This is a genomic window from Alkalicoccus urumqiensis (genome assembly GCF_002993335.1).
Lineage (GTDB): Bacteria > Bacillota > Bacilli > Bacillales > Salisediminibacteriaceae > Alkalicoccus > Alkalicoccus urumqiensis.
On sequence record NZ_PVNS01000003.1, the window covers coordinates 113,964 to 298,566 of the forward strand.

At 54.7% G+C, this 184,603-nt stretch carries 168 protein-coding genes, 1 tRNA gene and 1 pseudogene (1 of these 170 running past the window's edge); 106 read left to right on the forward strand and 64 right to left on the reverse strand.

Translation table 11 applies throughout. The features are described from left to right. The 4 genes in view from uxaC to C6I21_RS03910 are tightly spaced (at most 14 nt apart) and all read left to right on the forward strand, a layout consistent with a single transcriptional unit that may run on beyond the window. A protein-coding gene (gene uxaC, locus C6I21_RS03895; RefSeq protein ID WP_105958133.1) for a glucuronate isomerase crosses the window boundary here: on the forward strand, positions 1-205 show its 3' end. The gene continues 1,196 nt to the left of window position 1, outside the view; 205 of the gene's 1,401 nt are visible here — the last part of the coding sequence; its start codon lies beyond the left edge, outside the window; the stop codon is at positions 203-205. Positions 206-219: 14 nt separating this feature from the next. Continuing rightward, positions 220-1,269: a mannonate dehydratase gene (gene uxuA, locus C6I21_RS03900; protein ID WP_105958134.1), complete on the forward strand. Its 1,050-nt coding sequence runs from the start codon at positions 220-222 to the stop codon at positions 1,267-1,269. Beyond that, a complete protein-coding gene (locus C6I21_RS03905) occupies positions 1,266-2,117 on the forward strand; it encodes an SDR family oxidoreductase (RefSeq protein ID WP_105958135.1) in 852 nt (283 codons plus the stop codon). The genes uxuA and C6I21_RS03905 overlap by 4 nt, the downstream gene beginning before the upstream one ends. A gap of 11 nt (positions 2,118-2,128) precedes the next feature. Next, positions 2,129-2,755 (forward strand): bifunctional 2-keto-4-hydroxyglutarate aldolase/2-keto-3-deoxy-6-phosphogluconate aldolase, encoded by a 627-nt coding sequence (locus C6I21_RS03910; protein ID WP_105958136.1) that lies wholly within the window; start codon positions 2,129-2,131, stop codon positions 2,753-2,755. A gap of 302 nt (positions 2,756-3,057) precedes the next feature. On the opposite strand, the gene C6I21_RS03915 is transcribed toward C6I21_RS03910, so the two are convergent. Together C6I21_RS03915 and C6I21_RS03920 are read right to left on the reverse strand one after the other, a co-directional pair. After that, positions 3,058-3,573, reverse strand: a complete 516-nt coding sequence (locus tag C6I21_RS03915; RefSeq protein ID WP_105958137.1) for a GNAT family N-acetyltransferase — start codon at positions 3,571-3,573, stop codon at positions 3,058-3,060. A gap of 14 nt (positions 3,574-3,587) precedes the next feature. After that, complete coding sequence (locus C6I21_RS03920; RefSeq protein ID WP_105958138.1) at positions 3,588-4,040, reverse strand: MarR family winged helix-turn-helix transcriptional regulator; 453 nt, start codon at positions 4,038-4,040, stop codon at positions 3,588-3,590. A gap of 94 nt (positions 4,041-4,134) precedes the next feature. Here C6I21_RS03920 and C6I21_RS03925 point away from each other — a divergent pair, with 94 nt between their 5' ends. Then, positions 4,135-4,737, forward strand: a complete 603-nt coding sequence (locus C6I21_RS03925; protein WP_105958139.1) for a YczE/YyaS/YitT family protein — start codon at positions 4,135-4,137, stop codon at positions 4,735-4,737. A gap of 38 nt (positions 4,738-4,775) precedes the next feature. On the opposite strand, the gene C6I21_RS03930 is transcribed toward C6I21_RS03925, so the two are convergent. Both C6I21_RS03930 and C6I21_RS03940 read right to left on the reverse strand, forming a co-directional pair. Continuing rightward, positions 4,776-5,018 carry an SHOCT domain-containing protein gene (locus C6I21_RS03930; protein ID WP_245411532.1) on the reverse strand — a complete coding sequence of 81 codons (243 nt, stop codon included), beginning with the start codon at positions 5,016-5,018 and terminating at the stop codon, positions 4,776-4,778. 707 nt (positions 5,019-5,725) lie between these two features. Then, positions 5,726-6,148, reverse strand: a complete 423-nt coding sequence (locus C6I21_RS03940) for a pyridoxamine 5'-phosphate oxidase family protein (RefSeq protein ID WP_105958141.1) — start codon at positions 6,146-6,148, stop codon at positions 5,726-5,728. Between the two features lie 134 nt (positions 6,149-6,282). Here C6I21_RS03940 and C6I21_RS03945 point away from each other — a divergent pair, with 134 nt between their 5' ends. The 4 genes from C6I21_RS03945 to C6I21_RS03960 are packed head-to-tail and all read left to right on the forward strand — an operon-like array spanning position 6,283 to position 14,287. Beyond that, the gene (locus C6I21_RS03945) at positions 6,283-7,785 is read left to right on the forward strand and encodes a TIGR02677 family protein (RefSeq protein ID WP_105958142.1); all 1,503 of its coding nucleotides are present in this window, start codon (positions 6,283-6,285) and stop codon (positions 7,783-7,785) included. Further along, positions 7,778-8,917, forward strand: coding sequence for a TIGR02678 family protein (locus C6I21_RS03950; RefSeq protein WP_105958143.1), 1,140 nt, complete (start codon positions 7,778-7,780; stop codon positions 8,915-8,917). Before C6I21_RS03945 ends, C6I21_RS03950 begins: the two co-directional genes overlap by 8 nt. Then, positions 8,914-13,023: a TIGR02680 family protein gene (locus C6I21_RS03955; RefSeq protein WP_105958144.1), complete on the forward strand. Its 4,110-nt coding sequence runs from the start codon at positions 8,914-8,916 to the stop codon at positions 13,021-13,023. The genes C6I21_RS03950 and C6I21_RS03955 overlap by 4 nt, the downstream gene beginning before the upstream one ends. Next, a complete protein-coding gene (locus C6I21_RS03960) occupies positions 13,001-14,287 on the forward strand; it encodes a TIGR02679 family protein (RefSeq protein ID WP_105958145.1) in 1,287 nt (428 codons plus the stop codon). The genes C6I21_RS03955 and C6I21_RS03960 overlap by 23 nt, the downstream gene beginning before the upstream one ends. A gap of 222 nt (positions 14,288-14,509) precedes the next feature. On the opposite strand, the gene C6I21_RS16150 is transcribed toward C6I21_RS03960, so the two are convergent. Beyond that, positions 14,510-14,734, reverse strand: a complete 225-nt coding sequence (locus C6I21_RS16150; RefSeq protein ID WP_142393208.1) for a hypothetical protein — start codon at positions 14,732-14,734, stop codon at positions 14,510-14,512. Positions 14,735-14,804: 70 nt separating this feature from the next. Between C6I21_RS16150 and C6I21_RS03965 the strand changes: the two genes are divergently transcribed. Continuing rightward, on the forward strand, positions 14,805-16,322 hold the full coding sequence (locus tag C6I21_RS03965) for a histidine kinase N-terminal 7TM domain-containing diguanylate cyclase (protein ID WP_105958146.1): 1,518 nt from the start codon (positions 14,805-14,807) through the stop codon (positions 16,320-16,322). A 669-nt stretch (positions 16,323-16,991) separates the two neighbouring features. Beyond that, positions 16,992-17,669: a TVP38/TMEM64 family protein gene (locus C6I21_RS03975; RefSeq protein WP_105958148.1), complete on the forward strand. Its 678-nt coding sequence runs from the start codon at positions 16,992-16,994 to the stop codon at positions 17,667-17,669. A 2-nt stretch (positions 17,670-17,671) separates the two neighbouring features. Here the strand turns inward: C6I21_RS03975 and C6I21_RS16340 are convergent, their stop codons facing one another. The 7 genes from C6I21_RS16340 to C6I21_RS04005 form a co-directional block, all read right to left on the reverse strand. After that, positions 17,672-17,812 (reverse strand): hypothetical protein, encoded by a 141-nt coding sequence (locus C6I21_RS16340; RefSeq protein ID WP_181186077.1) that lies wholly within the window; start codon positions 17,810-17,812, stop codon positions 17,672-17,674. 14 nt (positions 17,813-17,826) lie between these two features. After that, positions 17,827-18,690, reverse strand: coding sequence for a permease (locus C6I21_RS03980; protein ID WP_105958149.1), 864 nt, complete (start codon positions 18,688-18,690; stop codon positions 17,827-17,829). An 84-nt stretch (positions 18,691-18,774) separates the two neighbouring features. Further along, positions 18,775-19,137, reverse strand: coding sequence for an ArsR/SmtB family transcription factor (locus C6I21_RS03985; protein ID WP_425352471.1), 363 nt, complete (start codon positions 19,135-19,137; stop codon positions 18,775-18,777). A gap of 81 nt (positions 19,138-19,218) precedes the next feature. Beyond that, positions 19,219-20,289 (reverse strand): quinone oxidoreductase family protein, encoded by a 1,071-nt coding sequence (locus C6I21_RS03990; RefSeq protein ID WP_105958151.1) that lies wholly within the window; start codon positions 20,287-20,289, stop codon positions 19,219-19,221. An 18-nt stretch (positions 20,290-20,307) separates the two neighbouring features. After that, positions 20,308-20,991 carry a potassium channel family protein gene (locus C6I21_RS03995; protein ID WP_105958152.1) on the reverse strand — a complete coding sequence of 228 codons (684 nt, stop codon included), beginning with the start codon at positions 20,989-20,991 and terminating at the stop codon, positions 20,308-20,310. A 354-nt stretch (positions 20,992-21,345) separates the two neighbouring features. Continuing rightward, entirely contained in the window at positions 21,346-22,236 is an 891-nt protein-coding gene (locus C6I21_RS04000) for a fructose bisphosphate aldolase (RefSeq protein ID WP_105958153.1), read from the reverse strand. 76 nt (positions 22,237-22,312) lie between these two features. Beyond that, a complete protein-coding gene (locus tag C6I21_RS04005) occupies positions 22,313-23,398 on the reverse strand; it encodes a hypothetical protein (protein ID WP_105958154.1) in 1,086 nt (361 codons plus the stop codon). Between the two features lie 101 nt (positions 23,399-23,499). Here C6I21_RS04005 and C6I21_RS04010 point away from each other — a divergent pair, with 101 nt between their 5' ends. The 5 genes from C6I21_RS04010 (at position 23,500) to C6I21_RS04030 (ending at position 28,824) form a co-directional block, all read left to right on the forward strand. Further along, complete coding sequence (locus C6I21_RS04010) at positions 23,500-24,015, forward strand: cysteine hydrolase family protein (RefSeq protein WP_181186078.1); 516 nt, start codon at positions 23,500-23,502, stop codon at positions 24,013-24,015. Positions 24,016-24,122: 107 nt separating this feature from the next. Continuing rightward, entirely contained in the window at positions 24,123-24,827 is a 705-nt protein-coding gene (locus C6I21_RS04015; RefSeq protein ID WP_105958156.1) for a GntR family transcriptional regulator, read from the forward strand. Next, positions 24,814-25,572: a glucose 1-dehydrogenase gene (locus C6I21_RS04020; protein WP_105958157.1), complete on the forward strand. Its 759-nt coding sequence runs from the start codon at positions 24,814-24,816 to the stop codon at positions 25,570-25,572. Before C6I21_RS04015 ends, C6I21_RS04020 begins: the two co-directional genes overlap by 14 nt. Positions 25,573-25,753: 181 nt before the next feature. Beyond that, entirely contained in the window at positions 25,754-27,271 is a 1,518-nt protein-coding gene (gene mqo, locus C6I21_RS04025; protein ID WP_105958158.1) for a malate dehydrogenase (quinone), read from the forward strand. 536 nt (positions 27,272-27,807) lie between these two features. Further along, positions 27,808-28,824 (forward strand): alpha/beta hydrolase, encoded by a 1,017-nt coding sequence (locus C6I21_RS04030; RefSeq protein WP_181186079.1) that lies wholly within the window; start codon positions 27,808-27,810, stop codon positions 28,822-28,824. Here the strand turns inward: C6I21_RS04030 and C6I21_RS04035 are convergent. After that, positions 28,791-29,513: a gamma-glutamyl-gamma-aminobutyrate hydrolase family protein gene (locus C6I21_RS04035; RefSeq protein ID WP_105958160.1), complete on the reverse strand. Its 723-nt coding sequence runs from the start codon at positions 29,511-29,513 to the stop codon at positions 28,791-28,793. The two genes, C6I21_RS04030 and C6I21_RS04035, sit on opposite strands and share 34 nt — an antisense overlap. After that, positions 29,510-30,112 carry a TetR/AcrR family transcriptional regulator gene (locus C6I21_RS04040; protein ID WP_105958161.1) on the reverse strand — a complete coding sequence of 201 codons (603 nt, stop codon included), beginning with the start codon at positions 30,110-30,112 and terminating at the stop codon, positions 29,510-29,512. Before C6I21_RS04040 ends, C6I21_RS04035 begins: the two co-directional genes overlap by 4 nt. A gap of 188 nt (positions 30,113-30,300) precedes the next feature. Between C6I21_RS04040 and C6I21_RS04045 the strand changes: the two genes are divergently transcribed. The 8 genes from C6I21_RS04045 (at position 30,301) to C6I21_RS16755 (ending at position 44,042) form a co-directional block, all read left to right on the forward strand. Continuing rightward, positions 30,301-33,720: an efflux RND transporter permease subunit gene (locus C6I21_RS04045; protein ID WP_105958162.1), complete on the forward strand. Its 3,420-nt coding sequence runs from the start codon at positions 30,301-30,303 to the stop codon at positions 33,718-33,720. An 870-nt stretch (positions 33,721-34,590) separates the two neighbouring features. Then, complete coding sequence (locus tag C6I21_RS04060) at positions 34,591-35,331, forward strand: (Fe-S)-binding protein (protein ID WP_105958165.1); 741 nt, start codon at positions 34,591-34,593, stop codon at positions 35,329-35,331. Next, positions 35,321-36,751: a LutB/LldF family L-lactate oxidation iron-sulfur protein gene (locus C6I21_RS04065; protein ID WP_105958166.1), complete on the forward strand. Its 1,431-nt coding sequence runs from the start codon at positions 35,321-35,323 to the stop codon at positions 36,749-36,751. The genes C6I21_RS04060 and C6I21_RS04065 overlap by 11 nt, the downstream gene beginning before the upstream one ends. Continuing rightward, a complete protein-coding gene (locus tag C6I21_RS04070) occupies positions 36,748-37,461 on the forward strand; it encodes a LutC/YkgG family protein (RefSeq protein ID WP_105958167.1) in 714 nt (237 codons plus the stop codon). Before C6I21_RS04065 ends, C6I21_RS04070 begins: the two co-directional genes overlap by 4 nt. An 816-nt stretch (positions 37,462-38,277) precedes the next feature. Next, entirely contained in the window at positions 38,278-40,071 is a 1,794-nt protein-coding gene (locus C6I21_RS04075; protein ID WP_105958168.1) for a glycoside hydrolase family 2 protein, read from the forward strand. Positions 40,072-40,089: 18 nt separating this feature from the next. Beyond that, complete coding sequence (locus C6I21_RS04080; protein ID WP_105958169.1) at positions 40,090-41,478, forward strand: MFS transporter; 1,389 nt, start codon at positions 40,090-40,092, stop codon at positions 41,476-41,478. A 74-nt stretch (positions 41,479-41,552) separates the two neighbouring features. Further along, a complete protein-coding gene (locus tag C6I21_RS04085) occupies positions 41,553-42,467 on the forward strand; it encodes an ArsR/SmtB family transcription factor (RefSeq protein WP_105958170.1) in 915 nt (304 codons plus the stop codon). A gap of 165 nt (positions 42,468-42,632) precedes the next feature. Continuing rightward, on the forward strand, positions 42,633-44,042 hold the full coding sequence (locus C6I21_RS16755) for a polysaccharide deacetylase family protein (RefSeq protein WP_181186080.1): 1,410 nt from the start codon (positions 42,633-42,635) through the stop codon (positions 44,040-44,042). A 58-nt stretch (positions 44,043-44,100) separates the two neighbouring features. Here C6I21_RS16755 and C6I21_RS04095 read toward each other — a convergent pair whose 3' ends face one another. Together C6I21_RS04095 and C6I21_RS16345 are read right to left on the reverse strand one after the other, a co-directional pair. Next, positions 44,101-44,580, reverse strand: a complete 480-nt coding sequence (locus C6I21_RS04095) for a hypothetical protein (RefSeq protein ID WP_105958172.1) — start codon at positions 44,578-44,580, stop codon at positions 44,101-44,103. Between the two features lie 132 nt (positions 44,581-44,712). After that, positions 44,713-44,868: a hypothetical protein gene (locus C6I21_RS16345; RefSeq protein WP_181186081.1), complete on the reverse strand. Its 156-nt coding sequence runs from the start codon at positions 44,866-44,868 to the stop codon at positions 44,713-44,715. Positions 44,869-45,199: 331 nt separating this feature from the next. On the opposite strand from C6I21_RS16345, the gene C6I21_RS04100 reads away from it, so the two are divergent. Then, positions 45,200-46,546 carry a hypothetical protein gene (locus tag C6I21_RS04100; RefSeq protein ID WP_105958173.1) on the forward strand — a complete coding sequence of 449 codons (1,347 nt, stop codon included), beginning with the start codon at positions 45,200-45,202 and terminating at the stop codon, positions 46,544-46,546. A 164-nt stretch (positions 46,547-46,710) separates the two neighbouring features. Here C6I21_RS04100 and C6I21_RS04105 read toward each other — a convergent pair whose 3' ends face one another. Then, positions 46,711-47,646, reverse strand: coding sequence for a GGDEF domain-containing protein (locus C6I21_RS04105; RefSeq protein WP_105958174.1), 936 nt, complete (start codon positions 47,644-47,646; stop codon positions 46,711-46,713). Positions 47,647-47,746: 100 nt separating this feature from the next. Between C6I21_RS04105 and C6I21_RS04110 the strand changes: the two genes are divergently transcribed. The 5 genes from C6I21_RS04110 to C6I21_RS04130 all read left to right on the forward strand — a co-directional run bounded on the left by C6I21_RS04110 (position 47,747) and on the right by C6I21_RS04130 (position 52,345). After that, positions 47,747-48,394: a DedA family protein gene (locus C6I21_RS04110; RefSeq protein ID WP_105958175.1), complete on the forward strand. Its 648-nt coding sequence runs from the start codon at positions 47,747-47,749 to the stop codon at positions 48,392-48,394. A 2-nt stretch (positions 48,395-48,396) separates the two neighbouring features. Beyond that, positions 48,397-48,891 (forward strand): DUF3221 domain-containing protein, encoded by a 495-nt coding sequence (locus tag C6I21_RS04115; RefSeq protein WP_181186083.1) that lies wholly within the window; start codon positions 48,397-48,399, stop codon positions 48,889-48,891. A gap of 393 nt (positions 48,892-49,284) precedes the next feature. Beyond that, the gene (locus C6I21_RS04120; RefSeq protein ID WP_105958177.1) at positions 49,285-50,247 is read left to right on the forward strand and encodes a Gfo/Idh/MocA family protein; all 963 of its coding nucleotides are present in this window, start codon (positions 49,285-49,287) and stop codon (positions 50,245-50,247) included. 16 nt (positions 50,248-50,263) lie between these two features. Then, positions 50,264-51,829, forward strand: coding sequence for an acyl-CoA dehydrogenase family protein (locus tag C6I21_RS04125; RefSeq protein ID WP_105958178.1), 1,566 nt, complete (start codon positions 50,264-50,266; stop codon positions 51,827-51,829). 27 nt (positions 51,830-51,856) lie between these two features. Next, complete coding sequence (locus C6I21_RS04130) at positions 51,857-52,345, forward strand: DUF4188 domain-containing protein (RefSeq protein ID WP_105958179.1); 489 nt, start codon at positions 51,857-51,859, stop codon at positions 52,343-52,345. Positions 52,346-52,384: 39 nt separating this feature from the next. On the opposite strand, the gene C6I21_RS04135 is transcribed toward C6I21_RS04130, so the two are convergent. Beyond that, positions 52,385-52,891: a hypothetical protein gene (locus C6I21_RS04135; RefSeq protein WP_105958180.1), complete on the reverse strand. Its 507-nt coding sequence runs from the start codon at positions 52,889-52,891 to the stop codon at positions 52,385-52,387. 179 nt (positions 52,892-53,070) lie between these two features. Here C6I21_RS04135 and C6I21_RS04140 point away from each other — a divergent pair, with 179 nt between their 5' ends. From C6I21_RS04140 to C6I21_RS04150, 3 genes are read left to right on the forward strand one after another with little or no spacing between them, the layout of a single operon-like run. Beyond that, positions 53,071-54,267 carry an iron-containing alcohol dehydrogenase gene (locus C6I21_RS04140; RefSeq protein WP_105958181.1) on the forward strand — a complete coding sequence of 399 codons (1,197 nt, stop codon included), beginning with the start codon at positions 53,071-53,073 and terminating at the stop codon, positions 54,265-54,267. After that, positions 54,264-54,944: a ribose-5-phosphate isomerase RpiA gene (rpiA, locus tag C6I21_RS04145; protein WP_105958182.1), complete on the forward strand. Its 681-nt coding sequence runs from the start codon at positions 54,264-54,266 to the stop codon at positions 54,942-54,944. The genes C6I21_RS04140 and rpiA overlap by 4 nt, the downstream gene beginning before the upstream one ends. Positions 54,945-54,949: 5 nt before the next feature. Further along, on the forward strand, positions 54,950-55,939 hold the full coding sequence (locus C6I21_RS04150) for a C-terminal binding protein (protein ID WP_105958301.1): 990 nt from the start codon (positions 54,950-54,952) through the stop codon (positions 55,937-55,939). Between the two features lie 71 nt (positions 55,940-56,010). Here C6I21_RS04150 and C6I21_RS04155 read toward each other — a convergent pair whose 3' ends face one another. Then, entirely contained in the window at positions 56,011-56,976 is a 966-nt protein-coding gene (locus tag C6I21_RS04155; protein WP_105958183.1) for a sensor domain-containing diguanylate cyclase, read from the reverse strand. Positions 56,977-57,402: 426 nt separating this feature from the next. Between C6I21_RS04155 and C6I21_RS04160 the strand changes: the two genes are divergently transcribed. After that, positions 57,403-58,932 carry a PQQ-dependent sugar dehydrogenase gene (locus C6I21_RS04160; protein WP_105958184.1) on the forward strand — a complete coding sequence of 510 codons (1,530 nt, stop codon included), beginning with the start codon at positions 57,403-57,405 and terminating at the stop codon, positions 58,930-58,932. A gap of 573 nt (positions 58,933-59,505) precedes the next feature. On the opposite strand, the gene C6I21_RS04165 is transcribed toward C6I21_RS04160, so the two are convergent. The 4 genes and pseudogenes from C6I21_RS04165 to C6I21_RS04175 all read right to left on the reverse strand — a co-directional run bounded on the left by C6I21_RS04165 (position 59,506) and on the right by C6I21_RS04175 (position 61,876). Next, positions 59,506-60,186, reverse strand: a complete 681-nt coding sequence (locus C6I21_RS04165) for a C40 family peptidase (protein ID WP_425352472.1) — start codon at positions 60,184-60,186, stop codon at positions 59,506-59,508. Beyond that, positions 60,164-60,223, reverse strand: a pseudogene (locus C6I21_RS16865) (hypothetical protein); the annotation flags it as partial. The pseudogene C6I21_RS16865 and the gene C6I21_RS04165, both read right to left, overlap by 23 nt. Positions 60,224-60,305: 82 nt before the next feature. After that, complete coding sequence (locus C6I21_RS04170; protein WP_181186084.1) at positions 60,306-60,587, reverse strand: DUF3006 domain-containing protein; 282 nt, start codon at positions 60,585-60,587, stop codon at positions 60,306-60,308. Continuing rightward, positions 60,584-61,876 carry an MBL fold metallo-hydrolase gene (locus C6I21_RS04175; protein ID WP_245411534.1) on the reverse strand — a complete coding sequence of 431 codons (1,293 nt, stop codon included), beginning with the start codon at positions 61,874-61,876 and terminating at the stop codon, positions 60,584-60,586. The genes C6I21_RS04170 and C6I21_RS04175 overlap by 4 nt, the downstream gene beginning before the upstream one ends. 87 nt (positions 61,877-61,963) lie before the next feature. Between C6I21_RS04175 and C6I21_RS04180 the strand changes: the two genes are divergently transcribed. Further along, on the forward strand, positions 61,964-62,728 hold the full coding sequence (locus tag C6I21_RS04180) for a hypothetical protein (protein WP_105958187.1): 765 nt from the start codon (positions 61,964-61,966) through the stop codon (positions 62,726-62,728). Further along, the gene (locus tag C6I21_RS16350) at positions 62,725-62,967 is read left to right on the forward strand and encodes a hypothetical protein (RefSeq protein WP_105958188.1); all 243 of its coding nucleotides are present in this window, start codon (positions 62,725-62,727) and stop codon (positions 62,965-62,967) included. Before C6I21_RS04180 ends, C6I21_RS16350 begins: the two co-directional genes overlap by 4 nt. Here C6I21_RS16350 and C6I21_RS04190 read toward each other — a convergent pair. After that, the gene (locus tag C6I21_RS04190) at positions 62,964-64,772 is read right to left on the reverse strand and encodes a methyl-accepting chemotaxis protein (RefSeq protein WP_105958189.1); all 1,809 of its coding nucleotides are present in this window, start codon (positions 64,770-64,772) and stop codon (positions 62,964-62,966) included. The genes C6I21_RS16350 and C6I21_RS04190 overlap by 4 nt on opposite strands. A 453-nt stretch (positions 64,773-65,225) precedes the next feature. Here C6I21_RS04190 and C6I21_RS04195 point away from each other — a divergent pair, with 453 nt between their 5' ends. From C6I21_RS04195 to C6I21_RS04215, 5 genes are all read left to right on the forward strand, one after another. After that, entirely contained in the window at positions 65,226-66,371 is a 1,146-nt protein-coding gene (locus C6I21_RS04195) for a sensor histidine kinase (RefSeq protein WP_105958190.1), read from the forward strand. Then, the gene (locus C6I21_RS04200) at positions 66,349-66,993 is read left to right on the forward strand and encodes a response regulator transcription factor (RefSeq protein WP_105958191.1); all 645 of its coding nucleotides are present in this window, start codon (positions 66,349-66,351) and stop codon (positions 66,991-66,993) included. Before C6I21_RS04195 ends, C6I21_RS04200 begins: the two co-directional genes overlap by 23 nt. Before the next feature lie 207 nt (positions 66,994-67,200). Then, entirely contained in the window at positions 67,201-68,133 is a 933-nt protein-coding gene (locus C6I21_RS04205) for an ABC transporter ATP-binding protein (RefSeq protein WP_105958192.1), read from the forward strand. A 12-nt stretch (positions 68,134-68,145) separates the two neighbouring features. Continuing rightward, positions 68,146-69,384: an ABC transporter permease gene (locus C6I21_RS04210; protein WP_105958193.1), complete on the forward strand. Its 1,239-nt coding sequence runs from the start codon at positions 68,146-68,148 to the stop codon at positions 69,382-69,384. Further along, positions 69,381-70,472, forward strand: a complete 1,092-nt coding sequence (locus tag C6I21_RS04215) for an ABC transporter permease (protein WP_105958194.1) — start codon at positions 69,381-69,383, stop codon at positions 70,470-70,472. The genes C6I21_RS04210 and C6I21_RS04215 overlap by 4 nt, the downstream gene beginning before the upstream one ends. Positions 70,473-71,021: 549 nt before the next feature. On the opposite strand, the gene C6I21_RS04225 is transcribed toward C6I21_RS04215, so the two are convergent. The 8 genes from C6I21_RS04225 to mgtE form a co-directional block, all read right to left on the reverse strand. After that, positions 71,022-71,456, reverse strand: a complete 435-nt coding sequence (locus C6I21_RS04225; RefSeq protein WP_105958196.1) for a GtrA family protein — start codon at positions 71,454-71,456, stop codon at positions 71,022-71,024. Then, entirely contained in the window at positions 71,453-72,565 is a 1,113-nt protein-coding gene (locus tag C6I21_RS04230; RefSeq protein ID WP_105958197.1) for a glycosyltransferase family 4 protein, read from the reverse strand. Before C6I21_RS04230 ends, C6I21_RS04225 begins: the two co-directional genes overlap by 4 nt. A 13-nt stretch (positions 72,566-72,578) precedes the next feature. Continuing rightward, positions 72,579-73,805 (reverse strand): NAD-dependent epimerase/dehydratase family protein, encoded by a 1,227-nt coding sequence (locus C6I21_RS04235; protein WP_245411535.1) that lies wholly within the window; start codon positions 73,803-73,805, stop codon positions 72,579-72,581. A gap of 181 nt (positions 73,806-73,986) precedes the next feature. Continuing rightward, complete coding sequence (locus tag C6I21_RS16870; RefSeq protein ID WP_425352473.1) at positions 73,987-74,712, reverse strand: glycine/sarcosine/betaine reductase selenoprotein B family protein; 726 nt, start codon at positions 74,710-74,712, stop codon at positions 73,987-73,989. Between the two features lie 25 nt (positions 74,713-74,737). Next, a complete protein-coding gene (locus C6I21_RS04250; RefSeq protein WP_105958201.1) occupies positions 74,738-75,355 on the reverse strand; it encodes a flavodoxin family protein in 618 nt (205 codons plus the stop codon). Then, a complete protein-coding gene (locus C6I21_RS04255) occupies positions 75,352-75,633 on the reverse strand; it encodes an OsmC family protein (protein ID WP_105958202.1) in 282 nt (93 codons plus the stop codon). The genes C6I21_RS04250 and C6I21_RS04255 overlap by 4 nt, the downstream gene beginning before the upstream one ends. Then, positions 75,634-75,828 (reverse strand): hypothetical protein, encoded by a 195-nt coding sequence (locus tag C6I21_RS04260; protein WP_105958203.1) that lies wholly within the window; start codon positions 75,826-75,828, stop codon positions 75,634-75,636. It lies immediately after the preceding gene. Between the two features lie 136 nt (positions 75,829-75,964). Further along, positions 75,965-77,317, reverse strand: a complete 1,353-nt coding sequence (gene mgtE, locus C6I21_RS04265) for a magnesium transporter (RefSeq protein WP_280953439.1) — start codon at positions 77,315-77,317, stop codon at positions 75,965-75,967. Positions 77,318-77,511: 194 nt separating this feature from the next. On the opposite strand from mgtE, the gene C6I21_RS04270 reads away from it, so the two are divergent. Then, on the forward strand, positions 77,512-78,198 hold the full coding sequence (locus C6I21_RS04270) for a Na-translocating system protein MpsC family protein (protein WP_105958204.1): 687 nt from the start codon (positions 77,512-77,514) through the stop codon (positions 78,196-78,198). A 131-nt stretch (positions 78,199-78,329) separates the two neighbouring features. Here C6I21_RS04270 and C6I21_RS04275 read toward each other — a convergent pair whose 3' ends face one another. Both C6I21_RS04275 and C6I21_RS04280 read right to left on the reverse strand, forming a co-directional pair. Beyond that, positions 78,330-78,527: a hypothetical protein gene (locus C6I21_RS04275; protein ID WP_105958205.1), complete on the reverse strand. Its 198-nt coding sequence runs from the start codon at positions 78,525-78,527 to the stop codon at positions 78,330-78,332. A gap of 250 nt (positions 78,528-78,777) precedes the next feature. Continuing rightward, positions 78,778-79,518, reverse strand: coding sequence for a GTP pyrophosphokinase (locus C6I21_RS04280; RefSeq protein WP_105958206.1), 741 nt, complete (start codon positions 79,516-79,518; stop codon positions 78,778-78,780). 168 nt (positions 79,519-79,686) lie between these two features. Between C6I21_RS04280 and C6I21_RS04285 the strand changes: the two genes are divergently transcribed. The 7 genes from C6I21_RS04285 to C6I21_RS04315 all read left to right on the forward strand — a co-directional run bounded on the left by C6I21_RS04285 (position 79,687) and on the right by C6I21_RS04315 (position 87,430). Continuing rightward, positions 79,687-80,679 (forward strand): LacI family DNA-binding transcriptional regulator, encoded by a 993-nt coding sequence (locus C6I21_RS04285; protein WP_105958207.1) that lies wholly within the window; start codon positions 79,687-79,689, stop codon positions 80,677-80,679. A 123-nt stretch (positions 80,680-80,802) separates the two neighbouring features. Further along, on the forward strand, positions 80,803-82,119 hold the full coding sequence (locus C6I21_RS04290) for an ABC transporter substrate-binding protein (RefSeq protein WP_105958208.1): 1,317 nt from the start codon (positions 80,803-80,805) through the stop codon (positions 82,117-82,119). 72 nt (positions 82,120-82,191) lie between these two features. Next, entirely contained in the window at positions 82,192-83,052 is an 861-nt protein-coding gene (locus C6I21_RS04295) for a carbohydrate ABC transporter permease (protein ID WP_105958209.1), read from the forward strand. Then, the gene (locus C6I21_RS04300) at positions 83,052-83,873 is read left to right on the forward strand and encodes a carbohydrate ABC transporter permease (protein WP_105958210.1); all 822 of its coding nucleotides are present in this window, start codon (positions 83,052-83,054) and stop codon (positions 83,871-83,873) included. Before C6I21_RS04295 ends, C6I21_RS04300 begins: the two co-directional genes overlap by 1 nt. Further along, positions 83,873-84,523 (forward strand): DUF624 domain-containing protein, encoded by a 651-nt coding sequence (locus C6I21_RS04305; RefSeq protein WP_105958211.1) that lies wholly within the window; start codon positions 83,873-83,875, stop codon positions 84,521-84,523. The genes C6I21_RS04300 and C6I21_RS04305 overlap by 1 nt, the downstream gene beginning before the upstream one ends. Beyond that, positions 84,520-86,199, forward strand: a complete 1,680-nt coding sequence (locus C6I21_RS04310; RefSeq protein WP_105958212.1) for a glycoside hydrolase family 13 protein — start codon at positions 84,520-84,522, stop codon at positions 86,197-86,199. Before C6I21_RS04305 ends, C6I21_RS04310 begins: the two co-directional genes overlap by 4 nt. A 304-nt stretch (positions 86,200-86,503) precedes the next feature. Continuing rightward, positions 86,504-87,430: a phosphotransferase gene (locus tag C6I21_RS04315; protein WP_105958213.1), complete on the forward strand. Its 927-nt coding sequence runs from the start codon at positions 86,504-86,506 to the stop codon at positions 87,428-87,430. Between the two features lie 38 nt (positions 87,431-87,468). Here C6I21_RS04315 and C6I21_RS04320 read toward each other — a convergent pair whose 3' ends face one another. Further along, positions 87,469-88,905 (reverse strand): phospholipase D family protein, encoded by a 1,437-nt coding sequence (locus C6I21_RS04320; protein WP_181186085.1) that lies wholly within the window; start codon positions 88,903-88,905, stop codon positions 87,469-87,471. Positions 88,906-89,434: 529 nt separating this feature from the next. Here C6I21_RS04320 and ectA point away from each other — a divergent pair. The 3 genes from ectA to C6I21_RS04335 all read left to right on the forward strand — a co-directional run bounded on the left by ectA (position 89,435) and on the right by C6I21_RS04335 (position 91,757). Beyond that, positions 89,435-89,953 carry a diaminobutyrate acetyltransferase gene (gene ectA / locus C6I21_RS04325; protein WP_105958215.1) on the forward strand — a complete coding sequence of 173 codons (519 nt, stop codon included), beginning with the start codon at positions 89,435-89,437 and terminating at the stop codon, positions 89,951-89,953. A 61-nt stretch (positions 89,954-90,014) separates the two neighbouring features. Beyond that, on the forward strand, positions 90,015-91,310 hold the full coding sequence (gene ectB / locus C6I21_RS04330; protein ID WP_105958216.1) for a diaminobutyrate--2-oxoglutarate transaminase: 1,296 nt from the start codon (positions 90,015-90,017) through the stop codon (positions 91,308-91,310). A 48-nt stretch (positions 91,311-91,358) separates the two neighbouring features. Further along, positions 91,359-91,757, forward strand: coding sequence for an ectoine synthase (locus tag C6I21_RS04335; RefSeq protein WP_105958217.1), 399 nt, complete (start codon positions 91,359-91,361; stop codon positions 91,755-91,757). A gap of 737 nt (positions 91,758-92,494) precedes the next feature. On the opposite strand, the gene C6I21_RS04350 is transcribed toward C6I21_RS04335, so the two are convergent. Further along, positions 92,495-93,265 (reverse strand): potassium channel family protein, encoded by a 771-nt coding sequence (locus C6I21_RS04350; protein ID WP_245411536.1) that lies wholly within the window; start codon positions 93,263-93,265, stop codon positions 92,495-92,497. 108 nt (positions 93,266-93,373) lie between these two features. Then, positions 93,374-93,613, reverse strand: a complete 240-nt coding sequence (locus C6I21_RS04355) for a hypothetical protein (protein ID WP_105958220.1) — start codon at positions 93,611-93,613, stop codon at positions 93,374-93,376. A gap of 131 nt (positions 93,614-93,744) precedes the next feature. On the opposite strand from C6I21_RS04355, the gene C6I21_RS04360 reads away from it, so the two are divergent. From C6I21_RS04360 to C6I21_RS04370, 3 genes are all read left to right on the forward strand, one after another. Beyond that, positions 93,745-95,355, forward strand: coding sequence for a M20/M25/M40 family metallo-hydrolase (locus C6I21_RS04360; protein ID WP_105958221.1), 1,611 nt, complete (start codon positions 93,745-93,747; stop codon positions 95,353-95,355). Positions 95,356-95,591: 236 nt separating this feature from the next. Next, positions 95,592-97,100 (forward strand): alpha-amylase, encoded by a 1,509-nt coding sequence (locus C6I21_RS04365; RefSeq protein WP_105958222.1) that lies wholly within the window; start codon positions 95,592-95,594, stop codon positions 97,098-97,100. A gap of 326 nt (positions 97,101-97,426) precedes the next feature. Beyond that, a complete protein-coding gene (locus C6I21_RS04370) occupies positions 97,427-97,882 on the forward strand; it encodes a hypothetical protein (RefSeq protein WP_105958223.1) in 456 nt (151 codons plus the stop codon). A gap of 257 nt (positions 97,883-98,139) precedes the next feature. On the opposite strand, the gene C6I21_RS04375 is transcribed toward C6I21_RS04370, so the two are convergent. After that, complete coding sequence (locus C6I21_RS04375) at positions 98,140-98,886, reverse strand: stalk domain-containing protein (RefSeq protein ID WP_105958224.1); 747 nt, start codon at positions 98,884-98,886, stop codon at positions 98,140-98,142. A gap of 539 nt (positions 98,887-99,425) precedes the next feature. Between C6I21_RS04375 and C6I21_RS16355 the strand changes: the two genes are divergently transcribed. Next, positions 99,426-99,578: a hypothetical protein gene (locus tag C6I21_RS16355; protein WP_181186086.1), complete on the forward strand. Its 153-nt coding sequence runs from the start codon at positions 99,426-99,428 to the stop codon at positions 99,576-99,578. Positions 99,579-99,883: 305 nt separating this feature from the next. On the opposite strand, the gene C6I21_RS04380 is transcribed toward C6I21_RS16355, so the two are convergent. Together C6I21_RS04380 and C6I21_RS04385 are read right to left on the reverse strand one after the other, a co-directional pair. Further along, positions 99,884-100,810 carry an ROK family protein gene (locus C6I21_RS04380; RefSeq protein WP_105958225.1) on the reverse strand — a complete coding sequence of 309 codons (927 nt, stop codon included), beginning with the start codon at positions 100,808-100,810 and terminating at the stop codon, positions 99,884-99,886. Next, positions 100,807-102,267 carry a glycoside hydrolase family 1 protein gene (locus C6I21_RS04385; RefSeq protein WP_105958226.1) on the reverse strand — a complete coding sequence of 487 codons (1,461 nt, stop codon included), beginning with the start codon at positions 102,265-102,267 and terminating at the stop codon, positions 100,807-100,809. Before C6I21_RS04385 ends, C6I21_RS04380 begins: the two co-directional genes overlap by 4 nt. A gap of 237 nt (positions 102,268-102,504) precedes the next feature. On the opposite strand from C6I21_RS04385, the gene C6I21_RS04390 reads away from it, so the two are divergent. The 5 genes from C6I21_RS04390 to C6I21_RS04410 all read left to right on the forward strand — a co-directional run bounded on the left by C6I21_RS04390 (position 102,505) and on the right by C6I21_RS04410 (position 107,588). Further along, on the forward strand, positions 102,505-103,533 hold the full coding sequence (locus C6I21_RS04390; protein ID WP_105958227.1) for a LacI family DNA-binding transcriptional regulator: 1,029 nt from the start codon (positions 102,505-102,507) through the stop codon (positions 103,531-103,533). Next, positions 103,530-104,144, forward strand: a complete 615-nt coding sequence (locus C6I21_RS04395; RefSeq protein ID WP_105958228.1) for a DUF624 domain-containing protein — start codon at positions 103,530-103,532, stop codon at positions 104,142-104,144. Before C6I21_RS04390 ends, C6I21_RS04395 begins: the two co-directional genes overlap by 4 nt. A 201-nt stretch (positions 104,145-104,345) precedes the next feature. Then, complete coding sequence (locus tag C6I21_RS04400) at positions 104,346-105,698, forward strand: ABC transporter substrate-binding protein (protein WP_105958229.1); 1,353 nt, start codon at positions 104,346-104,348, stop codon at positions 105,696-105,698. A gap of 82 nt (positions 105,699-105,780) precedes the next feature. Then, positions 105,781-106,755 (forward strand): carbohydrate ABC transporter permease, encoded by a 975-nt coding sequence (locus C6I21_RS04405; RefSeq protein ID WP_105958230.1) that lies wholly within the window; start codon positions 105,781-105,783, stop codon positions 106,753-106,755. Beyond that, the gene (locus C6I21_RS04410; RefSeq protein ID WP_105958231.1) at positions 106,752-107,588 is read left to right on the forward strand and encodes a carbohydrate ABC transporter permease; all 837 of its coding nucleotides are present in this window, start codon (positions 106,752-106,754) and stop codon (positions 107,586-107,588) included. Before C6I21_RS04405 ends, C6I21_RS04410 begins: the two co-directional genes overlap by 4 nt. A 177-nt stretch (positions 107,589-107,765) precedes the next feature. On the opposite strand, the gene C6I21_RS04415 is transcribed toward C6I21_RS04410, so the two are convergent. Together C6I21_RS04415 and adh are read right to left on the reverse strand one after the other, a co-directional pair. Continuing rightward, complete coding sequence (locus tag C6I21_RS04415; protein WP_105958232.1) at positions 107,766-108,122, reverse strand: DUF779 domain-containing protein; 357 nt, start codon at positions 108,120-108,122, stop codon at positions 107,766-107,768. Between the two features lie 41 nt (positions 108,123-108,163). Next, complete coding sequence (gene adh, locus C6I21_RS04420) at positions 108,164-109,684, reverse strand: aldehyde dehydrogenase (RefSeq protein WP_105958233.1); 1,521 nt, start codon at positions 109,682-109,684, stop codon at positions 108,164-108,166. A gap of 160 nt (positions 109,685-109,844) precedes the next feature. On the opposite strand from adh, the gene C6I21_RS04425 reads away from it, so the two are divergent. The 6 genes from C6I21_RS04425 to C6I21_RS04450 all read left to right on the forward strand — a co-directional run bounded on the left by C6I21_RS04425 (position 109,845) and on the right by C6I21_RS04450 (position 115,972). After that, positions 109,845-111,329, forward strand: coding sequence for an FAD-dependent oxidoreductase (locus C6I21_RS04425; RefSeq protein WP_181186087.1), 1,485 nt, complete (start codon positions 109,845-109,847; stop codon positions 111,327-111,329). 32 nt (positions 111,330-111,361) lie between these two features. Then, on the forward strand, positions 111,362-111,649 hold the full coding sequence (locus C6I21_RS04430; RefSeq protein WP_105958235.1) for an MTH1187 family thiamine-binding protein: 288 nt from the start codon (positions 111,362-111,364) through the stop codon (positions 111,647-111,649). Between the two features lie 630 nt (positions 111,650-112,279). Beyond that, positions 112,280-113,233 carry an ABC transporter permease gene (locus tag C6I21_RS04435; protein WP_105958236.1) on the forward strand — a complete coding sequence of 318 codons (954 nt, stop codon included), beginning with the start codon at positions 112,280-112,282 and terminating at the stop codon, positions 113,231-113,233. Beyond that, the gene (locus tag C6I21_RS04440; RefSeq protein WP_105958237.1) at positions 113,223-114,176 is read left to right on the forward strand and encodes an iron chelate uptake ABC transporter family permease subunit; all 954 of its coding nucleotides are present in this window, start codon (positions 113,223-113,225) and stop codon (positions 114,174-114,176) included. Before C6I21_RS04435 ends, C6I21_RS04440 begins: the two co-directional genes overlap by 11 nt. Beyond that, positions 114,173-114,931 carry an iron ABC transporter ATP-binding protein gene (locus tag C6I21_RS04445; RefSeq protein ID WP_105958238.1) on the forward strand — a complete coding sequence of 253 codons (759 nt, stop codon included), beginning with the start codon at positions 114,173-114,175 and terminating at the stop codon, positions 114,929-114,931. The genes C6I21_RS04440 and C6I21_RS04445 overlap by 4 nt, the downstream gene beginning before the upstream one ends. Before the next feature lie 42 nt (positions 114,932-114,973). Then, positions 114,974-115,972 (forward strand): siderophore ABC transporter substrate-binding protein, encoded by a 999-nt coding sequence (locus C6I21_RS04450; protein ID WP_105958239.1) that lies wholly within the window; start codon positions 114,974-114,976, stop codon positions 115,970-115,972. Between the two features lie 104 nt (positions 115,973-116,076). Here the strand turns inward: C6I21_RS04450 and C6I21_RS04455 are convergent, their stop codons facing one another. The 3 genes from C6I21_RS04455 to C6I21_RS04465 form a co-directional block, all read right to left on the reverse strand. Beyond that, on the reverse strand, positions 116,077-116,541 hold the full coding sequence (locus C6I21_RS04455) for a DinB family protein (RefSeq protein WP_105958240.1): 465 nt from the start codon (positions 116,539-116,541) through the stop codon (positions 116,077-116,079). A 179-nt stretch (positions 116,542-116,720) separates the two neighbouring features. Then, entirely contained in the window at positions 116,721-118,157 is a 1,437-nt protein-coding gene (locus C6I21_RS04460; RefSeq protein WP_245411537.1) for an alanine/glycine:cation symporter family protein, read from the reverse strand. 101 nt (positions 118,158-118,258) lie between these two features. After that, the gene (locus C6I21_RS04465) at positions 118,259-119,155 is read right to left on the reverse strand and encodes an AEC family transporter (protein ID WP_105958241.1); all 897 of its coding nucleotides are present in this window, start codon (positions 119,153-119,155) and stop codon (positions 118,259-118,261) included. 269 nt (positions 119,156-119,424) lie between these two features. Here C6I21_RS04465 and C6I21_RS04470 point away from each other — a divergent pair, with 269 nt between their 5' ends. Both C6I21_RS04470 and C6I21_RS04475 read left to right on the forward strand, forming a co-directional pair. Continuing rightward, positions 119,425-120,357 (forward strand): EamA family transporter, encoded by a 933-nt coding sequence (locus C6I21_RS04470; protein ID WP_425352474.1) that lies wholly within the window; start codon positions 119,425-119,427, stop codon positions 120,355-120,357. After that, positions 120,354-121,172: an ABC transporter ATP-binding protein gene (locus C6I21_RS04475; protein WP_105958243.1), complete on the forward strand. Its 819-nt coding sequence runs from the start codon at positions 120,354-120,356 to the stop codon at positions 121,170-121,172. Before C6I21_RS04470 ends, C6I21_RS04475 begins: the two co-directional genes overlap by 4 nt. Before the next feature lie 86 nt (positions 121,173-121,258). On the opposite strand, the gene C6I21_RS04480 is transcribed toward C6I21_RS04475, so the two are convergent. Then, the gene (locus C6I21_RS04480; RefSeq protein WP_105958244.1) at positions 121,259-122,686 is read right to left on the reverse strand and encodes an NAD-dependent succinate-semialdehyde dehydrogenase; all 1,428 of its coding nucleotides are present in this window, start codon (positions 122,684-122,686) and stop codon (positions 121,259-121,261) included. 197 nt (positions 122,687-122,883) lie between these two features. Between C6I21_RS04480 and C6I21_RS04485 the strand changes: the two genes are divergently transcribed. From C6I21_RS04485 to C6I21_RS04505, 4 genes are all read left to right on the forward strand, one after another. Beyond that, positions 122,884-123,648 carry a CHRD domain-containing protein gene (locus C6I21_RS04485; protein ID WP_105958245.1) on the forward strand — a complete coding sequence of 255 codons (765 nt, stop codon included), beginning with the start codon at positions 122,884-122,886 and terminating at the stop codon, positions 123,646-123,648. Between the two features lie 1,027 nt (positions 123,649-124,675). Then, a complete protein-coding gene (gene gltB / locus C6I21_RS04495; RefSeq protein ID WP_105958247.1) occupies positions 124,676-129,262 on the forward strand; it encodes a glutamate synthase large subunit in 4,587 nt (1,528 codons plus the stop codon). A 356-nt stretch (positions 129,263-129,618) separates the two neighbouring features. Then, a complete protein-coding gene (locus C6I21_RS04500; protein WP_105958248.1) occupies positions 129,619-131,106 on the forward strand; it encodes a glutamate synthase subunit beta in 1,488 nt (495 codons plus the stop codon). A 190-nt stretch (positions 131,107-131,296) separates the two neighbouring features. After that, positions 131,297-131,479 carry a hypothetical protein gene (locus C6I21_RS04505; protein WP_105958249.1) on the forward strand — a complete coding sequence of 61 codons (183 nt, stop codon included), beginning with the start codon at positions 131,297-131,299 and terminating at the stop codon, positions 131,477-131,479. A gap of 450 nt (positions 131,480-131,929) precedes the next feature. Here the strand turns inward: C6I21_RS04505 and C6I21_RS04510 are convergent, their stop codons facing one another. Continuing rightward, on the reverse strand, positions 131,930-132,631 hold the full coding sequence (locus tag C6I21_RS04510; protein ID WP_105958250.1) for a Crp/Fnr family transcriptional regulator: 702 nt from the start codon (positions 132,629-132,631) through the stop codon (positions 131,930-131,932). Positions 132,632-132,715: 84 nt separating this feature from the next. After that, positions 132,716-133,237, reverse strand: coding sequence for an acyl-CoA thioesterase (locus C6I21_RS04515; RefSeq protein ID WP_105958251.1), 522 nt, complete (start codon positions 133,235-133,237; stop codon positions 132,716-132,718). Positions 133,238-133,355: 118 nt separating this feature from the next. On the opposite strand from C6I21_RS04515, the gene C6I21_RS04520 reads away from it, so the two are divergent. Genes C6I21_RS04520 through C6I21_RS04550 form a run of 7 tightly spaced genes read left to right on the forward strand, consistent with a single transcriptional unit; the run spans position 133,356 to position 138,595 of the window. Further along, a complete protein-coding gene (locus C6I21_RS04520; RefSeq protein ID WP_210200631.1) occupies positions 133,356-133,667 on the forward strand; it encodes a CHY zinc finger protein in 312 nt (103 codons plus the stop codon). Continuing rightward, positions 133,664-134,860: an ABC transporter substrate-binding protein gene (locus C6I21_RS04525; RefSeq protein WP_105958253.1), complete on the forward strand. Its 1,197-nt coding sequence runs from the start codon at positions 133,664-133,666 to the stop codon at positions 134,858-134,860. Before C6I21_RS04520 ends, C6I21_RS04525 begins: the two co-directional genes overlap by 4 nt. Then, the gene (locus C6I21_RS04530) at positions 134,847-135,671 is read left to right on the forward strand and encodes an ABC transporter permease (RefSeq protein ID WP_245411538.1); all 825 of its coding nucleotides are present in this window, start codon (positions 134,847-134,849) and stop codon (positions 135,669-135,671) included. Before C6I21_RS04525 ends, C6I21_RS04530 begins: the two co-directional genes overlap by 14 nt. Next, positions 135,664-136,440, forward strand: coding sequence for an ABC transporter permease (locus tag C6I21_RS04535; protein WP_105958254.1), 777 nt, complete (start codon positions 135,664-135,666; stop codon positions 136,438-136,440). The genes C6I21_RS04530 and C6I21_RS04535 overlap by 8 nt, the downstream gene beginning before the upstream one ends. Before the next feature lie 20 nt (positions 136,441-136,460). After that, positions 136,461-137,390 (forward strand): ABC transporter ATP-binding protein, encoded by a 930-nt coding sequence (locus tag C6I21_RS04540; RefSeq protein WP_181186088.1) that lies wholly within the window; start codon positions 136,461-136,463, stop codon positions 137,388-137,390. Further along, positions 137,383-137,964, forward strand: coding sequence for a CDP-alcohol phosphatidyltransferase family protein (locus tag C6I21_RS04545; RefSeq protein WP_105958256.1), 582 nt, complete (start codon positions 137,383-137,385; stop codon positions 137,962-137,964). Before C6I21_RS04540 ends, C6I21_RS04545 begins: the two co-directional genes overlap by 8 nt. Before the next feature lie 16 nt (positions 137,965-137,980). Continuing rightward, positions 137,981-138,595: an FMN-dependent NADH-azoreductase gene (locus C6I21_RS04550; RefSeq protein ID WP_105958257.1), complete on the forward strand. Its 615-nt coding sequence runs from the start codon at positions 137,981-137,983 to the stop codon at positions 138,593-138,595. A 627-nt stretch (positions 138,596-139,222) separates the two neighbouring features. On the opposite strand, the gene C6I21_RS04565 is transcribed toward C6I21_RS04550, so the two are convergent. From C6I21_RS04565 to C6I21_RS04580, 4 genes are all read right to left on the reverse strand, one after another. Then, on the reverse strand, positions 139,223-140,236 hold the full coding sequence (locus C6I21_RS04565) for an ABC transporter ATP-binding protein (protein WP_105958260.1): 1,014 nt from the start codon (positions 140,234-140,236) through the stop codon (positions 139,223-139,225). Then, on the reverse strand, positions 140,208-141,239 hold the full coding sequence (locus tag C6I21_RS04570) for an ABC transporter ATP-binding protein (protein ID WP_105958261.1): 1,032 nt from the start codon (positions 141,237-141,239) through the stop codon (positions 140,208-140,210). Before C6I21_RS04570 ends, C6I21_RS04565 begins: the two co-directional genes overlap by 29 nt. A gap of 80 nt (positions 141,240-141,319) precedes the next feature. Further along, entirely contained in the window at positions 141,320-142,237 is a 918-nt protein-coding gene (locus C6I21_RS04575; RefSeq protein ID WP_105958262.1) for an ABC transporter permease, read from the reverse strand. A gap of 20 nt (positions 142,238-142,257) precedes the next feature. After that, positions 142,258-143,154 carry an ABC transporter permease gene (locus C6I21_RS04580; protein WP_105958263.1) on the reverse strand — a complete coding sequence of 299 codons (897 nt, stop codon included), beginning with the start codon at positions 143,152-143,154 and terminating at the stop codon, positions 142,258-142,260. A gap of 422 nt (positions 143,155-143,576) precedes the next feature. Between C6I21_RS04580 and C6I21_RS04585 the strand changes: the two genes are divergently transcribed. Beyond that, positions 143,577-145,268, forward strand: a complete 1,692-nt coding sequence (locus tag C6I21_RS04585; protein WP_105958264.1) for a glutathione ABC transporter substrate-binding protein — start codon at positions 143,577-143,579, stop codon at positions 145,266-145,268. A 798-nt stretch (positions 145,269-146,066) separates the two neighbouring features. Continuing rightward, a complete protein-coding gene (locus C6I21_RS04590) occupies positions 146,067-147,437 on the forward strand; it encodes an aspartate kinase (RefSeq protein WP_105958265.1) in 1,371 nt (456 codons plus the stop codon). Positions 147,438-147,512: 75 nt separating this feature from the next. Here C6I21_RS04590 and C6I21_RS04595 read toward each other — a convergent pair whose 3' ends face one another. Both C6I21_RS04595 and metA read right to left on the reverse strand, forming a co-directional pair. Continuing rightward, positions 147,513-148,982, reverse strand: a complete 1,470-nt coding sequence (locus tag C6I21_RS04595; RefSeq protein WP_245411539.1) for an alpha-amylase — start codon at positions 148,980-148,982, stop codon at positions 147,513-147,515. 78 nt (positions 148,983-149,060) lie between these two features. Next, the gene (gene metA / locus C6I21_RS04600) at positions 149,061-149,975 is read right to left on the reverse strand and encodes a homoserine O-acetyltransferase MetA (RefSeq protein WP_105958266.1); all 915 of its coding nucleotides are present in this window, start codon (positions 149,973-149,975) and stop codon (positions 149,061-149,063) included. Between the two features lie 174 nt (positions 149,976-150,149). Between metA and C6I21_RS04605 the strand changes: the two genes are divergently transcribed. Next, the gene (locus C6I21_RS04605; protein WP_105958267.1) at positions 150,150-150,926 is read left to right on the forward strand and encodes a Cof-type HAD-IIB family hydrolase; all 777 of its coding nucleotides are present in this window, start codon (positions 150,150-150,152) and stop codon (positions 150,924-150,926) included. Positions 150,927-150,989: 63 nt separating this feature from the next. Then, a tRNA-Arg gene (locus tag C6I21_RS04610) sits at positions 150,990-151,066 on the forward strand. A 148-nt stretch (positions 151,067-151,214) separates the two neighbouring features. Here C6I21_RS04610 and C6I21_RS16155 read toward each other — a convergent pair. Next, on the reverse strand, positions 151,215-151,457 hold the full coding sequence (locus tag C6I21_RS16155; protein WP_142393209.1) for a hypothetical protein: 243 nt from the start codon (positions 151,455-151,457) through the stop codon (positions 151,215-151,217). A gap of 777 nt (positions 151,458-152,234) precedes the next feature. Between C6I21_RS16155 and C6I21_RS16360 the strand changes: the two genes are divergently transcribed. Beyond that, positions 152,235-152,393 carry a hypothetical protein gene (locus tag C6I21_RS16360; RefSeq protein WP_181186089.1) on the forward strand — a complete coding sequence of 53 codons (159 nt, stop codon included), beginning with the start codon at positions 152,235-152,237 and terminating at the stop codon, positions 152,391-152,393. Between the two features lie 321 nt (positions 152,394-152,714). Beyond that, on the forward strand, positions 152,715-153,233 hold the full coding sequence (locus C6I21_RS04615; protein WP_105958268.1) for a DoxX family protein: 519 nt from the start codon (positions 152,715-152,717) through the stop codon (positions 153,231-153,233). A gap of 57 nt (positions 153,234-153,290) precedes the next feature. On the opposite strand, the gene thrB is transcribed toward C6I21_RS04615, so the two are convergent. Genes thrB through C6I21_RS04630 form a run of 3 tightly spaced genes read right to left on the reverse strand, consistent with a single transcriptional unit; the run spans position 153,291 to position 156,587 of the window. Next, positions 153,291-154,223, reverse strand: coding sequence for a homoserine kinase (gene thrB, locus C6I21_RS04620; RefSeq protein ID WP_105958269.1), 933 nt, complete (start codon positions 154,221-154,223; stop codon positions 153,291-153,293). Next, a complete protein-coding gene (gene thrC / locus C6I21_RS04625) occupies positions 154,220-155,284 on the reverse strand; it encodes a threonine synthase (protein WP_105958270.1) in 1,065 nt (354 codons plus the stop codon). Before thrC ends, thrB begins: the two co-directional genes overlap by 4 nt. Before the next feature lies 1 nt (position 155,285). Next, positions 155,286-156,587 carry a homoserine dehydrogenase gene (locus C6I21_RS04630; RefSeq protein ID WP_105958271.1) on the reverse strand — a complete coding sequence of 434 codons (1,302 nt, stop codon included), beginning with the start codon at positions 156,585-156,587 and terminating at the stop codon, positions 155,286-155,288. A 199-nt stretch (positions 156,588-156,786) separates the two neighbouring features. Here C6I21_RS04630 and C6I21_RS04635 point away from each other — a divergent pair, with 199 nt between their 5' ends. The 11 genes from C6I21_RS04635 (at position 156,787) to C6I21_RS16370 (ending at position 168,692) form a co-directional block, all read left to right on the forward strand. After that, a complete protein-coding gene (locus C6I21_RS04635) occupies positions 156,787-157,710 on the forward strand; it encodes an acetamidase/formamidase family protein (protein WP_105958272.1) in 924 nt (307 codons plus the stop codon). A 206-nt stretch (positions 157,711-157,916) separates the two neighbouring features. Then, a complete protein-coding gene (locus tag C6I21_RS04640; protein ID WP_105958273.1) occupies positions 157,917-158,261 on the forward strand; it encodes a hypothetical protein in 345 nt (114 codons plus the stop codon). Between the two features lie 23 nt (positions 158,262-158,284). Continuing rightward, positions 158,285-158,434: a hypothetical protein gene (locus tag C6I21_RS16365; RefSeq protein WP_181186090.1), complete on the forward strand. Its 150-nt coding sequence runs from the start codon at positions 158,285-158,287 to the stop codon at positions 158,432-158,434. Between the two features lie 188 nt (positions 158,435-158,622). Beyond that, entirely contained in the window at positions 158,623-160,236 is a 1,614-nt protein-coding gene (locus C6I21_RS04645) for a GGDEF domain-containing response regulator (RefSeq protein WP_181186091.1), read from the forward strand. A 24-nt stretch (positions 160,237-160,260) separates the two neighbouring features. Beyond that, a complete protein-coding gene (locus tag C6I21_RS04650) occupies positions 160,261-161,271 on the forward strand; it encodes a HEAT repeat domain-containing protein (protein WP_181186092.1) in 1,011 nt (336 codons plus the stop codon). Positions 161,272-161,274: 3 nt separating this feature from the next. After that, positions 161,275-162,699 (forward strand): glycosyltransferase family 2 protein, encoded by a 1,425-nt coding sequence (locus C6I21_RS04655; RefSeq protein WP_181186093.1) that lies wholly within the window; start codon positions 161,275-161,277, stop codon positions 162,697-162,699. Between the two features lie 2 nt (positions 162,700-162,701). Next, entirely contained in the window at positions 162,702-163,061 is a 360-nt protein-coding gene (locus C6I21_RS04660) for a response regulator transcription factor (RefSeq protein WP_105958276.1), read from the forward strand. Further along, complete coding sequence (locus tag C6I21_RS04665; RefSeq protein ID WP_105958277.1) at positions 163,058-165,901, forward strand: ATP-binding protein; 2,844 nt, start codon at positions 163,058-163,060, stop codon at positions 165,899-165,901. Before C6I21_RS04660 ends, C6I21_RS04665 begins: the two co-directional genes overlap by 4 nt. 364 nt (positions 165,902-166,265) lie before the next feature. After that, positions 166,266-167,783, forward strand: a complete 1,518-nt coding sequence (locus tag C6I21_RS04670) for a cryptochrome/photolyase family protein (RefSeq protein WP_105958278.1) — start codon at positions 166,266-166,268, stop codon at positions 167,781-167,783. Beyond that, entirely contained in the window at positions 167,783-168,460 is a 678-nt protein-coding gene (locus C6I21_RS04675) for a DUF429 domain-containing protein (RefSeq protein ID WP_105958279.1), read from the forward strand. Before C6I21_RS04670 ends, C6I21_RS04675 begins: the two co-directional genes overlap by 1 nt. 43 nt (positions 168,461-168,503) lie before the next feature. Beyond that, positions 168,504-168,692 (forward strand): hypothetical protein, encoded by a 189-nt coding sequence (locus C6I21_RS16370; RefSeq protein ID WP_105958280.1) that lies wholly within the window; start codon positions 168,504-168,506, stop codon positions 168,690-168,692. Between the two features lie 286 nt (positions 168,693-168,978). Here C6I21_RS16370 and C6I21_RS04685 read toward each other — a convergent pair whose 3' ends face one another. Together C6I21_RS04685 and queF are read right to left on the reverse strand one after the other, a co-directional pair. Next, a complete protein-coding gene (locus C6I21_RS04685) occupies positions 168,979-169,731 on the reverse strand; it encodes an SDR family NAD(P)-dependent oxidoreductase (RefSeq protein ID WP_105958281.1) in 753 nt (250 codons plus the stop codon). Between the two features lie 291 nt (positions 169,732-170,022). Further along, positions 170,023-170,511, reverse strand: coding sequence for a preQ(1) synthase (queF, locus tag C6I21_RS04690; protein ID WP_105958282.1), 489 nt, complete (start codon positions 170,509-170,511; stop codon positions 170,023-170,025). Positions 170,512-170,805: 294 nt separating this feature from the next. On the opposite strand from queF, the gene C6I21_RS04695 reads away from it, so the two are divergent. The 4 genes from C6I21_RS04695 (at position 170,806) to C6I21_RS04705 (ending at position 175,705) form a co-directional block, all read left to right on the forward strand. Beyond that, positions 170,806-172,014: a class I SAM-dependent rRNA methyltransferase gene (locus tag C6I21_RS04695; RefSeq protein ID WP_105958283.1), complete on the forward strand. Its 1,209-nt coding sequence runs from the start codon at positions 170,806-170,808 to the stop codon at positions 172,012-172,014. Beyond that, the gene (locus C6I21_RS04700; protein ID WP_105958284.1) at positions 172,011-173,660 is read left to right on the forward strand and encodes a glutamine--tRNA ligase/YqeY domain fusion protein; all 1,650 of its coding nucleotides are present in this window, start codon (positions 172,011-172,013) and stop codon (positions 173,658-173,660) included. Before C6I21_RS04695 ends, C6I21_RS04700 begins: the two co-directional genes overlap by 4 nt. 295 nt (positions 173,661-173,955) lie before the next feature. Further along, positions 173,956-174,405, forward strand: a complete 450-nt coding sequence (locus C6I21_RS16375) for a hypothetical protein (protein WP_181186094.1) — start codon at positions 173,956-173,958, stop codon at positions 174,403-174,405. A gap of 109 nt (positions 174,406-174,514) precedes the next feature. Then, positions 174,515-175,705: an ISL3 family transposase gene (locus C6I21_RS04705; RefSeq protein ID WP_181186095.1), complete on the forward strand. Its 1,191-nt coding sequence runs from the start codon at positions 174,515-174,517 to the stop codon at positions 175,703-175,705. Positions 175,706-175,934: 229 nt separating this feature from the next. Here the strand turns inward: C6I21_RS04705 and C6I21_RS04710 are convergent, their stop codons facing one another. From C6I21_RS04710 to C6I21_RS04725, 4 genes are all read right to left on the reverse strand, one after another. Beyond that, positions 175,935-176,600, reverse strand: a complete 666-nt coding sequence (locus C6I21_RS04710; protein WP_105958286.1) for a type 1 glutamine amidotransferase domain-containing protein — start codon at positions 176,598-176,600, stop codon at positions 175,935-175,937. A gap of 75 nt (positions 176,601-176,675) precedes the next feature. After that, complete coding sequence (locus C6I21_RS04715; RefSeq protein ID WP_105958287.1) at positions 176,676-177,338, reverse strand: aspartate/glutamate racemase family protein; 663 nt, start codon at positions 177,336-177,338, stop codon at positions 176,676-176,678. Continuing rightward, complete coding sequence (locus C6I21_RS04720; RefSeq protein ID WP_105958288.1) at positions 177,338-177,697, reverse strand: PilZ domain-containing protein; 360 nt, start codon at positions 177,695-177,697, stop codon at positions 177,338-177,340. The genes C6I21_RS04715 and C6I21_RS04720 overlap by 1 nt, the downstream gene beginning before the upstream one ends. A 35-nt stretch (positions 177,698-177,732) precedes the next feature. Next, on the reverse strand, positions 177,733-178,899 hold the full coding sequence (locus C6I21_RS04725) for a M20 family metallopeptidase (protein ID WP_105958289.1): 1,167 nt from the start codon (positions 178,897-178,899) through the stop codon (positions 177,733-177,735). A 159-nt stretch (positions 178,900-179,058) separates the two neighbouring features. Between C6I21_RS04725 and C6I21_RS04730 the strand changes: the two genes are divergently transcribed. The 5 genes from C6I21_RS04730 (at position 179,059) to C6I21_RS04750 (ending at position 183,847) form a co-directional block, all read left to right on the forward strand. Then, positions 179,059-180,519 carry a circularly permuted type 2 ATP-grasp protein gene (locus C6I21_RS04730; protein ID WP_105958290.1) on the forward strand — a complete coding sequence of 487 codons (1,461 nt, stop codon included), beginning with the start codon at positions 179,059-179,061 and terminating at the stop codon, positions 180,517-180,519. Further along, positions 180,512-181,462: an alpha-E domain-containing protein gene (locus C6I21_RS04735; protein ID WP_105958291.1), complete on the forward strand. Its 951-nt coding sequence runs from the start codon at positions 180,512-180,514 to the stop codon at positions 181,460-181,462. Before C6I21_RS04730 ends, C6I21_RS04735 begins: the two co-directional genes overlap by 8 nt. Before the next feature lie 23 nt (positions 181,463-181,485). Further along, a complete protein-coding gene (locus tag C6I21_RS04740) occupies positions 181,486-182,340 on the forward strand; it encodes a transglutaminase family protein (protein ID WP_105958292.1) in 855 nt (284 codons plus the stop codon). Between the two features lie 156 nt (positions 182,341-182,496). Continuing rightward, positions 182,497-183,453, forward strand: coding sequence for a type I pantothenate kinase (coaA, locus tag C6I21_RS04745; protein WP_105958293.1), 957 nt, complete (start codon positions 182,497-182,499; stop codon positions 183,451-183,453). Positions 183,454-183,463: 10 nt separating this feature from the next. After that, entirely contained in the window at positions 183,464-183,847 is a 384-nt protein-coding gene (locus tag C6I21_RS04750) for a RidA family protein (protein WP_105958294.1), read from the forward strand. The last annotated feature ends 756 nt before the right edge of the window (positions 183,848-184,603 follow it).

Here is a 184,603-nt window from a genome sequence, read left to right on the forward strand (position 1 = left end):
GGTTATCCGCCACTTTATCGGGATGCTGACGGATTCGCGGAGTGTGCTGTCGATGTCGAGGCATGAATATTTCCGCCGGCTGCTGTCGAGTCTGATCGGCGGCTGGGTGGACGATGGCAAGGCGCCGAATGATGAAGCGCTGTTGAAGGAGTATATCGAAGGTATCTGCTACAAGAATGCGAAAGCGTATTTCAATTTAACGTAAAGGAGCGGGTTAATATGGAAATGAGTTTCCGCTGGTATGGCGACGATGATCCGGTGACGCTGGAGAATATCCGGCAGATTCCGGATATGAAGGGGATTGTGTCCGCGATTTACGACATTCCGGCCGGCGGGGTGTGGCCGTATGACCGGATTATGCAGCTGAAGGAAAAGGTGGAGCAGCACGGGATGCGTCTCAACGTGATTGAGAGTGTGCCGGTGCATGAAGACATTAAGATGGGGAAACCGGCGCGGGAGACATGGATCGAGAATTACAAACAGACGATCCGGAACTTGTCGAAAGCCGGTATTAAAACGATCTGCTACAACTTTATGCCGGTGTTTGACTGGACCCGTTCGGAAATGGCCGCGGCGCTTCCGGATGGATCGAACTCGCTGAAATACGACGAGGATACGCTGAAGGATATCGATCCGTTAAGCGGGCAGCTGACGCTTCCGGGGTGGGATCTTTCCTACCAGACCGATGAACTGCAGGCGATTATGGACGGGTACAAAGAAATTGACGAGGATCAGCTGATGGACAACCTGGTGTACTTTCTCGAGCGCATCATTCCCGTGGCGGAAGAGGAGGACGTGCTCATGGCGATCCACCCGGACGATCCGCCGTGGCGCATCTTTGATCTGCCGCGCGTCATCAACGGCAATACGCGGATCAAGGAAATGCTCACCCGCGTGGACAGCCCGAGTAACGGAATCACGTTCTGTACCGGTTCGTACGGCGCCGATCCGGAAAACGACCTTCTGGAAATTATCGAAACGGCAGAAGGACGGATTCACTTTGTCCACGCCCGGAACGTGAAGCGGATGAAAAGCGGCTATTCGTTTCAGGAAACGGCACACTCGATTCATGCCGGCTCCATTGATATGGTCGCCGTTTTGGAGAAGCTTCATGAAGTCGGGTTTGACGGACCGATCCGTCCGGACCACGGCCGCATGATCTGGGGAGAGACGGGGCGGCCGGGCTATGGATTATACGACCGCGCGCTCGGTGCCACGTATTTGAACGGAATCATCCACACTCTACAAAAAAAGGAGAATGCCCAATGACATTACCTCTGCAGGTAGATCTGACCGGACGTGTTGTGGCGATTACAGGCGGGAGCGGCGTGCTCGGCTCGGTGATGAGTGAAGCGCTCGCGGAAGCCGGCGCCAAAATTGCCGTGCTTGCCATCGATCAGGAGGCGAACGACCGCGTCGTCCGTGCCATCGAGGAAAAGGGCGGCACGGCGAAAGGATATATTGCCGATGTGCTGAGTAAAGAGGGGCTGGAAGAGACACGCGCAGCTATTCATCAGGATCTTGGACCGGTGGACATTTTAATTAACGGCGCCGGCGGCAACAGTCCGAAAGCGACGACGACAAACGAGCAGCTTTCGCTCGAAGATATGAAGGACAGCGAGCAGCGGACATTTTTTGACCTGGATTCAGGAGCCGTGGAAAAGCTGTTTCAGCTGAACTTTATCGGTACGCTGCTGCCGACGCAGGTGTTCGCCCAGGATATGGTCGGCAAGGATCACGCGGCGATCATCAACATTTCGTCGATGAACGCGTACCGCCCGCTGACGAAGATCCCGGCCTACAGCGGGGCGAAAGCGGCCATCAGCAACTTCACGCAGTGGCTTTCGACGTACTTCGCCGAAGTCGGCATCCGCGTCAATGCGATCGCACCGGGCTTTTTCCTGACGGCGCAGAACCGTGAGCTGCTGCTGGATGAAAACGGCGATTACACCGAGCGGGCGCAGAAGATTATCGAGCATACGCCGCAGCACCGGTTCGGCGAGCCGGACGAGCTTCTCGGCACGCTGCTCTGGCTGCTGGAGCCGAAAGCGTCCGGCTTCGTCAACGGCATCGTCGTACCGATCGACGGCGGCTTCTCCGCCTACTCGGGCGTCTAGGAGCGGACCGGATGTTTTCCCACCGGATTTATACAGACATGCTCCGCGGAAAACTCGCCGTCGTCATCCGCGGAGCGGATAAAGAAGAAGCGGTACGTACCGCGGAAGCCTGCTATGCTGGCGGGATCCGTCTTCTGGAGATGGCGTTTACGAACCCGGATGCCCCGGACATCATCCGGGAGGTGAAACGCCGTTTTCCGAAGGCGGTCGTCGGTGCAGGGACGGTCCTCGACAGTGAAACAGCGGCGCAGGCAGTGGCTGCGGGGGCCCAGTTTATCGTCAGCCCGTCGTTTCAGGAAGCATCGGCCCGGTTCTGCCACCGGTACGACATACCGTACCTGCCGGGGTGCATGACGATTCAGGAAATGGTGACGGCAATGGAGCACGGGGTGAAGGTCGTCAAGCTGTTCCCCGGCAGTGCCTTTACGCCGGATTTCATCAAAAACGTGAAGCAGCCGCTTCCGCAGGTGTCGATCATGCCAACCGGCGGCATTACGCTGGAAAACGTAAACGACTGGTTCGCCGCAGGAGCGGTGCTGGCCGGTGTCGGCGGGGACATCACGCGCGGAGCGGGGGACGGCGATTTCGCCGCCGTACGCACGAAGGCAGAAGCGTTTGTGAAACAGGTACACGGATAAGTTGGAACAGCCCGCGGCGGGAGTGCGCACCGCGGGCTGTTTTTTTGTTGGTGGAGGGGGCGGCAGCGTCGGTTTACGGCGGTTTCGTTGCGGTCTTCGCCGGTCGTATGGCGGTGTCGGCGCTGATCGTAGCGATCTTGAAGGCCGGCGTGGCGATCTCGGGCGCAGGTGTGGCGGTCTGAGCTGCTGTCGTGGCGGTCCTGCTTCCTGCTGTGGCGATCTTACCGGCATCTGCTGAATGACCGGCCGCCGGGGAACCCGCGGCGGCCCATCTGCCTTCAAGCGGTTATACGGATTTTCTCTTACAGATCCACCGCATACAAATAATCGGTCTGCTCATCTGTGCCGAGGAAAAAGGAATGGCTGCCGGTTTTTACGAAGCCGCGGCGTTCGTAAAAGGCGATGGCGTGCTCGTTCTTTTCCCAGACACCGAGCCAGATGCGCTTCATGCCGGCATCACGTGCTTTCTGGAAGGCTTCATCGAGAAGGAGCCGTCCGAACCCGCGTCCCTGAAAGGCCTGGAGCACGTAGATCCGCTCCACTTCAAGTGCGTCGGCTCCCATCGGCTCCGACTGCGCCCCGCCGGTATTCAGCTTCAGGTATCCTGCCGGCGCGCTGTTTTCATACAGGAGATAAAAGGACGTGCCGTCTGTTTCCAGCTCGCGCCGCAGCTGTTCTGTGGAAAACGCACGGCGCAGGTAGGCGTCGAGGTCTTCGGGGGTATTCTGCTCCTGAAACGTTTCCTGAAAGGTTTTTTGGCTGATGGCTGCGAGTGTCTCTATGTCCTGTTTGCTGCACGGCTTTAACTCTACTGTCATCCTCGATTCCTCCTCTAATATGGACGTTTCTGTCCTTTTTTCACGAGCTCCCAGTCCGATGCGATGTTATCGCGTACGCGCTCAAGGTACGCCGACAGCTGCCGGATCTCTTCTTCCGTAAAGCCTTCCAGCGCGGTTTCATTGGAATACGTGTTCTCGCGGATAATGAACGGATAGACTTCCTTTCCGCGCGCTGTTGGAAACAGGCGGCGGATTTTTCTGTTTGTTTCATCGGGCTTTTTTTCAATGAATCCGTTTTTCTCCAGGCTGGCCACGGCACGGGCTGCTGTCGTCCGGTCGACTTTAATCATTTCTGCGAGTTTTTCCTGGATGATGCCCGGGTTTTCGCAGATGCGGACGAGATACAAATACTGGCCTTTGGTCAGCGCCACTTCTTTAAACTCGACGTTGCTGATGGAATCGAGCGCCCTCGCGATGACGCCGATGTCGCGTAAAATATCCTTCATGCTCTCCTCCTCTGAAAATGTTGCATATGCAACAAAAATAAGCTACACTCAGTGTACGATAATTTTATTGCATATGCAACAAAAAGGAGGAGCTATGATTTATGTATATTACGCCGCCGGTCTGCTTCTTTCCGCTGCAGGAGCGTCCCTGACAGTGCGGGCCGATCTCGGAGCGTCCCCGTTCGTTGCCATGCTCGTCGGCTTGTCCGAAACGATCGGACTCACGCCGGGCAGCTGGGAAGTGGTCATCGCCATCCTGTTAATTACGATAAATGCGCTGCTCAGCCGAAGCCGCCCTGAAGCAGCCGGCATCATCACTGCGCTGCTAATGGGCATCGGCCTCGACAGCGGATTGTACGTGCTGCAGCAGTTTCCCGAGCCTGCCGGAATGATGCAGCAGACTACTGCATTCGCCGCCGGTCTGCTGCTGCTTGCCTGCGGCACCGCTGTCTACCTGACGACGCGCGTCGCTCCCGTGCCGGACGACCGCTTCATTCTTCTCATCCAGCAGCGCGCAGACACGACTGTTTTCCGCTCCCGCACCGCCGTCTACATCGGCTTTCTCGTTCTCGCCCTTCTCCTCGGCGGACCGATCGGTGCCGGCACGCTCGTCACCGTCGCCTTCAGCGGCATGCTCGTCCACCACTTCATGCCTCTGGCCGCCAGGGCCCCGGCGATACAAAAAAGCCTCCCTTAAACGAGAAGAGGCGGCAGAAATGTCTGCCGCCCTTGATCTCATGACTTGTTTTTCAGCTTCGCTCTCATCCGCTCATATTCCTCTTCCGAAAGCTCTCCGCGCGCGTACCGTTTTTCTAAAATCTGCTCCGCGGACTCTTCGTTCCGCCCGGCAGAAGAAGACGATCCTTTTGCAGCAATCGACCAGATCAGATACACAATCAGCGCGGTGAAAAGCAGGAAAAAGAAAAATCCAAATCCCATAAACCCGCCGAACCAGTTTCCCATGGATCCATCCATCATACGAACCCCTCCTCCTCTGCTTCTGTCTTCATTCTCGCAGACAGATATGAAGATTCTGTGTAGAGACGTCGTTTTTACGTTGTTAACAGACATTCTCTATGGTCCAGAAGAAATAAAAGAGATACGATGCTTCCAATGATGGAATTTCTCCGCTGCCCGACAGAAGCCTGCGTGGGCTTGTCTTAAAGCCGGGAGGACTACCGCTTCACACTATACACATTCTATTCTCTCTTTTTTTTGGGAGTTTTCGTAGATGACGGTGCCGGAAAGCGGCAGTTTGATGTCATTCGAAAAACACCGGACCAGAAACAGCCGCCCGCGGACCAGCATGGCTCGTTTTCGGAACACGCCGGCCCTGTATCGGACCAAAAACAGGTTCAACCGGACCAGGCGCTTCGTAACGGACCAACTTCCGTCGAAATCGGACCAGGTTCTGCACCAAACCGGACCAACTTTCCAGGCCATCGGACCACCGGCCGCCGAAACTTCCGGCGCCCCCTCTGCTCCAAGCCGTCTCCTGCTCTCGCCCAGCAGTTCTTATGCCCTCTGGATCGTTTACGGCTGCAGGTGCAGGAAGGAAACGGGAACCTGTTCAACAAACCTCTCTTTTCCTTTAAGATCAGGTGGTTTCTGCATGGTTTATGTCAGCAGCAAAAAGCTTCCGGAAGTCCCATGAGGACCGCCGGAAGCTTTTTCTACCTATACTCTTACAGATCCAGGCTCTTCGGTGCTTCGCCTTTTTTGTTCATGAGGCGGATCGAATCCGGCTTGATTTCGAGGAAAATGAGCTCGGGATCCTCTTTGCCGCCGAACCAGTTGTTCATGTCATCAAACCAGAGATCCTCGACGAGGTTTTTGTCGTCGCGGATGGACGCTGTGCCGGCTACTTCGACGAACTCGTCGCCGATGCCGTCACCCTGGTAGCCGAGCAGAATGTGGACGTTGTTGTTCTTGTCGATTTCCTCGGCTTTGTGCGTTTCGCGGCTCGTCGGCGTGTACAGCGTTAAATCCTTATTGAGAAACGTCATGTAGCGGGTATGCGGCTTGTCGTTTTCCACGGTCGCAAGCGTGCCGATCGCATGCTGCTCCATAATCGATTCAATTCGTTCGCGCAGTTGTTTCTGGTCCATGTGTATCGTCTCCTTTTATACGCAGTAGTCGTTCTACACACCCAATTTCCTGTTTTGGGCAGAAGTTAAACAACGTACTGCATAGACCTTGATGACCTCCTTCGTTATACTAAAACGAGAAGGAGGCGGAACCGATGCTCAGCCCGATGAAAAAGCTCACCGAAGCAAGCTACTTAACCGCAGAAAATGCGTCCGGATACCGTGCGGTCCTGCGCTATTTCTACATCCAGCATGAACGGATGCGCGACTACCTCGCCCCGGAGGAAGTCCTCGCCCACCTGCAGTCGCTGCCGGCCTATGCCGAAACCGACGAAAACACCCTGCTCCAGCAGCTCGCCCAGCTCGTCAAATGGGGCAACCTCCATGCGCGGCAGGACATGACAAACGCCCGCACGATCGAAGAGTACAAAAAGAAACGGTTCCGCTACCAGGCCACCCCCTACACGATCGAAATCGAACGCATGACCATCCAGCTTGAAACGATGAACCAGGAACAATTCGGTGGTTCCCTCGAAAAATCCCAGTTCGACCGGCTGCTCGACAACCTCGGCCGCCTCAACCAGGAAATCACCGGCGGGCTCCCCTCCGGCACCGAGGCTTCCATGCGGCTGTGGGAAGACATTCTTCAGTCCTTTCAGACGATCCGCACAAGCACCGCAGACTACGTCGCCTACATACACAGCGAACAAACCGACCAGCGCATGCAGAGCGACGCCTTTCTCGTCTACAAAAACCAGTTCACCACCTACCTGCGCGACTTCATTATCTCGCTGCAGCGCACCTCCCTCCAGATCATCGACCAGCTGGAACAGATCCGTCCGGAAAAAATGACGCTCTTTATCGAGACGCTCATCGAACACCGGAGAGGCGTGCCGAGGCTGGAGGACGTTTCCGCTTCGGATATCGACAGCTGGGAAACCGAATTCCGCAGCCTCTGGCAGGCGGTGCTGGACTGGTTTATCGGCTCCGACGGCCGCCAGAGCGAGCTGGAGATGCTGCAGATTCAGACGAACGAAATGATCCGCCGCATCACGCGCTACGTGCAGCGGCTGAGTGAACGGCGCCACGAGCACCAGAGCCGCCGGCAGGAGTACCTTCACCTGAGCCGGATGTTTGCAGAAACCGGCACGATCGAAGAGGCGCACCGTCTCGCCGGCATGGTATTCGGTCCGGAGAGCGTGCGTCACCTCCGCATGAGCGGGGATACGACCGACCTGCTTCATCAGGACGTGTGGGATCAGCCGCCGGAAGTCATTCCTATAAAACCGCGTGTCCGCCAGTACCGGGAAAAGACGAAAGCCGGAGCTCTGCAGTCCAATGAAGCGAAAAAAGAGGCTTATTTACAGGAAGTCCGGCGGGAGCAGGAACAGGAGCGCCGGCTCATCGATACGTATTTTTCCGACGGGCCGCTCACGCTGTCCACAGTAGAGCGCGTGCAGCCGGAAGTCCGCAAAATGCTTCTCGCCTGGATCGGCCGCGCCGCCGCGCATCCGGAACGGACAGTGAAAACGGATTACGGCTTTTCCGTGCACGTGGCCATTCACCGCGGCACCCGCATTACGCTCCCGGCAGAGGATGGCGTCATGACGATGCCGGACGTGACGTTTACGATTAAAGGAGAGAACCCTTATGTTTGATGAGAAAGCGGTCGACGCTCTGGATATTCTGCTGCATCAGTTCTGGGTGCTTCGAAGCCGCGAACCGAAGGCGTACCAGCTCATCCGGGAAAGAGAAAAAGTGCTGCGCCGCTATATCGAGGATAAATTCGGTCTGCACCTGCTCGTCCACCCCCACGTTATTAAGCTGGAAAAAATCCCGGTGGAACCGAAAGCCTGGATGGGACTTGCGGGCTTTCAGGAAAAGCGGGACTACGTGCTGTTCTGTTCGGCGATGGCGTTTCTGGAAGAGAAGGCGGTGGAGGAGCAGTTTCTTCTGTCCGAGCTGACAGAAGAGATCCGGCAGATGGAAGAAGACGTGGACTGGACGGTGTATACCCACCGCAAATCGCTTATCCGCGCGTTGAAAGCGCTGACAGATCTGGAGCTTATCCGGCTCGTCGACGGCCATCTGCAGCCGTTTGATATGGATCAGGAGCAGGAAGTGCTCTATGAAACGACGGTGTACGGCAGCTATTTTCTGCGTGCGTTTCCGGCCCCGCTGTCGTCGTTTTCCGGCGTGGATGCGGTTCAGCAGGCAGAGCAGGATATGCAGCGCGACCACGAGCGCCGGCGCCGCGTCTACCGGAAGCTGTTTTTCACCCCGGCCGTGCAGCGTGAAGGGGCGGATGATGCTGATTTTCTGTATATCCGCACGCACCGGAGCTGGCTGATGGAGGATATTGAATCGCACTCCCCGTTCCGGCTCCGGGTGTTTAAAAATACGGCGCTGCTGACGGTGGACCATCCGAAGCCGTCCCAGACCGTATTTCCGGATACAAAGGCCGTCTCGGACGTGCTGCTGCAGCTGGCTTCGGTACTGCACGAGGAGCGCGGGACACTGGAGGTATTCGAGACCGGCGAAGTGCTTCTGACACACGGAGAGTTTGAGGCGCTGCTTGAGAAAACACGGCGCCGCTTTGGGAGCGGCTGGGCGAAGTACCTGCGGGAAAGTTCAGTGCAGGCGGTGAAAAAGGAATGCCTGGAAGCGATGAAAGCGTGGGAGATGGCCGTGGAATCGCACGATCAGGCAATGATCTACGTACAGCCGGCTGCCGGTATTCTTGCCGGCACGTATCCGGACGATTATGAAGACGGGGAGGCAGACTCATGAGCGGAGAACAATGGCAGATGAACCGGGCCGGCCTGGTGAATTTCTGGTACTACGACAAAGAAGTATTTTCTTTTGAAGACGGCAAACTGCTGCTCCGCGGAGCGAACGGATCGGGTAAATCGGTGACGATGCAGAGCATTCTGCCGGTACTTCTCGACGGCCGGAAATCACCGGACCGGCTTGATCCGTTCGGATCCCGGGCGAGGCGGATGGAGGATTACCTTCTCGGCGAAAAAGAAGTGTCCGGCCACGAAGAGCGGACAGGGTACCTGTTCCTCGAGTACATAAAGCCGGAAAGCGGCCAGTACATAACGACCGGCATCGGTATGCAGGCGCGCCGCGGAAAGCCGATGAAATCGTGGTACTTTCTGATTACCGACAACCGCCGGGCGGAAGTCGACTTTCCGCTTACACTGACCCATACCGGGGAAGAAATTCCGCTGTCAGAAAAAGAGCTGGAAAACCGGATTGCCTCCGGCGGGCACGTCGTAAAGACGCAGAAAGAATACATGGAGCTCGTGAACCGTTATGTATTTGGCTTTCACTCCATGGAGGCGTACGAAGATTTAATTAAGCTGCTCATTCAGCTGCGCAGCCCGAAGCTTTCGAAGGATTTTAAGCCGACAGTTATTTATGAAATTCTTGAGTCGGCGCTTCCGCCGCTTAAGGATGACGAGATCCGCTACCTGTCCGATACGATCGAGCAGATGGATCAGACGCAGCAGCAGATCGAACAGCTCCGTCAGGAAAAAGAATCGGCCGGCCGGGTCGTTTCCGCCTACGACCGCTATAACCGCTACGTCGCCGCAGAGCGGGCGGCGAAGTGGAAGCAGGCGTCGGCAAAGCGCACCGGTGCCGAAGACGAGAAAGACCGGCTCACCGCCCTCGAGGAGGAGCTAGCTGCACGTGCGGAAGAACTCGAGAAGGAAGAAACGATGCAGCGTGCCGTGGTGGATCGGCTGGAAACGGAGCAGGAGCAGCTGCAGCACCATGAAGTGTGGGCGCTGGAAAAACGCCTTGGCGAAATACAGACAGAAACGGCACGCTACGAGAAAGAAGCAGTGCGGCTGGAGGAAAAACGCGACGGAAAGCAGCGCGAGTACGGCGTGAAAAAGGCCGGCCTCGATGACGTCAACCAGGAGCAGCGGCAGGAGAAACAGCGCCGGGCTGATCTGTATCTGGATATGGAAGGGGCGGCGGAAGCAGCGTCGTTTTCCTCCCACACGGCGCACAGAGAGGACCTGGAGCGCCTCGGGGAGAAGGATCACAGCTTTGATGTGTGGAATAAGGCGGTGCGCGGCCACCGGGAGCATCTGCGGGAGGCGCTCGCCCTGCTGGAGGAGAAGGAGCGTCAGGAGGTCCGGTTCCGGGAGCTGGAGCGGATGTCGTCGGAGCAGAAGCAGGCGCTTGATTATACGGTGCAGGAATACCGCCGTGCGGGCCGGTGGTACAGCGAGGAGCTGCAGAAGCTGGAGGATGCTGTATTTCAGTGGATTGCGGAGCGGCCGGAGCTTGAGGTGACGCAGGAGGAGAGACGGAGTGTGTCGCGGCTGCTTCAGGGACTGGAAGACGAGACGGACTACAGTGGTGTGACGGATCTTTTGTTTGAGCGCATCGACCGGTTCCGGGATCGTGTGCAGGAGGCGCGGGCCGGGGTGCTGGAAGCGGTCCGGCAGAAGCAGGAGGAAAAGCGGCAGGCCGAAGCGACTTATGAGGACACGGCTTCGAGGAAGATGATCGAGCCCGAACGTGCGGAGGGAACGGTCCAGCACCGGGAAACGCTCGCGCGGCAGGGCACGGGAGCGGTGCCGTTTTATGAAGCGGTGGAGTTTAAAGAGGAAGTGCCGGAAGCGGAGCGTGCACAGCTTGAAGCGGCGCTCGCGGAGGCGGGCATTCTCGACAGTCTGCTGACAGCGGAGCGGGTGACACCGGTGGAGGACGCCGTTTTCGTTCCGGATGCCCGCATGCTCGTCCCGACGCTTGCCGACTATTTGAAGGCGGATGTTGAAGCCGGATCGCCGGTACCGGCCGCTGTGGCAGCGGAAGTGCTTCAGTCGATTCCGCTGGATGTCAGTGAGGCGGGAATAGCAGTCGGAATGGACGGGACGTATCAGCTCGGGCCGGTTCAGGGACATGCGCCGAAGCAGGAACAGGCACGCTACATCGGCCGGACCTCGCGGAAGCGGCACCGGGAAGAGCAGCTCCGGCTGCTGGAAGAGGAGATCGGACGTCTGAAACAGGAGGAGGAAGCGCTCCTGGAAAAAAGGGCGGAAAAAGATGCGGAGCTGGAGCGGATCCGGCACTGGAAAAGCGTGTTTCCGAAAAATATGATCGTTGAAGATATTTCCCGGGAAATGGAGCAGCTGAAACAAAAGCAGTCGCTGCAGGCGGAGCAGCTGGAGCAGACAGATGCCGTGTGGAAGCAGGTTCAGGTGGAGCTCGGCCGGCTGCAGCAGAAGCTGTATACGTATTCCCACCTGTTCTCCTTCGATCTCACAGCCGAAGCGGTCCGGGAGGCGGCGGAGGAGATGGAGGCGTATCAGGAAATGCTGCAGGAGCTGCAGAACGTTTCCGTCCGCCTCGGTGCTCTCCAGAGCAGGGAACGTGACCTGCAGGAAACGCTTCGTGATATTGAAGAAGAGCTCGACTACCTGCAGGGGGAAAAACATGCTGCAGAAAGCCAGGCGGAACGGAGCCGGCATCAGGCTTCGGCGCTGGAGGAGCAGCTGAAGCTCGAAGGGGCTGATGCGCTCCGGGAGAAGATTCAGCTCGTCCGCAGCCGGCTTCATGAGGCGAAAGAAGAGCTGGAAACAGTGATCCGGAGCCGTCCGGAAGTGCGCGGAGATCTGAAGCGTACGAAGGAGCAGCTGGATGGCGCCGGAGAAAAGCATAGGTTCTGGACAGCGATGGAAAAAGCGTGGGAGGAATCCGTGAAGCAGGAAGTCCGCCGCGGCTTTATTGCTCCGGAAAACGATTCGGCCGAAAGCGTACTTCAGGAGACGGAATCAGCGCTTTCTTCCTTTGAAAAACCGAAGCTGCTGGAGCAGCTGACAAAAGCCGTTCTGGAAGAGCAGGGCGTTTTGTCGGAATACCGGATGGCGCACCGCACCGAGGAAGCAGTGCTTCCGGAAGCGCTCACGGATGTTCCCGAAGCGTACGAAGCGTACGTCGTCGAATTTCAGCAGGCGAAAGACCGGCGCATCGTGCAGCTGTACGATCAGGGAAGCCCGGTCACTCCGTACTATGTGGCGGAGAAAGCGGCTTCGCGGTATGAAGAGCAGAAGCGGTACCTCGATGAGCAGGACCGTGCGCTGTATGAAGACATTATCATGAACCATATCGGCACGATTCTGCGGAGCCGCATCCGCCGGGCATCGCGCTGGGTCAAAGCGATGGATGCGATCATGTCCGAGCGGGATAACTCATCGGGACTGCTTTTTTCCGTCGCCTGGAAACCGCAGCGCGCCGAGTCGGAGGCGGAGATGGATACGAAGGATCTGGTGGCGCTTCTGCAGCGGGACAGCAAGTACCTGCGCGAGGAGGATTTAGACCGGATCACGCAGCACTTTCAATCCCGCATAGCCGGGGCGAAGGAGATGCTGCAGCTGAAGCAGGAGGGAACGACACTGCTTCAGGTGTTAAAGGAGGTTCTCGATTACCGGAAGTGGTTTGCGTTTGAGCTGTCGTTTAAGCGGGAGAACGAAGGGGTGAAACGGGAGCTGACTGACAATGCCTTCTTCCGATTTTCCGGCGGGGAGAAAGCGATGGCAATGTACATTCCGCTGTTTACCGCCGCCTACTCCCGCTACCAGGAGGCAGCTGCCCAGGCGCCGTACATCATTTCGCTCGACGAGGCATTTGCCGGCGTTGATGACATGAATATCCGCGATATGTTTGAAGTCGTCGAGCAGCTCGGCTTCGACTATATCATGAATTCACAGGCGCTCTGGGGCGACTATGACACCGTCTCCTCGCTCGCCGTCGCAGAGCTGCTGCGGCCGAAAAATGCTGACTTCGTCACCGTCATGCGCTACACGTGGGACGGGGCACGGAGAAAGCTGTTAACGCCGGGAGGGATGGAGAATGGACCGGATACGACTGCTTAACGATGATCCTGCGCTGCAGGCGTTGTTTGCACGTCTGCGCCGGAAATACGAATCGCTCGGCCGTGTCGGCGGGACGGTCGACCTGCGCAGCCTCCGCCCCGAGGAGCGGACGGCTGCGGCGTCGCTTCTCGGTCTGTCGGAGGAGGAGCTGACCCGCAGGCGCCTTTCACTGGAAACCGTCGAACGGCAGCTGCAGTCGACGGTGTTTGAAGGGTTTTCCCTGCCCGAACTGCTGGAGGCCTACTACGGTGAAGCGGTTCTTTCAACTAAAGAGAAAGCGGCACAGGAAGCAGAAGCGGAGACGGCTTTGTTTGCTTCTCTTCGTCATCGTCACGAGGGGATTTCCTGGTATCTCGACTGGATACAGGATCATGCAAAGGATGCCCGCTGGGTCCGTACACTGGCGCTTTCGGAAAAGGACGTTTTCGCAGGGTGGGTAGAGAAGCTGGAGGCGGCGTATGGGTATCTGAAGCAGCCGCATGACTGGATCCGGCTGCCGCTGTTTGCGGAGAAGGTGACGGGAAATCCGCATGCGTTTGACCGGGGGGTAGTCGGAGGCCGGCTGCTCGTTCATCTGCTGGCGGTGCATCGTCTGCTGGAGAAGGAGGAGGCGTTTCCGCGGTCGGGTGAGGCGGAAACGGCGCTTTTGGCGGAGTGGAAGGTGCTGCGGGATGATTTGTGGAGTTTTGTGACGGTGCAGAATGTCGTGGGGTGGAAGGATGGAATGAAGCATCCTGTGTGGCAGGCGGCGGTGGAATCGGGGACGGTTCTGAATGTGCCGCTCCGGGAGGTGGTTATGCTGACGGAAGCGGCGCCTGCCCGCGGAAACATCGTGTGGATCGTGGAAAATGCGGCGGTTGCGTCGACGTTGATGGATGCGGTGCCGGAAGCGCCGGTTCTCTGCACGCACGGTCAGCTTCGTACGTCCGGATGGGTGCTTCTGGAGCTGCTCGCTGCTTCCGGGTCCGTGCTCTATTATTCGGGGGATCTGGATCCGGAAGGGCTGCAGATTGCGGAGAAGATTGCTTCCCGTTTCCCGGAGAACACGGTGCTGTGGCGTATGGGCGCAGACGTGTACAGACGCTTCGTGTCGACGGAAGAACTTCCGGCCGGGCGGCTCGCGGGACTCGATTCGCTGGCGCATCCGCTTCTTTTGGAGACGGCTGCGGCGATGAAAGAGCAGAAGCATGTGGCGTACCAGGAGGCGTGGGCGGACCGGCTGGAAGCGGATATGAAAGAAGCCGGCGGGAGGAACCACGTATGACTGCGGGCTGGAAACCGCCCGCCCTCTGCCGGGACAGCGTTCTGTTGGAAGCAGATGGGCCGCTGCGGGTTCCGGCGGCCGGTGATCCGGTGGGCTGAGAAGTTGGTCCGGTTTGGTGCGGGATATGTTCCGATTTCAGCTGGAGCTGGTCCGGTAGAACGCGCTTGGTCCGGTGAAAGCTATTTTTGTTCCGATACGCGGCCGCCGTCGTCCGCGGAGGGCTCATTCTGGTGCGGCAGCGCCCGATGCTGGTCCGCTTTTTTCCAAATAACCTGCATCCACGGAAGACCATATCTGCCCGTGCCAACCGGCAGCGGGATTTCTCCTGATTTCAAGCATGAATCTTGTTTGAAAACGGTATTTTGACCAATCTATCCCGAATAAATGAGCTGGAACATAGTCCGAAACTCCTGATTGGTAAAAAATATGATGAATTACATAGTTCATTGTGCGGTATATCCTCCTCTTTATGGTAAGATAAATCAGACAAAAGGTGAAACAGGGGGGTCTCAGCGGAATGAACTGGCTCGATCCATATACGTTTTTGTTGGCGCTGCTTGGTTTTTTATCGATTCTCGTTGCCGTTTTACTGTTCCGCCCTCCGTGGAAGCTGGCGCGTTTACTGCTGGCAGCGGCGGCCGTTCTTTCCGGTGTGTTTGTCCTTCTTACTGTACTGGAGCTCTATGCGCACAATCCGCGGGATATGCTCTGGCTCCGAAACTTTCAGCAGATTTCGCTGATGTTCGCGCCGGTCTTTTTGTTCGGCTACGCTCTGGAGCTGTACGAAGAGTCTTCTGGGCGGACCGTCCGCTGGATGACGATCGCAGCACTTCCCACGTTTGCGGATGTTATTCTTATTTTTACGGATGGTTACCACGGCTGGATGCGGGAAAGCGTAACGGTGGAGCTTGTCGCCGGCTATACGGAGATCTCGACGAGTTCGACTCTCCTCAATTCGCTTCTCGGCACGTATTCCTACGTGCTGCTTCTCGTCGCAGTCATTCTGCTTTTGCGGAGCAGCTGGGACGTGCCTGAGCGCTTCCGGATAACGTACCGGCTGTCGGCGCTCATCATTGCGACACCGATGCTCATTATAGTCACCGTACCGCTTCTCGGCTGGGAGATCCCCGGGCTGTTTGCGCTTGCCAACGCAGCGACGGGCTTGATCCTGATCGCCCTCTACCGGAGGCTCGATTTCAACACGGTGTGGCCGGTGCCGCGCCAGGTGATTCTGGAAAACTTGTCTGAAGGGATCATGCTGATTAACGAGCAGGGGGATTTCGTGGAAGTAAATGAGTCCGGGAGGCGCATTCTCGCGCTCGGTGCATCCGGAGACCGGGAGCCGGAAACGGAGAGCATCCACCACCTGTTTCAGCATCAGCCGGAGCTCCTGCAGGCGCTGACGTCCGGCCGGAGTGAAGCGATCACCTGTCAGCACCACGGCTGGGTGTTCGAGGTGCAGGTGACGGTGCTCGACCGGCGCTCGCAGTACCTGCGGCTTCTCGTCTGGAACAACGTGACGGAGAAGTGGGCCTACGAGCAGCAGCTGGAGGAGATGGCGCGGACCGATCCGTTAACCAAGCTGTTAAACCGCGGCGCGTTTCTCGAGTTTTACGAAAAAGAACGCGAAGACTGGGACGGGACGTTTCTGCTCCTCGACATCGATCATTTTAAAAAGCTGAACGATACGTACGGCCACGTGAGCGGAGATTATGCGTTAAAAGCCGTTGCTTCCCTGCTGAAAGAACACTTCGGCGCGGACCGCGAAAAAGTCGTCCGTCTCGGCGGCGAAGAGTTCGGTATTCTGCTTCCGGCACCGCCGAAAGAGGCAGCGATGCGCGCGGAGGCGTTTCAGAAGGCCCTTTCCTCCATGGAAATCAGCAGCGTGCCGCAGCAGATCACCGTAAGCATCGGCCTCTCCCGCGTGGCACCGGGCTCCCGCTTTGAAGCGGTGTACCAGCAGGCCGACGAGGCGATGTACGAAGCGAAACAGGCCGGCAGAAACGCCCTCCACTGGGCGCCTGCCGCCACGTAAGAAAACGCTCCGGAGAAATTATGCCGGAGCGTTTTTGTACTAGGGTAAGAATGTATAAAATTCAAAGCCTCTTTCAAGTAGTTATGCCAAGGGCTGCAGCATTTCAGTGTTCTGTTCCATGTACCGTTTGTTTCTGTTGATAGAGCTTCTCCGCTTTTCGGCAGAAGCTTGCCGTGGGCTTGTCTTCAGCTATTTCTCATGGCCTGCGCCCTGAGAAAGGATCTTCAGACTGCGCTTGATCCCACCGGCGTCTCTGCCGAACGCTCCGAAGCGTATTAGAATTAGGATGAAGAACAGATGACCCGTAGCAGGATCGATGTCTATAAGGCAATACCGTTTCTTTTTTGCCTGCCGAAACCGGAGGCCGTCGACTCCGGGAGGATCCGAACGAGGCGAAAATCCATTCCTTCTGACGGAAGGAAGAAGGAATTAGTTGAGCCCGTTCCCTCCGGAACGCGTACGGCTGCAGGTGCAGGCAGAAAGCGGGAACCTATTAAACAAACCTCTCTTTTCTTTTAAGGCCAGGCGGTTTCTGCCTGGTTTATTTCAAGGTTATACCAGGGAATAACACGAAGGGCACACGGATGCCGGAGGCTCCGAAAAAACAGCCAGAAGTAAGCGGCGAACAATTACCGATGATTTTCACTGAGGAAAGAAGGACGTCTTGTTATGCCGAAAAAATACCGTTATTTTCTTGTTATCACCATAGCAGCAGGCCTTCTGATGCTCCTCCCATCCGTACGCAGCTTCACAACCGAAGCGGTCCGGGAGCTTTCCAGCGGCGACACCGAAGCCATCAGCAGCTATCTGCGCTCCTTCGGCTGGTGGACGCCCGTCGTCTCGACGATTCTTATGACGATCGCCGTCCTCATCGCACCGATCCCAACTTTTCTCGTCACCTTTGCGAACGGCATGATCTACGGACTCTGGTGGGGCGGCCTCCTGTCGTGGGCCAGCGCCCTGATCGGCGCCGTGCTCTGTTACTACCTGGCACAGCTTCTCGGCCGGCCCGTCATTGAGAAAATCGTCCCCGCCGCAGCACTCGACTGGATGGATACCTTCGTCAAACGCCACGGCATCTACGCCGTCATGCTGAGCCGCGTCGTCCCGATTACCTCCTACGGCATCGCAAGCTACGCCGCCGGATTCACCGCCATCCGGATCACTCCCTACCTCATAGGCACCGCCATCGGCCAGACGCCCGGCACCTTCATGTACGCCTACTTCGGCGCCTACGCCAACGACTCCCTCCAGGTCATCTTCTGGATCATCGCCGCCATCATCGGCTTCAGCGCCCTCGCCGCACTCGTACGGCGCATCATCCACTCCAAAGAAAACGACGTCTGACATCAGCGGGACGGCGGCTCGTCGTCCGCCGTTTCTCCATCCGGCTTTCCGCGTCTCTCATCCATTTCCACCTCCTGTTTCTCCCGTATCTCCACCTGGCAGCAGTTTTTTTTTCCGGCTTCCGCCCGAATACATTGGACCACATGAAAAACACCTCCTAAAAAAGATAAAACAAAAACCCGGAGACGGTCGACATTGTCAGAACGGACAGTACAAAGACAGCGATCATTTCCGATTTAAAAATCGTTTTCATCAGCACGAGTTCCGGAAGACTGGCCCCGGCGGAGCTGATCAGCATCGCCATTACCGGTCCTGCTGCCATGCCGCCGGCAATAAACATCTGTGAAATGGGAATCATGCTGGATACGCGGATGTAAAGCGGCAGGCCGATCACCGCAGCGGCAGGAATGAGCCACCAGGCGTCGCCGCCGAGGTGTGTGCTGATAAACGAGGCGGGGACCAGACCGTGGATGACGGCACCGACAGCGGCACCGAGCGTCAGGTACGGAAAGACGGTTTTCATCAATACCCACGTCTCCTCCCACGCCCGACGCCAGGAGAACGTCTTTTTCTCCGAGTGGTATCCACTCATGACAACCTGCTTCACGGTCCGCTCCATGCCGAGTGCTTCCAGAAGTAAACCCATGCCGAGCGAAAACGCAGCGGTGATAATCATATAAAGGACGGCCGTTTCCCAGCCGAGAAAGACAGCCATGACGGAAAAAATCGTCGGATCGAGAAGCGGCGAAGCGAACAAAAAGACCATCACCACACCGAAACGGATGTTTTTCTGCAGCAGCTGTACGACGAGCGGAATCGTCGAGCACGAGCAGAACGGGGTAATAAAGGCGAGAAACAAAGCAAGCAGCCCGCCGGCGAAAGCGGGAGCCCGCCGCAGCCGGCGCTCCAGGGCCTCGTACGGTATAAACACCTGCAGCAGGTGAAGCAGAAACGAAAACGCAAAAAACAGCACGGTCAGCTGCAGCATCAGCATGAAAAAAGTATGAATCGCTGCTGTCATGGAACATCCTCCTTTATTAAATCAAATAAATTTGATGTATGGATGAAAAAAAGAGCTGCTGCCTGGATCAGGCCCGGGCAGCGGCTATCCTTTTTCCCGGAAGAGGCAGCACAGTTCGTCGGAAAGAAGGTGGTTCATCGCTTCATTCCGGATCCGGTAGTAGTTCCACGTGCCGCGCTGTTCGCGGTCCAGCAGTCCGGCGTCATATAAAATTTTTAAATGGTACGACAGCTTGGACTGCGGCAGGTGAATGTATTCGGCGATATCACAGACGCACATCGGTCCGTCGTTACAGAGAAGGTGGAGCAGGTGAAGGCGCTTCTGATCGGCGAGGGCTTTGAATTTCTTCTCGTATGTTTCAAGGTCGGGCAGAGAAGTGGTATCTTTCCCGGGCAGGCTCATCTGTATTCCTCCAGTCGTTGGATCAACTTTTTTTGATGTTATCATCACTATACGACATCCGAAATGAATGCGCAATAGTTTATATCAAAAAAAGTTGATTTATTACCTGCGCTGCCGGAGCAGCGTTTACGCATCCGGGCTGTTGGCGCGGTCTGTCACCGAGGGCGGTCCGGAAACAGGGGGAACGGCGGTGCCGGCAAGATCCTGAATCTCCAGTATAACGGCCCCTTGATGAGCGGTCGATTCCACGTACGTATGAGCGTCGGCTGCTCCGTCGAGCGGAAAGACCCGGTCGATCCGGGGGGCGATCGTCCCGGCTTCGGCCATCGAGGCAATTTTTTCCAGGGATCCTGCGGATTCGGAAGCGAGCCGTGTCAGAAGGCGCGGGCGGCGCCGCAGCGTTTTCAGGCTCTCGATCACCTGTCTGCCGGTAAAGCTCACTTTCATCATCCGGCCATTGGACGTGAGAAGCGGCTTGGCCATAAAGAAGGGGAGAACGTTCGGAATATCGACGATCAAGTCGTAGCCGGCGCCCCATTCGCCGGAAACATGCACGTCACTGTCGTAGGCGTCCGCCGCACCGAGCGAGCGGACAAAAGCCGTTCCTTCATGTCGTGCCACACCGGAAACCTCCGCGCCGAATTCTTCCCCGGCAAGCTGGACCATCGCCGAGCCGATACTGCCCGATGCGCCGATAATGAGCACCGATTCGCCGCGGCGGAGCTTCGCTTTTTTCAGCAGGCTGTACGCCATCAGAAAGCCGTACGGAAGCGAAGCGGCTTCTGCAAACGACAGACGCTGCGGCTTTTTGGCGAGAACGCCGGTTTCTTTCAGGCAGATGAACTCCGCATAACCCCCGAACTGCTGGCCGGTATAGCCGAACACTTCATCTCCGGGGGAAAAGCGGGTGACATTGCTGCCGGTGGAATGGACAATGCCGGAAAACGTGCTTCCGAGAATCGACACCTTCGGCTTCCTCCAGCCCATCATCAATTTCGCCGGGAGAAGAAGCGGCAGCGGCATCGTAAACGTCGCCGGCGTCACTTTATGAAAGCGGCGGGCGTAGACATCGCCGAATGTGACGGACGACGCGGCGTTCTGGATGAGAACGTCGTCCGGACCGGGGGATGGGGTTTCTCTTTCTGACAGGTGCAGGACGTCGGGGCTGCCGAATGCGTTCATTTCCACTGCTTTCATCGGATCTCCTCCTCTTCGTTAAAGCACCTTCTCTTCAAACCGCTCCAGGTCATTGTTATGGCCGATGACAAGAAGAATATTGCCTTCGCGGATCGGCTCATCCGGACCGGGGGAGACGTTCATATGCTGTCCGTCCTTGATGGCGATGAGCGTAATGCCGTAATCTGCGCGGAGATGGAGCGTGTTCAGCGTTTCCCCGTCCACGGCGCTCGTTGCCCGGAGCTCGATCATGCTGTAGTCATCCGATAGGTCGATGAAATCAATGACCTTGTCGGAGACGATATTGTGGGCGATCCGCTTTCCCATATCAAATTCGGGGTGGACGACGACGTCGGCACCGATTTTGTCGAGTACTTTCTGGTGGTAATGGTTCTGCGCTTTGGCCCAGACGTGCGGCACCCCTTCATCCTTTAAGACGAGCGTCGTTAAAATACTCGCCTGGATGTTGTCGCCGATCGCGACGACGACGTGCTCGAAGTTGCGGATGCCGATACTGTGGAGTGAGCGCTCGTCTGTACTGTCCGCCTGCATCGCGTGGGTGGAGAAGGGGCGGTACTCTTCCACTTTTTCCCGATTCATATCGATCGCCATGACCTCGTGCCCCATCGAGTGAAGCTCCCGGCACACACTGCCGCCGAATCTGCCGAGTCCGATGACTGCAAACTGCCGTTTCTGTTTTTGTTTCCGGTGCCGTTTTGCCATGATTCGATTCCTGCCTTTCGTTACCGACTGCCGTTGGATTGATTTGAATGTACTCCTGTTCAGGAAGGATGTCAAACGGACTGGGGGAAAGAACCGCTGGCCTGGATCACCATACAGCCGATCGGAAAACGTTCACTTCCGGAGGGGGAATGTATCATAACCCGCCGCCATACGTTCGTAAAACCGGATGCTGCGTCCGCAGCGGGGGCGCCGGCGTCCACTTTTTCAAAAATGTATCGCTCGCCCCCTCCAAACGTCCGCTTCTTAGAAAAAAGGTTCACGTCTTTCCAAAAACGTCCACTACTTCAAAAAAACCGCTGGAAGCAGGGCGGGCTTCCAGCGGCAGAAACGGAGTTATTTCTTGTTGACGGAGGCGTCGTAGATAGAATCGACGGCTTCCTGGAGCGTTTTGTCGAACGCTTCGTCGGACTGATCGGCGCTGACGTCGGTGACGAGCGCACGGGAGAAGCTTGCGATCAGGCCGTGGTTTTCCTTCAGCTTCTCGTTGGCATCATCGCGGGAGTAGCCGCCGGAGAGGGCAACGACACGCACGACGCGCGGATGGTCGACGAGCGGCTTGTACGTATCCGCCTTCGTCGGAATCGTAAGCTTGAGCATCACGTTCTGATCGTCCCGGAGTCCGTCGAGGTGCTTGTGGATTTCGCCGAGAAGCATCGCTTCCGATTTTTCCTTGTCGGAGCTGTTAATGTCGACTTCCGGCTCGATGATCGGTACAAGACCGGCATCCATCACTTTTTCCGCTACCTCAAACTGCTGCTTGACGACATCCTGAACGCCTTTTTCGTTCGGCTCGTGGATAACAGAGCGCTCTTTCGTTCCGAAAATGTTCCGCTCGTTGGCACGGCGGAGCGTGTCGTCGAGATCGTGGATCGGCTTCATCAGCTGGACGCCGTTTTCCTTGTCGGCGAGGCCTTTGTCGATTTTAAGGAAAGGGACGATGCCTTTCTCTGCGAGGTAATCCGCCGTATACTGACCTTTAATTTCTCTGTCCATCGTCTGCTCAAACAGGATGGCGCCGAGAATTTTGTCGGAGTTGAATGCAGGAGACGTAATGATGCGCGTCCGCATGTCATGGACCAGCTTGAACATTTCGTCTTCGCCTGAATAGGAATCCTCCGGAACGCCGTATGCGGCAAGAGCCTTCGGCGTGCTTCCGCCGGACTGGTCCAGCGCTGCGATAAATCCGTTTCCGTTTTTCATCTTGTCAAAATGCTGTTGGTTCATGTTCTCCACTCCTTTAAATGTAATGGTCACGCTAATTCCTATCCTAACATGGAACGAGGGACTCCGCACGTCCCGTTTAGATAGGAAGTGCCTGATCGATGGAAGCTGCAATCTGCCGGATGTGCTGCGGCAGTACCTGCTGAAGATGGTGGATCGTATGCTCATTTAACTCCTTGAAACGGGCGGTCTGCAGAAAGTGATTCGTCCGCTTCCATCCGGGTGGAAGATCCAGTTCCTGCTGCACATGGCTGCGGACCGCTTCATAGGCGGCCTGCTCCTCATCGCGGAGGCGCTTTTTGGACCGGTAGGGGTGCGGCGCCGTTTTCACGACGAGGCTGCACCGGCGTCCGTCCCAGATGAAGTAGATGCGCACGGAAAAGCCGTTGACCCGGCTGATCCATGAGGGCCGCTTCCATTCGAGGTGCCAGTCGGCATGTCCTGCGCCCTGCCGGCGGTGCGTTTTCATGGTGAGGCTCGCGATCGGCTCAGGAAACAATGCTTCGGTGAGCCTTGTGAAGAAAAGCTCCGGGGGAAAGGCTTTTCCCTCTTCCAGTACGTCCGGCAGGGTGTCTTCAGGGTGCGGTGTCCATGTTTCGGCGGCATCAGCCGGATGGAGATACCGTCTTTGAAACATTCCCCGCCAGTCGGAGAGAATAACGTCTTTTTCAACGGACTTTTCGTGCTTCTGGAAAAACGAATCGAGGGCATGTCGCCCGATGAAAACGACGCCGCGTAAAGCGTAGTTCTCTTCGTCGGATTTCGTGGTGAATCCGGTTTTTAAAAGTACAGGGATGACGTGGTCGAACCGGCGCTTTCCTTCCAGGCGGCGGGCGTAGTATTCCGGCTGGTGTGGCCGGCTTTCCCCGCTTTCCGTTTTATCTTCGAGAATGACGGCGGTTTTTCTGCCGGTGTCCGGGCACGTGCACGTCAGAAGAATATCGATTTGCAGCACCTGGCGCTCGACGGTAACGAAGGAGGCGGCAAGGTTTGGGAGTGTCGTGCGGTACAGTACTTCTGCCCGCTCATGAATATATGTGAGTATTTCCCGGGAAATATCCGCCGCCGGGCCGGGAGTGTCTTTCTCCAGATGGGCGAACAGCCAGCAGAAAAACGCGTCCTGCGACAGTTCGCTGCCGGCGTAATCAAATAAATTCGGTCTCATGCCGCTGCCTCCTTTTCTTTTAGTAGTATAGCAGAGGTCGTTTTACGTGAAACAGGAATCGGGAGGGAAAAGCAAGAAAGTAGAGGGAGGAGGGGATGGAAATGAACAGTGCGCTTATCGTGATCGATGTACAGGAAGGCCTTGTACAGGCAGGGCCCTATGAAAAAGACCGCGTTCTGCAGACCGTAAGCGGGCTGATCGAGCAGGCACGTCAGCAGCAGGTGCCGATTGTATTCGTCCGGCATGCCGATGAGCCGGGAGGCCTGCTCGAGCCGGAGAGCGCTGCCTGGGAATTTTACCGTAGCATATCGCCGGAAGAAGCGGATACGGTCATTGAGAAAACGCATAACAGTGCATTTTACCAGACGAATCTGCAGGAAGAACTCGAACGGCTCGGCGCGACGAGGGTGGTGCTCTGCGGGCTTCAGACCGAATACTGCGTCGATGCGACGTGTAAAAGCGCATTTGAGCGCGGATTTGACGTCGTCGTTGTGCAGGACGGTCACAGTACGCTCGGCGAAGGCCCGGTTTCTGCAGAGAAACTGAAGGAGCTGTATGGAGAAACGATCTGGCCGGGGCGCTTTGCAGAAGTGGTGAAGACCCTGGAGCGGTTTTAGGAGGTTCAGATTGTCTTTTTAATAAATGGCTTTCATTTTCCCTGCTGTCTGTGTAGAATGAAACTACCATACGTTGTATACAACGTATACATAAAGGAGGTGCACGAATGGAATTTCCGGTTACGCGCGTCGCTCCCGGCTCAAAAGGAGAGCAGGCAGCTGCGCAGCTTCGTTACGAGATTATCGCCGGTATCCGCGGACCCGGGGAGGTGCTGTCGGAAAACAGCATTGCCTCGGCCTGCGGCGTCAGCCGTTCGCCGGCGCGGGAGGCGCTCCGCATTTTAAAAGCGGAAGGGCTTGTCTCCCTCGAGCGCCTCGGCGCCGTCGTCAGCGGCATGACGGAAACGGACGTGGAGGAATTAAATGACATCCGCCTGCTTGCCGAGCGGTTTGCGGTGGAGCGGTGCGCGGAAAAAGGCGATCCGTCGCTTCTGGCGTCGCTTTCCTACCATATTGAACAGATGCGGCTCGCGTTGAACCGTCTGGACGGAGTGGCTTTTGCCTTTGAAGATATGGCGTTTCACGAAGCCATCATTCATGCAAGCGGCCACCACCGGCTGCGGACGGTGTGGGAGGGCATGCGCCGGCTTATTCTCACAGCGATGATCATTGCGACGGTACGTCGTTTTGAGGAGGAAAGCGGCTTTGAGGCTTACTTGATGCAGACGCACGTGGATATTTACGAGGCGCTCCGCCGGCAGGATGCAGAAGCGGTATCGGACTGCCTTCAGGATCATTTCGCCGATACGCGGCGCGCCGTGGAAAAGAGCGTATCAACGACAACAAAACCAGGAGGAGATGCAGATGACTAATTTTTCCCTTTCTCAGAAAACGGCCGTAGTTACAGGAGCCGCGCGGGGGATCGGTAAAGCAGCAGCCGAAGGACTTGCCGAAGCAGGAGCGGACGTCGTACTCGTGCAGCGTTCCGGCGCGGAGGAGACGAAAAAAGCGGTCGAATCGTTCGGACGGACGTGCCACGTCATTCAGTGCGACCTGCAGGACAGCGACGCGGTTAAAGCGGTCATTCCGGAAGTGGTCGACCGGTTTGGAACGATCGATATTCTCGTCAACAATGCCGGCATTCAAAAGCGGCATCCCGCCGTCGATTTCCCGGAGGAGGACTGGGAGCTCGTCATGAACATTCAGCTGAAAGCGGTGTGGCTGTTAAGTCAGGCGGCCGGCCGCGTCATGACAGAACAGGGAAGCGGCAGCATCATCAGCATCGCCTCGCTTCAGTCGTTTCAGGGCGGACTGTTTATTCCGGCGTATGCTTCGGCGAAAGGAGCTGTCGCCCAGCTGACGAAGGCGCTTGCCAACGAATGGGCGTCCAAAGGAGTCAACGTGAACGCCGTTGCCCCGGGATATGTGGCCACGGATATGAACGAAGCGCTCATCGAGGATCCGGTGAGAAGCCGCCAGATCATGGAGCGGATCCCGGCCGGGCGCTGGGGACAGCCGGAAGATTTCAAAGGGCCGGTCGTTTTCCTCGCATCGGAAGCAGCGGATTTCATCCACGGGCACGTGCTGACAGTCGACGGCGGCTGGATGGGGCGCTGAGTTTTCCGGCACCGACGTAGGACGTCTGATTGCGTTTTCATGCCCCGGGCACTATAATATATAGTGCAGGATTTATGTTGTTCGATAGTGAACAATGATATAATCATGAAAACGACAAATAGATCCGGAGGCGGTGCAGGGGGTATCGTTTCCGTGAGTTTAGGGGTGTAATCGAGGGATCATGAGTAGAAACCAACCGACAACAGACGTGATTTTAATTGGTGCCGGAATCATGAGTGCCACACTCGGAACGCTGATGAAGCAGCTGGAACCGGAGTGGAATATCAAAGTGTTTGAAAAGCTCTCCCAACCCGGAGAAGAAAGCTCGAACGAATGGAACAATGCCGGAACCGGCCACGCCGCCCTCTGTGAATTGAACTATACGACAGAGAATGAAGACGGTTCCATCGATATCAGCAAAGCCGTGAAGGTGAACGAGCAGTTCCGCGTATCGACGCAGTTCTGGTCGTACCTCGTCAACCAGCGTCTGCTGCAGGAGCCGGAGCGTTTCGTGCGTCCGCTGCCGCATATCAGCCTGGTGCACGGGGCGAAAAACGTGACTTTCTTGAAAAACCGTTTTGAGAAAATGATTGAAAACCCGCTGTTTGACGGCATGGAATACTCCGAAGAAACGGATACGCTGAAGCAGTGGATGCCGCTCGTCATGGAAAAGCGGGAACCCCGCGAGCCGATCGCTGCAACGAAGATTGATACGGGAACCGACGTCAATTTCGGCGCACTGACCCGTGATTTGTTTACGCATCTGGAAGAAGAGAAGGTGGACGTCCAGTACAACCGGAGCGTGGAAGACGTCGTCCGGACCGAAGACGGCTTCTGGGAGCTGAAGGTGAAAAACGAAGCGGATCAGACGATCGAGTACCATACGGCCCCGTTCGTCTTTATCGGCGGAGGCGGAGGCAGCCTCCACCTGCTGCAGAAATCGGGTATTCCGGAAGGACGTCAGAAAGGCGGATTTCCAGTGAGCGGGCTTTTCCTTTCCTGCAAAAACACGGAGATCATCGAACAGCATCACGCCAAAGTGTACGGGAAAGCGAAGGAAGGCGCGCCGCCGATGTCGGTGCCGCACCTTGATACGCGCTATATCGGCGGAGAGAAAACGCTTCTGTTCGGTCCGTACGCCGGTTTCTCGCCGAAGTTTTTAAAGACCGGTTCGATGCTGGATCTGTTCCAGTCGATCAAGCCGGATAACCTGTTTACGATGGTTGCTTCCGGGGCGAAGAACATGCCGCTGACGAAGTACTTGATTCAGCAGGTGCTGCAGTCGAAGGAGAAGCGCATGGACGAGCTCCGGGAATTTATTCCGGATGCTAAGGCGGAGGACTGGGAAATGGTCACTGCCGGCCAGCGCGTGCAGGTAATCAAGGATACGGAAGAAGGCGGCAAAGGTACGCTTCAGTTCGGTACGGAAGTCGTGACGTCGGAGGACGGATCGATCGCCGCCCTTCTCGGAGCATCCCCGGGGGCATCGACGGCCGTGCAGGTCATGCTCGACGTGCTCGAGCGCTGCTACCCGGATCATATCGGGAAGTGGGAGCCGAAAATCCGGGATATGGTGCCGTCCTACGGCAAAAAGCTGATGGACCATCCGGAGCTGCTCCGCCGGCTGGAAGCGGAAAACGCCGAAACGCTCGGCCTGACCGCAAGTGAGAATGCAAAAGCAGAAAACCCGAGTGTTTAAATGGATAACGGAGGCTGGAACCAATCCGGCCTTCAATGTAACGGCTGCGGCGGTTCCTTCACAGGAGCGTCCGCAGCCGTTTTTTGTCTAGTTGTGATGTTGGCTGCGCCTGGAGCCGTGCGCCTTCTGAAGAAAAGTCGGGCTGCTATAGCTTGTCTTTCCTTCAGCCGTCTGCCGCGGCATGGAGAAGCTGGACTTTTTCAGTGTGCTGCGGGAATAGACCGCTGAGTTGTGAGACTGGCAGGGGCAGTTGTCGGAATAGCAGCGTCCGTTGTGAGACAAACCGGCTCAGAAGTTGGACTCCGCCGGAAAGACAAGCCCAAGCCCCAAATAACCGCTGCGGCCGAACCCGCCGCAGCCCTCCGCTCACAAAACGGCGAACGGCTCGAAAGCAGAGGGCCGCCGGAACGCGGACGGCCGCAGATGCAGGCGGTATCGCCCTTAACCGTTTTTTCACAAAAATAGACGGTACATTTTCGTCGAATGAGGGAATGTAACAGGAAGGTATAATGAATGCAGAAAGGGTGTTGAAGCAGATGAGCTGGATAAAACGAGGAGCCGCAGCGGCTGCGGCCGTCTGGGGCGTGTACCGCTTCCGTCATACACGTATCGGCACCAGGCTGTTCCGGCCCGACAGCCGGAGGAGGAAACGGATGCAGGAGGTGCCGCGCACCGGCGCGGAAAACTGGGATATCGGAACCGGGGTAGCAGGCTACGTCTGGCGCGCGGAAAAGCCGCGGGCGGCGCTGCTTCTGACACACGGCTGGGGCGATTACGCCGAACGGTATGTTTATCAGAACAACCGGCTGATCCCAAAGCTCGTGGAGCGGGGCATCAGCGTGTACGCCTTTGATTTATGGGGATGCGGCCGCTCTCCCGGGGCGGGCGGTGCCGTCAGTGTCCGGGATTCGGTGAAGGACCACCTCGCCGCACGGACGAAGCTGGAAACAGAAGGCCTGCCGCTCTTTTTCTACGGACATTCACTCGGCGGCCTCATTACCGCTGCGAGCCTGCTCCGGCGTCCATCCCGTGCGGCCGGCGCTATACTTGCCTCTCCGGCACTTCTTTACCGTGTCGGTTGGAAAAAGCGGCTCGCCGCGCGGGTGCTCGGCTGGCTGATTCCGACGTTTTATCTGCCGCAGAATCAGACTCCGGAGGATGTAAGCCGCTCGCTTACAGCGGTGCCGGAAGAGCGGCGGAAGCTGGAAGCCGATCCGCTGCTTCATGACCGGGGTCTTTCCTGGGTGACGGCTTCGGACGGAGCGAACGTCACGCATGAGAGCTGGAAAAAATACGAGCAGATTCAGACACCGATGCTCCTTCTGCACGGCACCGCCGACAGCGCGACGACGCCTTCCGGCAGTAGGAAGCTGTTGGAGCAGCTCGGCACGAGTGATAAAACGATCCATCTCGTCAGCGGCGGGCGTCACAGCCTGCTCGATGACAAAGACCGGGAAAATACGACCGAACGTATGCTGGAGTGGCTCGAGACGCGGATTCCGGCAGCGGAAAAAGCGTGCTACAGCGCGGAGGCAGCCGGACACGATGCCTGAACGAAAGCGTGAAACAGCTTCCGGCTGTGTTCATCCGACTGCCAGCTGAACTCGGGGTGCCACTGGACGGCAAGGCAGAACGTATACGCCGGATGCCAGGAGGCTTCAATCAGTCCATCCGGCGAAACCGCCGCAGTTTCAAGCGGTGCGGCCGGGAGCTTCACCGCCTGATGGTGGTAGCTGTTCACCCGGATCCGTCCGGTACCGAGCACCGCGGAAAGCGGCGATCCTTCGTTAATATCGACGGTGTGCACAGGCACATCATACGGCGGCTTCTGTTTGTGCACCACGTCAGAGAAACGCTGCGACGGCAGATCCTGATAGAGCGTGCCGCCGAAGTAGACGTGAAAAAACTGCAGACCGCGGCAGATACCAAACGCCGGTTTGTTCCAATCAAGCACATGGCGGAGAAGGGCTGCTTCCATTGTGTCGCGCTCCGGGCATGGGGTGCCGGCTTCGGGGTGCGGCTCTTCGCCGTACGTATCCGGGCCGAGATCGTGGCCGCCGGTGAAAAGAAAGCCGTCGAAGCGGGCGGCGAGGTCTTTGAGGGTTTCCGGATCGTTTGTGAGCGGGAGCATGACAGGAATACCGCCGGCCTGTTCGATGCCTTTCATGTAGCCGGGGAGCATCCAGTAGCTGTCTTTGTGTTCGTCGTAGAGCGGCACGATGCCGATGTATGGTTTCGTCATGAGAGGTCATCCTTTCTCTCCAGCAGTTCATAGGCGGTTGTCAGTGACCCCTGGTGAATCATATTGTAAATCAGTTTGTGAAGCTCTTCGATCGGGAGGTCCTTGCCGCGCTGGAACCAGAGAGTGAGGGCGCCGAGGCGCGAGGAGATTTCCGACTCGATTAAGTATTCGAACTGCAGCTGTGTTTTTGGATCGGCGTCCCGGAGTTCGGGGGTCGCCTGGATGAGGTAGCTGCGGACCTGTTTTTTCATGCGGGCGCCGAATGTCGGGTCGCCGTTTGGTCCGAGAAGCACCTGTAACTTTTCGCCGTGCGTTTCGTAGAACTGCATAAACTCCTGCATGCTCGTCTGGAAGTCCTGCTCGATGCGGTGGTCCTCCAGCAGACGCTCGACTTCCTCTTCGCCCGGCAGGATGGAATCTTCAATCGTGCGGAGAGCGTCGTAGACGTCGGTAAAGTACACATAAAACGTCCCGCGGTTAAAGCCGGCCGTGTCCGTCACTTCACGGACGGTGATTTTCTCAATCGGTTTGTCGCAGTATAGTTTCCAGAATGCATCGAGAAGCGTCTGCTTTGTTTCTTCGGGTACGGACCGCTGCATGGAAAACGACCTCCTTTACAGGTAGAGCTTTCTATTTGTGAACAAAAACGAACACATATCGTGAGCGGGCTTCTGCCCGACAACGGACGAAGGGTTGTTGGTTGAACGGGTCAACTAGTTTGTGATACCTTTTTTATTGTACAACACGTTGTTGGGTAATGAGAAGATCGAAGGAGCGGATGATAAAAATGAAATTATGGAAGTTTTCGATACGGCGTCCCAAATTTACCATTGTGATTATGACGCTTTTACTGCTGCTCGGCTCGGTGTCGCTGACACGCCTGCCGGTCCAGCTGCTTCCGGATATTGAAGCGCCTGCAGCGGCAGTCGTTACGAGCTATCCGGGGGCCGGACCGAGTGAGGTGCTCTCAGATGTGACCGAACCGCTGGAAAATGATTTATCGGACATATCCGGATTAAGTCAGCTGACCTCCCAGACGGAGGAAGGCTCGTCCATCATTATTATGGAATTCGGGTACTCCACGTCCATAGACGATGTGGAAAATGATATCATATCCACGATTAACCAGACCGAACTGCCGGATGAGGCCGGCCAGCCGGCGTTTCTGCAGTTCGATCCATCGATGTTCCCGAGCATGCAGCTCGCGGTCGCGTCATCCGACGAGGAAGTAACGGCGTTCCAGGACGATGTTGCTGACCTGCAGCAGGAGCTTTCCCGCGTACCGGGTGTTGCTTCCGTGGACGAATCGGGGCGGATCGATGAAGTATACGACGTCGTTTTAGACACCGATGTACTTCAGAATAACAATCTCACACAGGAGGATATCGTCAACGTCATTCAAGGAAGCCAGATGTCGCTTCCGGGAGGAACGATCGTTAACGAGGACGAAGGGGAGACGATTACGACACGTCTTCTGAGTGAAATCTCATCCCTTGAGGAGCTGGAGGATCTCGTCGTCACGGAAGATCCCGAAACCGGGGAGACGCTGACGATCAGCGATGCCGGCGAGGTGGCGCAGACGACGGAGGATCAGGACGTCATCACCCGCCTGAACCAGGACAACTCCATTCAGCTCGATGTGATGTTTGAGTCGGAAGCAGATACGTCGGAAACCGCATCGCTTCTGCGCGATGAGATTGATGACCAGCTGGAGGAGGATGACTTCTCCGACTTAAACGCCGCCGTATTATACGACGAAGGCGAATTCATCGATGAGGCAATCAGCAGCGTCATGCTGTCCCTGATCGGCGGGGGAATTCTCGCGATGGTGCTTCTGTTTGCGTTTCTGCGCAACCTGAAAACACCGCTCATTATCGGGATTGCGATCCCGTTTTCCGTCATCGCGACATTCGCGCTGTTCTTCTTTACCGATATTACGCTCAACATTATGACGATCGGGGGACTCGCCCTCGGAATCGGGATGCTCGTCGACAACTCCATTGTCGTCATCGAGAACATCTACCGTCATCTGTCGATGGGCAAAACGCCGCGTGAAGCGGCGGCGGACGGCACCGGGGAAGTCGCCGGCGCCATCACCGCTTCAACATTGACCACCGCATCGGTCTTTCTGCCGATCGTGTTTGTCACCGGGTTTGTCGGCGACTTGTTCGCACCGCTTGCCATTACGGTATCGTTCAGTTTATTTGCTTCACTGTTCGTAGCGGTGACGGTCGTACCGATGATCGCCAGCCGGATTCTCCGTACGCCGGAGTCGAATCTGGAAGCGGCCCGGAAAGAAAAGTGGTACATGAAGCGGCTTGCCGGGGCAACGAAATGGACGCTCCGCTACCGTCTCGTAGTCATTCTGATTACGCTCATCACGCTCGGCGTCGGCGCAGCCGGACTCGCTGTTACCGGTGTGAACCTTCTGCCGGACTCGGATGAAGGGACGTTCCTTGTGGAAATTGAGCATGAGGAAGGAACGCTTCTCACCCGCACAGAAGAAACCGTTGCGGCTGTGGAAGACGAGATCGACGGCTACGATGAAGTGGAATCGTATTTAAGTACGATCGGCTCCAGCTCCGCCCAGGGCGGGGTAACGTCCAGTACCAATACAGCGGAAGTCATCGTGACGATGGTGGATGCCGCCGACCGGGACGTAACGTCGTTTAATTTCATTGAAGAAATTGAAAGTGATATAGAATCGGTCGACGAGGAAGCGGAAATTACCGTGCAGGCATTTGCCCAGGCCGGTTTCGGCGGGGACCCGAATACGTTCTCGTTCTCGCTCCAGGATGAAGACAATGACCGACTGGAAGAAGCGGTGGCCGATGTTGTGACGGAGCTTGAAGATGTCGATGATTTCCGCAATGTGGAAACGACGCTTGATGCGACGTCGCCGGAGCTGCAGCTTACGGTGGACCGTGAAGCGGCGAGGGAGCAGGGTCTGGCTCCTGCACAGATCGGGGCATCGGTACTGGATGCAACGAACGGTGTCACCGCCGGAACGCTTGAGCTTGAAGGGGAGGATGCGCTGCCGGTGAACGTGCGCTACCCGGACGATGTGCTCTCCAGCCAGCAGGCGTTCCAGAACATTCTCATCCCGGATCAGCAGGGCGGCTTTGTGGAGCTGTCTGAAGTGACCGAGGCGGAGGAAGGAAGCGCGCCTCCGACGATTAACCGGGCCGATCAGGAGCCGACGGTGGACGTCGATGTCCGCTACGCGGCGGATCTGACGCTGCAGGAAGCAGGCGTCATGGTGCAGGATGCGGTGGATGATGCCGGACTGAGCTCGAACACCGAGTATATTGTCGGCGGAGACCAGGAGCTTCTTGATGACGTGCTTGGGGAAATTGCCCTTGCCTTCGTGCTCGGACTGACGTTCATCTACCTCGTTATGGTAGCCCAGTTTGAATCGTTCAAATATCCGTTTATCGTGATGTTTACGGTGCCGCTGTTCATCATCGGTGTCATGCTGTCGCTGACAGTGACGCAGAACCCATTGAGTGTCATGGTGTTTATCGGCATCATCGTGCTCGCCGGCATCGTCGTGAACAACGCGATCGTGCTGGTCGACTATATCAACCAGCTGAAAGAGCGCGGCTATACGACACCGGAAGCGATAGAAACCGGCGTTCAGGACCGTGTCCGTCCGATTCTGATAACCGCGCTGACAACGATCCTCGGGGTCGTGCCGCTCGCGGCAGGATTCGGGGAAGGAACGGAACTGATCCAGCCGATGGGTATCGTCATCATCGGCGGTCTCATCAGCAGTACGTTCCTGACGCTCTTTGTCATTCCGGTCGTATACAGCTTCTTTGATAAAACGACGCGGAACATGAACAAAAAGTATATGACACCGGATGGCCGGTTCATCTACCAGCGCGACATTATCGCGCAGCAGTCTTCCTATGAAGGCGGCGAATCCAGTGCTGCTTCCTACGACACCCGCTCGGAGCAGCGCGGAACCGAAGAGTACTACACGCCGCTTCTGCCGGAAGAGAAAGCGGACGTGCCGGAGGAAAAACGCCGTCCGGATCAGGAACTGCCGCGTCCGGAAGCCGATCCGCGCGTAAACGCAGACGATAACGTGCCGGCAAACCGGAGCGGAGAAGAAGACATCGTCGACGAAATGGAGCAGCTGCTCCAGCGCATGAAAGAAAAGCGCCGTCAAAACGACGACACCAATAACGACCGAAACGAATAAGAAAGAATAACGGTGAACCGCCTCCAGCAATGGAGGCGGTTCGTTTTTTTGTGTGGAGGGATGGATCTCTGCATAGCGGGGACATGGAGACGATCAACCCTCGATGATACCGGCCGCCAAAATTCCGCGGCGGCCCCTCTGCTCCGGGCAGCTGGCGGGCGGGGATTGGCCCGCGGTTGATGGAAGCGGGTGTGAATCGGGGGAGACGACAGCAGGCAGTACTTTTGTGGCGATGTTCGAAGCATGTGTGGCGATCTTACAGGTGATCGTTGCGATGTTCCGTATCGGCATGGCGGTCTTCGGCTGCCATGGCGGTCTTCCCCGCTCCCGTTGCGATCTTAAACGCCGGTGTGGCGATCTCCCCCAACCCCAACGAGTACCGGCCGCCAAAACCCGCGGCGGCCCCTCTGCTCCGGGCAGCTGGCGGGCGGGATTGGCCCGCGGTTTATGGAAGCGGGTGTGAAAGCGGGGAAGACAACAGCGTCCGGCACTTTTGTGGCGGTGTTCGAGGCATGTGTGGCGATCTTACAGGTGATCGTTGCGATGTTCCGTATCGGCATGGCGGTCTTCGGCTGCTGCGTGGCGATCCGCACGTCGTGTGGCGGTCTGCGCAGCTGCCATGGCGGTCTTCCCCGCTCCCGTTGCGATCTCAAACGCCGGTATGGCGGTCTCTCCCAACCCCAGCGAGTACCGGCCGCCGAAACCCGCGGCAGCCCCTCTGCCGGACCAGCACTGCTTCTGTAAAAAAGCCGAATCGATTCAGGAATTAACTGGAGAAACATGGTATTCTAAACATACCATTCATATTTCCGGGGCTGATATTCCATAGGAGCAGAATGTGCTGTCGGCCCGCTGAAGGAGGCACCATGCATGAAAGTCACCCTGTTTATTACGTGTATCGGCGACGTCGTCTACGGCGCCCGCGTCGGTCAGAGTGTCGTCGAAGTTCTTGAACGTGCCGGCTGTACCGTGGACTTTCCGGAAGCGCAGACGTGCTGCGGCCAGCCTGCGTTTAACAGCGGCTATCACCGCGAAGCGTCCAAAGCTGCCCGCCATCAGATCAAGGTGCTGGAAGAGGCAGAAGTGATCGTCACCCCGTCCGGTTCCTGTGCCGGAATGCTCCGGGAGTATCCGCACCTTCTACAGGACGACCCCGTCTGGAAGCCACGCGCGGAGGCAGTGGCAGCGAAAACGTATGAATTTTCGCAGTTTCTCGTGGATGTCCTCGGTGTCACCGATCTCGGTGCATCGTTTCCGAAAAAAGCGACGTACCATACGTCGTGCCACATGACACGCATTCTCGGTGTGAAAAATGCACCGATGCAGCTCTTGGAACACGTCGACGGCCTGGAGTTTGAAATGCTGCCGTACAAGGAGCAGTGCTGCGGATTCGGCGGCACGTTCAGTGTAAAGATGCTGCCGATTTCCGAGCAGATGGTCGATGACAAAGTAACGCACATTATGGAAACCGGCGCAGAAGTGCTGATCGGTGCCGATCTCGGCTGCCTCATGAATATCGGCGGCCGGCTGGAACGGCTCGGACACCCGGTGGAAGTCCGTCATATCGCCGAAGTGCTGAATGCACGGGAAGGAGTGGCTCATGGGAATTAAAATCTCCAACGATGCCTTTTTTGAACGCGTCGACGACGGCATCCACAACACATTTATGCGGAAAGCCGTTGCTGAAGCACAGGACCGTCTCGAGGGCCGCAAAACGGTGCTGACTGAAGAAATGGGCGACTGGGAAGAGTGGCGCCTTCTATCCGAAGAAATCCGGCAGCACACGCTAGACAATCTGGATTACTACTTAAAGCAGTTTGCAGAAAACGTCGCTGCCCGCGGCGGACATGTTCATTTTGCCTCTACGCCGGCAGAAGCCAATGCTTATATCCAGCAGGTCGCGCGTGACAAGGAAGCGAAGAAAATCGTCAAAGCGAAATCGATGGTGTCTGAAGAAATCGGCATGAACGAAGCGCTTGAAGAACTCGGCTGCACGGTGACAGAATCCGACCTCGGCGAATGGATTCTGCAGCTGGACGACCACGATCCGCCGTCCCACATCGTCGTGCCGGCACTTCATAAAAATAAAGAGCAGATCCAGCAGACGTTCACAGACAAGCGGGGCTATACGGAGAGCTCGGAACCGGAGCAGCTCGCCCGCTTTGCAAGGGAGCAGCTCCGCGATGAATTTTTTGATGCTGATATCGGGATTACCGGATGTAACTTTGCTGTGGCCGAATCGGGATCCATTTCCCTTGTCACCAATGAAGGCAACGCGCGGCTCGCGACAACGGTGCCGAAAACGACGATCGCCGTCATGGGCATGGAGCGGATCGTACCGACGTGGGAGGAGCTGGACGTATTGGTGACGATGCTCTGCCGGAGTGCCGTCGGTCAGAAGCTGACGAGCTACGTTACCGGCCTGACGCCGACCCGTGAAGCAGAAGGGGACGGGCCGGAGGACTTTCACGTCGTCATCATCGACAACGGCCGCTCGAATATTCTCGGCACAAAATACCAGAGCGCGCTGCAGTGTATCCGCTGTGCCGCCTGCATAAACGTCTGTCCCGTGTACCGCCATGTCGGCGGGCACTCCTACGGATCGATCTATCCGGGACCGATCGGCGCCGTCCTCACGCCGCTTTTGGAAGGGTACGACGATCATAAGGAGCTGCCGTACGCCTCGTCTCTCTGCGCGGCCTGCACAGACGCCTGCCCGGTGCGGATTCCGCTGCATGAGCTGCTGATTGAACACCGGAAGGATATCGTGGAGAAAGAAAAACTCGGTTCCACCGTAGAAAACATTATCATGAAAGGATTCGGTTTCGGTGCAGGGCATTCGATGCTCTACCGCATGGGCGGGAAGCAGGTCCCGTTTGTGATGGATCAGTTTGCTGAAGGGAAAAATGGACGCGGCAGCGGACCGGGACCGGTCAAAATGTGGACGGAAATTAGAAACCTGCCGAAATCACGCGGCGAAAGCTTCCGAAAATGGTTCAAAAACCGGGAAAAGGGAGGCGGTTCCTCATGACGGAAGGATCCATCAGCGGTCAGGACGCCTTTCTGGACAGCATCACGAAGCGGCTCGGCCGGGAGACACCGGAGCGGGTGGAACGCCCGGCCTGGAGCCGCAGCCCGCAGAAGCAGGTACTTGCAGAAGAGGATCAGGAAAGCCTGCTGCAGGTCCTGATCAGCCACAGCGCAAACATTCATACCGAAGTGCTCACAACAACGAGCGGGGAAGCAGCGGACGTTTTCTCCCATGCTGTGGATGAACTCGGCGGCGGACCGGTCATGTTCAGCCGCGATGAGCGGTTCGAAGAATGTGGATTATCCACATGGATGCCGCCCTCCTCGTCCAAGACGGAGGTTCATGTCTGGAATGACAAGGACGGCGAGGGGAGCATGCAGAAGGCAAGAACAGCGAATATCGGCGTGTCGGTGGCCGATATGACGCTCGCTGACTCCGGAACCATCGTGCTGCTTCGGAATGAAGGCCGCGGCAGAGCGGTCAGCCTCCTCCCGGAAAACTACATTGCGATCGTACCGAAAAGCAGCCTCGTTCCACGGATGACACAGGCTGCACGAAGGCTCCGCGCTTTTAGCGAGGCAGGGGATACATTTCCTTCCTGCGTCAATTTCATCTCCGGGCCGAGCAATTCCGCCGACATCGAGCTGCGTCTCGTCGTCGGCGTGCACGGGCCGGTGCGGGTGTTTTATATCGTTTTGGGGGATATGTAGCTATCAGGAAAAAGAGTGTAAAAAAGTGCTTCCGCTGATCTAAGACAGGTCAGCGGAAGCATTTTTTTGTCTCCGTTTAAGAAAAAATAAAATTCTAAGCCTTTTTCAGGCAGGTATGGCAAGGACTGCAGCATTTCAAATCGTTGTTCAATACATCGTTACTTTCTGTTGATAAGCTTCTCTGCTGTCCGGCAGAAGCTTGTCTTCCAGCCGGGAGTGCTCCCGCTTCACACTATACAGATTCTAGTATTCCTTTTCCTGGTGGTTTTCGCAGATGACGGTGCTTGGAAGCGGCAGTTTGATGTCATGCGAAAAACACCGGACCAGAAACAGCCGCCCGCGGACCTGCACGGCTCGTTATCGGAACACCGCAGCCCTGTACCGGACCAGGACCGGTCTCCCCCGGACCAAGCGCATTCTATCGGACCATCTTCAGCCCAAATCGGAACATGTTCCGTACCGAATCGGACCAACTTTCCAGTCCACCGGACCACCGGCCGCCGAATTTCCGGCGGCCCCCGCTGCTCCAATCCGTTTTCCGCTCTCGTCCCGCAGTTCGTGTTCCCTCCGGAACGCGTACGGCTGCAGGGGCAGGCAGGAAGTGCTAACCCATTCAATAACCCCTACTTTTCTTTTAAAAGCAGGTGGGCATTGTCTGGTTCTTTTTTGTCCACCGCCATGTAAGGAAAAGAACGGAAGTCTCTACAGACTTTCTTCCTTTTTTGATTTTTATTACTTATTTTATTGTTATAAAACTAAATTATATGTAATAATGAATTTATTGAATGAGGAAACGCTTTCAGAAAGGGAGTTGGGATGATGCTGCAGGAGGCAATCGTTCCGCAGGTGTCTGACACCGCGGAGCATCCGAGACCGCAGGCGCGCCGCGGGAGCTGGTATGATCTTCAGGGTGAATGGGAGATCCGGGAAGATCCGGAGGACAAGGGGAGAAAAGAAAAGTGGCACGAGACACGGAACGCATGGGAGGCCACGATTCATGTTCCGTGCGCACCGGAATTTGACGATGCCGGAGAGGTGGCATCGGGGAAGATCCTCTGGTACCGCCGGTCGTTTGAGTGGAAAGAGGAGATCAAAGAGCTGCTCATCCATTTTGAGGCTGTCGATGCAGAAGCGGACGTTTGGCTGAACGGCGTGCGGCTCGGCGGACACAGCGGAGGTTTCACGCCGTTTACACTGCCTGCCGGTGAGGCGCTTCAGCACGGGCGGAACGATCTCGTCGTGCGTGTGGAGGATACGACGTCTGTCGATCAGCCGCTCGGCAAGCAGTCCTGGAAAGGGAAAAACTTTCTCTGCTGGTACACGCCGACCACCGGCATCTGGCAGCCGGTCTGGATGGAAGCGGTGCAGACGACGTACGCGGCGGACTGGCATATTACGCCGGACATCAACACCGGTCGCTTTTCGCTGCATACGACGCTCGCCGGCGTGACAGAACCTGTCTATGTGGAAGCGGAACTTACCTTTCAGGGAGAGTGGATCACCACCGCCGGGATATGGCTGCGCCCGGATAAAACAGAAGGCACGATCGAGCTGGAAGCCGATACCGACAGCGCCGATTTCCGCGTGTATACGTGGTCGCCGGAAGCACCGCATTTATACGACATCGAGCTGCGGGTGGTCGATGCGGACCGCAGGCCTCTCGATGAGCTGACTATGTATGCCGGAATGCGCGATATCCGCGTGGAAAACGGGCGGGTGCTTCTGAACCGGGAGACGTTCTACCAGCAGCTCATTCTGGATCAGGGGTACTATCCGGGGCGCGGGATGAGCGGTACGGCAGAGCAGATGGAGAAGGACCTTCATTACGTGAAAGAGATGGGATTCAACGGTGTCCGCCGCCATCAGACAATCGCTGACAGACGGTATTTATCCATGTGCGACCGCCTCGGACTCGTCGTCTGGGCGGAAATGCCGAGCGCCTACCGCTTCAGCCGGAAGGCCGCAGCGAATCTTCTGGACGGCGCCCGGGAGATGGTCGAGAAACATTACAACCACCCGTCCGTCATCGTCTACACGCTCATGAACGAGTCATGGGGCATTCCGGAGGTCTATGAAAACGGAGCTCAGCAGGCGCTCGTCAATGCGCTCTACTATCAGACGAAGGCGCTGGATACGACGCGGCTCGTTGTCGGAAATGACGGCTGGGAGCATACGCTGACGGATCTGTTAACGATTCATGATTATACGAGTGATGCCGGCAGGATGAAAGCGGGTTATGAGATCGAAGAGGAACTGCTCCACGGCGCTCCGTCCTTAACGAGCCGCCGTCAGAATTACGCTTCCGGCTGGAAGCACCGCGGGGAACCGCTCCTGATCAGCGAGTTCGGCGGCGTTGCGTTCGGCGGCGCGGAAGACGAATGGGGCTACGGCATACGGCCGCAGACAAAAGAAGCGGCCTGGGAGCGGATTGCGTCTCTGATCCGCACGGTGCAGGATACGCCGCTCGTGCAGGGATTCTGCTATACGCAGCTTGCCGATGTGGAGCAGGAAGGAAACGGCCTCCTCGATCACGATCATCAGCCGAAATTTTCAATAGAAGCCGTGCGGAGCGTGCTGAACCGCCGGAAAAATGGATTTGTGTTTGATTAAGACAAAGGGGTGGAGACCATGGAAGAAGCAGTAAAGCAGCCGGTGGAAAAGCCGCAGGTGAAAGAAGATATTACACGCAAAGAAATTGCCTCCTATTTCGGGTACGGGTTCGGTCAGTGCATCAGTTTCGGACTGATCGGCTCCTACATTCTGTTTTTCTATACGGATATCCTGGGCATTTCTGCCGCAGCCGCGAGTTTGATTTTTGTCATCGCCCGTGTATGGGACGCCGTTAACGATCCGCTCATGGCGTCGATTATGGATACGCTGCACGGAAAGAACGGCAAATTCCGGCCATACTTAAAATTTATGCCGTTTTTCATCGTCGTCTCAACCATCGTCTGCTTTCTTCCGCTCGATGGGATGAGTGACACGGCGAAAATTCTGTTCGCCGGCAGTACGTACATTTTGTGGGGCATGATCTACACCGTCTCGGACGTTCCGTACTGGTCGCTTTCAACGGTCATGAGCCAGGATTCCCAGCAGCGGACGAAGTTGATTACGTTTGCGAACATGGGCGTATTTATGGGAATCGGCCTGTCACCGGTATTCTTCATTCCCCTGACAGAATTTCTCGGGCAGGGCAATCAGGGGCAGGGGTACTTCCTCGCCACGGTAGTGCTGATGCTCGTGGCACTGCCGCTCATGCTGAACGGATTTAAAAACACGAAAGAGCGTGTAAAGCCGCCGAAGACCAAGGTGAAAATGAGCGATGCGGTCCGCGCCATCCGTGCCAACAAGCCGATGTTTGCCATTCTAGCCGTATTTTTCTGCAATGTGTTTATGAACATTACACAGGGGCTCAACGTCTTCTTCTTTACGTACAATCTTGGAAGCGCTGCCTTAATGTCGATCTTCGGTGTCATCAGTCTGGCGAGCTGCCTCGGGTTCTTTGTTATCCCATCGCTTGCGAAGCGGTTTAAGAAAAAGAACCTGCTTATGGTCATTCTGGTTATCGATATCGCCGTCCGGATCGTCTGGTTTATGAGCGGATACCAGAGTGTTATTCTGTCCTTCGTGTTTATTACGATTACGATGTTCCTCTATACCGCCACGGGGCCGCTGATTTCCTCGATGCTTGCCGAAACGATCGAGTATACGGAATACAAAACCGGGAAACGGAATGAAGCAGTGACATTTTCCGGTCAGACCTTCACCGGTAAACTGTCTGTAGCCGCAGCGGGCGGTCTGACAGGGATGATCCTCGTCTGGATCAATTACGTGCCGAATGAGGCGCAGACGCAGGCAACGATGGACGGACTGTTCTTCGTCGTCGCGTTCCTGCCGGCGCTCGGCTCTCTGATCCGCCTGGTTATTATGTATTTCTACTCCTACACGGAAGATGAGTACAACGCGATCGTGCAGGAGCTGCAGTTCCGCAGAGAAGCGCAGTCTCCAACAACGTAAAGCAGCAGGCGACCTCCGTCCTTTTGGCCGGGGGTCTCTGTTATACTGGAGAAAACGACGCAGGTGGTGGCACGATGAAACAGCTTGATCTCACATTCAGCAGCATGCTGACGGCAGCCAAAGCGCTCGCCAATGAAACTCGAATTGATATTCTGCGGATTTTAAGCGATCAGCCGCAGAATGTGAATACACTCGCCGATAAGCTCGGCATCCCTTTTTCCACGACCGCTTCGCACGTCAGTAAACTCGAGAAGGCAGGGCTGATTTCCACGGAGCTTGTGCCGGGACGGGGCACGCAGAAGGTGTCGGCGGTTAACTACGATCAGATTCTGATACAGCTTCATCCGGAACAGGAGGAGGAGCCCGCCCACCAGGTGGAGATTGAGATGCCGGTCGGTGAGTACCACGACTGCCGGATCGAGCCGCACTGCGGCCTCGTCGGGGAACAGGACTATATCGGCAGACAGGACGATCCGCGATCTTTCTACGAGCCGGAGCGGATGAAAGCACAGTTGGTCTTTTTTAAGGATGGGTTCGTTGAATACCGCTTTCCGAACCGTCTTCCCGGAGGAGCAGAGCCGCTGGAGCTTTCCTTCAGCGCAGAGATCTGCTCGGAGGCGCCTAACTATAAAATGGACTGGCCGTCGGACATCACGTGCTGGGTGAACCAGACCGAAGTCGGCACATGGACGTCCCCGGCCGATTTCGGCGGAACGAGAGGAACCTACACGCCTTCCTGGTGGCGTACGAATTACACCCAGTACGGGGAATTGAAAGAGTGGGTCATTTCAAGAGAAGGGAGTTTCCTGGACGGGAAAAAACTCCCGGATGGCCCGGTGCTCGACGCTCTCGCCCTTGCCGACCAGCCGTTCATTTCCTTTCGGATGGGCATTAAAGAAACTGCTGAGCATCAGGGCGGCATGAATATATTCGGCCCGGCTTTCGGAAATCATCCCCAGGGAATCATCATGAAAATGACGTATGAATAAGCATCGCACCAGCATTGTGAAAAGCGGCTTCCTGCCGCTTTTTTCTTTTGGAAACACCCCGTTTATCAGCGGATCGTAGTATAATAAAGGTACAGGTGAGAGCGCTCTCTTTTTCCGGATACATATGCACGGCATATTCTGCATATGAGAATAGGGGTGGGAACGGTGAAACGGTTCATGGCGGCTGTCCTGGCGGGGTTGATGCTGTTTGGAGCGGCGGGTATCGTTCATCCGGAAGAAGCAGAAGCGGCGAGATCGAATTGGGTGACGAAAGGGACGACAACAGAAAAGGTCGTGGCACTGACGTTTGATGATGGGGCGGACGGGACGAACCTGCCGATTATTCTGGACGTGCTTGATGAGTATAATGTCACGTCGACCTTCTTTTTGACTGGAAGCGGGATGCGGCACCATCCGGATATGATCCGGCGCATTGCCGCCGAAGGACACGAGGTAGCAAACCACTCTGACACGCACCCGGATTTTACGACGCTGAGCGCATCACAGATCAGGCAGGAGCTGCAGCGGACGGAGACACTTGCCGTTGAACTGACAGGTCAGTCGACGAAGCCGTTGTTCCGCGCGCCGTTCGGGGCTGTGAATAATGCGGTGCTCGATGCGGTCGGTGATGCCGGCTATACGCATACACTCCACTGGAATATCGATACGATTGACTGGCGCGGTCCGTCAAAGAATGAAATCGTCGACAAGGTTGTCTCCAATATCGTACCGGGGTCGATCGTCCTCATGCACACAGGTGCCGGGGCACCGGGGACGCCGTATGCGCTTCCGGATATGATTCAGGAGCTGGATGCGCGCGGCTACCGATTTGTCACGATCGGTGAAATGTTCGGCACAGCCGGGGTGACCATTGAGTCGACGTACACGGTAAAGAGCGGGGATACGCTGTACGGCATTGCACAGACGTTCGGCACGACGACAGAAAAACTGCGCCTTTGGAACGGGCTGAGCGGCGATGGCCTTACCGCGGGGCAGACGCTGATAGTCCGGAAGATAACATTTACCGACATTACGAACCACTGGGCGAAAGACTCGATCATTGCGATGACAAAGCAAGGGCTTACCGCCGGGCGCACGGCGACCACCTTCGTACCGAATGGTCCGGTGACCCGCGCAGAGTCTGCGGTGCTTCTTACCAGACTGTTTCAGCTGAACACGTCCGGTGTCCGTGAGCCGTTTACCGATGTCGCAGCGGGAAGCTGGTATACGCCGGGCATTGCAGCGGCGTACGAAGCCGATTTGATTGCAGGCTACCGAACTTCTTCGGGATCCCTCGTTTTCCGTCCGGGTCAGGAGATTACAAGACAGGAAATGGCTGCCCTCCTCGTCCGGGCAGCGGAAACGAGAGGCGGCGTGAGCCCGCCTGCCAGTTCGAAGGTATTTGCCGATGAATCCGCCATCAGCAGCTGGGCTGCAGGAAGTGTGAAAAAGGCTGTCGGTTCCGGGCTCATGTCCGGCCGGACCAGTACGACCTTCGCTCCCGGAGAAAACATGACCCGGGCAGAGATGACCGTTGTTCTGCAGCGCATGCAGGCAAAAGGATATACAGACTGAAAAAAAGCAGTCAGACCACTCCATCAGGAGCGTGTCTGACTGCTTTTTTTGTGCCGTCTTACTGCGGAACGCCTGCACCTCCGGAAGGAGAGGGCGGCACATCACCGGAAGCGACGGCATCGTGAATGTGGTAGGCATGGTAAAAATCGGGCTCGTCGTCAAACTGGACATAAAATAAATGCATGGATTCATTTGTGGCCATCCGGTCATGAATTTCAAACCGGCGGTCCGGATACGTCTCATCAAGGTAATCTTCCAGCAGCGCTTCCCGCTCCGGACGCTCGATGTAATATTCATAGGCCGGCAGTCCGCTGAACAGCGTTACCGATGCAAACAGCATCAGAATCGGAATAATCGTGGAAAGCACGTGGCTGTGCGTGACGACCACCGCGGTGATGTGGAGCGCTCCGATCCCGAGAAGGAACGTATAAAACAACGTGTTCATCAGCGGGTGGATGTACGGATGCACCCACAAAATATGCGTGAAGAAAAAGAGCAGTGCGAGCAGAAAACCGGATAATAAAAACAGTCGGTGCATGGAGCCTCCTCCTTTGTACTACCTTCTGTCTTTATTCGGGAGCGGGGCCCGGTTTTCCTGTGCCGGCGTGGAAGAACGCGAAAAAAAGCCAGGGGCACGAAGCCCCCAGGCTCATGTATTTCCCGGGAAATATCAGCCGCTGCGCCGCTGCTGCCAGGATAAAAACAGCAGAAACAGGATCAAAAGCGGCGGAAAGTAGTTGAGCGGATTATCCAAAATACTTAAATTCAGCTGCAGCTGGAATAAAATCCAGCCGGCGTAAATGAGAAAAATGAGTAAGATCATCATGGGGATTCTTCCTTTCTCGGCTGGTCAAATCAAGCATACGCCCGGCACTTACAAATGTAAAGCAGTTGCGGAAATGTTCCAAAATGTTTCAGAATCGTGCACAAAGACAGCAGGTTGTAACAGATGGAGTTCGAGCGGACGAAGCGGAGCCGATTGCCGCGTGCGGCTTCAGGATGATAGTGTTTTCTGTCGCCGGACCGGTGATTTCATAGTTGCATCTGGCGATACCAGAAAAGAAGAACACTTCCCTGCAGAGAGAAGGTTATGTTTTCCAAAAAAGGGGTATGAGATATATTCCAATACATAATAGAAGAAAGGGGGAAAAAACCATATGTACGGTCGCATCAAGCAGAAAAACAGAGAAAAAAACAAAGATAAGGATGAGCAGGCGGCCGCTGAAAAGCAGGAAGAGGCTGCAGAGCAGGAAGAAGAAATGGAAACGAGCAGTGAAGAACAGAGTGACAAACCGAAACTGACACTCGGCATTATTCCTGCACCGGAAGCAGCATCGGATATTTCCAATCAGCTTGCAAGCGCTCTGACAAAACTCCTTCCCGAGTACGTGGACAACGAATACAGCTGGGAAGTGGATATCGTTGTCGATTCTTACATAGGGGTGGAACAGGACGCCGGAAAGACGTTGGAGCAGGCGGAGACTATTGCTGATGAAAAAGGGTGGGACTTCACGATCGCTATTACGGACATGCCGCTTTTCAAAGAAGGGGAGTTTCTCGTAGCAGAAGTTGACGATACCCGTCCGATTGCCCAGATTTCGTTTCCGGCACTTGGTATTTATCCGCTTTACCGACGTGTCTGCGAAGCGTCGCTGCAGCTGGTAAGTGAAATGCACCACGGCGTCAGTGAAGAAGACCGGGACGAGGAACAAAGACGTATTGACGGCATCCGCGATTCGCATAACGAGAAACTGACTCGCGCCGGCTCACGCGAATTGATCAGCCGGGGCCCGCAGAAGCATTTGACCCCGATCACACGGAAAACAGGCAAAGAGGAAACGGATGAAAATAAAGAAAAGGAGAGCCGCGGCTCCGTCCGGTTCATCGCCTCTCCAATATGGAACGGATACTTCCGTGTTGCTACAGGCATGGTCCGCGCGAATGATCCGTGGAAAGTCGTGCTGACGTTTAAAAGTATCGTCGCCATCGCTTTTGCGACCGGAGCCTATGCACTGATTTTTCCGACCGTCTGGACGCTTGCCGACCACTACGATTTCTGGCGGGCGGTTTTGTTAATGGTTATTTCCACAAGTGCCATGACGTTCTGGATCATCGCCACCCATCAGCTCTGGGAACGCACCGCGGATGCGCCGGATAAACCGCATTTAATCTGGCTGCATAACATATCCACGATGTTTACGATCGTTCTCGGTGTATTCGTCTACTACTGGGTGTTGTTTGCGGCTTTCCTGGCTACGGTGTTTTTATTTATTCCTGTAGATATGCTGGAGTCCAGCGAAGGGCTCGGCCGGCCGGTTGAATTTCAATATTACTTTTACCTGGCTTGGCTGATGACGTCTCTTGCAACAGTAATCGGTGCGATCGGTGCCGGGCTTGAGGACGAGGAAACGGTTCTTAAAGGCACCTACGGCTACCGGCAGCGCAAACGGAAAGAGGCGCTCCGAGAGAAGAAAAAGAAGCAGGAAGAGGAAGAAGAAAGCTGAATATTTCCCGGGAAATAAAAACGTCCGCCGGAAGGGGAGTCCCTTTCGGCGGACGTATGTCATCAGGCGTGCTTACGCGGGAAGAAAGTGTCGCCCGGGCTGGTTACAGTCACTATGTCAATTTTTTTCTGAAACTGCTGTGGTACGAGCTGAAAGGCAGTCCGCTACGCTTTGCTGCGCTTCGCCCGGTACATCGCATGATCGGCGTTACGCAGCAGTGCTTCAAACGTAGTGCCGTCCTCCGGGAAGCGGCTGGCGCCGATGCTTGCTTCTACCTGCACGGTTGTGTCGTCCAGCTGAACCGTCTGCGTGACTGCTTTCTGCACTCTATCCACACAGACGATTGATTCATCTTCTCCGAGGGAAGAGGGAAGCAGCATGACGAACTCATCACCGCTGATCCGGGCGGCGCTTCCGCCGCCGGCTGCAGCAGTCTGCTCGAGGACCCCGGCTGTTTTCTGCAGCACGTCATCGCCGGCAAGGTGGCCGTACGTATCGTTGATTTCTTTAAAGGAGTCAAGGTCAATAAATAACAGCGTAAACGGCTTCTTTTCTGTTAAATGGGCTTTGACGGTTTCCATCAATTTTTTCCGGTTCGGCAGCCCGGTCAGCTCATCGTGTGTCGCATGATACTGAATGCTGTCCTGGTAATGCCGCCGCTCAGTGACGTCCGCCTGCAGGCCGATGTAGTAGATCAATTCCCCGTCTTCGTCATAAACAGGGCTGATCCGGACCTCGTTCCAGAAAGGGGTCCCGTCTTTCCGGTAATTTTTCAGTTCGACCGTAATACTTTCGTGACGGGAAACAGCTGTTTTAATTTTTTCAATCGTTTCCCTGCTGGTGTCCTCACCCTGGAGGAAACGACAGTTTCGCCCCATGGCCTCCTCTTTGGTATACTGGGTAAGAGTGGTAAACGCAGGGTTTATGAACACAATTGGATTGTCGGGAGTGTGCGGATCGGTTAAAACGACGCTTGTATGCAGATGCTCAATTACTGCCGCGAGCTTCTGATATTCCTGATATAATGAGTCTAGACTGAGGCTGTTATTCTGCACGTGCACCACCATCTCTCTATAATTTGCACCGGGGTTGGATGACATCTAGTAATGTATACCCAAAAAAGCGGGAATTGGAACCCATGACACCGGAAAAATTGGCAGAGCCGGTCAAAAAGATTGAAAGAGAAATGAGGCAGTCCGCATGATTCAATTAATTATGGATACACTCCGGGAAATAGGCACGATCGGCTTGTTTATCGGTGTCGGTATAGAGGCGCTTTCGATTCCGTTTCCGGCGGCGATCGTTTTCCTCGTCTATGGGTATGTGATGGATCCTTCCGGCTGGGAATGGCTCTGGCTCAGCCTGAGTGCGAGTGCTGCGTATACCGGCGTCGCTTTTATTCCGTATATGCTGTCGAATAAATTCCATCATCTCGTCGAACGGCGTGTCCGGAATGCCCGCTCCCAGCGGATGATCCGGTTTATGGAGAAATACCGCGGGTGGACGATTGCTGCCGGACGGATCCTCGGCATGGGATACATCGTCTACGCTGCAGCATTTTATAAAATCTCGCCGCTCCGGTACGGATTTTTTACGTTTATCGGTGTTCTTCCGGTTGCTTTAGTGATGCTGTACCTCGGCACACTCGGTAACCTGGAAGCGGTGTACATGGTATTTCAGAACGTACAGTATTTAATCACCGGTGTGCTGGTGGCGCTTGTCGGCTGGTATGTTTACCGCCGCGTGAAAAAGGCGAAGCAGTACCGGGAAGCAGGGCGTCCTGTCTATTCGCGGGAGGATGCAGAAAATAAAGCAGCATTAAAAGAGAAGGATGAAGGGGGCGGATGAACATGAAAGGATGGATCTTGCTCGGAACAGGGATTGTTCTGGCAGGCTGCAGCAGTGAAGGTGAGGCGGGTCCGCCGTCACATACCGGTTATGTGACAGAAATCGACGGGGACCGGATGCTCGTCGTGGAGGAGGAGCCGGAGGACTACAGTGATACCGGCGGACTCGAGACGTTCTATGACGCGATCTGGTTTGAAGGCACGCCGGAGGAGCTCCTGCCCGGAGATTTTGTGCACGTCTGGGCGGAAGGTGCGATTGCGGAATCATATCCCGGTCAGGGAACGGCCGAACGGGCAAGCATTATTCAGCCGGAGGAATACAGCGGTGCGGAGCTGGATGAGCAGCAGGCACTGGAGCTCGCACTGGAAGAAACAGCCGATGACGATGCCTCCACCCACTACGCCGTGGAGGATGTCACGTTTGAAGAGGGACTCTGGACCGTCACACTGTACGACTCCATCGCCCAGCGTTCGATTGAATGGGAATTCGAGGAATAAGAGAGAGCAGGAAGGCAGAAGCGGAAACCAGCGCTTCTGTCTTTTTTCGTATGTTGAAATAGAGGGAGTTTAGGCAGAGGGGCAGCGGGCTTGGCTGCCGGTGCATGGGGGTAATTGGAGGAAGTTGGACTTTCCGGATGCTTTGGGAAGGCACACCCGGGTTATCGGAATTGCAGGGGGAGTTATGGGACTACAAACCGCCGATATGAGACTACACCCCCTCGAAACGAGACTCCGTCGGAAAAGCCAGCACCAAGCAGCCGCTGCTGTTCCCTGGATCTTCCGCCAGTCCGCAGCCGCTTGACATAAATTGTCTGAAAAATCGAGAAAAGCGCTTGCAAGCGGGCTCCCACTGCGTCACACTGGAAGAAATATCAGGAAAAGAGGGATGAGATGACACTGCGGATTGGAATAGTCGGCACCGGCGGGTTTGCTGCCGTGCACCGGGACCGCCTGGAAAAGGAGCCCGGGGTGGAGATTGTCAGTGTATGCGGCACGTCCCGGGAGAAAGCGGAGCGTTTTTCCGAAGGGCGTGCAGAAGCGTTCTCTTCTGCGGAGGCGATGGTGGAAAACAGCCGGCTGGACGGCGTTTATATCTGCGTGCCGCCGATGAGTCACGGGCCGGTGGAGCATCTGCTGCTCGATCACAGCATTCCGTTTTTTGTGGAAAAGCCGCTTCATGCCGGGATGGAAATCCCGGAAGAGATCGCAGCCCGCGTCCGTGAAACCGGCCTGCTGACGTCGGTCGGCTACCACTTCCGGTATGAAGAGGCCGCTCAATCATGGAAAGAAGCGGTGCTTCAGCAGGAAACGGCGGTCGTATCCGGCGAATGGTCCGGAGACCGGCCGGGAGTTTCCTGGTGGAAGGACCAGACGCGCTCCGGCGGACAGTTTGTCGAGCAGACGACGCACCTCGTCGATCTGATCCGCTGGACGTTCGGGGAGGCTGCATCGATCCGCGCCTCTTCGACGAGACGTGTGCACACGGAAGCAGACAGTACGGTTCAGGACGCCCAGCTGGTGGAACTGACGATGGAAAACGGCCTGCTCGTCTCCCTCCGCAGCACGTGCGCCCTGCCGGAAGGTGTCGGCCGTGTCGGAATCACAGCCGGGACGGACGGCGGCCTGATTGACTGGGAGCCGAACCGTATGCAGTGGACAAAAAAAGAAGGGGTCACGACAACGGTATCCAAAGAAGATCCGTATACATTGGAGACCCGGGCGTTTCTGCAGGCGCTCCGCACCGGGGACCGCACGCTGATTCAGTCCGACTACGAAGATGCACGGAAAACGCAGCGTATTACGACCGCCGCCGCACTATCTGCCGCGGAAGACCGGCGCGTTTTTCTCAGCTGAAAGGGGTATATTCCGGATGAACTGGTATAAAGAAGATGAACTGATTCAGGAACTGGTACGGGAGCTGCTGCCGGAATCGGTACACGCGTTTGCCGATGACCAGCTGGAACGCCTCGGCGCCTACACGGCAGGGCCGGTCGATGAGCGGGCCGCGTTTACCGACCGTGCGGGAGAGCCGAAACTGGAACGCTACGATAAATACGGCAGGCAGGTCTCCCGGGTGCACGTCAATGAAGGATATGAGAAAACGGCGCAGGATATTTACGGCGCCGGCATCGTCCGTTACATTCACAAAAAGCCGGAAGGGGAGCAGGAGGTGCCGGGCTACCTGTACTCGTTTTTTCAGGGGTATCTTGTCTCCCAGGCTGAGGCTGGATTTTACTGTCCTGTCACGCTGTCGATGGCAGCAGCGTACCTTCTGGAAGCCTACGGTTCGCCGGAACAGAAAGACTCGTGGCTCACGCCGATGCTCTCCCTTCGGAACACGTGGGAGGGAGCGACGTTTTTAACGGAGCGCCAGGGCGGATCGGATGTCGGCGCGAACACGACGGAAGCGCTCCAGACAGAAGACGGGTCCTACCGCCTTTACGGCGAGAAATATTTCGCGAGCAATGCCGGACGGGCCGATGTCATGATGGTGCTTGCGCGGACGCCGGATGCTCCGGACGGAACGAAAGGGCTGTCGCTTTTTCTCGTACCGAAAAAACAGGAGGACGAAGAGCGGATCGTGATCCGCCGGCTCAAAGACAAGCTCGGGGTGCGGGCCGTGCCATCGGGGGAAGTGGAGTTTGACGGCGCGGAAGGATTTCTCGTCGGGGAGGAATTCCGCGGCTTTGCGTATATGGTTGAAGCACTGAACTTGTCCCGCATCTGCAACGCGGTCGCCTCCATCGGTATTTCCCGGCGGGCACTTCGTGAAATGAGAACGTACGCAGAAGAACGGATGGCTTTCGGCGGACCGCTCATTTCCTATCCGATGATTCAGGATACACTCGTTCGGCTCAAAGTGAAGCTGGAAGCAGAGACGCGGGCCGTGTTTTCGCTCGGAAGGCTCTTCGCCGGCTGGACGGAGACCGGCGAAGGCAGCGGGTATCTCCGGCTGATGGCGGCACTTCTAAAAGAGGAGACGGCGGATCAGGCAGTTCATTTTGCAGCGGAAGCGATGGAGATGCTCGGCGGCAACGGCTACATTGAAGATTTCGTCACGCCAAGACTTCTCCGCGACGCCCAGGTACTGCCGCTCTGGGAAGGAAGCCGCAATGTGCTCGCACTCGAAGTGCTCCGTCTTATGGAAATGGACGTGCCCGGCACGGTGCTTGCCGGTATTTCCGCTGCCCCGCTGCAGCCGTACGTGCAGAAGCTTCTGGAGAAGGAAAAAGAGATCCAGGCGATGTCCCGCGAAGAGAAGACACGTCACATCAAGCCGTGGATGAAGCAGATGGTCTCTGTGCTCGAAGCAGAGGAGTTGTTCCGCGCCGGCAGGCATCAGGCCGGCATGACATTGATCAAAAGTGAGCTGCAGGAGCGGTTCGGCGAAGGAATTGGACACTGGACGCTCGAAGAAGGACGCGATCTGCTGTAGGCGGTACCTATGGAAAGGAGAAGGGATATGGGAGTGAAGATTTACCGGGGCAGACGGACGGCAGCGGACGGACAGCCGGTGACACTGTTCATTATTGGAATGCGGATCAATAAGCTGAGGCAGTTCCGGGCGTGGTTTCCTGTTTTTAAGGCGATGCCTGACATGCTCCGGGAGCTGTACACGAAAAAGGAGTACGGTTTTTTGTCCCACGAAATGATGATCGGCTGGCGGAGCATTACGCTTATCCAGTACTGGCGCTCAACGGAGGAACTGCTTGATTATGCTCATCACGGAAAACATTTAAAAGCCTGGCAGGAATACTACAGAACGTCTGCCGCCTCGGGAGCCGTTGGTATTTTCCACGAAACGTATGAAGTGACGCGGCGCGAAAGTATCTATAACAACATGCCGGCCCTCGGCCTGGGGAAAGCCGTCGGTCATGCCCCGGTGAAAACCGGCAGGGAGCGGGCACAGGAGCGTCTGGATCAGAGCACGGAAGAGAAAACGGACGCATAGGAAAAGACAGCCGGAGCTTCCCGGCTGCCTTTTCCATATTCAGCGGCGGAACATGTCCGCCAGGTCGTTTTCTTTTGCAGCAGATGCCTGCTCCAGGCGCCGCAGGTAGGCATAGTGATCGTCTGAAAGCTGTCCGGAATGCTCCTGACTGCTGACGTCGATTAAGTAGCGGAACAATCCGTTTAAGTGGTCGATCCACCAGCCGCATTCGACATACGTTACATCGTGCTCTTCGGGTTTGTAGCCGGACACACTGACACTCGCCGCTTTGATGCCGTCATCGCGGCCGAACAGCCCGTCGCTCCCACGCTCGTGTACATACACATTCATAAAATTCGTCAGCGGAAAGCGGAAGACAAAGAGGGCATCCCGGCTCGATTCGAAAAACACGTAGCGCCCTTCCGTTCCGGCGCCGCCGAGGACATCGTCCGCACGGATGAACGCCGGCCGTTCCTGTACGGCCTGAACCAGGTGGTGGGCGTCCATAATATTAAACTCGGGGAGCTGCCAGGATTGATAGTCGCGCGCAAATAAGCGTCCAAACATTGCATCGTCCTCCTCTAACAGAATATCGGAGGCGGAGCAGCAGGGTAGGTACCATAACGGGATCGTAGAGGGAGTCGCAGCAGTGGGTGCGCCCTGCCTGCGTAAGTAGTATCAGTGTATCATAGCAGAAGAAAAATGCGTATCAAGACGCACAGGGATGACCCGGGGAGGGAACGAAGATGATCGAAACGGTTTACAGCCGCGGGTTTCAAGCGGTGTTCCGCAGGATTCAGCCGCGCTTTGACTGGAGAGAACCGGTACGACTTGAGGGGGAGCATGCGATGCGCCGTCTCCCGCACTTTTTATCCGCCATGGGAAAGCGTCACGTGCTTCTCGTCACCGACAACGGGATTAAAGAAGCCGGTCTGCTGACGGAGTTCGAGCAGGCCTGCAGCGAAAACGGCCTTACGGTCACGGTGTTCGCCGGTGTCCGGAGTGATCCGTCCACTGACGAAGCAGAAGCCTGCGCGCAGGTATACAGACAGTCCGGCGCGGACTGCATAACAGCGGTCGGCGGCGGATCGGTAATCGACTGCGCGAAAGCGGCGGGTGCTGTCACGGCAAGGCCGGACAAAACACTCCGTAAGATGAAGGGCATTCTCCGGGTAAGGCACGAAACGCCGTACACGGTCTGTGCCCCGACGACCGCAGGCTCCGGAAGCGAAGCGACGCTCGCTGCGGTGATTACCGACCGGTCAGAGAAAGAAAAGATGATTATTAACGATTTTCCGCTCATTCCGGACGCGGCTGTACTGGATCCGCTTCTGACCCAGAGCCTTCCGCCGGCACTTACCGCGGAGACCGGCATGGATGCGCTCACTCACGCGGTAGAAGCATACATCGGCAGGAGCACGACGCCAAAAACGAGAGTGTGGAGTGAGAAAGCCGTCTCCCGCATTTTTTCCTTTCTTCCACGGGCCTATAACGACGGGGACGATCTGCAGGCAAGAGGCGCGATGCTCGAAGCGGCCCACTTCGCCGGTCTGTCATTTACGCGCGCCTATGTCGGCAATGTCCACGCCGCAGCCCACGCCCTCGGTGCCGCATACGGCTTTCCGCACGGCCGTACGAATGCCCGGATTCTTCCGTATGTGCTCCGTATGTACGGAACCCGCTGTACGCCGGCGCTGGCGCGTCTTTCCCAGGGCGCGGGCCTTCCGTTCTCCACGCCGGAAGAGTGGGCGGACACCGTCGACAGCATGAATAAAGAAATGCATATCGCACCGCTCAAAGGGATCCGGACAGAGGATATTCCAGCGCTTGCCCGCCGCGCCCGCCGGGAGGCGAATCCGCTCTACCCGGTGCCCGTCGTGTTTAATCAGCGGCAGATGGAGGAACTGTTCTACACCATCCAAAAAGGAGAGAGCGCCCTATGAGCGATCAGCAGAAGAAAAACGCCGGCGAAGCCGCCGCAGCACAGATACAGAACCACACGACGATCGGACTCGGTTCCGGGTCCACTGTCACGTATTTTCTCGACGCCCTCGGCCGGAGGATCCTGGAGGAACGGCTGGATATCCGGGGCGTCTCTTCTTCGGAGAAAACGACGCGCCTCGCGGCAGAGCGGGGGATTCCGCTCGTTACCTTCTCCGAAACCGCTTCGCTTGATACCGCCGTGGACGGCGCGGACGAAATTTCTCCGTCTCTTGCGTTAATCAAAGGAGGAGGCGCTTCGCTTCTCCGGGAAAAAATCGTCATTGAAGCGGCACGCCGCGTACTGATTATTGCCGATGAAGCCAAAGCCGTTTCCGTTCTCGGCAGCTTTCCGCTGCCGGTGGAAGTGGTGATGTTCGGCTGGCAGCAGACGAAGGCGAAGCTGGAAGCAGAAGGGCTGGAGCCGGTGCTGCGTCAGGGAGAGAACGGACCGCTTGTAACAGACAACGACAACTATATTCTGGACTGCCGGACCGGGGATGTCAGCGATCCGGCGGCACTTCATCGCAGACTGAAACAGCTGACCGGTGTCGTGGAAACCGGGATCTTCCCGGACCAGGCGGATGAAGCCATTCTCGGCACACCGGAAGGAACGTCGATTTTGCAGCGGAAAGGGTGATGAACATGAGTTGGAACATTGTGGTGACGGATTATAATTACGATACGTTTGCGCCGGAGGAGGCGGTGTTCCGGGAAGCGGGGATGGAGCTTCAGTTACGCCAGTGCCGCACGGAGGACGAAGTGATCGAGCAGTGCCGGGAAGCGGATGCGGTGCTGAATCAGTATGCACCGCTGACGCGGAGGGTGCTGGAGGCGCTGCCGGAGCTGAAAGTGATTTCGCGGTACGGTGTCGGGGTGAATACGGTCGATATGGATGCGGCCTCGAGCCTTGGCATCGTGGTGGCGAATGTGCCGGATTACTGCCAGGATGAGGTGTCGGATCATGCGATGGCGCTTCTTCTGGATGCGTCGCGAAGTGTGACGCGGATGCATCAGGCGGTGACGGAGGGAACGTGGGATTATAAGGTCGGTGTGCCGGGCTCGCGGCTCCGCGGGCAGACGCTCGGCCTGGCGGGATTCGGCAGTATTTCCCGTATGCTGGCAGAAAAAGCGCAGGCGTTCGGACTGAAGGTGGTGGCCTATGATCCGTACGTGACGCAGGGGGATGCCGATCCGTACGGCGTGGAGATGGTGCTGATGGAGGATCTTTTGAAGCAGTCGGACTTCGTGTCCATTCATCTGCCGCAGACGCAGGAGACGGAAAAGCTGTTTGGCGAGGCGGCGTTTCAGGCGATGAAGCCGGCGGCGGTTCTCATTAATACGGCGCGCGGACCGGTCGTGGATGAAGCGGCGCTGACGAAGGCGCTTGACCGCGGGGATATCGGCGGCGCGGCGCTGGATGTGCTGGAAGTGGAGCCGCCGGCACCGGATCATCCGCTGATCGGCCGGAAGAATGTGATTCTGACGCCGCATGCCGCCTTTTATTCCGAAGAGGCGATCGTGGAACTGAAGCGGAAGGCTGCGGAAAACGTCCGCTCGGTGCTTTCCGGCACGGTCCCGCCATACGTCGTCAACCGGGACGTCATCGGGAAAACGACGCTCACGTACAAGTAGAAACTGCTGCGTAAAAAACCGCCTGCTGCTGATCCGTCAGCGGCAGGCGGTCTGTTCTGTTTATGATATTGCTACTGTGCCGGGGAGGTTTTCTGAGCGTATTTTTCTTTGTACATATTCTGGTCAGCCTCCATAAACAGCTCTTCCATCCGCCCGAGCGAGGAGGGAGTGAAAGCGCTTCCTATAGCAATAGTGAGCGGACAGTCTTCCTTCACATCGAAACGCCTTTCCTGAACGCGCTGAAGAATGTCCCAGCGGATCTGCCTCATTTCATCCATCGTCGTATCCGTAAGGAGAAGCGCAAATTCATCGCCGCCGACGCGTGCCGGAAGGACGGTTTCCGATTCCACTTCTTTTAAAATCGACGCTGTCAGGCAGATCAGGTTGTCCCCGGAGGAATGGCCGAACCGGTCGTTCATCTGCTTTAGATTGTTCAGGTCAATGACGAAAATAGCGGCGGGGGCATCGGTTTCTTCATCGAGCTCGCGCCGCTTCTTCTCGAAAAACGTCCGGTTGTACACGTCTGTCAGTGCATCGTGGTACAGCTGATAATGCAGTTGTTCTTCCAGTTCGACACGTTCATCGATGTTTCGGAGCACACCCTGGAGGGCAATGAGGCGGCCGTTTTTGTAAATCGGCGTCGCATATTCCTCAAACCAGCGGTAGTTTCCGTACTGATCGCGCCACCGCTGCAGAATCGGCCGGCTGTAGTCAATTTCTCCGCGGATCTTTTTCAACTGCATTTCCGCATCATCCGGGTGAACATCGCGGAACGGGGCCTCGGGGCTCACGTACGCTTCTTTGTTGCTGCCGGGTCCGAAAAAGTTCTCGGCAGAGGGGCTTAAATAATCAAATTTCACCTTCGGATAAACGCGGGCGGCGTACATAAAATCGTTCGATGTCTCCACCAGGTGCATAAAACGGCGGTCATACCGGCGGAACAGCGTGTTCGGCCGGACGACATAAATAAAGACAGCAAACAGCAGCGCAGCCAGCAGAATGCCAGTCAGCACACCGATGATATAGGAAGTAAACATGAAGAGGACTCCTTCCACAAAGTACCCGGGGCATGTGTTCGTAACGTCGTTATGTTGTTTATACCACGGATGGGAGAAAAAAGAAAGGAGTAAGCATAAAGAATTAGTTCAAGTGACTATTTTTCAAAGAAGAAGTGCTGATGCGGAAGTCGATAGTTCTTTTTTACAGACAGAATGTAAAACGCCTTCGCCTTTAAGCAGAAACGCAGAAAATGCAAATTCTGTACGTCGAGATCCTGATTTGAAAAAATAAATATAAGCCTTTCGAATTAGATATTACAGGATCGTATAGTTTCCTATCTCTCTTTTATCCGCCGGGCGTAAAAGCAGAAGTTTACACAATTCGACAACGGGAAATATAGTAAGTAACTTATATTTTTAGTATAAGCATAAAAGAACATAATACATGAAAGGAATGATTACAGAATGAAAAAGATGAAGAGAAACGGCCTGATGGCTCTCTCGCTTTCTACGGTACTGGTAGTTGCAGCCTGTGGCAATGAGGAAAATACAAACGAAGAAGCAGCAGATAACACGAATAACACGAACGAGGCAGCAGAAGAAAACGATGGCGAAAATGCTGACGGGAACGAGAATGCTCCAGCTGAAGAAAATGCTGACGAGAATGAGAACGATTCCACAGAAGAGAATGCTGACGAGGATGCTGAAGAAAATACAGTCGATGATGGAAGTGCTGAAGACCAGCCAAAAGTTACGGAGTTTGAGCCGGCATTCCCAGAGCAGACTAGAGCACCAGAAGTAGAGACGGAAGCAGAACTTAATGAGGAAGTTGTGGCAGAAGGTCTTGGAGTAACCTGGGGTATGGAAGAGTTCGATACAAACCGCCTGCTCATTACGCAGAGGGATGAAGCAGGACTTCATATTTTAGACCTGGAAGATGGTTCTGTGTCAGATCCAATTGAAGGGACACCAGAAGTAGATAACGAAGCGCAGGGCGGCCTGCTTGATGTAACCGTCGCACCTGATTTTGACGAATCACGAATGGTATTCCTGACGTTCGCGCAGGAAGTTGAAGGCGGCACGGTAACGGCTGTCGGAAAAGGTGCTCTATCAGAAGATGAATCTTCCCTTGAAGATTTCGAAGTCATCTTCCAGGCAGAGCCGGCATATGATGGCAGCCTGCACTACGGTGGACGTATTATCTTTGATGATGAAGACAACCTGTTCTTAACAACGGGTGAGCGTTCCGATGATCCAATCCGCGAACGTGCGCAGGACCTGGATGCTTACCTGGGCAAAGTCATTCACATTACGCAGGATGGCGAGCCGGTGGAGTCGAATCCATTTGTCGAAGATGAAGACGCACTGGATGGTATTTACAGCTACGGTCACCGTAATATTCAAGGTGTGGACTTCAACCCTGCAACAGGAGACTTATGGATTGTTGAATTCGGTCCGGAAGCCGGTGATGAGCTGAACATTATTGAGCCGGGCGAGAACTACGGCTGGCCGGTCGTTTCTTATGGTCTCGAATACAGTGGTGAATTTGTCAACGAAGGTATTTCAGAACACGAGGAGCAGGGCTTTGTGGAGCCGGTATATTACTGGGATCCAACAAGTGCACCAAGTGGTATGTCCTTCTATGATAACGACGCTATTCCTGAATGGGAGGACGACTTGTTCATCGGTGGCTTAGCGCCGAACTATGTTGTACGTGTCGTTATTGAAGATGACCTCATCGTTGGCGAAGAGCGCCTGTTGACGGACGAAGGTGAACGCTTCCGTGATATCCTCGTAACAGAGGATGGCGCCCTGATTGCATCCACGGATGGCGGTAAAATTTATGAGGTCACGTCAGCAGATGAAGGTGCTTCAGGTGAAAACGGAGAAGAAGACACAGGTGAAAACACAGAAGAAGATACTGAAGCAGACACAGAAGAAGGTACAGAAGAGGACATGGAAGAAGATACAGCAGAAAACAATGCTGCTGAATAAGTAACAGCGCTGCGACTGGGATAAAAGCCAGTATAGAGAAGCCCTTACCATTCGATGGTGAGGGCTTTCTTTATAGAGTAAGAAATGTATAAAATCGGAAGACTTTTCTACATAGGCATACTGAGGGCTGCAGCAGTTTAAATCGGTGTTAACTACCACGTTTCTTATTATTGATAGGGCTTCTCCGCTGCCCGGCAGAAACCTGCGTGGGCTTGTTGTCTTCCAGCCGGGCGCTGTTTGCACGGCTGCAGCACCCGCTCTGGTTCCTTTCACACAGCCTGAGTCGGGAAACGGACCTTTTTGGAAAGCAGCGGACGTTTTTCGTGAGAAGTGAACGTTTTGGAAGGAGAAGTGATACGTTTTGACAGAAGCGGACGCCGGGCCGTCAGTTACGGACGTGCAGCCGCTGTTACTGAACATACAGCGGTCCGTTGTGATACATTCCCTGCAGAGAAGCGGACCTTTTCTGAAGAAGGATCAGAGCGGCTTCCCTCTCCAATAAGGCACGAGGCAGGATGGTGAAGCTGGTTGAACATCTCAGACGCTTGGCGGGGAAATAAAAAAAGACACTGCTCAGGCAGTGTCCGGTCGTTTCGCTCCGAGGTAGCGCTCGCTCCAGTAAGGGTTGTTCATATCTGTCTCTGTCACGCCGGTTGACGCGCCGGCGTGGATGAATTTATCGCCGCCCATGTAAATACCGACGTGCGACGGGCCGGAACGTGTTTCAAAGAAGACGAGATCGCCTTTCTGCGGCGAGGAAACCGGCTCGGACGCCGCCCACATCTGGGCCGTCGTCCGCGGCAGCTCCACACCGTGTTCTTTCATGACTTTCTGAACAAAGCCGCTGCAGTCCATGCCTGATGTCGTCGTGCCGCCCCAGACGTACGGTGTACCGAGGTAGCGCTGTGCGGACGTAAGAAGTGCATCGGCATCCATGGAAGCGGAAGGTGCTGTCTCCGTACGGCCGGCCGTCATCGTCAATGGCGGAGCCGAAGTCTGCAGCGAAGCAGCGCTCACCGGACCGCGCGTATGCTCGAAGCCGAGTGAGCCGAGCGTCTGCGGTCCGGCCGTGCCGTAGAAATTGCCGTTCGGATTGGAAATACCGTTCACCAGCTGATAGGACCGTACCGCCTTCAGCGTTTCCGCACCGAAGATCCCATCAATATTGGAGGATGGGTTGTGACCTTTTTCGGCAAGCGTCTGCTGCAGGGTACGGACAAAGCTGCTGCGGTCACCGATATTCATGGAAGGCATCGTCGATTCTGCTGCCCGGGAACCAGGTCCCTGGACGGTAGAGATATCCATATCGTTCACTCCTGTCTCAAACTCATTGTCTCTATCGTATGAAAAAAGTGGGAGAGAGACAAGGTCCGTTAGTCCTGTTCCCGCTTCCGGCGTCTTCTGGATCCACCGCTTCGTTTCTGCAGCCGTTCCTGTTTTTCCTGAATGCGCTTATAGGCGGCGTCTGCTGCTTCCCGGTCCGCCGTAATATTTACGACGGCACCCTCCTCGAGCGAAAACGTCACATGGTCGCCTTCCCGTACGCCCTCCGGCAGGGAGTCTGCGGGCAGGTCGTACTGCGTACCTGCCTCTTCATGAAGCAGCACGGCTGTGTCGTTGTCTTCAATCCGGTCAATTACGCCATGATACGTCACTGGGCTGCACCTCCTGCACATGCTTTTCCTTCCGCCAGAATATCGGCGAGCCGTCCTTCGGCGATCCCGTCGACCCGCGTCAGTTCTTCCACGGATCCGAATGGACGCAGCGAAAGAATCTGCTCCGCCCGCTCGGGGCCGATATGCTGAATGGCCTCGAGCTCTTCGGCGGAAGCATAATTAATGTCTACACAGCCTGCCGGAACGGTGCCGGCCGCTCCGCCGGAATCCGCTTCTTCAGGCTGCTCCTCTTCCTCCTCCGGAAGCGTCTCCTCCGTTTCCTGCGGTTCCACGCCGCCGTCCTGTCCGGTTTCGACCGTGTAGTCTGCGCCGTCTGTCGTCACGACGATTGTACCGTGATCTGCCGTGCCATACAGGTCGGCGCCGGACGCTTCCACGCGCTCAACCACTTCGGCGTGCGGATGCCCATAGCTGTTATCCGCGCCGTATGACACAATGGCGGTTTCCGGTGATACGGCATCGAGAAACGCCTGTGTCGTCGATGTGTTCGAGCCGTGGTGGCCGAGCTGGAAAATATCCGCATCCACGGGCTTCCCGCGGGACAGCATCGCTTCTTCTCCGGATGCTTCCACATCCCCTGTCAGCAGCACGGATACCTCGCCGTAAACCATGCGCACAGCAAGCGAATCGTCGTTTAAATTTCCGGAAAGCGACGACGGATGAAGCACGTCGATTTCCAGAGGACCGAGGTCAAACACATCACCGGCCCGGGGTTCTTCGTATACCGCTCCTGAACCATCGACCGCATCGAGCACCCGCTCGAACGTATTTGACGAGGTCACCGCCCCGGAAAGCCACACTTCGTCCACCGCCAGCTGCTCGAGCACAAGATCCATCTGCCCGATATGATCGGCGTGCGGATGGCTGCCGACGAGAATATCAATCTCCTCAATGCCCTGGGCGCCGAGGTAATCCACGACGTCATCCGATTGATAGTCGCCCGTATCAAACAGCAGCGTCTCCCCGCTGTCGAGCTCAAACAGCGTCGCATCGCCCTGCCCGGCATCGATAAAATGAATCGTCATGCTGCCGGAAACATCTTCTTCCGGCTCCGCATCCGGGGGCTCCTCCGATTCCGCGCTCTCCGCGGGAGGCTCCTCTTCCGCAGCCTCTTCTCCGCCCGGCTCTTCCTCTGTCTCCTGCTGCAGATCCTCCTCTTCCGGAGCGTCGTTTTCCTCCGGCGGTTCTGTCTCCTCAGGGGTTGTGCCGCACGCACCGAGGAGAAGCACACTCCCCAGAAGCGCCTGCAGCCATCGCTTTCCGCGCATCGCATCCGCCTCCCGACGTCAAAAGGTTTGCTCTTATTATTTCACAGGAACAGGGAGAAGAGAATACACAACTGGAGGAAAACGACGATGGATTACGAAAAAACGCTTCTCTGGGAGCAGGCACAGCGCTTGAAAAAAAACGGATCGGAGCAGCTGCTGGAAGGGAGTACGCCGGTGCTCTGGTACGGAAGCCCCGGACAGGGACAGCTCGTAACGATCGGCACGAATCCGTCGAAGCGGGAGTTCACGGCGCCGGACGGTACTTTTCTGCCGCGGGAGAAGCAGAAGTTCGCTTCGGTGACGGATGCAGTGGACGAAGCGTTTTCGTACATGGAGACGTATTTTACGGGTGGGCGTGCGTCGACGCGCTGGTTCGGCAGGCCGGGAGGAGGGAAACTCGAAGCGATGGTGGAAGCGCTCGGGTATTCCTTTTACGACGGCACGGCCGTGCATCTGGACTACTTTCCGCATGCGACCGTGCGGCCGATGGGACAGCTCCGCGCCCCGGTGTTTGACGAAAACGAGGTGACGAAACTGCTTCTGGCACGGCTTTCCTTTGTGCAGCCGGAGCGGATCGTTGTACTGGGCAGCGAGCACTGCCGGCGGCTTGCAGAGGCTGCCGGATGGGAGGAGGCGGTGCACGTACCTGCGTATCCATCGATCCGCGTGCAGAAGGGGGAGATTGGGGGCGTGCCGGCAGCCGGTCTTCACGCGAAACCGTCCGAGCAGATGATCGGACTTGGAAGCGGCCGGGATGCTTTCGGCATCCACCACGGGAGCTACAGCCGCCGGGACGCGCTTCTTCAGATCGGTGAGTTTGTGGAAAAAGAGGGGTTTTCAGGTAGAGGATGACCCCGCAGCTGCCTGGAGCAGAGAGCCGCCGCGGGCTGCAGGCGGCAGGTTATCCGATGGGTTCCGGCAGGACCGCCACGCAGCGGCTGAAGATCGCCACGCCGGCGTCGAAGATCGCAACGGTGAACAGTGACACCGCCACGCGGCAGCTGAAGACCGCAACAAAAGTGCCGGCGGACATCGAATGCAGAGGGCCGGCCGGAAATCCGGCCGGCCACAAGTGGTCTGTTTTCTCTTAGGAAGCTTCGCGCGTTTCTTCTTCCGTTTCAGCAGGTGTCTTTGCCTCCACTTTTTCTTCTGCGGATGCAGCGTCGAGCTGAAACTGCATGACGAGGTCGTGCAGGTCTTCTGCTATCTGGGAAAGCGCCGCAGCGGCAGAGGCGGTTTCCTGCATCGATGCGGTCTGCTGCTCGGATGCCCCGGCGACGGTGCTGATCTCATCTGCGGACGATTCGATCGACGCACTCATCTGCATTGCTCCTTCCACGGCGCCGCCGGTTTTGGCGTTCGCCTTTTCGATATGGCCGGAGACGGCTTCTGAATAGGAGATCATGTCCTGTTTGGCCGATTCAATGCGGGTGAAAACGGCGTTGACTTCTTCCATCATGCTGCGCCCTTCTTCGACATGGGCTTCATTTTCACTCATGACAGACGAGGCGCTGCCGACTTCCTGCTGCATATCGGTGATGAGCCGGCGGATATCGTCCGTGGAACTGCCGGCCGCTTCGGCAAGTTTCCGCACTTCATCGGCAACGACAGCAAATCCTTTGCCGTGCTCTCCTGCGCGGGCGGCTTCGATCGCGGCGTTTAAGGCAAGCAGGTTCGTCTGTTCCGAGATATCGGTGATCAGCTTTAAGATGCCTTCAATTTCTGCGGACTTGCTTTCCAATTGCTTCATGCGTGCGGTGACGGCGGAGGTCTGTTCCTGAATGACCGCCATTTTCTCCGTGGCGCTCTGGACGGACGTGCGTCCTTCTGTAATCTCGGTGTCGGTGTGATCTACGGCGGTCCGCATCTGGTTCATGTTGCTGCGGATGTAGGAGATGCCTTCCGACACGTCGAGAATATGCTCCTGGACGTGTCCGGCGGTGTCTGTCTGCTGGCGGGCGTTGTCGGCAATCGTCTGAATCGAGCTGCTTACCTGTTCGGCAGCGCGCGTCGTTTCTTCGGATCCGGCTGTGAGCTCTTCGGAGGAAGAGGCCAGAGAATCAGTATAGCCGGCCATTCGCCGTACCATGTCTGACAGGGTCGCTTTCGTGCGGTTCATGCCGGCAGCAAGCTCTCCGAATTCATCGCGCCGGTTTTCCGGCAGGTCTTCGAGTGCGAGGTTGTTCCGGTTCAGCTCGGCCAGCTGCTTTCGGACGGCGTGGACCGGTGACGCCACGTGGCGGGCAAAGGCCAGAATCAGGAGACCTCCGAGTAAAATGGCGGCGCCGAGTGTGGCGAGAAGTGTCCAGAGAATGGACTGGGAGGCGGCGTTGTAATCCTCCATATACGAGCCTGCGGTGACGATCCAGCCCCAGTTCGGATCGAGCTCGTTGTACATGATCTTTTCTCCCGTTCTTGATTCTCCGGGAAACTCCCACGTGTACGTCGTGAAACCGCCGCCGTTTTCTGCAGCGGCAATCTGTTCCTGGACGAGGAAGGTGCCGTTTTCATCCTGCGCTTCCCACATGTTTTCTCCTTCAAGCGACGGATGGGCGATTTCCTCCCCGTCCGGTCCGTAAATGACGAAGTAGCCGTGTTCCCCGAGGTCGACAGGGGAGTCGATGGTGCGGGTCCCATCCGCCTGCATCGGTCCGATGACGTATTCCTTCACCTGCTCCTGTGCTTCGTCGAGCTCCAATGTGCCGTTTTCCACTTGTTCATTCATGGCATCGATGAGCTGAACCGCCTGGGCGACGGCGTTTTCGATCGTCGTCTCTCCCTGTTCGTTGAGCCCTTCCTTTGCTGTTGAATAGGCTGTGGCACCGATGATAATCGATGGCACGATCAGCAGGACGGCTGAAATGATTAAAAGCTTCGTGCGGATTCCCAAAAACATCGTTCTCCCCCGTTTCCATCTGTTTCTTGTTTTCTGCGGACAATGTCCTGTATCAATATGCGTTGTCTGCTGTTCATATTGTACCTCCCAGGACTATCGAAGTGTGATAAAAAGTAGAAGTGAAGTAAATAGTCCTGGTTATTGGGTGTTTTTTAGTTTGTTGTGCCAAAACAGACGGCGTTCGCGTCAATACCGGTGTCGATTGTGCCAAAAAGAGGGAGTTTCGTGCCAAAATTGTGGATTGTGCCAGGATGAACAGCGTTCGTGCCAGGAACGAAGAGAATCGTGCCAAAACAGAGACAGTTCGTGCCAGGGGCGGCTGAAATCGTGCCAGCACCGGTTGAGAAAGACAGTTCATGCCAACAAAGAGAAATACATGTCATTTCTCCGGAAGCGATCGACATCCGGCTTCTGGCACGGTATTCTCATAGTAGCAGGAGAGGAGGGTGAGACATGGGACAGCGGAAGGCATGGTTTTTCTGGAGTGCGATGGTGCTGGTGCTGGTTTCCTGGCTGCTCATCCTGATTGAAGGCCGCGGCCCAGGAAATGCAGGCGTGCTTCTAATGGCCGCACTCTATTTCGGTATCTATTTTGTACAGCCGCTTCTTCACCGGCCGCTTTTTCAATCCGCTCTGCTCAGTATCGCGGCGGTTCTGCCGCTCGCCGCCTATCAGGATGTACCCGGAGCACCGGGATGGATGGCGGCGGCTCTTACTGTCGCGGCCTGTGCCTGGTACGCGCCGGGATGGTACGTCTGGATGCCGGGGGCAGCGGCGGCTGTCAGTCTTCTCTTTCTCGGCGCCCCGACGGCCGTGACGCTTCTTTCTGCAGCAGCTCTGACACTCGGGCTTTGGCTGTGGCACACCGCAGAAGCAGCGAGGCAGAAGGCGTGGGAGGAACGGGAAGCTCTCTTCTCCGAATACCGGAAGTTAAAACGGCGCGTCATCGATGCCGAGAAGGCCGCCCGTCAGGAGGAGCGGACGCAGATCGCGAGAGAAATGCACGACTCGGTCGGGCATCAGCTCACCGCGTTGATGATGCAGCTGGAAGTGGCGGCAATGAAAGCGCCGGCGGACATGCGTACGGTGTTCACCGGATTAAAGGAACTTGCTTCCGACAGTCTGGCGGAAACGCGCCGGGCTGTGCAGAAGCTGAACGAAAACGACGAAGGCGGTATGGCCGCGGTTATGCAGCTTCTCCGGCGGGTGGAGGCTGAAAGCCTGATCCGGGTAACCTTTACCGTCGGCCCGGGTGTCATGACGGCGCCGCTCAGGCCGGCCCAGACAGCGGCTGTCTACCGCGTGATTCAGGAAAGCCTGACGAATGCGATGCGCCACGGCAGCCGCCGGGAAGTCGACGTGACGCTGGAATGTCCGGGCGGGGCAGCACTCCGTCTTGCGGTATCGAACCCATCGGAAGAAACCGGCGTCAGCGGGCGCGGATACGGTCTGACATCGATGCGCTCACGTGTGGAGCAGACCGGCGGCAGCTTTCAAACAGACAAAAGCGGCAGCAGGTTTACCGTCCGGGCCGTTTTTCCGCTTCTGGAAACGTCCGTAGAAAAGGAGGAGTCCGATGATACGCATTCTACTCGCTGAAGACCAGACGCTCGTGCGCCAGGGGCTGAAAATGATGATGGAGACTGACCCGGATTTCCGAGTCGTTTATGAAGCGGAGAACGGGGCAGAGGCCGTCCGGTACGTTGAAGGCGGGAACTGGGTGGATCTGGCCGTGCTCGACATCCGCATGCCGGAAATGGACGGGCTTGAAGCAGCGGAGAAGCTGCTCGCGCTTGATCCGGAGCTGCCGGTGGTGATGCTGACGACATTCAACGACGAAGCGTATGCACTCCGGGCACTCACGTCCGGCGCGCGCGGGTATATGCTGAAAAACGCGGATGCCGGAGAATTGATTGCCGGCCTCCGGAAATGCCTCGACGGCGGGCTGCTACTTGAAAGTCAGGTCGCCGCCAAAGTGCTGCCGAAGCTGATGGGGGACGTAAAGCAGAAAGCGGCGGCTCCGCTTCCAGAACTGAGCGAACGGGAGCGGGCCCTGCTCCGGTGCGTCGGGGCCGGAATGAATAACAAGGAAATCGCCGCCGAACTGTACTTATCTGTCGGCACGGTGAAAAATCAGCTGAGTCAGCTTCTCGACAAGCTGGAACTCCGTGACCGGACCCAGCTCGCCATCTTCGCCGTCCGCCACGAAGAAGAAACATGATATTCAGCCGGGCGGTTTGTGCCCGGCTGAAAAAGCGGAACCGGCCTGTGTGTTGAGCCGCCGGGCCGGGGTATGGCCCTGCGGCGGGGTCGGCAGAAGTGACGGAGGTCACTTTCTGCAGCAGAAGAACATGACGGGAGACAGTAGAAGCGCTGTCTTCTATTTTTTATACTTAGAGTAGAATCAACCGGAAAGGGGAGAACGGCGGTGCTGGAAACAGAACAGCTCGTACGGACGTTTAAAGGGAAAACCGCGGTGGATGAGGTGACGCTTTATTTGGAAAAGGGGGAATCGGTCGGTCTTCTCGGGCCGAACGGTGCCGGAAAGTCGACGACGATATCCATGATTTCCTCGCTCATGAAACCGACGTCCGGTGACGTCAGAATACATGGGATCAGCACGATCAGCGAGCCGCAGAAAATCAGGAAGGTGCTCGGGGTGGTTCCGCAGGAGATTGCGCTGTATGAGGAGCTGACCGCAGAGGAAAACGTTCGTTTTTTCGGGAAGGTGTATGGGCTGAAGGGGGAGGCGCTGAAGCAGAAGACGGCGGAGGTGCTTGCGCTTGTCGGACTGACGGAGCGGAAGGATGAGCGCGTGGATACGTATTCGGGCGGTATGAAGCGCCGGGTAAATATTGCGGCGGCGCTGCTTCATGAGCCGGAGCTGTTGATTATGGATGAGCCGACGGTGGGAATTGATCCGCAGTCGCGTTCGTACATTCTGGAGATGATCCGGACGCTGAACCGGGAGAAGGGGATGACGGTGCTGTACACGAGTCATTATATGGAGGAGGTCGAGCGGCTGTGCGACCGGATATATATTATGGATAACGGCCGCATCATCGCATCAGGAACGAAAGAAGAGCTGAAGCAGATTTTGTCGGATGAGGAGACGATTGTCGTGGAGACGGCCGGAGAGGCTGCGGCCTTTTTTGAGGAGGCGGGGCGGCACGAGAAGGTTCGTCAGGTCGTGCTGACAGAAAACGGGGCGAAGCTGATGACAGCGAAGGGGGCGCGTCTTCTCGGCTGGCTGTTTCAGGAGGCGGAAAGCCGCGGGGTGACGGTGACGAATGTGAATGTGCAGACGCCGACGCTTGAAGATGTGTTTCTGCACCTGACCGGGCGCAGGCTCCGGGATTAGGAGGGAAGAGGCATGTGGACGTTTATTAAAAAAGATATGCTCATCTATATCCGCGACCGCTCGGAGCTGCTTCTCATTCTCGGAATGCCGATTCTGCTCATTGCGATTTTAGGATTTGCCCTCGGCGGGGTGTTTGGAGGCAATACGGAGGCGGTCGATGTGCAGGCGGCGCTCGTCGATCTGGACGACAGGTCGCTTCCGGACGGGCTGGAGGAGCTGCCGGAGGCACAGGAGGCAGCGCTCCGGGACGCAGCGGAGGAAATCGATCCGGCGGGGGCGTTTCATACCTTCCTGGAAAATGACGATGTCCGGGACGTGCTGACGGTGACGGAGATGGACGCCGATGAAGCAGAGGAAGCGCTGCAGTCCGGAGAGGTGGACGCGGTACTGACTCTTCCGGAAGCCTTTACGGAAAACGTGCTTGAACACCTTCTCCTCGATGAAGGGGATGGGGCCGCAGTGGAATTGACGCTTCGGGAGGAAGGGTCGGTGTATGCAGGCATTGCCGGGGATCTCATTCACGGATTTACCGAGCGGTTCACGCTCGAGGCGGCCGCTGCTCAGGAAGGGGGAGCGCCGCCCGGGGAGGAGCCGGAGCTCGGCGGGCAGGTGACGGCAGCGTTCGAGCCAGTATCCTCGATCGAGTACTACGCAGTCGGTATGGCAGTGATGTTCTGCCTGTACGTAGCCGGTACGACGGCGAGTAAGGCCCATGTGGAAAAGCAGCAGCACGTCTACAGCCGGATTCTGCTGGCTGGAAGGCCTTCGGTCATGTACCTCGGCGGCAAGCTCGTCTCCGGATGGATTCTTTCCGGAGTCCAGCTGCTCCTGTTGTTTGCAGCTGCTGCCGTTTTGTTTCAGGCGTTTGACGCTTGGACGGTGCGTTTCTGGCTCGGGACACTGCTTGTGACAGCGGCGCTGTCGTTTGCCGTCGGTGCGCTCGGCAGTCTCATTACAGCGATCACGATCCGGTCACAGACCGAGACCGCCGCGACGGTATTTGCCGGAGGCATCGTCACGCTCGCAGCATTTGTTGGCGGAAGTTTTTTCGCTGTCGATCAGATGGGCATCGTGCCGCTGATCGGTCAGTGGACACCGAACGGCGCGGCGATGACAGCGTACCTCCAGTGGTCGCAGGGTTTTTCCGTCTCGTATCTGCTGCCGGCGGTATGTAAATTGATCGGGATGGGCCTCGTCTTTTTCACAGCCGCTGTGCTGCTGTTCCCGTCCCGGGAAGGAGGAAGCCGATGATCCGCGTATTTACTCTGCAGCTGAAGCGGCTTCGGCGCCGGCCGTTTCTCGTGCTGTCATTTTTCGGCCTGACCGTCGTGTTTATTATGTTCATGGGAGGAAGCCAGCCGGGTGGGTCGCAGCAGGCCGATATCGCCGTCTACCCGGCACAGGGAGAGGAGACCGGCGCCTGGCCGGAGCTTCTCGGCGAATCGGAGCGGTTCACGATCACGGAATTGACGCAGGCTGAAGCGGAAGAAGCGATCCGCAGCGGAGACCGGACAATTGCCGTGGAATTATCCGAGTCAAACTACCGGATATTGACGGGCGTGGAAAACGAGCTCTATCCACTGATTGACAGCTACGTCCGCCAGGTGTTTTCAGAAGAGCTGCGGCTCCGCGAGGCGGAGGCTTCGGGTGTCGGGCGGGAGGATCTGGAAGCTGCGCTCGAAAATCCGGTCCTGCAGACAGACACATCGTATGAAGCAGGCGGTGAAGGCGATTTTCTGTACGATCCGCAGCTGCAGGTGCTGTTTGGCATGACGCTCTTCTTCGTCATGTATACGATTTTGTTCAGCCTGATGAATACGGCCTCGGAAAAACGGGCGGGAACGTGGGACCGTCTCATCATTTCCCCGCTCAGGAAATGGCAGGTATACGCCGGGCATATGCTGTACTGCTGGCTGATCGGCGTTGTCCAGATTTTGATCGTCTTCTTCCTGTTTGATGTTGCGTTCGGCTATCCACTGGCGGCGCAGGCCGGACCGCTTCTGCTCATTACCGGCGTGTACGTTTTCGCTGTCGTCGCGTTCGGCATGCTGCTGATCGGACTCGTACGCACGCCGCAGCAGCTGCAGGCGGCGATCCCGATTTCCGCGACGGCCATGGCGATGCTCGGCGGTGCTTTCTGGCCGGCGGAAATCGTCAGCAACGTCATCGTGTCTTCTTTGAAGTTTGCGGTGCCGGTCTACTATGCGATTGATGCCCTGAAAGAAATGGCGATTCAGGGAGCGGGTGCTGCAGATGTGCTGTGGAATATCTCGGTACTGCTCGCCTTCGGTGTGCTTTTAATGGGGGCCGGCATCAACTTAATGGAGCGGCGGAGCTGATTCTGATCCGAAAGCGGCAGGGGGAGATGGGTCCGGTGCCGCTTTCGGCGGCAGTGTGGCGGTCTGAAGGAAACGCGTTGCGGTCTTTGGTACTGGTGTTGCGGTCTTCGGCGTCAGCGTGGCGATCTTCAGCGCGGGTGTAGCGGTCCGCTCCTGGCGCTGCGATCTTTTCTGCTCCTGTGGCGGTCTGGAATGCCCGGCGTTGCGGTCTCAACGACTGCTGTGGCGATGCGTATGCTTTCGTTTTCCGACGGTTTCCGCGGCCGGCGGATCGGCTGTGGTCCGATACGGCTCATTTCTGGTCCGGTTAACCTGCGAAAGTGTTCCGCCTGGCGCTCACGGTGGTCCGGTAACCAGGCGCCTGGTCCGGAAACCGGGGATGTTGGTCCGCGCAGCAGTGTTTTTGTTCCGCGGCCGGCTGATCCTGGTCCGGCAGCGACTGCTTCTGGTCCGCCTTTTTCCGGCCTGCGCATTTTCCCGGACCCACCAGAAAACGAATCTCATACAAAGAAACGACGGCCGTACCCAACAGGGGGACGGCCGCCGTTTTCAGGCGCGGAAGACGAAGTATTTCATAAAGAAGAAGCTGGCCGTCGAGGAGGCGAGCATCGAAGCGCCTTTGGCGATGTTTGTATCCAGCCAGAGCGGCAGCCCGGTCATCGGAAGCAGCACATGAAATCCGAAGAGAAACACGCCATTTGCAATGAAGAGGCTGACGAGTGCCTGGATGAGGAAGCCGGCAAACTGCCGCTTCCCTTTATCCACGCGGAACGTATAGCGCGTATTCCAGTAGTAGCTGTTTAAGATAGCGGCCGTGTAAGCGAGTGTATTGAACACGCCGAGGAGCAGCGTCTGCTGCGTCGGGTAGAGAAGCAGCAGTCCGTTCAGGACACCTAAATCCAGCAGCGCACAGCTGATGCCGATGATGCTGTACTTCCCTGCCTGACGGGCGCCGCGTTTGGTCGGGTAAAAGAAAGCACTCATGACGGAGAAGCCACCTCTTCATAAAAGGAGAGGAGCTGGGCGGAGGGGGCGTCCCAGCCGATACTCCGGCTTTCTTCGGCCGCCAGTTGTCCGAGCCTGCGCCGGTAGTCTTCGTCCTGAAGCTTCGTAACGACCCGCGTAAAGTCTCCGGGCGTGTCTGCGTCATACAGGACGCCCGTTTCGCCGTCGCGTACCTGCTCCCGTGTCGGTCCACTGTCGGCCGCGATGACCGGAAGCCCCGAAGCCATCGCTTCCATGAGGACGAGGCCGAGCGTTTCGGTCGTGGATGGAAACACAAATACGTCCGAGGATGCATAGGCCGAAGCCAGCTCCTCTCCGTGCAGAAAGCCGGTAAACACGGTGTTCGTCCCGGCAAACGTCTCCTCGAGTACCGAACGGTGGGGGCCGTCACCGACCACGGCAAGACAGAAATCATCGGAGGAATCGAGTAGTTCCCGGACCGTCTCGATCTCTTTTTCCGGAGCAAGCCGGCCGACAAATAAAAGCAGTTTTTTCTCGGGCTGTCCGCCGGTGAGCCGCTCCCGCATCGACTCCTCGTACCGTTCCGGCGTGTACATCTCGGTATCCACCCCGCGCTTCCATAAATGAATGTTATGAAAACGGCGTTCTTTCAGTTCATCGAGCACCGTCTGCGACGTACATAAGTTTAGGTGGGCCCGGTTGTGAAGCGTACGCGCATACCACCAGAGGGCCGGCTTGAAAATCGATACACGGTAGTAATCGGCATATTTCGGAAAGTGGGTGTGATAGGAGGCGATGAGTGGCAGTTTCCGCCGTCTTGCTGCAAAAATGCCCGTGACACCAAGAAATGCCGGATTGACGACGTGAACGACGTCCGGTGCGAACGCATCCAGCTCCCGCCCGACCTTTTTGGAGAAGAGGGAGTACTGTTTGTCTTTGTATAAAAAGAACGTGAAAGCAGGGATGCCGGCTACGCGGCATCCCTCAAATTCCGTTACGCCCAGGTCCGGCGCAATAATTAAAATATCGTGGCCTTCCCGTTTCAGCCAGCGGATCGACGCCGTAAGTCTGGTGACAATTCCGTCGGTGGAGGGAAGGAACGTTTCGGTAATAATGGCAATCTTCATAAGGCAGCGTCCTTTATTTTGATGCTTTTTCACCTGGAATGCCCGGCTTGTGGGAGCGGGTCCAGGTGCTTCGAGCTGGAATTTTGTCCATATCGGCACGGTGGGAATATTCTTCGGCAACTTTGGTGACTTCGGTCAGCAGCCCTTCATTCAGCGTGATCGGCTGCAGCCCTTTGGAGAGGAACAGCTCGTTTTTCACGTGCAGGTCGTTTTCTGCCGCTTCGTTCCGCGGGTTGTCGACATACGCCACTTCCGCACCGGTGAGTCCGGCGATCATCTCAGCGAGGTCGCGCACGCGGTGCGTTTCGGTCATCTGGTTAAAAATAAGTACTTTTTCGTCCGGGGACGGCGGGTGTGCGATGGCAAGTTCAATGCAGCGCACGGTGTCCTGAATATGAATGAACGCACGTGTCTGACCACCGGTGCCGTGGACGGTCATTGGATAGCCGACGGCTGCCTGCATGAGGAAGCGGTTCAGCACGGTGCCGTAGTCGCCGTCGTAATCAAACCGGTTAATGAGCCGCTCATCGAGCTTCGTTTCTTCGGTGTTCGTTCCCCACACAATTCCCTGATGCAGGTCTGTGATGCGGATGCGGTCGTTTTTATTGTAAAACTGGAACAACAGCTGATCCTGTGACTTCGTCATATGATATACCGAGCCGGGATTGGTCGGATAGAGAATCTGCTGCTCCACACGTTCCCCGGCTTCCGTTGTGACTTCGACATCAAGGTAGCCTTCCGGAATAGCCATGCCGGCAGTGCCGTAGCCGTATACGCCCATCGTCCCGAGGTGGACAAGATGGATGTCGAGTCCGGACTCCACGACCGCTGCAAGCAGATTGTGGGTGGCGTTCATGTTGTTATCGACGGTGTACCGCTTATGAGCCGCACTTTTCATCGAGTAGGGCGCCGAGCGCTGTTCGGCAAAATGAACGATGGCATCCGGCTGTTCTGTTACGAGCAGATGAAGGAGCGCATCGAACTGCTCTGCAATATTGATGCGGTGGAACCGGATTGTTTTTCCAGTGATATCCTCCCATGCCTCAAGCCGTTTTCCGAGGGGCTGAATCGGCGTGAGTGACTCTGCTTCCAGTTCCACGTCAATCTCCCGGCGGGACAGATTGTCCACAATAATAACCTCGTGACCGGCATTTGATAAGTGGAGACTCGTCGGCCAGCCGCAGAATCCATCTCCTCCCATCACCATAATTTTTTTGCGCGTCTGCTTCGTTCCGCTCAAAAACATAACCCCCTGGAACCCATCTGTTGATGAGTTTCTACATATTTAAGAACCATCTGTTTTCCATTGTACAGAGGTACGAAGGAAATTACTATTAATTTCCCGTAAAGAAAGGCGGGGAAACAGGAAGTTTTATCAATGAAAAACCGCCCGGAACATCTATCCCGGACGGTGCCTGTCATTAATCGCGTTTCCACCTGTACGGAAGTTTACGCACTTCCTCGAGCGACAGGGTGGACAGTCCATCGAGCATGTCCCGGACAATGTTTTCCTGAAGGTCGCTGCGCCCGGGCTGGCCGAACGTGCGGCCGAGCGGAAACTTGATGCTGAACGCGCGGGGGGCGTGGACGAGCTCTGTCAGATCCGGAAAATGTGTGATGGACATCGTTGCGATGCCTGCTTTTTCAACTTCTTTTTGAATCAATCCGACCGATTGATGGCAGATATATCAGCCGGGGGAGAGAAGGAGAATGTCGACCTTCTCTTCTTTCAGTACCGATAGAATGTCCGGTATGCTCTCGTTCATTAATTTATCGGTTCTCGGAATATACCCCATCATGCCGAACAGCGTCGGAGCGAGGGAACCGACAGCCCCTTCGTTCTCCAGCTTCTGAAGAACGGAAATAGGGAAAACGGTGTTCACATCTTCCTCCGCTGCTTCGGTATCGTAGTGGGTGTGTGTGACCATCAGATCCTCCGTGCGGCTTCCAGCGGGGATTCTCCGGACGCCCCAGTCTCCCGCATCGACATCAAACGGGGGATCCTCCTTTAAATGGACGCCGGCGGTGGTGAGAAAAGAAATGCGTGCCTGCTCCGGCGGAACCGCCGTTGTCAGAGACGACACGCGGGATTTCCCGTGCTTTTTAATCGAACGTCTTGCGATCCACTGATTGATTTGATCTTTCATACGGGAAAACATTGTCTTCCTCCTTCTATTCCTGCACGTTTCCGTCTGCAGGAATCGGGTGGTCTTTCAGCAGCCGGGCGAAATGATACACGTTGTGGGCGAGCACTTTGGCATTTTTCAGCGTGAATTCGTTATCCTGCGCTGTGTCCATAAAAGATGGGCCGGGTCCTGCTTCGCCGACCCAGTATGCGTCGACATTCGGCGGAACGGTAAAGCCGATATGAGCGAGACCGTAGAGAATCGATTTTGCCGACTCCTTCGCACCGTCTTCATTGCCGGTGACGACTGCGGCGCCGATTTTGTTGTAGTAAATGCCCTGTCCTTTCTCATTCGTTTCACTGCTTGATGCATACAGCCGCTCCATTGTCAGCGTGGCGACGCTGCTCTTTTCTCCGATCCAGATCGGCGTGCCGACGACAACGATATCCGCTTCCATCACTTTTTCCATGATAAGCGGCCATTCGTCCCCGTCCCCCAGATCCGGCTCCATGCCGAATTTTACGTTGTAATCAGCCACGCGGACTTCCTCCACGGCGACATCCTTTTTCTCAAGCCAGCCTGTAACATGCTGAAACAGGGCGGACGTATGGGACGGCTCACTGCTGTTTTTGAGGGATCCGTTCAAGTACAATGCCTTGATCATGACTCTTCCTCCTCTTCCGTAATCTCCCACGTGTGGTGAAATTCCACGCAGCCTTTCAGCGTCTGGGCAACCGGACAGCCCCGTTCAAATACCGAAAGCACCCGCTCGCATGCCTCCCGTTTTCCGGCAGGGATTATTAAGTGGTAGTGACAGTCAATCCGGGTGATCTTTAGAACGCCGTCCGGCGCTTCGATCGTGCCCTGGACATCGGTTTTTACTTTGTTCGGATACGGTGGAATGTGACGCGCTGCCAGCGCGCCGGACAGAGTCCCGGTCAGTCAGCCGCCAGCTGCTGCGACGATGTGGTCGAGTGTGGACGGATATTCGATTTCGGGTTCAACGCCGTAGAACTCTTTCACGCCTCCGTGGACACCGAAGTCAAGTCCTTCTTCAAAGCCGTCAATGTACGCTTTCCGATGGGGAGGTTCCTGCTGCTCGATCGTTATTTTCGTCAATGCCTGTGGCTGTGCCATCGTACCGCCTCCTGTGAAAGTATGGATCTACACGGATTTATTCCCGTCGGAAGCGGAAGGGAAACCGCAGGTGTGGGCCGGCTTACACTCGGTAGACAGAAAAGACACTCCCATCGAGCGGGAGCGTCCTTTATTATCAGGTGAGCTGGGCTAAAAACGCTGTCGCAATGCCAAAGTAGATCAGCAGGGACAGGATGTCGTTAATCGTTGTAATGAGCGGGCCGGAAGCGATGGCAGGGTCGATGTTCAGCTTGTATAAAATCAGCGGAATGACCGTTCCGGCAAGCGTTCCGATAATGAGCGTAATGAGAAGCGAGGAGCCGACAACAAATCCGAGAATCCAGCTTCCCTGCCAGACGAAAGCGATCACGGAGATCAGGAGGGCGCACGTCACGCCGATGATGATACCGACCCACAGCTCTCTGAATATCAGTTTGATGACGCGGCTTGTCGTCAGCGAATCCGAAACGAGTCCGCGGACGACGACGGCGAGCGACTGCGTTCCGGTGTTACCGGTCATGCCTGCGATCATCGGCATGAAGAATGCGAGCGCCACGACGGTGCCGAGTGTATCCTCAAAGCCGCTGATAATTCCGCCGGAAATCAGCCCGACGAATAAGAGGAGAATGAGCCACGGAAGCCTCCGCCATGCAGCAGTGAGCGGCTTTGTGTGGAAGTCGATCGATTTACCGGATGCAGAGAGTTTTTCAATATCCTCGTTTGCTTCCTGAATGACGACATCCAGTACGTCATCAACCGTCAGCACACCGACAAGCGTATTGTCCTCGTCCACGACCGGCATCGAGACGAAGTCGTAGCGGTTTAACAGCATCGCGGCTTCTTCCTGGTCCGTATAGACGTCGACTTTGACGACGCGTGTATACATGACGTCCTCCACCTGCTCTTTGGCGTCGGCAAGAAGCAGGTCTCTGTAGGAGATAACGCCGACGAGCTTCCGGTCCTCGTCGATGACATACAGGTAGTTCAGGTACTCTGCGAGCTCGGCAAAATGACGCAGCTTTTCAATGGCTTCTCCGATGGTGTAATGGCGCCGGATCCAGACGAACCGGTCGTTCATTAACCGGCCGGCCGTTTCCTCCGGATAGTTCATCAGCTGGCGGACGCGGGTGGACTCCTCTGCTTCCATGGCAGAGAGAAGTTCTTTCATTTTTTCCTGGTCCAGATCGGACAGAAAGGAGGCAAGTTCATCGTTTTCCATGAGATCGAGCACCTTCACCGACCGCTGGGCTCCGAGCGTATCCAGAATTTCCAGCTGCGTTTCCCGGTCCAATTCTTCAATGATATCGGTCATTTCCTCCACCGTTAAATAATGAACGAATTTTCTTCGGTGTTTGGCAGGGAGAGCAAGGTAGACCTGTGCCATGTCATACGGCTGCAGCTCGTCCATGATTTCCTGAAACTCTCTGCGGCGGGCTTCTTTCAGCGTTTTAATAACAGCAAGCATTAATTCGTTTTCTGTCACGGAAATCCCGCCTTTCTTTCTGCGCAGCACAGGAGGAAAAACAGTGTATGCTTTCCTTATGTAGGGCGCTGCTGGTATACTTAAATTCTATACGATAAACAAGTTCCCTTTCTGCAGAAAAGAAAACTGGCAGGTTAGATAACGGATAAAAACGGGAATAATTCATCCCAGCAGCGGTAGAGGATAGAGGAGGAAACACCATGACTCAGGAAAAAACGAGGGAAGCAGAAGTCAGCGGTTTTATGACTTCACTGTTAAGGCGCCACTTCGGCCGGGGCCCACAGGCAGTATACGTCACGATCGCACCCCCATATATGACGGTGCAGCTCCGCGGCTTTTTAACACCGATGGAGGAAGGTCTTCTCCGTCAGGGAGATAAACGCCGTGTCATGCAGACGCGCGATGTTGTGATGGATGAACTGCGCCCGCACATTGTTGAAGAGCTGCGTCAGGCGGCGGATCTGGAACTGAAAGAATTATATATGGACTGGGATCTGGACACGGAGAATGCGATGCTGATCGGTGTACTCGATACAGAGGATGTCCGGGAAGCGGAGTGGCCGGCGGATATCCACCGCGATATGCTCGTAAAAGCTTTGTCTGACGCGAGTGAGAAAGCGGAAAAGCGTCCGGAGCGTGTGGACCTTCATATGCTGAGCGACCGGATTATTCTGGCGGAGCGTCATCAGATTCTCGTCCGGATTGAAAAACAGCTGATTCAAAACGGCGTGGTGGAAGAATTGAAGCTCGCCAAGCGTCCGATCGAGCGGCAGGTATTGAAAGAAGTACCGCTGCAGCGGGCGGTAAGCCGGAAAATTGAGCACTATTTTGTCGAGTGGAACTTTGATACCGACAAGGGCTTCGTCGTTCTCGTTCTGGAAGCCTGAGGGTGGAAAACATACAGAAAAGGAACGAGCCGGCAGCCGGTTCGTTCCTTTTTATCGTCGTTTTTTTAATGTACATACGGATTCGCCCCACCCCGGCGCAGAATGACCTGTTACGGGGTGACATATCCTGTTCACTTGACAGGCTGGCTGATCGTATTCACTTCACAGTGATGGCAGCGGTCGTATTGATCCTCTTCCAGCTGCTCGATATAGGACAACGAGCTGGTAAATTCACGTTCTTCAGCTGGAGTGTCGTTGAACCCGCAGGCATCTCCGGCAGAAAGCGTCCGGTGAATTCGTTTTTCTTTATGATCGATGAAAAATCGCATCGGGGTCACTCCTTTATTTTTAGTCTGCATAGGCAGCAGCAAAACGAAAAAAAGCCGAAAAGACACATCCATATCGATGCAGTCTTTCCGGCTTTGTAAGCAGCTCTATTGTCTGTTACATGGAACCATCTGTATTGGTTCCTCTCGTTAAAGGGAACATTACCCATGGTACGTGCTATTCCCCCTGAAGTCAACACGCTATGTTTAATTTGATATTCTTACGGGAATACTACATCATTTCTTTATGCTGTTACCCGTCGTTGTCCTCAGATAGAAAGGCTTCCGGGAGCGTCAGTCTGCGGTTGTTCAGCAGCAGCTCAAATGCTTCCTCTTCCGGACCGTTTTCTTCTTTGATTTCTTTCATCTCCAGATGAAGTTTTTCCATTTTCCGGTCGAGGGCGGCTGCTGAAGCTGCTGCCTCCTGCAGTTCCTGCCGCAGGCGGTCCGGTACGTCCCGGTTATACTTGTAGAAAATTTTGTGCTCCAGGCTCGCCCAGAAATCCATGGCGATCGTGCGGATCTGAATCTCCACGCAGACGTACTTTGTCCGGTCCGACATGAATACCGGCACGCGCACGAGTAAATGCAGACTCTGATAGCCGCTCTCTTTCGGCTCTTGAATATAATCCTTGATCTCGAGAACATCCACATCCTTCTGCTGCTGGAGCATCCGGCTGATTTCATAGATATCGCTGACAAACGAGCACGTCACACGCACACCGGCGATGTCGGTCAAATGCTCTTCCATGGAGGCAAGCGAAATCGGCAGGTTTTTCCGCATCAGCTTCGTCAGCATGCTTTCCGGTGATTTCACACGGGAAGAGACGTGCTCAATCGGGTTGTAATCATTCATATAGTGGAATTCCTGCTGCAGAATTTCGATCTTCGTTGTGATCTCATCGAGCGCAAACTGATACGTCATGAGAAAACGGGTCATTTCCTGCTTTAATTTTTTCAGCTGCTGCAGTTGGAGGGGCGGCTGTTCCGCCATGATGAATCACTCCTTCACGTATACTATTATACCGGCTCACGCGGAAAATGGTTTCAAAGATCGTGTGAAAATGAGAAAGGAACTGCGCGTGAAGCTTCTTTCCTTCAAGTGGAAAGTTATGCTAAACTAATTTTTGGGACTGGTTTCAATGGACAGGAGGAAATAACGATGGCAACGATCAGCGATGTAGTAAAAAAATCCGGCATTTCCAAATCCACGGTTTCCCGTGTGATTAACAATCATCCAAGCGTATCGGAAGAAAAACGAAGAAAGGTACTCCAGGCGATGGAAGAGCTTGCCTATACGCCGAATCCGACGGCAAGACGTATGCGCGGCACACTGAAATCATCGGTGGGGCTCATCATTCCGAATGTAACAAACCCTTTTTTCTCCTACCTCATTCATCACATCGAGCAGCGTCTGTCGGAACACAGCATCCGTCTGATTATTATGCAGAGCAGCGAGAGCCGGGAGAAGGAGCTGGAGTTTCTCGACTTGTTAAAGCAGAAGCAGGTGGACGGGATTATTCTGGCAGCAGTCGAAAATGAGATGGAAGCCATTCTTCCCTACCTTGAGTATGGACCGGTCATGCTGTGCAATGAATATGTACAGACAGGAGAGATCCCGATCGTACGGCTCGATCAGGAGCGTGCAGCCTACATCGGTGTCCGTCATTTAATCGAAAAAGGATACCGGCGGATTGCCTACTGCACCGGAGGTCTGTTTGCGGAGGACGGAAAAGATAAAGACCGGAACAATGGGCTGCGGCGTGCGATGGAGGAGGAAGGTCTCCCGATCCGGCCGGAATGGGTATTTGTCGATCAGCACACGATTGCCGACGGCCGGGAAGTCATGCGCCGTTTGTGGCAGATGGACGACCGTCCGGATGCGATTTTCACCGGCAGCGATGAAGTAGCCGCCGGCATGACACTTTCTGCAAGAGAGCTCAGCATCCGGATACCGGAAGATATCGCAGTCCTCGGCTTTGACGACCAGCCGCTTGCAGAACTGACGTATCCGCAGCTGACGACCATTCATCAGCCGATTGATGAAATGGGCCGCCTGGCAGCAGACGTCATGATCCGTCTGTTCACCGAAGATAAACCGCAGAACATGAATTATGAACTGCCTATTTCAATTGTCGAACGGCAGTCCACGTAACAATCAGTAAAAAAGTTCTTGAAACCGGTACCAAATGAGTTTATACTATGTTTACCGAAACGTAAGCATATTTTTTTGAATTGATTTGGTACCGGTCCCAAAAAAGAAAAATCAAAGGAGTCGATGATTGTGAAAAAGCGTATGAGTGTTCTGGCAGGAGTTTCATTAAGCAGTGCCGTCCTTTTAAGTGCCTGCGGCGGTAACGAAGAAAGCGGCGCATCGGAAAATGGCAGCAGCAATTCGTCTTCCAGCGAAGATACGGTGACCATCGAAATCTTTCAGGGGAAAGTCGAATTCCGTGATCAATTTCTGGAGCTTGCCGAGCGGTATCAGGAAGAAAATCCGGATGTGCAGATCGAATTCAGCGCAGTCGGCGGCGGTTCCGATTACTTCACCTCGCTCCGCTCCCGTTTTTCCTCGGGGGATGAGCCGGATGTATTCAGTCTGGCAGGTCCTTCAGAACTGGAAGATTACGTGGATTATGTCGAGGATCTTTCTGATATGGAGGTAACAGAAGCAGCGCTCGAAGGCACACTGGACGGCATTACGCAGGATGAAACCGTGTATGGCATTCCTTTTAACCAGGAAGGCTACGGCTTTATTTACAACAAGGCCGTTTTCGAAGAGGCAGGGGTGGATGCAGAGAGCATTCAGTCTTATGCCGACCTGGAGGAGGCCGTCCAGACGCTGGATGAACAGAAGGAGGAACTCGGCATTGAAGGCGTGTTTGCGCTCCCGGGTGCAGAGGCCTGGGTGATGGGAAACCATCTGGCGAATGTGTATCTGCAGGGAGAGTTTAACGGAGATGTCATGGAGGCGTATGAAAGTCCATCGGTTTCCTTTGAAGAAGGGGATCAGTTCCAGCAGATGCTCGATCTGCAGCAGGAATATTCGATTCAGCCGGTGTTGAACATGGATTACTCGCAGCAGGTGGAACAGTACTTCTCGCTTGGCAGCGCGGCGGTTATTCAGCAGGGAGACTGGATTTATCCAACGCTTCAGCAGATGGATCCGGAGTTTGCGGATAACAACGTCGGCATCATGTCGATTCCGCTTGAAGGGGAAGAAGGAAAGGTCCCGGTCGGCGTACCGAATTACTGGGTGATCAACAAAAACAGCGATGCGGAAGTCGTGGAAGCGTCCAAAGATTTCTTTAACTGGATGTACACATCGGAAGAAGGGATTGAAGTGGTGCAGGAGCTGCTGAATTTTATTCCGGCGCACGAAAACTTTGATCCGGAAGCTATTGCGTCTTCTCTGTCCCGCGATATTTACGAAAAGTCCCTGGAAGGAGAAACGATCGGCTGGGCGTTTCTCGGCTATCCGACAGCGTGGGGCGATGATCTCGGTGCCTACACGCAGGAATATATGGCAGGCGAGCGGGAATGGCAGGAAGTAGAAGAGGCCGCCATTGCCGAATGGGAAGAACGCCGCCAGTAAATGGGACCGGTCCCTGACGGAGAGAACGCCTCTCTGTCAGGGGAAATCTGAAACAAGGCAGGAGTGGTGAATATGCGGAATAAAGATGTCTCGTTTTGGCTGTTTCTTTCTCCGGTGCTTGCAGCACTTGGTCTCGTTGTACTCATCCCGCTGATAGTTGGTGTATTTTATTCCTTTACCGACTGGAACGGGCTTGGATTCAGTCAGTTTATCGGCCTGGATCATTACGCGCGGCTTTTAGGAGATGAGCGGTTTCTCAGCTCGCTCTGGTTTACGATTCAATTTGCTTTTGTCACTGTCATTGTCTTAAATGTCATGGGGCTCGGACTGGCGCTTCTGGTGACGCAGAAGCTGAAATCAAGCAATCTTCTGCGGACGATTTTCTTTATGCCCAACCTGATCGGCGGTCTGATTCTCGGCTTTATCTGGCAGTTTATTTTCATCAGTGTCTTCGGTGATTTGAGCGGTATTCTCGGTATTGAAGGACTGAACGGCTGGCTCACAACATCGACGACTGGCTTCTGGGGACTCGTCATTTTAACGAGCTGGCAGCTGGCAGGCTACATCATGATTATTTACATCGCCTACCTGCAGAGTATTCCCGAAGAGCTTCTGGAAGCCGCAAAGGTGGATGGAGCCAATCCGTTTCAACGGTTCCGAAGCGTCACGTTCCCGCTTGTGGCACCGGCGTTTACGGTCAGTATGTTTCTGACACTCTCCACCGCGTTCAAAATTTACGATCAGAACCTGTCGCTGACAAACGGAGGCCCGTTCAACTCCACGGAAATGGTGGCGATGAATATCGTCTATACCGCCTTCAGTAGTAACGAAATGGCTTACGGGCAGGCGAAAGCGGTCATCTTCTTCCTGTTTGTCGCCGTCATTGCGGTCACGCAGGTCTATTACAATAAAAAGAAAGAGGTGGATATGTAATGGCGGATAAGCAGAAACGATCCTTTCCTGTTCTGGAAACCGCCGGCATTCTGCTCGGCATTCTCTGGCTGTCTCCTTTTTATCTGATGATCGTCAATGCGTTTAAAACGAACCGGGAGATCTTTCAGAACGTGCTGGGACTGCCTTCGGAAGCAACGTTTCAAAATTTTATTCAGGCGTATATCGACCTGAACTTTCTGCGCGCGTTATTTAATTCGACGATGATCACGGCCATCAGCATTCTTGTCATCATTCTCTTTTCCTCGATGGCAGCCTATGCTCTGGCACGGAACAAAAGCAGACTGAGCGGAGCAATTTTACTCGTTTTCGTTGCGGCCATGCTTATCCCGTTTCAGGCCGTCATGATTACGCTCACGTCGTTTTTCGGCTCCGTCAATATGCTGAACAGTGCCGGGCTGATCTTCATGTACCTCGGGTTCGGCTCCAGCCTGGCGATCTTTTTGTACCACGGGGCACTGAAAAGCATTCCGCTGTCTCTGGATGAAGCGGCGAAAATTGACGGTGCTTCACGGTTTCAGACGTTCTGGTACATTATTTTTCCGCTGCTGCGGCCGATTTCTGTGACAGTGGCGATATTAAACGTCATCTGGATCTGGAACGACTTCCTGCTGCCGTCTCTTGTGCTCAGCACGTCAGAAGCGACGATTCCGCTCCGGATGTTCGCCTTTTTCGGTGAATACACGAGGCAGTGGCACCTGGCGCTTGCAGGACTGACGATTGCAATTATCCCGGTCATCATTTTCTATTTCTTTGCACAGAAACAGATTATCAAAGGCGTCTCTGAAGGAGCGGTGAAATAATGGTCAGCACAGCGGCATGGGTATCGAGATTTGCCCAGTTGAATATTCAGTGGCTGACCGGCGCGGCTCCCTCTGTGTTTTTCTTGTATTTGATGGCGGAAGGTCATTTCTGGATGGCGGTGCCGGCCTTTTTCACGATGGCACTGCTGTTTTTTCCTTCGACGCAGGCCTTGTTTTCTTCGGTGCGTGATACCGTCATTGGCAGGGAGGAGCAGGCGTTTTTTTCTCATTTCAGCGCGGAATACAAGCAGAGTGTGAAGGGAGGGGGCATCGGGAGTTTAGTCTGGCTTATCTGGCTGGCAGATTTCATGATGCTGAAAGGATTCAGTGTCGTCCTCGATTTCTTTATGATTGGGAGCCTGATCCCGCTCACGGCCGTGACACTGTACTATTTTCTCGCTGCCGCCCACTACCGCCTCCCGGTGAAGCAGGTGATCATCAAGGCAGCGGTGCTTTCGATCGGCCTGCCGAAGCTGACAGCCGGTATGCTGCTGCTCTTTGGCTTGATCTGGTACGTGAGTGTGAACGGTGTCTACGCCGTGCTTCTGTTTGGCAGCGGCTCGATCGCAGCGTTTCTCCTCTCCTCGATGTTTTACCGCTGGTACACAGAAATGATGAAAAAAGTAGAAACAGAAAGGAAGATAGCATGACTTCACAATGGTGGAAAGATGCAGTGGTTTATCAAGTCTATCCGAGGAGCTTTGCGGATGGAAACGGGGACGGTATCGGTGATCTCGCCGGTATTCTGGAGCGGCTCGACTACCTGCAGAACCTGGGTATTAATGTCCTCTGGCTGAGTCCGGTCTACGCGTCCCCGATGAAAGACAATGGGTACGATATATCCGACTACCGGGCGATTGCAGCGGAGTTCGGTTCCATGGAAGAAATGCAGAAACTGATCAAGGAAGCTGACAAACGGGGCATCTCCATTCTCATGGATCTCGTCGTAAACCACACGTCCGACCAGCATGCCTGGTTTCAGGAATCCTGTTCCAGCCGGACGTCGGCAAAGCGGAACTGGTATATCTGGGAGGATGCGGATGAAACAGGTGCCCCGCCGAACAATCTCCGCTCGATTTTCGGGGGCTCCTGCTGGGAGTGGGACGAGAATACCGGCCAGTACTATTTTCATTCCTTTGCGAAAGAGCAGCCGGATTTAAACTGGGAAAATGACGAGGTGCGGGAAGCGGTCTACGACATGATCCGCTGGTGGCTGGATCAGGGGATTGCCGGGTTCCGGGTGGATGCGATCACGTTTATAAAAAAACCGGAGGTGCACAAAGATCAGCCTGCAGACGCGTCGGACGGCACCTCTGTCGTCAAACCGAACCAGCCGGGAATTAATGCGTTCCTGAAGGAAATGAAGGAAAAAGGGTTCCAGTCCGAAGAGGTCATGACGGTGGCTGAAGCCCCCGGCGTTGCACCGGAGGAGCTGCCGGCATTTGCCGGGGAAAATGGCTTTTTCAGTATGCTGATAGAATTCGATCACGTCGATCTGGATATTACACCTTCGGGACGCTGGTTTGAGAGCGTCGGCTGGACAACGGCCGATTTCCGCCGGGCTATTACGAGGAGCCAGCAGAAAGTAAATGAGGGCGGCTGGAGTGCGCTTTATCTGGAGAATCACGATCAGCCCCGTTCCTTAAGCCGGTACATTCCGGAAGCGGATCAAGGCACGAAAACAGCCAAACTGCTTGCGACGGTATATTTTTTCCTCCGCGGCACGCCGTTTATTTATCAGGGGCAGGAGATCGGCATGCAGAACGTAACGTATGCGTCGCTTTCCGATTACGATGATTTATCCACCATCGACCAGTACCATGCTGCCCGGCAGGAAGGGCTGTCCGAATCGGAGGCGTTTGCAGTCGTTTCCCGGAGAAGCCGGGACAATGCGCGCACGCCGATGCAGTGGTCCGCAGAGAAAAACGGTGGGTTTTCAGAGGGGGAGCCCTGGCTCAAATCAAATACGAATACCGCTGTAGTTAATGTAGAGAAAGCGGAAAAGGATACAGATTCCATTCTTCATTACTACCGCTCCCTCGTCACCATCCGCCGGAGTGAAGCATGGAAAGACTGGCTGCGGGACGGCATCTACGAAGAAGTGGAGCAGGTGCATCCGGATGTGTTTGTGTACCGGCGCGTGTATAAAGAAAAGGCGCTGACAGTCGCAGCGAATTTCAGCCGTCATCCCGTTACCGTGGAGCTTCCGGCTCCGCTTGAAGAGAAAGTGGCAGGAAATGAAACCGGTCTGCACGCAGAAGGAACGCTTCTTCACTTAACCCCGTACGAAGCTGTGGCAGCCACCGGGCCGGAGGGCGGAAAGTAACGAAAGATAGAACGTTTATTATATGAAACACCGGCCGATGATGGAGCTCTGTATGGCGCTTCATCATCGGCCGGTTTATTTTTGTTTATGGCTATTCTTCGGTCCGGCTGTTGAAAGTGGGAGTAAGACCTTCCCGCTATTTTAATAGTGAGAATGCCCGCGGCCGGATGAAAAAAGGAGCGCTTATATGTAAGCTTCCTTATCCTCAGCCTGGATATCTTTCGCGTTCCGGCCTGCTGCTGTAGTAAACTGATAGAATGAGAAAAATCCGTACGGCAGTAATGCAGGAGAAAGGATATCAGCGATGAGATCACAGGAAGAACGAACGGAAATGACAGAACGGGAAGCGGAGCGGCGTGTCCGGCGCGCGTTTCCGGAGCTTTCGCCGATGAAGGTGCGGCATGTCGGCACCGGCTTTGATACGAATGTATTTTCAGTGAATGACTGCTATGTATTCCGCTTCCCGCGCCAGGAAAAAGGCCGCGACGCGCTTCTGAATGAAAACCACGTCCTGCAGCTGCTGCAGCGCATGGAGTTTCAGGCGCCGTTTTCGCTGCCGGAACCGGTGTTTTCTGCAGAGGGAGAGCCTGGGAAGTTCCCGTTTGTCGGATTTTCCTACCTGCCGGGCAGGGAGCTCGCTTCGGAAGCGGATGTCGATCTGCTAGCCCGTCATGTGGATGAGATCGCCACTTTCCTCCGCTCTCTTCACTCGCTTCCGGTCGATTCGTCGTGGGAGCTCGAGCCGGATACGCTGCTTCGGCTGTCTGCGAAAAAGCGGCGGAGCATGATGTATGAATGTCTGGAGGAGATCGCGCCATACTGTGAGGAGGAAACAGCAGCCCACATGGAGGAATACCTGGACACGCTTCCTGAATGGGAGAACCCGCCGTCCAGTGTCCTCGTCCACGGCGACCTGCATCCGAAAAACCTCATTACACAGAACGGAAAGCTGACAGGAATAATCGACTGGGGCGACGCCCACTACGGACACCCCGCGTCGGATCTGGCGCTTCTCTATCAGGCCGTGCCGAAAGAACTTCATGCACGCTTTTTCCGTCAGTACGGTGAAGTGAACGCAGAGGTCAAAGAGCTGGCTGTATTCAAAGCGGTGTTCGTCAGCTCCGCTCTTGCACGCTACGCCGTCCAGTTTGATGAACCTCACGTCCTCCGCTGGTGCCACGCCGGTCTCACGCGGGCGCTCGGAATCTGGAAAGAAGATACTGCATACTAAAAGAGGGCTGCCCCGGTGGAATGGGGCAGCCCTTTCTCTCAGTATGTCGTAAAGCCGAGCGCTTTCTGCAGCAGGTACAAAAAGTACTTGCCGGGCGCGATGGCTTCTGCGTGTGTGTCGTAATCGGTCGTATACTCCTGGCCGTCGTTGTTCCATGTTTCTTCCATATACTGCAGCACATCTTCTGCAAATGCCGTATCCGGTGGTGACGTGAAGCTGATATTCGTCTCGAGGTTATAGTTGTCGAGGTTTCGTGCGGTAAAGTTGGAGGAACCGATGAGCACGTTTACGGTGTCCCCGCGGTCAGCCGCCATCATTTTCGTGTGGTACTGCTCCTCTTCGGTGTTGTACCAGCGGACCTGGATCCGGTCGTCCCCGCGCTCCAGCAGCTCGGCAGCAACCGGAATGTTCGGCAGACCGATTTTATCCTGACCGAACGCATTCTGATTCGGATCGAGAATCAGCTTCACATCGACGCCGCGGTCGGCGGTTTCTTCAATTTTTTCGATGATGTGGCGGTCCGACAGATAAAACATGCCGATCCACAGCTCATCTCCTTCTTCCATCGCCTCCATCGTTTTCAGGGCGGCGGTTTCAATGTAGCGCTCCGTCACCACCTGCGCCTGGATCGGCCGATCTCTGCCATCCTCTTCCCCGCTCCACGCAGGAAACTGGCTCGTATCTGCTCCGGAAAACGCGGCGGCCGCTTTCTCGGTCTCTAAAATATCCTGAATCAGCGGGCCTTCCACGCGGACGCCGGCATTCGAGTTCCAGCCGCTTGCATCGTGCGGGTTAGCCGAAGAAATGACCGAAGCCTTCTCGCTCGTGACCGTCTTCCGGTGGTTGGCTTTAATATTGGCGAGCTTCAAGTAGGAACGGATCGTCACGTCCGGACTTTCCGGGCCGAATGCATTCGGCAGCCAGCCGGTCCCCTCTTGTCCAAACGGCTCCAGCGCAAACCGCCAGAAGCTGGAATACAGCGGGTTTGGGTCGCGCAGAAGGGTGAGGTCGGTAAAGGTAATTTCTGCTCCTGCCTCCCGGAGCCGCTCGAGCTGCTCCGCCTCATGGGAGAAGTACGTCGTATTCACCGGATCAGAAATAAAGTGGACATCAAGCTCCGGCCTTTCTTCCATCCGTTCCAGGATGACATCGGTAAACTCGCGGCTTAACGGCGGGTAGTCCTCCCCTTCGCTGGAAAAATCATTGATCATAAACATATCGATGACGAGAAATTCCTCTGCTTCTCTGATCACATCATACATCTCGTCAAACAGTTCATGGTCGAGCACACGCTCTCCGTCCTCCTGATACGTTAAATCCCGGAGAAACGTGACGTCCTCCTCTGCAATCATACGGACGTCGCCCGCTGTATGGACGCCGTCCGGCACAGGCTTCACCTGGTGAAAAATCATGTTCCAGAAATATAGCAGTAAGGCAAACACGGCGATCGTGATGCCGATTCGTTTTAATGTCATAGTCATCCTCCATCTAACGCCGTAAAAGGGCGCTCTCTTATTGTACGCGCCGTCAGGAGAAAAGCATAGAAAATCTCCGGGCGGCATGGGATATTTTTCTCAGGGAGACGTCTGTCCGCCTGTGCCGGATGAGTAGAGAAAAAAAGAGACTTTTTTTCATTAAATCGGGGTAATTAAGAAAAGGCGGAACTGTGATAATCTGTTTCAATGCGCTCATGGCGGTATTTATGGGCGGGTGTATGATAACAGTGAAAGTCCCAGTTAATCTCTAAATGTGAGAAAATCATCCAGCCGGAGTGGAGGAAATCGATGCAATCGAGACGATATTCGAGGTATTTGTAAGGTGAACAACCTAAGGACTATTAAGCTATAGTCATACCATTAAATACAGATTCAAGCCGCTTCAGTGCGTTTGATTATTCACATAAAGACACCTATCATTAAGAGTGTTGCGAAAACGGAAGCTTCTTTGCTGAAGACAACATCTCTTCACGCTCAGAAAAATAAAGGATAAAGGTGGTTTTCACGCATGAGTAGTACTGCAACTGCAGTTCCTGTTCTTGACAGTTTCACTCTCGGACAGCCGACCAAAGAAGATGGCCAGGGGATGTGGGCCTTAGCAAAGAAGACATCACTCGATCTGAACTCTGCATATAAATATATTATGATGGCAGAATATTTTTCGGATACCTGCGTCGTCGCAGAAGAAGACGACAGCGTTGTTGGTTTTATCACCGGGTTCATTCAGCCGGAAAATCCGGACACCGTATTCGTATGGCAGGTGGGAGTCGACAGTTCCCAGCGCGGGAAAGGTCTCGCGTATAAAATGCTGGACGAATTAATGAACCGGGACGTGACCAAGGACGTGAAGTACCTTGAAGCGACCATTACGAAAGATAACGTGGCTTCCCAGTCTCTGTTTAAAAAACTGGCGCGTGAATACGACACGTCCTATGAAGTAACAGAGACATTCCCTGCGGATGTATTTCCGGAGGATATCGACAAAGCCGAATACACGTACCGCATTGGTCCGTTTCACACGAAATAAGCACGATTGACAGCTCGATTCAGGAGAACATGACTACCAATTTACAGGAGGACTTTAATCCATGAATGAAAAGCTTCAGCTTATTGAGGAACTTGAATCCAGTGTCCGCAGCTATGTACGCAGTTTCCCGACCGTCTTTACGAAAGCACGCGGGTACAAGATCTGGGATGAAGATGGAAAAGAATATATCGACTTTTTCGCCGGCGCAGGTGCGCTGAACTACGGCCACAACGAGCCGTCCATGAAGAAAAAACTCGTCGACTATATTCTCGACGACGGCATTACGCACTCGCTGGATAAAGCGACAGATGCAAAGATTGAATTTATGGAAAAATTCCGCGATGTTATTATGAAGCCGCGGGATATGGATTATAAAATCATGTTCCCGGGACCGACCGGAACGAACACCGTCGAGAGCGCGCTGAAAATTGCCCGCAAAATGACGGGACGCACGGATATCGTCAGCTTCACAAACGGTTTCCACGGTATGACAATCGGCTCTCTGTCGGTAACAGGAAACTCCATGAAGCGCCAGGGCGCAGGCATTCCACTGAACAACACTGTGACGATGCCATATGATTCCTTTACAGACGATGGGCAGGATACGCTGGACTACTTCGAGCGCTTCCTTCAGGACAACGGAAGCGGCGTTGCGATTCCTGCGGCCGTCATTTTCGAAACCGTTCAGGGTGAAGGCGGTATTAACGCGGCGAGCATGGAATGGATGCAGCGTCTGGAGCGGGTCTGCCGTGAGTGGGGCATCATTATGATCGTCGACGACGTGCAGGCTGGTGTCGGCCGTACAGGAACATTCTTCTCGTTTGAACCTGCAGGAATCAAGCCGGACGTCGTGTGCCTGTCGAAATCCATCGGCGGATACGGTCTTCCACTTGCCATCACGCTCATCAAACCGGAGCTTGATAAGTGGAAGCCGGGTGAGCACAACGGGACGTTCCGCGGAAACAATATGGCGTTTGTCACAGCATCCGAATCGCTCACGTACTGGGAAGATCCGGAGTTTGAAAAGAGCGTTCAGGCGAAAGCGGAAAAGGTGACAAACTTCCTGAATGACATGATTGAAAAGTATCCGGAAATGAACGCGCATAAAAAAGGCCGTGGTCTCATGCAGGGCATTTCTTCCGACGTGGAAGGCTTCAGTGAGAAGGTTGCCGAGCACGCGTTTGAACGCCAGCTGATTATGGAAACAGCCGGCGGACACGATCAGGTGTTCAAGCTCTTCCCGCCGATCAACATCGACGAGGAAGGCCTGCAGGCAGGACTGGATATCATTGAGCTGAGCATCCAGGACGCGCTTGCTTCGATGGGGCTGAAAGAAACAGAGAAAGCTACCCAGTAACCAATAAACCAATCCACTAAAACAGGATCATCAAGGAGGACAAACATCATGAAAGTCGTTCGACTCGAAGATATTCTTAACACAGACCAGCATATTAAAGCAGAGACGTGGGAAAGCCGCCGCCTGCTCCTGAAAAAGGACGGCATGGGCTATTCTGTCCACGATACGATCATCAAAGCAGGAACCGAAACACACATCTGGTACAAGCACCACCTCGAAGCCGTGTACTGCATCGAAGGAGAAGGCGAAGTAGAAACGGTTGCTGACGGCAAAGTATGGCCGATCAAAGCGAACGAAATCTACGCGCTCGATAAAAACGACGAGCATTACCTGCGCGCCTACGAAGGCAGCGACATGCGCATGGTATGTGTATTCAAGCCGGCGATTACCGGTCAGGAAACACACAACGAAGAAGGCGTCTATGAACTCGTGGACGACGACGAATAAAAAGTATGAAGAAGTCCCCGGTTCCGCGTGCTGCGGAGCCGGGGATTTTTTTGTAGTGTAAGAATGTATAAAATTCAAAGCCTCTTTCGAGCAGCTATGCCAAGGGCTGCGGCATTTCAGTGTTCTGTTCCATGTACCGTTTGTTTCTGTTGGTAGAGCTTCTCCGCTTTTCGGCAGAAGCTTGCCGTGGGCTTGTCTTCAGCTATTTCTCATGGCCTGCGCCCTGAGAAAGGATCTTCAGACTGCGCTTGATCCCACCGGCGTCCCTGCCGAACGCTCCGAAGCGTATTAGAATTAGGAAGAAGAACAGATGATCCGTAGCAGGGTCGATGTCTATAAGGCAAAACCGTTTCTTTTTTGCCTGCCGAAACCGGAGGCCGTCGACTCCGGGAGGATCCGAACGAGGCGAAAATCCATTCCTTCTGACGAGAGGAAGAAGGAATTAGTTGAGCCCGTTCCCTCCGGAACGCGTACGGCTGCAGGTGCAGGCAGGAAGCGGGAACCTATTCAACAAACCTCCCTTTTTTTTAAGACCAGGCGGGTTCTGCCTGGTTTATTTTAGTGTCCGTTTCTGCGCGTACACAGCCCGCCTCCGGCTGGTCCGGAGAGATCATTTTTTGTTCCGCTCCGGGCCGGAACCTGGTCCGATTTCGGGGAAAGATGGTCCGGTAGGGCGCAGATGGTCCGGTTGAAGCCGATTTTGTTCCGATTGGCGGCCGCGGTGGTCCGCAGCCGTCTCATTCCGTTCCGCCGGCGCCCTTTCCTGGTCCGCTTTTTTCAGCGCTCTCCCGGCTGTCTGCCTTCTGCTGCTTGATGGACTCGAGCATGGCAATCATCCGGTCCACTTCCGCCCCGGACAGCTCTTCCATCCGCTCGAGCTGGTCGCGGAGGTAGCGGTATTCCGAGGACGGTTTCTCCTCCCGGTCTTCTTTAATAAAGAACGAGGCGATGGAACCGGTGATCATACCGATCGTTCCGATACCGACGATCATCAGCACGACGGCGATCATGCGGCTGGGGCCGGTGGCAGGGGAAATGTCCCCGTAACCGACTGTCGTTGTTGTCACGATCGACCACCATACGGCATCGGCGTAGGAAGTGATATCGGGCTCGATGTAATAGATAGGAATCGAGCCGGCGAGGATCATGATAATTGTAATACTGATGACCGTATCCAGGTTGTTCGTCCGCAGCACACGAAAAAACGTGCCGCCGTACTTCCGGCCGATACTGAGGAGACGGAGCACGCGGATGAGGCGGGCAATCCGCGCCAGCTGAAACACGGCATCGAACGGAATGACCGCAATTACATCAAACGGATTATTCTTTATGTAAGCCCACTTTTTCGGAGCAATCACAAACCGCGTGCCGATATCGATAACGAAAAGCATCCAGACGATCCAGTCAATCGAACGGAAAAAAGAGTGGTCGGACCAGATTGTCAGTACACTGACGACAGCCAGTACGACGAGCGTCATTTCATACGTTAACAGAAGCTTCTGCTTCACGGCATTCCCTCCTGCCGGGGATAGTCTTCCTTCAGTATAGCAGGGGAGTGCGCCGGGTGGAACAAAGGAAAGCGGACGCTCTCAAAAGAAAGCGTCCGCTGCTGTTCCTTACGTTTTTTCGACGATGTACGCGCGCTTCGTGCGGTAGTATTTTTCGCCGTTGTCTGAAGAGTGCTCAAAAAATCCGTTATACGAACCGGTGACGCGGTATTCGCGGTCCGGATCAGTAAACAGCTGCTCCTCGTTGGAAGAGAGAAGGACGACATCCGTTGTCGAAACGAAGCTGTCGAGCTCTTTTGCTGTGTAGTTTTTGCCGGTTTCCAGCTGATTCAGCCGATATTGTGTCATGCGGGCATCGCTCCTTTTGGTGTAATAGTCATCCGTTTCCCACTCCGGGATTCTTCCAAACGTCCGGGTCGTCATTTTCTGGAAAGCGTAGTAAGATGGAGAGAGATTGTTGTGGAGAGGGAGGATGCAGAATGCTTTGGAACCGTCCGGAGGACTTAGAGGAACTGCTGTGTGAACTTGTCGGCTGGGAGAGCCGTACGTTTTCCCAGGGGGAGCGCGATTTTCCTGTGAAGCTGCAGGAGAAACTGAAACTGCTGCCGTATTTTAGAGAAAACCGGGGAAACATCCGGCTGTGGGATGCCGATAAAGGCCGGCGCTCTCTGACGGCACTGTACCGTCATCCGGATCCGGACGTGACGGAAACCGTCGTGCTTCTGAGCCATTTTGACACCGTGCAGACCGAGGAATACGGCAGGCTGGAGCCGTTTGCATTCGATCCGCCGTCGTTGACGCATAAGCTGGAAGAGGAAAATGAATCGCTGCCGCATGCAGCTCGGGAAGACCTTTTGTCCGGCCAGTATTATTTCGGCCGCGGCACGATGGACATGAAGATGGGACTGGCGCTCCATATGCATCTCGTGGAAAAAGCGATCGAGGAAGCGTGGCGGCTGAACCTGCTTCTCGTCACGGTGCCGGATGAAGAAGTGGACTCCGCCGGTATGCGTACCGCCGTACCGGGGCTTGTGGAATGGAAAGAAGCCCACAACCTTTCCTATTCGCTGTTTCTAAACAGCGAGCCTTCCTTCACCCAGCACCCGGGGGATGAAACGCACTACATTTACACCGGCTCGATGGGAAAAATTATGCCGGCCGCTCTGTTCGTCGGGAAAGAATCACACGTCGGCGAGCCGCTGAGCGGGATTACCGCGACATACATCTCGTCCTATGTTACGCAGGAAATGGAATGGAACCCGGCGTTCCGCGAACAGGATATGGGGGAGGAGACGCCGCTTCCGGTGTCGCTCCAGTCGAGAGATCTGAAGCTGGAATATTCCACACAGACCCCGTACCGCGCGGCTTCGCTCTACAATGTTTTCACATTGAAGCAGGATGCCGCTCAGGTGATGGATACGTTCGAAGGTGTCGTTCAGTCAGCGGTGCAGCGCTGCAACGAAGACTACGAAGCGGTCTGCCGCCGGGAAGAGGTGGATGGTGTCGGCCGGGTGCGCGTCCTCCGCTGCGGAGAGCTGCAGGCGTACGTACAGGAGAAAGCAGACCCGGACGTTCTGGAGGAAGCAGAACGCCGGGTGCTCGAGAACGAAGACTGGGATGACCGGGAAAAGTCGATCCGCCTGGCAGGCGAGTGGATGCTTCTCTGCCCGGAGCTCGCACCGGCAGCGATTCTGTTTTTCGCGCCGCCGTATTACCCGTCCGTTCAGTCTGCTGATGACGAGCGGATTCAGGAAGCCGTGGAGGCGGTAAAGAACGTCGGCGTGGACCGCTCGTTTGACGTCCGTCCGATTCATTATTTTAACGGGATCTGCGATTTGAGCTACGTCAACTACGACAAGCCGGAGCGGGAGCTGGAAGCGTACCGGGACAATACGCCGCTCTGGAACAGAGGGTATGATATTCCCTTTGAAGCGATGCGCGGCCTGAAAGCACCGGTCTTAAATGTCGGTCCGTTCGGAAAAGACCCGCACCAGCGTACTGAACGTCTTCATAAACAGAACGCATTCGTCCACACGCCGCAGATGCTGCATCAGCTCTTAAACGTCTGGCAGAAGCAGCCGCAGCGCTGATGAACGAACGGAATCGAAAACGCTCTGGAGCCGGCCGACGGCACCAGGGCGTTTTTTAATTTCTGTCATCAATCTTCCTGTGTTTGTCTTTCGTTTGCACAAGATGCACATCTATTGCACACCTTTTGACCTGAATCATGATTCAAACTTGAATAAATTAAATGAAAACGCTTGCACCAATAGGGGCGTCGTTTTAAGGTGAGTGTGTGTAAGCGATTACAAAAAGGAGGAGTTGGATGAAGAAACGGTATATCGGTCTGCTGGCGCTGAGTGGAGTCATGCTTCCGGCGGCGGGCGTGTCGGCAATGGAGAACGGGACGATGATGCAGTATTATGAGTGGCATCTGGAAAACGACGGGGAGCATTGGAACCGTATGAACGAGCAGGCGGATGATCTGGCAGATGCGGGGATTACCGCGCTGTGGATTCCGCCGGCGTATAAGGGAAGCAGTCAGGGGGATGTCGGCTACGGGGCATATGACCTTTACGACCTCGGCGAGTTTGATCAGAAAGGAACGGTGAGGACGAAGTACGGAACGAAGCAGGAGCTGGAGAATGCCGTGGCCTCACTGCAGTCGGAAGGGCTTCAGGTTTACGGTGATATCGTTATGAATCACAAAATGGGCGCTGATTTTACAGAAGCGGTGGAGGCAGTGCAGGTGAATCCGGACAACCGCCTGCAGGATATTTCCGGAGCATACACGATTGATGCGTGGACCGGATTTACGTTTGACGGCCGGAACAATGCGTATTCGGATTTTGACTGGCACTGGTATCACTTTAACGGAGTGGATTGGGATGCCCGGTATAATGAAAGTCACATTTTCCGGCTGGCGCATACCGGGTGGAATAACGAAGTGGACGGGGAGAAAGGGAACTACGACTACCTTCTCGGGGCGAACATCGATTTCAGCCATCCGGACGTCCAGGAGGAATTGAAGGACTGGGGAAGCTGGTATACTGATGAATTGAATCTGGACGGCTACCGGATTGATGCGGCGAAGCATATTCCATTCTGGTATGCAGATGACTGGGTCGGCCACCAGCGGGCAGAAGCTGGGGCGGATCAGTTCGTTGTCAGTGAATACTGGAAGGATGACCTCGGCGCGCTCGAATATTACTTATCGGAAATGAACTGGGATGTATCGGTGTTTGACGTGCCGCTGAACTATAATTTCTACGAGGCGTCGCAGACGGGCGGAAGCTACGATATGCGGAATCTGCTGGAAGGCTCTCTTGTCGAGGCGCATCCGAATCATGCGGTGACGTTCGTCGACAATCATGATACGCAGCCGGGAGAGTCACTGGAGTCCTGGGTGGACGACTGGTTCAAGCCGCTTGCCTATGCGGTGACATTGACGAGAGAAGGCGGGTACCCGAGTGTGTTTTACGGCGATTATTACGGCATTCCAAACGACAATATCTCCGCGAAGAAACCGGTGCTCGACCAGCTGCTCGAGGCGCGCACAAATTACGCGTACGGCACACAGCATGATTATTTTGACCACTGGGATGTTGTCGGCTGGACGAGGGAAGGAAGCAGTGAGCAGACCGGCTCGGGACTTGCCACGCTGATGTCCAATGGACCGGGCGGTTCGAAGTGGATGTACGCCGGGACGCAGCATGCCGGGGAGACGTGGACCGATCTGCTTGGCAATCACGATGCGCAGGTGACGATTAACAGCGACGGCTGGGGGGAATTTCATACAGACGGGGGTTCGGTGTCCGTGTACGTACAGCAGTAGGCGGCGCAACATTCTTTTACAGGAATTTCACGTTCCTTTACTTTTCTGAAACACGCCTTTAACGTTGTTCTGTTAGTATACAAAGTGAGCAGGGCAGAAAGCAGCATACCCCTTCTTCATGAAGATTACTCCCCCTTTAAGAATCTTCATATTATGCAGTGTGTCCGTCCTCACCTGTGGGCGGGGACACTGTTTTTTTAGCAGCAGGACCCGGAAACTTCGAGAGTTTTCGGTGTTTTCTCACAAAATAACACAGCCCTTCTACTTGCTGAACCGATGGGAAAACGGCGATAATAGAGATATGTTAGGATCTCGTTTTAAGGGGGGTGCTTGCCATCGAATGGCGGGAGGAAACCCTGATTCCAACCCACATTGAAGTGCTGTGGAATGTGTTTCAGGATGACAATATAGCTGACCTGATGCCCAGAGTGGAAACGCATGAATTAATCGAAGGCCGTCCGGATTCGGAAGGTGCAAGACACCGTCAGATCATGAAAAACGGCCGCCGCACCTCGTCGCACGTGGTGGAGACAATCCGCTATGTCGATGAGCCGTCGTTTAAAGAAAAAGAAATTTCTTTTCAGCTGCATGATGCCTACCAGATCCGTCTCCGCTTCACGTTGAAGAAACTAAATGAGAACGAAACCCACCTCGTCTATGAGGGAGAGCATCGTGCCGTCAATTTTGTTGCGAAAGTCAAACATAAACTGAATGCACGGCAGACTGAACATCATATGGTCCGCCGTTTTGTCCAGCGTATCCGGGAAGAAGCCGGTGCGTAGATCATGGAAGCTCCGTCTGCAGTACGTGCAGGCGGGGCTTTTTTGGCTCTAAAATATATGTTGGGGTACTCATTGGGTCGCATCTTTAAGATAACAAAGGGAAGGAACGGTGCATTTTTTATGCGCTGAGAACCACTGTCACGAAAGAGAACACCACTACATTCATTATAGAGCCAGAAAACAGGCGGATAAAGTTCCGCCTGTTTTCTCTTATAAAATCAGCACTATTTTTTTACTTTATCCTTAGCAAGATGATTTTACTCAACGTCTGCGGAATTTATAATAACAAAATCATCTGGTGTACATATTGACACACCATCTTCTAGACATGCACTAGTAATATTAGTTTTTAATTCGTCACCCATATTAATACTTTCAAAATTCAAAGAATCGCCCTGCTTATTCAATATCTCTATATTTTCATTTATTTGGATAAACATTTGATCTTCATACCCGTACGCCGTTTTTGATATATTAATTAGAACTCTTTCTTTTTCTTCGTTCAATTCTGCCACAGTACCAGCAGTGTTATAGTCTTCCTTATAATTAACAGAAGCTATTTTCAGATTGTTATCCCAACCTACATTTGCCCCCAAAGCTTCACTTACAAAGCGAACAGGAAAAAGCACATTCTCCAAATTCGTAGAGTCTCCTGTATTTTCGGTTGAATTTAACCATATTGGTTTTACCTTCGGATTTTTTAAGTCACCATTTATTTTTACTTGATTCGTCGTCTGATCAAATGATATAATAGTATTTTCTTTTTCTATCGTAGCTATTTTTTCACTATCATTCCATTCCATGTCCGCATTTAATGCGTTAGCAATCATGGAGGATGGCGCTAACGTTCTATCCTGATAAATAGATATAGAGGGAGACTTTTTTATCTCATTCACCACTAAAGTAGCCGAGCTTTTATCAATTTCACTTCCAGCAATTGCTTGTCCGCTAATAAATATACTTAAAAAGAAAACGCTAAATAAAACACAAATAACCTTCTTCATTTTATTCACCTTCCTTTGTTACTTTATTGTGATATCTATTATAATAACATACTTGAATCATGTATTAAATTTCACTTCCAACTTTTCCATATTTCATTAATCATTATCTGAAACAAACCAAAAAAGCCTAATTTCAATTGGTTAGAAGATGAAACCGACAGTCACAGACAGAACCTATCCTAAAAACGATCTGAGTGCTTCAATTTGCGTTTTTAACTTCTTTTGAGTAGATATTATTCGGTTTCTCCGCTATGCCCGTACGTCTCCGTCCACGGCTCACGTGTCTGCCGGAGCCTGGTGTGAAGATGGTGCGTGTTTTCGTGGGTGCAGAAATGTCCGTTTCGGAGAAATACAGCGGAGATCAAGGATCGCAACGGCGGTGTCCAAGATCGCCACACCGAAGAAAAAGATCGCCATCTCTGAAGAGGACACCGCCACACGAGAGGCAGACCGCCACGTGGGAGCCGAAGACCGCCACACTGAAAACAGAGATCGCAACGATAGGCAGAAACACCGCCACGTGCTGGGCGCAGACCGCAATGGAACTGCTGAAAACTGGACAGTACAAACGCGGTGGAGAACCAAAACTGGTGGAGCTGGAAATGGATGAGGCGAAGCGGAGCGATCAGAAACTGGTGCGCAAAGAAGTGAATGAGGACCGGGCGGATCGGACCTCGTACCGGGAGCTGTAGAAGCCGCCAGCCGGCTTCTTTTTCACGATGATCCGAATGGAGCCGGTTCTGGTCCGAAAAATAGCAGTCGCACTCCGCAGTTTTCCGGGTGCCCCACACCTGAATCTCCTCGTCTCAGGTGCTGCGGGCCGAAATCGGTTTGACAGCAGATGGGCCGCCGGTTCAGCGGCCGGTAATCTACTCGTCTGAATGAGACCGGCACAACAGCGCTGAACTCCACTGCTTAGGCGTTTACAGAAACAGAAACATAGAAAGCGGGCACCCCTATGTTAAGGAGTGCCCGCTTTCATCTTACGTTATTTCTGTTATGCCAGCGGCCGTACGTCCGGCTTTCTGTCCGTCGTCCGCTGATGGACGGTTTTGAAATGGGCGAGGGCGCCGATCAGTCCGGCGTCGTTACGGAAGCGGCACAGTTCCAGTGGAATATCGAGAAACTCATTCACATAGGAAACGTGGCGGCTGATTTCTGCCAGAAAGGAAGGCCGGCTGGTAATGCCGCCGCCGAGAAGAATTTTCTCCGGGTTCAGAATTGCCGCCAGGTTGAAAATACCGAGCGCGAGCGTTTCGTAAAACTGGTGGATGATCTGCTCTGCCTGGGCGTCACCTTCATCATACGCCTGAAAGACCATTTCGCCGGTGACGTCTTCCAGCTTCAGATGCTTGACAGCAGCGTAGCGCCGGCGGATTGTCCGGATCGACGCAACATCGCTTAAGCTTCCCTGAAGCGGCGTATCGTGATTCAGGCCGCGCGTGAGCATAAAGCCGAACTCCCCGCCGCGGAACGCCGCTCCCCGGTACAGGGCGCCGTTTAACACCATCGCGCCGCCGATGCCGGTGCCGATTGTCATGCATGTAAAATCGTTGACGCCGGAAGCACTGCCGAGCCAGTATTCGGCAAGCGCCGCGCAGTTAACGTCGTTTTCCAATGTCACCGGCAGCTGGAATTCCTTCTCCAGCGTGCCGCACAAATCGAAGTCGTCGAATTCGGTGACGGCGCCGCCGCGTTCAATGTAACCGCCTGGCTGATGAATAAAGCCGGGGGCGGAGACGGCAACGCCTTCGATTCGGTGCTTTTCCCGGGCGATGGTTTCCCGGATTCCGGAAAGAATGACGCTGCCGGTCCCGTCCGCAGAGGAAAAGGACCCTTTTTCCACTAGTACCCCGCTGTCATCCAGAATGCCCCATTTGACGTGCGTTCCGCCGATATCAAACGCGAGGTAGAGGGCGCTCATCGCGACATTCCTCCTTTGGTATGAAGCAGGGCGCCATGCGTGGAAATGACTTCCTGATACCAGTAAAAGCTCTTTTTCTTTAATCGGGCCAGTTCTTTTTCATCTTCCTCGTCGCGGTCGATGTAGACAAAACCGTAGCGCTTCTGGTATCCGTTCAGCCAGCTGAGGAGATCCGTGAAAGACCACGTACAGTAGCCGATGACGTCCACGCCATCCGTGATCGCCTGCTGGATCTGCTGCAGGTGCGATTCCAGATAGGCGATCCGGTAATCATCCTGAATCGTGCCGTCCTCTTCCAGCTTGTCGAATTCACCGAGGCCGTTTTCCGAAATGAGAATCGGCAGATTGTAGCGGTTTTTAATACGGCGCATACCAATGCGCAGGCCGACCGGGTCGATTTCCCAGTCCCAGTTCGTCGCTTCAAGGTACGGATTGTCCGTCGTTTTGTAGCGCCCCGGTACACCGGAGTGGGACGTGGTGCCTTTTTTCCCGGATGTATTTAGTTTTCCTTCCGAAATACCATCGAGCGGGTTCGTTTCCACCGTCGTCGTCTGGTAATAGTTGATGCCCATGAAATCTGGTTTGGCAGACGCGAGAATCTCCATGTCGCCATCCTGAATCTCCGGCGCCATTCCCTTCTGTTCGAGGTCACGGAATGTGACTTCCGGGTAGCGGCCCCAGGCATAGATATCCATGTACCAGTGATTGTTGGCTTCTTCCGCGTTTTCCGCGGCGAGCACCGTTTCCGGATGGCTGTCGAGCGGATAGACCGGACCGAGTGCGAAGCTTGGACCGATCTGCCCGTCCGGAACGATGTAACGGAACGAGCGGATCGCTTCCGCGTTGGCAAGAAACGCGATGTGATTCGCCTGGTGCATCCGCTTTGCATCTTTGACGCCCGGTGGATGCAGGCCGGCATTATAGCCGAGACCGATGAACACGTTCTGCTCATTCAGCGTCACCCAGTACTTCACGCGGTCGCCGTAGCGCTTGAAGAGCGTTTCGGAAAACAGCTTGAAATCCGCGATAATCTCTCTGGATTCCCAGCCGCCGTATGCATCCATCAGCGCCTGCGGGAGATCCCAGTGGTAAATCGTCAGAACCGGTGTAATGTTATGTGCAAGGAGTTCGTCAATTAAGTCATCATAAAACTGAAGCCCGGCTTCGTTCGGCTCGCCGCGGCCTTCAGGGAAAATACGTGTCCAGGCGACAGAAAAACGGTAGGCTTTTAATCCCATTTCTGCCATGAGAGCCACATCTTCTTTGTAGCGGTTATAGTGGTCGACGGCAACATCGCCGTTCGTGTTTTTAAATGTTGTACCCGGCTGCTTTGTGTATACATCCCAAACCGACGGGCCTTTCCCATCTGTTTTCCAGGCGCCTTCAATCTGGTAGGCTGCAGACGCAGAACCAAAGAGAAAATCGGCCGGAAATGGTTTCAGTTGATCGTGGAACATGTCTATCCTCTCCTATCTCCAAAAAGTCGATAGAACGAAAGCGGTTTCGAATACAAAGTATAATGGACAAAGGAAAAAATGTCAAAATAAAAATGTAGACTTTGGGCGGAATTCGTGACAGAAGCGCGCTGTTACAGGGGAGGAAAGGCATAGTAATTGCGTATCTCCTGTGATAAAGTAAATATACGGAAATGTAAAACGGTTTCGTTTTCGTATTTCATCCAGGAGGCATGCTTTATGAGTATGACGATCAAAGAGATTGCAAAACTTGCCGGCGTTTCTCAGGCGACGGTGTCTAAAATAATTAATAACTACGATGATGTCGGAGCGAAAACGAAAGAGCGCGTACTCGCTATTATGAAGGAACACGGCTACCGCCCTTCCTACGCGGCCCAGTCGCTGGCGAAAAAAGTGACGCGCGTCATCGGAGTCATTTATGCAGGCAAAATCAATGCGAACTTCAACCATCCATTCTTCGTGGAAGTAGTCAGTGCCTTTAAAAAAGCAATGGGGCTCGAAGGGTACGACCTGCTGTTTTTCTCCAACGAGCAGTTCCACCAGGAGGATGAAGACTACCTCGCCCGCTGCCAGCATTACCGCGTGGACGGCTGTATCGTCATCGGCGGGGAGGAAGTCGAGCCGTCGGTGTATGATGTCGATAAAAGCGATATTCCATGTATCGGCGTCGACATCCGGCTGTCAGGTCCGAAATCGGCGTACATTATGACAGACAACCTGCAGATCGGCACACTTGCAGCCGAACAGTTTTATATGAACGGCAGCCGCAGACTCGGGTTTATCGGCGGTGGATCTGCCTCCCATATTTCCAATGAACGGCTCGAAGGCTTTCAGCAGACGGCCCGTTCCTACCGGCTGGAAATGAGGAAGGAATGGACAGTACAGGGAGACTTCTTTGAAGAAAGCGGCTTTGAAGCGATGAAGGAGCTTCTGCAGAACGACGAGCTGCCGAACGCCGTTTTCGCCGTCTCCGATTTAATGGCGATTGGAGCGATGCGCGCGGTGAAGGAGTCGGAGCGGGTGCGGATCGAGGAGATGGCAGTAATCGGCTGTGATGATATTATCGCCGCCCGCCACGTCGAGCCGCCGCTTACAACGGTGCGCCAGGATAAAGAGAAAATCGGGCGGATGGCAGCCTATATGCTGAACGATATGATCCACGGCCGTATTGAAGGAACCGGCGTGAAGCTGGATCCGGAGCTGATCGTCCGTAGTTCGTGCGGCTCGAAGCGGAGGTACGTGACATGAACCGGGTGGTGGAAACAGCGGAAGCGCTGTTTTTTCTCGTCAAAGTGAATCTTTTGTGGATCGCGGGCACGCTTCTCGGCCTCGCCGCAGCCGGGGCTGGGCCTGCTGCGGCTGCGGCGCACTGTCTCGTCCGGAGCAGGCTGGAAGGGGAGGAGCGCCTGTCGTCGGACTGGCGTTTTTTCTGGCAGTCGTACCGCCGCTTCTTCCTTAAAGGGGCACTTTCCTCGTTGTTGTTTACCGCGGCAGGCATCCTGCTCTATATGAACGGATGGATTTTGTTCCGCTGGGATCACGCGGCGGCACCGGTTCTTCTCGGCCTGCTGTTGTTTTTAACGGTCCTTTACGTCTGCCTTCTTCTATACACGATGCCGATCTTTGCTCTGTACGGACGCTCTCTGCGTGAAAGCATGATTACCGCGCTGATGTACGGCTTTTACGTTCCCGCACAGACGTTTTCACTTCTCGCAGCAGTTGTCGTTCTGTTCGCTGCCGGGCAGTGGACCGGAGCGGTGCACCTCTTTTTTACGGCCGGTGCACTCATCTGGCTGACGAATTTAATCCTTCTGCACCGCGCTCCGCCGACAGGCCTGTTGAAATTGTTAAAAAAATAAAAAAGAAAGCGTTGACATTTTTCTGAAGGCGTCATACAATGACGTTACGAAACCGATTTATATTTTAGATCGCGTCACTTTCAGCAAAAGATGGCTTCTTTTTTACGGATTTTACGAAAGCGGTTTCGTTCAAATCCGCTGAAAAGGCCCGTCTGAAACGATGAATCGGCTTAGTTAATTCTCACAAGGGGGAACACACACATGAAAAAGTACAGTTTGATTTCCGGAATGCTCGTTTTGACTACGGTACTGGCAGCCTGCGGAGGAAGCGACGAAGAAAATGCAGAGGCACAGACAAATGGGAACGGGGCAGAAGGTAACAACAATGCAGCAGAAGGAAACGACGTGGGTGAAGAGGATGTAACGAGCCTTGGTTCAGATGAAGCGGAAGTGGAGCTGTCTTTCTGGCTGTTCGGGGCAACGGGATACCCGGAGCTGGCAGAAGAATACATTGAAGAAAATCCGGAAGTAAGCATCAGCTTCCAGGAGATTGACATGGAAGACCACCATAACAACCTGTTTACAGCACTGTCGGCAGGAAGCGGCGCGCCGGACATGGCAGCGATCGAAGTATCGGAAATTGACTCCTACAAGCAGGCGGAGGACCGCTTCGTGAACATGTACGACCTCGGAGCTGAAGAAATCGAAGGCGATTATCTCGACTGGGTATGGCAGATCGGACAGAACGTGGAAGGCGATTTCCAGTTTGGTATCCCAACAGATATCGGCCCGACCGTCATGTACTACCGCACGGACGTATTTGAAGAAGCGGGACTCGATTCAGATCCGGAAGCAGTGGAAGACATGATTCAGACGTGGGAAGACTACGAGGAAGTTGCTGCAACGATTCTTGAAGAAACAGGCAAGCCGATGGCAGATAACCCGGAGACGGTTTTCAACGCGAAGCGGGACCAGGCGGATCAGGCCTACTTCAACGAGGAGAACGAATTGATTCTGGATTCTACGCCATATGTAAAAGAAGCGTATGACGATACAGCAGAAATGATTCAGAACGATTACGTAGCGAACCTCGGCATGTGGACACCGGAGTGGGGCGGTGCCATGGCGGAAGGTGATTATGCAACCCTTCTTGCTCCTGCGTGGATGCAGGGCGTTATTAAAGGAAACGCACCGGATGCAACAGAATGGCGCGTCGCTTCCATGCCGGAGGGCGGCGGAAACTGGGGCGGCTCCTGGATCACGATTCCTGAGCAGTCCGAGCATGCTGAAGAAGCGTACGAATTCCTGACATGGCTTCTCGCTCCGGAACAGCAGCTGAAAGCATTCGAGAACATGGGTCTGTTCCCATCGACACCGGAAGTGTATGACATGCCTGAATTTGCAGATGCTACAGATGAGTACTTCGGCGGTCAGAATACAGCGGAAATTTTCGCAGAATCTGCCCTGCAGGTCGAGCACGTCCACAAGGGACCACAGTACGGTGATGTGAACGCGGAGATCCTGACTGGACTGGAAAACGTGTATGACGGCATCGATCCGGAAGAAGAGTGGGAAGACATTCTGAACCGGGTGGAGCAGCGTATCTCCAGATAATAACGGATTCCGGACAGCGCGGGGGAGTTCACCCTCTCCCGGCCGCCGGAATACATATTGAGAAGTGAGGAGGGACGAGGCGATGTCGAGTCCAAAAGGAGCGGTCAGCGAAAACGGACCGCTGGAACAGAAAAAGCAGGGGGTAAAAGAACGTAAAATATCGCAGCGCATCCGCAACATGGTGTCCGGCTATTTGTTTATTTCCCCGTTCTATCTATTGTTTGCTGTATTTGGTATCTTTCCGATTTTATTCAGCTTCTATCTGGCCTTCTTCCGCTGGGATGGGCTGACGGAAATGGAGTTTGTGGGACTGAACAACTTCAACATCATTTTTAACGATCCATTGTTCTGGAAGTCCCTGTACAACACAATCGTCATCGGACTAATGGGAACCGCGCCTCAGCTGATTGCAGCATTGATTCTTGCTTTCGCGCTGAACTCGGTGCTCGTGAAATACAAAGGGCTTTTCCGCCTGGCAGTGTTTCTGCCGTACGTCACATCCATTGTTGCGGTCGCGATTGTCTTCAGCGTCATTTTCAGCAACCAGGAGTCGGGGCTTGTGAACTCTTTCCTCGGCCTGTTCGGAATTGATCCGATTACATGGACACGCTCGGAGTGGGGAGCGAAGTTTGCCATTTCAGCAATGATTTTCTGGCGCTGGCTCGGGTACAACACGATTATTTACCTGGCCGGGATGCAGAGTATTCCAAACGATTTGTATGAAGCGGCGAAAATCGACGGGGCATCTCTCCGTCAGCAGCTCTGGTATGTCACGATTCCGATGCTGAAGCCGTTTATTATCTTCACCGTTTTCACCGGTACGATCGGTGCACTCCAGGTATTCGCAGAGCCGCACATCTTCCAGGGACGAGCAGGAAGAGAAGAAGGAATCACGGTCGTGCTTTACCTGTACCGTGACGCCTTTGTAAGTAACTTCTTCGGAACAGCTTCCGCGACAGCGATTGTCTTGTTCTTTATTATCATCATTTTCTCTGTCATCAATATGTATTTCGCAAATCGTATTGGACAGTCAAAGAAAGTGGGGACAGGAAAATGAGTGAAAAACGTAAAACATTAATGGCGAAAATTTCCCTGTATACGCTCTTAACTGTTGTGGCGCTCGCCTCGCTGTTTCCGTTCTACTGGATGTTTGTGATGGCGACGAATCCGAACAACATGATCAACCAGACACCGCCGGTCATGGTGCCGGGCTCCGAGCTTGTGGCGAACTTTCAAAACGTGCTCGACAGCATTCCATTTTTCCAGGCGATGCTGAACTCCCTGATCGTTGCAACGACGATCACGGGCGGCGTGCTTATTCTGACGTCCCTTGCCGGCTTCGCGTTTGCCAAGCTTCATTTTCCCGGAAGAACGGTCCTGTTCATTTTCATTCTGGGAACGATGATGATTCCGCCGCAGCTCGGACTGATTCCGACGTACTTTATCATTACCGAGCTCGGCTGGCTCAGTGATCTTCGGGCCGTTATCGTCCCGGGTCTCATGAACGCCTTCGGTATTTTCTGGATGCGGCAGTACATCTCCAGCTCCGTGCCGGATGAAATTATCGAAGCAGCACGAATGGACGGCTGCTCCAACTTCCGGATTTACTGGAACATTGTCGTGCCGGTGATCCTGCCGGCGTTTGCAACCCTCGGCATCATCGTCTTTATGGCGATCTGGGGAGATTACCTCTGGCCGCTCGTCGTACTGCAGGACCAGTCGATGCAGACGATTCAGGTCGCGCTCCGTGCACTCATGGACGACCGCGTCCGCGACTACGGCATGATTCTGTCCGGAACATTCTGGGCCACCGTGCCGCTCGTCGTTGTCTTCCTTCTGTTCAACCGTCTGTTCATCAAGAGTATTACCGACGGCGCAGTGAAGAGCTGATCGATCCATTTATTAAGAAAACGACGCCCCGTACCGGGTTTTCGGTGCGGGGCGTTTATATGCCGTTCAGCGGAAAAGCGTCCGCTTTCTGCTCAGAGGAAGCGGGAATCTGCATTCGAAAAAAAAGCTGCGCGGAAGGCCGCGCAGCCATTGGTACAGCGTTATCAGGAAAGACGGTTACAGCTGGAGCTCCCGGCGCTCTTCGTCGCTGAAGACGCGCGAGCGGGTGAAGAACCGCTTTCCTTCGGGACCTTCCAGAGAAAACATGCCGCCCCGCCCGTCCACGACATCGATGATCAGCTGCGTATGCTTCCAGTACTCATACTGATCCTTCGACATGTAGAACGGCGTGCCGCCGATTTCTCCGAGAAGCACGTCGGATTCGCCGGTGCGGAAGTCCTCCCGCGGATAGCACATTGGAGAGCTGCCGTCACAGCAGCCTCCGGACTGATGAAACATGAGATCGCCGTGCCGTTTCTGCAGCTTTTCAATGAGTTCCAGAGCGGCAGGGGTTGCGGTGACACGGTCTGCCATTGGAAAAACTCCTTTCTTTCAGCGTGGATACCGTGCAGGTTTTAGAAAAAGCCTTTCGGTTCTTCGCTGTAGCTGACGAGCATGTTTTTCGTCTGCTGATAGTGGCTCAGCATCATCAGATGATTTTCGCGGCCGATACCGGACTTCTTGTAGCCGCCGAACGCTGCGTGCGCCGGGTAGTCGTGGTAGCAGTTCGTCCAGACGCGGCCTGCCTGAATGGCGCGCCCGAAGCGGTAGGCGGTGTTAATGTTGCGGGACCAGACGCCGGCGCCGAGGCCGTACAGCGTATCATTGGCAATGTGGAGCGCTTCTTTCTGGTCTTTAAACGATGCGACCGAAACGACCGGCCCGAAAATTTCCTCCTGAAACACACGCATGCTGTTCTGCCCTTCAAAAATCGTCGGCTGGACGTAGTATCCGCCTTTCAGATGACCGTCCAGCTGCTTCTGTTCGCCGCCGGCAAGCACTTTGGCACCTTCCTGTTTTCCGATATCCAGGTAGGAGACGATTTTGTCGAGCTGTTCCTTGGATGCCTGCGCACCCATCATCGTATCGGTATCGAGCGGATCGCCGACGACGATGCTGTTGACCCTCTCCACCGCCCGCTGCATGAAGTCATCGTAGATCGACTCCTGAATCAGCGCACGGGATGGGCACGTACAGACTTCCCCCTGGTTCAGTGCAAACATGGAGAACCCTTCCAGTGCTTTATCCAGGAAACTGTCGTCCTGCTGCATGACGTCCTCAAAGAAGAGGTTCGGCGATTTTCCGCCGAGTTCCAGTGTCACCGGAATGATGTTTTCCGACGCATACTGCATGATCAGGCGGCCGGTCGTCGTTTCTCCGGTAAACGCCACTTTGTTTGTCTTGGAGCTCTGTGCGAGCGGCTTTCCTGCTTCCACGCCGAAACCGCTGACGATATTTAACACGCCCGGCGGCAGCAGGTCTTCAATAAGTTCCAGCCAGACGAAAATGGAACTTGGTGTCTGCTCTGCCGGCTTTAAAACGACGCAGTTCCCGGCAGCGAGAGCAGGTGCCAGTTTCCACGTTGCCATAAGAAGCGGGAAGTTCCACGGGATAATCTGACCGACGACGCCGATCGGCTCGTGGAAATGATAAGCCACGGTATCGTTGTCAATCTGGCTGATGCCGCCTTCCTGAGCGCGGATTGCTCCGGCAAAGTAGCGGTAGTGGTCGATGGCGAGCGGAATGTCTGCTGCAAGCGTCTCGCGTACGGCTTTGCCGTTTTCCCACGTTTCCGCAACGGCGAGCATTTCCAGATTCGCTTCCATCCGGTCGGCAATTTTATTCAGGATATTTGCCCGTTCCGCAGGCGATGTCGATCCCCATTCCGCTTTTGCTTTATGAGCGGCATCCAGGGCGTTTTCCACATCTTCTTTCGTCGAGCGGGCAAGTTCTGTAAACACTTCACCGGTGACCGACGTGGTGTTCTCAAAATACTCTCCGTTTACCGGGGGCACATATTCCCCGCCGATATAGTTGTCATAGCGTTTCTTAAACTGAACGAGACTGTCCGGCGTATTCGGTACGGCATACTTCATAGAACCATCACTCTCCCAATAGAAATAGTGAACCTCTGGATGCTTATAGGTGTAAGCGTTTTCATCATAGCATAAATGGCTGAATTTTCAAATAGTATTGTTTGCCTGGAATTCGAAGCGGGAATAGAAAAGAACTAGAATGAATGGAGGAGGAATGGTTATGGACCGGCCTGGGGGACCGTGGAAGCCGGTGGATCAGACATTTCCGGCATTATCCCATACATTGGATACCGAAGTCTGTATTGTCGGCGGAGGATTTATCGGCATTGTCACCGCCTATCTGCTTGCCAGGCGCGGCTACCGCCCGGTCGTTGTCGAAGCAGGGAGAATCGGCTGCGGCGCCGTGCGTATGAGTACGGGGACCGCATTATCTCAGCATCGTCTCCGCAGTGCGCACTTATGGAAGCGGCACGGGGAATCTGTGGCACGGGCGTATTATGATGTCCATGAAGATGCTTTGTCCTGGCTGGAGCGGACGTGCAGAAGGCTCGATGCGCGCTGCGACTTAAAGCGGACGCCCTCCTGGCTTCTCGCAGAAAACGTCGATCACGTACAGCAGCTTGAGGAGGAGGCGGAAGCGTATTTTAAGCTCGGGATGGACGGCCGTATGGCAGATAAGCCGCCGGTGCCGTTTACCGGACTGCCTGCGCTGAAAATGAACGATCAGATACAGCTCGATCCTGTCCGGTTCTGCAGCAAACTCGTCCGCTGGCTGTCCCTTGAAAATATCCAGCTCTATGAACAGACGAGAGCTGTGGATATCGTCCGCGGAAAACATCCGTCCGTCGTTCTGGAAAACGGAAAAATGATACGTGCCCGCCACATCGTCTGCGCCACACACTATCCGCTGCAGCATTTATCGTCGCGGCTGCAGCTCGAACGCGCTGCCGCCGGGGTGTTTACGATGCCGGAAACAATGGAGGAAGGGATTTTTACAACCCTGTCCGACCCGTCCTGGGCGTTTCGTTCGCTTTCCGACGGAAAACTTCTCGTCAGCGGAGGAGCCGAGCGCGTCAGCAGAAAAACGGATCCCCATGTACTTCGGGATGAACTCCGCAGATGGGTGAAGGAACATTTTCCGGAAGCAGCGGAAGAGAAAATATGGACACTGCAGCAGGTGCGGACATCCGACCGGATGCCGCTCGCCGGACCGGTGGAAGCAGGAAAGAAGGATCTATACACAGCGACCGGCTTCGGACCGTGGGGACTGAGCGGCGGCGTGGCCGGCGCCCAGATGATCGCCGACCATATCAGCGGCATGCGCAACAGGTGGTCCTATTTGTTCACCCCGGCCCGCTTTGAAGCAAAACAGGAGCTTCCGAATGTCGTCCGGCACGCTGCCTCCTATGTAAAGGGGCGCATCCAGCGCCGGGAATGCCAGAGTCTGGAGGATCTTCAGCCCGGCGAAGGCGCCCTCGTCCGTCAGGAAGGGATCCGCACAGGCGCGTACCGCGGCGAAAACGGCGATCTGTACATGGTCAACCCGGAATGCACCCACGCCGGATGTGAAGTGCAGTGGAACCGCGTGAATACGACGTGGGACTGTCCGTGCCACGGCTCCTGCTTTGATGTGGAGGGAAATGTGCTGGAAGGTCCGGCGGTAAAACCGCTCGAAAGGTTTTACACGATGGAAAAACGGAAATAGACTGGAAGAACCTATAGAGGAGGCGATGATTCATGCCACTGCTTGAAATTAGTGTCGTGCCTGTCGGAACAGGCGATGAAAGCTTTTCTGAAGATGTAAAGCGCGCTGTGGAAGTAATAGAACAGAACGGACTGAATTACCGTGTCACGCCGACATCGACCATTATCGAAGGCGATATCGACAAGCTGTTTGATGTCGCGCAGGTCATTCACTTAAACGAAATCAAAAACAACGCCAAGCGCGTCGTTACGACAATCAAAATTGACGACCGCACCGACAAGCCGCTCGATCTGGACGGCCAGGAACGAAAAGTAGAATAGCAGGATGGGAAACACCGGAGTCTCTGAGGCTCCGGTGTTTTTTCATGCTTGATGAAAACGGAGAAGTGGACAGCTGTGCTGCTCGGATACAGAAGAATGCTTAGAGGGGAGGGTTTGTAAGCATGGTACTGGAAACAGAGATGTTCCTGGCAGCGGGGGCTGGCTGCCGGTGGATGGAGAAGTGGGACTATGCCGGTCCGTTGTGGGAATAGTGAGTGGTGAAGCAGGACTATTCGCTGCGGAAGTAGGACTTTTCAGCCCTTGTGGGAATGGATCCCTTCGTTATGGGACTGGACGGGGCAGTTGCAGGAATAGAAGCGGCCGTTATGAGACTTCGCCCCTCCGTTGTGAGACTTCTTCTCCACGTGACCGGCTGCGCTGCACACGAAAACTGCCGGATCACAGAACATCCCCTGTCAGCCTCCAAAATTGAAAATATGTTCATCAACACCTGCCTCTTGTCTGGACAAATGACAGCGTTTTAGACAAATAAATCCAGAAAAAAAGGAAAAAACACCTTGAATTGATTCTCATTATCAATTAGAATCATGTCTGTACCGGTTTAGTGAGAACGGTTTTCATTCTCAACGAAAATCGGAAGTTGTTTTTCGATAGCAGGAGGCGTTTGGAATGAATATCTTATTCTGGCTCCTGCTTCTGCTGTTGTCTGCTGCAGGAAGTTTGTTTGTCGGAGTCAGTTCCCTCGGCCCGCTGGATCTTCTGTATGGGACAGCGGAGCAGAAGCAGGTGTTCTGGCTGAGCCGGGTACCCCGGCTCCTGAGTATTTTAATGGCTGGTGCAGGACTTGCCGTGGCCGGGCTCGTCATGCAGCAGCTGACACAGAACAAATTTGTGTCCCCGACGACTGCCGGCACCATGGATGCAGCAAGACTCGGCATGCTCGTCTCGATTCTCTTTCTCGCCGGTGCGCCGATTATCGTCCGGGCCGGTGTATCCGCCGCGTTTGCACTGGCGGGGACATTAGTCTTTATGTTTCTGCTCGAACGGATCCGGGAGAAGGATCCGATCTTCATCCCGCTCGTCGGGCTTATGTTTGGGAGCATTATCGGTTCTGTTACGACATTTTTCGCCTACCGGTACGATGTGATCCAGAACATGACGGCATGGATGCAGGGCAACTTTGCTGCTGTCATGTCCGGAAACTATGAGCTTCTCTGGGCGGTGATTCCGCTCACTGCTGCCGTTTACGTGTATGCCGACCGGCTGACGCTTGCCGGGATGGGGGAGTCGTTTTCCAAAAACGTCGGTTTGTCCTACCGTACGGTCGTCAATACCGGCCTTGTACTTACGGCGCTTCTGACGGCACTTATTATGCTGACCGTGGGCATGATTCCATTTCTCGGTCTGATTGTTCCGAACCTCGTGACGATTTTCCGGGGGGATCATCTGCGGCGGAATCTGCCGTACACCGCCCTTGCCGGCGCCGGATTTGTTCTGTTCTGCGACGTGCTCGGGCGCATACTTATCTATCCATACGAAATTCCGATCGGCATGACCGTCGGTGTGATCGGAAGCGGCGTGTTCCTGTATCTGCTGTGGAGGGGGAACCGCTATGGCTTCTAAAACGAAAATACTGCTTCTTGTCATCACGGTTCTTGCACTCAGTGCGCTGTTTTTAACAATCGACTCACGCGGTAACTGGGAATATGTGCTGCCGCGCCGGGGGGAGATGCTGATGGCCTTTCTTCTGACCGGATCAGCCGTCTCGTACTCCACCGTTGTATTTCAGACGATTACCGGCAACCGGATTCTCACGCCGAATATTATCGGTCTCGATTCGCTGTACATGCTCATGCAGACCGGCATCGTCTTTCTGTTTGGTTCACTCAGCTTTGCAATGACGAATGCCCACGTCAACTTTCTGCTCGGCGCAGCTGCGATGATCGGCTTTTCCTTTCTGTTCTATCAGCTTTTATTCCGCGGCGGGAGCGGCCGGCAGCAGCTGTATTTTCTGCTGCTGACCGGACTCGTACTCGGGACATTTTTCTCGAGCCTGACGACGTTTATGCAGGTGCTGATTGACCCGAACGAATTCCAGACAGTGCAGAACCGCATGTTCGCAAGCTTTCAGCGTGTGCAGTCGGATCTGCTTCTCCTCTCGGGCGTCGTTTTCGCCGGATGTGCTGTGTATGGATGGCGGTGGCGCTCCTACCTGGACGTGCTGCTTCTCGGCCGGGATCACGCCGTCAACCTCGGCGTTTCCTACGAAACGATCGTCCGCCGCATTCTGATTCTCGTGGCCATTCTCATCTCTACGGCGACCGCGCTCGTCGGACCGATCCTGTTTCTCGGACTGCTCACGGCAAACCTGACGTACGAAATGATGCGCACCTACGAGCACAAATGGATTCTGCCCGCATCCTGCCTCGTCGGCACCGCAGCCCTGCTGCTCGGCCAGCTCATCGTCGAACACGTCTTTACATTCGAAACGACACTCAGCGTCATACTCAACTTCACCGGAGGCATCTACTTCCTCTGGCTGCTGATGAAGGAGCGAAAAACATGATACACACCGAAGCCCTGACGAAAACCTACCACGGAACATCCGTCGTTGAAGACGTCACCGTCGACATCCTCCCGGGGAAAATGACGACCTTTATTGGACCGAACGGCGCCGGTAAAAGCACCCTGCTGTCTATGGTCAGCCGGCTGCTTTCCCATGACGGGGGAACGGTTTCGCTGGATGGCACGCCACTTTCCCACCTGCACGACAAAGAGCTTGCCAAACGACTCGCGGTGCTGAAGCAGTCCAACGACATGCGGGTGCGGCTGACGGTCCGCGATCTTGTCGGATTCGGACGGTTCCCGTATTCCCGCGGCCGCTTAAAGCCGGAGGATGAGCGCGTGATCGATGAATCGCTCCGCTATGTGGAACTGGAGGAGATGCAGCACCGCTATATCGATCAGCTGAGCGGCGGACAGCGGCAGCGTGCGTTTATTGCGATGATCCTGGCGCAGGATACCGAATACATTCTGCTCGATGAGCCGCTCAACAACCTCGACATGCGCCATTCCGTCCAGATCATGAAGGTCCTCCGCGGGCTCGTCGATGACCTTGGAAAAACCGTGGTGCTCGTCGTCCACGATATCAACTTTGCCTCGTGCTACTCGGATTACCTCGTCGCCTTAAAAAACGGGAAGGTACTCCGCGAAGGCAGAACGTGGGATGTGATTCATCCCGACTACTTAAAAGAAATTTACGACATGCCGTTTCAAGTGCAGGAAATGAACAACCAGAAAATATGCGTGTATTTCTCTTAATTTGAAGCGCTGTCTGCGCTGAAAAACGAAAGGATGAGGAAAATGAAAAAAATGACATGGACGATGATGACAGCGGGGGCCGTACTGTTAACTGCCTGCGTCGGTGCCGAAGAGGAAAACAGCACGGCGGCAGAAGCGGAGTCGCCTGCAGAAAACACCGAAGCCGGCAGTGACGGAGCGGAAAATGAGGAAGAGAACAGTGGCACGATAACCGTCGAACACGACCTCGGCACGACGGACGTGCCGAAGGAACCGGAAACGATCGTCGTTTTCGACTATGGGGTGCTCGACACGCTGGACACATTCGGCGTCGAGCCGGCAGCTGTGCCGCAGGGAAACATCCCGGCGTACCTGTCGGAGTATGAAGGGGAGGCCTATGAGAATGCCGGAACACTGTTCGAACCGGACTTTGAGGCTATTTATGACATGGAGCCGGACCTGATTTTGATCGGCGGGCGCACGGGGGAAGCCTACGAGGAGCTGAGTGAGATCGCACCGACGGTTCTGATGAGTGTGGATGCGGCGGATTACATCGCTTCCTTCGAGGAGCAGACGACGCTTCTTGGAGACATTTTCGGAGAGGAGGAAGCAGCAGAAGAAGCTGTGGCTTCGGTCCAGGACGGTCTGGATGAACTCACAGAGGAAGCGCCGGAGGGAGAGGGGCTCATGGTGATGGCAAATGAAGGATCCATCAGCGCCTACGGTCCGGGTTCACGCTTTGGTATCCTCCACAATGAAATGGAGATTGCCGCAGCGGATGACACGATCGAAGACTCCAATCACGGTCAGAACGTGTCGTTCGAGTACGTGCTGGAAACGAATCCGGACTACTTGTTTGTGCTGGACCGCGGAGCTGTTGTCAGCGAAGGCGAAGGGGAAACGGCTGCAGAGCTTCTGGATAATGAACTGATTCATCAGACGAACGCGCATCAGGAGGACCACATCGTGTACCTGACTCCGGACTACTGGTACCTTGCGGCCGGTGGTGTGACGTCGGTGCAGGAAATGATCAAGGAAGTGAAAGAAGGCATTGCGGAGTAGGCAGCGACCGGCCATCAGAAAAGCGTTTTTCATGCAGTTAATAACAGACAAGAGCCACAGGACAACGGTCCCGTGGCTCTTGTTCATGGTCATTATAGCCAGGTTTACGGATTTTTCACAAACATCGGCAGGTGGGTGTGGCCCATCTCGCGGACATAGACGAACAGGTTGCCTTTATGGTTGATTTCATGGTCGATGGCGGTTTCAATTAAACGCCAGGCGGGCATCACGGTGCCCATGGACTGGCTGAGGTCGATTTCCTCGTCAATTTTAGCCGGATCGAGCATCTCGATCAGCCGCACGGACTCTTCCGTGTAGCGGTCAGCGAGTTCGTTCAGCGTCCAGTCGTCGTTTTCCTCGTGCAGCTGCACCGGATCCCGTCCGGCTGCAATTGCTGCGAACTTGTGGAATGACGTCAGCATATGGACGACGAGCTCCTTCGCGCTCATCGACGTAGGCGTCGGCCGGTAGTCGTATTTGTCCTTTTCGATCATGCCGATCAAGTCTTTCGTGACGTCCCGGTGCGAGAGAAAATAGTTTTTCAGATAAGCTTCGTTTTTATACATCATACCGCTCCTTTTCCATCAGACTGTTACTGCTATTCCCGTTCTGCAGGAAGAAAAACGCCTTCCCGCACAGGAAGGGCGTTACGCCGTTCTGAAAACGTCGTGTTCCCCGCACAAAAAAACAGCTGCGGCGGTCCTGTGGGAGACCGGCCGCAGCCGACGAGTTAAATGGCAGGGAGCGCTTATTTGTCGCGCTTCGATCCCCAGCTTTCGATATTTTTCAAGCCTTTCACGCTGTCCTTATAGAAGACCGGGTCGAATCCGCGCCGCGTCTGGTTCTGGTAGTTGCGGAGGACTTTCACCGCGACGTGACCGAGAAGCAGAAGCGCCACAAGGTTTACAACGGCCATCGTACCCATGAACAGATCCGCCATACCCCAGATCAGTTCGAGGTTTGCTGTAGAACCGACGAGAATCATCAGGATGAACGCGATGCGGAATGCCAGCAGATACACCGGCTTCTCCGAAATGAACTCGATGTTCACTTCGCCGTAGTAGTAGTTTCCGAGAAGAGAACTGAAGGCGAAGAAGAACACAGCGACCGCAACGAACGGTCCGGCCCAGTCACCCATGTGGGAGTTGAGCGCCGTCTGCGTCAGCTGAATCCCTTCCATATCCCCGATCGTATAGGCGTCGGAGAGAAGAATAATGAATGCCGTCGCGCTGCAGATAATTAATGTATCGACAAGCACACCGAGAGACTGCACGAGCCCCTGCTTGACCGGGTGCGTCACATATACCGTTGCCGCAGCGTTTGGCGCACTACCCATACCGGCCTCGTTCGAGAACAGACCGCGCTGCACGCCGTTCATAATCGCGGCACCAATACCGCCGCCGATAACTTCATTCAGCCCGAACGCACTGCTGAAGATCAGACCGAACACGCCCGGCACCTGTTCGAAATTCATCACCATAATCACAATGGCTACGAGTACATACGTTACGGCAAAAATCGGCACGATAACTTCCGCCACCACGGCAATCCGGCGCACCCCGCCGAAAATGATGAAGCCCATGATCGCAGCGACAGCGATACCGATAATGAGCGGATCGACGTTAAAGGATTGGTTGAATGCTCCTGAAATCGTGTTCGTCTGCACGCCATTAAAAATCAGGCCGAAGCAGAGTACCATGAGAATGGCGAACAAAATCCCCATCCCGCGGGAGTTCAGCCCTTTCTGCATGTAGTAGGCCGGACCACCGTGAAAACCGTCCTTATCCTTCACTTTGTACACCTGCGCGAGCGTACTCTCGATAAATCCGGTTGCCGCACCGATCAGTGCCACAATCCACATCCAGAAAATAGCACCCGGGCCGCCGACAGAAATCGCAATCGCGACGCCGGCCAGGTTCCCCGTTCCGACACGCGCAGCCGTACTGATCGCAAATGCCTGAAACGGCGTCGTTCCTTTCTTTTCCTTAAACGCAGTCCGGTCTGTTCCCTTGAACAGTTCCCGGATCATGGATGGAAGCAGGCGGAACTGGACGAAGTTCGTCTGCAGCGTAAAGAACAGACCTAATAACAGCAGGAAGCCAATAAGTATATACGTCCAGATAAAATCACTGAGACTGCCGACGAGCGCTCCGAGCCAGGAGTCCATCGAGAACCAACCTTCCATTTTAACCCCTCCTTCACAAAATGAATTCAACTAATTTTTCCCTGTTCTATCCTATCACAAACGATTTATTTCTGCCTCCCGGGTTCCGGGCAGCCTCTCCGTTATTGAAGCAGGCTGAGAAGAATCGTGATCGTGAAGACGCTGAGCAGCGTCGAGACGAGCGTCACGCTGGAAATGTAGCGCGGCTGGTTATCGAACTGCACCGCGTACATGACGATCGTTGCCGCAGATGGCATCGCCGCCGAGACGATCAGCACGTTGGCAAGCAGTGGATCCATCGGCATCAGTGCCGTGAGTCCCCAGGCGATGAGCGGGGAGACGAGAAGCCGCACGACAACACCGTAGGTTACGGAGGGCCACTGGAAATGCCCGATCGACATATTGGCCAGCTGCATCCCGAGAATAAGCATGACGAGCGGAATGGCCGCATCCGCGACAATATCGATCGTACCGAGCAGATTTTCCGGCATGGAAAGCGGCGTAAACTCAAGAAAAAGGGCGAGAAAAAGGGCATACGTCACCGGCATCGCAAACACGCTTTTTACGGCATACCGGGCGCCTGCATACCCTTTGGCCGCATAGTAGACCCCGAATACATTCATAATAATCGCCTGAATGACCATAAACGTCACCGCATACGCAAAGCCCTGCTCGCCATAGGCGAACAGAATAATCGGCGCGCCGTAATTGCCGGAGTTCATAAACGCAGTCGATAAAATCCACCCGCTTTCTTTGGATTCGTCTGCTTTTACCAGGCGCGCCGCCAGCTTGTTAAACATAATGAGCGCTGCCAGCAGGCCGGCCGCAAATAAAAGCATCCACGTATACTGCGCGTTGAAATCGGCGCCGTAAAACGTGTCGAACACAAGCGCCGGCGTTGCTGCATACAGGGCAACAACCGAAACCGGCCGGATATCAACTTTTTTCCATTTCTGAATAGCATATCCGGCACCGAACACGAGCAGCACCGGCAGAACAACTTCGATAAAGATGGACATGGAATTCCTCCAGCATTTGTAAAGCATTGGAATGGACCGTTGGTTTCTCTATGTAGAGCTTCGGTGGAGATATATTTTCTCGTATGAAAGGCAGGAAGCTCTTTTGAGACATTGGAATGTCACAGCTTCCATCATACTACAATTCAGCAGGCGGAATCACGCCCGGGTTTTATCTTCTAAAATAGGCTGTATTCAGTAAAGACGTCCGTGGAGACCGACTTTCTTTTTCAGGAATAGAACGGTATAATAGCCGGAAAAAGGAGGGGATCATCGTGGCAGACCGTACATGGCCCGGACTTCTCCTCGTTCTGACCGGAACGATCTGCTGGGGCGTCGGCGGTACCGTGTCGCAGTACCTTTTCCAGGAGGCGGACGTCCCGGTTACCTGGCTCGTATCGGTCCGTCTTCTTCTCTCAGGCGCCGGACTTCTATTTCTTGCCTGGATGTTCCGCGGAAGGGCGGCCGTCGTCCGCGTCGTCCGTGACCGGAGAGCACTCGGCTCCCTCATTCTGTTCGGCATCTTCGGCATGCTCGGCGTGCAGTATACATACATGGCATCGATCAGTGAAGGAAATGCAGCAGTGGCGACCCTGCTGCAGTATTCCGCCCCGGTATTTATTATTGCCTGGGTCCTGCTCCGGCAGCCGGCAGAGGTGACGAAAAGGGAGGGTACCGCAGTCATGATGGCACTCAGCGGAACCTTTCTGCTGCTGACAAACGGCTCGGTGTCGGCGCTTTCTGTACCGGTGCCCGCCGTCCTCTGGGGTCTTCTCTCCGGTGCCGCCCTCGCGTTTTACACACTGTACGCCGGACCGCTTCTCCGGGAGTGGGGCTCGATGACCGTTATCGGCTGGGCGATGCTGATCGGCGGCGCGGCAGTGGCGTTCCTTCACCCGCCGTGGCAGATCGATACCTCCGCCTGGACGCTGACGGTACTGGCGTATTTTCTCTTCGTCGTCTTTTTCGGGACGATGCTCGCTTTCTGGTTCTATCTGGAGAGTCTGCGGTTTTTAAAGCCGCAGGTCACCAGTGTTCTCGGCAGCATGGAGCCGCTCTCTGCTGTCGTGACATCGATCGTCTGGCTGCAGATCGCGTTCGGCGGCTGGCAGATGCTCGGCGGCGCTCTCATCTTAGGCATGACCTTTTACTTAACATTAGGGAAACCGCCCGAAAAAGCCGGGCAGGAGGAGGAAACCGCATGAGAGAACATCCAGTCATCAACCTGCAGGACGTCACTGTCCAGCGGGACGGAAAAGCACTCATCAAAGACATCAACTGGCAGGTGAACCCCGGCGAGCACTGGGGCGTCCTCGGCCTGAACGGCTCCGGGAAAACGACGCTGTTAAAAGTGGTCGCCGGCATGATGTGGCCGAGAGCCGGCAGCGGACCAGTCGACATCCTTGGAAACCGGTATGGAAAAACGTACATGCCGGACGTGAAAAAGAAAATCGGCTGGGTAAGCCAGGCCGTAGATCAGCAGTACCAGGCGCATTCGCAGACGAGCGGACTGGATATCGTACTGAGCGGGAGGCACGCTTCCGTTGGTCTGTACGAGCCCATCACAGAAGAAGATATCAAACGCGCACAGGCGCTTCTGGAACGGTTCCGTATCGCCCATCTGGAAGACGCGCCGCTTTCCCAGTATTCGCAGGGAGAAAGGAAAAAAGCGCTTCTGGCGCGGGCATGGATGGCAGAGCCGGAGCTTCTCATTCTGGATGAACCGTGCTCCGGGCTGGACGTTTACTCACGTGAGGAGCTTCTCGATACGCTGGAGGAGTCAACCCGAGAGAGCGGAGGACCGACACTTTTATACGTGACGCACCATCTGGAGGAGGTCATTCCAAGCATCACGAGCGCGCTTCTCATGAAAGAGGGACGGATCGCCGCCTCCGGAAAAAAAGAAGAAGTGCTGACAGAAGAAAAGCTGAGCAGTGCCTTCAAGCTTCCGCTCCGCATTCAGTGGGAGAGCGGCAGACCGTGGGCACGGGTACAGAAAGCAGGGAAGCACTCATACTGAACGCATGAAAGAAGCTTCCGGCGGACGACCGGAAGCTTCTTTCATTTTGGCAGCATGCGTTTGAATTCCCGCGCATGGTACCGGCATTAACGGATGTTTTTTGCGACGTATTTCGTTTCGAGGTATTCTTCGATGCCTTCCACGCCGCCTTCCCGGCCGTAGCCGGATTCTTTCAGACCGCCGAACGGTGCCTGAGCGGCGGATGGTACGCCGTCATTCCAGCCGACAACGCCGAACTCCAGTGCTTCCGTGACGCGCACGCCGCGGGCATGGTCGGTCGTAAATACATAGGAGGCAAGGCCGTACGGTGTATCGTTGGCCAGCTCGACAGCTTCTTCTTCCGTTTCAAACGACTGAATCGGAGCTACCGGACCGAATGTCTCCTCTTTCATAATAATCATGTCCGGGGAGGCGTCTTTCAGCACGGTAGGCTGGAAGAAGTACGCACCGTTGTCCGTCGTTCCTTTTCCGCCGGCCGTCAGAACGGCGCCTTTTTTCACGGCATCTTCAACGTGATGCTCGATTTTTTCATATCCGTCCTGGTCGATGACAGCACCGATATCATTGTCCCGGTTCATGCCGTCGCCGGTTTTCATTTTCTCCACTTCCCGGCTGAAACGCTCGACAAATTCAGCGTAAATGCCGCTCTGTACATAAAAACGGTTGGCCGCAATGCAGGACTGTCCGCCGTTTCGGAATTTCGCACGGAGCGCCTCTTCGACAGCCGTATCCAGATCCGCATCGTTAAACACGAGAAGCGGACCGTGCCCGCCGAGCTCGAGGGACAGCTTTTTCACTTGATGGGCACTCTGTTCAATCAGCATTTTGCCGACTTCGGTCGAACCGGTAAAGGACAGCTTCCGCACTCTGGAGTCATTCATGAAAACGCCGGTAATATCTGATGCGCTGCCGGTTACGAGATTGACGACTCCTTTTGGAATACCGGCACGTTCGCACAGCTCGATGATTTTCATTGCCGTAAACGGCGTGGCTGTCGCCGGTTTAATAATAAACGTACATCCGGCAGCGAGTGCCGGAGCGAGTTTTCTCGTAATCATTGCTGCCGGGAAGTTCCATGGCGTGATCGCTGCCGTTACACCGACCGGCTGCTTGATCACATCGATCCGGTGATCTGCGTGTTTCCCGGGAATACTCCGTCCGTATACGCGTTTCGCTTCATCGGCAAACCAGTCGAGAAACGACGCAGCGTAAACGACCTCCTGCTCCGAATCTTTGATCGTTTTTCCGTTTTCTCTCGTCATCAGCTCCGCAATTTCTTCTTTCTCTTCATGCATGAGGCGGAATACTTCCCGGAGATATCCTGCGCGCTCCGCCGCGGTCGTTTTCTTCCAGGACTTCAAGGCTTCATGTGCCGCATCCACCGCCTGCTTCGTCTCTTTCTCACCGGCTTTTGGAACCGATCCGATCACCTCGCCGTTTCCGGGATTCGTGACATCGATCTGCTCCAGGTTTGAGCCGGTCCACTGTCCGTAAATGTACAGCTCCTGCTTCATGTATACCTTCCTCCTTCTATTACTGTTCCTGCTATCTTATGTTCCCTTTCTCAAAATGGCTTCAAACCTTTCGTCAGAAACAAGAAGTTTTCTAGGTCCATAGAATCAATGAAGACGTTTTCTGATTAGACTGGAATGCATCGGGTATAGGAGGAGCAGTGCTGATGCACAATCTTTTTAAAAGGGAAGTGTAATGAATGAAGAAGTTTATGACGATTTCTACAGCCGTACTTGCAGGCGCAGCAGTGACAGGTACGAGCGTAATGGCAGATTCCCACGACAGCGAGAGCAGCGGCACAGCAATGTTTACAGCGGATTTAAGCCCGGATCAGGAAACAGCGGATGTGGAAAGCGACGCTTCCGGCATGGCCGAGTTTGAATTAAATGAAGACCAGACAGAAGTAACATATACAGTAGAAGCAGAAAGCCTCACTGGTGTGACGATGGCACATATTCACAGCGGTGCAGAAGGTGAAGACGGACCGGTCGAAGTCGGCCTGTTTGATACAGATGAAGCGGAAGATATTGACGGCGAACTTGCCTCCGGTACATTCGGTGAAGATGATCTTGCCGGTGATATGGACTGGGATGGCCTGCTCGAAGCCATGACCAATGAGGGTCTGTACGTCAATGTGCATACGGAAGAATATCCGGATGGTGAAATCCGCGGCCAGATCATGGCGCATGATATGGAAGAGGGCATGGATAACGGCATGAACAACCATGATGATGCGGATAACAATCACGACGACGCGGATAACAACCATGATGACAACAATGCGATGAATGACCACGACGACTCGGACAACGGCTATGCGGACAACGGAAATGACTGGGATGAAGAAGGTAACGAAATGGCCCAGACATCGACGAACGGTCCGTTGTTTACGATGATCGGTCTGCTCGCGGCTACAGCCGGCGGAGCGATGATGTTCTTCCGCCGTCGTCCACAGCAGCAGTAATATAGTAGAAACTCGAAATACAGCGCAGCAAAGGCAGCCGGAGTAATCAATCCGGCTGCCTTTTTGTTACCCGCTGAGATTTCCGGCGTTTGACGCGTCGGTGAACGATCCGGCCACAGCCGTTCTCCTCGCTTCTCCAGGGTATTCCGTATGTACGGAGAGCTCTGAAACCATTGACGGTTTTTAGCAGAGGGGCGGCGGCGCTGCCGGCGGATGGCGGAGTGGGAATGCGCCGGTACGAAGTGGGAAAATGAGGCAGCGAAGCTGGAATATTACGGGTCGAAGCTGGACAATTCAGGCGGAGTGGGAACCGACCACTCCGTTGTGGGACTGGAAGAGACAGCTGCGGGAACGTCAGTGGCAGTTGTGAGACAAAACTGCTCTGTAGTGGGACTGCACAGCAGATTCGTTTCCGCACTCCGGCTTCTGCCTGCCTTTTTACGAGAGAGAAGCATCACAGCGGGCCGATCCAGAATGCTTCCGCACTTCCGCTCAAAACGGGAGAAAACTAAACCACATTCCCTTCCATATGCACGCTCAAACGATATGCATAAAAGAAAAATGTAAGCGGTGTCATCAATGCGTACAGGAAAATGCATAAAAGATGAGTAAACACCAAAAGGGTTATTTTTAGACGCGGCCGCTTTCTTCGTTTATAATTTTAAATATGAAGAAACCCGGCATAAAGCTTCTTCATTTGTAACTTGGTGAGAAAATCTGCGAAAAGTTGAAAAGGAGAAAATTGCTGTTATATCGGCATTTGAAAACGCTTGTAGTCAGAAAATAAAAATAAAGTGTTAATTAATGGCTTTGTATTTTGGCAAAAAGATGATATTATTCAATGATATGAAGGGAGAATTCATCTATTTCTGAATTTTCCGCTGCGCGCCCGTATGTAAATGTTCAGTCATGATGTTTAAATATAGGTGCATAAAAATGTGAACGAATGGTTAAATATTGACTCTCCGCAGAGCCGGGTATTTTTTCATTCGTTCATATTTTGGATTAATTAAGGAGGGACGCTATCATGATGAAACACGGATATCCAACTGCCCAGGGTCTCTATGACCCGACACAAGAGCACGAGGCATGCGGAATCGGTATGATTGCTAATATTAATGGAACGAAGTCTCATGATATTGTACAAAACGCGATCACGATTCTATGTAACCTCGAGCACCGGGGCGGCCAATCGGCAGACGTCAGCTCCGGCGATGGTGCCGGAATTCTGACACAGATCCCGCACCGCTTCTTCGAAAAACAGTTCCATAAAGAGGACATTGTCATCCCGGAAGAAGGCAAGTATGGAATCGGGATGGTGTTCTTCCCACAGGATCAGAAAGAACGAAAAGAGTCGCGGAAGATTTTCGAGCGCATCATTGAAGAGGAAAATCACCGCATCATCGGCTGGCGCACTGTTCCGGTCAACGATTCCTTTGTCGGAAACGAAGCGAAGAAAACCGAGCCGTTTATCCGGCAGGTACTTATCGCACCGGAAAATGAGATGGAAGACCAGGATGAGCTTGAGCGCCGTCTGTACGTCATCCGCAAGCGCACCGAAATTGAAGTAGCGAAAACGACGTCGGCACAGGATTTTTATATCTGCAGCCTGTCGACACGCACGATCATTTATAAAGGAATGCTCATTCCGGAACAGCTGGATTCTTTCTATATTGACCTGAACCACCCGGACTTTAAATCAGCAGTGGCATTTGTCCACTCCCGGTTCAGTACAAACACGTTCCCTAGCTGGAAGCGTGCGCACCCGAACCGGTATACGATCCATAACGGTGAATTTAATACGATCCGCGGTAACTTAAACTGGATGAAAGCAAGGGAGAAGCTCTGCCAGTCCGAATACTTCAGCGATGAAGATCTGGAAAAGCTTCTACCGGTCATCGACAAAAACGGCAGTGACTCTTCCATGTTTGACAACGCGTTTGAATTCCTTCACCTCTCCGGACGTTCCCTCGCACACTCTGCGATGATGATGATTCCAGAACCATGGGCTAATGATGACTCCATTAAACCGGAAAAGCGGGATTTCTATGAGTACCACAGTACGCTGATGGAACCATGGGACGGCCCTGCTGCAATCGGCTTTACGGATGGACGCCATGTCGGTGCGATCCTGGACCGCAACGGTCTGCGCCCGGCCCGCTACTACGTAACGAAAAGCGGCATGATTGTACTTGGTTCGGAAGTTGGGGCGCTGGACATTTTCGCAGATGATATCGAATATAAAGACCGCCTGAACCCGGGTAAAATGCTGCTCGTCGACCTGGAAGAAGGAAAGATCATTCCAGACGAAGAGCTGAAGATGAGCATTGCGAAAGAGCATCCGTACCGGGAGTGGATCGATGAGCACATGATCCATCTTGATGAAGTACCGAAGGCGGAAGCAGCACATGATGATCAGAAAGATCTCGTCGACAAGCAGCTCGCGTTCGGCTACACCGCAGAAGAAATGAACAAAATTTTAAAGCCGCTCGTCGCGGATAAAAAAGATCCTGTCGGCTCGATGGGCTATGACTCGCCGCTTGCGGTGCTTTCAAAGAAGCCTCAGCTTCTCTATAACTATTTCAAACAGCTTTTCGCCCAGGTGACGAACCCGCCTATTGATGCGATCCGTGAGGAAATTATCACGCAGATAAGTACGACGATCGGTGCAGAAGGAAGTGTCGTCAATCCGAAGCCGGACAGCTGTAAGCATATCCGTCTCGACAAGCCGGTACTCAGCAACGAACAGCTCGAATCGCTGAGAAACCAGAACCTGGACGGATTTAAAGCAGAAACACTTCCGATCCTTTTCCCGGCAGGTGAAGGAAACGAAGCCATGGCTGCTGCGCTGGAACAGCTGTTTAAGGATGCGGAGAAAGCGATGGACAACGGAGCGGTCCTCCTGATTCTGTCAGACCGCGGCATGGATAAAGATCATGCAGCGATTCCGGCCCTTCTTGCCGTCTCTGCCCTCCACCATCACCTGGTCCGTGAAGGCCGCCGCACGAAAGTGAGTCTGCTTCTGGAAACCGGCGAAGCCCGTGAAGTGCATCACCATGCTTTACTGCTCGGCTACGGTGCGGAAGCGATCAACCCGTACCTCGCGTACGCGTCGCTTGAAGACCTCCGCAGCCGCGGGGAAATCGACCCGTCGTACTCGATGGAGGAGATCGTCCAGCAGTATATCGATTCTGTCACAGACGGCGTCGTAAAGGTCATGTCCAAAATGGGTATCTCCACGATTCAGAGTTACCGCGGAGCGCAGATTTTTGAAGCCGTCGGTATTTCCCAGGAAGTCATCGACCGTCACTTTACCCGGACGTCGTCGAAGCTCGACGGCATCGGCATCGACACGATGGCAGAGGAAGTACTGCGCCGTCATGCACCGGCCTATGAAGAAGAACGCGGGAAGCAGAAAAAGCTCGAAGCGGGCGATGAGTTCCAGTACCGCCAGAACGGCGAGGACCATCAGTACAATCCGAAGACGATCCACATGCTGCAGCACTCGACCCGTTCCGGTGACTACGAGGCGTTTAAAGAGTATTCCCGCCTCATTACCGACGAGAAAAACAACCTGCAGTCGCTGCGCGGCATGATTAAGTTCAAAAAGCGCGAGCCGGTGCCGATCGAAGAAGTTGAATCCGTCGAAGCGATCTGCAAACGATTCAAGACGGGTGCGATGTCTCTCGGTGCCATCAGTGCAGAAGCACACGAAGCACTGGCCATTGCCATGAACCGGATCGGCGGAAGCTCGAACAGCGGCGAAGGCGGCGAGTATCCGGAGCGTTTCACCCCGGATGAAAACGGCGATTCCCGCCGGAGCTCGATCAAGCAGGTAGCCTCCGGACGCTTCGGCGTCAAGAGTCACTACCTCGTCAACGCCGATGAAATTCAAATTAAAGTCGCCCAGGGTGCGAAACCGGGTGAAGGCGGACACCTTCCGGGCAAGAAAGTATATCCATGGATCGCGGAAGTCCGCGGTTCCATTCCAGGAGTGGAACTGATCTCTCCACCGCCGCACCACGATATTTATTCGATCGAGGATCTGGCAGAGCTGATCCACAACCTGAAAAACGCGAATCCGCGTGCACGTATTTCTGTCAAACTCGTTTCTTCCGGCGGTGTCGGCACGATCGCAGCCGGCGTTGCCAAAGGGCGTGCTGACCTTGTCCTGATCAGCGGATACGACGGCGGTACCGGTGCTGCTCCAAGAACGAGCTTAAAGCACGCAGGGCTTCCGTGGGAGATCGGACTTGCGGAAACGCATCAGACGCTTCTACTGAACGGTCTGCGTGACCGGATCGTCGTGGAAACAGACGGTAAAATGATGACCGGACGCGACGTCGTTGTCGCAACGCTTCTCGGTGCCGAAGAGTATGGTTTCTCCACTGCACCGCTCGTTGTTCTCGGCTGTATCATGATGCGTGTCTGTCATCTGGATACATGTCCTGTCGGTGTCGCAACGCAGAATCCGGAACTCCGCAAAAAGTTCATCGGTACGGCGGAATCCGTCGAAAACTTCATGCGCTTCGTGGCGCAGGAGACGCGTGAACTGATGGCAGAGCTCGGTTTCCGCACGGTCAACGAGATGGTCGGACGGACCGATGTGCTGGAAGCAAACAAAGAGATCGATCACTGGAAAGGAAAGCATCTGGACATGGAACAGCTTCTGTTCCAGCCGGAAGTACCGAACGGCCAGACGGTCTACGCGAGCCGCAAGCAGGACCATGCGCTTGAGAAGTCACTGGACCATCAGGAGCTGCTTCCTTTCTGTGAAGATGCTCTGGAAAACGGCACACCGGTCAAAGGGACATCGTCAATCCGCAACATCCACCGTGTTGTCGGAACGATTCTCGGAAGTGAAGTGACGCGCCGCTACGGTCTGGAAGGACTGCCGGAAGATACGATCCGCCTTACCTTCAAAGGATCCGCCGGTCAGAGCTTCGGTGCCTTCGTTCCGCACGGCATGACGCTGAAGCTGGTCGGAGATGCAAATGACTTTATCGGTAAAGGACTGTCAGGCGGTAAAATCATCGCCCGTCCATCCCGGAAATCGTCGTTTAAGTGGGAGGAAAATATCATCGTCGGTAACGTCGCTTTCTACGGCGCTACAGGCGGGGAAGCCTACATCAGCGGTCTCGCAGGCGAGCGGTTCTGTGTGCGTAACAGTGGGGTCAACGTTGTCGTGGAAGGTGTCGGTGACCATGCCTGTGAATACATGACAGGCGGAAACGTCGTCGTCCTCGGAGAAACCGGACGCAACTTTGCTGCCGGTATGTCCGGAGGAACGGCCTACGTATTCGATGAAGACAACACCTTCTCCTCCAAATGCAACAAAGAGCTCGTCCACCTGATGAAGCTCGACGACCAGGAGGAAGTGGAAAAAGTGAAGGGCATGATTGAAAAGCACGTCGAGAACACCCTGAGCCGCAAAGGCCAGCGCATTCTCAACGACTGGGACCGCTACGCCGGCCAGTTCGTTAAAATCATCCCGGCAAGCTACCTCGAAATGCAGGAGCGCATCCAGTACCATCTCGACAAAGGACTGAGCCGCTTCGACGCCGAAATGGCCGCATTCGAAGACGGCAAAAAACCAAAAATCGCCGCGAAATAAGAAAAGCGGAGCCGGGCGTCTCACGAGCGACAAGTCCTGGAGGGCCCTGAAGGAAAGCAGGTCTTTGCTTTCCTTTCAGGGACCGAAGGAACCTCGAGCGAGAGCCCGGCGGAGCTGGACAATAAGAAAAGCGGAACCGGGCGTCCCACGAGCGACAAGTCCTGGAGAGCCCTGAAGGAAAGCAGGTCTTTGCTTTCCTTTCAGGGATCGAAGGAACCTCGAGCGAGAGCCCGGACGGAGGAAAGCAGAACCAGGCTTTCCTCCGCGATCCGCCTTTGCATTAGGAATAAAGCGAAATCAGGAAGCCCACAAGACGCAGCGGAACGAACGCTGCCTGAAACAAGGAGGGTACAACGATGGGAAAAGCTACAGGTTTTATGGAATATACTCGTCAGACGATACCCGAGCGTGACCCTCAGGAACGGACAAAAGACTGGGATCAGTATGCGCTGCCAATGTCTGATGAAGAAGCAAGAAAGCAGGGTGCCCGCTGCATGGACTGCGGTGTGCCTACCTGTCATACGGGGATGGAGTTAAACGGTGTGACGACTGGCTGCCCGGTGTACCACTACATTCCGGACTGGAATGATATGGTCTACCGCGGCCAGTGGAAAGAAGCACTGGATAAGGAGCATGAGCAGAACAACTTCCCGGAATTCACCGGATTCGCCTGCCCGGCACCGTGTGAAGGCGCCTGTGTACTCGGAATCAACGAGCCGCCGGTGGCGATTCGTTCTGTGGAAAAATCGATTATCGAAAAAGGATTTGCGGAAGGCTGGATGGAGCCAAAGCCGCCGAAGCAGCGCACCGGCAAGCGCGTTGCTGTCGTCGGTTCCGGACCTGCAGGGCTTGCAGCTGCAGACCAGCTGAACAAAGCCGGACATAACGTAACCGTATTTGAGCGCGACGACCGTCTCGGCGGCCTGCTTACGTACGGTATTCCGGAAATGAAGCTGCCGTTCTCCATCGTTATGCGCCGCGTAAACCTGCTTGAGCAGGAAGGCATTGATTTTGTCACAAACACCGAAGTGGGCAAGGACGTATCTGTGGAACAGCTGAAATCGGATTTCGACTCGACGATTCTCTGCGGCGGGGCAACAGTCCACCGCGATGTGCCGGCTGAAAACACAGCGTTAAAAGGCATCCACTATGCGATGGACTTCCTCCACGCCAACACGAAGAGCCTTCTCGATTCCGATCTGGAAGACGGAAACTACATTTCCGCCAAAGACAAGAATGTTCTCGTGATCGGCGGGGGAGATACAGGAACGGACTGCCTGGCAACATCGGTGCGTCACAACTGTAAGAGCCTCGTTCAGTTCGATATTTATGACAAAAAAGGCGATGTCCGTGACATGATGGCCAATCCATGGCCGCAGTATCCGGTCATTCACCGTGTGGAATACGGCCAGAAGGAAGCCGAGTCTGTCTTTGGAGACGACCCGCGCGCCTACGCCGTCATGACGAAAAAATTCGTCGGCGACGAGCATGGCCATGTCAAAGAAGCGCATACCGTTAACGTATCGCTCCGCTACGATGAAGAAGGCAACAAAATCCGCGAAGAAATTCCGGGTACAGAAAAAGTATGGCCGGTCGATCTCGTTCTCGTAGCCATCGGGTTCAAAGGCCCGGATCAGGGACTGATTGAACAGCTGGACGTAGAAACGCGTCCAAACTCCACCGTCCGCTCCGAGTACGGCAAATTCACCACCAGCGTCGAAGGTGTCTTCGCTGCCGGCGATATGCGCCGCGGCCAGAGCCTCATCGTCTGGGCGATCAACGAAGGACGAGGAGCCGCACGCGAATGCGACCGCTTCCTCATGGGTCACACCCAGCTTCCATAGGTCAGCCATAGGAAAACGACGTTTCATCCAGCCGGAAGGGCCCGCCCCTCCGGCTGGATTTTTTCCTGTGCTGCCTGTCTCTTGTCATCGATTGACCCGGTACACATGTACTGAAAACAGGTTTAATCATAATGGCTGAGGGAAAAAGCAGAAGAGAAATCATTCCATTTTTTTAGAGGGAGGTTATTGTATGGCTGGAGAAGGCGGCGGAGCAGGATCCGTATTTATTAAATATGCGTTTATTACGATTATCGTCATTATTATTTTGTTTTTCATCGTTAATTTTCTACTGCCGATGCTCGGCGGAGGAGGCGGAGGCGGTGACAACGGCCTCAACGTCAATGTGGAACTGGATGACACCGGCGGCGATTAGCCGATTCCGGAAAAGAAAAGCAGCACTTCCCAGATGGGAGGTGCTGCTTTTTTCGCCGTCCGGGGCACTCCGGAAGCGAGCTGATTGAAAGCAGATGGGCCGCTGCGGATTTCAGCGGCAGGTTTCCGGGAGATTCAGGACAGACCGCCACTGCCTCTCTTTTCAAACCAGAATTTCCCTGTTCCGCCGGGAGCATATGTTGGTCCGCTTTACTCGAAAAGTGGTCCGCCCGTGGCTCAATCTGGTCCAATTCAAGCCGCCTGATCGGATAAAGAAGAATTGTGTTCCGCTCCCCGCTCGTTCTGTTCCGATATTCTTCACTCCTGGTCCGCCCGGCATCACTCCTGGTCCGCCCGGCATCATTTCTGGTCCGCATTTCCGCTGAAATGAAGATAACAAAGAAAAAGACGGGGGACCAGCCCCCGCCTTCCTCCTCCTATGCTGTTCCGGTCACCCTGCATCGTGAAGGTAGGTGCCGGCTTTATCTGCGTGCACATACAAGTGCTGTGTGCGGCGCAGGAAGCGCTTTTCGCGTTTGATGTACCCTTCATTCATAAGCTCTTTCAACGTGGCGCTCGTCGTCTCTCTCGTCGAGCCGATCATCTGAGCCAGGTCCTGGTGCGTTACTTCGAGGTCCACAGACTGCCACTCCTGAAAGCGGCGGCCCTTTTTCTCACTTAGATGAAGAAGGAGGTACAGAAGACGGTACTTCACGCTCCGCAGTGCAATCATTTCCCCGAGACGGATAAGTGCCTGCAGCCGTTCAGAAAGCACCTGCATCACCGCCATCGAGACATCGGGATGATCTATTAAAAACTGCTGAAAATCGTCCTCTTCGATAATGCAGACGGTCGATTCCTGCATCGCCTCGACGGTCGTTCCGCTGTCGGTCAGCTCCAGCTGGGCGGTACGGCCGAAAATACTGCCGTCCGTTAAAATATCGTACGTGAATTCACGGCCGTTTTCCTGGGCCCGGAAAAGCCGAACCTGACCGCTTTTTAATAAATACAGTCGGCTGCCGCCGGAAGCGGGAGCGATGGATTCGCCGGGAGCAAAGGTTTTCATCGTGCTGATCGCATCCACCTGCTTGAGCTGGGAGACAGGAAGGTCCTCCAGAATGTTGATTCCGGAGAGAAGCTGCATTTTATCCATAGAGCGTATCCTCCAGTGCGTAAGGGAGATTACAGGCTGTGTGTTGATGTATCACGTTTTTGCAGGATTTGTAGTACACTGGAATTAATAGGGCTCGTCCCAAGGTTTTAAATCCGAAAGAATGTCAGCGAGCTTTCTGCTCTGCTGGCGGCTTTCTTTGCGCACGGCAATCCGTGCCGGGGCGGAGTCATACAGATACTTTTCTTCATCGGACTCCGGCTCCACCGGCGGGACCGGCGCTTTTTTCCCTTCGTCGTCAAGGGCGACAAACGTCAGGAAACTCGTTGCTGCCAGGCGGCGTTCGCCCGTAAGCAGATCTTCGGCGATGACTTTCACAAACACTTCCATCGAACTTCTGCCGGTGGAGGAGACGTGGGATTCGAGACAGACCGAATCCGTCTGCCGGATCGGGTGGAGAAAGTCGACAGAATCTGTCGATGCCGTCACGCATTCCGTGCGGCAGTGTCTCGCAGCGGAAATCGACGCGACATCATCAATGTCCCGCATCAGTTTGCCGCCGAAAAGGGTATCGTGGTTATTCGTATCCTGGGGGAAAACGCGGCCGGTTTTAATGACCTTCGATTCCCTGCATTTTTTTGCTTCCATAAAAAAGTTCCTCCTTCAGGCATCGTTCTGCTATTTAAGTATATCAGCTTTTTCCTGCAGGCGGGGGCAGAGAGAAAAACCGAGGTGAGATGCGTTGGAAAAACGGGTAATAGGAGCAGTGGATAACGAAACGCGGTGCCGTCATTACAATGGCCCGCTCGACCGGATTGCGCTGAAATGCAGCTGCTGTGATACGTACTACAGCTGTGCTGCCTGCCATGAAGAGCACACCGGACGCGCCTTTCAGCCGATCCCGGAAACAGAAATGCACGTGCCCGCGGTTCTGTGCGGCAGCTGCCAAAACGAAATGACCCCCGCTTCCTACATAAGCTGCGGAGATCAGTGTCCACACTGCCGTGCCCCGTTCAACCCGGGCTGCAAAAACCATTATGCAATGTATTTTTCATGGAAATCAGGAGGAGTCAAATGAAGAGATGGAGTCTGCTCCCGGCGGTGCTGCTGCTTGGAGCGTGCGGAAATAGTGAGAGTGGGACGAGTGCGGAAGCGCTGGAGGAGCTGAGCTGGGAGGAAATCACGGCGGAGGCGGAAGGAAGCGAGGTCCGGATGTACATGTGGGGCGGCGATGAAGGCGTCAACGCGTACATGGACGATGTGATCGCTCCGGCGGTGGAAGAGGAGTACGGCATCGATTTTGAGCGGATCCCGATGGATGCACCGGAATTTCTGTCGCGCCTCATGACCGAGCGTGAAGCCGGCAGCACAGACGGATCGGCCGATATTCTCTGGATCAACGGGGAGAATTTCCGCAATGCGAAGGAAAACGACCTTCTGTACGGATCGTTTGCGGATATGCTGCCGAACATGGAGGAGCATGTGGCGGACGCGCCGTTTGTGGAGAATGATATGGGTATCGACGTCGACGGGATGGAAGTGCCGTGGGGGAACGTGCAGTATGCGTTCCAGTTCCGCGGGGAGGACAATCCTCCGGAGACGATGGAGGAGCTGCTTGCCTGGGCAGAGGAGAATCCGGGCGCGTTTACGTACCCGGACGTGCAGAATGATACCGGGAACGGCTTCGTGCGGCACGTGATTCATTACGTTGCCGGTGATCCGGAGACGGTGTCCGAGTTTGATGAAGCGTGGATCGAGGAAAACGGCGGTGACGTATGGGACGTGCTCCGCACGCTTGCTCCGTCGCTGTGGAGAGAAGGGGAGACGTACCCGAACTCGCTCGAGCAGCAGGACCAGATGTTTGCGGACGGGGAAGTGCAGGCGACGCTCGGATTCAATGAGTACCGTGCGCAGAGCCTGATCGATCAGGGCGTTTTCCCGGAGGAGACGGAAACGGTCGGTCTGTCGTCCGGCTCGATCAGCAGCACGCATTATGTAAGCATGCCGTTTAACACGGGAAATCCGGAGGCGGCGCTCGTCGTCATCAATCATCTGCTGTCGCCGGAGGCGCAGATTGAAAAGCTGAATCCGGAGCGCTGGGGCGAAGGGCATATTCTGGATCCGGAAACGCTCAGTGAGGAGCAGCGGGAGCAGGTGGAAGCCTATGTCGGAGAGGAGATTGTGCCGGCGGAGGATGCGCTTCCCGAGCTTGATGCCCGCTATGTAGACTGGATTCAGGAGAACTGGGAGGAAGAAGTTGTCCAGCCGTAGTGCGTGGCTTCTCCTCGCCCCGCTTCTTCTCTTCATGATGCTGTTTGTCGGGCAGGGGATGTTTAGAGCGGTGCAGGAGAGTCTTGCGTTCGGCGGGGCCGAGGGGATGCTCGTTCATTATGAAACGCTGTTTGCATCGCGTTCCTTCTGGGCGGCTGCCGGCGTCAGTGTATACGTGGCGCTTGTTTCTTCGATCGTGTCGCTCGTCATCGGTCTCGTCATTACACGCACGTTCGTCCGGGTGTTTGCTGTTGATACGTGGAAACTTGCGGCGTGGTTTCCGATGCTCATTCCCCACTTTGTCGCAGCGTACCTCGTGCTGCTCTTTTTTGCCCCGGCCGGCTGGGCAGCATCGGTGCTCGGCACGATGCTGCCGCCGTTTGTGCAGAGCAGCGCCTATACCGGCGTCATTTTAACGTACATATGGAAAGAGGTTCCTTTCGTCATTTTAATGCTGCTTCCTGTGTATCAGGAGCTCGACTGGCGGATGGCGGAGGTGAGCCGGAGTCTCGGCGCCGGTCGGTTTCAGACGTTCCGGCACGCAGAGTGGCCGCATGCCGGTCCGGTGGCAGTCGAGACGGCGCTTATTATGTTCATTTTCATTCTCGGTGCGTTTGAAATACCGGGGCTTCTCGGTGTCACGTATCCAGCTATGCTTCCGGTGCTCGCCTTCGACTGGTTTTACCAGTCCGGATGGAGCGAGCGGCCGCTTGCCCAGGCGATGATGGTGCTTGTTACGGCTGTCTCTCTCGTGCTCGCAGCGCTCGTACTCAGCTGGGTTCGGCGGGGAAGGAGGCGGTCATATGCGTAAACTGCTGCTTCTGCTGCTTCTTGCCATCTTCGTTTTTCCTGTGCTGTTTTTGTTTCTCAAAAGCATCACGTTCTCCTGGCGCTATCCGGACGTGCTTCCCACTGCGTTCAGCATGCGGGCGTGGGAGGCGCTGGCATCGGAGCCGCAGCTGCTTCCGGCTGTCGGGATGACGCTGTTTATCGGCGCGGTTGTCGTCGTACTGAATCTTCTTCTCGGTATTCCGGCGGCGCTGGCGCTCAGCTGGGTCGATTTCCGCGGAAAAGTCGCGGTGGAAACGATCTTTTTCCTGCCGATTCTCGTCCCGGTGCTGGCGATTGCGATGGGACTGCATATTACGATGATCCGTCTCGGCATTGCCGACCATCCGGCAGGTGTGATCCTGATCCATCTGCTGCCGACGCTTCCCTACACGATCCGCGTGCTGCGCGGTGGATTTGACCGGCTCGATCCGGCGTGGATGCAGCTCGGGGAAACGCTTGGTGCAGGGGTGTTCCGGCGTATTGCTACGATCGCCGTGCCGATCATGGCCCCGAGCCTCCGGAGTGCCGCGGTGCTGACGTTCGTTATTTCTCTGAGCCAGTATGTATTGACGGCGATTATCGGTGGCGGGAGGGTGACGACGCTGCCGCTGCTGTACTACCCGTTTTTTAACAGCGCCGACCAGGCGGTGATCGCCGCATTTTCGGTTCTGTTTGCTGTCCTGCCGCTCCTGTTTCTGTTCGTCTGGGAAACGGTCTCGAGCGCAGCCGGACGTCTTCTGCGGCCATAATGAAAGGAAGGAAGCTCCGTATGCTTACACTTGAACATATTGAAAAATCGTTCCATCAGGAAACGGTGCTGCACCCGGTGACGCTTACCGTAACGGCAGGGAATATTTTAAGTATCGTCGGTCCGTCCGGCTGCGGCAAAACGACGCTGCTCCGGTGCGTGGCCGGTTTCTTAAAGCCGGATGGCGGAGAGATGTATCTTGGAGACAGCCGCCTGGATACGAAAAAAGCGGCAGAGCGTCCGGTCGTGCTCATGTTTCAGGATGCGCTGCTGTTCCCGCATTTAACCGTTTCGGAAAATGCCGCGTACGGCCTCCGTCACGGCAGGCGCCGCCTGTCCCGGCCGGAGCGGAAGCAGGAAACCGAAGCGATGCTTTCACGCGTCGGGCTGTGGGAGAAGCGGAACCACTACCCGCGGGAATTGTCGGGCGGTCAGCAGCAGCGTGTGTCGCTTGCGAGAGCACTTCTGCTGCAGCCGGATCTTCTCCTGCTGGATGAACCGTTCAGCAGTCTGGACGCACATCTGCGCCAGGAACTCCGCCTCTGGGTAAGAGACTTTTTAAAAGAGGAAGGAGTGACGGCGCTGTTCGTCACGCATGACAGGGAGGAAGCGGCGATCATGGGCGACCGGATGCTCGTCATGCAGCGCGGGCATGTCCTTCAGGAAGGAACGCCCGAAGACGTGCACAAGCGTCCGGCCGGACCGGATGTCGCGGCGTTTATCGGGGAAGGCATTTATCTGGACGGGACGTACTATCCAGGGTCGTCGCTGGAGGCCGCTTCTGAAGGGGCGGCTGCTGTCGTGGAGCATGCCGTGTACGCCTACGGCTGGACGTTTTACCGGATTCACCTGGAGGCAGACGGGCAGCAGACGGTCATCCGCTCGGAGGAGTCGCTGACCCCGGGGCAGAAACTGGCCGTCCGGCCGAAGGAAGGAGTCTCCGATGATTGATACGAAAGCAAGGCATCTCGTTCAGCCGGTCATTAACAAAAGCGCGGACACAGCACTGAAGCTCGGACTGCACGCCAATCATGTGACTGTTGCCGGATTTGCCGTAGGAATCGGTGCAGCAGGTGCCGTGTATGCCGGCTGGTATATGGCAGGGCTTGCTCTTCTCTGGCTGTCCGGCTTTCTCGACGTAGTGGACGGTACGATGGCCCGGAAAACGGCGCCTTCCAAATTCGGAACAGTGCTTGATATCAGCTTTGACCGGCTCGTGGAATTCGGCATCATTTTTGCACTTGCGATGCGGTTTCCGGACGTCATGTGGCTGCTGCTTCTGCTGACCGGATCCATTTTGTATACGTTCGCCGTTTTCTTAAGCGTCGGTGCCGTAGCGGACGAGGAAAGCGAAAAGTCGTTTTATTACCAGCCGGCACTGGCGGAGCGGACGGAAGGCTTCATTCTGCTGTCATTGATGATTATTTTTGTCGACTACTTGTTTTACATGGCGCTCTTGTTTCTGACGGTGCAGATTATTACGGTGCTGCAGCGGCTGTATCTGGCGCGGAAAATTCTTTCATAAGGAAGAGGTGTTGGACATGCGTGTCCTTTATGTAACGGCCAATCCGAAAAAAGAAGAGCAGTCCTACGGTCTCCGGCTCGGAGGGCACTTTCTCGATTCGCTGCAGACATCGTTCCCGGAAGCGGAGGTCGACGTGCTCGATCTGTTTCAGGTGCCTCTGCCGCTTCTTGGGGAAGGCGAGCTTGCCGCCTGGGAACGCCGTTCGGAGGAAACGGTCACGAATACATGGGTGGAGCAGTTTCTGTCCGCGGACAAGGTCGTTTTCGTGACACCGCTCTGGAACATGGGTGTGCCGTCACCGGTGAAAGCCTACATTGATCAGCTCATTCTGCCTGGACAGACGTTCACGTTTGATGACACCGGGATCCGGGGGCTTCTCCAGGGAAGAGAAATCGTCCACCTGCAGTCGCGGGGCGGCGTGTATTCCAGCGGGAAAATGGCCGCCTGGGAGCACGGGGACAGCTACATCCGCACGATCTTTGCGCTTACCGGCGCCAGCGTGGAATCGATCATCGTCGAAGGAACGAGCACGTACCCCGATGAAGCAGAGGATCGGCTTGAAGAAGCGTGCCTCAGCGTGGATGCACTTGTCCACCGATGGAAGGAAGAAGTGGGACCGGGCTCTGTATGAGCCGGGTCCTTTTCGGTTATTGAGCACGCAGGCATTCGGGCTTTCTTTCGTATGGGTGAGGCGTGTCAGAGTGAAGAAAGCAGCGCACCATTTCCAGGACTTCTCTGGATTACTGCTGCAGCTGAAGACCGCTGCAGCCATCTGCCGGAAAAGAGTACCGGTTCGGCAGCGGCGGAGGGTGGTCCGCGGAGCCTGCTTTTTGCTGCGCCAGGGGGGGAGGATGTTCCGATTTCCGCTTAAGATGGTCCGCTATCACGGAGCTGGTCCGATGGAAGCCTATCCTGTTCCGATACGCAGCCGCCGTGGTCCGGGGAGCCTCCATTCTGGTCCGCAGACTGACGGTGGTGTTCCGCCTTTTTCAAAACTCGGTGAAGGGCCGGCCGGGGAACGTTTCGGCCGGAAGGGGATGGAGGGCTCGTGGCACGATACCTTTCCATTTTGGCACGAAACTGCCGCATCCTGGCACGCGGCGGGCTGCATTTGGCGCGGTATTCTGCCAATGGCACGAACCGTCCGCCCGGTGGCACGAAATGCTCAGACTATGGCACAATCCTGAACAAGATAACCGCTCAGAGCAAAAAAAGCTTCCGGCTGTCCACGATGGACGGCCGGAAGCTTTGTAGTTACTTATTCATGCGGCTGCATTTCGCCGGATTCGATTTCTTCGATGTAGTGGCAGGCGGCGCGGTGGCCGGAAGCCATCAAATCATCGTTTGTGCGGAGTTCGGGATCTTCGTTTTTACACTTGTCTGTCGCAAACGGGCACCGGGTGTGGAAACGGCAGCCGCTCGGCGGATCAATCGGGGACGGAACGTCTCCTTTAAGAATGATCTGCTCTTTTTTCACTGTCGGATCCGGTACAGGAATCGCAGACAGGAGTGTTTTCGTATACGGGTGCTTCGGGTTGTCGAACAGCGACTTCTTATCCGCGATCTCGACGATTTTTCCGAGGTACATCACGAGGACGCGGTCGGAGATGTGGCGGACGACGCCTAAATCGTGGGAGATAAACAGATACGTCAGGTCGAGCTCTTTCTGCAGCTTTTTGAGCAGGTTCAGAACCTGCGCCTGAATGGATACATCGAGTGCGGAAACCGACTCATCACAGATAATCATCTGCGGATCCACGGAAAGCGCGCGGGCGATGCCGATACGCTGGCGCTGTCCGCCGGAAAATTCGTGCGGGAAGCGGTCGATCTGGTGCGGACCGAGGCCGACAGTATCCATCAGCTCTTTAATGCGGTCTTCCTGCTTGTCTTTCGGCACGACACCTTGAATATTCATCGCTTCGCTCAAAATCTGACGGACTGTCTGACGCGGGTTGATGGACGCGTACGGATCCTGGAAAATAATCTGCAGGTTTTTCCGCATTTTCCGCATGTCCTTTTTGGAGAGCGCGAGAAGATCTTTTCCGTCGAATTCGACTTCGCCGCTTGTCGGCTCGTCAAGACGGAGAATAGCACGTCCGGTCGTCGATTTCCCGCACCCGGATTCGCCCACGATACTGAGCGTCTCCCCGGCTTTGACTTCGAACGAGATGTCGTCAACGGCTTTGACGTCGTTGACTTTCCGTCCTAAAATACCGCCTTTGATCGGGAAGTATTGCTTTAAGTTACGTACTTTCAGCAGATCGGTAGTCATCTTTCACGTTCACCTCCGGTCCATTCCACTGATCGGTGTGAATCCAGCAGCGGACTTGATTTCCTTCGCCGAGATCCTCGAGGTCCGGAAGTCGTTCCCGGCAGAGGTCAGTGGCGAATGGGCAGCGCGGTGCAAAACGGCATCCTTCCGGGAGTTCATCCGGGCGCGGCACCATGCCTTTGATTACTTCGAGTTCTTCCTGGTCGATATCGTGGCGCGGCAGGGACTTCAGAAGGCCTACCGTGTACGGGTGCTTCGGGTTGGAAAACAGCGTGTTTACATCGGCATATTCGACAATTTTGCCTGCGTACATGACAGCGACGTAGTCACACGTTTCTGCAACGACGCCGAGGTCGTGGGTGATAAGAAGCATGGACATGCCGAGCTCATCCTGAAGACGGTTGATGAGTCGGAGGATCTGCGCCTGAATCGTCACATCGAGCGCGGTTGTCGGCTCATCGGCGACGAGCAGCTGCGGGTTGCAGGCGAGCGCGATGGCGATCATTGCACGCTGGCGCATACCGCCGGAAAGTTCGTGCGGGTACGCTTTGACGCGGGCCTTCGGAGAAGGAATACCGACAAGTTCCAGCATATCGACAGCTTTCTGCAGTGCTTCTTTCTTCGTTTTCCCCTGGTGGATCTGATACGCTTCGGCGATCTGGTCACCGATTGTATACACCGGATTGAGGGAGGTCATCGGCTCCTGAAAGATCATGGAGATCTGGTTTCCCCGGATATCGCGCATTTCAGCTTCGCTTTTGGCGAGCAGGTCTTCTCCGTTAAACGTGATAGAGCCGCCCTTAATTTTTCCGGGGGATTCAATCAGACGCATAATGGAGAGAGACGTAATACTTTTACCGGAACCGGATTCCCCGACGAGGCCGAGTGTTTTCCCTGCCGGCACGTCAAAATGAACACCGTCAACGGCTTTGATTTCCCCTTTGTGGGTGAAAAAAGACGTCTGCAGGTCATCGACTTTAATAATCGAGTTTGTCGTAGTCACAAGGTTCCCACCTTTCTTCGATGGATAAAAAGCTTCCGGCGTTCCAGCGCAGCACGCGCTGCACTGGAAGATGCCGTTTATTAGTCAAGTTCAATCCGCTTGTTCAGCAGGCGGTAGGAAATATCGACAATGAAGTTAACGAGTACGAATAGAAGGGCAAGGACGAGAACGGACCCCTGAACAATAGGGAAATCACGCTGATTGATCCCTTCCACCACAAACCGGCCGAGGCCGTTAATGGCAAAGACAGTTTCTGTCAGGACAGCACCGCCCAGCAGAACACCGAACTGGAGACCGACAACCGTAACAACCGGAATGAGGGCGTTGCGGAGCGCGTGTTTATAAATAACGTAGCGTTCTTTTACCCCTTTGGCACGTGCGGTGCGGATGTAGTCCTGGTGAATGACTTCGAGCATGCTGGAGCGGGTCATCCGTGCGATGATGGCAGCTCCTGCTGTTCCAAGTGTAATAACCGGAAGGATAACAGCAGCTCCTCCCCATCCGGAAACCGGGATCCAGCCGACAGTCAGACCGATGTATTGAATCAGCATGAGACCGAGCCAGAAGTTCGGCATAGAGAGCCCGAAGAGAGCGACTACCATGATCACCATATCAGAGATCGAGTTGCGGCGTGTAGCGGAAATAATGCCGGCAATCAGTCCCATGAATACGCTCAGAATCGTACTGTATACAGCAAGCTCTACGGTTACCCAGAAGCGGGGTACGATTTCCGCACTGACGTCGCGTCCACTGCGGATGGAGTTCCCTAAGTCCCCCTGCACCGCGTTCCAGACGAAGGAGCCGTACTGTACCGGAAGCGGGTCGTTCAGACCGAGGCGGTCACGTGTCAGTTCCACTGTTTCCGCATCCGCCCGTTCGCCGGCCATAATCTGTGCCGGGTCACCGGGAATTAAGTGCATCATGAGAAAAACAACGAGCGTTACCCCGATTAATACGGGAATCGTTTGAATGAGTCGTCGTATCGTATAAACGAACAAAAGGAATCACCTCTCTTACTTTAAGATTTCAGCTTCGGATCGAGTGCATCGCGCACACCGTCCCCGAAAAGGTTAAAGGCTAAAACAACAAGCGCTATGGCAAGTCCCGGGAAAAGGGCAATGTGCGGGTGATCCCACATATAGTTCCGCCCATCTGCAAGCATGGCGCCCCATTCCGGTGTCGGCGGCGTGGCGCCGAGTCCAAGGAAGGAAAGGCCGGTGGCGGAAAGAACAGCCGTTGCTATAAACAATGTTGCCTGTACGATGATCGGTGACACGATGTTCGGCAGGATGTGCAGAAAAATGATGCGGGCATCGGATGCGCCGAGTGCCCGGACGGCATCAATATATTCGAGTTTTCTGACAGCGAGGGTTGAGCCCCGCACAATCCGGGCGAACACCGGGATGGAGAAGATCGCAATCGCGATAATGACGTTTGTGATGCTTCCGCCGAGAACGGCAACGATACCGAGTGCAAGCAGAATACTCGGGAAGGCAAGCAGGACGTCCATGGATCTCATAATCACTGCATCAATACGCCCGCCGTAATAACCGGAAATAATACCGAGAAATACCCCAACGGTTCCACCGACAATCACGGATGAGATACCAATACGAAGTGTGATGGACATACCATGGACGAGCCGGGTGAAAATATCGCGTCCGTGGTGGTCGGTGCCGAACCAGTATTCTCCGGAAGGGCCCTGCAGTCTGTCGGAGACATTCGGCATGTTCGGGTCGTTCGATGTGAGCCATGGACCGACGACAGCGGCTACACAGAAAAAGATGATGAGAAACCCGCCGGCCATCGCCAGCCGGTTCTGGCGGAGTTTACGCCAGACGTTCTTGAAATTTTCGATCTGTGGATTGATACGCTTTTTCTCCACAGTAGAAGCACTGACAGTTGTATCAGCCATACAAATAACCTCGCTTTCTTTATGGATAGTCTGAATGACGACTCACTACAGCAGTATAAAAAAGAGCGGATACTTCCTAATTATAGAAGTACGCACCTTTACACCGATACGCAAAAATTATATCATTCCCACATTTTTTCACAAGACCTATTTGCAAAATCGTATATATTTTCACAATATAATGATTCAACTCCTCCCACTAGTTCCATAAACTAGAAAAAGTAATGTTAGAAACGCTTACAAACACGTGATGTACTGAACAAATACGCCTCATTGACAGAAAATACAGAAAACTATTCCGGGCAAATAATTGCTGAATATAATAATTTTGTGAAAATTCTACTTGTTTTTTATGTCTGACTATTGTAAATTGAGATAGAGCAACATTTGTAAAATGATGAATTTTTAAGGGGGAAATATCTATGCTGAAAAGCCGTACACTGAAAGCGGCGCTTCTGTCCACAGCTGCAGTCATGACATTCACTGCATGTGCCAGCGAGCCGGAAAATGATGGTGGTACCAACAACGCACCGGCGGACAACGCGGAAAACACGGAAAACACAGACGCTGATACAGAGGAGCCTGCAGACAACGAGGAAGGCGGAGAAGGAAATGCCGCTGAAGACGTAGAAGCCGAGGAAGCAGGCGATGACGAACTCGTTATCTCTACACTTTCCGACATTGAAGCACTGGATCCGCACGGTTCCAATGACGTTCCATCCTCTACTGTCCAGGAGCCGATTTATGAAACGCTTCTGAGCCAGAGTGAAGAGATGGAGCTTGAACCGCTTCTGGCAACAGAGTGGGAAGCAACAGAAGATAATGTCTGGTCCTTCACACTCCGTGAAGATGTAACATTCCATAACGGTGATGAGTTTAACGCAGAGGCTGTTAAAGCAACATTCGACCGCGTACTTGATGAGGAAGTCGCTTCCCAGCGTGCATTCCTTTACGAGATGGTGGAAGAAGTCGTTGTTGTTGATGACTATACAGTTGAATTCCATACAGAATTTCCATTTGCACCACTTCCATCCCACCTGGCACACTCCGGTGGCGCAATCATGAGCCCGACAGTGATTGAAGAAGACTATGCACAGATGGAAGACGGCGGACAGCCGGGCGATTACATTAACGAAAACCCAGTCGGTACAGGCTACTTCGAATTTTCCGAGTGGAACCCGGGCTCTGAAGTCGTTCTTACTAGAAACGACGACTACTGGGGAGAAGCTGCAGGAGTTGAATCTGTTGTGTTCCGGGTTTCTCCGGAAGACCTGACTCGTATCGGTGAGCTGGAGACAGGCGCAGCGGACATCATTTTCCCTGTAAGCCCGAGTGACATGGACCGTGTCGAGGACATGGAAAATGCGTCTCTTTACACACAGGAAAGCCTGAGCCTTTCCTACATCGGTTTCAACATGCAGAAAGAGCCGTTTGACGATGCACGTGTCCGTCAGGCTGTATCCATGGCAATCAACAAGGACGACCTTCTTGAAGGTGTACTTGAAGGTACTGGTACACCAGCAGTAGGACCAATCGGCGAGAACGTATTCGGCTACTCTGACGCTGTCGAGGGTCTTGAATACGATCCGGAGCAGGCGCAGGAGCTTCTTGCGGAAGCAGGCTACGAAGATGGCTTTGAAACAACGATCTGGACAAACGACAACCGTGAGCGTATGGACGTAGCTGAACTCGTTCAGGCACAGCTTTCCGCAATCGGTGTTACTGCAGAGATCGAAGTTCTTGAGTGGGGCGCGTACCTTGACTCCACTGCTGAAGGTGAGCACGACATGTTCATCCTTGGATGGGTCACAGTAACAGGGGATGCAGACTACGGTATGTATGCACTGTTCCACTCCAGCCAGCAGGGTGCTGCAGGTAACCGTTCCTTCATGGAGAACGCAGAGCTTGACCAGCTTCTTGACGATGCCCGTCAGGAAACAGACGAAGCAGCGCGTGAAGACCTCTATGAGCAGGCAATGGAAATCCTTGTAGAAGAAGCGCCAATGCTCTACCTCTACCACACAGACTACCTCGTTGGTCTGAGTGACGATGTAGAAGGCTTCTGGAAGCATCCAAACGGCCTTTACCAGCTTCAGGATGTAACAAAGAACTAATCAGGTAAAAACAGCACGCCGCGGGGATATCTCCGCGGCGTGTTTTTTTAACGAATAAGAATGTATAAAATCCAAAGCCTCTTCCAAGCAGGCATGCCAGGGGTTGCAGCATTTCAAGCCGTTGTTATATTCATCGTTACTTTCTATTGATGGAGCTTCTCCGCTTTTCGGCAGAAGCTTGCCGTGGGCTTGTCTTCAGCTATTTCTCATGGCCTGCGCCCTGAGAAAGGATCTTCAGACTGCGCTTGATCCCACCGGCGTCTCTGCCGAACGCTCCGAAGCGCAGTAAAATAGAGGTGAAATACGAAGAATTCATAGCAGAAAAAATGTTTATAAGGTAATGATGGTCTCTTCCAATTTGATTGAATGACAGCATTTCTGCGCAAAAGGGATCGCTTCTAGCAAGTGTTTTTTTCTACCTGCCGAAACCGGAGGCCGTCGACTCCGGGAGGATCCGAACGAGGCGAAAATCCATTCCTTCAGACGGAAGGAGGAAGGAATTAGTTGAGCCCGTTCCCTCCGGAACGCGTACGGCTGCAGGTGCAGGCAGAAAGCTGGAACCTATTCAACAAATCTCTCTTTTCTTTTAAGACCAGGCGGTTTCTGCCTGGTTTATTTTATGATTGTTATTTCCCGGGAAATGACAATCATAAAGGTATGTAAGCGTTTGCTTTAAAAACAGCTGCTTCCGTTGGGGGAGTAAGGTTGCCGAGGTCCGGCATCTCTAGTATACTAACGATATGTACTTATGTGGTGTTCATTTGTTCGCCAAGTAAAAACACAGGAAGGGATTTGATCATGGTCAAGGTAGTGAAATTCGGAGGCAGCTCTGTCGCGGATGCGGCACAGTTTGCGAAAGTGGCATCGATTGTGGAAGCGGACCCGGAACGGCGGTTCATCGTCGTTTCCGCGCCGGGGAAGCGCTTTTCAGAAGATATAAAAACAACGGACCTTCTCATCGCTCTGGCCGAGCAGGTGATGGAGGGCGGCGTAAATGAAGACTATGCCCTGCAGCAGGTAGTGGAGCGGTATGAAGCCATTGTGGCAGAACTTGATCTGGAGCGGACGCTTCTGGATGACCTTAAAACACAGCTGGAGTCGCTGATCTCTTCCTACCGTGAGGACGGCCCCCGGCTGATGGATGCGCTGATGGCAAGCGGTGAAAACGAAAACGCTAAACTGATGGCTGCCTATCTGCGGAAGCGCGGCAATACAGCGTCGTATGTGTCTCCCGAAGAGGCAGGAATGATGGTAACGGGTGATCCGGGAAATGCCCGGATCCTGCCGGAATCCTACGATCAGCTGATCCGGCTGCGTGAAAAAGAGGGGCTGATGGTGATTCCGGGATTTTTCGGGGTTTCCAAAAACGGCCACATCGTCACGTTCCCGCGGGGCGGATCGGATATTACCGGCTCAATCGTCGCAGCCGGTGTGGAAGCATCGCTGTATGAGAACTTCACGGACGTAAGCTCCATCTATTCGGTTAATCCGTCGCTCGTGGATCACCCGCATGAAATGGATGAGCTGACGTACCGGGAAATGCGGGAGCTGGCGTATGCCGGATTTTCCGTTTTTCATGACGAAGCGCTCCAGCCGGTTGTCGCGAAAAAAGTACCGGTCTGTATTAAGAACACGAATGATCCTGAAGCGCCGGGTACGCACATCGTCTCCGACAGGGAGCAGCGCGGCCTTCCGGTGATCGGAATCGCAAGCGATGAAGGCTTTGTGACGATCAATCTAACGAAATACTTAATGAACCGGGAAGTCGGCTTCGGCATGAAGCTGCTGCAGATTCTTTCCGAAGAAGGTATTTCGTTTGAGCACACGCCTTCCGGGATTGACAATATGTCCGTCATTCTGCGTGAAGAATATTTGTCGGACGAAAAGGAAGCACGTATTCTTACCAGAATTAAGAGCGAGCTGGACATTGAAGATGTGACTGTGGAGCGGGATCTCGCCGTCGTTATGGTTGTCGGCGAAGGGATGGCCTCTACTGTCGGTGTTGCAGCAAAAGCCACTGCAGCTCTTGCCGGCGCCGGGGTCAACATTAAGATGATCAACCAGGGATCTTCCGAGGTGAGCATGATGTTCGGTGTCAATGCCTCGCAGGCAGATCTCGCGGTCAAAAGTCTGTATGAAGCCTGCTTTGAGAAAGAACCGCAGAGCTGAGATAGAAGAAAGCCTGCCTGTCACCGTTGACAGGCAGGCTTTCTCTGTACGAAATGCATTTAGAAAGGCGGCAGCTTATTCGTCATCGAGTTTTTGTACGTAGACCGACACGCTGCCGCCGTCTACGTGAAATTCGGCGCAGCCGTTTTCGTCGATTTCCACGGGCTCGCCCCAGTTGCCGGTAATGTCATGCCATACCTCTCCGGCACGGTGTTCACCGACGCACATTTCTTTCGAGCCCGGCTCGCCGTTGGTCATAATGACGGCACAGCCGGAGTTTTCCATCGTGTCATCGCCGAAGCGGACCCAGCCGATCGTATTGCAGTGATCAAAATAGTTCTCCTGATCGCCGTAGGCAAAATCTCTTCGTGCGGCAAGGAGAGGGTCGATCATGTCTTTCTTTCCTTCGATGCCCGGCTCCTCGATGCCGTAGTAATCGCCGTAGAAAACACACGGGTATCCATCTTTATGAAGCAGAATCGCGGCATAAGCAAGCGGTTTGAACCAGTCGTCCACCCAGGACTCGAGCGCTTCGCCCGGCTGGGAGTCGTGGTTGTCGACGAATGTGACAGCGTTCAACGGGTGCTTGCCGACGAGCGTATCGTCAAACAGCGTGCACATGTCAAATTCCTCGCCCTGTTGGGAGGCTTCATGGAATTTGTAGTGCAGCGCTACGTCAAACAGGTCGATGCTGTACTCGACATATTCCAGGAAGGACTCCATTGCTTCAAGGTCCTGGTGCCAGAATTCGCCGACAAAATAGAAATCCTCTCCGTGCACTTCGCGCATTTCATTCAGGAAGTCTGCGATGAACAGATGGTTGATATGCTTTATCGCATCGAGGCGGTAGCCGTCAAACCCGTGGGAGTCGGCGAACCATTTTCCCCACCGCATCGCTTCTTCACGCACTTTCGGGTGATCGTAGTCGATATTGGCAAACATTAAGTAATCGTAATTGCCGAACTCATCGTCCACGTGGTCATTCCAGTCTTTGTGCTCTCCGAGAATGCGGAAAATCCCATCGCGCTCTTCGGCAGCGTCGTAATCGGTGCCATTGAAGTGATAGTAGTGCCAGACAAAGTCGGAGTGCTTTCCGTCCCGTCCCGGGAAATCGAACATCGTCCAGCCTTCGATATCAAACGAATCGCTGATAACAGTCGTGCGGTCATCCGGATCGACTTCAACGACGGCAAACGTTTCGGTCCCATCGGCGCCCGCTTTGTGGTTCATGACGACGTCGGCATACACATGAACATCGTTGTCATGACAGGCGGCGATCGCTTTTTCCAGATCTTCACGCGTCCCGTATTTGGTTCGTACCGTGCCTTTCTGGTCGAATTCACCGGTATCATAGCCGTCGTAGATACCGTATCCGTTATCCTCCTGGGAAATGGCTTTCGTCGGCGGTGGAATCCACACCGCATCAATGCCGGCTTCACGCAGAGCTCCTGCCTGATCTGCCAGACGGTTCCAATGGTCCCCGTCATTTGCCACGTGCCATTCAAAAAACTGCATCATCGTATTGTTTCCGTAGTGTTTCGCCATCGTACTCCCCCTCAATTTTTCACAGCATGACACTCTATTCCCCGCAGGAAGAATGTGAAACAGGAAACATACGGATAATTAACGCCATTCGTAAGGCGTCTGCTGGTACACGTAGTAGTTCAGCCAGTTGGAGAACAGCAGGTGGGCATGAGAGCGCCAGCGGTTCATCGGCGCCTCGCTCGGATCGTTATTCGGAAAGTAGTGTGCCGGAATCTGCACGCTTAGTCCGCGGTCGAGATCACGCTCGTATTCCTCCTTCAGCGTTACCGTATCGTACTCCAGGTGACCTGTTGCCATGATGTGCCTGCCGTTTCTGGACATCATAAGAAAAGGCCCTGCTTCCTTGGAGGAGGCAAGCAGCAGTAAGTCCTCGTGCTCTTCCGGTGCTTCAATGGAAATATTCGTGTGGCGGGAGTGCGGTGCGATAAATTCGTCGTCAAACCCGCGCAGCAGCTCAATGTTTCTCATCGCCGGGTCAATCCGGTGGCGGAAAATACCGGAGCATTTCTGTTCAAGCGGAACTTTGTTGATGCCGTACAGATGATAAAGCGCCGCCTGTGCGCCCCAGCAGATGTGGAGGCTGGACGTCACGTTCGTTTCCGCCCAGTCCATGATCCGGGTGATTTCATCCCAGTAGAGCACATCTTCAAAGGTAAGACGCTCAATCGGTGCACCGGTGATGATCATGCCGTCGAACCGCTTGTCCTTTATCGAATCGAAATCGGTATAGAACGCTTCCAGATGGGAGCGGCTCACATTCTTTGGCTCGTAGCTCATCGTCCGTAAAAACGTAATGTTCAGCTGCAGTGGAGAGTTGCCGAGAAGGCGGAGCAGATGCGCTTCCGTTTTCTCTTTCTCCGGCATCAGGTTTAAAATCACGATATTTAACGGACGGATGTCCTGCATCGTCGCCCGCTCGTCTTCCATGACGAAAATATTTTCCGTTTCCAGCACGTCTTTTGCCGGCAGGTTTTTTGGTACATTAATAGGCACTGCGTGTCCACCCTCCCCTTATCGCGCAAAATTCTGATAACTTCTATTATAACAACTGGAAGGAAATCTACAATCATTTTCTCTTATTGTAAGCGCATGCATTTTTCCGGGTGCTGTACGCCCTTCTTAAAATCACTTATAATGTACGGAGACTACGGAAGGGGAGCGACATACATGGAACGAAAACTGTTGTTTTTTGACATCGATGGGACACTGCTGGATGAAGAAAAAAAGCTTCCGGCATCGACGGAGCAGGCTATTCAGGAACTGCAGCAGGAAGGTCACTATACGGCGATTGCGACGGGCCGGGCACCGTTTATGTTTGAACGTCTCCGCAGGCAGCTGAATATTGAAAGCTTTATCAGCTTCAACGGATCCTACGTGGAGTTTGAAGGGCGCGCTGTCAGGAAGGTGCCTCTGGATGAAGCAGAGCTGCAGCGGCTGACGCATCATGCGACAGAAAACGATCACCCGGTCGTGTATCTGGACCACCGCAACATGAAAGCGAATGTACCGCATCACCCTCACATTGAGAAAAGCCTCGGATCTCTGAAGTTTGATCATCCGGAGTTTGACGATACGTATCTTCATAACCGGGACATCTATCAGTCCCTGCTTTTCTGTGTCGACGGGGAAGAAAAAGAATATGAGCAGGAGTTCGGCAAATTCGATTTTATCCGCTGGCATGAAGTATCGACGGACGTTCTGCCGTCCGGCGGATCGAAAGCACTCGGGATCGAAGCTGTGATGAATGAACTCGGTATGCAGCGCGACGACGTGTACGTGTTCGGCGACGGCCCGAACGACGTGGAAATGCTTGAGTTCACGAAAAACAGCGTAGCGATGGGGAACGCCGTGCCGCAGGCAGCAGCTGCTGCAAGCCACCACACGGACCACGTCGGCGAAAACGGCATTGCCAACGCGCTGAAAGCTTTCGGTCTGATTAAGTAGTATTGAGTTTTCGGTCATCTTTCCGTACAATAGAAGAGGACTTCCGGCACCATGCCGGATTCTGACCCTGTAGCTCAGCTGGATAGAGCAACGGCCTCCTAAGCCGTAGGTCGGAGGTTCAAATCCTCTCAGGGTCGCCATATTATGCAGGTACTTCCCCGGGGAGACCGGGGAATGAATAGGAGCAACGGGCAGCCGCATATTTACTGCGGCTGTTCTTTTTTGTAGGGTAAGAATGTATAAAATTTAAAGCCTCTTTCAAGCAGTTATGCCAAGGGCTGCAGCATTTCAGTGTTCTGTTCCATTTAACGTTTGTTTTTGTTGATAGAGCTTCTCCGCTTTTCGGCAGAAGCCTGCCGTGGGCTTGTCTTCCAGCCGGGCGCTGTCTGCACGGCTGCAGCGCATGAGCGGAGCCGGCCTATGGTTTAAGGCGCAGGGCAGCGATCTTCTGCCATGCGGCGCGGCCGCGCGGAGCCATGCTTCTTCAATCGAAGCATTGTCCAGCTGCAGCGCCCTCTCTGGTTCCTTCACCCCTGCCGAAGAAAGCGAAGAGCAGCTTTCGTCGGCAGGGCCTCCAGGACGGCTCGCTCGTGACCAGGGCGCTTCCGCTTTTCAAATTCCCTCCGGAACGCGTACGGCTGCAGGTGCAGGCAGGAAGCGGGAACCTGTTCAACAAACCTCCCTTTTCTTTTAAGTCCAGACGGTTTCTGTCTGGTTTATTTTATGGGGCCCGGCTGGCGGAGGACCTGGTCCGCTTTTGTTTAATAGTGGTCCGGCAGAGGCCGAAAGGTGGTCCGCTGAGCGCAGATTCTGGTCCGAGTTGAGACGCCTGGTCCGGCAGACCGCGGTCGTGGTCCGTTTTCCCGTGGTTCTGTTCCGCTGGAGACCGCTTCTGGTCCGAAAGCACGCAGCGTTGGTCCGCGGTTTTTCAGCATGCAGGTTCTCCGCCATTCCAGTGAGTCTCCAATCAAACAACTGCCGCTGGCAGTGCTTTTTTCGAACCTGCTTCGGAGAAATGCAGCGGAGATCAAGGATCGCCACGGCGGTGTCCAGGATCGCCACACCGGCATGTCAGACCGCCACGGGCTGGATAAAGATCGCCATACAAAGGGGCGATCGCCACGCGGAAGCAGAACACCGCCACACTGGGAACAGAGATCGCCACGGCAGGGGGGAACACCGCCACGTGCTGGACGAAGACCGCCACGAAACCGAAGAAAGCTGCCAAAAAGAAAGCCGGCTCTGCCGGTTAGAAAAATCCATGCACAGGGTATATGAGAAAAAGACAAACGTAGAGGAGGAATGGACATGCTTGCAGCCGTACAGTACAAACTCGATGGAGAAACGAAGCAGATCGAATTGGAAATGGATGAAGCGAAGCGGAACGACGAGGAATACGTCCAGAAGCTGGTGCAGAAAGAAGTGAAGGATGACCGGGCGGAGCTGATTTCATACCGGGAACTGTAGAAGCCGCGAGAAGGCTTCTTTTTTCTTATACGCACAACATTGAAACGTTCTTCCGCACGGATATGTCAATGATTTTGGCCGTATACATCTTTGTGAAAGGACAACAAGGCGAACTATTGCTCAATCATTCACAAATTCGTCACGAACAATATGCTCACTCATTCACAAACGATGGTATAGTATAACTATAGAAAGGTTGCTCACTACTTCACAAGGATAACCAAACGAAAACACACCGTGACCGGCGGGCGCGCACCGGTTCGAGACTTCCGTGAGCAGCTTTTCCATACCAGACTAAAACGAAATGGGGAGGAATTAAAAATGATCATGGATTTTCTTCGAAACAACCGGGTGGCAGCAGGTATTTGGCTCGTGCTTCGTGTGTATCTCGGCTGGGCGTGGCTCACCGCAGGGTGGGGCAAGGTAACCGGCGGCTTTGATGCAAGTGGATACTTACAGGGAATTCTCGCCAATGAAGAGGTAATGACAACGTACCCGACGTACTACGCGTTTATTGAGAACTTCGCCGTCCCGAATGCGGAAGCGTTCAGCTTTATGGTTGCCTGGGGTGAACTGCTCGTCGGACTCGGTCTCATCGTCGGGATCTTCACGACAGCCGCTGCGTTCTTCGGCATCGTCATGAACTTCGCCTTTATGTTTGCCGGCACGATTTCGACCAACCCGTGGATGGTGCTTCTGACCATTTTCATCCTGGCTGCAGGCGCCAACGCCGGACGCTACGGCGGCGACCGCTGGGTCATCCCGTACCTCCGCACACACATTCTCGGCCGTGACTGGGTGCAGAACCACCTGCCGAAGCGCTACGCGAAAACAGCATAGCAGAAAAACCAGCCGCTGGAGAAAATCCGGCGGCTGGTTTTATTTATTCCGTTTCAGTCAGCTGCGCCCGGCCTGGGCGAACCGAAAGCTGTTTTCTACGCATTCAGAGACAGCACCCTGCTCGTCAACATACACCTGCTCGACCACCTGATCCGGGTAGTGGGAGCGGAGCTGCAGCGCCACTTCCTTGCCTTTGCCTTTCGGAATGAAGAAAAGGACGATCGGTCCGGCACCGCTCAGTGTGGCTCCGTACACCGGAAGCTCTTCCATGAGGAGCTCCGCGCGCTGCCATTCCGGAATGGACGGCAGGCGGTACGGGCGGTGGAACAGATCTTTTTTCATCACTTCACCGGCAAGCTTCCAGTTATCCTGCATAATAGCAGCGACGAGGACGTTTGCAACACTGCTCGCATCCACTGCTCCTTTGTAGGAGAATCCTTCCGGAAGCGTGTCGCGGGATTCTTTTGTGCTCAGCTCGTAGGAAGGGATAACGGCGACGAGGTCGACATTCGGGACGCCGGCGTGTACGAGATGCGTATCCTCTTCGAACTGACTGCCGATGACGAGACCGCCGTAAATCGACGGCACGACGTTATCCGGGTGTCCTTCGTACAGGCTCGCCCAGTGTGCTTTATCCTCCCTGCTGAGCTGCAGCCCGCACAGCTGGTCTGCAAGCTCAATGCCGGCAACGATCGCTGTCGCACTGCTTCCGAAGCCGCGGGAGAGAGGAATGTCGCTTTCCATATCCACGTGGACGGAGGGAAGGGTGACGTCATACTTTTCTGCGATCCATTCAGCGATCACATAAATAAGGTTGTCTTTTCCTTCCGGAATGCCTTCGAGATGCTCGGAGTGGCCTTCAAAGCGCCATTCATCCGCATGCTTTGCGTGAAGTGTCAGATACCGGTTCAGGGCCATGCCGATGGAGTCAAAGCCCGGCCCGAGGTTCGCGGTACTTGCCGGAACCTTGATTTTCCATTGGTTTGTCATGTCGATTTCACCCTTCCAAGCATATGATCGAAAACAACCTGTTCGTCATTCGGCAGCTTGACCGGCTGCACCGGTGCGGTATCGATAGCGGTGTTTGGATCCTTCAGTCCGTTTCCGGTGAGTACTGAAACGACGCGGGAGCCCTTTTTGATTTCGCCGGAGCGGATCTGCTTGATCAGACCGGCAATGGAAGCAGCCGATGCCGGCTCGGCGAAGACGCCTTCTTCGCGTGCCAGAAGCTTATAGGCTTCGACGATTTCGTCATCGGTGACTTCGTCGATTTTTCCGTGGGATTCCTTAGCGGCATTGACTGCTTTGTCCCAGCTTGCCGGATTGCCGATACGGATGGCCGTTGCGAGCGTCTCGGGCTGATCGATGATCTTGTTGCGCACGATCGCGGCGGAGCCTTCCGCTTCAAAGCCGCGCATCTGCGGCAGGCCGCTCTGTTTCGCATCGTGGTATTCTTTGAAGCCTTTCCAGTACGCCGTGATGTTTCCGGCGTTGCCGACTGGAATCGTCAGGACGTCCGGTGCACTGCCGAGCGCGTCCACAATTTCAAATGCAGCTGTTTTCTGGCCTTCGATGCGGTGCGGGTTGACCGAGTTCACGAGCGAAATCGGCGACTGTTTCTCGAGGTTCCGGACCATCGTTAGCGCGTTATCGAAGTTACCTTCGATGCTGACGATCTCTGCGCCGTAAACAACGGCCTGGGCCAGTTTTCCCATCGCGATTTTTCCGTCCGGAATGACGATCAGGCAGCGCATCTTCGCCTGAGCTGCGTAGGCCGCAGCGGCTGCGGATGTGTTTCCGGTGGAGGCACACATAACGGCTTCACTGCCGCTTTCCTTTGCTTTAGCGACCGCCATGACCATGCCGCGGTCCTTAAAGGAGCCGGTCGGGTTGGCGCCGTCGTATTTAACATACAGCTCCACGCCGAGTTTTTCCGACAGGTGCTTCATCGGCAGAAGCGGGGTGTTACCCTCCTGCAGAGAAAGCATTGGTGTTTTATCCGTGATCGGGAGATAGTTTTTATATTCTTCGAGAAGTCCACGCCATAGCATATTAGTTCATTTCTCCTTCCGCGCGGTAGCTGCTCTTCACTTCCACTACCACGTCCTCCGCTTCGAGACGCTTGAGCACGTCATCGTAATCTTTTTTCGTTACTTCATGAGTGACGAGAATAATTTCCGCAAGCTTTCCTTCATTCAATGGTACCTGCAGGATCTTTTCAAGGCTGACGTTGTACTCGTTAAACAGCGAGGTCAGGGAAGCGAATGTACCCGGCAGATCCTTCGCATGAATCCGGAGGAAATACTTTGCGCGGATCTCGTCCGGTGTTTTCAGCTTTTTGTCGTGCTGCGGAATGATGGCTGAATTGCCGTTGACGCCGAGGCGCTTGTTCTTCAGTACTTCCACAAGGTCGGACACGACGGCAGTTGCGGTCGGAAGCTTTCCGGCGCCGGGGCCGTAAAACATCGTTTCGCCGACGGCTTCCCCGTAAACATACACGGCGTTGAATTCATCATCGACGGAAGCAAGCGGATGCGAATGCGGCACGAGTGTCGGCTGCACGCTGACTTCCACTTTGTCGTCGATCCGGTTGGCGATACCGACGAGCTTCATCGTATACCCGAGCTGCTGGCAGTAGGCAAGATCCTGACTCGTAATATCGGTGATGCCGCTGACGGATACGTCGTCGAGGTCGAGGTTCATGGAAAAGCCGAGTGTACCGAGAATCGCAATTTTCCGCGCGGCATCCAGTCCTTCTACATCAGCCGTCGGATCGGCTTCCGCGTAACCGAGCGCCTGTGCTTCCTGAAGCACCTCGTCGTACAAGCGTCCTTCCTTCGACATTTTCGTCAAAATGTAGTTGGTCGTGCCGTTGACGATACCCATGATCTTCGTGATGCGGTCGGAGGCAAGGCCTTCCACAATCGTACGGAGAATCGGAATGCCACCTGCGACACTGGCTTCATAAAAGAGGTCGCAGTGTTTGTCATTGGCTGTCTGAAGCAGTTCACTTCCATATAAAGCCATGACATCTTTGTTTGCTGTGACGACATGCTTTCCATTTAAAAGGGCCTGTTTCATGTAGTCGCGTGCCTGTTCGATACCGCCCATGACTTCCACAACGACGTCGATTTCGTCATCCTGAAGAATATCGTCTATATTATCGGTAATCTGATCTTTGTTGACCAGGTCGCCACGCTCCTTATCCAGATTGCTCACCAATACTTTTTTGACGCGCACTTCTGCGCCGATCTGGTGGGCCAGTTTGGACTGGTGCTGCTCGATAATTTCAAGGACCCCCGTTCCTACGGTTCCAAATCCGAGCAGGCCTACGTTCATTACTTGCTGTCCCATGCTGTCATCACTCCAGGTTGTCTCTATTTAAAGTACAAATGTATTCATATAAAGGACATTATAGAGTGATTTCTCGGATAAAACAACCACCTGTGCCTAAAAAGAGCGCCTTTTTTACATGTAGGCGCTTTCTTTTCGGCATGTTATTAAAATATGGTACGATATGGGAGAAATCAGACTATTTCCGGGAGGGTTAGGCATGGGGTATACGATTCACAAACACCATCATCATTTCACGTGGGACAATGCACGCGAACCGGTTCATGAAATCGATCCGGGGGAGAAGCTTCTGTTTGAAGTCATGGATTCTTCTGCAGGACAGCTTTCCTACCAGTCTACGGAAGACGATGTACGCAGCGTCGATTTCGCCCGGGTGAATCCGGTGAACGGCCCGATCTATGTGAAGGGTGCGGCACCGGGGGATACGCTGGAGGTGGAGATTCTCGGCTTTGGGCCGCAGAGCTGGGGCTGGACGGCGGTTATTCCGGGATTCGGGCTGCTTGCCGATGAGTATCCGGACCCGTATTTGAAAACGTGGGATCTTTCCGGAGGACGGGCGCAGTTTGCCGACGGGATCGAGGTGCCGATTGCGCCGTTTCCAGGAACGATCGGCACTGCACCGCCGGAACCCGGCTCACACAGCATCGTTCCTCCGGGAAAACATGGCGGCAATATGGATATTCGTCACCTGACGCGGGGGACGAAGCTGTATCTGCCTGTATGGAATGAAGGGGCGCTGTTTTCCGTCGGGGATACGCATGCTGCTCAGGGCGACGGGGAAGTGTGCGGCACAGCGATCGAAGCACCGATGGACATTGAGCTGAAATTTCACCTGCATAAAGGAAAGCAGATTGCCGAGCCGCAGTTTGAAACGCCTGGGCCTTTGTTTCACGGACAGGAGGACAAAGGCTGGTTTGTCACGACGGGATACGGCAAAGACCCGGTCGAAGCCATGAAATCTGCGGTCCGCTACATGATCGACCACCTGAGCACCACTTACGGTCTGAAGCCGGTGGAGGCCTACGCGCTCACAAGCGTCGCCGTCGATCTGAAGCTGAGCGAAGTCGTCGACATGCCCCACTACCTCGTCACCGCCTACCTCCCGAAATCTATTATGACCTAGCCGGATGGTACATCCGGCTGAATGGGAAGACAAGTCCCGGAGCTTGGAGGAACCTCGAGCGTGTGCCGGCCGTATGTTAGTCATTCGGCAGAAGAAACCGGACAAGGCGTTTGCAGGGAAGCGGCATCTGCTTCCCTGCATTCACTATTAAAAAGAGATGAATCAACAGTACGTACATAGCCACTAACCCGGAAAGGAGGATCAAGATGGATTTTACGGAATTCGGAATGCTTGTGTCAGGCTTTCTCGCACTGGGTCTCTACACGATCTGCATGTTTGACTTTCCGCTGCGCCGCGCGCGTCACCTGACGGAAAATTTTACAGGTATTGCGAGGCTGATTTACATGATGTACGGCCTCTTCTTTGCCGCGGCAGCGATCTGGTTCGGCATTACTCTGACGCGCTTTGCCGGGATGTATGCATCTGCTTTCGGCGGCGCTGCGGCGCTTGCGGCAGGGACGTTTGTCTTTTTGTTTTTCGCTGCGGCCACCCTTTCCGTGGTCGACCGCCGCTCCACGAGCGAAGCAGCGCTGCTGGAGCTGAACAAATAGAAGCCGTCCCGAAGTATGATTAAATGAAGAAGGTGGAACAGGCGCGCTCTGCAGACAGCGGCTGCGGCTGGTCTTTTCAAAGACTGCCGCAGCCGTTTTTGTATTGCCTGCCGGGAAGAGTAGAACGGCTGCCTGCTGCTTCCGACAGAGGGAAAGAAGCGCCTCTTTCCTGATGTTGAGCATGAATGCCTGCAGAAAAACAAAAAAAGAAAGGGTTTTTCCTAAAAAGACTACCTTTTGAACTATGTGTAAAAGAAATGTTTATGTAAAATGGAAGTGGAAGCATAAATGTCATGTTCTTTTTCTGTATGTGAAAACAGGTCGTACCGGACGACAGGAAAGAGCAGTTAGGAGGACCCGCGTGGAAAAGTACCAGCGGATGGTTTTTGATCGTATCGAAAAAGCGGTGGCACTATGGAAGGACAAAGGAGATGTTCCGGAAGTGGAGCTGTACCGCTTTTTTCATAACTTAAAAGGAACAGCCGGAACGGTCGGCATGCAGAAAATCCATGACCTGGCTGAAGTACAGATGAGAGAGCTCCGGGAGCAGAGCGGCAGAGTTTGTACGCCGTCAGAGTGGCAGCGTCTTCTCGCGCCGCTTCTGCCTTACGTACAGGAGAGTACGGTACTCATGGAAGCAGTAGAGGAGGCGGCGGTCCAGGAAGCCGATCAGAAAGATACCCCGCTCCTGCTCGTCATTGATGACGATGTCGAGTTTGTCACCTATATGAAGGATATGCTTGAGGAGAACGGCTATCAGGCACTGATTGCCATGACCGGCGAAAAAGGCGTCGAGCTGTATTATGAATTTACGCCGCGTCTCATCATTCTCGACTATTACCTGCCGGACGGGGACGGTGTGCACCTGCTCAGCCAGATGATTGAAAAGGCAAAGCAGGAGTTTACGCCGGTCGTCATGCTGAGTGCTTATGCGGAAACGATGGAGCGGATCCGTGCCTACGAATTGGGTGCGATGGATTTCATCAGCAAGCCGGTGAACCGGGAGCTGTTTTTCCCGTTTTTGAAAAACCGTCTTGCGATGCAGGAGCGGGTGTGGAATTCCTCACTTGAAGATGAGCTGACGGGCGTCAAAAACCGCAAATACATCACTCAGGAACTTGCATCGCTGAATGGAAGCGTGGAGCGTGGTGAAATAGAATGTTACAGTCTCGTCCTCTGTGATCTGGACTATTTCAAAAAAGTGAACGATACGTACGGGCACGTTGCGGGAGATAAAGCGCTCCGCTACTTTGCCCAGACAGCAGAGAGCGTCTGCCGGCCGGGGGATACGGTCAGCCGCTACGGCGGGGAAGAGTTTGTTCTCCTGCTTCCCGGGGCCGATGAGGAAGCTGCAGCGGACGTGACAGAACGGCTTCGCGAGACGCTTTCGGCAGCGCACGTCCCGGGAGTGGAGGAACTGCACCTTCGTTTTTCCGCCGGAATCCGGGAAACGCGTACAGAAAAGCACGACCGGGAGCTTTTGGAGGAAGCGGACCAGGCACTCTATGCGGCCAAGCGTGCCGGAAGAAACCAGACGGTCCTGTACCGGCCTGACATGGAGAAAGTCCGGGAGCTCAGCACGGTGCATGTTATCGTGATCGACGACGATCCAATCGTCCGCGAGATGCTCCGGCAGTACTGGATGCGCCGCAGTACGATCGGACAGCGCCCGCTTGCGTTTCATGCCTTTGAAGACGGGGCAGCATTTCTTGAGGCGGACTGGTTTCAAGAAGAGGATTACTACTTTTTGCTCGTCGACGGGATGATGCCAAAAGTGGATGGCATTGAAGTGCTGAGGGAGGTACGGAAAGGCTATCCGAAAGACCGGATTCTTGTGTCGATGCTGACAGCACGGAGCGGCGAGCAGGAAGTTGCCCGCGCGCTTCAGACCGGAGCCGATGATTACATGCTGAAACCGTTCCGCGTCCGAGAAGTGGCGGCGCGGATGGAGCGGCTGATAGAAAGGGTGTTTTAACCTATGGTATGGGCCTGGTGGCTGTTGGGAATCCTTGTCGTGCTGCAGGCGGTCATGCTCTGTTATCTCATCCTGTCGAAGTCCCGTCAGATCCGCTATGAGAAACGGAAAGAAGAATCGTTCCAGAAGCTGCTGCCTGCCGTTCTTACGTTCTCGGAAAGCGAGGGAGATGCGCCGGAACTGCCGAAGGAAAAGAAGCTCCGCCGGGAGATTGTCGAAGAGCTGCTCGACCGCATTACGGCGGTGACGCTGGAGTCAGAGGCGAGAAACCGCCTTCTCGGCTATGCAGGAACAGAGCTCGCTCCTGCCTATGAACAGATCTTGAATAAAGGAACGTGGGCAGAGCGGATGAACGCGCTGTACTACATTGAAGATTTTCGTCTGGAGCAGGCGGCAGACATGGCGGCGGTGCACATAAAAGAACATGAGCCAAAAGAAGAGGAATACCGGCAGACAGCCCGGGTGCTGGCGGTACTTGACCATCCGGAAGCGGCGCGCCTGCTCGTGGAAGACACACCTTCATCGGAGCGGTTCATTAAAGAGATGCTCCGCAGGCTTCCTGCCGAACGGCTGCTGGAACTTGTAGAGCAGCTGGATGAAACTCCGGAGCACGACCGTCTCCGCCAGGCGCTTTACGTCTATGCCGGGGAGCAGGGAATCCTCTCGCTGCTGCCGTATGTGGAAGCGGCATTGATTAGAGAAAACAAGGAAACCCGTCTCCGTGCCATGCGCGCGCTCTGCTATTTTGGGCATATGCAGGACCCGGACCGCGCGGCGTCGTTTTTTCAGTCGGTGCACTGGGAGGAGCGGATGTATGCGTGTAAGCTGACGCGTGCGCTGTCGAGGGAGTCGTGGCGTCAGGAAGTGATGGAACGGCTCGGTGATGAGAGCTGGTGGGTCCGTTCCGCTGCTGCCGAAGCGCTCCGGTCATTCTCCGACGGGGAAATTCTGCTGGAGTTTGCCAGGAGCAGCCATCCCGACCGCTACGGCCGGGATATGGCGGATGCGTGGCTGTCGATGGAAGTGGAGGTGTAACGAATGGACTGGATTTCTCTTATACTGACGATCACGGCTTTCATCGTCATCGCCTACATGGTGATTGTCGGCGGCGTCTACGTGGTGCTGTTTCTTATCTCGGTGCCGAAAATTTACCGGGAGCGCCGTCTGGACCGCTCCGAGCCGATTGAAGAATTGAAAACGAGCGGGGATACGTATCCGGTGTCGGTACTCGTCCCTGCCTACAATGAAGAGCTCGGCGTCGTTTCTACTGTGCGTTCGCTCCTCGCTCTGGAATATCCTGAATATGAAGTTATTGTCATTAACGACGGCTCAAAAGATGAAACGAGCTTGAGGATGATCGAGGCGTTTTCCATGCGGCGGGTGAATACCGCTGTCCGTCGTCATTTTGACACGGCGGAGCTGAAGGCGGTCTACCGCTCATCGACGTTTCCGAATGTCGTCCTGCTGGAGAAGGAAAACGGCGGCAAGGCCGATGCCTTAAACGCAGGCATCAACGTGTCGCGGTATCCGTATTTCGCGGCGATTGACGGCGATTCCATTCTGGAGCGGGATGCGCTGTTGAAAACGATGAAGCCGATTATTGAATCCAACGGGTCGGTCACAGCGGCCGGCGGTACCGTCCGGATCGCCAACGGCTCCACGATCCGCCAGAGCGTCGTCGAACGGATCGCTCTGCCGCGCCAGCCGATTGCGGTCATGCAGATCATTGAATATTTCCGCGCCTTTCTCATCGGGCGCCTCGGATTGAGCCGGCTGAATGTCCTTCTCATTATCTCCGGTGCCTTCGGCGTCTTTGAAAAAGAGCGCGTCATTCAGGCCGGGGGCTATGAAACGAAAACGGTCGGGGAGGACATGGAGCTCGTCGTCCGCCTGCACCGGCTGCTTCAGGAGGAGAAGTCCTCCCAGCGGATCGAATACATTCAGGATCCGGTCTGCTGGACGGAAGCACCGTCGGACATGAAATCGCTCCGCTCTCAGCGGAGGCGCTGGCAGCGCGGGCTTGCCGAAACGCTGTGGCGCCACCGGACGATGATGCTGAACCCGAAATACAAAGGCGTCGGCATGTTTTCCATGCCGTACTTTCTTCTCGTCGAGCTTTTCAGCGCCGTCGTGGAACTGATCGGCTACGCTGTTTTGATCCTCGGCCTTGCGTTCGGCTTTTTAAACACACCGGTGACGGTGCTCATGATGGTCGTGACTATTTTCTACGGGTCGCTTCTGTCGGCACTCGCCGTCCTTCTGGAAGAATGGACGTATCATAAATATCCGACCGTCCGCAGTGTCGTCATTTTATACCTGTGGGCCCTGACCGAAACATTCTGGTACCGCCCGGTCATGGTATGGTGCCGTGTCCGCGGTCTCCTGGACGCGTTCAAGAAAAAGCACAGCTGGGGCCACATGCAGCGCCGCGGCATCAGCAGTGACCAATCGAAAGGAGCATAACGATGACGAAAACGATTCTCGTCGCAGATGACGATGACATTTTACGCATGCTCATCTGTGACACACTGGAAGACCTCGGCCACGACATAGAAGAAGCGGTCGACGGAGGAGAAGCTTACGAGAAACTGGCCGCCGGCGGCTACGACGCCGCTGTCGTCGATTACATGATGCCGAAGAAAACAGGTCTCGAGGTCATCGAGGCCCTCTCCGGAGACATCAAGGAGAAAACGACGATCATTATGCTGACAGCAAAAGCACAGGAGCAGGACCGGCAGGCGGCGCTGGATGCCGGCGCCCGCTATTTTATTGCCAAGCCGTTCAGTCCCGTGGAACTCGAAGCGTTAGTGAGTGATATTCTGTGAGCCGGTGGAGAAAATGGACCGGCACGTCAAGTCTTCGCACGAACTACTTAGTAAAAGCAGCTGCTTTTGTTGCGGCCGTCCTGATCATAGCTGCTGTGGTCACTATGTATATCGTTCAGGACCAGCAGACGCAGGCGGAATCGCAGCGTGAGCTCGTCGGAAAAATGGAAGCAACAGAAGACGTCCGCGATAATTTGAACCGGCTGTTTTATCACGTACGCTCGTATTATTCGTTTCAGAATGAAACAGATTTAATCCGGGTGAACGGGGCGCTGGAGGAACTGCAGCAGTCCATCGGCCGCTATGACCGCGAGGAGCTGAATGACCGGGAAGCTGCGTTTGCTTCTAATCTGGAAAGCTTTCTGCGCGTCTATGAAGAGGAACTGCTGCCGCAGGCCGTCGCGTATGTCGATGACAATGACTACGCGGCACTCCGCACCTATACAGCAGACACGAACTCGCAGATCGACCAGTTTTTCAGCGAGTCCGAAGCGCTCCGGGAGGACGTGTTCGGACAGCTTCAGGAAGCGTACAGCAGTGCCATCACGGAAAGCAACCGGAATATTTTTATCGCGATGGCACTCGGAGCCGTCATTTTCTTTGCGATGATCATTCTGTCCCAGCGCATGATGAAAAGGATCGTCATGCCGCTGGAGGAGCTGACAACGGCATCGGATGAACTGGCAGCAGGCCGCTTCGTCCACGTGCCGGAAACCGAACGTGCTGATGAGATTGGAAGTCTCAGCCGCTCTTTCGCCAATATGGCACGGCAGATGCAGGAAAACGAAGATGAACTGACGGCTCAGAATGAGGAGCTTACCGCCCAGCAGGAAATGCTGGAAGAGGCACTCGATCAGACCGAATACGAAAAGCAGAAAATTGACCGGTACAGCCAGCTGAATCAGACGATGTCGACGAAGCTGGATAAGCAGGAATTTCTCAATTCGATCTTCGTCTACGTCAATGAATTGTACCCATGCAGCCGCAGCATGCTGCTTCTTCTGGAGGAGGATGCCTACCGCGCCATGGGGATGAGCGTGGAGAGTATCGGCCGCTGGATCAACGCTGACAAAACCGAATGGCTCGAGCGGCTGCAGAATGAACCGCATATTCTGATCCGCCGGAATGCATCGGAAGCAGAAGCCGGCATTGCGGAAGGCGAAGCGGAAGCGGTTGATTATTATGCGGCTGTACGAGGCGGTGAGGGGGATATTCTCGGCATTTATGCGGCTACAAGGTACGGCCGGCCGTATGGTGAGGAGGAAATGGAAGAGATCGAGTCCCTTCTCAGCCACGTCGGTCTCGGGCTGGAACGGTCGCTTGCCCATGAGGAAATTACCCGCTCCCGGAAACTGAGTCAGGATATTTTGGATAACGTCAACGAAGCGATTCAGTTTGTCGACCGCGACGGCACGGTGCTGCAGGTGAACCAGGCGATGAAAAAGCTGCTCGGCGCCCGCGCATCTGCTCCGGTGGACGGCTGGAACCTGCGCCGCTGGAAAAAGCCGCTTTTATCCAGATCCGAAGATACCGAAGAGCTGGAGGCATTTTTCAACTGGTTCTGTGAAGGAAGCTATGAAGGAACGATGGCGCACCAGTTCGTCCAGGTTCAGGATCAGGAACGGCGTGTCTTTGTCGTCTACGGGACGACGGTATACGACGATTCGGAAGCGCTCGGAACCGTATTTGTTTACCGCGATATGACGCGGGAGTACGAACTGGATCAGATGAAATCGGAGCTTGTCAGCACCGTGAGCCACGAGCTTCGGACGCCGCTTTCCAGTGTGCTCGGATTCACTGAGCTTTTGTTAAACCGGGAGCTGAAACCCGAGCGGCAGAAACGGTATTTAACGACGATTCATAAAGAAGCGAAGCGTCTGACCAACCTGATCAATGACTTTCTTGATCTGCAGCGGATGGAGTCCGGCAGTCAGCCGTATACGATGGAAGATGTGCGGATGGAGGAGCTCGTCATGGATGTGCTCGGCCAGTTCCGTCATGAAGAAAACCACCGCCTTTCGTTTGCGGACACCTCCGTATCGACGCTTGTCGAAGCAGATAAAGAGCGGCTGCAGCAGGTGCTGACGAACCTTATCAGCAACGCCATCAAGTTTTCTCCGGGCGGCGGGGACGTTGTCGTGCAGATGGAAAACAGCACCGGCGCGCTCCACGTCTCCGTGAAAGATGAAGGTCTCGGCATACCGGAACACGCAAAAGCGTCGCTGTTTCAGAAGTTTCAGCGTGTGGACGAAGACGACCGTCAGAATATCGGCGGTACCGGGCTCGGTCTTGCCATCTGCCGGGAAATTATCGAACGGCACGGCGGCAGAATCTGGGTGGAATCGGAACCGGGAGAAGGATCTGTCTTTACGTTCCGTCTGCCGCTGAAACATCCGGCAGGCCAGGGGGCGCCGGTTTCCGCTCCGGCAGGCTATCCGGACGGCGCAGCCGTCATGATCGTGGAGGACGATGCGAGCCTCGCCCTGCTTTTATCTGAAGAGCTGAAGTCTCAGGGATTCCAGGTTATTCACCACCTGCGCCCGGACCACGCATACCAGGAGATACTGGAATCGCCGCCGGCTGCGGTCGTCGTCGATTTAATGCTCGGGGAGAAAATGGACGGATGGGATCTCGTCGACCGCCTCAAGCAGCACGAAGAGACGAAGCGCATCCCGATCATCATTTCCTCCGCGCTCGACCGCTCGGATGAAAAAATGGCCCAGTACGGGCTGGATCAATATTTAACGAAGCCGTATCCGCCTCAGGATTTAAGTGCAGCGCTCAAGGCCTATCTGGCAAAAGCACATGCCGACGGCGGCATCGTCTACCCTGAATCATAGAAGAGTCCAGCGCCGGAGGCCCAGCTTCCGGCGCTGTTTGATGAGCTTCCGCCGATGGTTCGTGCCACAGACGGCGGCTTTCGTGCCACGAAGCCGAGGTTTTGTGCCAGAAACGAAGACGATCGTGCCATCTGCAGGAAATCGTGCCAAACGTGGCGTGAGCCGTGCCAAAGTAAAGACGGTTCGTGCCAAAAGAAGAAACCATCGTGCCAAAACCGAAAAACCGATCCACCGCCGTCCGGCCCTCTGCAGGCTCCGCAGCAGTGGGGTTGTACCACAGTCGCAGCACCTTTTTTGACCGGCGCTCTCATTCCAGGAGTAGCGCGTTCCCGAAACGGCTATAGAAGCAGGAGGAGGTATGTGTATGGCAACGCTGTGGTTACTTGGACATCAATGCTCCCTGCGCCAGCCGTGGTTTGAAGAGCTGGATAAAGAAAACGATGAAGTGCTGCTTATTGAAAACTGGAACGAAAAAGACTGGAAAGGGTATCACAAGCAGAAACTCGTGCTTGTTTTTTCGATTATGCGTCACTTTAAAAAAGAGCTGGAAGACGCAGGCTACACCGTCGATTACCGGAAAAGTACGGACGTAGCAGAAGAGCTGGAGGCACACATAAACGAAAAACAGCCGGATACTGTCCTGGTTCATCAGCCGTCGGAAGAAGGCATGTGCCGCTTTATCGATACGTGGAGGAAAAAAACGACAGCTTCTGTCCGGATAGCGGAAGAAGGCGGGTTTTTAATGGACCGGAAGGAATGGAAAAACCTGCTTCCTGAAAACGAAAACTGGCAGATGGATAAGCTGTACCGACGCTTCCGGAAAGACTTCCGCGTGCTGCTGACGAAAAACGGAAAGCCGGTCGGCGGCAAGTGGAGCTATGATGCCGATAACCGGAAAAAGCCAAAGAAAGGCACCACCTTTCCAGAGCCGGCGTGGGAGTCTCCCGATAACATCACGCGGAGTGTCATCGAGGAAGTGGAGGATGGTTTCTCAAAGCTTTACGGAAGCACGGAACATTTCGCCTATCCGGTGACGAAAAAAGGGGCGGAGAAGCTGCTGGATCACTTTATGGAGCACCGGCTGCATACGTTCGGGGACTACCAGGATGCGATGCTTCCGGGGGAGCCGTTCGTGTCGCATTCGATGCTGTCGGCGGCCATCAACTTTTCGCTTCTCGATCCGCTGGATGTGATCCGCCGGGCGGAGGAGGCGTACCAGGACGAAGCGGCGCCGCTCAATGCGGTGGAAGGGTTTATCCGTCAGATTCTCGGCTGGCGGGAGTATATCCGCGGGGTGTACCTGCGTTCGATGCCGGAGTACGAGCGTGTGAATGAGCTTGGGCACGAGCGGGATCTGCCGGCGTTTTTCTGGACGGCGGAAACGAACATGCACTGCATGCAGGATACAGTGCAGTCGGTGGTCGACCACGCCTACAGCCACCACATTCAGCGGCTCATGGTGCTCGGAAACTTCGCGACGACCGCAGGGATTGAGCCGAAGCAGGTGTCGGACTGGTTCAACGAGATGTACATCGATGCCCTCGACTGGGTCGTGCTTCCGAATGTTCTCGGTATGGCGCTGTATGCCGACGGCGGAAAAATGTCGACGAAGCCCTACGTGTCGAGCGGAAACTACATTCAGAAAATGAGCCACTACTGCCGGGACTGCGCCTACAGCGTGAACGAGAAATACGGAGAAAACGCCTGCCCGTTCCATCCGCTCTACTGGGACTTTCTGGAGCGTCACGAGGAGCGCTTCCGGGATAATCCTCGTATGAAAGTCATCTACAAACACCTCGACAACCGCAGCAGCGAGGATGAAAAAAAGCAGCAGGAGACGATCGACCTCGTCTGGAAGCGCATGAAGGAGGGCACCCTTTGATGCACAGCATCGGCCTCGACAGCTGCCCCGGCGGCTGGATGAGTGCTTCTGCGGAAAACGGGCAGCTCCGGAGCGTGACACGGGTCACGGAACTTCCGGACAGCAAAGCGGAGTGGATCTGGATCGATATTCCGATCGGACTACCTGCCAGGCACCGGTATCCAAGAGTCGTGGAGAAAGAAGCGAGAGGACTGCTCGGCCCGCGGAAAAGCAGCGTGTTTTCCGTACCGTGTGTGGAGGTGCTGGCATGTGATTCGTATGAAGAAGCGAACCGCCTGCACCGGGAGTGGACCGGGCACGGCATCGCCCGGCAGTCGTGGAATATTCTGCCGAAAATCAGCGAAGCGGCCCAGTGGGCGGAGAAAACCGGTGCCGTCGAGTCGCATCCCGAGCTCGTGTTTGCCGGAATGAACGGCGCGCCGATGGTCCATTCGAAAAAAACGATGGAAGGAAAAGCAGAGCGGCTCGCGGTTCTGAAGATGTACGATCCAGAGGCGGGGGCTGTTCTGGCTGCGGCGCGCAGTCAGTATTTGAAGAAAGAAGCAGCTGATGACGACCTGCTTGATGCCGCTGCCCTGGCCATCGCCGCATCGCATCCGCGTCTGCATCCGGAGCGGATTGGGAATCCGGCGGAAGGCGTTATGTGGTACAGCGTGCCGACAGACGGCGCGCTTTGAATAGAGAGAGAACCGCTGCGGCTTGTAGCTGCAGCGGTTTTTTATGGAAGTGGCAGAGAGCAGCTGCACTGTCTGCAGTGGAAAAGTGGCCCTTTTCCGGGATAACGGACGGTTTTCCAGCGGGTCCAGGCGGTCCACAGCCGCAGCCCCCGGCATCGAACCGCAGCCGGTTTTGGCAGAGGGGCAGCAGCGCTGCCGGTGGATGACGAAATGGGACTGGGCCGGTGCGTAGTGGGAATATCGGATGAAGAAAGTGGAATACGGCGTACCGAAGTTGGAATTTTAGGGTGGAATGGGAGGCGGCCCTTTCGTTGTGAGACTGGAGGGGGCCGCTGCAGGAACGGCAGCTGCAGGTATGAGACTTCCCTGCCTAGTAGTGGGACTCTGCTGCGTTTCCGTTTGGAAAACGAACCAGCCGGCCGGGAAACAGGATAAACAGAAGAGAACGAGTGCTGCAGCGGTTTTTTTCCGAAAAAAAGCCAGCCGGGGTTCCGGCCGGCTGGCAGAGATATATTTGGTTATTTCAGCGAGTACCCGCCGTCGACGACGAGCTCGGTGCCGATGATGTACGATGCAGCATCGGAAGCGAGGAAACGGACGACATCGGCGATTTCCGACGGATCGGCGTATTCGCCGCGCGGTGATTCCTTCGACGCTTTCTCCAGCGCTTCTTCACCGCCATAGGCTTTTTCCGACAGGGCCGTTTTTGTCGGTCCCGGGGAAATGCAGTTGACGCGGATGCCCTGGCGTGCGAAGCGGGCGGCTGTGCTCTCGGTCATCGCTTTGACGGCAGCCTTGGTGCCGCTGTAGGCCGGCAGCATCGGATTCACTTTGCCGTTTCCGAGAATCGCGGCGTTGTTGATGATGTTTCCGGATTTCTGTTTCTGCATCTGCTGCAGCGTGTATTTCATGTACAAGTACAGGGCAGTCTGGTTTGTGGCAATCAGCGTGTCCCAGTCCTCTTCTTTTACCCGGGCAAGCGGACCGCTTCCGACCGACAGAACGCCGGCGTTGTTGAACAGAATATCAATATGATCCTCTTCGTTCATCAGCTCTTCAAAAAATGTCTCGATCTGCCGGCGGTCTTCATTGTCGACCTGGTGAAAATGAGCATGGCCGTTCACGCTGTTTTCGATTTCTTTTCCTTTATCTTCCCGGCGTCCGGTGAAGTGCACCGATGCCCCGCGCTCAGCGAACTGCTTTACAACTTCTGCGCCGATACCGGATGTTCCGCCGTTGACGACCACTACTTTTCCTTCGAAGTTTTCCATGATAATATCCTCCTGATGTTCAGCATTTGTATAATGTATTCACTAATTTTTGTATAACTAAACCTGGAGTTTGGAAAACGACGTTCCGAGAGCACACGTGCTTTTTTCTGCATTAAAAAAACCAGGCAGCTGCTGCCTGGTTTTGAAGAATAAGCTGTTTTGTGATATGACTTCTTTTAGAAGGAGCACGGCTCCGCTCGGCCGCGGCGAATGGCAGAAAACCGCTGCCATTCGCCTTAAGCCACAGGCCGGCTGCGCGCGTGCTTTCAGCCGCTTGACGCGGCCTGTAGATCAGCGGTGGTCGACGGTTTCCGGATACATGTCGTGGTTCATCATCCGGTGCTCGGCCATGTTTTCGTATTTCGTTCCCGGTTTTCCGTAATTCGTGTACGGATCGATGGAAATGCCGCCGCGCGGGGTGAATTTGCCCCATACTTCAATGTAGCGGGGGTCCATCAGCTCCACGAGGTCGTTTAAAATAATGTTCATGCAGTCCTCGTGAAAATCGCCGTGGTTGCGGAAGCTGAACAGGTACAGCTTCAGTGACTTGCTCTCCACCATCTTTTTATCCGGTACGTAGCTGATATAGACAGTGGCAAAATCGGGCTGGCCGGTTTTCGGACAGAGGCTCGTAAACTCCGGACAGTTGAATTTCACAAAGAAATCCCGGTAGTCGTGGCGGTTTTCCACGGACTCCAGTACGGACGGGTCGTAGTCGGTCTTATATTCAACGTTTGTATTACCGAGAAGGGAAACTTCATCTTCGCGTGGTTTTGTCATGGTATCTCGCACCTTTCATGGCATAGTCGTTTTCATTCTACCTCGTTTTCTCCCCGTACGCCAGTCTGCCGGTGCGTTGCAATTCGGGGCTCGTTGTGGTATTTTGTAAGAATCACAAAGCAGAAGGAGCGGGTTTTCCATGAATACGCCTATCCGCCGACAACAGCAGCAGATCTAGCTCTGCCTTTTTTCAAATGGGAAAAGAGGGAGAGCGATACGTCGTACAACCGCAGGGCAGGGAACGTGCGGTTTTTTTGTGTGCAATTTTACCCCGACACGGCGAAAGGAGCCATCATGGAAGAGCAGATTTTACGCATTAAAAAAGATTTCGTCCCAAAATACGAGGACGGTTACCCACTGATCACGGAGGAGGCCTGCGCCAACCCGCAGATTCTCACCGAGGAAGGCAGACCGTTCCGCCTGGAAGCCGGAGACGGCACGTTTCTCGGCCGCGGCTACTACGGCCGCCAGAATAAAGGGCTCGGCTGGGTGCTGACCCAGAAAGAGCACGAGCCGATCGATGAGCGTCTGTTCCAGAAAAAACTCGCCGTCGCACTCGGCCGCCGGACATCGCTGTTTATGGATGAAACAACGAACACATTCCGTATTTTAAACGGTGAAGGGGACGGCCTCGGCGGTCTCACGATCGACTACTTCAACGGCTATTATCTTCTCCAGTGGTACAGCGCCGGCGCCTACACGTGGCAGAAGACGATTGTCGACCTGCTGTTTCAAAATACCGATGCGGTCGGCGTGTATGAAAAAAAGCGATTCTCCAGCGAGGGCGGCTATGTCTCCGACGATGATTTCGTTACCGGAGAGCGGGCACCTGAACCACTTCTCGTGAAAGAAAATGGCATGACGTTTGCGGTCTACTTAAACGACGGCGCCATGACCGGCCTCTTTCTTGACCAGCGCGACGTGCGGCAGACGCTCCGGGAAACGGTACCGGAGGACGCGCGTGTACTCAACACGTTTTCCTATACCGGCGCTTTCTCCGTGGCCTGCGCGCTCGGCGGCGCCGGGCACACCGTCAATGTCGATGCGGCCAACCGGAGCCTGGAGAAAACGAAGGAGCAGTTTGAAGTGAACGGTCTGGATCCCGCGTCCCACCAGATTCTCGTTGAGGATGTGTTCACGTATTTCCGCCGGGCGATCCAGCGCGGCGAGCAGTATGACGTCGTCATCCTCGATCCGCCGAGCTTTGCCCGCACGAAGAAAACGACGTTTTCCGCGGTGAAAGATTACGGGAAGCTGTTGGAGCAGGCGTTCCAGCTGACAGCACCTGGAGGGATCGTGGCCGCCTCCACGAACCACGCCGGCCTCTATCCGAAGAAATTCCGGGCGTTTATCTACGAAGCGATGGAAAAAACAGAAACGACTGGGCGGATTAAATCGACGTTCCGTCTGCCGGAAGATTTCCGCGTCGATGCGGACTATCCGGACGGCAACTACCTGAAAGTGCATCTGATCGAAAAATCTGCCGAAGGAGGCCTATTATGACCGAAGAAAACAACTATACCCACTTTATTAAGCAGATTGTGGAGAAAGACATGGAGTCCGGCGCCTACGATACGATCGTCACGCGTTTTCCGCCGGAGCCGAACGGCTACCTGCATATCGGACATGCAAAGTCGATCGTCTTAAACTTTGAACTCGCCGATGAATTCGGCGGGAAAACGAACCTTCGTTTTGACGACACGAACCCATTGAAGGAAGACAAGGAATACGTCGAATCGATCAAGCGGGACATTGAATGGCTCGGCTACGACCCGGAGGCGGTCCGCTTTGCTTCGGACTACTTTGACGAGATGTATAACCAGGCGGTCAGCCTCATTAAGCGCGGGCTTGCCTACGTGGAAGATCTGTCACAGGAGGAAGTCCGGAAACTCCGCGGCACGCTCACGGAACCGGGAAAGGAAAGTCCTTCCCGGGAACGCAGTGTCGAAGAGAACCTCGATTTGTTCGAGCGGATGAAAAACGGCGAATTCGGCGACGGGGAAAAAACGCTCCGGGCCAGAATCGATATGAGCTCGCCGAACATGAACCTTCGTGACCCGGTGCTGTACCGGATTTCGCATACCGAGCATCACAACACCGGAAACAAGTGGTGCATCTACCCGATGTACTCGTTCGCCCACCCGCTGGAGGATGCGATCGAAGGCGTGACACACTCCCTCTGTACACTGGAGTTTGAAGATCAGCGCCCGCTGTACGACTGGGTCATAGCCAACGCGGAACTCGATGCTGAGCCGAAGCAGATCGAATTTGCCCGCCTCAACCTGACCAACACGGTGATGAGCAAACGGAAGCTGAAACAGCTCGTCGACGAGAACTACGTGGACGGCTGGGACGACCCGCGCATGCCGACGATTTCCGGACTCCGCCGCCGCGGATTCACGCCGGAATCCATCAAGCAGTTCTGCCGGGAAATCGGCGTCTCCAAAGCAGACAACCTCGTCGATGTGCGCATGCTTGAGCACTTCCTGCGCGAAGATTTGAAGCTCGAAGCACCGCGGACGATGGCAGTGCTTGATCCGATCAAAGTGATCATCACGAACTATCCGGAGGACGGCCTCGAATGGCTGCCGGCTGACATCAATCCGGAGAACGAATCGATGGGCATGCGGGAAATTCCGTTTTCCAGAGAGATTTACATTGAGCGCGAAGACTTCATGGAAGATCCGCCGAAGAAGTACTTCCGCCTGTTTCCGGATAACGAAGTCCGCATCAAGCACGCCTACTTCATCCACTGCCACGATTACAAGAAGGATGAAAACGGACAGATTACCGAGCTGTACTGCACGTACGATCCGGAAACAAAATCCGGCTCCGGCTTTACCGGCCGCAAAGTGAAAGGAACGCTTCACTACGTGGAAGCTTCCCAGGCCGTGCCGGCGGAGTTCCGCCTGTACGATTCGCTGATCGATGATGAAGCCGAAGGGGACAATTTCCTTGATTTCGTCAATGGAGAATCCCTCACGGTGAAGCACGGATTTGTCGAGCCGAACATGAAAGACGTGAAAGCGAACGACAAATTCCAGTTCTTCCGTCACGGCTACTTCAGCGTCGATCCGGAGGAAGCCACGGACGAGAAGCTCGTCTTCAACCGCATCGTGGAACTGAAGAGTTCGTTTAAACTGAAATAAGCAAGAGACCGGCCCACCGGCCGGTCTCTGAAAGCACGAGCGGAGCCGGCCTTTGGTTTGAGCCGCAGGGCAGTGCTCTTCTGTCCTGCGGCGCGGCCGCGCGGAGCCGTGCTTCTTTAAAAGAAACATTGTTCAGCGATAACTATACAGAAAAGACCGGCCCGCCAGCCGGTCTTTTCTGTATTTGCAGGAACATATATGGAGGCTGCTGCTGCAGGCAGAGGGAGGCCGTTGGTCCGGGGGATGTGTTTTCTGGTCCGGTACGGGGCGGAACCTGTTCCGATTTACGCTGAATGTGGTCCGATACACAGCGCTTGGTCCGGTAAAAGCTGATGTTGTTCCGATTCGCAGTCATCGTGGTCCGCAGCCGGCCCGTGCTGGTCCGATAGCGCACCGTCCTGTTGCGCATTTTTCAGAACCGTCCACGCTGTCCGCTGCCGAAACAGCGCGGGCAGAAACCCAGGCCACTGAAAAAGTCTCTATTAAAGAAACTCTCTACATGGAGAGTTTCTTTTTTATTACACAATCTGATTTACGAAAAGAAACTTTAACCTTTTCAATTAGTGAAATCAGACTGCACTACAGACGGAAGCTTGCCGCGGGCATGGCCTCAGCCTACTCGAACATCCTTTGGATGTTCTGCGGGGTCTTCACCTCATGCTTTTCCCGCAGGCCTCCTCGTCTTTCGTTTCGTCTGATTGAGCCTGGGATAAAAAGCATGAAAGTGGTCAAAAGAGTTCCATGACAAAAAAAGAGGTTCTCCCTAATCAAGTGTGCTTGACATTGAAAAAAGCAGAATCTTCCTCTAATGTTTAAAGTGACGAAACCAAAACATTGTAGAGAGGAAGATCTGCTTGTACAAACAGTTTACTACAGATATCCTGCACCTACCAACGTTTGTCTTGAATGATGAAGGAGAACGTGTAGAGAATGGCTGGATCCTCGGCGTGGAACCAAAGCCACAGAGCCATCTTTGTCCGTTATGTTTTCAGGAGAGCATCAATCATGCCAGAAACAAGGAGCGTACCCTGCGTCATGCCTGGATTTCCACGCAGGAAACTATTTACATCCGTGTTCCTGTCCACCGCCAGCGTTGGGAGGATTGTGGGATCACCTGGACAGTCGAATGGCCGGAAATACCGCTGCGTGGGAACGTGACGAAGCATTTTAAACAGATGATCGCCAGAAAGTGTATCGGTCAGTCCTTCGAGGCGGTCGCCAGAGAGATGACGGTGCCGCCGTCGACGGTGGCTTCCTGGTTCTACACGTATGCGGAAGAGACCGTGGCGCGTCCTGCTGATTACGAAGCACCGACAGCGCTGTGCATGGATGAGTTTGCTCATAAACGTGGGCACAGCTACAGTGTCGCTCTTCAGGATGCCCATACGGGTCATGTGTGGCAGACGCACCCGGGAAAAAGCCGGGAGCGCATCCAGGAAGGACTGCGCCGGTATCCATTTCAGGCACTAGAGGTTATCGTTACCGACCTGGCTCCCGGTATGGCGCAGACCGTCCACGAGATATGGCCGGAGACCACTGTCGTCGTCGACAAGTTCCATGTGATCCAGTTGTTCACGCAAGCTCTGGATCGCGCGAAGAAAATGGAAGGAACCAACGGAACCAGCCACAAGAATATCCGACACCAACGCAGGCTTTTGATGTCCCATCCCAAGTACTTGAAGAAAGAGGAGAAAGCGAACCTCCGCCTCTGGCTCGAAGAGAATCCCGAATGGAAAAAACAGTGGGTCGCGCTCCAGAAGTTCCGGGACGTGTATCGAGCCAAGCGTTTTAAGAAAGCGAAAGAAGCTCTGGAGAACTGGTGTAATCACTATCTGTTTGAGGGAGCAAGCGCCACGAAATCCATCACGAAGACCATTCTGAAGTGGAAACAGGAGATCTTGAATCACTTCATGTTTAAGCTGACGAACGCCAGGCTCGAAGGTACGAATAACCTGATTAAAACGCTGAAACGGCGCAGTTATGGATGTCCGAATAGGTATCACTTCGATCTCCGGATTCGAATGGAGTGTCGTGCTCCCGCTTAGAAATAAAGAGAAATCATACATTAGAGGCAGAAATCAACACATTTCACTGTGGAGAACCAAAAAAGACGGCCAAATCCAAAAAAATGAAAATTGGTCGTCTTTTTTCTATGATTTTACGTTCGTTCAATTAAAATCGAGAGATTTTCAGTGGCCCTCAGAAACCGGCTTCCTGTTTCATAAAGAAACCAAAAGAAGCTCCCCTCCGCGCGGGGAGCTTCAAAACTTTTTCTTACTTGTCTTCCAGTGCTTCGACCATTTTTTTCGCGGTGCTTTCACTGGACATTGGATTCTGTCCGGTGACGAGCTTTCCGTCACGGACGGAATAGTCGCTCCAGTTGTCGCCGTTTTCAAAGGCAGCGCCTTTTTCGCGGAGCGTGGACTCCAGCAGGAACGGCACGGCGTTTTCCAGCCCCATTTCTTTTTCTTCCGCGTCGGTAAATGCACTCACTTTTTTACCTTTGACGAGCGGTGTGCCGTCGGAGAGCGTGACGTGGACGAGGGCGCTCGGGCCGTGGCAGACAGAGCCGATAACGGCACCTTTTTCTGCGTGTTCGCGGATCAGGCGCTGCAGAAGCAGGTTGTCCGGGAAGTCAAAGACGGTGCCGTGTCCGCCGGGAAGGTAAACCGCGTCGAATCCGGCGCTCACATCTTCATTGGAGAGTGCCTGCGTGTTGGTCAGTTTGGCTTCCGCCTCCTGCCATTCGAGTACGTCCTTTTCCGGAAGGCTGTTCGGGTCGAGCGGCACCTGGCCGCCTTCGATGCTGCGTACCGTGACGTCATAGCCTTGACGCACGAATTCGACATATGGAGCAGCGTATTCTTCCAGCCAGAGGCCGGTATCGTTACTTCCCATTTTATTTGCGCTTGTTACGACAATTAGTACGTTTTTACTCATGTTATTCATCCTCCTGTTGCGTATCAGGTTACAGCTGACTTCTTCCCCGGAACGTTCTCCTTCAAACAAGAAAAATTATCCGTCCATTAAAAACCGGAAGCAGGAATCAATATGCGCACTGGTGGAATCGAGCACGCCGGAAGCAGGCGGGACGGCCATCTGAAGCTCCGTGCAGCCGAGGAGCACTTCATCCCACGGCCCCTGCATCTGCTTCTGAATAAACCGCCGGGATACATCGGTCAGCGTCCCTGTCACAAGCTCTGTGAAAATAATCCGCTGCAGCCGCTCTCTGGCTGCGGCAGGCGGTATATGTACGTTCACCCCGCGTGCTTCAAGCGGCTCATGGTACAGCCTGGATGTCATCGTTTCCTCCGTCCCGAGAAGCAGCATGTCGGTCGTCTCCGGCTGAACATTTTCCAGCACGGCCTCCGTGATCGATAAAACGGGAAGCGGTGCCTGCGGCAGAAGCTCCTCCAGTGCGAGGTGTGCCGTGTTGGAGCAGAGTGCGCACGCGTCCGCACCGGCCGCGCGAAGCGAATGCAGCGCCGGGAGGAGGACCTCCGCCATCCCTTTTCGGTCTCCGTGCCGCTGCCGGTCCAGAAGCGCCGGGAAATCGACGTTCGTCATTACGACCGGCGCAGCGGAATAAGGACCGTACACCTTCTGCCAGCGCGTATTCAGCTCCCGGTAGTACACCGCTGAAGATTCCCAGCTCATGCCGCCAAGAAGTCCGAGCATCACGAAGACTGCTCCCGGGCAAACTGTTTCAGTGCAAACAGAATCGATCCTGTCTCTGTATCCTCCAGGAAATCGACGCCGTACAGCCAGCGGCCGGCCACCTGCTTTTTCCAGACGATGACGCCGGCCGGCTCAAGCTGGGTGCCGGCAATCGTCATATCAAACGTCAGCTCACAGTCTTTCTCCGGCAGATCGAGCTCCGTCTGCAGACGGAGGCCGCCTGGACTCATATTCATGAGAACCCCACGGCCGTTTTTGGAGTGGTGTTCTTTACCTTTTAACCGGCTGATATAAAAACTCGTATCGTGCGGTGTACCGAATTCATAGCGGAATGCTTCCTGTCTTCGTCGGTTTGGCATAAAAGTGTCTCCTTTCCAAAGAGAACAGTCTCAGGTTACCGGGAGGCGTGAAATTCCCGGTGCACAGCGCGGCGGACATCTTCATTAACGGCGACATCCATCGCGGTAAGGGCAAGTGCTTTTGCAGTCAGCATCATCCCCTCGAAACCTTCGTCACTCAGCGCCGCCTCCCGGAAGGCATCGGTGTGCGGAATAATCGGTTTCGATGAAATCTTTGTATACGGATGGAGAGCAGGGCACCGCTGGCTGACGTTACCCATGTCCAGCGAGCCGCTGCCATCTTCCTCTTCAAATATATCTTCCCGCCGGACGCCGAGCGTATGCAGCTGTTTCGTAAATACATTCGACAGCGCTTCATTTGTCTTCATGTCATCGTAGGAATATTCGTAGTTGCGTATTTCCACCGTGGCGCCGGTTGCCTGAGCGGCGGCACGGGCACATTCCTTCACTTTTTCCGCCAGCGGATTCAGGCTGCTCCGTTTGGCAGCCCGGACGTAAAACTGTGCCTGCGCAAACTCCGGAACGACGTTGGCGGCCGTGCCGCCGTGTGTAATGATGCCGTGCATCCGTACGTCCGGGGTGACGTGCTGGCGGAGCGCATTGACACTGTGAAACAGCTGAAGCACCGCGTCGAGCGCATTAATCCCTGCTTCCGGTGCGGCAGCGGCGTGCGAGGATCGTCCGTGAAACGAAAATTCCACCGCGTCCATGGCAAGCGACGTGCCGCTTTTGACGTAATCGGAGGAAGGATGGGCCATCAATGCAGCATCGAGATGGTCGAACAGGCCGTCTTCTGCCATCGTAACTTTGGCACCGTTTGTCTCCTCTGCAGGCGTGCCGAAGACGGTAATCGTCCCGCCGGTTTGTTCGACGATGGATTTGTAGCCGATCGCAGCGGCGGCGCTCTGGGTGCCGATGAGGTTGTGGCCGCAGGCGTGGCCGAGGCCGGGAAGGGCGTCGTATTCGGCGAGAAAACCGATGTGGGCGCCGGGCTTTTCAGCGGTGTAGACGGCTTTGAAGGCAGTCTCGGGCTGGCCGGGAAGGTCTTCGATGGTGAAGCCGTATGCTTCAAGCAGGGCGGTGAGTGCCTGTCTGGCTTCGTATTCTTCGTTCCCGAGTTCGGGATGGTGTCCGATGTGCTGGCTTGTTTCGTACAGCCTGCTTCGGGCGGATTCGATCGTATTGGTAATGGTTTCGCGCATGGTGGACGGTCTCCTTTGGTGGGATTCTGATTCTACTTTACCGTAATTTCCTGCCGGCGGGCAAGCGGTGGCCGAAGGAGAGAAGTAGTAGGTTATTTTCTCCAAAAAAGGTATAATGAAAATAGTAAGAAAATTCATACAGAACAGGGAGCGGTGCGCATGCTGGAGACGTATTCGATTGAAGATTTCTACGATGAGATGATGGCGGATGTGCGGAAGCCGCGGCCTCACTATGAGAAGTTTCACCGGATTCTTCTGGAAATGAACCAGGAAGAGCTGCATGAGAAGCATGAAACAGCGCAGCTGAGCTTTCTACGTCAGGGAATTACGTTTACGGTCTATCACGAGGAGGGCGGGACGGAGCGGACGATGCCGTTTGATTTTGTTCCGGTCATTATCGATGATGAGCAGTGGAGCGGCATTGAAGCCGGAATAAAGCAGCGCGTGCGGGCGCTGAATTTGTTTCTCGAGGACGTGTATAACGAGGGCCGGATTTTACATGAGGGCATTGTGCCGCGCGGGGTGGTGGAAAACAATCAGTATTTCTACCGGAAGCAGGCGGGCGGCTTTGAGGTTCCGAATGATAATCGTATTTTTCTTGCCGGCATCGATCTGATCCGGGGTGACGAAGGGGTGTACCGGGTACTCGAGGACAATCTCCGCAATCCGTCGGGACTTTCCTACGTCTATCAGAACCGGTTCGTCATGAGGAAAGTTTTTCCGGAATTTTTCTTTGAGCACGATATCCGCACGCTGGAGCATCAGATGAGCCACCTGCACGAAGCACTCTTAAGCCACGTGCCGGAAAACAGTCCGTCGAAAAACGCGCCGCAGGCCGTTCTTTTAACGCCGGGAATGTATAATTCGGCCTATTACGACCACGTTTTCCTCGCGCAGCAGATGGGGATAGAGCTTGTAGAGGGAAGGGACCTTCTCGTAAAGGATAAAGCCGTCTACATGAAAACGGTCCGCGGCCTGCAGCGGGTGGATATTATTTACCGCCGCATTGACGACGATTTCATCGATCCGGAGGAATTCAATCCGGACTCGGAGCTCGGTGTGCCGGGGCTGATGGAGGCTTACCGGAACGGGAACGTAGCCATTTTGAATGGTGTCGGCAACGGCGTCGCAGATGATAAAGAAATTTACGCGTACGTCCCTGAGATGATCCGCTTCTATCTCGGCGAAGAGCCGATGATTCCGAATGTCGATACGTATTTTCTCCGTGATGAGGACGTACGGCGCGATGTGCTCGGGCGTCTGGAGGAGCTCGTCGTCAAAAACGTCGGGGCCTCCGGCGGCTACGATATGCTGATCGGACCACAGGCATCTCCGGAGCAGATCGAGCTGTTTAAGCAGAAAATTGAAGAGACCCCGGAGCAGTATATTGCCCAGCCGACGATCCAGCTTTCCAGAGCCCCTGCGTTTCAGAAGAAGCGGTTTTATCCGTGCCACGTCGACCTCCGTGTATTCGCAGTCGGCGGCGATGATTTCCACGTGCTTCCGGGCGGACTGACGCGTGTCGCACTCAAGGAAGGTTCGCTTGTCGTCAACTCCTCCCAGGGCGGCGGCGGAAAAGATACATGGGTACTAAAGAAGGGGGCGGTGCCGAATGCTTAGCCGGGTTGCTGCAAGTTTATTCTGGATGGCGCGCAACATGGAGCGTGCGGAGAGCAATGCGCGCGTGCTGGAGTCGCGGCTTATCAACGCGCTGGAATCCTCGGAATACGGCAAGCTCGCCACCGACGACTGGGAGGCGGTGCTGGAAATCTGCTCATCGGTCACAGAATACAGGAGTATGTATGACGCGTGCGAGGCCCGCCCGATCGCCCAGTATATTACGTTTGATGCGAGAAATATCAACTCCATTGTCAACTGCCTGGAGAACGCACGTCACAACGCCCGCTCCGTCCGGGATAATATTCCCGAGGAGCTGTGGGAGCTGTTGAATGAACAGTACCTGACTCTCCGGGATGAGGAATTTTACGCGTGGTCCATCCGCGATATTCAGGCATTTCTCCAGCAGACGAAGCGCCTTTCGTTTATGATTCAGGGAGTGATTGAATCTTCCATGCTCCGCGAAGAGCCGTATCATTTCATTAAAGTCGGCAAATGGATCGAACGTGCGGAGAAAACGGCGCGTGTGTTAAACGTCGTCTGTGAGAAAACGACGCAGCTGAAAGAAGAGACGCAGACGGATCATTACTATTACTGGCTGAGCGCACTGCAGTTTTTAAACGGGTACGATGCATATTTGAAGCGGTTTCCGCCGACGATGGAACCGAAGCATGTGCTTCCGTTTCTCGTTTCCTACGAACAGTTTCCGCGTTCCATCGAATACTGCATGGACCACGTAAGAGAAGCGGTCATGCAGCTGGAAGGCGGGAAGGTATCCCATTATTCAGAGGAGCTGTTCCAGGCGCTTGATCACGTCACGGACGAATTTGTAAAAATGAAGTTCCAGCAGATGGACAGCGCGGACATCGGACCGTTTCTCGACCGGTTTCAGAACGACTGCAACCGGCTTGCATCTGTCTTTGCCAGCACGTACTATTTTGTCTGAAGGACAAAAGGAGCGTAAAATTGATGAAATACCAGATTGAACATACCAACGACTTCACCTATGAAACGATGGTCGACCAGAGCCTGAACCGGATCCGGCTCAAGCCGAGAACGGATGAATGCCAGCGTCTTCTTTCCTATACACCCACCATCGAACCAGTGACCCTGACAAAAGAAAATACCGATATCTGGGGCAATACGGTGGAAAGCTTTTTTATCGCAGAGCCGCATCAGCGACTGCTCGTGAAAACGACGTCGGTTGTGAGCATTCAGAAAAGCCCGTTTGTGCGCATGGTGCAGTATACGCCCGAGATGGAAACGATTTTTAAATCGGACCTGTTCCGTTCCCACTATCTCGCATATCTTGCCGATACCGCTCCGACGTATATCCGGCCGGATCAGAAGGAGGAAGTAAAACGGGAGCTCGGCGATTTGTCGAACCCGGTGGAATGCGCCCTTTCCGTTCTCGACTTTGTCTACAGCCGCTTCAGCTACGATCCGGAGGCGACGAATGTATCCACCAGTGCGGTCGACGCGTTTGATTTAAAGCGCGGCGTCTGCCAGGATTATGCCAACGTCATGCTTGGCATTCTCCGCGCCAAAGGACTTCCGGCACGCTACGTGAGCGGCTACCTCTATGTCGGGGAGAACTCGGCGCTCGTCGGCGACGCGGCGACGCACGCCTGGGTGGAAGTCATGATCCCGGGCATCGGCTGGGTCGGACTCGATCCGACAAACAACGTCGAAGCGCTGGAGCAGCACATCCGCGTCGGTGTCGGCCGCGATTACGAGGACACGAGCCCGGTACAGGGCGTCTACCGCGGCGGACAGCATACGCTGGACGTGAAGGTGAGCGTCCAGCTGCTCGAGCAGCATTAACGCCCGCTGTTTTCCACTTTCTTTGTCAGAAAGGTGGATATTTCGGCTGCAGAAAGATATAATCGGGAAAGCGATTACTGCAGCTTTTCTGAAGGGAGTCCGGATGCTGCAGCGCGGGCGGGACTCCCAACTTTGATGGAATAACGAGGGATAGGTATGAATAAAGGAGTCGTAGAGAACATTTCGCCGTTTATGACCTTCTCCCGCGCGGAGTGGGCTGCGCTCCGGGAATCTTACTCGATGAAGATGGACCCGGAGGAGATCCAGCAGGTAAAGGGGCTGAATGACGTCCTGAATATGGAGGAGATTGCAGATATTTACCTGCCGCTGACACGGCTTATCCATCTGCATGCGGATGCCTCCCAGGAGCTGTACCGGAGCCGTTCGATTTTCCTGAAGAAGCAGGAGAAAAAGGTGCCGTATATCATCGGCATCGCCGGAAGTGTCGCCGTCGGCAAGAGCACGCTTGCCCGCGTACTGCGGACGCTTCTTTCCAAATGGGACCTTCATCCGAGAGTGGATCTTGTCACGACAGACGGATTTCTCTACCCGAATGCCGAGCTCGAGCGGCGCGGCATTATGGATAAAAAAGGATTCCCGGAAAGCTTCAACGTGGCAGCACTGCTCCGTTTTCTTGAAGAAGTAAAGTCCGGGAAGCCGCGTGTGGAAGCACCGGTATATTCCCACATTACGTACGATGTGAAGCCGGGCGAGGCGCAGGTTGTCGAACAGCCGGATATCGTTATTCTCGAAGGCATCAACGTGCTTCAGCCGCCGCGCCACAAAGGAGCGGATCCAGAAGAGGGCGTGTCGGTATCCGACTACTTCGATTTTTCCATTTACGTGGATGCCGATGAAGAGGATGTGTTTTCCTGGTACATCGAACGGTTTAAGAAGCTCCGGGAAACGGCGTTCCGGAATCCCGACTCCTATTTCCGCAAGTATGCTGATTTGTCGGACGAAGAGGCGGAAGCCTTCGCCGCCGGCGTGTGGAACCGGATCAACCATCCGAACCTCGTAGAAAATATCCGGCCGACGAAAAACCGGGCGGACCTTATTCTCCGTAAAGGCGGACATCACCTCGTTAACCAGATTAAAATGAGAAAAATTTAGGAGGGATACTGTGACAAAACACATCATTCACACAAATCTAGCGCCGGAAGCGATCGGCCCCTACTCCCAGGCGGTCGAAGTGGACGGATTTATTTATACTTCCGGACAGATCGGTCTCGATCCGGAATCCGGCGAGATGGTGGAAGGCTTGGAAAATCAGGCGCACCGCGTCATGAAAAACGTCATGGCGATTCTGAAAGCAGCCAGCTCTTCCAATGATGAAATTATTAAAACACTCATTTTCCTCCGCAACATCGAAGACTTTGCCGTTGTCAACGAGATCTACGCCTCGTACTTAAACGAACCGTATCCGGCACGCAGCGCGATCGAAATCTCCAAAATGCCGAAGGATGCCCTTGTGGAGATCGAAGTGATTGCCAAAAAAGAAGCATAATTAGGTAAAGCCCTGATCTGCGGATTTCCACAGACCAGGGCTCTTTTTCTACTGACGGGCACAGCCAGCCGACGGCAGATGCACAGGATGATAAAATAAACCAGGCAGATACCGCCTGGTCTTAAAAGCTAAGAGACGTTTGTTGAACAGGTACCCGCTTTCTGCCTGCACCTGCAGCCGTATGCGTTCCGGAGGGAATTCAAAAAGCGGAAGCGCCCTGCTTACGAGCGACCAGTCCTGGAAGACCTGCCGACGAAAGCTGATCTTCGCTTTCTTCGGCAGGGGTGAAGGAACCTCGAGCGAGTGGGTGCTGCAGCTGGACAATACTTCCATTACAAGAAGCACGGTTTCGCGCGACCGCGCCGCATGGCAGAAAATCGCTGCCCTGCGGCTTAAACCAAAGGCCTGCTCCGCTCGTGCTTTCAGCCGCTTGACGCGGCGTGGATTTTCGCCTCGTTCGGATCCTCCTGGAGTCGACGGCCTCCGGTTTTCGGCAGGTAGGAAGAAAACACTTGTTAGAAGCGATCCCTTTTGCGCAAAGAATACTGTCATTCAATCGAATTGGAAGAGACCATCATTACCTTATAAACATCGTTTCTGCTATAAATCCTTCGTATTTCATCTCTATATTTACTGCGCTTCGAAGCGTTCGGCAGAGACGCCGGTGGGATCAAGCGCAGTCGCCCGAAAAGCGGAAGCGCCCTGGTCACGAGCGACCAGTCCTGGAGGCCCTGCCGACGAAAGCTGCTCTTTGCT

Excerpts from the sequence above, each read along its gene's own strand:
- C6I21_RS04590 (WP_105958265.1), top strand. The coding sequence starts at position 146,067 with ATGGTCAAGGTAGTGAAATTCGGAGGCAGCTCTGTCGCGGATGCGGCA.
- C6I21_RS04030 (WP_181186079.1), top strand. The coding sequence starts at position 27,808 with ATGAGCTGGATAAAACGAGGAGCCGCAGCGGCTGCGGCCGTCTGGGGC.
- coaA (WP_105958293.1), top strand. The coding sequence starts at position 182,497 with ATGAATAAAGGAGTCGTAGAGAACATTTCGCCGTTTATGACCTTCTCC.
- C6I21_RS04485 (WP_105958245.1), top strand. The coding sequence starts at position 122,884 with ATGAAGAAGTTTATGACGATTTCTACAGCCGTACTTGCAGGCGCAGCA.
- C6I21_RS04425 (WP_181186087.1), top strand. The coding sequence starts at position 109,845 with ATGGACCGGCCTGGGGGACCGTGGAAGCCGGTGGATCAGACATTTCCG.
- C6I21_RS04335 (WP_105958217.1), top strand. The coding sequence starts at position 91,359 with ATGAAAGTCGTTCGACTCGAAGATATTCTTAACACAGACCAGCATATT.
- C6I21_RS03985 (WP_425352471.1), bottom strand. The coding sequence starts at position 19,137 with ATGATAACATCAAAAAAAGTTGATCCAACGACTGGAGGAATACAGATG.
- C6I21_RS04140 (WP_105958181.1), top strand. The coding sequence starts at position 53,071 with ATGATCGAAACGGTTTACAGCCGCGGGTTTCAAGCGGTGTTCCGCAGG.
- thrB (WP_105958269.1), bottom strand. The coding sequence starts at position 154,223 with ATGACAAACCAATGGAAAATCAAGGTTCCGGCAAGTACCGCGAACCTC.
- C6I21_RS04080 (WP_105958169.1), top strand. The coding sequence starts at position 40,090 with ATGGAAGAAGCAGTAAAGCAGCCGGTGGAAAAGCCGCAGGTGAAAGAA.
- C6I21_RS04225 (WP_105958196.1), bottom strand. The coding sequence starts at position 71,456 with ATGAGTGCTTTCTTTTACCCGACCAAACGCGGCGCCCGTCAGGCAGGG.
- C6I21_RS04280 (WP_105958206.1), bottom strand. The coding sequence starts at position 79,518 with ATGGCGGAACAGCCGCCCCTCCAACTGCAGCAGCTGAAAAAATTAAAG.
- C6I21_RS16355 (WP_181186086.1), top strand. The coding sequence starts at position 99,426 with ATGGAACTGCTGAAAACTGGACAGTACAAACGCGGTGGAGAACCAAAA.
- C6I21_RS03995 (WP_105958152.1), bottom strand. The coding sequence starts at position 20,991 with ATGGCAAAACGGCACCGGAAACAAAAACAGAAACGGCAGTTTGCAGTC.
- C6I21_RS04305 (WP_105958211.1), top strand. The coding sequence starts at position 83,873 with ATGGTCAGCACAGCGGCATGGGTATCGAGATTTGCCCAGTTGAATATT.
- C6I21_RS04480 (WP_105958244.1), bottom strand. The coding sequence starts at position 122,686 with ATGAAGCAGGAGCTGTACATTTACGGACAGTGGACCGGCTCAAACCTG.
- C6I21_RS04385 (WP_105958226.1), bottom strand. The coding sequence starts at position 102,267 with ATGTTCCACGATCAACTGAAACCATTTCCGGCCGATTTTCTCTTTGGT.
- C6I21_RS04195 (WP_105958190.1), top strand. The coding sequence starts at position 65,226 with ATGGGACAGCGGAAGGCATGGTTTTTCTGGAGTGCGATGGTGCTGGTG.
- C6I21_RS04180 (WP_105958187.1), top strand. The coding sequence starts at position 61,964 with ATGGATTACGAAAAAACGCTTCTCTGGGAGCAGGCACAGCGCTTGAAA.
- C6I21_RS04535 (WP_105958254.1), top strand. The coding sequence starts at position 135,664 with ATGCGTAAACTGCTGCTTCTGCTGCTTCTTGCCATCTTCGTTTTTCCT.
- C6I21_RS04550 (WP_105958257.1), top strand. The coding sequence starts at position 137,981 with ATGCGTGTCCTTTATGTAACGGCCAATCCGAAAAAAGAAGAGCAGTCC.
- C6I21_RS04250 (WP_105958201.1), bottom strand. The coding sequence starts at position 75,355 with ATGATCAAGGCATTGTACTTGAACGGATCCCTCAAAAACAGCAGTGAG.
- C6I21_RS04095 (WP_105958172.1), bottom strand. The coding sequence starts at position 44,580 with ATGCACCGACTGTTTTTATTATCCGGTTTTCTGCTCGCACTGCTCTTT.
- C6I21_RS04455 (WP_105958240.1), bottom strand. The coding sequence starts at position 116,541 with ATGATGTATAAAAACGAAGCTTATCTGAAAAACTATTTTCTCTCGCAC.
- C6I21_RS04130 (WP_105958179.1), top strand. The coding sequence starts at position 51,857 with ATGGGAGTGAAGATTTACCGGGGCAGACGGACGGCAGCGGACGGACAG.
- C6I21_RS04200 (WP_105958191.1), top strand. The coding sequence starts at position 66,349 with ATGATACGCATTCTACTCGCTGAAGACCAGACGCTCGTGCGCCAGGGG.
- C6I21_RS04500 (WP_105958248.1), top strand. The coding sequence starts at position 129,619 with ATGGGAAAAGCTACAGGTTTTATGGAATATACTCGTCAGACGATACCC.
- C6I21_RS04285 (WP_105958207.1), top strand. The coding sequence starts at position 79,687 with ATGGCAACGATCAGCGATGTAGTAAAAAAATCCGGCATTTCCAAATCC.
- ectB (WP_105958216.1), top strand. The coding sequence starts at position 90,015 with ATGAATGAAAAGCTTCAGCTTATTGAGGAACTTGAATCCAGTGTCCGC.
- gltB (WP_105958247.1), top strand. The coding sequence starts at position 124,676 with ATGATGAAACACGGATATCCAACTGCCCAGGGTCTCTATGACCCGACA.
- C6I21_RS04675 (WP_105958279.1), top strand. The coding sequence starts at position 167,783 with ATGCACAGCATCGGCCTCGACAGCTGCCCCGGCGGCTGGATGAGTGCT.
- C6I21_RS03955 (WP_105958144.1), top strand. The coding sequence starts at position 8,914 with ATGAGCGGAGAACAATGGCAGATGAACCGGGCCGGCCTGGTGAATTTC.
- C6I21_RS04440 (WP_105958237.1), top strand. The coding sequence starts at position 113,223 with ATGGCTTCTAAAACGAAAATACTGCTTCTTGTCATCACGGTTCTTGCA.
- C6I21_RS04010 (WP_181186078.1), top strand. The coding sequence starts at position 23,500 with ATGAACAGTGCGCTTATCGTGATCGATGTACAGGAAGGCCTTGTACAG.
- C6I21_RS04510 (WP_105958250.1), bottom strand. The coding sequence starts at position 132,631 with ATGGATAAAATGCAGCTTCTCTCCGGAATCAACATTCTGGAGGACCTT.
- C6I21_RS04035 (WP_105958160.1), bottom strand. The coding sequence starts at position 29,513 with ATGACGAAACCATACATCGGCATCGTGCCGCTCTACGACGAACACAAA.
- C6I21_RS04120 (WP_105958177.1), top strand. The coding sequence starts at position 49,285 with ATGACACTGCGGATTGGAATAGTCGGCACCGGCGGGTTTGCTGCCGTG.
- C6I21_RS04375 (WP_105958224.1), bottom strand. The coding sequence starts at position 98,886 with ATGAAGAAGGTTATTTGTGTTTTATTTAGCGTTTTCTTTTTAAGTATA.
- C6I21_RS04415 (WP_105958232.1), bottom strand. The coding sequence starts at position 108,122 with ATGGCAGACCGTGTCACCGCAACCCCTGCCGCTCTGGAACTCATTGAA.
- C6I21_RS04065 (WP_105958166.1), top strand. The coding sequence starts at position 35,321 with ATGGGAATTAAAATCTCCAACGATGCCTTTTTTGAACGCGTCGACGAC.
- C6I21_RS04595 (WP_245411539.1), bottom strand. The coding sequence starts at position 148,982 with ATGGCGAAACACTACGGAAACAATACGATGATGCAGTTTTTTGAATGG.
- C6I21_RS04110 (WP_105958175.1), top strand. The coding sequence starts at position 47,747 with ATGATTCAATTAATTATGGATACACTCCGGGAAATAGGCACGATCGGC.
- C6I21_RS04310 (WP_105958212.1), top strand. The coding sequence starts at position 84,520 with ATGACTTCACAATGGTGGAAAGATGCAGTGGTTTATCAAGTCTATCCG.
- C6I21_RS04315 (WP_105958213.1), top strand. The coding sequence starts at position 86,504 with ATGAGATCACAGGAAGAACGAACGGAAATGACAGAACGGGAAGCGGAG.
- C6I21_RS04045 (WP_105958162.1), top strand. The coding sequence starts at position 30,301 with ATGAAATTATGGAAGTTTTCGATACGGCGTCCCAAATTTACCATTGTG.
- C6I21_RS04355 (WP_105958220.1), bottom strand. The coding sequence starts at position 93,613 with ATGACACAATATCGGCTGAATCAGCTGGAAACCGGCAAAAACTACACA.
- C6I21_RS16150 (WP_142393208.1), bottom strand. The coding sequence starts at position 14,734 with ATGAACTATGTAATTCATCATATTTTTTACCAATCAGGAGTTTCGGAC.
- C6I21_RS04635 (WP_105958272.1), top strand. The coding sequence starts at position 156,787 with ATGGGGTATACGATTCACAAACACCATCATCATTTCACGTGGGACAAT.
- C6I21_RS04125 (WP_105958178.1), top strand. The coding sequence starts at position 50,264 with ATGAACTGGTATAAAGAAGATGAACTGATTCAGGAACTGGTACGGGAG.
- C6I21_RS04515 (WP_105958251.1), bottom strand. The coding sequence starts at position 133,237 with ATGGAAGCAAAAAAATGCAGGGAATCGAAGGTCATTAAAACCGGCCGC.
- C6I21_RS04505 (WP_105958249.1), top strand. The coding sequence starts at position 131,297 with ATGGCTGGAGAAGGCGGCGGAGCAGGATCCGTATTTATTAAATATGCG.
- C6I21_RS04300 (WP_105958210.1), top strand. The coding sequence starts at position 83,052 with ATGGCGGATAAGCAGAAACGATCCTTTCCTGTTCTGGAAACCGCCGGC.
- C6I21_RS04135 (WP_105958180.1), bottom strand. The coding sequence starts at position 52,891 with ATGTTTGGACGCTTATTTGCGCGCGACTATCAATCCTGGCAGCTCCCC.
- C6I21_RS04435 (WP_105958236.1), top strand. The coding sequence starts at position 112,280 with ATGAATATCTTATTCTGGCTCCTGCTTCTGCTGTTGTCTGCTGCAGGA.
- C6I21_RS04105 (WP_105958174.1), bottom strand. The coding sequence starts at position 47,646 with ATGTCATCCAACCCCGGTGCAAATTATAGAGAGATGGTGGTGCACGTG.
- C6I21_RS03945 (WP_105958142.1), top strand. The coding sequence starts at position 6,283 with ATGCTCAGCCCGATGAAAAAGCTCACCGAAGCAAGCTACTTAACCGCA.
- C6I21_RS04565 (WP_105958260.1), bottom strand. The coding sequence starts at position 140,236 with ATGACTACCGATCTGCTGAAAGTACGTAACTTAAAGCAATACTTCCCG.
- C6I21_RS03920 (WP_105958138.1), bottom strand. The coding sequence starts at position 4,040 with ATGAAGGATATTTTACGCGACATCGGCGTCATCGCGAGGGCGCTCGAT.
- C6I21_RS03910 (WP_105958136.1), top strand. The coding sequence starts at position 2,129 with ATGTTTTCCCACCGGATTTATACAGACATGCTCCGCGGAAAACTCGCC.
- rpiA (WP_105958182.1), top strand. The coding sequence starts at position 54,264 with ATGAGCGATCAGCAGAAGAAAAACGCCGGCGAAGCCGCCGCAGCACAG.
- C6I21_RS04390 (WP_105958227.1), top strand. The coding sequence starts at position 102,505 with ATGAGTATGACGATCAAAGAGATTGCAAAACTTGCCGGCGTTTCTCAG.
- C6I21_RS04605 (WP_105958267.1), top strand. The coding sequence starts at position 150,150 with ATGGAACGAAAACTGTTGTTTTTTGACATCGATGGGACACTGCTGGAT.
- C6I21_RS03905 (WP_105958135.1), top strand. The coding sequence starts at position 1,266 with ATGACATTACCTCTGCAGGTAGATCTGACCGGACGTGTTGTGGCGATT.
- C6I21_RS16350 (WP_105958188.1), top strand. The coding sequence starts at position 62,725 with ATGACCCCGCAGCTGCCTGGAGCAGAGAGCCGCCGCGGGCTGCAGGCG.
- adh (WP_105958233.1), bottom strand. The coding sequence starts at position 109,684 with ATGAAGTATGCCGTACCGAATACGCCGGACAGTCTCGTTCAGTTTAAG.
- C6I21_RS04275 (WP_105958205.1), bottom strand. The coding sequence starts at position 78,527 with ATGCGATTTTTCATCGATCATAAAGAAAAACGAATTCACCGGACGCTT.
- C6I21_RS04580 (WP_105958263.1), bottom strand. The coding sequence starts at position 143,154 with ATGGCTGATACAACTGTCAGTGCTTCTACTGTGGAGAAAAAGCGTATC.
- C6I21_RS04400 (WP_105958229.1), top strand. The coding sequence starts at position 104,346 with ATGAAAAAGTACAGTTTGATTTCCGGAATGCTCGTTTTGACTACGGTA.
- ectA (WP_105958215.1), top strand. The coding sequence starts at position 89,435 with ATGAGTAGTACTGCAACTGCAGTTCCTGTTCTTGACAGTTTCACTCTC.
- queF (WP_105958282.1), bottom strand. The coding sequence starts at position 170,511 with ATGACAAAACCACGCGAAGATGAAGTTTCCCTTCTCGGTAATACAAAC.
- C6I21_RS04075 (WP_105958168.1), top strand. The coding sequence starts at position 38,278 with ATGATGCTGCAGGAGGCAATCGTTCCGCAGGTGTCTGACACCGCGGAG.
- C6I21_RS04000 (WP_105958153.1), bottom strand. The coding sequence starts at position 22,236 with ATGAACCAACAGCATTTTGACAAGATGAAAAACGGAAACGGATTTATC.
- C6I21_RS04475 (WP_105958243.1), top strand. The coding sequence starts at position 120,354 with ATGAGAGAACATCCAGTCATCAACCTGCAGGACGTCACTGTCCAGCGG.
- C6I21_RS04020 (WP_105958157.1), top strand. The coding sequence starts at position 24,814 with ATGCAGATGACTAATTTTTCCCTTTCTCAGAAAACGGCCGTAGTTACA.
- C6I21_RS04710 (WP_105958286.1), bottom strand. The coding sequence starts at position 176,600 with ATGAGTAAAAACGTACTAATTGTCGTAACAAGCGCAAATAAAATGGGA.
- C6I21_RS04540 (WP_181186088.1), top strand. The coding sequence starts at position 136,461 with ATGCTTACACTTGAACATATTGAAAAATCGTTCCATCAGGAAACGGTG.
- C6I21_RS04260 (WP_105958203.1), bottom strand. The coding sequence starts at position 75,828 with ATGGCACAGCCACAGGCATTGACGAAAATAACGATCGAGCAGCAGGAA.
- C6I21_RS04615 (WP_105958268.1), top strand. The coding sequence starts at position 152,715 with ATGATCATGGATTTTCTTCGAAACAACCGGGTGGCAGCAGGTATTTGG.
- thrC (WP_105958270.1), bottom strand. The coding sequence starts at position 155,284 with ATGCTATGGCGTGGACTTCTCGAAGAATATAAAAACTATCTCCCGATC.
- C6I21_RS04660 (WP_105958276.1), top strand. The coding sequence starts at position 162,702 with ATGACGAAAACGATTCTCGTCGCAGATGACGATGACATTTTACGCATG.
- C6I21_RS16365 (WP_181186090.1), top strand. The coding sequence starts at position 158,285 with ATGAAGAAGGTGGAACAGGCGCGCTCTGCAGACAGCGGCTGCGGCTGG.
- C6I21_RS03940 (WP_105958141.1), bottom strand. The coding sequence starts at position 6,148 with ATGGACCAGAAACAACTGCGCGAACGAATTGAATCGATTATGGAGCAG.
- C6I21_RS04720 (WP_105958288.1), bottom strand. The coding sequence starts at position 177,697 with ATGCCAAACCGACGAAGACAGGAAGCATTCCGCTATGAATTCGGTACA.
- C6I21_RS04460 (WP_245411537.1), bottom strand. The coding sequence starts at position 118,157 with ATGGAAGGTTGGTTCTCGATGGACTCCTGGCTCGGAGCGCTCGTCGGC.
- C6I21_RS04295 (WP_105958209.1), top strand. The coding sequence starts at position 82,192 with ATGCGGAATAAAGATGTCTCGTTTTGGCTGTTTCTTTCTCCGGTGCTT.
- C6I21_RS04730 (WP_105958290.1), top strand. The coding sequence starts at position 179,059 with ATGCTGGAGACGTATTCGATTGAAGATTTCTACGATGAGATGATGGCG.
- C6I21_RS04215 (WP_105958194.1), top strand. The coding sequence starts at position 69,381 with ATGATCCGCGTATTTACTCTGCAGCTGAAGCGGCTTCGGCGCCGGCCG.
- C6I21_RS04430 (WP_105958235.1), top strand. The coding sequence starts at position 111,362 with ATGCCACTGCTTGAAATTAGTGTCGTGCCTGTCGGAACAGGCGATGAA.
- C6I21_RS04670 (WP_105958278.1), top strand. The coding sequence starts at position 166,266 with ATGGCAACGCTGTGGTTACTTGGACATCAATGCTCCCTGCGCCAGCCG.
- C6I21_RS04545 (WP_105958256.1), top strand. The coding sequence starts at position 137,383 with ATGATTGATACGAAAGCAAGGCATCTCGTTCAGCCGGTCATTAACAAA.
- C6I21_RS04655 (WP_181186093.1), top strand. The coding sequence starts at position 161,275 with ATGGACTGGATTTCTCTTATACTGACGATCACGGCTTTCATCGTCATC.
- C6I21_RS16345 (WP_181186081.1), bottom strand. The coding sequence starts at position 44,868 with ATGATGATCTTACTCATTTTTCTCATTTACGCCGGCTGGATTTTATTC.
- C6I21_RS03960 (WP_105958145.1), top strand. The coding sequence starts at position 13,001 with ATGGACCGGATACGACTGCTTAACGATGATCCTGCGCTGCAGGCGTTG.
- C6I21_RS04040 (WP_105958161.1), bottom strand. The coding sequence starts at position 30,112 with ATGCAGCGGTCCGTACCCGAAGAAACAAAGCAGACGCTTCTCGATGCA.
- C6I21_RS04015 (WP_105958156.1), top strand. The coding sequence starts at position 24,123 with ATGGAATTTCCGGTTACGCGCGTCGCTCCCGGCTCAAAAGGAGAGCAG.
- C6I21_RS04320 (WP_181186085.1), bottom strand. The coding sequence starts at position 88,905 with ATGACATTAAAACGAATCGGCATCACGATCGCCGTGTTTGCCTTACTG.
- C6I21_RS04070 (WP_105958167.1), top strand. The coding sequence starts at position 36,748 with ATGACGGAAGGATCCATCAGCGGTCAGGACGCCTTTCTGGACAGCATC.
- C6I21_RS03950 (WP_105958143.1), top strand. The coding sequence starts at position 7,778 with ATGTTTGATGAGAAAGCGGTCGACGCTCTGGATATTCTGCTGCATCAG.
- C6I21_RS04150 (WP_105958301.1), top strand. The coding sequence starts at position 54,950 with ATGAGTTGGAACATTGTGGTGACGGATTATAATTACGATACGTTTGCG.
- C6I21_RS04410 (WP_105958231.1), top strand. The coding sequence starts at position 106,752 with ATGAGTGAAAAACGTAAAACATTAATGGCGAAAATTTCCCTGTATACG.
- C6I21_RS04725 (WP_105958289.1), bottom strand. The coding sequence starts at position 178,899 with ATGCGCGAAACCATTACCAATACGATCGAATCCGCCCGAAGCAGGCTG.
- C6I21_RS04715 (WP_105958287.1), bottom strand. The coding sequence starts at position 177,338 with ATGCTCGGACTTCTTGGCGGCATGAGCTGGGAATCTTCAGCGGTGTAC.
- C6I21_RS04115 (WP_181186083.1), top strand. The coding sequence starts at position 48,397 with ATGAAAGGATGGATCTTGCTCGGAACAGGGATTGTTCTGGCAGGCTGC.
- C6I21_RS03980 (WP_105958149.1), bottom strand. The coding sequence starts at position 18,690 with ATGACAGCAGCGATTCATACTTTTTTCATGCTGATGCTGCAGCTGACC.
- C6I21_RS04155 (WP_105958183.1), bottom strand. The coding sequence starts at position 56,976 with ATGTTTACTTCCTATATCATCGGTGTGCTGACTGGCATTCTGCTGGCT.
- C6I21_RS04465 (WP_105958241.1), bottom strand. The coding sequence starts at position 119,155 with ATGTCCATCTTTATCGAAGTTGTTCTGCCGGTGCTGCTCGTGTTCGGT.
- C6I21_RS03965 (WP_105958146.1), top strand. The coding sequence starts at position 14,805 with ATGAACTGGCTCGATCCATATACGTTTTTGTTGGCGCTGCTTGGTTTT.
- C6I21_RS04405 (WP_105958230.1), top strand. The coding sequence starts at position 105,781 with ATGTCGAGTCCAAAAGGAGCGGTCAGCGAAAACGGACCGCTGGAACAG.
- C6I21_RS04190 (WP_105958189.1), bottom strand. The coding sequence starts at position 64,772 with ATGTTTTTGGGAATCCGCACGAAGCTTTTAATCATTTCAGCCGTCCTG.
- C6I21_RS04165 (WP_425352472.1), bottom strand. The coding sequence starts at position 60,186 with ATGCCTTCCATGAATATCGGTGACCGCAGCAGCTTTGTCCGTACCCTG.
- C6I21_RS04210 (WP_105958193.1), top strand. The coding sequence starts at position 68,146 with ATGTGGACGTTTATTAAAAAAGATATGCTCATCTATATCCGCGACCGC.
- C6I21_RS04630 (WP_105958271.1), bottom strand. The coding sequence starts at position 156,587 with ATGGGACAGCAAGTAATGAACGTAGGCCTGCTCGGATTTGGAACCGTA.
- C6I21_RS04740 (WP_105958292.1), top strand. The coding sequence starts at position 181,486 with ATGAAATACCAGATTGAACATACCAACGACTTCACCTATGAAACGATG.
- C6I21_RS04395 (WP_105958228.1), top strand. The coding sequence starts at position 103,530 with ATGAACCGGGTGGTGGAAACAGCGGAAGCGCTGTTTTTTCTCGTCAAA.
- C6I21_RS04585 (WP_105958264.1), top strand. The coding sequence starts at position 143,577 with ATGCTGAAAAGCCGTACACTGAAAGCGGCGCTTCTGTCCACAGCTGCA.
- C6I21_RS04230 (WP_105958197.1), bottom strand. The coding sequence starts at position 72,565 with ATGAAGATTGCCATTATTACCGAAACGTTCCTTCCCTCCACCGACGGA.
- C6I21_RS04365 (WP_105958222.1), top strand. The coding sequence starts at position 95,592 with ATGAAGAAACGGTATATCGGTCTGCTGGCGCTGAGTGGAGTCATGCTT.
- C6I21_RS16360 (WP_181186089.1), top strand. The coding sequence starts at position 152,235 with ATGCTTGCAGCCGTACAGTACAAACTCGATGGAGAAACGAAGCAGATC.
- C6I21_RS04270 (WP_105958204.1), top strand. The coding sequence starts at position 77,512 with ATGACTCAGGAAAAAACGAGGGAAGCAGAAGTCAGCGGTTTTATGACT.
- C6I21_RS04290 (WP_105958208.1), top strand. The coding sequence starts at position 80,803 with ATGATTGTGAAAAAGCGTATGAGTGTTCTGGCAGGAGTTTCATTAAGC.
- C6I21_RS16370 (WP_105958280.1), top strand. The coding sequence starts at position 168,504 with ATGGAAGTGGCAGAGAGCAGCTGCACTGTCTGCAGTGGAAAAGTGGCC.
- C6I21_RS03975 (WP_105958148.1), top strand. The coding sequence starts at position 16,992 with ATGCCGAAAAAATACCGTTATTTTCTTGTTATCACCATAGCAGCAGGC.
- uxuA (WP_105958134.1), top strand. The coding sequence starts at position 220 with ATGGAAATGAGTTTCCGCTGGTATGGCGACGATGATCCGGTGACGCTG.
- C6I21_RS04445 (WP_105958238.1), top strand. The coding sequence starts at position 114,173 with ATGATACACACCGAAGCCCTGACGAAAACCTACCACGGAACATCCGTC.
- C6I21_RS04005 (WP_105958154.1), bottom strand. The coding sequence starts at position 23,398 with ATGAGACCGAATTTATTTGATTACGCCGGCAGCGAACTGTCGCAGGAC.
- C6I21_RS04450 (WP_105958239.1), top strand. The coding sequence starts at position 114,974 with ATGAAAAAAATGACATGGACGATGATGACAGCGGGGGCCGTACTGTTA.
- C6I21_RS04100 (WP_105958173.1), top strand. The coding sequence starts at position 45,200 with ATGTACGGTCGCATCAAGCAGAAAAACAGAGAAAAAAACAAAGATAAG.
- C6I21_RS04640 (WP_105958273.1), top strand. The coding sequence starts at position 157,917 with ATGGATTTTACGGAATTCGGAATGCTTGTGTCAGGCTTTCTCGCACTG.
- C6I21_RS04085 (WP_105958170.1), top strand. The coding sequence starts at position 41,553 with ATGAAACAGCTTGATCTCACATTCAGCAGCATGCTGACGGCAGCCAAA.
- C6I21_RS04160 (WP_105958184.1), top strand. The coding sequence starts at position 57,403 with ATGAAAAAGATGAAGAGAAACGGCCTGATGGCTCTCTCGCTTTCTACG.
- C6I21_RS04060 (WP_105958165.1), top strand. The coding sequence starts at position 34,591 with ATGAAAGTCACCCTGTTTATTACGTGTATCGGCGACGTCGTCTACGGC.
- C6I21_RS03915 (WP_105958137.1), bottom strand. The coding sequence starts at position 3,573 with ATGACAGTAGAGTTAAAGCCGTGCAGCAAACAGGACATAGAGACACTC.
- C6I21_RS04175 (WP_245411534.1), bottom strand. The coding sequence starts at position 61,876 with ATGCGCGGAAAGCGATGGCTGCAGGCGCTTCTGGGGAGTGTGCTTCTC.
- C6I21_RS04695 (WP_105958283.1), top strand. The coding sequence starts at position 170,806 with ATGGAAGAGCAGATTTTACGCATTAAAAAAGATTTCGTCCCAAAATAC.
- C6I21_RS03990 (WP_105958151.1), bottom strand. The coding sequence starts at position 20,289 with ATGAAAGCAGTGGAAATGAACGCATTCGGCAGCCCCGACGTCCTGCAC.
- C6I21_RS04700 (WP_105958284.1), top strand. The coding sequence starts at position 172,011 with ATGACCGAAGAAAACAACTATACCCACTTTATTAAGCAGATTGTGGAG.
- C6I21_RS04735 (WP_105958291.1), top strand. The coding sequence starts at position 180,512 with ATGCTTAGCCGGGTTGCTGCAAGTTTATTCTGGATGGCGCGCAACATG.
- C6I21_RS04525 (WP_105958253.1), top strand. The coding sequence starts at position 133,664 with ATGAAGAGATGGAGTCTGCTCCCGGCGGTGCTGCTGCTTGGAGCGTGC.
- C6I21_RS04685 (WP_105958281.1), bottom strand. The coding sequence starts at position 169,731 with ATGGAAAACTTCGAAGGAAAAGTAGTGGTCGTCAACGGCGGAACATCC.
- C6I21_RS03930 (WP_245411532.1), bottom strand. The coding sequence starts at position 5,018 with ATGATGGATGGATCCATGGGAAACTGGTTCGGCGGGTTTATGGGATTT.
- C6I21_RS04380 (WP_105958225.1), bottom strand. The coding sequence starts at position 100,810 with ATGAGCGCCCTCTACCTCGCGTTTGATATCGGCGGAACGCACGTCAAA.
- mqo (WP_105958158.1), top strand. The coding sequence starts at position 25,754 with ATGAGTAGAAACCAACCGACAACAGACGTGATTTTAATTGGTGCCGGA.
- C6I21_RS03925 (WP_105958139.1), top strand. The coding sequence starts at position 4,135 with ATGATTTATGTATATTACGCCGCCGGTCTGCTTCTTTCCGCTGCAGGA.
- C6I21_RS04360 (WP_105958221.1), top strand. The coding sequence starts at position 93,745 with ATGCTTTGGAACCGTCCGGAGGACTTAGAGGAACTGCTGTGTGAACTT.